Origin of the sequence: Brucella pseudogrignonensis (assembly GCF_031454375.1) — a bacterium.
GTDB lineage: Bacteria > Pseudomonadota > Alphaproteobacteria > Rhizobiales > Rhizobiaceae > Brucella > Brucella pseudogrignonensis_A.
In genome coordinates this window covers 1-230686 of record NZ_JAVDQT010000007.1, presented here as the reverse complement: position 1 = coordinate 230686, position 230686 = coordinate 1, and the positions used below count along the sequence as shown (strand labels likewise).

Here is a 230686-nt window from a genome sequence, read left to right as displayed (position 1 = left end):
GGCTGGGATGCCTGTACGACACTTTTAGGAGAAGCCAAGCCCAAATCCTGAAAGAATTTTACACGGGTATCGTTGGTCGTATAAAAATTGATCATGCTCAGGTTTGTGGCATCAAGATGCGTGACAAACATGGCCGTTTTGTCTTTCAGGTGAGGGTAGGCGCGAACGGTTTCGGCAATCTCAGCATCGATTTTGTTAATCAATGCGTCACCATCATCGGCCATTCCCATTCCCTGACTGTTAAGGCGGATCATGGTGCGCCAATCGGTTGACCATGGGGCTTCCGGATAAGCAACAACAGGTGCAATCTGGCTCAACGTATCATAGTCAGACTGGCTAAGGCCTGAATATGAGGCCAATATAACATCAGGACTGGTCGCGGCCACTGCTTCAAAGTCGATGCCGTCACCTTCGTCAAACAAAACAGGTGCTTCTGCATTGAGCTCCTTAAGGCGTTGTGAAACCCAAGGCAGAATGCCGTCACCGTCGTCATCACCAAAATTGGCAGCTGCCATTCCCACAGGAACAACGCCAAGCGCTAATGGTACTTCATGGTTTGCCCATGCAACCGTTGCAATGCGTTTTGGTTTTTCATTGATCGTTGTCGTTCCAAAAGCATGTTTTATAACAATGGGATATGATTGTTCTGCATGGGAGACAGCTATTGTTTTCGGCAACAGGATAACAGCCATCATGATGAGAAATGTGCGGATGAAATGGCGCATGGTTACACTCTCCCATTGAGCGGGGCACACTGAAAAGGTGAACAAACGACCGCCAGAGCGCACATTAAAACTGGTCACTCAGTCTCAGGTTAAAATGAGGCAGTCAAGGGCGAGTGCTTGATCCATGCTGGAATTGCCATGAATTAACCGTGGCTTTTTACAATAAAAATGATTTTTACAATACTGGACAAACAATCTCAAGTTAGTGGCATTTGTGAACAATCACGGTAAGTTGCTCATCGCAGGTCCATTGCATGCAGATTGTAGCGTTCCGCGATTGCTTTGTACCCACGGATGCTTCCGTTTGTAACTGTATATAGAGATTGCGGAACCTTATCATGAATATGAGCATGACTATTGTTAATGACCGTCAGCCCACGTTGCGAACGCGTTTAATTTTTCTGCTTGGCTGTTCTGCGCTCTCGGCATTCATACCAAATGTCTCTTATGCCCAGCAATCAAGCAATTCATCGACTCCGCTTGTGCTGGAAACAATTACAGTTGACGGCAAGACCCTTGGTGATGACGATCGTAACTCAATTGTCGCAACGCAAACCACCAGCGGTGGTAAAATCCCAACTGATGTGATGGATACGCCCGCATCTGTCTCCGTAATCACGGCTAAGGAAATACAAGAGCGCAACGCAACCAATGTTGAGCAGGTTCTTAACTATACCGCTGGTGTTGTGACGACCTTTTACGGCTCGGATGATCGTTTTGATTATTTTAAAATTCGGGGCTTCGATGCATATATGTATCGTGATGGGATGTCGCTTGGAAAGCCATTCGGAGGCATTCGCGAAGAGCCTTTTGCATTTGAACGCGTTGAAGTTCTAAAAGGTGGTAGTTCCAGCGTGTTTGGTGTTTCTGATCCTGGTGGCTCAGTAAATTTCACAAGCAAAAAGCCGAAATCGGAGCGTTTCGGCGAGGCCTATCTTTCAGGTGGATCATACAATCACGTCGAAACGGGTTTTGATTTCGGTGGCAATATCACCGCAGACGATACATTGTCATATCGCCTTACTGGCAAGCTCAAAAAGGCAGAGCGTGAATATGATTACTCACGCGACGATGAGAAGTTCTTTCTCGGAGGTCTGACATGGCGTCCAACGGATGTGACGAGCGTAACAGTTCTTTATGATCACCTTTATCTGAAGGATACGCCTAACAGTGGTGGTTATCCTGTTGGAATAGATTTTAGTCGGAAGCGTTTTTTTGGCGAGCCAGACTTCAATTATGGCAAAACAAAGCGTGATACACTGACGGTATTGGCTGACCACGATTTCGGCAATGGTCTGACGTTCAACGCCAATGCGCGCTATAGCAAAGGCGACAAAAGCTACGGATACGCCTATATTTCAAAGACGCCGACCGACGGTTCGACCTACGCCGAACGCGGCTTTATGACGAGCGACAGTTCAAATAAGCAATTCATCGTCGATACCCATCTTCAATATGAAGCGAACTTTGACAACATTGAAAGCCGCAGCCTTGTAGGATTTGAATATAATAATTACCGCGGCAGTAGTTTTGGCCAATGGGCAAATGGGGTTGGCATTGACTGGGAAAATCCTGTTTATTCCGGGCCTCCGCTTAACCTTCCCACAACCAGTAATCGACGCAATAATCAAGAAACCAAAGCGCTTTACGCCCAGCAGGACGTCACATTTGCAAATAAGCTGATTGTTACGCTTGGCTTGCGCAATGACTGGATGGACATCGATCAGTTTGATAAGCTGAACAACAAGTCGCTAAGCGCTGATCTAAGTGAATTTACCACGCGCGTTGGTGTGGCATATAAATTTACTGATCAATTCATGGCCTTTACAAGCTACGCTCAGTCAGCCGTACCTGCATCCATCAATGCGGAGCCGGAACGCGGTGAGCAATATGAAGTCGGCGTGAAATATCGACCGGATAGCTTTCCAGCGCTTTTCAGTGCATCAATATACGATCTGAAGAAAACAAATATTACCAAGACAGATCCTATCACGCGAGAAGAGTCAGCAATCGGAAAGATACGCGTCCGTGGGCTTGATCTGGAGGGTAAGGCCGAAATTACCAATAATATTAGTGTAACGGCTGCTTATTCCTATATGAACCATGAGATATTGGAGGATGCCAATAACGGAACTGCTGGCAAGCATCTGACGCTTGTTCCGGAACATACCGCTTCGCTTTGGGGGCAGTATCGGTGGGAAGGCAACGGGAATCGCGGTGATATGACCTTCGGTCTCGGTGCGCGCTATACCGGATCCTACTATTTTGACAGTGCGAACACGTTTGGAGCAGGCGATAACGTGATTATTGACCTCGCATACACATATGAGTTTATCGATAAAACCGCACTTCAGGTTAATGTCAGCAATCTTTTTGATAAAAAATACGTTGCGTATGGTGGATTTGGTGCGGACTTCTACAATCCTGGTCGCGAAGTAACGGCAACTTTGCGTCGGAGTTGGTAGTTGCTTGATTTATTGATCAGGTATTGATCTTGATATTATGAACGCACCTGCTGCAATCGACGCCATGCAGCAGGTGTTTCACCTACAATCTGGCGAAAAGCCTTTGTCAGGTGAGCCTGATCGGTAAAGCCAAGCTGGGCCGCAATACCTGCAACTGTTGCATCGCTCGCGCTCAATAAATCACAAGCGCGATCAATGCGTTTTGCCAACTGCCATTGCAGGGGTGTTTTACCAGTGGTTTGCTTGAAAACATTGGAAAACCAGCTCTCCGATAAGCCAACTGTTGCTGCCATATCTGAAACGCTTAAACGACCGTCGCTGGATATGCTTAAACGCGCATTAAGCTTATTCATCTGGCCTTGTGTTAGGCGGCCATAATCTTGCTTTATGTCCTGTTCCGGCTGCACAAGCAAACGAGCAAGGATCGCACCAATCAGGTTCTCTATATATAATGCGTGTTGTGATGGATTGGAAACTTCATCCTCGATCAGTTTCGCTAAAACTTCCAGCGTGCCGATGTCTTGAATTTCGATTGGGTTTTGAATAGCGGCCATTGCCATAGATGGCCCCAATGAAGGACGCAGATATTTTAACAGACGATCTTTATGAAAATGCAGATTCAGGTGAGAGAAGCGATGCGATGATACCGTGTTTGTTCTGAGCGGTACGCCTGCTGGGATATAAATAGCGCGTGACATGGGACGATGGCGCAGAGCGCCTACTCCATCTTCACTGGACATTTGTATTTTTGAAGAGACATCCTGGAAGAAAATCATGATGCGTGGATCATGCGATAGGAAATAGCCTGATGCTCCTGAATGGCTTTCTGCTTCCCAGAAAACACTGACGAGTCCGTCCAAGACCCGCCATTTCACTGGTGCAACAACGCGAATACCTTCCGCATTCCATATCATCGAGTGCCAGAAACTCAACACCACCACCATATCTGAGCAAGAGCCGAATTTTGATTGTGCTCTTCCATAAACATGATTCAACTAATCAACTTTAATTCGGTTGGCAAGTGAGTAGCTTTAGAATTGACTTTCTGCCGTAAAATTCCGAGCGGTGATATGAGCAAAGCCTTTAATCCGTAAACCATCGGCAATCATGGGCAAGCATAATTATTGAAGAAGAAAGCAGATGATCGCGTTTCACGAGAATAAAATATTGTAACCGATAAGTGCGTCTTTTTACAATATATAGAGATTTATAGAAATCAGTAAAATAAAGATATCTCTGCGCTGTTTACAGCGCAGAGATATTAGTTTGCGATCATTTTATATTAAACAGATCAGTTCATTGCAGATTCATTAATAATGCACTGACAATGAATCAATCGGCGTTGTCTTTGGCGGTGCGAACTTCGTCAGATTGATACCTTCAACTGCCGAACGATACTCCTCAATGCTTGGTGTACGGCCAAGGATGGCGGACAGAACCACTAGCGGCGTAGATGCCAGCAGGGATTCGCCCTTCTTTTCAGCCGTATCTTCAACAACGCGGCCCTGGAAAAGGCGGGTTGAGGTTGCAAGAACCGTATCGCCTTTTTCAGCCTTTTCCTGATTGCCCATGCACAGATTGCAGCCCGGACGCTCCAGATAGAGAATATTTTCATATTCGGTGCGGTTGGCAGTTTTCGGCTTCACATCATCGAATTCAAAGCCAGAATACTTCTGGAGAATTTCCCAGTCGCCTTCGGCTTTCAGCTCATCAATGATGTTGTAGGTTGGTGCTGCGACAACGAGTGGTGCCTTGAATTCAACCTTGCCCTGTTCCTTTTCGAGGTTCTTGAGCATCTGAGCGACGATTTTAATGTCGCCCTTGTGAACCATGCACGAACCGACAAAGCCAAGATCAACCTTCTTGGTTCCGCCATAATAGGAAACCGGACGGATGGTGTCGTGCGTGTAGCGGCGCGAGACATCAGCATTGTTGACGTCCGGGTCGGCAATCATAGGCTCGTTGATTTCATCGAGATCAACAACGACTTCCGCAAAATATTTCGCGTTGTCGTCTGGCTTCAGCGCAGGTTTTTCACCAGAACGGATCTCGAAAATACGGGCGTCGGCCTTGTTGATCAGACCCTGCAAGGTGTGCGCGGCATTGTCCATGCCCTTGTCGATCATGATCTGGATACGCGACTTGGCGATCTCAAGCGACTCGATCAGCGTTTCGTCTTCCGAAATACAAATCGACGCTTTCGCCTTCATTTCCGCAGTCCAGTCGGTGAAGGTGAAGGCCTGGTCAGCCAGCAATGTTCCGATATGAACTTCAATAATGCGGCCCTGGAAGACGTTGTCGCCATGCTGCTTGAGCATCTGCGCCTGTGTCGCATGAACGACATCGCGGAAGTCCATGTAAGGTTGCATTGTGCCTTTGAAGGTCACTTTAACCGATTGCGGGATCGGCATGGTGGCTTCGCCGGTTGCAAGCGCCAGTGCAACGGTGCCTGAGTCCGCACCAAAGGCCACGCCTTTGGACATGCGCGTATGGCTGTCGCCACCAATGATGATATCCCAGTCATCCACGGTGATGTCGTTCAAGACCTTGTGGATCACGTCGGTCATCGAATGATACACGCCCTTTGGATCGCGCGCGGTGATGACGCCGAAATTGTTCATGAAAGACATGAGTTTCGGAATGTTAACCTGAGCCTTCTTGTCCCAGACCGATGCGGTGTGGCAGCCAGACTGATAGGCACCATCAACCAGCGGCGAAATGACAGTGGCTGCCATCGCCTCAAGTTCCTGCGCGGTCATCAGGCCGGTCGTATCCTGCGAGCCGACGATATTGACCTTAACGCGCACATCTGAACCCGCGTGCAGGACTTTGCCCGGTGTGACACCGACCGCATTGCGATTGAAGATTTTTTCAACGGCGGTCAGGCCCTGACCTTCGATGGTGATTTCTTTGTTTGGCGCAAAAACGGGTGTTGGTTCGATGCCAAGCGTCTGTGCAGCAAATGTCTGGAGCTTCTTGCCGAAGACGATAGCATAAGAGCTACCGGCCTTCATGAATTCCATTTTCTGCGGTGTGAATGACGATGCGACGTCAACCAGTTCATTGCCGCTGTCGTCACGCAGCTTCTTATTCTTTGCGTCGATCTTCAGAACGGTGCCGGTTTCGACGGAGAACTTCTGTTCAAGAATTGGGTTGCCGTCGTTGTTGAGGATCGGCTTGCCATCTTCACCGGTCTTTTTAACCCAGTTCTTCAGGTTGATGCCGATGCCGCCCGTCACATCAACGGTCGTTGCGAAAATTGGCGAGATACCGTTGGTGCCAGCGACAATCGGTGCGAAATTGACAAAAGGCACGTAAGGGCTGGACTGTTTACCGGTCCACAATGCTACGTTATTGACGCCCGACATACGCGACGAGCCAACGCCCATCGTGCCTTTTTCGGCAATCATCATAACGCGTTTGTCAGGATGCTGCTTTTGTAGTGCTACGATTTCCTGCTGTGCTTCAGGGGTAATCATGCACTGACCATGCAGCTGACGGTCGGAGCGTGAATGCGCCTGATTGCCCGGCGACAAAAGGTCAGTAGAAATATCGCCTTCGGCAGCGATAAAGGTCACAACCTTGATTTCATCATCAACGTCAGGGAGCTTCGTGAAAAACTCTGCCTTGGCATAGCTCTCGAGAACGTCTTTCGCGACGGGGTTTCCTGCCTTGTAGGCATCACGCAGGCGGAACATATCCGCATCGTAAAGGAAAACCTGCGTCTTAAGGACATCGCCAGCTTTCGCTGCAATTGTAGTGTCATCGCCAAGTGCAACATCAAGCAGCACTTCAACCGATGGGCCGCCCTTCATGTGCGAGAGCAATTCGAGCGCAAAATCCGGTGTAATTTCAGGGACGACTGTTTCGCCGAGAATAATTTTTTTCAGATATGCGGCTTTTACACCTGCTGCGCTGGTCGTTCCCGGCAGCGTGTTATAGATGAAAAAATTCAACGCTTCTGCACGATGTTCGTTCGCGCTGTCATCGATCAGGGCGGTGATTTCCGCGGTCAAGGCGCCGTCATCGATTGGCTTCGGAGCGAGCCCTTGTGTTTCTCTGCTTTTGATTTCAGCGAGGTAATCCAGGTAAAGGGTCATCGTAATCCCAATTCTATGGTGCATCTTGTAGAGTGCACGGAGACGCAGCCTACAAACGGAAATGTAAATCTGACCGTTTATTATGGTTTTCTTGCCTCTCAATCAAGGCTACCTGACAAGATACCGCACCATGTTCAACTTAGGTTGAATGAAGAACGCATCACAGCATTCAGAGTTATCGCAATCAAATATCTTGATAAAATAAATCATGAATTTATTTTTTTGATATGTACGTACAAAAATAAACAGTTTGGCAAAAAACTGTTTGGCTCAAGAGCAATCCCGTAGATTTTATTGTTAATGAGCGCATCCCGCAGGCAATTTCACGCCTGTCGGGATGCGCTCTAGAATTACGTTAATTTGCAACAGCTCCAATTGTGAGCAGGTTGAATGATCGAGATAAAACCGCATTATTGATCGCAGATGCAACAGCATTACCGATGGCTTGAGGATCAGAGGGGTTCGTTTGGAAAACGCTGACACATTGTCCATTGTCCGATTGTACGGTGCTGGCTTTTAATTCGGTTGTAATCTGTGTGAGTTCTGATTTGTTCCAACGGTCAGATACAACATCGACAGCCGATTTTGCGGTTTCACAGTTTGCAAATGCAAGTGCAATGACCAAGCTCGGCTGGTTGGTGTCAGATTGCAGATCGACGATTGCCCCAGCCTGATAAATTGGTAGCGAACCTGTCTCTGGCTTTTCGGATGATTGCCACGCATTGAGAATTTCTTCAGGCTTGCCGGACAGAAAATTGGCAGGCAGATCGGAAGCTTGCATGCCGAACACTGGCGAAATCAAAGCTGCTTGCATGAGGACGCCTTCTTGCTCGTTGATCGCCTGAATTACAGCTTGCATCGGCGCGTATTGATTAAGGGGTTCTGCCTTGCCGAATGCGTCGAGCAATTCTGGCTTAGGGGCGCTTGCAACGGCTGTATCCAGTGGCAGTGCAAAACGTGCGGCTCCCATAGTTCCGCGCCATGGATTTTTAGGATCGTTTTGCGTTGGGTCAAAAGCTCCTGCTTCGCCATTGCCCAGGATTGGAGCTGATGATCCACTCACCGGCGTAAACCCACGACCTGTTAAGCCGGTAATTAGCTTATCAAGAGCGTTTTTGTCGCTTAATCCCCAAAGGGTATTTGTATCTGGCGCTGGTCCGCTACCGGCAACCCAATGTATTTCAGCGCGTGGAGCGCCAAAATTTTCTTCCCAGGTCTTGTCGTCCGTGCTGCCAAAAGCCTGAATGCCGTCGATGTTCCAGCCAAATGCCAGGCGGCGCGCGCCATTGGATGTGTTGAGCGGTGTACCTGCATCGCTAAAGGCTTGAAGATTCACAAATTCAATTTGATAAGGCGACTGCTTTGTCAAAGCATCAATAGTTATCTGCCCGGCAGCCGAGTTCAATTCGTGCGTGTTTTTGATGTCCTGTGAAGAGGCAGGAAACACATAACCAGCGACAACGACACCAGCCAACAGATAACGCAGTTTTGACAATGACATATGCAATCCTTACTTACTATTCTAGGTCGGCCTAACATTAGCTAAACCATTCGCGGGATGGCGATTGTTCATTTATTTTCGCCACAAAAAATCTTTCGTTCCCGCGACAACATATTTGCTAATAAAATGTATGATCAACAATAATTCTGAAAAATATGAAAATCCATTGACGTTTATGCAGGCAAGCCGTCGATTGTCTGAATTGGCTGTAAAGAACCGACGATATTCCGCGCTGCACGCCAACGGAATATACCGGTTCGTTCATCGGAATGCAGATCAATTGAGTTTTTCCTGCATAGGCTCATGTAGCATGTTGTGAGGGCTGTGATCGGCTTGATGATGTGCTGATGCCAAGTCAAAGAGCCGGGTGCTGGTGGTTCCAGATGCAACGCTGCCACACCTGCCTGTTCTAACGAGATTGCTTGGGATATTGGCAGCTATTCTTTCAAGCTATTTTCATCCCGTTCGCCAGATGCCGTCTGAACCATCAATTTAAGCCGGAATATCATATCGGTATTGAACAATTGCGTCACGGAAACTATCAATTTGCCACGCACTGTCGCAGGTAATTCATTTTTTTGGGAAAAGCTAATGTCGTTTATCAAACTTAAAAAATGCACGAACGTTCTTTTCTCAGTCATTATGACTATGTCGTTTGCAGCTACATTTCCCGCTCTTGCTGCGACAGAGGATGGTGATCTGGAGGGAGAAAAGCTTGCACAACTCTTGCAGGATGCAGGTGTTTCTTGTTCCGCCGAGAGAAAATTTGATTGCACAGCTGGCGACTTGGCGACTGGAGATTACTATGACGTCGCTATCCATAGCGATTGTAAGATTGCTCCGTATTATGGCGGGGTATTTGAAAAACCGGTTGTTCTGCGCAAGCGGGTGGCGACAACTGGTTATAAGGAAAGTGGCGAAGCAGAAGCTCTGGCTAAAGGTCAGTTAGTTTGCATTAAAGCGACGGCCAAGTCTGGTTCAAGTGATGCCGAATATTTTGTCATGGCTCTTCCATCTCAGGAATCTGAAAAATGTGATAGTTCAGATACGTCTTGTCGAGCGCCGACAATGCCACCGGAGCCGTATCAAACGATGATGAAGGATTGTCGTTATGTGGAAAACCAGGGTTATAAGTCCTGTCCTCAGGGTTGGGTTCATGCCGATGCAATAGAGCCATATCCAATGGGTTTACCGGAATAGAACTGCATGCGCAGAAAATCGCTATGTCTGCATGCTCGATTTGGCAATAGGCTATCGTCTGCCAGTGCAGAAATGCATTTGAGAAGACCTGATGCTTGTTTATGCCGTGGCGCAATAATCACCTGTTGAGCCCGCTTCAAACCATATGAAATTCTGTGTAAATGCAAACTCCGATGCGCGATCTGACGCGTGTCGGATTAGGATATGTCAAAGACTGGAGTTCTGCACATGTCCGCACCCTTAATGCACATAGAGACAAATTCAATTTTGCCGGCCGAGGCTGATGTTGTTGTTATTGGTGGTGGAGTTGTCGGTGTTTTTACAGCCTATTACCTCGCACGAAGAGGTGTAAAGGTTGCACTGATAGAAAAGGGGCGAATTGCAGCGGAACAGTCGAGCCGAAACTGGGGATGGTGTCGTCAACAAAATCGCGATGCGCGAGAACTCCCAATGGCGACCAAGAGTTTGGAACTCTGGGATAAGCTTGCTGAAGAAATTGGCGAGGATACGGGCTTTCGTCGTTGCGGCCTCCTTTACCTTTCACAAGATGAGGCTGAAATTGCGGGCTGGGCACGCTGGCGTGACTTTGCGCAATCTGTTGGTGTTACAACCAACATATTGAGCGCAGCTGAAGCAACTGAGCGGGCGAAAGCCACGGGGCGTTCGTGGAAAGGTGGCGTGTTTTCGCCGAGCGATGGTGTTGCAGATCCTTCGCGGGCTGTTCCTGTAGTTGCACGCGGCATTATGGCCGCCGGTGGTACCGTTCATCAAAACTGCGCCGCTCGCGGACTGGAGTTAAGTGGTGGTCGGGTTAGCGGTGTGGTGACTGAAGCAGGTACTATTCGTACCAAAACAGTTGTAATGGCGGGCGGTGCCTGGGCTTCATCCTTCTGTCACCAATTGGGTGTCAGGTTTCCTCAGGCGGCCGTGCGTGCGTCTATATTGTCCGTCGCGCCCGGTACCGTTGGATTGCCGGATGCACTGCACACGTCACACGTCTCCCTAACGCGGCGTATGGATGGTGGCTATACGCTTGCGATCAGCGGGCGCGCGCGCGTCGATACGACGCCACAGCAATTGCGCTTTTGCCGTGAGTTTGTACCGATGTTTATGCGTCGCTGGCGCAGTCTGGCGCCAGGCGGGCTTCAGGGGTGGGGCGCGGGTCATGAAACATTGAGCAAGTGGTCGTTAGATCAAGTCACTCCTATGGAGAGAAATCGCATTCTTGATCCGAAACCAGACAACGGGCAAATCAGATTAACGTATCAAAGAGCGCGCGATCTGCTGCCCGAACTAACAAGCGTACCAATTGCGCATAGTTGGGCTGGTTACATTGATAGTACGCCGGACGGTGTCCCGGCGATTGGAGAAATTGAAACCGTCCCGGGGTTCATTTTGGCTGCTGGTTTCAGTGGTCACGGCTTTGGAATTGGGCCAGGTGCAGGGCACATGATTGCTGATGTCATTTTGGCTCGCTCTCCAATCGTTGACCCCAATCCCTATAAGCCTGAACGGTTGAACCGAAGCGTATGGGGCAAGGTAGCTGATTTTTAGATTTAAGCCGATCAATCATAAAGACGCATTGTAGTCCGCAAGCTATCTCGCTCTGCTCAGGATGCTCTTTTGACCACTTGTATTTCCATTGTGAATTTCCAAGGGAAAACATTGATAATATCTCTATGCTTCTAAAGTATAGTAAGTGTCTTGTAATATTGACAGCCCATTTCGGGTGCGCCATGCTTTGCTTGTCGTAGCATTGGGCATTGGGCATTGGGGGATTGCATGACTGAGAAGACGATTAGAGACGTTACATTTCAACTGTTGCGAGATCTTGGTTTAACGACTGTTTTTGGCAACCCGGGTTCGACGGAAGAAACGTTTCTCAAAGATTTTCCGGAAGATTTTACGTATATTCAAACCTTGCAAGAGGCGTCTGCAGTTGGTGCTGCGGATGGATATGCGCAGGCGACCCGCAAGCCAGCAATCGTTAATGTGCATACATCTGCCGGTCTTTGTAATGGTATGAGTAATATTCTGACGGCGTTTATGAACAAAACGCCGCTGATCATCACTGCCGGAAATCAGACGCGTGAAATGTTGCTCATGGAGCCCTGGCTCACCAATATTGAGCCTGCGAATTTGCCGCGCCCCTGGGTGAAGTGGAGTTATGAGCCTGTGCGTGCAGAGGATGTCCCGGCTGCATTTATGCGCGCTTATGCTATGGCAATGCAAGCGCCGCAAGGACCTGTGTTTTTGTCCATTCCGTTGGATGATTGGGATAAGCCCGCCACAGAGGCCGCAACGGTACGCACTGTTGCAACACGCATTGCGCCTGATCCGCTGCGGCTAGCAGAATTTGCAGCTATTTTGGATAAGGCGAAGAATCCGGCACTGATTTATGGCGCAGCAATTGCTCGCTCTGATGGCTGGAAACAGGCGATTGAACTGGCCGAGAAAATGCAGGCGCATGTCTTTGCAGCACCTGCTTCTGAGCGCCCGCCTTTTCCTGAAACCCATCCTCTTTATTGTGGTGGCTTGCCGTTTGCCAAAGGCCCATTGTCAGAGCGACTTAAAGGATATGATGTCGCGATTGTAATTGGCGCCCCTGTCTTTCGCTATTACCCATATGTTGATGGTGCATATCTGCCGGATAATCTGCAATTGCTGCATATTACGGATGATGCCACTGAAAGCGCCAAGGCGCCGGTTGGTGACAGCCTTGTGGGGGATGCAATTCTCTCTATCGAGACGCTGATCAAACTCGTTACTAAGCGGCATAAGCCAAGCGCTAGCCCGTTAAAACAAGCCCATGGTATGGCACCGCATCCGGCAGCAGCTAAAACAGCGTCTGATGGTGTGATTACAGCACTTGAATTGTTCAAGACGCTGCGTAAGGCAATGCCTGCTGATACGATACTTGTTGAAGAATCTCCGTCTAATCTGGGTGAGCTGCATACAGCATGGCCAATCGAAAAGCCGGATTCTTTTTATACTTTTGCCAGTGGTAGTTTGGGCTGGAATTTACCGGCAAGCGTTGGTCTCGCTTTGGCGGAAAAAGAAAGTGCCAGCCCACGTCCTGTTTTGGCAATTATTGGTGACGGGTCTTTCCAATATTCCATTCAGGCGCTGTGGACTGCCGTCCAGCACCAATTGCCGATTTTGTTTGTCGTGCCGTGCAATCAGCAATATGGCATTCTGAAATCCTTTGCTGAACTGGAGGAAACGCCGGGCGTGCCGGGATTGGATATTCCCGGCTTGGATTTTGTCAGTCTTGCAAAAGGTTATGGTGCAACGGGTGTAAAAACTGAAACATTGGAAGACGTTGCGCGCGAATGCCAGGCGGCTTTAAACCGCAATGGGCCCACTGTGCTGGCGGTTCCAATCATGCCGACAATCCCGCCTTTGCTGTAGACGCTTTTATAAGTAGGCAGACGCACATCTTTATATGACGCAAAAGACAAAAGGCGGAGCCGAGAGGCTTCGCCTTTTTGAATATAACCGGGTTGGCGGATCTTAGTTCTGGAAGCTCGAAGGCGATGCATCACCAAAGCGATGAGCCGAACCATCCATGATCGAAACCTTGCCGATCGAAGCGGTTGCAGTGCGGTCAATCTGCTGAGCAACAACGGGTGTGCGGTCATTGGCATAGAGATCGGCAGGGGTGCCAACATTTGGGTTTTCAGCGAAAGCAGCGCCAGCGCTCAGAACAACAGCAACAGTAGCAAGAACAAACTTTTTCATTTTTTATCTCCTTGGTTTGTGTGAAGCGGCGATGTGTTCGTCGTTTCGATGACTAAGAGATAGGCCTTTCAATCCGCTGCGCATAGCCAGCGTTTGGTTCACGCATTGTATCTCAAATGGTAGACAATGAGCCCTCGAGGCCAGAGGATCGTTCTATAGACAGCTGTTTACCCAAAAATATGTGAACAATTTTTGAAAAGAGCACGAGCCAAACATAACCGATTGTCACTGAACTTTCGTAAATCTGACGTCCGACTGTTAAGTTGAGGACGCATAGGCATCCGCGCCTCAGTAAAGGAGTGCGCAGTAATGCCTCAATCAATTGAACTCACGAATATCGGAAAATCCTTTGGCGGAAATGATGTCCTCAAAGGCATCGATCTCTCCATTCGTCCGGGCGAGTTCATTTCTCTCGTCGGTATGTCTGGGTGCGGTAAGTCGACCCTTTTGCGTATCATCGCCGGTCTTGAAGCTTCCGATAGTGGGACCGTGTCTATCGGCGATCAGGATGTTACCGACATCGACCCAAGCGACCGCAATCTTGCAATGGTTTTTCAATCCTATGCGCTTTATCCGCATATGAATGTGCGCCAGAATATCGCGACGCCGCTTAGAATGCGAAAGCTGAACCTTTCGGCTCGCCTACCTTTGCTGGGTCGCTTGTTTTCGTCAACCAAAACGCTTGCAGAAATTGATGACGAAGTTGTTCAAGCAGCTGATACGTTGCAAATCGGGCATTTGCTGGACCGCAAGCCAGCGCAGCTCTCAGGTGGACAGCGGCAGCGTGTAGCACTCGCCCGTGCATTGGTGCGTTCGCCCGCGGCCTTTCTCATGGACGAACCGCTTTCCAATTTGGATGCGAAGCTCCGCGCCCATATGCGCGAAGAGCTTGCACGTTTGCATCGCCGTTTAGGCGCGACCTTTGTCTACGTGACCCACGATCAAATTGAAGCCATGACGATGTCTGATCGTATTGCGCTCATGTCGGAAGGCCGGATCGAGCAGCTCGGTACGCCGGATGAGCTTTATAGCCGTCCGGCCACACTGACCGTCGCTCGTTTCATTGGCACGCCGTCGATTAATCTGCTGCCTGTCGAGATCGACGCGCAAGGCAACGTGACTTTTGTAGGTGACGCGCTTGGGATTGAGGTTGCATCAGCTCAAGCCGGGCCTGCAATGCTGGGTTTGCGTGCGGAAGATTTATATGTTGCCAAAAATGGGATGACTGCACATGTCGTGCGCAGTGAGACGCACGGTGCTGATCGCTTCGTTACATGCCGTCTTGCGAATGACAACAATATCGAACTGACTGTACGCCAACGCGCTGGAGAAACTCTCGGTGCTGATGCGGACGGTTTGTTGCATATCGGGTTCGCGCCTGACCGTATTCATCTGTTCGGTGAAAACGGTCTGCGTATTGAACGCGCGCGTGAGCGGGTGCTGGCATGACCACTGCAGATTTCACAACGGGCAGTGTCGTTGCGACACGACCGCGCCAATCGAGCGCCACAAAACGCCTTGTCATGCGCGGATTGATGTTTGCAGCTCCAGCAGTGTTCCTACTGTTTGCAACCTATATCATTCCGATGATCGTGCTGGCTGGGTTTTCGGTAACCGATTATCAGCTTGGCGCACTCTCAACTCGCTTTGTCGGTATCGACAACTTCGTCAACGCGTTCAGTGATCCGGTTTTTATGCGGGCTCTGCGTAACACCGTGATCTATGCGCTTATTGTTATCCCGTTTGGCGTGTTTCTGGCGCTCGGTATCGCGTTGCTTGTTTATAGCCGCAAGCGAAGCCGTGGTTTTTGGGAAGTCGCCTATTTTTTGCCTGTGACTGCAACGCTGGTCGCCATGGCAACTGTTTGGCAATTTCTTCTTCATCCATCCATCGGTCCAGTCAATGCCGTTATCAAGTGGTTTGGCTTTGAGCCGATTGCATTTTTATCGAACCCAGCGCTGCTGATCCCCACTATGGCACTGATTGGCATTTGGCAGGTGCTGGGCTTCAACATGGTGCTATTTTTGGCGGGCCTTACAGCAATCTCGAAAGATTTGCATGAAGCTGCTCGCCTCGATGGCGCGAAGAACCCGATTGATCGTTTTTTCACCGTAACATGGCCGATGCTTGGGCCGACCACCATGTTCGTGGTCGTCACGACATCTATTTCGGCGTTCAAGGTCTTTGAAACGGTCGCGGTGTTGACCAAAGGCCGTTTTGGTTCGGAGACATTGCTTTTTGATCTTTATCTTGAAGGCTTTGAATATTCGAACACCGGCTATGCCGCGGCCCTGACTCTGATTTTCCTTGCGATCGTTCTGGTGCTTTCAATTGGCCAGACGCTTCATCTCGACAAGAAAGTGCACTACTGATGGCCGCACTTCGCAAATATATCCCGCATTTGGTTCTGGCGCTGGGCGCTTGTGTCATGCTGCTGCCATTCTACTGGATGGTGTTGACCTCTATCCGTTCTCCGGCGGAAGTCTTTAACGTATCTCTCTGGCCCATTCCGGAAAAATTCGACGCGGTTGAAAACTACACCCGGGCAGCCGGACAAGTGCCAATGCTGCGCTTTATGCTCAATGGCGTGATTGTCTGTTTTGGCATTCTGTTCGTTCAGGTCGTGACTGCCGTGCCAGCAGCCTACGCACTTGCAAAGCTTCGTTTCCCGGGTCGCAAGATCATGCTCGCTTTGGTTATCGCAGCCCTTTGCGTGCCTATTCAGGCGTTGGCATTGCCGCTCTTCGTGGGTCTCGCAAAGGCGCAATTGCTAAACACCTATTTTGCGATGATGGCACCTTTCTTCCTCTCAGTGTTCGCAATCTTTCTGTTTCACCAGTCGTTCCGTAGTTATCCCGATGAGATTATCGAAGCGGCCCGTATGGATGGTTTCTCGGAGATGGAAATCTGCTGGGGCATCGTCCTTCGCGGATCGCTGCCATCGCTCGCAGCCTTCTCGGTATTCTCACTCGTCGCGCACTGGAACGATCTTTACTGGCCGATGGTGGTTGTCTCTGACACCAATCTCGCGCCGCCGCCGCTTGGGATGCTGTTCTTCGCCGATATTGAATCGGGCGCCAATTACGGTGCGCTTATGGCGGGCGCCACCATCATCACCGCACCAATGGTTGTCTGCTTCCTGCTTGCACGCAGACATTTCATTGCGGGTATCACCATGACCGGAGTGAAATAAAGCCGGTCAACCTCTCTCCTCCATCCTCCTCCCAACAGACCTCTGGAGACTATGATGACTATCAGCCGACGCACTGTTTTAAACGGTATGTTTATGGGCCTCGCAGCCGTTTCGCTCATCACACCAGGTGTAGCCGCCGCTGCCGATGTAACCCTCAACGTGCTTTACAATCTGCCGGGCTTCACCAAGTTCCATCAGCCGCTGGCCGATGAATTTATGAAGAACAATCCGGATATCAAGATCAACTTTCTTGCGCCCGCAGTTGGCTACAATGAAGGTCAGCAGCAGGTATTGCGCGCAGCTGTAACAGGCAATCTGCCGGATGTGTATTTCTCCGGCTATAATCTGACAGGTGAGCTGGTACATACGCTTGCACCGCGCAACCAGATTACCGATCTTGCGCCGTTCATTGAAGCAGAGGGCGGCCAGGCTTTCCTCGACAAGAATTATAGCCCGAAAATGGCTGCTCTCGGTCAGGTTGATGGCAAGCAGTATGGCCTTCCGGTCAATGCATCATCCCCAATCATTTATATCAATGCCGATCTCGTGAAGAAGGCTGGTGGTAATCCTGAAAACATGCCGAAGACCTTTGCCGGTCTCATTGAACTGGCCAATAAAATCCATGCGCTTGACCCCAAGATTGCTGGCATGGGCTATGACATCAATGGCTGGCCAGATGATTGGCTCTGGCAATCGCTCGTATTCCAGCAGGGCGGCAAACTGGTTGATGAAGAAACCAAGAAGGTCGCGTTCGATAATGAGATCGGTCTGAATGCGCTGAAACTCACGCGCCAGTTTGTCACTGAAGGCGGCCAGAACTTGCTCGATTGGGACCAGTCACGTCAGCAGTTTGGTGCAGGTCTTACCGGCTTCATTTTCTCGACGCCTGCGCATGTTCAGACCATCGAAGGTCTGGTCGGCGATCGCTTCAAGCTGGTAACCTCTACGTTTCCGCTCGATAATGCCGAAAACGGCGGCGTTCCGACCGGCGGCAATTCGGCTGTTATCCTGACACAGGATAAGGAAAAGCAGGATGCGGCATGGAAATACCTGAAGTGGATCACAGGCCCTGAAGCACAGAATGTGATTGTGCGCATTACCGGTTATCTGCCGACAAACAAACTCGCAACGGGTAAAGACTATCTTGCGCCATATTATGCCGAACATCCGAATGTTAAAACTGCTTCGTTGCAGGCTGATCGTTCGTTGCCATGGGCTGGCTATCCGGGCGGTGATTCCGTTCGTATCTGGCGCACCCAGCGCGACGTTATTGGTACTGTGATGCGCGGTGAAGTATCGCCAGAAGAGGGCCTCAAGCAGCTCGTTGAGCAGACAAACGCCCTTATGAAATAAGACCTTCGCTTGATCGAGAAGGCTGCGAAACCTTTACTCTGGTTATCCGCAGCCTTCTTAATTGGCTGAAAGATATATTATGAAAATCATTCAACTCACAGACACGCATCTTATGCCATCGGGCATCGTGGTAAATGGCGTCGATCCGGAAAAACAGCTGCGTGTCGCAATAGCCGATATCATTGAAAAACATAGCGATGCTGATCTGCTGACGATTACTGGCGATCTATGTAATTATGGTGATCCAGAAGCTTATGAATTGCTACGTGACATTCTGGCTCCCATATCATTCCCAGTACGCATGATGCTTGGAAACCACGATCGCCGACCAGAATTCATAGCGGCTTTTCCTAATCATCCGCGCGATGCCAACGACTATATTCAGTCTTACATGGACACTCCTTTCGGACGGCTGCTATTTCTAGACAGTCACCAATCTGAGGTTATTGGCGGCATTTATGGCGAAGATCGGCTGGCATGGCTTAACACGGCGCTGAATGGCGCGGGCGAACAGCCGGTGACGGTTTTTATTCATCATCCACCCTTCGATGCAGGCATTGCGCATTTTGACAATATCGGGATGCATGACGATGGTGCAGTTATGCAGCGCCTTCATGCTCATAAGGCCGGCATTCGCCACATTATCTTTGGTCATATCCATGTTCCGTTATCGGGCACCACCGCACACGGTATTGCTTATAGTTCGGGACAAGCTTGTTCACACCGCTTCATAACGGAGCTGGATAGCCCAAATCCTTGGTGGACGGGCGGGTTGCCTTGCTATCGCGTCATAAAGCTCGATGAACATGGATTACGCGCTTATAGCTTTGAGGTCGGGCAGGAAGCCACAAGTCAGGCCGAGATCTGCGCTGGCCCGTAATTTCATATTATCATGTTGGCCGCGTTTCCTCAAATTGAGCAAATAGGCGACAGGCATAGCGATTTGGTGTTTGTCGCCATAATGGTCATTCTGCCAGTGAAGCTTCTCCGTACATCTGCGGCCTAAGCTTCACCGCGTGTAATAAATATGCGGGCGTCCGGTATCGGCTTGTATTTCTACTCGAGCATCAACGCAAAAAACATTTTTAAGTATGTCCTGCGTTATAACCTCCTGCGGGCTGCCTGATGCAACTATCTTCCCAGCCTGCATAACAATCAGCTCGTCACAGAACATAGCTGCATGATTGAGATCATGCAGTGCTATGATGCTTGTGATTGACAAGCCAGAAACCAGCCTTAGCAAGCTCATTTGGTGCTGAATATCCAGATGATTGGTTGGCTCATCAAGGATCAATTCCTTTGGTGCCTGACATAATGCTCTTGCAATATGTGCGCGTTGTTTCTCACCACCTGAGAGGCTTTGCCAGCTTTCATTACGCTTGGCTCGCATACCTGTGCGCTCAATAGCCTCTTCCACGGCTGTTTCATCCGATGCGCTCCAGCTTGAGAACATCGATCTGTGTGGAAAGCGACCCAGCCTGATGACATCAATGACCTTGAGATTGGCGTTGGTTGTTGCATGCTGTTCAATAAATGCAACACGTTGCGCGACTGTCCGGCGTGCGATTGAGCGAAGATCTTTACTATCAAGAAGAACCCGACCGGAATCGGGTTTGCGTAATCCCGCAACCAATCTCAGCAGAGATGTCTTGCCAGAGCCGTTTGGCCCGAGAAGCCCGAGCATTTTTCCGGGTGTGGCTTCAAAGGACACATGGTCCAAAATGGCCTTCTTGCCGATCTTCCAACATAGATTCTCTGCCTTAATCGTCATGATGTACGCTGAAACCGATAGAGGATAATGGAAAAGACCGGAACGCCAACAAGAGCGGTTACGACCCCGATTGGCAGCGTCTGCTGGGGAATAAGCGCACGCGAGGTTATGTCAGCCAGAACCATAAAAATAGCACCAATTACCGCGCAGGCCGGTAACAGCCTTATGTGTAATGGGCCAACGATGAACCGGGCTGCATGGGGCACTACGAGACCGACAAAACCAATCGATCCAACCATACTGACGATTGTCGCGGTCATCATTGCTGTAAGTGCAAATAGCACAAGGCGCGTGCGGCCCACATTAACACCAAGCGACGACGCTGCTTCATCGCCAAATGCAAAAGCATCAAGAACGCGAGAATAGAATAAGCAGGCGATCAGGCCAAAACTAATCACAACGGAAACAAGTAGAAACTCCGGCCAGCGCACACCACCAAAACTGCCAAGCAGCCAAAACATTACATCGCGCGCTTGTTGTGCATTGCCTGATGTCGTGACGATGTAAGATGTTGTGGCATTGAATAGTTGTGAAGCGGCTACACCCGCGAGGATCGTGCGATCGGCGCCCGCACGCGTTCCATTTGACAGAAGTGCCACAAAGAAAAACGCTGCAAACGCGCCAACAAACGCACCAGCAGAGAGCGATACTGCGCCCGCACCGATACCGAGAATGACGATAGCCACTGCACCTGTCGAAGCACCTGCTGAGATGCCTAACACATAGGGTTCCGCCAGAGGGTTTCTTAGCAGTGACTGCATGATTGCACCCGAGAGCGCGAGCCCCGCACCACAAAATGCGGCCACAAGTGCGCGACTGAGACGATAATCCCAGATTACCGTCTCATGGATGCGGTTAAGCTCAATATGTGTCCATCCCACACGATTGGTGATAGCGGCAAAGGTTGTCGAGAGAGGGATCGGCAAATCGCCAATACCCACACTGATCCCGATGACCAATCCAATCGTTGCAATGGAGAGCAAAATTACAGCGCTGTATGCACCCCATTGCTTTAAAGAATGGCTTTCAATGATCACTTGAGAATACCAAGTTCTTTCAATTGAGCCGCAACTTGCTCGGCACCATAAATTGTACGAATGGTAGGGTTCATAGCCTGTCCATCCATCACGACAATTGCTTTGTTCTTGACTGCCGGCATCTGGCTAACTGCCGGATCTGTATTCAGGAACTGAATTTTTGCTTCTGGCTTGTCGAGCTCCCAGCGATTGCGATCAAGATTGGCGACGACAATCACATCTGGATTAGCGGCAATAATGCCCTCCCAACCCAGAGTTGGCCATTCAGCTTCCGCTTTAATGGCATTTTTACCACCAAGAACATCTGCAATAAATGTAGAAGCACCATTGCCGCCGCCCAAATATGCATCTGCCGAAGGTGATTGGCTCGAGAACCAGAACACATAGGAAAGCTTCTTGTCACCGGTAGGCACGCTTGCTCGTAGTTTTGCTTCACGGGCTTTGAAATCAGCGATCAGCGCCTGACCACGGTCCGCAACGTCGAAAATCTGCGAAAGCTCATCAATCTCTTGGTAAAGCAGATCCATATTCCAGAGCTTATCGCGGCTGCCATATTCGTCCTTAACCTGTTCAGTGCTCAGGCAAGTGCTTGGCGAAAGATAAGTAGGCACGCCTACCTTATCAAAGTCCTCACGCTTGGCGACTTTGCTGCTCGGGCCTATGAGGCTCGGTAAGGCGGCGGCAACAAAATCAGGATTTTCCGCGAGAATGGATTCAAATGTCGGAAATTCTACCGTTAGAAGCTTGACCTTTGAATTCGCAGTTTCAAGCTGCGGGAGTACTTTACTCGGCCAGAATGCGGTGCCCGCCATTTTGTCTTCGAGGCCCAGAAGCAGCATGATTTCCGCGCTGTTCTGCCCAAGGCCAACAGCACGCTCCGGAGCCTTTGGGATCGTGATTTTCGCACCGCAATTTTCAATTGTGAGCGGGTATTGCGTCGGCGCTGCGGATGCTGGCGCTATTTGGAGGGCCAAAGAAGCGGCTAAAGTAGAAGTAATTAGGAATGATTTGAACGTGATCACGATTATGGGCGCCTAGGTTGGAAACCAAACATTTCAGTGATCGCTGATATAGTCTGAATGCTGTCGCTATAACAAGAGTTGTATAGTCATATTTGATTAGATTATTGATCCTCCACATCGATTTGATAGGGCCCTTCGCCGGTTGGTTCGAAATAGAAGCGATAATCTAGTGTTCCCAGTGGATCATGCTTTCGGAACATGAAATCAGTAAAATTAGTCGGATTCCAAGCTTGAGAAGTGTTGTCTGATTTTCGATAGAGTATTAAAGTCATGAGAGTTATCAAAATTGAACTTTTTAAAATCTTTGGGAGAAAAATCGAAAAAGGATCTAAATCTTTTACTGAAAATAGCTGGGTCGCTACATCCAAATCGCCAAGCGATATTCTTAAGAGATATTTTCTGTCCACTATTTGACTTGGCCATCTCATTCCAAGCCAATTTTAGGCGTCTCTCCCAGATAACTTGGCCGACTCCACCGTCTTTCTCAAAAATTCTATAAATATGAGAGCGTGACATGTTAAAATTATTATAAAGAAAATCCGGTGTTAAGTTATGGTTTGCAATATTCTTGTCGATAAAATCAATGATTGTCTGTCTCTCGATGTTATGTAAATTGACTACGTTGTCAAATTTTCTACTGAGAAGTTTAGCTATATATTCAAGTATGTCGGCTTCGAATTCATGAGGGTCGTCGAATGCATTTTCTTCTGTTATTTTTAAAGCAGAGACTACCGAACTCGTTAATAGAATACCGAGTGAGGTTTCGCCCTTTATGACAGCGCCATTGAGTGCTCTAGGGTCGATTATTCGTGATATTAATTCTCGGTCAAAAGCTATAGATATCGTACTTCCATCGCTTACCATTATATTAAATGGTGCACTGTAGTCGAATATAATAATATCACCTTTATTCAGATTTACCGTATTTCCGTTGCAATCCCCTGAACAGTTTCCTTTTGTTATTATCTGTAGAAGTATTTGATTTATTCCGCCAAAATTTATTAATTTATTCGTTCTCAAGCATGTATGTTGTTGGTAATTTGATCGACCGATAAGAGACCTTCCTAGGAAGTTTGTCTCGACGTGCCCATCAATTTCCATGCCACCACCTACGCGATTGGCATCGTATAGCGGGCTAATGATTTGCCGCCAATTATGCCTATCGTTTGATGGACTATTGTCGCCAACTTCATCCGAATTATTCTCATTATAGCGTTTCATTTGCTGCCCCCCATGTTATTTATTCTCCGATAAATCCTCGAATGCCAATCAGAATATCGTGTAAATTAGGAAAATTAATGAAACTATATTTAGATGAATGTGCCGATAAATGACTTACTTTATTTTCTAATTTACTGATAAAATATATAATGAATTTTATTTAGCATATGCAAATTCGCTAATGATATGTAATATGCAGAGATTGCCTCCAGTTCATAACTTAATATTACGATATATTTAAAATTAATTATTTCAAGTTTTTGATGGATAAAAATAGGTTCTGTTTTTGTATTTATAGGTGAATATCTCGGCTTGAGCGCTTGGTGGGTATTTTTCCAAAAATCCATCTATAATGATGGCTCAATTCTTTTCATTGTAATCTTTGCAAGTGACGGGTTTGACGCTTCATTGACCGGTTAAGAGAAGACGGGATGGCAAATTCCACACTATGATGGTGATGAGGCCACTACCTAATCGGTTGTTCCTGTCCATACTAATGGTCGGAATATGGTTTTCTCAGTTTGCCAACCCGACCCAGAGCCTTCGGCATATGACGTCGTGCATCAATCTTCTTTACTCGCGTGTTTTTGTACTCAAAAGCCAAGAACTGCCGCATCACATCACGCGGCAGGCTTTCATGTATGTTCTTTCTTTTAACGCGTCGCCTGACAGTTCAGCTTTTGCGACATATATACCGGATTAGCCCGCCGCATCCCGCGCTTGATCAGTACGGGTTTAATGCAAAGATGGCATTAGCAATATTGGAGCGGGGCGGTATTTCAGGTGTGTTGCCTAAGTCCTGAGTCAAAAGTACCGCCACATCAGTAATGCCAAGGTCATCCAGTTGATCTGGTGTGCCAAACCCGTATTCCATATGACCACGACCGATGATGCCTACGACAAGCGCATCGGGCTTTTCATTAAGATAGTTCGCAATGTTGCAGGCGAATGCACGATCCCATGTTTGTTGGGCGCGTACAAACCTATCAAATTCCGGAGCATCAGCCGACTTCCCCTGCATTGCGGGTGGTCCGCCGTTGGTAAGGCGCAAAAGATGCTCCCGGTGTGCAAGGCTTGCAGCGCGTGCAGGTGTCAGTCCGTCGCGGTCCTCTTCGGCAATTTCTTCCCAGCCCTCTTTTCCAACGCGTGTTACGAGGTCACGACGACAATTTAATGCCAGCATCTTGATATGGAATTCACGACAGAAGTTAAAAATTGGCCAGTAAAGGTCTGCTGCAAAGCCCCATACTTTGCCCCATTCAGCGCGTTCCAGAAATTGATCTGCATTCAACTTTCCAGCGACCCACTCATCAAGAACCGGCTGAAGTCGTCTTGGGAACATTTCAAAGCCAATGGCAAGATTATCTCGGTACGCGAGGAGCGAAGCAGAAATATTTACCTGCCAGCGGTGAATATCATATCGGTCATGCAGTTCGCCCAATAGAACAACGCGCTTCTGTGACATCTCCTGCATAAGCGATTGATGCGTTCTGATCTCACCTGATTTTGGATCGAACCATTGTCCTGCTCGCAGCGTTTCATGAGTTGAATTCATAGGAACGCCTCCTTTTTTCCGGAAATGATCAGGCCTGTTTCCTCGCCGGCTGCATTAAGCGCATAAAATTGATGCTCGTCAATGTTCTTGAGTTCCCGCCATGATGCAACATGACCAGCTTTGAGATGCAGATGAAAATCTGGCTTCATGACATTGATAAAGCCGCGCGATGGGCGCACGTCCGGCATCTCGCCACTCCACTCTTGTTTGAAAGCGGGCAGATCAAGCGATATCCGTACTTCGGCCTTATTGCGCTGCGCAGCTACAAATGGCTTCAAACCGGGCTCGTCATCGCTAATCTCCAGCGCTTCACCAGTGCCACGATCTTTGTTGGCTGGTTCAAGCACAGTAAAAGTGAAGCTCTCCAGAGCTTTGTCAAATGGCGCAGCGCCGTCGAAGCCAATCACACTGCCGATAATCGTTTCGTCTGCTGCTAGGAGATCAATACGAGGATAAACCTTTTCCTGCATCACACTACTACGGTCCGCAATAAGCGAAGTGATTGCTGAGAGGTCAATGCTCGAATGATGTTCGGTACCAGAAAAATGAATCCAACCCTGCCGAACCTCAACGTGTTCTACCATGCCGATACGTTCATGCGTTGCACCACCGCTTTTGGAGTTAATCATGAGTTTGCCCATTAAGGGTAGTGTACTCAGAATGTCTGCGGCATCAGCCAAAAGCTTTACTCGGATTGGTTGGTCGCTCATAGTTTCCTCATGCAGTTTGTGGAATGGTGTTATCAGGGCGTATGTCGGCTACGCCCGACGCTTCAAGATCGATTATACGGTCGATTGGAATGTCACCTGGCTGACGATGAGCCAGAATGACGATTGTTGTATCGGGCAGTTCCCGTCGCAAGAGATTAAGCAGCATTGTTTCGGACGCCTTATCCAGCGCACTTGTTGCTTCATCAAGAAACAACCAGTCAGGCTTCATGAGCAGCGCGCGGGCAAGTGCAAATCTTTGCATTTCTCCACCGGAAAGAGTCCCGAGTGCAACCTGTTTTTCTCGGGACTGTTGACGCAAAATATCTGGTAGCCCAACATTTGCCAGTGCTCGCGCGATTTCGTCATGATCAAATTGATCTGCTGCGAGCGGGTAGGATACCGCCTCGCTTAACTTTACATTCGGCATATATGGCTTTTGTGAAAGCACAAGAATGGTGGTATCTGGCCGGTGGAGTGTTCCGCTCGCAAAATTCCATGCACCGGCGATAAGCCTTAGTAATGTTGTTTTGCCGAGGCCTGATCGACCGCGCAGCCAAACTGTTTCACCGCGCTTGATTTCGAGATTTGAAATTTCAATAAGGTTTCGTCCATCGGGCGTATTCAATACAATATCTCGCAAATGCAGCGGTGCACCTGACGGCTGAGAAATGGATGTGTGCGTCGGTGGCTGAATGCGCTGCGTGGCATTTATAAATCCGGATAAGCGCGAAACCGCCGATACGAGTTCCGCCAATGTCTTGTAGTTGAAAATAAACCACGAGAGATTGGTGGACACATGCGTAAATGCCTGACCGAGTTGCATCAGTCCGCCAAATGTTACGGTGCCTGCAAAATATGCTGGAAGCCCTAGAAAGGTAGGAATTCTGAATATGCTGTGACGATAGGGAAAGGTAAATATACCGAGTTGCACCTGACGAAAAACCAGTCGGAACCAATTCTCACGAACTTTGGCAAACTTGTCTGAAAGTATTCTTTTCTCCTGATTTTCGCCGTTCAATATGGCAATGTCACCCGCATGCTGGCGGATATGCGCCATCGCAAAGCGGAAGTCTGCTTCCTTCTTCTGTTGCTCAACAAATGTCGCTTTCAGCCGTCGTCCGAACAGGTGCGTCACGAACGAAGAGATAAACACGTAAACAAACGCAGCCCATAGCATATAGCGCGGTATCGTAAACTCTATTCCCGCGAGGCTAAAATTCAGCGCATAAGTTGAGAGGCCCCAAAGCACTGCAATGTAGGAAAATAGCGCTATAATATTTGTGATAAGCCCTATTCCCTCTTCTAATGTGTGTTTGACAAAGAGGTCGCAGTCTTCAGCAATACGCTGATCAGGATTGTCCGGCACAGGGTCGCTGTGACCTATGGAAAGATGCCAATAGGCCTTATTCGACATCCAGAATGTTATGGCCGTCTCGGTTAGTCTTTGGCGCCAGCGGATATTGAGGGCGCCTTGCAAATACTGCCCTGTGAGCGTGAGAGAAGTATTGATCAGCACGATTAAACCAAAAATGCCGATCTGGCTTATGGTGACGGAAATATTGCGCTGCTCCAGCGCATTATAAAAATCTGCGGTCCACTTGATAAGCCACAGACCCATGTAGATGCCCACAAGGTGTAGAGCGAAGATAACAGCGAGCAGTGATAAATTCAGAACTTTGCCTGGTCCCGAATTGCAATATTTGAGCAACTGCCAAAATTGTTTAAGTACCGTAAGCATTAACAACCCACACAGACATGATAAAGCCGGAGGGGATTTTTAATCTCCTCCGGCATGGTGATTATCGAAGATGTTTAGAAACGCATTGTTGCACCGATTTTAAAGGAGCGGCCTGGTGCGATCTGCATTTCCAGTGGGTTCACGTTCGCTACCGAAGAAGAGTCCGGAGTATTGGCATAACCGGTGAGTGTATTCGGGAAATAGCGCTTTTCGAAAATGTTCTCGACCCCGAAGTTCACGTCGATATGTTTGGTCGGCTTCCACTTGGCATAAGCATCAAATACCGAGTAGTTTGAAGGCTTGAAAGCATTCTCATCCGCGCGACGCTTCACACCAGATGCAAAAGTGCCGACAAATTCTGTTTCAAGATTCCAATCCGGGATGATGTATCGTAGCCCCAGAACTGTCGTTAGTGGAACAGCGCCATCAAACGGGGTCTTTTCCGAGCCTGCATCGACACGCTGGTCACCACGCATGTAAGACAGTGCAGCGTTGGCAAAGAGGTTATTATAGACCTCATATTCACCAGCGAACTCAATTCCCCAGACCTTTACGCTCTCAACATTATCGGATGTATATTTATCCGCTGTACCCGGAACCCGCTGTAAGCTGCGGATAAAGTCCTTGTAATCGGAATAGAATGCAGAGGCACTGAAATATCCGCGATCATACTCACCACGCAAACCGGCCTCATAGCTGCGGACAAATTCAGGCTTCAGGTTTGGATTTGGAATAACTTCCACCATGCCTGTCGCGCCGATTGAAGAGGAAGAAATAAAGAGTTGCTGGGCAGTTGGCATCTTGAAGCCTTCGCCATATGAAGCGAAAAGTGAATAAGTGTCGTCAAGTTTATAGATGCCACCAAGGCGCTTGATGAGACGGGTCTTGTCCATTTTCTCGGGCTCAAAGCCATCCAGCGGAACGTAGTCGCCATCGCTGGTCGGATCGATGGAATAAGTCGCAAGGCGCAAGCCCGGTGTCAGGGTCAAGCGATCGTCCAGCAGCTTGATTTCATCCTGTACATAAAAATCTGCGCGAACCGTGTCCACTTTCGGGAAATTAAACCCTTGTCGCAAAGCAACTGTGGTGATGCCCGTATTCAGATTTGTCGTAATATTTTTGCCATCATAGTTGCTCTTGGTGATGTCACCTGCAAAACCATAAATGAGTTTATGGTTTGTCTGGCCAAGATCAAATGACGATGTCAACTGCACATCGGCCTGCAAGAAGTCTTCGCTGTAGTTGCGAATCTGAATGCGATCCTCACGCCGCGGCGTTGCATAACGCGAGTAGTTACGAATCTGGTTGCTCGTGGTATCTCGCTTTTGCGGCGAATAGGAAATATTCCACTTCACTTCATCCAGCCATGAAGCACCGACTGTCCAGCGGTGGTCCAGCGCAAAGCGTGCCCGCTGCATTTTCAAAGATCGATCCCAACTCTCACTTTCGTAGTAGAAGCTAGGTGTGTTCAGATAGGCCGGATTGGCTGCGCCGGAATCATATTTTTGATCGACATCCGTGTTGCGTTCAAACCACTCCCCGGTCAGCTTGAATTCATGATCAGCCGATGGGTTCCACTGAAGTTTCATAAGTCCGTTGTAAGAGTCCGTATCCATAGGGAATGCTTTGTTGCATGGCCATATAGACTCACGTGGGCAGCCCCATATGCCGCCATCAGCACGTGCCTTGCGCATATCTGGTTCAGATGCATTGATGTGTCCGAAACTGCCCAAAACCTTGAAGTCGCCCGCTTCTGCGGCACCGGTAATTTGTTTGCGAAATGATTTGTCAAAGCTGTCATAACTAAACTTTGTTTCGACAGCCCACGGTTTGGTACCATCCAGCAAGTCGTCCGGATCCATCGTTCTGAAGAACACAACGCCACCCAAGGCATCGGCACCCCAAAGTACCGAATTTGGCCCGCGTGTTATTTCAACTGATTTCATGTTGAAGGGGTCTACGAAATCGCGACTACCATCCGTAATACGCTCCTGAACGCGAGCACCATCGACGAGGATTTGTACCCGATTTCCGCCAACGCCACGAATGTTGAAGCTGTTAAGCTGACCAAAGGGATTGGTGAGCGAGGTTTGCCGATCGACGCTCACACCGGGTTCATAACGCACCATATCCTGAATATCGCGGACTTGGTGTCGATCAAGCGTGTCACGATCAATCACACTGATCGACATCGGTACATCAAGAAGGTTTTTGGCTGCACGCTCTGCGGAGAGAGTAATTGTTTGTAGCCGGATTGTTTCTGGGCTTTCGTCGTCTTTTTTCTGGGTCTGCTGCTGCTTTTGCGTTTCCGGTGCTATTTGTGCATGAGCATTGGTATAAGCCATTAGAGCGGCAGAGGCATAAAGCGCTACCAGCATTTTACGATTGATAGAAAATTTGAAGACTGAAGGCCGCAGCATTTGATATTCCCCGGATAAGCGTTGCGCGTTTGCTGGCTTGCCTAAGGACTTGCTGGCTAAAGTTGAGTGATTGGGTCAATATATCATTTTGTTTTTCGTTCAACTGTGGCTTGTAGTGTTTCCACCGTGCCGTCTCGGTTTCGAAGAATGTAGATGCTTTTTAGCAACACCCATCAAAAAGGGAGTGAATGTGACAGTTGGGCGAGTTAATTGGTGAAGTGGCTAAATAGTAGCTTTTGCTGTAAATTTTACAGATTGGGGCTAGTTTGAAATACCTCTTGTAATTTGTAGAGGACAAAACTCGCTTGTATTCTTGCCTATTGTAGTCATGTTTTATATGAGCGATGGTAAGAGTTATTGATAATGTCGCTGGTTATGGATTGTAACTTCTAATGGACGCAAAGTCTGACGAGATAGATACTCTTTACAGGGCTGAGCGTCAGCGTCTCGAACGTATGGTCATTCGAAAGATAGGCGCACCGAACGCATCTGATGTTGTTCAGGATGTGTTTGTTCGTCTTTGGGGTAAGACCAGAGAGCATATCATTCTGACGCCTGCATATCTTAGCCGGTGTGTACGCAATGCGGCAATCGACTTGATAAGGGTTGAAAACAGACATAAGAAATTGCCCGAAATGTTGACAGAAGAGCAGTACGCTGCACCTGTCGCAACACCTGAGCAAATTGTCATTGCGATCAACGATGTTCACCAGATCGATAAGGCAATCCGTTCATTGCCAGAGCGTGTCAGACATATATTCCTTCTCAATCGAATTCATGGCTGTTCCTATGACGAAATCGCTGAAGCACTCAATATTTCATACAGCACAGTAGAACGAGATATGGCAAAGGCCATTCTTGCCTGTCGACAAGCTGCCGAATAAAAAGCTGATGGGTAGGGTGCTGGATAATCGTTATATCGGAGAGGCCGCATGCGGAGTGCTGCCTCATACGCGTGAGATACTTGGTGATCATGGAAGAGCATAGTGCTGACATATCTGATCAAGCTCAAGCCGAAAAAGAGGCTATAGCTTGGTTTACGCGTATGAATGGCAAGCCTTCGCGTTCCGATAAACAGAATTTTCTGGCATGGCAGAAGCTTAATCCAGAGAATGAAGCCGCTTTTCGCGCAATCAGTGCTCTTTGGTCGTCCAGTATTGCACCCGGCGCAGAAATAGCGCGCGAAGAAGCATCGTTACTTGCCGGTCATCTCAGTCGTATTAAAGACATGCGCAAACGCAGAAAATCGGGCAGCAAAGGCGTTGCAGGAATGCTCGTCCTGCTGTTTGCACTTGGAAGTGGCTGGATATGGCTGGAAAAGCCAAATCTCTGGCAAGACTTCAATGCAGATTACGTATCTGCACGCGGTGAAGCGCGGCAGGTTCGGTTGGATGACGGTTCGTCGGTTCTACTTGATGCTGATACTGCTATTGAGGTTCACCTTGACGATCATGCCCGTCAGGTGAAATTGTTGCGCGGCACGGCCTATTTTGAGGTCACGCCTTCCAGTGTGCCGTTCATCGTCGAGGCAGGAAATGGACGCTCGCGTGTTCTTGGCACTGCCTTTGACGTCTCTCTCAATGAAGCCAGTGTCGAAGTGACACTTGAACATGGCAGCTTGCGTGTAGAAGTGGCCAATTCTTTGGATCAGGTTGTTCTTAAGCCGGGTGAAGCTGTCGGATACAGCTATAAAGGGCTATCCACACCGCATAGTGTTGACATAGGTGATGCGCTTTCTTGGCATGAGGGACGGTTTGTATTCAACGATGCGACACTGAAGGATGTGTTGCAAAAGATTGAGCGTTATCGTCATGGCCGTATTATCGTCATGGGGTCAGCCTTGGGTGCGCGACGCATCAGCGGTAGTTTTTCACTCAAAGATACGGATGCAGCTTTGTCGTCGTTGCAAACCTCAGTCGGTTTCAACATGCGCAAATTGAGCCAACGCCTCGTCGTCATTGGGCCATGATTATCAATTTCACAAATAGGATAAAATAATTCATCTTTTTATGAGGGTGGCTTGCCATCCTGACCGTTACGTCCATTGAGAGGGGCGCGAAATCAATGCGCCCGCACCAGAATGGATACGGGAAAGGCATAATCATGAATACCAGCGCCGGGACACGCAGATTTGCGTTGCTGCTTGCGACAACAGTTTTGTCAGTGGCAATTGATGCTTCAGTGTTTCTCACGAGCGCATATGCTCAGGCGGCAGCTGAAAAAGTTCATGACTTCAATATTCAGTCGAAATCTGTTCGCCAGACACTGAATGATATTGGCCGTATTTCCGGGGTAGCCGTGGTTTTCAATGAGACAGCCTTAGCGTCCAAGGTTGCCAAAACAGTCCGTGGATCAATGTCCACTTCTCAGGCAATCGCTACAGCTTTGGCCGGAACTGGCTTAAACTGGCGCTTTACAAATGCGAATACAGTTACAATCGTTGACCCAGCGTCTATATCATCGGGCGTAGTGACTGCGCCTGACGGCGCGACTGTTCTGAATACAATAACTGTCGTCGGACAGGGATCAGTCACGGAAGGCTCCGGCTCTTACACAACGGGCGAAATGTCGACGGCGACCGGGCTAAACCTCTCAATTCGAGAAACGCCGCAGTCAGTCAGTGTGGTGACAAATGCGCGGATACGGGACGCGGGTATGGTCACGGTTGAAGATGCCTTAGCGAATACGACAGGCATCACCGTTGGTGCAACGGGTGGCGAGCGAAGTAATTATTTTGCGCGAGGATTTCAGGTCGACAACATCATGGTCGATGGCCTTACCATCAGCCAGGATTCAGATGTTGTGGGCTCTTCAACACTTGCAATGTATGATCGGGTTGAAGTTGTACGAGGGGCCACTGGTTTGCTTGAGGGAGCGGGAAACCCATCAGCATCTATTAATCTGGTTCGGAAGCGTCCGACAGCAGAACGACAGATCATCGTGACGGGAACAGCGGGTAGCTGGAATAACTACATGGGGACGCTTGATGCCGGTGGTTCCTTAAATGCTGAAGGCACACTTCGCGGGCGTATGGTCACGTCGCTACAGGATTCGGATACATTCACGCAGGACTACGAACGGCAGCGTCAGCTATATTACGGGATACTTGAAGCTGATCTGACAGAAGATACGATGCTGACATTGGGTGGTTATTATAACCGTGAAAAAAGCCCGGGTGCTGATTGGAATGGCCTGCCAACCCGACCTGATGGCAGTTTTTACGACTTTGATCGCTCTGTTCGTTCAAGTCCATCATGGACCTACTGGAACAAAGCGAACACCAATGTCTTCGGTGAAATTAAGCATGAACTCGACAATGATTGGGTGATTAAGCTCAAAGGAAGCTATCTTGACGCTAAGATGGATATGCTTGGCGCTTCACTGTATCGCCTAGATCCCGCCAGTGACGAATTGCAATACAATATTGGCAAATACGATTATCATCACAAGCAGACTGCTTTTGATGTAAATGCTCAAGGTTCATTTGACTTGCTTGGTCGCACCCATGAGCTGTCGTTGGGTGGTAACTACAGGCGCAATATCAATGATGATGGCCCTGGTGGCTGGCCATCCGAGTTTCCATATCAATTTGATCCGTTCAATTGGCAGCAATCAGTTGACGTTCCTATGCCCGATTTCAATTATATGTGGGAGCGGCAGTCTAAAGAAGTTAACTATGGTCTTTATGGAACAGCCAAATTTAATGTGACTGATCCTCTTAACGTGTTTGTTGGGGGGCGACTGAGCTGGTATGAAACGAACACATTTTTCCGTAGCGGCACTTATACAGAATCCACAGCGTTTGACGCTGAACATAGGTTCACACCTTATGTTGCTGCAACCTATGATCTGAACGATGTATTCACGGTCTATGGCAGCGTAACCTCTATCTTTAAGCCGCAGAATTACACGGGAACAAATGGTGCGTTGCTTAATCCTGTGACCGGCACGAATTATGAAGCAGGTATCAAAGGTGAATTCCTTGGTGGTAGACTTAATGCGAGCTTAGCTGCATTTCAGATCGACCAGAAAAACTTGCCGGATCAGTTGCCACCCTGTGACGGAGGTATTGAGTGTTACTCTGCGGCAGGGAAGGTTCGTAGTCGCGGATTTGAGGCTGAAGTTTCTGGTCTGATTACAGAAGACTGGCGCATCTTTGCTGGTTATACCTACATCAACGCGAAATATCTTGAAGATTCAACGGGTGGTAAAGCGGGTGACCGATATGGGAGAGATAAACCGCAGCATCTGCTCACGCTTTCAACGGTTTACACGCTTCCCGAAGATTTCAACCATTGGCGTGTGGGGGCATCTGGTCGCTTTCAAAGTTCAATCGAAGGTAACGTAAATGGCTATGTGAACGCAAAGCAGGATGCTTATGGTCTTCTGGATTTGATGGTTGCTTACAGTCCGACGGAGTATAGCGATTTCAGGCTAAACGTGTATAATGTGTTTGATAAGTATTATTACAAAAGCGTTGGTTACACGGATAATGCCAATCTAATCGGAGCACCACGAAGCTTCACCATAACTGGCACCTATAAATTTTAGGTTTTTCTGGGAGCGCGTAGGCGCTCCCAATGGCTTTTTATTTGGATTAAAGAGACAACCATGGTGAAGCGTAATACTTTGATTGTAAAATTTATTACTATCGCCCTATTGTTATTAGGTCCCCTTAAATTTGCGCATAGCGAAAATGCAACAGGTACTGTCAAGGTTTCGCATGCGCTTGGAATTTCCGATATTTCGCCCTCGCCACACAGGGTAATAACGCTTGGATGGAGTGGTGAAGACGTCGTACTCGCTCTGGGAACGGTTCCCATTGCAATGACCCGCTATGGTTCATTTCCCAGCGGAATGTTTCCATGGGATGAAGCTAAGCTGACTGGCGAAAGACCTCTTTTGCTTAGTGGCGATCTTAACTATGAGACGATAGCAGCTTTAAAGCCTGATCTTATTCTGGGTATCTATTCTGGCATAGACGCGGTGGCTTATAAACGCCTTTCGGCAATTGCCCCAACAGTGGTTTATCGTTCTGGTCCGTGGCAGGCAGATTGGAGAGAACAAACTGAAATTATTGGCGAGGCACTGGGGAAGAGCAAGGAAGCCCAAGCTCTAATCGCCGAAACAGAAGCCTTGCTGGAAGGTTTTGGTAATGATTACCCTGAACTTCAGGGTAAGACGTTTACGTTTGGCTCATATATGCCGGGCAGTTCGAGTCTCATTGTCTATCTGCCGTCCGATCCACGTGTACAGGCACTGACAAAAATGGGGCTGAAGATATCTTCAGGCGTAGAGGCACTCGCCACTTCAGACCCTGATGAGACGTCGACTTCTGTTAGTCTTGAGAACATTGGCAGTATTGATGCTGATATTCTGATCATGTGGTACGGGGAGGGTGCAAGGAATGCTGCTGAAACGCAACCTTTGTTTGCCGCACTGAATTCCGTGAAGCGGGGCTCTTATGTGGCGCTTGATGATCCGGTGTCGGTTTGGTCCACATCGGCTTTAAGTGTTCTCTCCATTCCCTATGGTTTTCCTAAGTTTGTCCCGCGTCTGGCCGAGGCTGCACGCAAAGCGGAGCGGCAATGATGCTGAGTGGGGAAAGAGCTGTCGTGATCTTGCCAATAATGTCTTGGGGATGTTGAAAGAGGTTCGGTCCCAGCACATCGTGCCATTTGATTATAAAACTAATTATAGTGTCGTTATTCATATCGACGGCCCATGCCAAGCAATCGCGACTACGACATAGCGGCGACTACCAATGAAGTATCCTGGTACGTTGGGTATAATTGTTTTTGTTTCTCAGCAGAGCGATTTAAAATCTAGATAGGGATATATCACTTTGACCAATCAGCGGAAAATACAACGAACGCTTTCTTTAGAAGCTGATTTTCGGCCTTCAATTTCTCGATATTTGACCGCAGTTTTCTCAGTTCCACTTCCAGTTCGGCCTGCGTCATTGGTGTGTGATCGTCAGTTTTAGGTTCATCAGCACCACTATCGAGCTCATTAATCGTTTCGCTGTCTTCTGGATTGGTATCCTGCTTCTTCACCCAAAGCCTTAAAGATTGCTCACCGATATTAAACTGTTCGGCAATTTCTCTATAGATTGTGCGGTCACGCGGGTTTACAAGACGACGCTGATTAACGGCTTCTATTGCTTTGGTCCGAATATCTTCCGGATATCGTTTGGCTGAGAACAACCTGCGTTCCTTGATGTTTGCAATTCAGAGCTAAATCCGACTTTCAAGGTAGAAAATTCACCTGCAGCTGTCTATTGGCGCATGACATTGCGCCAGTTTGAGCATGAGACAATTTCCTTACCTTGATCGACAGGAAAATATAGTTAGAATTATTAATATCAAATTCCAATCAGGTAAAGTGCTGCACGTCGCGTCGCACCCCCATAATCCGAAAGTGTCTACTCTTTATGACCCAATTCAGCCCACTTGTTTCTACGGATTGGCTTGAAATGCACGCAGAGGATAATTCGGTGGTTGTCCTCGAATCGAGTGTGTTTCTTGAACTGTCGGAAATGTCTGGGCGTCCTGAGTTCCGCAGCGGATTGGATGCGTTCGAAGGGGAAGGGCGCATTCCGAAAGCGCGCTTTGCAGATATGTTTTCAGAGTTTTCTGATCCTAATTCATCATTACCTTTTACCCGGCCTAACAAATCCCACTTTGATGCGGCTGCTGGAAGATTAGGAATAACACCTGACAGCCACGTAATTATATATGACCGTCTGGTCGGCCAATGGGCCTCACGTTTATGGTGGCTATTCCGTAGTTTCGGCCATTCGAAGGTCAGTGTTTTGGATGGAGGCTTGAAAAAATACCTTCGTGAAGGCCGCAAACTAGAAGAAGGGCGCCCCTACCCATACCCCATGGCTCAATATAGCGCGCCTTCTGATGGAAACTTTATTGTTTCAAAGCAAGATGTTGTTCGAGCAACGGATTCCAGTTCTAAGACGGACATCGTTTGCTTCTTGCCCGAAGATGATTTTGCTGGAAGGATTAACGTTCGGGAACGATTAGGCCATATTCCGGGCAGCGCGAATTTGCCATTCAAGAAGCTTCTTGATCCTACAACCAATGGCTTACAGCCGACTGAAAAGCTTAAGCAGCTTTTTTCTGAAGTTATTTCGCTGGATGGGCGTCAAGTGATAACCTATTGCGGGGGCGGTGTTGCATCGACGCTCGGCGCACTTGCTCTGGCTGTGCTGGGGTACTCTAATACTGCCGAATATGACGGGTCTTTGGCTGAATGGGTTTTAGATGCGACCTTGCCAATGGAAACGGGACTCGCGCCTACGTAACGTCCTTACTATGCTATTTAAAAGGTCGATTGCCCGGGCCAAGTTGGGTCCGGGTTATTTTTGTGATGCTGTCAGAAGCGATGTGTCTTTGTCTTTGGACAGATAATCTAAAATCAGCCCATTTTTTATAAAACAATTTCTTTTATAATTATAATTATAATTACATAAAAATATGGAAAGCTGCCAAGTGGCTGGCAGCGGGAGATTGACTCCGCCATATTATAGAGAAATGCAGTGCCTGTCTTAAGCGACCGATCCCCAGATGAATTAGCGAGCTACCGACCGCACATTGTTACGGCGGTGGGCTTCGCCAGTACGTTCGGATTGCTGTTCAACTCTGAGACTGGTTCGGTGGGCCATACCCATGGTTGAACTTGCATTTCAAAAACGTCCCAAACAGATCATAGCGATTGACATTAAAGGCTTGGCGAAGACCTTTGCCTCAAACGGTAGAGGAAACGTCCGAGCCTTGGCTCCGGTTGATCTACAGATCGAAGCCGGGTCTTTTGTCGCAATTGTCGGGCGCTCCGGTTGCGGAAAATCAACTCTACTGCGTTTGATTGCGGGTCTTGAAACGCCGACCGCGGGAAATCTGTCTGTTAAGGGAACAGATGGTGCAAAGCGTGGCGTGCGCTATGTCTTTCAAAACTATATAGAATCTCTTTTCCCATGGTTAAGTGTCGGTCAAAATATCGGATTTGGCCTTAGACATGCAAGCAATAGCAACGATTTGGCTTCAGTTTCTGGTGCAAAGCGTCAGGAGTTGATCGAAGGTCATTTGGCTGAGGTTGGTCTTGCTGGAAAATCGTCTTTTTATCCATCCGAGTTGTCGGGTGGTATGCAACAGCGGCTTGCAATTGCGCGTGCAATCGCATCGCGACCCGAAATTCTCCTGCTTGATGAACCATTCAGTGCAATTGATGCGTTGAGCCGAGCCAATATGCAGGACCTACTTCTGCGTATCTGGAAACAGCATAATCTGACGATTGTCTTTGTGACCCACGACATTGATGAGGCTCTGTATCTCGCAGACCGTGTCATCGTCATGAAAGAGCAGGGCGCAGGAATCGATCAGGATATTACCGTCTCGATTGCGCGTCCGCGCGATCAGGTCGCAAGTCGCGAAGATGCAGGCTTCCTGAAGCTGCGCCGGGAGGTTCTCCATCGGCTGTTGGGAGAGGCCTCATGAGCACCAAGGCCACAAGTGCACAAATCATCTCTATCGTTCAACATGAACAAGCCCCGCGTCCGGAGGCCGAGCTATTTAGTGAGTCAGGCGTGAACGTTAATGATGAGAGAGTGTCTAAAGACAGTTTTCTTTCGCGCTTCGTTTCCAGTCGCGTACTTGGTTGGACGGTCTTATGTGTATTGTTAGCTCTGTGGCAGGTATCAGCGTGGATACGGTATAATCCAACAGTTTCTTCACCAATTCAAATTGGACAGACGCTTGGCGAAGAACTTGCAGGTGGTGCGTTGCTCTGGGCGTTGCTGGATACGCTGCGACTTCTCGTAATCGGCTTCGCGATTGCCGCACCTTTTGGCATTGCACTTGGCTTTCTGATGGGCCGGGTACGCTTTTTCTGGGCTCTCCTTGAGCCTGTGGTGGAAATTGCCCGCGCCAAGCCGACAACGGCCATCATTCCAGTCCTGATCCTGTTTTTTGGCATTGGCGACACAATGAAAATTCTCGTGTTCCTGCTTTCGGCAATTTTTCCGTTGCTGATGACCTCCTATGCAGGGGCGCAGAGCCTATCTAAAACGCTGCGCGAAACGGCGCAGACGTTCAAGTTAAGCTGGTTTCAAACCCAGATTGAGGTCGCTCTGCCAGCAGCGCTTCCTTACATTCTTGTTGGTATGCGACAGGCACTAGGCACATCCTTGATGATGTCTGTGGTTGTTGGCATGGTCGCAGGCAATGACGGCATCGGCTTTTATATTCTCGAAGCCCAGCAATCCTTCAATATTCGAAAACTTCTCGCCGCGACCGTTCTCGTGGCGGCAGTCGGCTATTTGATCAATTCGCTCTTTCTGATGCTCGAAAAGCGCTTCACGAGAGCGGGTCATACGCCGAACTGATCAATCATCAGGAGAATTCCATGCCAGAAATCGGCGTTTTCAGCTTTGGCGATACCTATCCCAACCCGATCACGGGTGAACGACAGACTGCTTATGATAATCTCAAAGATCTGCTTGAGCGTATTGAGCTTGCAGACCGTCTCGGCCTCGATTTTTTTGGCGTAGGCGAACATCACCGCCCGGACTTTTCGGTCGCTGCTTGTTCAACGGTGCTCGCGGCTGCTGCGGCGCGTACCAAAACCATCCGTCTTGGTACTGCAACAATTGTTCTTTCAACGGATGATCCTGTCCGCCTTTACCAGCAATTTGCAACGCTGGACCTCTTATCGCATGGCCGTGCAGAACTCGGTCTTGGTGGTGGTGTATTTCTGGAATCGTTCGATCTGTTTGGCGTCGACTATGCGGATCGCAATGCTTATTTTGATGAGAAGCTCAACCTCATCGCCAATATTGACGCCCATGAGAATGTTACTTTCAAAGGTGTCAGCCGTCCGCCGCTGGATAATCTACTGGTCTGGCCGCGTCCGTTGAGTGGTCATCTTGATCTGTGGCAGACGACTGGACTTTCGGAAGGGTCGTTTCTGCGTGCAGCAAAGCTCGGCTTTTCAGTGCAGACGGGTTCGAGAGGCCCTGATTTTGAGCGGCTTGCAGAGCTTGTCACCCTCTATCGAAAGGCTGCATTCGAACTGGGACATCCGGCCAATCGCAGCCGTGTGGCACTGAGCGCGCATGGCTATATTGGCGACGACAATCAAAAATCCATCGACAGCTTTTTCATCCATTATCAGACTTATGTTGCCAATATGCGCCTCAATCGCGGCAAACCAGTACCAACGCGCGAGCAGTATGAAGAAGCAGTTGAAGACCTGAACTCCAATATTATTGTCGGTGATGCAAAACATGTTCTTGCCAAGCTGAAGCACCAACATGCCCGTATTGGCTATGATCGCCATATTTTCCAGCTCGACTGGCGGGCAGTTCCGCATGCCGATCAGTTGCGTGCGATTGAAATCCTGGGATCCGATATAGCGCCCGAATTTAGAAAACTGGACGCCGCAAGTAGCTCGCAAGCCGCTTAACCGGTAAAATCAGATATCGTTTTGTGAAAGTATCTCAAATGGTTACAATATCCCGACGTCTGCTTTTGTCACTCGCAATCGCGACGGCTTTATCTCCGGCAGCATTTGCTCAAGAGCCAACTTTGGTACGGGTCGCGTTGACACCCGGAACTTACAACATCGCGATTGCTGAACAGGAGGGATTCTTCGCGCGCCACGGCATCCGAACGGAGCTGGTACAGCTTGCAACCGGAACAGAATCCATCGCGGCGGTTAAAGGTGGCAGCGCCGATATTGCTTATGCTGATACTTTTGCTGGCGTAAATGCCATCCACAATGGCTTTGGTCTCAAGCTGGTCGCAGGCGCCAATCACACCAGCCAGGCAGTCAATTATCTCGTCAAACAAGACAGTGACATCAAGACTCCGGAAGACCTAAAAGCGCGCAAACTTGGCATTGGTGGGGTGCCTTTCTTCCGGGTGTTTGCCAACAAATATCTGGAAAGCAATGGCGTTCAGCCTGCAGATGTGAACTTTACCATCATCAAGCAAAGTTCTGCATTGCCCGAAGCACTGCAGAATGGCGCTGTGGACGCCATTCAATCACTTGGCTTCATCGTTGCCTACAACAATGATGGCACTGGTGACGGTTATAATTTCCGGACTATTGGTGATCCGAGCACGGCGAAATACCAGAACCCTAACGCAGTGCAGGCTGGATGGTGGACCTCCGCTGAATGGGCAGACAGCAATGCAGATACGGCACAAAAGTTTAGTGCTGCATATCGGGAATTTGCAAGCTGGTATAACAAACTTGATCTCGATAAACGCGTTGAGCTTGCTGCACGTTTTGACAAGCTTGATTTCGCAAAAGTCGCGAATGGCGACCCGGAAAAGCTCAAAAATCTGGCGTTTCTGACGACAGCCCGTTACGTTGAAGGCCCGGTTGATGTGAATGCAACTCAAGAGTGGATTGCATCGGGTGTGAAAGCCGCGCCTGAGCAAGTGCTAGAGAATGTTTCTATAGCCGACTATCTGCTGCCATCAGCCCAATAATCAAGCATGATAACAAGTCTCTTTCCACATGACTTCGTGGGAAGAGCAGACCGCTGTCGGTCTGAGAGGAATATTATGACACATAGCAAACGCCGGTTGCGGCTCGGCTATTCTATCTGGCCTACAGGTCATCACAGGACTGCATGGCGCCTTCCTGAAGCGAGCAACACTGGCACCGTTGATCCCGACTTCATGGCCGATACAATACGCACCGCAGAACGTGGATTGTTTGACTATTATTTTATTGGCAATGCGGTAAAAAGTGACCCGGATGCAGCGCGCTCCAATGGCAATGAAGTGTTCAAAATCGAGGGTTATGCCCTTGGTGGTTATGCAGCCGCTATCACCAGCCGTATCGGTATCGTGGTAACGATCAATATTACCTATTCTGACCCCTACAACACAGCGCGAGCTATTGTTTCGCTCGATCATTTAAGTCGCGGGCGTGCCGGACTGAATGTGGTTACAGGTGCGGCAGGCACCGATGCTGCGTTAAATTTCTCCCGTGCAGCTCATCCAAAAGCGGAAGAAAAATACCAGCAGGCCGACGAGTTTCTTGATGTTTTCAGTAGACTTATAACCAGTTGGGATAAAGACTGGCTTGTTGATGATCGCGATAATGGTGTTTTCCTTGATCCGAAAAAAGGCCGTCGTATAGATCACTCAGGCCATTTTTTCTCGGTGCGTGGGCCGCTCAATGTTCCGCCGCCAATACAGGACCGTATTCCGATCATTCATGCAGGCACCAGTGAGCAGTCGTTTGAGCTTGGTGCGAAATATGCCGATATACGTTTCAGCCCCTATCGTGGGCGCGACTGGAACAAAGCCTATTATAAAGACATAAAGAGCCGTTTGCCGAAATATGGGCGCAGTGAAGATGACCAGTTCATTCTCCCGGGCTTCACATTTTTCGTTGATGAAACAACGCGATCTGCACGTGACACCTATCGTATGGTGCAGAATTTTACGCTGGAAGAATATGCTCCCAAAGTCGTTTCCAGCTTTCTAGGGCTTGAACTGGTTTCAGCAGACAAACATGAAAAAGTGCTCAACATTGTCGATATAGAAAAGCTGCGAAAAGAAGCGGCAGCACAGCCAGTTCAGCTCAACGGGCAGCCGGGTCAGGCAGCCAACAAGCTTTGGGCGCTCGAAATGGCGCTTGAAAGCTTTGGCGACATTGAAGAAGTAACGTTCAACGATCTTTATCATTACATCGTCAATTTTCCCGGAAATCAGGCGCCCGTCGTGGGTAGTGCGCGCGAAGTTGCGGACTGGATTGAAGAGCGGTTCGAAGACCGAGAATTTGACGGCGTTAAGGTGTTTCCACCTTATTCACCACAGCCGCTGGCAGCGTTTGTTGATCTGGTTGTGCCAGAGTTGCAGAGGCGCGGCATCTATCGAACTGAATACGAAACAACGACATTGACTGGCCATCTGGGCCTTGACGGTCGGAATAAAAATTGAGGGCGGGGCATGACCAACAATAAGATTTCATCGATTATCGCAGCAGAAGAAGCAATCGCTCTTGTCAGAAAGGGCGCAGCTGTTGTTTTTCTTGATGTTCGTTTTGCACCGGGAAAAGCTGATCTTAAGCGCGGCTATGAAGAGGCGCATATCGCGGGCGCACATTTTGTTGATCTTCCAACACAATTGCAGGGGAAGGGCGGCGGGGTCTCCGGCGCGCGACCACTACCCAGCGTCGAACAGCTTCAGTCCGATATAGCACGCTGGGGCATCAGCTGTGATAGTAGAGTAATTGTCTATAGCAATGATACGCCAGCGGCAGCGGCGCGAGCATGGTTTGTACTCCGCTGGGCGGGTGTTGCGAAGGTAAGCTTTCTTGATGGTGGCCTAACCGCGTGGCAACAAGCTGGCGGCGATGTGAATGCCGATCTACCCAAGACAGGTGGTGGTGATTTTATCATCAACACGACAGGGCATTTACCCACCGCAACTGCCGATGAAATCGCGGAACTTATCTCAGGTCAAAAAACTGTGCTGGATGCGCGCCCCACGTCTGCATATGCAGGCGATGGTTCGGATAGGAGTGGGCATATTCCAGGTGCTGTAAGCTTGCCTTCAAAGGCATTTTTGGCTCTCGACGGGAAGCTGTTATCAGCTGCAGAAATCACAACTCTCCTTGAGCAGAAGGGTGTAAGGCCCGGTGATACGGTTGGTGTTTATTGTGGTGGTGGCGTTGCCGCTGCACTTGAAACATTGGTCCTGCGAGAAAATGGCGTTGATGCTCGGTTGTTTGTGGGGTCGTTCTCCGCGTGGTCTGCGGACCCTTTAAGGCCCACAGAAAAATTGGCCTGACGTCATTCACAGTTGACCGTAGACTTTGCCGACCGTGCCCTCGCAAGGTCGGCTTTTGCTTAACCGGATGTACCAACATATTTTCTGATCGGAATATAGAATTATGAACAAGCCGATTGGTTTGAAAAGTCTGGACGGTGCCAGCGTTACAGTGCCGCGCAAACCAGACTGGCGGCGACAAGCAGCGATATTTGTTATCGGCGCCGTGCTTGCTGCTATCGCCTGCTACATCATACGTGGTGGGCAAGCAGTCTTTGATGGGATGCACGAAGCCGGGAAACAACTTGGGGGCGTAGTTCTGCAACTTTTTTGCGGTATCGTGGTGGCTTCAGCAATCAGTGTTCTTGTTCCGCGTGATAAGGTGCGTGGCTGGCTTGGCTCAAAGTCTGGCACAAGAGGCCTGGTAATTGCCAGCGCCTTGGGTGCAATTATGCCCGGTGGTCCTTTTGCTTCCTTCCCTTTGGTGTTGGCATTGGCAAAAGCAGGAGCTGATATTGGCGCGCTGATTGCGTTCTTAACAGCATGGGCTGCTCTTAGCCTGAGTCGTCTGTTGATCTGGGAAATTCCGCTGCTTGGCTTTGACTTCGGTATGCTGCGATTGGTCGCCAGTCTACCACTACCATGGCTTGCGGGGTTTCTTGCGCGCTTTGCGGCTAGCAGAATTTTGAAGGGGCAATGGTGACTTGCATGGATAACAGTGAAATTTTCATGCTCGCTCTAGCCGTTGTTCTTGTTGGTTTGATATGGTTTAAACATCCCGACCGTATCAGCGTTCTGTTCCAGCAAATAAGAGATCAATCAAAGTCCATAATCGTCAGTGTTCCGGCAGGCTTTATCATAGCTGCATTTCTCAGCCGTCTTTTGCCTGCTGATCTAATAGGCTCTTTCGTAGGACGCGAAAGTGGCTTTACCGGCATTCTATTTGCCAGTGTTTTGGGTGCTTTTGTGCCGGGTGGTCCGATGATCTCTTTTCCTATCGCGCTGACGATCTGGAATACAGGGGCAGGCGAGGCGCAGATGGTGGCGTTTCTGACGGGGTGGTCTGTTTTCGCGGTACATCGGATTATTTCTTATGAACTACCGCTTATGGGCATTCGCTTTTTATGCATCCGCACTTTTTCCTCCCTACTATTACCACCGCTGAGTGGTGCTATCGCTTTGTTGATTGCAGGATAAGCTTTCAACATAGACGTAATAATTAAGCAGCCCGAATTGATTTCGGGCTGCTTTAAACAATCAGAAAGTGCGCTGCAATGAAACGCGGCCATGTAGAGCGTGTTTGCCATCAAGGCTGCTATTGGAGTCACTCCATTTTACATAGGCGATTTCTGGAGTTACACGCAGTCCCGGTGTCAATTGATATGGAGCTGTTCCCACAACGGCCAGATTGTCTGTTCCGTCATATGAGACCTGCAAGTTCAAAGTTTGCTTCTTTGAAGCCTTGTATTCTAAGCCGCCCCAAAAAGTCCAATCTCCGCCCCATGTTCCGTAAAAGGCGTCAATTTTTCTATAAGCTTCACCATTGGCTATCGCATAATGATCGTGGTTCGATTTGTAGGCCCCCTGCAACCAGATTGAGAACTGATCTGTAATTTTGAGATCGCCGCGAATTTTACCAGCCCAGGTTTCGTTACGGGAGTCGTATGCTGCAACGCCTGCAATACTACCCGCGTCACCTTTCCATTTTACACCGCCTACAATGTGCGGAACGTAGTCATCAATGGTAACATCTGTGTTGGCTTCGGAGTTTCCGCCCTGTTCAAGCGAGAGAATTGCAGAAAAATGCTTGTTTGGCTCAAAGGTATAACTGATGAGGTTGGTTCGATATCCACCAGCGAGAATGATATCATCACTTAGGACATTCCCAAGATAGCCGGTGAAGGTAAGGAACGCAGATTCATCAAGGCCAACTCGTAACCCACCCAGCTGAATATATGCGAAGCGAAGTGTTGTTGTGTCATTCGCATTGAACCACTGATAGCGGATCTCGGTGTGCGTTTTAAGATCGCCGAGATCGGTATGACTTGCCGTTGTAAAGCGAAATTGGAAACGTGTCTGACTACGCCATGTGTCGGCTTTAACAGCGCTGCCACGCGTCGCGTAAACATTATCACCACCCGTTGTCGCATTACGAATGTAGCCATGGATACGGACACAGGTCTCGGTCCCCGGAATATAGAAATAGCCGGCACCATAAGCATCGCAAATCTTGACATATTCGGCAGGCTCCGCGTCAGGCACGGGCTGAATTTCAGCGGCATAGGCCCCCCAAATGCCAAACTGAGAAAGGATCGTGGTGAGTGTGAGTGATTTCAGATTCATATAATTCTCCATCAAATTATATGAGTTTTCTAATTATAATTATAATTTGCATGAAGGTAATTTGTTACAATAAACATACGGAATAGGGATTTAATGACTGCTATTAGGTCCAAAAACTGAAATTTGTATAATTGCATGAATTATAATTATTATTTTAATATCGAGCGGGTTGTGACCAAGTCGAAATATGCCCGCTCGGGCCAAGCGCCATTATATATTTCCAGATCGATCAACGATTTAGGATCTCAAGGCTTCTGCCGCACTCATGCGCAGCGTCATCAACGCCGGAACCAGTGAAACCACCGCTGCAACAGCAATAAAGCCAATAGCAAGCCAGACATCGCTCATAGCAAATTCCACCGGCATCCTGACTGCTGTTGTTGCGGTGAGCCATGATGTGATGGCCCGCGCTGCCGCATAGCCGATTGCCAGCCCAAGAAAGATTCCAAGCAGTAGCAGGAAAAACAATTCGCCCCAGACAATCGCCATGATGGAGCGAACCGGCGCACCAAGCGCACGCAGCGCACCGATCTGACGTTTTCGCGCGCCGATATGCATGACCGCAACCAACAACAAGGCGAAAACCACAATCACCTGCGTACCAATGGCGATACCAAGCAGCAGGCTGCGGGCATCTCCCAATGTTGAATAGAGCCTTGTGAGAACCTCTGCCGGGAAGATCGCCAATGTGCGATCAGAACGATATTCCTGCCGCAGTCGATAGGCATCCGCAATGGTCTTTGGTTTTACAAGAATAGCCGGAACACCGGGGCTATCAGCATCGAAAGCCTCATCAAGCGGCGCATTGACGTCGATTTCGTGATCATGGTCATGCGGCTTTTCATTGATAAGCACACCAAATCCGTTACCCGGCTTTTCAGCATGGTCGTCATGCTCGTGTTCTTCATGAGCTTCCATGCCATGCAGCTGCCAGACAGTGCGAATGGGAACCAGAATGGACCGATCCCAAGCAGTGCCGGTCGGAGCCATTTTGCCAGCGACATGATAGCTGACCTCGGTATGTGTATGTCCGCCGGTCTCAACAGTACCGTGCATTGGATTGACTTTAGCACCGACAGCCAGATCGACTGCCGAACCGATAATTGCCTCGCCCAGACGTGCGAACATCGTGCCTTCGGCGAGCTGCGGTGACAGGGCGGAAATAAGCTCGGTTGTCGTGCCGACAATGGGAAAGCCCATCGCGCTGTCGCCAAAGCCTATGGGTGCTGCGAAGGCCACGCGCTTGTCATTGGCAAGTTTGCCCAGCATCGCACCCGACATCAGCGGCAGAGGCGACGGCTGCAAAAAGACCGACGAAAGTGTGAGCTGCGTGTCACTTCCTGCAGCACCGATCACAAGGTCAAACTTGTCAGATGCCCGCGCCGTCCCAAGCCGCACAGCCCGTTCCTGCAAGGTTACGACTGAACTTAATGCAACCGACAAAGCCAGCAGAACGATGATGGCGACGGCACCACTCCAGAAACGGCGCAGATCGGCAAGAATGAATGCGATCATGACAATTCCATCTCCGCGCTGTCGCTTGCAATCCTTCCGCCTTCAAGGCGAATGCGGCGCTGCAGATACTGCATCAGCTGCGGATCATGCGTGACGACCACCAATGTCGCCTTTTCTTCGGTCGCAAGCCGCACCAGAAGTTCGGCAACATCGGCACCGGTTTTCTGATCAAGACTTGCAGTCGGTTCATCGGCCACGATCACGCCGGGCTTAGATAGAAGCGCACGCGCGATAGCAACGCGCTGCATCTCACCGCGCGACAGTGTTTCGATATGTTGGTCCGGGCGGATTATTCCGACTGTTTGAAGCAATTGAAGCGCGCGTGCGCGATCATCAGCTTTCACCCCAAAACTCAATTTGAGCGGCAAGAGCACATTGGACAGTGCGGAAAGGCCGGGAAACAAGTGAAAATCCTGCATCACCAGACCAATGTTGCGCGCACGAAACGCATCGCGCCTGAAAGAAGACAGGCTGCTGATTGCCGTTTCGCCCCAAACTACTTTGCCGGCTTTCACAGGTTCGAGACCCGTTATGGCGTTGACCAGCGTGCTTTTCCCCGAGCCGGAGGCACCGGTAATTGCCAGATGACCACCCGCAACCAGATTAAACTTTTCAATGGAAAGCACAGGGAGAGCCAACCCCGGAAAGCGCACTTCCAGATCGGCAATATCGAGCGACAGGCCCGATGGCTTGGCAAGCATCATCATCAGACCGTTTTGAAAGAAGCATCACGCAGACGAAGCTGACTGACAAAGCCTGTTTCAGGGTCTGTCCATGAACCATATTCCAACGTGCCGCGCGTCAGAATTGGCGCGTTGAACTGCACGAATGTCTGTTTGGATGCCAGATAAACGACCATGATATTGTCGGGCCAATCGGAATCCGACGAGCAGAATGGGCAGATCGACATCGGAATTTCGGTCAGAACGAAGAAATTGGCTTCAGCCTTGAGTGGCGGTGCCATGAACCCGCTGATCGCCACTTCCTTGCCGGAAGAATTTTTGACCTGATCGGAAAACTCCAGACCCAGCACGCCAAAACTTTTATACAGATTGTCAAAGCCAAGCTGCTCTGCGGCTTGTGCCCTGTTTGCAATGCACATCAAAGGCGCAGTTGCCAATGCACCAAGCATGAGTTGCCTGCGATTGAAATGCGTTCCTTTGCGCATCCTGTCCTCCTGAAGAGAAGTGGACAGGCGGAAAACCCGCCTGTCCTTAATAAAACGAAGATTACTCAGACTTTGCCTTGCCGAGCGCAAAGGTGTCAGCAAGCACACGGTAAACATCGCTCTGTTCCATATAGCCGCGCAGACCCTCGGAACCTGGACCCGTTGCCTGAAGAACAACGTCATCGACCGCGTGAACGCCGGTGTCATCTTCCTTAGGGATGTTGCCCTGAACGAAGACTGCGCCCGGAACATCCTTGTAAGCCTCATTGGCTACATATTCGCCCTTCTCGTTCTTAACGGCTGGCACGAAGGCGCCATCCATCTTTGGGCGGAAGGTTTCGTAATGATCCGGGCCGTTATTGGCGGCGAGGAACAGACGACGCGAAACATCGATGCGATCCGGATAACCGTCGCCATTGGAGTCTTCGTAATTCGGGAATCCGGCGGCATCGTAAGTGCCAACCTTTTCGCGCATTTCATCGCCCGGCTTTTCATCATCGACTGTACCAATGATGGCAACGCCATGGGTATGATCGCCGGTGACGATAATCATCGTGTCCGGGTGCTTTTCGGCAAATTCGCGGGCAACGCCAACAGCCTTGTCGAACTCGATGGTTTCGACCAGCGCGCGATCCCAATCAAGCGGATGGCTCATCTTATCAACCGATGCGCCTTCAACCATCAGGAAGAAGCCTTCCGGATTCTTGGAGAGCTTTTCGAGAGCTGTCTTGGTCATTTCCACCAGACCCGGCTGGTTCGGGAACTTGTCAACCGTGCCTTTCTTGAGGAACTCACGATCAAGCGTCACGTCGAGGTTGCCGGTATGGAAAAGACCGAGCAGCTTGTCCTGATTGGACTCACCCGATGCAGCAAGCTCGTCCTTGCTTGTGACCAGCGCATATCCGGCATCCTTGAACAGCTGGATATAATCCTTGTCGTCCTTGCGCTTGGAACCCGGAACATCCTTGGCGAGGAAGTAAGCAGAACCGCCGCCAAGAATAACGTCAGGCTTCACATCATACATCATGCCGACAATATCAGCCTTGTCGGAACGCTTGCGGGTATGTGCGACCAGCGCGGCCGGTGTCGCGTCCTGAAGTTCGGAGGTCGAAACAATGCCGATGGACTTCTTGGTTTCGCGACGCATTGCTTCTGCAATGGTTTCAACCTTCGGGTCGTCCTGGCTGTCAGGTGTACGATCGGCATAAACGCCGAGTGCATTCACGCGTGATTTGTGGCCCGTCATGTAAGCCGACATGGTGTTGGCACTATCGGTCGCAATCGAATGAGTCGACGAAGTGCCGATGAAAGCAACAGGTGGAATATCGTCCATGTTGAGGCGGCCATTGGCCTTACCTTCGCTCATGCCCTTCGACATGATGCGCGCGCCGGTGCGGTGCGCGACCGACAGACCGTCAGCGATCAGGAAGATGATGTTCTTGGCTTTGGCTTCATTGCCGGTCGAATACACATCCCAGTTGACCGACTTGGTTTCGTCGCCAGCAGAAACGTCAACCTTGTAATCGCCGGCCTTGCCGATTTTCAGGTTGCGCAGGATCAGGGCCGAGCCAAGAACCTTGTCTTCTGCGCCCTTTTCTTCAGCGGTAAACTCGGCTTTGCTGCCAAATACAGCTTCATAGTCCTGTCCATTGACGGTAACTTTCACGTCCTCTGGCTTAACGACCTTATCGAACTCTACCTTGAAATCGAATGGCGAATTGACGAGGATTGTCGCCCGGTCAATTGGATAGACGGTTGCAGCACCAGCCGCAGTCGTCAGCATGGTTGCTGAGGCGAGAGCAAGAAGCAGTTTGCGCATATCAGAAAATCCCCACTGTGTAATGCGTGTGGGGAGGCTGATAAGAAAACTAGATGACAGTGGTATAACAGTCAGCCGATTTTTTGGTGAAAGATGATTTGCCAGCTACGGGAGCTTGCAAATCTTCCCCATGCTTCATGTGTCTGTAAAAAAGCCGAGTTAGCCTATGCGGATCAATCAGACAGGTGACATATGATACGCAAAACGCTCTCGATCATTCCATTAACTGCACTTCTGCTCAGCACAGCCCTGCCTGTCTTTGCGCAAGAAAAAGTGCCCGCTTTGGTCGGCGAGTTTGTTCTGCCTACCGGCCTGAAACTCAATGGCGTTGAGTTTGGCGGCATTTCCGGCCTTGATTACGATCCGGCCCAAAATGTCTATTATGCGATTTCCGATGACCGTTCAGAGAAGGCACCTGCCCGTTTCTACAAGCTTAAACTAGATATCGACGCATCCGGTATTCACGGGCTGGATATTCTGGAAACCAAAACTCTGCTTGATGCCGAGGGAAAGCCTTTTGCAATCAAGGATGTCGATGCGGAAAGCATTCGCTTCAACCCTGAAAGCCAGACGATTTACTGGTCTAGCGAAGGCGACCGCAAAGGCGAGCCTTCTGTTCGTGAAATGAAGCTCGATGGAAGCTTTGTTCGTGAATTCAAACTGCCGGAAGCCTATTTGCCAGATGAGAATAAAACGCGTGGCACGCGAAACAACCTGGCTTTTGAAAGTCTCGCCATCACAGCCGACGGCAAGACGCTGCTTGCAGGCACTGAAAATGCTCTGGCTCAGGATGGTGAGATTGCCACGCTTGATAAAGGCAGCAAGTCGCGCATCATCTCCTTCGATATCGCATCGGGCGAAGCAACCGCCGAGCATGTCTATGAAACTGATCCGGTTTTCGCAAAGGCAACGCTGCCGCCTTTCTGGAACGACAATGGATTAAGCGAGTTCATGACGGATGGGCCCAATCTTCTCACTGTGGAGCGAAGCTACGCTCACGGCGTGGGCAACCGCATCAGCATTTATCGCGCATCCTTCGATGGTGCGACTGATGTGAACGGCAAATCATCGCTTGAGGGGATCGCAGCCACACCGTTGAAGAAAGAACTCTTGCTGCGTCTTGATGAAGGAACGTTCGGCCTCGATATCGACAATATCGAATCCATCACATGGGGTCCAGAAATCGATGGTGCGAAAACGCTGGTGATCGCGTCCGACAATAATTTCAATGCCGACCAGTTTACCCAGTTCGTCGTGATCAAGCTTCCTTAGCAGCTGTCATCAAACCTTAATCGTGATGATAATCACCCGTCACAGGGCCCCTTTAAGGACCATTGCGTTTGTTTCGCAATTTAGGGGGTCCCTTATGCGCCTTGGTTATCTTCTCGCTTCCATTGCCACGATTGCAATGACGTCTTCGGCCATGGCTGAAGAGACATTCACCGCTAAACTGGCAGGTCACGCCTATCTGCCAGCTCTGACGCTGATAACACCGCCTGCCGATGCACCCCGCGACGCATGGGTTTCCGGCAAGTTCACCGGCAAGGCACGCAATGACAAGCCAATGAGCGTCATGGGCGATGTCGGCAAGGCCTATGGCAGCCACACCACAGGCATCTCGCTTCCCTTCATCGGCCAGCCGGTACAGGGCATGTCAGGTTTCGCGATGAACCGCGCAGCCGATGGCAGCATTTTCACACTGACCGACAACGGTTTTGGTACCAAGGCCAACAGCCCGGATGCATTGCTGTTCTTTCACCGCATGAAGCCTGATTTTGAAACCGGCAAGGTTGAGCGCGTGGAATCGGTATTTCTGCGCGATCCCGACAAGAAAGTGCCGTTCCGCATCGCTTATGAAGGCACCGATGGCCGTTACCTGACAGGTGCGGATTTTGACCCGGAAAGCATTCAGTATCTCAATGACGAGATCTGGATTGGTGATGAGTTTGGCCCTTACATCATTCGCGCTGGTCTCGATGGCCGCGTAAAAGCCGTCTATCCAACCATGCTCGATGGTAAGCAACTGACAGGACCGGATACACCGGGCATCGTCGTACCAGCCGCTGCCGGCAAGGATTATCGCGTTCAGCGTTCGGGCGGTTATGAAGGCATGGCATTGCAGCCAAAGACCAACCAGCTCTGGGCCATGCTTGAAAAGCCGCTTTATGACGACAGTGGTAAGCCGGAAGGCGATTTCCTGCGCGTCATCACTTTCGACACCGGCAAGGGCGAATGGACCGGCAATAGCTACCGTTTCCGTCTGGCTGAAGGCGCAACCGCTATCGGCGATTTTAACTTTATTGACGACTCCCGCGCGCTGGTCATCGAGCGTGACAATGGCGAAGGCGATCCAAGCCTTGAATGCAAGACCGATGATCTTTCTGCTTGCTACCCTCTGCCAGCCAAGGTCAAGAACATCGTTCTCGTCGATACATCGAAGATCGACGCTGACGGTTACATCCATCGTATCGGTCATATCAATCTGATGGACATTCAGGACCCTGACGACAAAGCAATCCTGAAGACTGCAGCAGCACGCGACCTCAAGGGCAAGTTTACCTTCCCGTTCTTCACCATTGAAGACGTGATGCGCGTTGACGATACGCATATCCTGATCGCCAATGACAATAATCTGCCATTCTCGGGCGGTCGCCAGATCGGCGAAGCTGCGAATAACGAATTCATATTGCTGAACGTTGCGGAACTACTTGCAGCGAAATAAACTTGCTTGAATTTCATATGAACGCATTAGTCATTATGTGACGCAATCCAATATTGTCGATAAGGCGGCCACTGCGCCTTTTGTAGTGGCCGCTTTTCCAATGTTTATGTTCGATAGACATTACCCGATTATAAATCTTGCTTTGATCGCTACAGAACAACATGATTTATTTAAAATTGACAGAAAACCGGAATGTTTAGTAACAGGTACTTAATTATTCGAGATAATAGTGAGGAGTGATATTATGCATTTTCGGTTGGTTGGTATCTGTGTGTCTGCCATTGCATTCTCAATGGCGCCAGTGGCTGCTGCCCCTTTGCAAGTGCGCGATATTAGCAATTCACAACAAATGTCAGCGCAAGCCAGTAGTTTCGAGAAAGATCTCGCTTATTTGGGTATCTCTGCCAAGTTAACGTGCGAGTTAATGGTCGACATACAGAATCAGGAGCGGAATGAAAGCTTTGGCGCTATCTGCGATATGACGTTACCTGGAAAAAAGCCAACATCTATTATGTTGTGCAATGACACGATGATTGGAACGCTGACCATTAAGGCTTCAGGTTTCAGCATAAATAAAAGCGAGCTGATAGAATTTACCAAATTTAACTGTATGCCTTGAGCAAGTCTTGATATTGCGCAGCGACAATTCGCTGTTTGGTTGCAATTGGATTTGTTTTTCAGTTATAGCTTTCAATATTCTGCTGCCGTTTGAAAGCTCTTCTGGATATGTTGTACGAGCTATGTATGCATAGCCGGATGATGGGTAATAGCGATATCTGTTATTGTGAACCCCTTTGTTTTCAAAACAACTAATGGTAGTATTGTGATGTTGTTTATTTATAAATAATACAGGAAAGTGACCAATTAATTCAGTATTTTGATATTTTTGAATGTCATATTTTATTTGCATTATATTAAATAAACGTATTACTTGATCATCGCATATCTGATGTGGGGGTCATTTAATGGTCGGTAATATAAAAGGCTCATGCCACCTTGTGAGAAATCACAAAAAAACCTTGTTGCTTTCCTCTCTTATCATCTTGGTTGGATCGGGAGGAACTGTCGCTCAAGAGATTACCCAGCCAATTATATTGAATAGTGGGTCACAAGAAATTTCTGGGCAGGTTATCAATATTTCATCGGATAGTAATCCGGCGATCAACATTAAAAACTCTACCCTTACGATTGATTCTTCCGACCTGAATTTAGAGAGTGGCAAATACACTGTTCAGGCGGGTGTCGGTGCAACAGTCAGTATCACAGGACAAGAAGGTCGACCTGCTCTTGTCGCAGCTACAGATAAAGACGGCTCCGCAGTTTACGGTCAGAATAATAGCAATATTTCTCTACGCAATCTGAACATTACAACAATTGGCACCAGTTCTGTCGGCGTTACTTCGCGAGGCACTTTCGGCAGCCTCAATGCGACACTGAATTTGTCTGATAGCATCATTAAGACTGCCAGCGGCCGCGGAGTTGTTGTCAGTGACTCCACTGCTTTTGCAGAGAGTTTTGATATTTCAACCGGTTGGGATGAGAGTGTAGGTGCACCGTCGAGCAAAACTCATCTTTTCGGCGTTTATGCCGAGAATAAAAACTTTTTGACACTGAACAACGGGCAAATAGAAACGTGGACAGCAAATAGCATTGGCATCAATGCTGTCATGGATTACACGAACTCAGATATTGAACGCCTTCGTGTAAAAGATGTTAATATCATTACACATGGTAATAATGCGACCGGAATTGATAACATTAATACACGATCTTTCATTGAAGGCGGAAGTATTGTTACTTACGGTGCCGGCGCACATGGCATCGGCTCGAGTAATGGTGGTTCTTCAAGTTTTGTACCTTCACACGTTGTCGTTCAGGGGACAACAATTACTACAAGTGGCCGTCAAGCTTATGGTCTGGTTGCGACGTCAAGCTCCGACATTCGAGCGGCTGGAGTTTCTATCGCGACGTCTGGTGAAAGCGGTGTCGGTGTTTACAGTCAGGCAACAGGTCGTATTGACCTGACGGGAAGCAGCACAATCAGGACAACTGGACTTGGTGGCCATGGCGTAGCGGCTATGCTGGGCACTGAAATCAATATATCTGACACGCTGATTGAAACAACCGGCACCAATGCGGCTGGTATCTATACAGCGGGTTATAATATTTCAGATATTATAACACTTAATTCACTGGGTGATAGCCTTGATGTTTTAAACGAACCATTGCCGTCGTTGATGATGAATCTGTTGAGCGAGATTATGAATCCACTGGCGACAGCATAGGCTTTGAAGATGAGAACCGTGCAGGTCGAGCTGACAATAATGTGGTGAATCTCACAAGGACCGAAATCAACGTTGAGGATGCCGCCGTCCTCAGAATCTTAGGTAGTGCCAAAACCACAGTCACTATCTCTGATTCAAGGCTCGTCGCAGGGTCGGGTTCAAATGCATTACTCTTTTCAAGTGGTCTTTATGGTGAGTATGCCATGGGGATTGCGGAGGTTAATGTTACGGCGTCTGAGTTGTCGGGTGATGTCGACATCGGCAGCGGTTCCGCTAATTTTGTGCTCGCCCAAAACTCTGCTTGGTCAGGCGCCGCGCGGGATAATGGTACGCTTATATTAAATTCACTGTCGCTGGATGATACAAGTAGGTGGTTCGTCACAGGTAGTTCTGCTGTCAATTCACTGGAAAACAACGGCAATATAATATTTTCTAACACGGACGTTGGCTTCAAAACTCTTACTGTACAAAGCGACTATAATGGCGAAGGTGGTTATATCCATTTCAATGCAATATTGGAGGATGATAACTCTGCCACAGATAGACTTATTGTTGTTGGTGATACAAAGGGCTTGACCAGCGTCATCGTGAATAATCTTGATGGCGATGGTGACCTTACGGTTGAGGGCATTAAGCTCATTGAGGTTAGTGGGGCATCGGAAGGTATTTTTAGCCTGATCGGAGATTACCAAACGACATCTGGTCAACAAGTGGTCGTTGGTGGTGAATATGCATATGCGCTAGTTCATGGATCTGTATCTGATCCTGACGATGGAGATTGGTATCTCCGCTCGCAGTTCATCCCGGGTGAATCTGAAGAACCACTCTATCAGGCTGGTGTTCCGGTTTATGAAGCCTATCCGCAAGCTCTGCTTGGCCTGAATGGTGTTGCAACCTTGCAGCAGCGTACCGGCAACCGTGTCTGGTCGGGCAATGGCAATCGTGTGGTTGTACAGGGTGCTGATGCGATTGGCTCGCTTTATGCAGCCCCTGATGAAGCCGGTGCTGCAATCAACGGCAATGGCGTCTGGGGCCGTATTGAAGGTTCGCATAACCATATGGAGCCGCGCTTTTCGACCTCTGACACCAATTATAACCAGAATGTCTTCAAAATGCAGGCTGGTATTGATGGCATGCTGACGGAGACCGAAAACGGCAAGCTGATTGGTGGCTTCACGGTGCATTATGCCCATGGCAAGACGAAAACGAATTCAGCCCATGGCGATGGTGATATCAGCACGGACGGCTATGGTCTTGGCGGAACCCTTACCTGGTATGGCGAGAATGGTTTTTACCTTGATGGTCAGGGTCAGGTGACGTGGTATCGCAGTGATCTTCACTCAACGACCGCCAATACAGGCCTCACCGATAACAATCACGGCTTTGGCTATGCTTTATCACTTGAAGGCGGACAGCGCTTTGCCATCAACGAAGCATGGTCACTGACACCACAGGCACAGCTGACCTATTCCAATGTTGATTTTGATGCATTCACGGATGCATTTGATGCGGATGTCAGCCTTGATCGTGGGGAGAGCTTGCAGGGTCGTCTTGGTCTGACGGTTGATCATGAGAACTCATGGCAGAATGCCAATGGCATGCTGGATCGGACACGGGTGTATGGGATTGCTAATCTCTATTACGAGTTTCTCAAAGGCACGCGTGTGACTGTTGCGGAAAGCAGCTTCACGAGCCGCAATGATCGGGTATGGGGTGGATTGGGCCTTGGTGGTTCTTACAACTGGAACGACGATAAATATTCGATCTATGGTGAGGGCCTCGTCAATACCAGCCTCAACAACTTCGGTGACAGCTATGCAATCAAAGGCAATGTCGGCTTCAAAGTGAAGTGGTAGCACCTGATTGAGAACAACGAACAGAAGCCCCGGACGGCCTTTGGCGTCCGGGGTTCTCGTAGTTAGATAAGATCAATATTCCAGTAGTGGTGATACTAAGTGGAACCTGCACGCTTGATGTGCTCTATGCGGAACGCATCATTTTAAGAAAAAAGCCGCTCGGTATCACGCAGTGGGATGGCGTTGCGTGAGTGTACCCTTGATTATGCTATTATTTGCGCTGGGTATTACGATCGGGCTAGGCTTGAACGCAGACATTAGTGCCATCCTTGCCAAATTCATACTTGTCATTAGGGATGGTTGCTATCGGGCACATTTAAAGCCCCATAGATTGTAAACATGCTTGTATTTATATTTAACTCACAGCCTTGCATGGCGTAATTTCTGGTTTATAAGCTGGCACCAGAATCAAGTGTTTTGGGTAGTAAAGCCAGAGAATGCATTGTTTCTGTAATCAAAGGGCTTGTTTTTCGCTTTATTGAGGTTGCAATGTCTCCGCAATTGCTGGCTATGTTGTTAGCGCCATTACTTGGTTTATTTGTTGTCAGTATTGGAAATGGCTTTATTTCGTCATTGACGACTTTGCGGCTCGATGCTGCCGGTGCCTCTCCTATTATGATTGGCGTTGTTTCATCCGCTTATTTTGTTGGTCTTACGATTGGTGCTTTGTTCCATGATCGCCTTATCGTACGCATTGGCCACATCCGTGCCTATAGCAGCTTTGCTTCGCTAATTGCTGTCAGCGTTTTGTTGCAGGGCATGTATTTTGATATTTGGTTTTGGTTTGTTTTGCGTTTCTTGTATGGCTGGGCCGCGATTGGAGTCTTTCTTGTCATCGAGAGTTGGTTGCTTTTAGCCTCTGATGAGAAGATCCGCGGACGCATTCTGGCACTCTATATGATCGCATTGTACGGATCAGGTATGATAGGACAAGCATTTCTTGGTAGTATTAATGCTATGGGAGATGTTGCGCCTTTCATGGTGGCGGGGATGTTGGCGTCCTTATCTGTTCTTCCTATAGTTATTCTTCCGAAAGTTACGCCAGTTGTAGAGCGAGCCGAACCTATCAAACCGATCCAGCTTTTGCGCATGACGCCGAGTGGTGTGATCGGTTGCTTTGGTTCCGGTATTGCGATTGCTGCAGTTTATTCACTGTTGCCACTTTATCTGCAGCGCATTGGTCTCAATGTTAGTGACGTTGGAAAAATGATGGCCAGCGTTATTCTTGGTGCGATGTTGTTGCAGTATCCGGTGGGCCGTTGGTCTGATCGGCAAGACCGCCGGATTGTGTTGATCACGCTCAGTATCGCGTGTTTTCTGCTTTCCGCTCTTATTATTGTAATGCCGTCGTCATCACCTTTATTAATTTATGTATTCTTTCTTCTCGGAGGTGGAATATTTGCCATCTATCCAGTCGCGGTCAGCTTTTCTGCTGACAGCACTTCTGCGGATTCGCTTGTTCGTATGATTCAAGGGCTGTTGTTGATCAATTCACTTGGGTCTATGGTTAGCCCACTCATTATCTCTCCTGTCATGTCTGAATTTGGCGCGGCAGGCCTGTTCTGGTCTATGTGTGCGCTCAATGCTTTAATGGCGTTGTTTTTCATTTGGCGTCGAGGTGTTCGTCCTGAATCTATACCAGCTGCTCCCTTTGCTCCGGCCACACCATTTTCACCGGTTGGTGCCGAACTTCGCGTCACGGAAGAACTGATTCAAGGGTCTATTGATGCTGAGCAAGCAGATGAAAATTCGATTACAGTTCGTCAGGAAGGCGATGTTTAGTAGACATAAAAGTTCGCTGTTGGATATGATGATAAATAGTCATTTCAGTATGTTCTTTATTAAGTGATTAGGGTGAGATTTAAGCTCCCAGCAAAGCGGTGAATGGTTTAGCTTTCAAGTTGAGGCTTGCGACCAATAAGCGATGATTATCGAAGTCATGCTCAATGCATACTGGAAGGCTGTCTTTGTCGGCGTCAGAATAACAGTGTTTCGACGTACGCCAGATTAAGTTTTCAGCATGATGAGGAAGCCGCGACATGTCCGATCATAAGACGCACTCGGCGCATTGGGGCTCATTCACAGCAAAATGGGATGGTAAGCACCTCAATATTCTTCCTCATCCCGCAGACCCAGAGCCTTCACCGATTCTGGGAAACCTTACGAATGTTTTGCGGCACAAAGCCCGGATTCTTAAACCTGCAGTCAGAAAAAGTTGGTTGGAACGCGGCGCACGATCGGGAATTCGAAATCTCAGTGATACATTTGTTGAAATGGATTGGGATGAGGTTCTCCCGATTGTTGCCCAAACGCTTGCTGATGTTCGTGATCAGTACGGTGCGGACAAAGTTTTCGGTGGGTCCTATGGGTGGTCTAGTGCGGGTCGATTTCACCATGTCCAAAGCCAGGTTCACCGCTTTTTGAACATGGCTATTGGCGGCTATGTACGTTCGGTCAATAGCTATAGTGCGGGCGCATCATCCGTTATTCTTCCGCATGTTATGGGGCCGTTTGAAGAATTATCGCGCCGAAACGTAACGTGGGAACAAGTAGAGGAACATACGGATATCGTGCTTGCTTTCGGAGGGATGGCTCTTAAAAACTCCAATATTGCAAGTGGTGGTATCACAACACATATAGAACGTGGCTCCATGGAAAAGGCCGCAGCACGTGGATGCCGCTTCCATCTTTTTAGCCCGTTGCGGGATGATTTTCCTCCTGAAGCCGGAGCTATCTGGCATCCAATAAAGCCCGGAACAGATGTCGCTGTTATGTTGGGCCTCTGTCATACAATGCTGGTAAGTGGATTACATGATCAAGACTTTTTGCAAAGTCACTGCAATGGGTTTGATATTTTTGCGAGATATCTTGAAGGTTGCGACGACCAACAACCAAAGACGGCGCAATGGGCTGCAAATATATCGGGTGTTGCGGTAGAAACTATTTCTGAGTTGGCGAGAGAGATGTCGCAAAAGCGGTCATTGGTGACTGTTGCTCACGCTTTGCAGCGGGCGCGTTTTGGAGAGCAGCCGGTCTGGGCCGGTCTGGCCCTTGCCGCCATGACCGGACAAATAGGTTTGCCTGGTGGGGGATATAACTATGCGCTCGGTGCAATGGGGCATACGGGCCGGCGTGTAAACGCCGTGCCCATTCCAACTCTTTCACAGGGCAAGAACGGTGTGGAAAATTTTATCCCCGTCGCGCGTATCTGTGACATGCTTTTCAACCCTGGTGGTAAGTATCAGTATAACGGTCGCGAAATGACTTACCCAGAAATTCGCGTTATATACTGGGCAGGTGGAAATCCTTTTCACCATCATCAGGATCTCAATAGATTAAGGCATGCTTTCGCCGTGCCCGAAACAATTATCGTACAGGAAAACGCCTGGACGCCAATGGCGCGGTCTGCAGACATCGTTTTGCCCGCAACAATGACGCTTGAGCGAGAAGATATTGCAGCAGCTGCAACGGACCCCCGTTTGATTGCAATGCGCAAGCTCGCCCCTGCCGCGGGGCAGGCGCGGGATGATTACGATATTTTTTCAGCTCTTTCTCAACTCATGGGAAGTGCTGATCTATTTACTGAAGGGCGAAATGCCAAGCAATGGATGGAATATCTTTATGAGCCCACCCGTCGAGCATTAGAAGAATATGGTTATGACGCCCCAGACTTTGCTACATTTTGGGAGCGTGGCGAAATCGCTCTGCCTTCTGCTCCGGATGACGGAGGACTTCTCAGAGCTTTTAGAAACGATCCCGTCACAAAACCATTGCCAACTGTAAGCGGCAAAATTGAACTCTATTCTGAGAAAATTGCTGGTTTCAACTATGATGATTGTCCAGGTCACCCTGTTTGGCTTTCTCCTGATGAAGTGCCCGATCAACGATATCCGTTAACTTTAATTGCTAATCAGCCAGCAACTCGACTGCATAGCCAACTCGATTTCGGTGCTTATAGCCAGTCGTCGAAAATTCGGGGGCGGGAGCCCGCTCGAATGAATCCGAGTGATGCAAAAGCACGTAACATTCGTGATGGTGACATTATTCGGATATTCAATGAAAGGGGTGCATGTCTGGCTGGTGTTGTTGTTGCAGATGGTGTCATGCCAGGCGTGGTTAATCTATCAACTGGCGCATGGTTTGATCCCATTGATCCTTTGGCCTCCATTTGGGAATGTAGGCATGGAAACCCCAATCTCGTCACACGAGATGTAGGTACATCAAAGTTGGCTCAGGGGTGCTGTGGGCAAGTGACCGTTGTTGAGGTGGAGCGATTTGATGGCGTTCTGCCGCCAATTCAAGCTTATGATCCACCGGTGCCTACTTCCCAAATAAGCCAGTAATTGGAGATAAACAGATGCGTCCTCTTGATGGAATTCGTATCCTTGACATGACGTCTGTGTTAATGGGGCCTTATGCTACTACCATTCTTAGCGACATGGGAGCTGATGTTGTCAAAATTGAACCTATTGGCGGTGATATTTTGCGCAGTGCCGGTGCTTCTCGTGGTGGTAGCATGGGTGGCATATTTATGCACTCTAACATTGGCAAGCGTAGTGTCGCCATTGACCTAAAAACAAAACTTGGACGTGATACGCTGCTGAAGATTGCCAAAACTTGTGATGTGCTGTTCTACAATATTCGTCCAAAGGCTATGCAACGGCTCGGCCTTGGTTACGAAGATATCGCCGCGCAGAATCCGGGATTGCTCTACGTCGGTGCTTTTGGGTTTGGCCAAAACGGGCCCTATGCAGATCGACCAGCCTATGATGATCTTATTCAGGCTGCCAGCGGCATACCTATGCTGTTGGCGCAGGCATCAGGTGATGCGCCATCATATGTTCCAATTAACATAGCAGACCGAATTGTTGGTCTTCATGCGGCGACTGCCATTCTTGCAGGCTTGAGGCATCGTGATCAAACGGGTGAAGGCCAACGCATAGACGTGCCAATGTTCGAGACAATGGTGAGCTTTGTTCTTGGTGATCATATGGGAGGGCTTTCTTTTGATCCACCTCTTGATCAAGGCGGATATCAGCGCTTGCTATCGAGCAGCAGAAAGCCATTCCCAACCTCTGACGGGTATATAGGTGTCGTACTATATACTGATCAGCATTGGCAACGGTTCAAGTCTTTGGTGCAAAACGAGGAAGCTTTTATCGACCCACGCTTTGAGAGCTTCTCCGGTCGGCAGAAGCATGTCGACGAGATCAATCATTTGTTGCGTCGGATTTTTCCACTGCGCACAACGGCGCAATGGCATGAATTGTTGAATACAGCGGATATTCCGAACACGCCGCTTCATTCTCTTTCGACTATCATGGATGATCCGCATCTTAAAGCAATTGGCTTCTTCGAACATCAGGAACATTCAGTGGAAGGCGCGGTTAAAACAATGCGTGTGCCCTCGACGTGGAGCCGCACACAACCAAAACATTCGTCTCCAGCACCCATTTTAGGCCAGCATACGCATTCGGTTTTAAGTGAAATTGGCTACTCTGATACTGAAATTGAAGCCCTTTCAGCTGACGGTGTAATCGGAATATCAAGTCATATGACCGTTGCTTGAGTTATGATGTAGCATTGCAATGGATCAGCGCTCGCTTAAACTGCAAGCTGTTTGTAATAATGACAGCGAGCAGCACGTGGATAATGTACGACGCAGAGGCGCAGGTAATATAGAATTACGGCATTTGCGCTACTTCTTAGCTATTGCGGAAGAGATGAGCTTTGCTCGTGCCGCTGATCGATTAAATGTCGCGCAGCCGGGATTAAGCCAGCAAATCAAGATTCTTGAAGAGCTGCTTGAAGTTCGGCTTTTTGACAGGTCGCGTCGAAAATTACGATTTACGCTTGCGGGTGAATTATTTTTTGAAGATACCAGAAAAATTCTTGCCCAGTTTGAGGTTGCGACCCAGACAGCAAAGCGTGCTGCGCGCGGTGAAGTTGGGCGGCTAGTTGTTGGGTATGTTGGCTCGGCTGCCTATACCGGCATGCTAACACGTGTGATTGGAGAGTTTCGCAAAACACATCCTTCTGTCGAGCTGGAAATCTCTGAATTGGAGATGCTGCGTCAAGTTGATGCGATCGGAGACGGGCGCATGGATGTGGGGTTTATTCGCCCACCTGCTCCTTTGCCGACGAGTATTGCGTCTATTCCTATCCTGCATGAAGACTTAATGATTGCTTTGCCAGCTGATCATTTGCTTGCAGAACGGAATGAAGTCGCTCTCAATGATTTAAAAGCCGAAAAGTTCATTATTCCGGACCACCCATCACAAGTCAGCTTCAATTACTACACAACTTTGGCTTGTCAGGCTGCTGGATTTGAGCCTGAGTTTGGGCTCAAAGGGCGAGATTTCACGACTATTGCCAGTATGGTTTCGGTGGGACTTGGTGTTGCTGTGGTTCCACAGTCCATTCAGTGTGTTCAGCTGCCGTCTGTTGTTTACAGACCAATAAGAGATGTTAGCACACGTGCCGAACTTGCTGTTGCATTCAGACGTAGTGATCATTCTCCAATCGTGCGAACTTTTGTTTCCGTTGCGCGTCGCTACTTTCAGTCGCCTGCGAATGATTGATGAGTTTATCCCTCTCAACTAATAAGTATTAGTTATGAAATTCGCTCTGGGAACGTATTGTGATGAAGGGTCGGCTGGCATTTAATGCTGTTATGACGAAGCTATGATTACGTCACAACCATAAACGGGATCACGGCGAAATTAGTTGAAAATCGGCTTATCACAAGGCGTTATCGCTCATTTTCGCGAAGTTGGAAGGCATTACGTTGGCAGACTGGACAAAGCGGGCGGGATCAATTTTTAAATGTGAAAAGGGTTCAGTCTCCGGTACTATTGGAGTGGCGGTTACCAACCATCCTTTGGCCTCAGCTGCGGCAATGGAAATGCTTGCCGCGGGCGGCAATGCTTTTGATGCTACTGTATCCTCGCTTTTCACGTTGACCGTAGTCGAACCAATGATGGTTGGCATATTTGGTGGTGGGGCCGCGGTGGTTCATCACGCGGATGGCGCAATAGATGTTTTCGACGGCCTCGCTACCGCTCCGGCTCAAACCAGAGCTGATAGTTATATACCCATCTCCGACAGCTGGCCTGATTATATGGAGACAAAAGGTCGCCAGAACCGCGTTGGCCCGAAAGCAATTGCTGTGCCTGGTAATCTTAAGGCATGGTGTGAGATGGCTTCCAATTTCGGGCGGTTGCCACTTACACAGCTTATAGGCCCAGCCATTCGTTACGCTGAAGAGGGCTTTATCCTCTCACCTTATCTTGCAACTTGTATAGAAGAAATTGCGCCAGATCTTGCACTTGATAGCGCAATCGCTGCGATTTTCCTTCCTAATGGTGTTCCTCTGAAAGCAGGCGAGCGTCTCATTCAGAAGGATTACGCACGTACACTTCGGGCCATCGCAGCCGGCGGGCCAGATGCATTGTTTCAGGGTGAACTCGCCGAACATTTGCGTCAATTTTTGTCGGCCTCTGGAACTTGGGTCACTGAGAGAGACATAGAACAGTACAAGGTCGTTCGTCGTGAAGCTGTTCATGGAACTTACCGGGGTTTTGATATTTTCGGTCCGCCGCCGCCGTGTTCAGGTGGTGTGCAGACTGTTCAGGTTCTTAATCTTCTGGAATCTAACGATGTTTCCGAAGGTGGATTTGGGACGTCTGAAACCTTGCATCGACTGATCGAGGCAATGAAGATCGCTGCAGCTGATCGTCTAGCCGTGACCGCAGATCCAGCGTTCGTGGATGTGCCTTTGGAGCGATTGACGTCCAAGGAATATGCTCGGGAGCGGGCAGATGATTTCGATCCAGACCATGCGCGTGTGCAAAAAGCGAAAATTCTCACTATTGAGTCTGCAAATACAACGCATGTTACAATTGCTGATGGAGAGGGAAATGTAGTAACATCAACACAGACTATTAATAGTCTGTTTGGTGCGCGCGTGGTCATCCCCGGCACCGGGATTATTCCTAATAATTATATGTATTTGTTCGACCCTCATCCGGGGAAAGCACTTTCCCTTGCTCCGGGTAAGCGAATTACCAGCGGGATAACAGCTCTAATCGGCAAAAAAAATGGAAAGCTTGAATTCGCGTTGGGCTTGCCTGGCGCTCATCGTATTCCTGCTTCCGCAATGCAGGCTGTTATCAATCTGATTGATCATGGCATGTCGTTGCAGGAGGCAGTAGAAGCGCCCCGTGTTTTCACATGGGGGCAGGAAGTCGAAGTTGAAAACGGCTTTTCGAATGAAGTGCGCGAGGGATTATCTGCGAGAGGGCATCGCGTCCTGCCGGTCGCTCACGTTGCTGGCGGAATGGGTGCAATCCAATTCCTATCCAATGGAACCATGATTGGGGCGTCTTGCTGGCGCGCTGATGGTGTGCCAATGGCAGCAGGTGGTGGACCCGCCAGAGCCAATACCTCTTTCTGGCCCGATCCCCGGCGGGGCAAAGTCTACTGATAAAGAAACGATAGATAATAATAAAAAACGATCTTCAGAGGAGAAGGTGATATGAAATTGAATCGTCGTGAGGCGCTTTTTTTAGGTGGAGGCGCTATTCTATTTGCGGCAACTCGTCCGGTTTTGGCAGCATCGCAGAGTGTCCTGCGTTTTGCGCCACACGCGGCCTTGCGGGTTCTTGATCCTGTTACCACGAGCGCATATGTCACCCGTAACCATGCATTCCTAGTCTACGATAATCTGTTCAGCATGGATTCCAAATATATGCCTCAGCCCCAAATGGTTGATCAGTGGAAGACATCTGATGACGGTTTGACTTGGGACTTTACCTTGAGAGACGGACTGGATTTTCATGATGGCGCGAAGGTAACATCAGCAGATGTAATTGCTTCTATTAAACGCTGGTGGCAAAAAGATGTAATTGGTGTCCGCTTGCAGGCGGCAACAAACGAGATCACAGCGACGGACGATAAAAGCTTTCGCATAGTTCTCAAAGAACCATTTGGTATCATGCTTGAAGCCTTTGCTCGCCCGTCGTCAATACCTCTTTTCATTATGCCCAAGCGCATTGCTGATCTTCCCCCAACGACTGTGCTGGAAGAAGTAGTGGGCTCTGGGCCATTTCGTTTTGTGCAGGAAGAGTTTCGTCCCGGTGTTGGCTGGACTTATGTTAAAAACGAGAAATATGTTCCGCGTACCGAACCCGCTGATGGTCTTGCAGGTGGAAAGGTGCCGAATGTTGACCGGATCGAAGCGATCTGGTTTCCAAGCCCTGACACGGCAATGAGCGCTCTTCAGAGTGGTGAACTTGATATTATGGAATCCATTAATCCGGATCATCGTATCAATTTTACGGGAAGCGATATTTCGCTTCAGCCAAAGGGCAGCCCAACGATCTCAACTATTCGTTTTAATTGGGCGCAACCTCCCTTTAATGACATCAAATTACGACAGGCTGTGCAAGCAGTAGCAACACAGCAAGACTATCTGGATGTTGTGGTGGGTGACCCTGACGCCTATAAAATATGTCCAGCTCTTTTCGGGTGTAATACCCCACTGGAAACCGATGCGGGGTTCATTGATAGTGGTACACCGGACATCGAACGTGCGAAGAAGCTCGTTGAGGAATCGAGTTATAACGGCGAGAAGGTTGTTATTATCACACCCGGCGATCTTGCCTCGTTTTCTGCTCTTGCGCCGATGACCCAACAGTTGTTGAGCTCGATTGGTATTCAAAGTGAGATCCAAACCATGGAATGGAGCGCTTTTCTAACCCGGCGTGCCAATTCCGGGCCCGTCAGTGACGGTGGTTGGAACCTCGCTCACGCTGTCTTTGATGGTATTGATCTGATATCTCCATTAGGCAACATGAACTTCGATGCCCGGGGTAAGGATGGCTACACTGGGTTTATTGTTGATCCAGAAACGGAAGCGCTTAAAACGCGCTATCAGCAGGAATCTGATCCGGCAAAACAAAAAGAGATTGCTGCTGAAATGCAGAAACGCGCCTATGAGCAGGTGTTCTATATCCCGCTTGGCACATATGACCAGTACACAGCAATCCGGCCTGAATTTGCAAATTACGTGAGCTCTCCTGTCGCCATTCTCTGGGGAGTGGGCAAAAGCTAATGCTAAGGCTACTTATTCTTCGTACGGTCTCTGCAATACCAGTTATGTTGTTCGTAGCATTGATCGTCTTCTTATTACTTCGTTTAAGTCCCGGTGATCCGGCTACAATCATGGCCGGAGATACGGCCACACCTGAAGCGGTTGCAGCTTTGCGCTCGCAAATGGGGCTGGATCAACCTCTACCTATTCAGTTTCTGACGTGGATTGCTGGCATTTTGCAAGGTGATTTCGGGCAATCAATCCTGTCTCGTATGCCAGTTACAACATTGATTGCAGATAGGTTGGCGCCCACTCTTATACTGGCGCTGTCTGCCATTGTTCTTACTGTAGTTGTTGCAGTGCCGTTGGGTGCACTTGCTGCGTGGCGGCATAACACATGGGTGGACCGTGCTGTGATGACTCTTTCGGTGCTCGGCTTTTCAATACCTGCATTCGTGGTTGCGTATCTTTTAATGCTGTTTTTTTCCGTCAAATCTGGGCTTTTACCTGTGCAGGGCTATGTTAGCCCCCTGGTTGATTTAGGAGGCGCTATAAGGCATTTGATCTTGCCTTCGCTAACACTCGCTCTTGTTTTTATGGCACTTATTGCTCGCGTTACGCGATCCAGCCTGCTGGATGTTCTCAATCAGGACTTTGTCCGCACCGCAAAAGCAAAAGGCAATCCAGCTTTTCGAATGCTTTGGCGGCATGCGCTGCCGAATGCTGCAATCCCGATCATCACTGTGATCGGATTAGGTATTGCCATGCTAATTTCGGGTGTTGTTGTGACGGAAAGTGTTTTCAATATTCCGGGTATTGGACGCCTTACAATTGATGCAATACTCGCACGCGACTACCCCGTTGTTCAGGGGCTCATGCTTTTCTTTGCACTGATCTATGTTGTAGTAAATTTACTTATTGACATAGCTTACATCGTTGTTGACCCAAGAATTCAGTATTGAGGGTAGGTCAGTGGCTTCTGAGACGATCTCTTTACATTCGCCCAAGTTACAATGGCGTAATTTCGTAGCTAATAATATGCTGCCGATAGCTTGTTGCTTGATACTTGCAATTATAATTGTGGCTTCTCTTGCAGCCCATTGGTTCATCCCGGCGGATTTAACAATGGTGCGTCCGCGTATGCGATTGAAACCACCTTCAGAACTCGCGTGGTTTGGAACAGATGCGATGGGGAGAGATGTATTTGCATTGTCTCTCTATGGCGCAAAGCTATCATTATTGGTGGGGTTGCTGACAGCCTTTTCTGGTGGTCTTCTAGGGACCGTTATTGGGCTTGTTACGGGATATTTCCGACGAATCGACGGACTAATTATGCGCTTGATGGACGCGATAATGGCTATTCCGAACATTCTGTTTGCAGTCGCTGTTGTATCATTGTTAGGTCCAAGTCTTCTAACTATTGTCGGCGCACTAGCATTTAGTGAAATTCCGCGTGTTGTTCGTTTGGTGCGAAGCGTCGTACTGAGCGTCAGAGAGGAGCCGTATGTGAAGGCCGCTGTTGGCATGTCGATACGCACACCTCTTATTCTTATACGCCATATACTGCCAAGTTGTGTAGCACCCTTGATCGTGCAGACCACCTATATCTTTGCGTCGGCTATTTTGTCCGAAGCTATACTTGGTTTTTTGGGCGTTGGTTTTCCGCAAGGTACACCAACATGGGGTAATATTGTTGCCGATGGTCGAACGGTTTTCTTACGCGCGCCGTGGACGATTATTGCTCCGGGTCTCATGCTTGCTATCACCGTTATGTCAGTCAATTTACTTGGTGACAGCCTGCGGGATCGCCTTGACCCAAGATTGTCACGTACGACAAGGATTCAGTCATGACGCTCAAAACTGGCAGCAATAGTGCCATACTAGAGGTTGAGAACCTAAGCGTTGCACTTCCTGGTGGACTTGATCGTGCCTATGCCGTGGATAATGTGTCTTTAACGGTGAAGCGCAGAGAAATTACCTGTGTTGTTGGGGAATCGGGATCGGGAAAATCGGTTACAGCGTCTGTCGTTATGGGGCTTTTGCCTGATGCGTTGCGTATTGTTCAAGGAAGCGTGCGGCTTGATGGTGAAGACATCACCAATGCGAGTGTCAGCCGAATGAACAGCTTACGTGGCAATCGAATGGCTATGATTTTTCAGGAGCCGTTGACTGCACTTAACCCGGTGATGCGCCTCGGAGATCAGATTGCCGAAGTCTTGCAGCTTCACAGACCTTCCATGAGTTCGGTAGATACTCGCAAGAGAGTGATAGAGCTAATGGCGGATGTCCATCTGCCTGCACCGGAGGAAATGTATAAACGCTACCCGCATCAGATTTCCGGTGGGCAACGTCAGCGGGTGACCATCGCTATGGCGCTCGCTATGGAGCCTGCATTAATTATTGCGGATGAACCTACTACAGCGCTTGACGTTACAACGCAGGCGCAGATTTTGTTATTATTCCGCGAGTTGCTGCAAAAGCATGACAGTGGAATTCTCATGATTACTCATGATTTTGGTGTGGTTGCAGATGTCGCCGATCATGTCACAGTTATGAAGCAGGGGAAAACTGTCGAAAGTGGTTTGCCGGATCAAATCATAGGCAATCCACAACATCCCTACACGCGTGAGTTAATCGCCGCTGTGCCTCGTTTTCAGTATCTGCCTCCTAGTGAGGCTAACTCATCAGTCGTACTTCAGGCTAGTGACTTGCGATTGACTTATCGCCAAAAGGGCTGGCTTCGCAAAAAGCAGGAAGTGACTGCACTGGATGGTGTAAGTTTATCTGTTTCTCAAGGGGAAACACTCGGTATCGTTGGTGAATCAGGCTCAGGGAAAAGCACTTTTGCGAAAACTGTCCTGGGTTTTGAACAGCCCGATAGTGGCAGTATATTCTTCAAAGGGAAGGATATGCTAGCAATCGATACAGCGACCCTGACAAGTGTACGCCATCGTATCCAGATGATCTTCCAAGATCCCTTTAGCTCGCTTAATCCGCGCCGAACAATCGGCCAGTCTTTAACCGAAGGTCCTGTGCGCCATGGTAAATCGAGGAGTGACGCAGTTCATCGTGCTCGCGAGCTTTTAGAGCAGGTGGGGTTGCTGCCTTCCGCCATGGAACGCTTTCCCCACGAGTTTTCCGGTGGCCAACGACAACGTATTTGCATTGCCCGTGCCCTTGCATTGGAGCCGGACGTTATTGTGGCTGATGAAGCCGTATCAGCACTTGATGTTACGGTTCAGGCGCAGGTGCTGGAACTCTTGCAATCTTTGCAGCGAGAGCTGGGCTTTTCGATGTTTTTCATAACGCACGACCTGCGAGTTGCTTCGAATATCTGCAACTACATTGCTGTTATGAGCAAGGGGCAGGTTGTAGAAACGGGAACTGCGAAGCAGGTCTTTCAATCCCCACGACATGATTACACACGGCGGTTGCTTGCAGCGCTACCGGGTTCAGAACTGCAAACCAAATGACTGTAATGAAGATTAGGCTGCCGAGAGAGGAGCGCTGAATGGCGGGTTTATATTATGAGGACTTCGTGATCGGTCGAGAATTCCGGCACGAATTAAGCCGAACCGTCACTGAAGCGGACAATATCAGTTTTAGTCTGATGACTTTAAACCCCCAGCCATTACATATTGATGCGCATTTCGCAGCGCAAACAGAGTGGGGTAAGCCTCTGTTCAATAGTCTTTATACATTGGCAATAATGGTAGGTATGAGTGTTCAAGATACTACACTGGGTACTACCATAGGTAATCTTGGTATGTCGGATGTGCGATTTCCGAAACCTGTATTCCATGGGGATACATTGCGCAGCCGAACAAAGATTGTTTCTCTCCGTGAAAGTAAATCTCGTGCGGATGCCGGACTGGTCGAGTTCGAGCATACTTGCGTCAATCAATACGGCGATATTGTCGCGATCTGCCGACGTATGGCAATGATGCAAAGACGGCAGGTTGCCTGATGCGTTCTTATCTTTTCGTTCCAGCCGAAAGTTTGCGGAAATTTGAAAAAGCACGACATGGTGCGGCCGATACGCTTATTCTAGATCTTGAGGATTCTGTTGCCCATACTGCTAAGGAAAGTGCGAGATTGAGTCTCGCAACTATGTTGCAAGCCCCGCGTGGCAAACAGAAATTTTTTGTACGGATCAACGCTCTCGATACAAATCAGAGTATTTATGATCTCGCTGCGGCTATGCCATTTCGACCGGACGGTATTGTATTACCAAAGGCAGGCTGCGGAAGCGATGTTACCTTGCTATCGAATTGGTTGGATGCTTTTGAAGTCTCATACAATCTGAGTTTGGGAATAACCAAAATAATTGCAATCGTTACGGAAACCGCTCAGGCGCTATTTCAAATGGCATCATTCACGGGTTCAAGTGATCGTCTTTGCGGGATGATGTGGGGAGCGGAAGACCTTGCAGCGTCATTGGGGGCTATCGAAAACCGAAGTGGGACAAGCTATTCGGCGCCATTTTTGATGGCTCGAAATCTATGCTTGGCAGGTGCTGCTGCGGCCGGGGTTGACGCCATTGATGCAGTCTGTACTGATATTGAAGATATCCAGCGCATAGAGAACGAAGCTGTTCAGGCCCGTCGCGATGGTTTCGCTGGCAAGGCTATTATTCATCCAAATCACATTGCCGTTGTGAATGATGCTTTTTCGTCTAAAGCTGAGGAAGTGATTTGGGCAAATAAAGTCGTAAGTGCGTTTAAGGAAAATCCCGACGCTGGCGTCATTCGCATCGATGGCCAGATGATTGATAAGCCACATATGCGCACTGCACTTAAGATTCTGGAGCGCTGCCATACTGGTGAAGTATAGAGTCTATTGACGTTACAGCTTATGATTTGCGCACGAGAGATATGAAGCCAGTCAGCAATAGCATTCGACGAAGCAAGATATTGGTTCCATCCGCACTCTGCTCATAATTCTATCTGTCTACACATTGCTATAAATCTTTTAACTGATTGAGACGCCTCGTTTTTGCGAAATGCGAGGGCCACGTCTGATGTGGTGGGAATACCTGTTACATCGATATAACGAATGCCGGGCAAGCCTACTGCACTTAAGGATTTGGGGGCCAGAGCGACGCCCATACTTATCGACACGCGACTGGCAATTTCTGTAAAATCAAGAGCCTGTGCACTAATGCTGGGGTCAAAACCAGCGCTGTGGCACGCTTCGATTGTTGTGCCGTGAAAGCCGATGTCGGATGGCTGACGCGGGGTGATGAAGATTTCATCCTTGAGCGATGGAAGCTCGATGGTCGATTGATGCACCAGCGGGTGCGTTTCGCTGAGAACTGCAACAAGCGGCTCCTTTCTCACCACAAGGCTCGTGAGGCCCGGCAGAAGTGGCGCGGGCCAGCGCACGAAGCCCATATCGAGAAGCCCTTCGGAAATGCGCGTTAATTGCATCCGCAGTTCCATCTCCACCAGATTGACGGAGACGTCGGGATACTCCTCCTTAAATTTACGTATGGTCTCGAAAACAATGCCTGAATAGGCGGCTGATGCGACATAACCAATGGAGATCTGACCAATCTCACCACGCCCGGCGCGATTGACCGCAATCATCGTCGCATCGACCTGCATCAGGATTTTGACAGCCTCGCGATAGAGCACTTCGCCTGATTGTGTGAGCTGAACAGCGCGGCGTGAGCGGTCGAGAAGTGGCGCCCCGAGAATGGTTTCCAGCGCCATGATCTGTTGGCTCAAGCCCGGTTGGGCAATACCAAGTTTCGCGGCCGCACGTTCGAAGTTCTTTTCCTCTACAAGCGCGCAAAAATAGCGCAGATGTCGGAGTTCAAAGGATTTTGGCGTGAGGAGCTTGCTGCGCTGTTCCGGCATGGATGTTTCTTTGAATAATTCAATACTATGGCGATTTTGATTATCATAACTCAAACTTATGAAAAATACGCCCTTGAATTATTGGATAGATTACGAAAAGATGATTAATGGGGTCCAGTTTAAACCTTGAGGGGATCAAAGTGAAAATCCTGGCCCGAAATCGCAGCACATTATCGGTTGTTATTCTTTCCGGCACGACGTTGGCCTCCATCGTTGCAGTCAATGCGCAGGAATCAGCAAGCACCACTGTGCTCGCACCGATTGTCGTGAATGGCGGTTCGGAAGATCCCACAGCGCCGATTAAGGGCTATGTCGCTAAAACCAGTATCAGCGCGACCAAGACCGGAACGCCTCTGGTTGAAACTCCGCAGTCAATCTCTGTGGTGACAGCGAATGAAATGGCAGCACAGGGTGCCCAGAACCTTGGACAGGCGCTTGGCTATACGCCGGGCGTTGTGTCTGAGCCTTATGGGTCCGATCCGCGCTTTGATTCACCGCTGATCCGTGGTTTCGATGGCCGTCAGGTTCAGTTTCTCAACGGTCTTCGCTTGATGCGCACTGCAGGTGCCTCGGCGGTTGATCCCTATATGCTTGAGCGCATTGAAGTGGTGCGTGGGCCTGCCTCAGTGATGTTCGGTCAGGGCAATCCCGGTGGCCTGATCAATATGATCAGCAAGCGCCCAACGTTTGAGAAGTTCGGCGAGATCGGTGTTCAGGCTGGCAGCTATGAGACTTATGGCACCTATTTCGACTTTGGCGGGCCTGTCGCGGACAGTGATCAATTTGCCTATCGCCTGACGGGTATGGTGCGCAAAGCTGGCACACAGACAGATTTTCTTGATAATGATCGTTATTTCATCGCGCCTGCATTCACGTGGAAGCCGGATGAAGACACAAAGCTAACCATTCTCACCAGCTTCCAGCACGACAATCCAAGCTCGCCTTCGGGATTGCCACCAGAATTTACACTCAATTCGACCGGCTATACCCTGCCGCGCGATTTTTCGCTGGGCGATCCTGATTTCGACCGTTCAAGCCGCGATGTTATCAATCTTGGTTATGAACTTGAGCATCGTATCAATGAGACGTGGACCTTCCGTCAGAACGCGCGCTATTCCAATCAGAGCTGGCAATATCAGGCGCTTGGCTATTCAAATTCTGGACGAATTACGGATGGCCGTACTTTAAGACGTATTGCGACATATCAGGATGAACGCCTGAACACCTATAATATCGATAATAACCTTGTGGCGGAATTTAATACCGGCCCGGTTGAGCATAAATTTCTCGCTGGCCTCGATTATCGCTATTTCGACAATAATGTAGAAACGCAGTTCTGGCGCTGGGCACCGCTGGATATTTATAATCCCATCTATGGTCAGCCGATCAATCTGACGGAAAGAAATCTGGCGACTAAGGTCGATTCAAGCCTGAGCCAGCTTGGTATTTATGCACAGGACGAACTCGCCTATGAAAACTGGCGCGCTACCTTTGGTCTGCGTCAGGATTGGGCGAGCACGAAGGGCACTTCAACCAATTTGAATACGCTTATATCGCGTCCGCTCGACAAGGATGATCACAAGCTGACAGGCCGTGCTGGACTTGGATATGTGTTTGATAATGGCATTGCACCATACATCAGCTATTCGACATCGTTCGAACCGCTTGCTGTGCCTGCAACTGGCCCAGTGCTTGAACCGACCACTGGCAAACAGTGGGAAGCAGGCATTAAATATCAGCCGAATGGCTGGGACGGCTATTTTGCAGCAGCCATTTACGACTTGCGCCAGCAGAATGTTGCGGTTTCGGTCCTTGAGAACGATAAAACTGTTACAAAGCAGATTGGCGAAGTACGCGTTCGGGGTTTGGAACTTGAGGGTGTTGCAAGTCTCACACAAGGCCTCGATCTGCGTGCAGCCTACACATACATGGATGCTGAAAATATCGAGGGTAATTATAATGGCAAGCGTCCTGCCAATGTCCCTGAACATGCGGCAAGTGTCTGGCTCGACTATACTTTCCAAGAAGGCTCAGTGCTTGAAGGTTTCGGCGTTGGCGGCGGCGTGCGCTATGTCGGTCAGCGTTATGGCGATCTCGATAATAATTATGATCTTGATGCAATCACGCTTACAGATGCCGTCATTCACTATCAGAAGGATCACATCAGGGCGTCGCTCAATATTAAGAATATTGCGGACAAGAAGTATGTCGCAAGTTGCAGTTCTTTCGGATGTAACTATGGTGACGGCAGAACCTATATGAGCAAGCTGACATTTTCATGGTAAAAGGCCCGCAACGCGGATCGATAGTCTCTGCATCTAAAATCAGCCGCCGGAAAGCCCTTGGCCTTCTGGCGGCTTTGGCTTTGCCGAATGTAGCGCGCGCCAATCCATTTCCGCGCATTGCGGCAATCGATTGGGCAATGCTCGAATGTCTTGTGGCATTGGGTGTCACGCCGATTGCGGCAACAGAGCTGATCCGGTTTCGTGAAGATGCGGTTGAGCCGCAATTGCCTGCTTCGGTTGTCGATCTCGGTCTGCGTGGTTCGCCGAATTTCGAGCTGCTCTATCTGCTCAAGCCTGATCTGATCCTGAGTTCTCCTTTTTATACCCGCCATGAAGAGGCGATGAAATCGATAGCGCCGATCATGTCGTTGCCGTTTTACGTGCGCGGCGAGGGGCCTTATGAGAAGTCGCTGCAAGCTGTAACGGCGCTGGGCGATAAGCTTGAACTCAGCGCCAAAGCATCAAGTGTTGTTGAGGATCAGGCGAAGTTTATTGCCGAGACGAAAGAGACGTTGAAACCTTTTGCATCGCGCCCGACCTACCTCATCAATATTGGCGATGCGCGCCATTTCCGCGCTTTCGGCAATGACAGCATGTTTGGTGATGTGCTGGAACGGCTTGGTCTGCCAAACGCCTGGACGGATCGCTCGCGCTTTACATTTGCGGCTCCCGTTCCGCTGGAAAATCTGGCAGCAAATCCTGATGCGCGCATCATCATCATCTCGGATATTCCAGTTGAATCGCGCAACAGCCTGCGTAACAGCGTGATCTGGCAATCGCTCAAACCTGTCCGCGACGGCCGTGTCTATATGGTGGGTAACATCAATCCCTATGGCGGACTGACCGCCGGATTGCGATTTGCACGGCTTCTGAGTCGGGCGTTGCAGGTAAGCGGCGAGGCATTCCTGTGACCCGTGGTGGACTGATTTCAAGCGCTGTAATCGGTGTTATGATTGCTCTTGGGCTGTTTCTCTGGAACGCCAATGCATTTTTGCCTTTTGCACAATGGCCTTCGCTGCCGTTTAATCCGCAAAGCATGAGTACCGAGCAGGTCATTCTGGCCTATGCGCTGTTTCCGCGTGCTTCCGTTGCGATTTTTGCCGGTGCAGCACTGGGGCTGGCGGGTGCTTTGCTGCAGCGTTTGCTCAACAACCCAATTGCCGATCCATCGACGCTTGGTGTGTCATCGGGCGCGCAGCTGGCAATCGTTACTGCAACGCTGTTCTTCCCGACAGTGCTTGACCAGTTTCGCTGGGCGGTGGCGCTTTCGGGTGCTGGTGTTGCGACCGCAATTGTGTTTCTGCTCGGCTGGCGCAGTCGGCTTGAGCCAGTGACGATGGTTGTGTCCGGTCTTCTGATCGGTGTGACATGCAGTGCGATTTCCGCCGCGATGACACTATCGCAGGGCCAGTATCTCATGTCGCTTGTGACATGGAATGGCGGTTCGCTGAGCCAGCAGGACTGGTCATCGACAGTCGCCCTTGCTTTGCAATTTCTTGTCTGCCTCATTGCCGCAATCATGCTGAGCCGTCCGCTGACGCTTGCAGGCCTTGGCGATAGCAGCGCTCGCTCGCTGGGTGTTCCGCTGGCATGGCTGCGCGTTGCGGTCGTGGCTGTTGCGGTGGTGCTGAGTGCAGGCGTTGCAGCCAGTGTCGGGCTTGTCAGTTTTATCGGTCTGGCTGCCCCCGCAATCGTCCGTGGCTTCGGGGTCAGAAAGCCGGGTTCAATCCTGCTGGCGTCACCTTTTGCTGGTGCCGTTCTTCTCTGGATCTGCGACGGAGCGGTGCAAGTTTTCGGCGCAAATCTGGGTGAGACTTTCCCGACAGGCGCAGTTACCGCGCTGATCGGCGGGCCTTTGCTGCTCTGGCTCATTCCGCGTGTGCGTTCGACAGGATCGCAGCAATCCTCACCTGCACAGGTTTTCAGACGTGCTTCCAATGCCAAACTTGGCTTTTTGCTCATCGCTCTGCTGGTCGCAGCTTTTCTCGCTCTTGCGCTTGCGCGCACGCCGGAAGGCTGGTTGCTTCTGACAGGCCATAATCTTCGCGATATCTTGCCTTTGCGCTGGCCGCGCCTTCTGGCAGCCGCTGCCGCAGGCAGTCTGCTTGCAATGGCGGGCGCTGTCCTTCAGCGCCTAACCGGCAACCCGCTGGCAAGCCCGGAAGTAATCGGCGTCAGTGGCGGGGCAGGCATAGGCTTTGCTTTAGCACTGACAATTTTCGCGGCACCCAATAATGCGCAATTGCTGCTTTGCGCGTCCATTGGTGCGCTGATTGCCATGCTGGTTGTGTTGAGCTTTGCGAGCCGCAGAAGGCTGTCATCTGCACGCTTGCTGCTGGCCGGTATTTCGGTCGGTTCGCTCGCATCTGCCATTTTGAGCATCTTCCTCTCGATTGGCGATCAGCGGTCGTGGCAGATTCTTGCCTGGCTCAGCGGGTCATCGGCAACGGCAACGCCGGAAAGTTCGCTCTTCCTTGTCGTGCTGACATTCACAGTGATTGGGCTGGCATTGCTCGCATCCCGCTGGCTGACCATCCTGCCGCTGGGGCAGACGATTCCAGTCTCGCTTGGTTTGCCGGTGCGGTCTGCGCGGATATTGACGATCCTGCTTGCCGCGATTGCCAGTGCCGCAGCATCGCTTCTCGTCGGTCCCTTGAGTTTTGTGGGGCTGATGGCACCGCATATGACGCGGCGTATGGGCTTTGATCAGGCTCAGTCGCATGTCGTGGCATCAGCCGTGCTGGGCGCGCTTTTGATGGTGATTGCCGATCTTGGTTCGCGCAATGCGACCTTCCCTTATGAGTTACCGCTGGGCCTTTTCGCAGCTTTGGTCGGTGCGCCCTATCTTGCCTGGGCATTAAGTAAAAAAGGATAATCCGATGAACACGAACACGCCGCTCTGGATGGATTCTCCGGAGCGATACGGGCTTGTGAGCCGGATTCTGCATTGGGCAATGGCCTATATTCTGCTCTGGCAGTTTGTGATGATCCTTTTGTGGAAAATGGTTGGCCCTTCACCGGTGCTGGATGCCATCCGGGTTTTCGGTCCGGCACATGGAACGGTCGGGTTTCTGACGATTGTATTGGTTGTCATGCGTGGCATCTGGGCATTCATCAATCGCAATCAGCGCCCGCCGCATCAAGCAGGACTGATGGGCAAACTGGCGCGCATTGCACATAATGCTTTCTATGTGCTGATGTTCGCCATTCCGGCTCTGGCACTGTTTCGCGCCTATGGCAGCGGTAAGGGACGCGAGCAATGGGGCATCAATATTGTCCCTGCAACGGGCGAGAAGGTGGAATGGATGATGGCACCCGCAAATGCGCTGCACAGCCTGCTTTCATGGGTTCTGTGCGTGTTGATCGTCGCCCACATACTGGCCGCGCTGTATCATCGTTTGGTTCTTAAAGATGGTATTCTCTCACGCATGGCTGGCCCGATGCGAACTTAATTCGGTAAGATTCGAGGCGACTAAAGATTTCGAATATTCAAAATATGGCAATGATGGACTATCCAGAGGCGCTGCCCCGACGTGTAGATGTATACTCATCGCCAATGGTAAATTTAACTATTATCGCGCTACAGGTCGTCTTATTAAGAGAATGGTATCTGGGCTCTCCGCAACCGGGACAGGATTAGCATGTCTGCATTGTTTGAACTTGAGAATGTGACTTTTTCGGTTGAAGGACGCACGCTGTTGCAGCCCCTGACAGCATCTATACAAGCGGGCAGTATGACTGCGCTTATCGGACACAACGGTTCCGGGAAGTCGACATTGCTTAAAATTCTTGCTCGGCAACACGTTGCATCGGCAGGAAAGATAAGCTTTGCAGGTAAAAAGCTTGATAAATGGGGTGAGCGAGAATTTGCGCGTAAGCTTGCATATCTTCCGCAGCAGACTGCGCCAGCTACGGGTATGCTTGTCAAAGAACTCGTGGCATTGGGACGCTACCCTTGGCATGGTGCTCTTGGGCGGTTTGGCTCGATTGATCGGCAGAAAGTTGACGAGGCCATTGAATTAACGGGGCTGCGCCCGTTTGTTAATCGTTTGGTTGATACGCTTTCAGGTGGAGAGCGGCAGCGTGTGTGGCTTGCTATGTTGGTCGCGCAGGATGCAGAGTGCTTGTTGTTGGATGAGCCAACATCTGCGCTGGATATTGCTCATCAAATTGAAGTTTTATCGCTTGTACGAAAACTATCGCACGAAAAAAAACTAAGCGTGTTCGTTGTTTTACATGATGTTAATATGGCTTCGCGCTTTTGTGACGAGGTTTTAGCCCTGCACAGTGGTAAATTAATCGCCCGCTCGACCTGCAACGATATTATGCAGCCTGAACAGCTTCGGGACATATATGGAATAGAGATGGATGTTATGCGTAATTCTTCTAATGGGTTGTTGTTTGCTACCCCGCGATAGGTAACTCTATTATTATCTAATCACGCGCAGTCGAATTTTTTATTGATCGCGTGATTTTGTAATCGTTATTTGGTTTTATAAAAATCTATCTTCATTCGCTGTAAAGCTGATTTAGAAAGTATATCCTTCTGAAATATCAAGCTGTAGGGCAACAGTTGCTTTTTTAATATCCTTCGCAACGATTGCTTCGTAAACGTCTATGTGGTGCTGAGCAGAGCTTCGGAAAAGCGTGTCATTTGGAACGGATTGCCGCACGGAAGGACCGATATGCATCCAAAGTGGTTCCAATAGTTGGCTGATGAAGGCAAGGTTGCTCATTTCTGCAATCAACATATGAAAATGATAATTCGCCTCAAGGAAGAGGTCTAGATCGTTAATTTCAGCGGAGCGGCAAATATTTGCAACGTAGATTTTCAGCTTATCAAGCTGCTCTTGCGTATGATTTTCGATCGCGCGTTCCAGCGCAGCAGTTTCTAAGATAGTTCTTAGCACGCGAATATCATACAGTTCCTTAGTGGTGAATATCGGCACCATCATCGTTCGATTGGCTGTTGAAACCACACTGCCAACACTCTCCAGCCTCTGTAATGCATCACGAACGGGCATCAAACTGGTTCCCAGGCTTTTAGCGAGTCCTCGGAGAGGTAGCTTCTGCCCCGGTGTAAATCGCCCCATCATAAGATTACGCTTAAGCATCTCATAAATTTGCTCATGAAGCATGTCACGGGAAACTGGTGACAGTTCAGGCGCGCTCGATCCTGCTGGGCCGATTTCACGATTTTGCATAAGGTCTCCTCTCAATATGCCGTCGTCATAACATCGAACATAACCTTTAGCATTAAAAACATTGCTGCAAAACTGTTATAACACTAGACAAATGTGCAGCGTAGCCATAATCTCATACCGCCAAGTTTGCCTTGAAAAGATCATGTCAGATGAATGGACGGAGCAGACCTTAATAAAGCGGTCTCTTGCAGCCCTCGTGCCCAGACGGACGATTGCGCAAACGTCAAATGGAGGAAGATACAAATGAATGATAGGCTTTCCAACTCTCTCGCCCATGCGGATATCACGACAACTTTGCATCCCTACACAGATGCGCGTGCGCATGAACTGCAAGGCCCAATGATCATTGATCGCGGCAAAGGCATCTATATTTACGATGATGCTGGCAAGGAATATATAGAGGGGTTGGCGGGATTGTGGTCGGTAGCGGTTGGCTTTGACGAACCGCGTCTCGTCAAAGTTGCAGCCGAGCAAATGGCGAAATTGCCCTACTACCATACATTCAGCCACAAATCTCATGAGCCATCCATCCGTCTCGCGGAGAAGATCGTTGAGATGACACCTGCGCAGCTAACACGGGTGTTTTTTACGAGTTCAGGTTCCGAAGCCAACGACACTATGGTCAAGATGGTTTGGTACATGAACAATGCGCTGGGCCGACCACTAAAGAAGAAATTTCTCGCCCGAACGCGTGGCTATCATGGTATCACGATTGCCTCTGGCAGTCTGACAGGCTTGCCAAACAATCATCGCGATTTCGACCTCCCTGCGATTCCGGTTCGTCATCTGACTTGTCCGCATTTTTATCGGTATGGCCTGCCGGGCGAGAGCGAAGCTGAATTCACAGCTAGGCTGATTGCTGAAGCTGAAACAGTGATCCTTGAGGAAGGCCCGGAAACTATTGCGGGTTTCATCGGTGAGCCACTAATGGCTGCGGGCGGCGTGATGCCTCCGCCGGAAGGTTATTGGAAAGGCATTGAAGCGCTCTGTCGCAAATATGATATTCTGCTGATTGCTGATGAAGTAATCTGCGGCTTTGGTCGTCTTGGCACGACCTTTGGCTGTGAGCATTACGGTTTCAGTCCGGACATTCTGATCATGTCCAAGCAACTGACCTCGTCATATATGCCCCTCGCAGCGGTTGTATTTACCGAGGCCGTCTATGATGCGATTGCCGACAATACGGCCAAGATCGGCACTTTCGGCCATGGCTTCACTGCCTCCGGTCATCCGGTTGCAACAGCCGTGGGTGTTGAAAATCTCAAAATCATTGAAGAGCGTGATCTGATTGGAAATGCAGCCCGTATGGGTGCCATTTTGCAGTCACAACTGGCAGAGCTTGCCGATCATCCACTTGTTGGGGAAGTCCGCGGCGCAGGCCTAATCGCTGGTATCGAGCTTGTTGCTGATAAAGAAAGCCGTCGCCCCTTTTCCGCACCAGGAAAAATTGGTGCTCGCGCTTTTGCAGCTGGACATGAGAATGGACTGATTGTTCGCGCTATTGGTGATGTTGTTGCACTGTGCCCACCACTCATCATCAACGAAGAACAGGTGCATGAGACGGTGAAACGTCTCCGCAGAACACTTGACGATACTGCCCGGTGGCGGAACTCTGAAAACCTGAACTAATCAACAACACGAAGGGCGCTGTATAAATTACAGCGCCCTTTTTAATGAGTTCATCGTTTTATTAGTCGCCTAGTGCAGAATCTGGCTAAGAAACAGTTTTGTTCGCTCGTGCTGTGGGTTATCGAAGAATTCGGCGGGCGCATTTTCTTCAACGATCTGCCCCTGATCCATAAAGATCACACGGTTCGCAACCTGACGCGCAAAGCCCATTTCATGTGTCACGCAGATCATCGTCATGCCTTCATCGGCAAGGCTTACCATCGTATCGAGCACTTCCTTGACCATTTCCGGATCAAGCGCCGATGTCGGCTCATCAAACAGCATGACTTTCGGGTTCATGCAAAGTGCACGGGCAATTGCCACGCGTTGCTGCTGACCACCGGAAAGCTGACCCGGATATTTATTGGCCTGCTCCGGGATTTTCACGCGCTTTAAATAATGCATGGCGATTTCTTCCGCCTGCTTCTTTGGCATTTTACGCACCCAGATCGGGGCCAGCGTGCAGTTTTCCAGAATAGTCAAATGTGGAAAGAGGTTGAAGTGCTGAAACACCATGCCGACTTCACGGCGCACTTCATCAATCTTCTTAAGATCATTGGTCAGTTCGATGCCATCGACAATGATCTGGCCCTTCTGGTGTCCTTCCAGACGGTTGACGCACCGGATCATCGTTGATTTGCCTGAACCCGATGGACCCGCGACGACGATACGTTCGCCACGCATAACTTTGAGATTTATGTCACGCAGAACATGGAACTCGCCATACCATTTGTGCATGTTCTTAATCTCGATAGCCACTTCAGTCTTCGAGATCGTCATTTGAGAGCTATGTTCTTGACGCTCTTCGAAACGTTTGACATTTTCGCCTGCCATTAGAGCATCCTTCTGAATTGTTACGGCTTTGCCCATTGGGCTGCACAGTTTATCAATATTCGCTATCTGACTATTTGAATTCAGAAGCTGCTCAACGCCTCGTCACATATCTGTAAAAGCTCATCAGCATCAGAGATAGAAAAAGGCAGTGGTGGCCTGATTTTCAGGACATGACCAAGCGGTCCAGATGCACTGATCAGCACGCGGCGGCGGCGAAGCTCATTGACGAGTTTACCAGCATCATCTGGTGAAGGTCTGCCATTCTCGTCAAGAATATCAACGCCTAGAAATAAGCCCACGCCGCGCACGTCACCGATCGCTGCGTGGCGCTTCGATAGGTCCTCGAAGCCGGCTTTCATATGTGTGCCGACTTTTAAGGCATTTGCCAGAAGGTCGTCATCGTGAAGTATGTCCAAAACTGCAGAGGCAGCGGCACAGGCAACAGGGTTGCCGCCGAATGTGTTGAAGTAGCGGGCTTCGCGAGCAAAACGTTCAAGAACTTCCTCACGTGCGACGACGCCCGCGATCGGGTAGCCGTTGCCCATCGGTTTACCCATGGTGACGAGATCAGGGACGATGCCGTGGCGCTGGAAGCCCCACATATGTGAACCCAAACGACCGAAGCCAGCCTGCACTTCATCGGCAATAAAAAGGCCGCCTGCTTCGCGGATTGCATCAACAGCACCTTTAAGAAAACCGGGCGGTTCGGCAAAGACACCATCGCTCGAAAAAATCGTATCGACAAGAAGTCCGGCGGGACGAATGCCATGACGCTGCATATCTGCAATAGCAACTCGAACTTCATTTTCAAAAAAAGCTGCGATCTGCTCAGGAGAACCCGCAACGCGTGCATCAGGCGCAGCAATAGTGCGAACGTCAATCGCCAATGGCACATTTGGGCCGAGCGAAGGCGACATGGCCGCTATTGCATGGCTAATACCGTGATAGGCATTAGCAGTGACAATAAAACCTGTTCCGCCTGTATGGTTACGGGCAATGCGCAGCGCCAGATCATTGGCTTCGCTGCCTGTACAGGTTAGCATCAAACGGTTGGTTTGGGCCGGAAAGTGGCTGAGCAATTTCTCAGCATAGCTGATAATACCTTCATCGAGATAACGCGTGTGAACATTAAGGCGCGCAGCCTGTTCAGCAATCGCTGATACAACACGGGGATGACAATGCCCAACGCAGGGCACATTGTTATAGGCATCAAGATAGGCATTTCTCGCCTCATCATAGAGCCGGACGCCAAATGCGCGTTCAAAATGCACCGGCTCTTCGTAGAACATGCGGTACGGTTGACCCAGAACACGCTGACGGCGTTCGACAAGGTTTCGTGTACGCTCATCAAGGTTTCCGGAGTTCTGAGCATCAAACGCATTGATCATCACAGGTACACTCATGGCATGCGCCTTTATTTCTGGTGAATGGTGCTGAATGGGTTTTGCGATAGTGCTGACAGCCGCTTTAAACGCATCCAAGAGGCGGGATTGTTTTTCATGATGTAAGGACGGTTGGCCGGATCACTATCTGCCAAAAACTCTGTAACAATGACGTTGATGACGCACCGTGCGATCATAAACTCCGGCAAGAGCGTGCATTCCAAATCCGATAAAGCTGCAACACTATGATAAGCGCTGACGACATCGGCGGCGTTCTGAAAATCATCCTCTTCACCGCGAATTTGTAGCAACGCTGCACCAGCAAGATCGACGAGACGAGGAGCGTAGACCAAATCCCCGAAATCAAGGAAACCAGCCAATTGGTCGCCGCTGATAAGGATGTTTTGACCGTTCATGTCACTATGAACAGCCTGTGTGGGCAATTGAGCGATTCGTGGCAGCGCTACCGTTTCAAAACGATCAAGCATGGCCTGAGCCAGCGGACGACGATCTGCGTCGATCAGACGTAAATGCGCCCGCAGAAGGCTGATATTTTTCACATCCCATACAAGATCGCGCTCGTGAGCATAGGCATGATCAAAGGCAGACAATGCATTATCAAGGTTGGCCACTGACCGCCCAATTGTCTGGCGTAATTCTCTTGATAATGAAGCTACAGAAGAAAGCGGTGTTCCTTCAAGATAGGTCAATAGCCGCAAATATCTGCCATCATCTAGCGCGATGGGAACAATCGTCTCGCCATTGATTGTGGATGTGACACGTGGTGCTGGAATTTCTGGTGCCGCTTGCTCAATATGGAGAAGAGCTGCATTTTCCAACAATACACTGTCGATGCTTTCCTGCGGATCAGAAACCTTGAGCGTGAACGTCGCGCCATCGACTACACGAATACGGAAATTTTGCGTGCGTTCACCGCCAAGCTCTGTGGCTTGACCATTAACACCAAAATGCTTCCGCGTAAGTGTCTCTGCATCAATCGTCGTAAGGCGCTCCATCATTCTTCTGCTTCCTGAAATGAATCAGCCAGAATGCCGAAGCAGTTGACGACATCGGAGACAACAGCTTTTCGCGCGGCTGAAGCATTGTGAGACGCTATGGCATCATAGGCTATTTCGTGATCGGGAATTGCGTCAATCAGTTTACCCGGCTCAGCCTTGGCCAGACGTACAGATGGGCCCATTCTCAACCAAAGCGGTTCAATCATATCGCGCAGAATGGGAGAGTTGCTCATATCTGCAATATGCAGATGGAAGCTGGCATTCGCACGCAGGAAATGACTGGTATCATTGGCGCGTGCTGCCACAATCATGGCTTCAAAATGCACACGTAAACCAGCAAGACTTTCGGGCGTAGAAGCTCGCGCGGCACGCGCCGCCGAAAGTCCTTCCAATGCCACCCGAATATCGCGAATTTCCGTGAGTTCAAGCATGGTCAGACGCGGCACTATAAAGGTGCGCTCAAGACGCAGTGCGCCAAGGCTTTCGAGCTTTTGAAGCGCGTCGCGGACCGGAACCACACTTGTTCCAAGAGCCGCAGCCAGATTCCGAAGGATAAGTCTATCACCGGGGCGAAACTCCCCGATGATGAGTTTTTCCTTGATCTGCTGGTAGATCTGTTCGTTCAATGTATCCTGAACGAGCGTCTTATATGTCGGCATGGAACCGTCATCTGCCAGCACGTTTTGCTTGCTGTCCATATCTAGCGCCTCTCAAGAGCAAATTCGCGCTCAAGACGCCGGGAGTGAATGGAGAGAATGAAACAAAATACGAAAAACGCACCACCGACAACAAGATATGCTTCACGATAGAAACCAAGCCACGCACCGTCAGCAATGGCCCCGCGTGCACCGCCGAGCACGTCGATCAAGCCAATGATGCTAATCAACGTTGTGTCTTTGATGGACTCGATAAAGGTGTTGATGATTGCAGGTAAAGCGATGCGAAATGCCTGCGGCAACACGATTAAACGTGAAATCAGGCCACCGGAAAGCCCCAAGCTCTTCCCCGCTTCTGACTGACCTCGAGGCACGGCTTCAAGGCCACCACGGATTGCTTCGGCAAGGTAGGCAGCCTGAAACAGGATCAGTGCCACCTGTGCACGCAGGATATTGTCCACCATATTGCCGCCGGGCAACAGGAAAGGCAGCATCGTTGATGCAATGAACAGCACAGCAATGAGTGGCAGACCGCGCACGATCTCGACATAGAGTGAGCAGAAACGCCGGACGATAGCGGCTTTCGACTGGCGGCCAAGGACAATCAAAACGGAAAGTGGAAGTGCCAACACAATACCGAAAGCAGACAGGCCAACAGTGAGCGGCAGACCACCCCAACGGCTCGTTGAGACTGCTGGCAGCCCCAAGATTCCACCCCGCATGAGTATGAGGCTGATCACCATGACTGCTACCCAAGCGAGTGCAAGTGCTGGTTTCCAGAAACGACGAAAGCCACTAAGAATGAGGATGGAAAGCACCAACACGACAGCGAGCGTAGGACGCCAGTACTGATCGATTGGGTAACTGCCAAAAAGGATAATATGATAGCGCTCATAGAGAAACGCCCAACAGGCTCCAGCCGCAGCTCTGCAAACATCGGGTGACGCCGGACCAAATACAGCGTTTACAAAGGCCCATTGATAGAAGTGCCAGATTAGGTAAAGAAGTCCGCCAGTGATGACTACTGTCAGCAGGGCATGGGGCCATGGATGAAAATAAGGCCGAAGCCAACCCGATACGAAGCCATCGGAGGGGCGTTGAAGTGTTGCAGAAGGTTCGCTCATGCTTTCACCAATTGTGCGCGCTTCTCCAACCAGCGGATAACCGCGGAGGTTATCAGGCTGAGCGACAAATAGATCAGAAGATAAATGGAGACGGTCTCAATAGCGCGACCTGTTTGGTTGAGCGCAGTATTCCCTACCGAAACCAGATCGGGGTAACCAATCAGGACGGCCAGTGTCGTATTCTTGATTGCGTTAAGATATTGATTAGCCAGTGGGGGCAGCATGAGCCGAAGCGCTTGTGGTGCAAGAACCAAATAGAGTGTGAGCAATGGATTGAGGCCGAGCGAGCTTGCCGCCTCTGTTTGCCCTTTTGGCAAAGCTGCAAGACTTCCGCGTACGATTTCAGCAATAAAACCAGAAGTGTAAAATGATAGGCCAATTAGCATCGCTATATATTCCGGTGTAAGGCCCACTCCGCCACGGAAATTAAACCCGGTCAGTGCTGGTTTCTGTATCTCTCCCCAACCAAGCGCAAAAATGATGACACCGAAAATAGCAGCAAGAGAAACGTAAAAGCCAATTGTGGCCCGTCGGGGAAAGTTTCCGGTTTCGTTGCGTCCTTTCACCATGAAGCGCCAGAATACATAGCCACTGATCAGACTTGCAATGAAGACAGTAGCCAGCGCAGGCCCACTATCTCCGAACAGAATTGTTGGTACATGGAGGCCACGGCTTGAGATGAACACAAAGTCCCCAAGTGCCCACGCCTGACGCGGTGCAGGAAGCACGCGGACAGCCGTTGCACAGACAACGAGAATGAGCAGCAGCGGTGTGTTGCGCGTGACCTCGATGTAGGTCTTTGCTATCGTGCGAAGCTGCGGATGAGCAGCACGTCCTGCAAGACCAATGAAAAGTCCGAGCACAGTGGACAATACAATAGCAGCAGCAGCCAGTTTAATTGTATTGAGCAAACCGACAAGCAATGCCCGGAAGTAGCTGTCTCCTGAACTAAAGGAAATCAATGACTCGCCAATCGGAAACGACGTAGCGCTCCACAAGAAGCTATAATCGATACTGATGCCGCGTGCAGCGAGATTGGACGCAAGATTGTGTGACAGCCACGCAAAAACTGCAATGGCTGCCACAACAAACAGCGCGTTTTGAAGGCGCTCGCTACGCATTAGCGCAACGGTGCTGCATACATAAGGCCACCCTTCGTCCACAGGTCATTGAGACCGCGTTCGAGCTTGAGAGGAGAAGCCTTACCAAGGTTGCGCTCAAAGCTCTCGCCGTAATTGCCAACGGCCGAGACAAGTTTAACAACCCAGTCTTCCGGCAAACCGAGATCTTTGCCGTTACCCGGTGTGGTGCCGAGTATCTGCTTAACTTCCGGATCAGTAGAATTTTTGGCAAGATCTTCAACATTAGCCTGCGTAATACCAAGCCGCTCGGCCTCCACCAAAGCGAACATAACCCATCGGGCTATGAGAAAAAGTTGCTCATCGCCACTTTTGACGGCAGGTGCATAAGGCTCCAGCGTTATGAAATTGGGGAAGATGATGTAATCGTCGACATTACCATTGCCAGCGCGTGATCCGGCGAGATTACCATAATTGCCGCCGAACGCATCACAACGTCCGCCAAAAAAAGCGGCATCAAGTTGCTCCCAGGCACTTAGAACAAGTGGTGTATAGTTGAGGCCGCGAGACTTGAAGAAATTCTCGGTGTTCACCTCAAAAGTTGAGCCCTGCAGGATGCATACCGTAGCGTCTGCCAGTTTTTCAGGACTATCAATACCAAGTGACTTTGGTACCATAAACGTATAGCCGTCAAAGTAGTTTGGTGAGGTGAAGCGTGCGCTCTGAGCACCTTCGCGGTTGAGTGTCGTAGTGGTATCATGAGCAAGAACGTCAATTTCACCTGATGACAGCAATACAAAGCGTTCGGCATAAGATGTTTGGCGATAGTTGACTTTAGACGCATCGCCAAGAATAGCCGCCGCCATCGCTTTACAATAGTCAATGTCAATACCAGCCAGCTCGCCATTCGCAGCTGGAGCTGAAAAGCCCGGAACGGCCTGACCCACGCCACAAACCAGAGTGCCCTTGGATTTGATCGCATCCAAAGCAGCACCAGCCTGTGCTGCTCCACTCAGTGCAGTCGCCCCCATTAGCGCAGCTGCACAAGCCATAATTCCCATTTTCAAAGTGCTCGTGATTTTCACGTTATTCCCCTTTGTTATTATGCGTTTAAATCAACCTCGCGGCGTCGCGCCGCTCGGCATTCATGCTGCAGATTGGGTGATGCAGATGTATTTCAGCTCAAGGAATTCTTCGATCCCGTACTTTGAGCCCTCCCGCCCGATGCCAGATTCTTTTACGCCGCCAAAAGGTGCGACCTCATTTGAAACCAAGCCTTCATTGACGCCGACAATGCCAGACTCTATTTGTTCAGCAACGCGCCACATCCGGTCGAGATCACGCGTAAAAATGTAAGCTGCGAGGCCGGATGTGGTGGCATTCGCGGCTTTGATGACGGCTTTTTCATCCGAAAACCGCTGTATGGGCGCAACTGGTCCGAAGGTTTCTTCGCTTTCAAAGAGCATCGTCGCATCGACATCAACAAGCACCGTAGGCTCGTAGAAAGTTTGTCCAAGCTCGTGTCGCTTGCCGCCCGCGACAACTTTGGCGCCCTTACTGACTGCGTCGGCTATGTGACGCTCCACCTTCGTCAGCGCGGCCTCATTGATTAAGGGACCTTGTTGTACACTCTCGCCAAAGCCATCGCCCACCTTTAATGCGCTGACTGCCGCAGAGAGGCGCTCAATGAAAGTGTCGTGAACGTTCTCATGAACATAAATGCGGTTCGGGCAAATGCAGGTTTGGCCGGTATTACGGAATTTTGCGTTGAGAACGCCTTGAACCGCAACATCAAGATCGGCGTCTTCAAACACGATAAGTGGGGCATTGCCGCCAAGCTCCATCGCTACTTTTTTGACCGTATTTGCCGATTGTTCAAGCAGAAGCTTTCCAACGCGGGTCGATCCTGTGAAGCTGATCTTGCGCACGATCTGGCTTGAGGTCATTTCGCCGCCGATTGCAGTAGCGTCACCTGTGACAATGTTGAAGACCCCTTTCGGAATACCCGCACGTTCGGCAAGTTCGGCCAGTGCGAGTGCCGAGTAAGGCGTAAATTCTGACGGTTTAACCACGACCGAACAGCCCGCAGCGAAAGCTGGTGCGCACTTTCGGGTAATCATTGCGGCTGGGAAATTCCAAGGTGTGATCGCCGCAACAACGCCTATTGGTTGCTTAAGAACCATGATACGAGACCGAGCACGCGGAGCCGGGATGAGATCTCCGTAGGCACGCTTTGCCTCTTCCGAAAACCATTCCGCAAAAGAAGCGGCATAACGGATTTCGGCCTGACTTTCCGCAAGCGGTTTGCCCTGCTCGGCAGTCATGATCGTTGCGAGATCGGAAAGATTAGCAATTATCAGGTCAAACCAACGGCGCAGTATGATCGCGCGCTCCATGGCTGGCAGCGCTGCCCATGCATGACGAGACTCCTCCGCACACTCAATTGCACGTCGCGTCTCATTAGCGCCCATATTCGGCACAGAACCGATCGCAAGGTTGGTTGCCGGATCAGTAACAACAACCGTCTCTCCATTGTCAGCAGCTATCCATTCGCCACCGATATATGCGTTGTTCCGCAGGAGTGAAGAATCTTTAAGGCGGTCCTCTAACCGCGGCGTAGCGTGGTGGTGGCTCATGTCGTTCCCAGTTTAAGCTTTTCTTTGTTAAGTGTTATAACACACAACAAATCTCAGCCTGTCAATACACGCTTTTTGCTATTTTATTGCCAGGCAAACAGCAGGGATAGTCGAGACGTTTTCGATAACGCTCGCTTCGGCAAAGCCATTTGGTTAATATTTATATTTCTTAATTTTGGAAGATTTAGCTGTGCTTTAAAGCTTATTGGGCTGTTTTCTGGTCGCTTTTTAGATATTATTTTATATAGGAATAATATTTGATTTATGTCGTTATTTGATTTGCCCAATATTCTCTATAAAGCAAATATGAATCGCTATGAATTGAGTATGTTTCACTTTCCACTTCAGGAATAGTTGATCCCGCAAGTAATCCTGCTCCGAGCGCAGTGCCGGTGCTGCCGGATACAGCTGTAACGTCACGCTCGGTGAAACCGGACAGTGCTGAAAGATAAATCGGGTTTTTTGCAAATGGCCCCTCAACGATAGTTGGACCACCTGCTTTTAGTAAATCGAGGCAGGTCGCTGTCATTAAAGCCGCATAAAGGCATGTTGCAACATAACGCTCTTCTAAGCTTGCAGAAGCAGCATTTATCCATCGAAGTGAACTGTTAGGATAAGGGCCGCTGCCAGAAATAGCTGCCGGAAGCGCCATGATTTTATGTTTGATGACGGTGTCTAGTGCCTTTGCTATTTGGTTTGGTGTCGGCGTTTTGATGCCATCCGTCATGATATCAAACTCGCGCCCACCCATGTAACGCGCAGAAGGCACCGCCCGCCCATAAGCATCGACATTGGCCAGTGTATCGCGTTTGGGATCAAGTCCTTCGAGATCGCCACCAACGGCAAAGCACACCACCCATGTGCCGGTTGATACGACAGAAAAAGGCGGATCTCTGCCCAAAAGGTGCGCCAGTAGCGACGCATTGGAATCATGAATACCGCAGTAAACTGGAACCGGAACAGATAAGCCGATTTCATCCGACAGATCCCGATGCATCTGCCCCAAAACGTCGAATGCCGAACGTAAAGGCGGAAACTTGTCTTCAAGGCCAAGGGTTTCAACTAGCGATGAATAGGTGCCTGTTTTCGGAAGCCAAAGATCCGTATGGCAACCAAGTGATGTTGCTTCAACCGATGGTACGCTCGTCAACCGATACGCCCAATATTGCGGGTAGGTGAGGATCTGGCTCACATTGGCAAATTTTTCCGGAAACGCGGTTTTCAAATAATGGAGCTGTGCGCCAAGATTTAGTCCAGCGCCCAGTGATGGTGAAAAGGTTTCCGCAAATGGTGGCTTAATGCGAGCGTAAGCAGCCCGGATTTCCGGTGTATATTCATGCTCATAATCGAGCACTGGCATTGCGAGCTTACCCGTATCGTTCAGCAAAGCCGCACAGGCACCGTGGGTTGTGATAGAGATAGCGTCAAAGCCCGGATTGTGTGCAAAATCAGTGAGGCTTTTCAGAAAAAACTGCCAGAGCGCTTCGATGTCATGATGCGGATAAGGCCCATCGCGCAAAACTTTGTTTGGCGTACGATGAACAGTGATTTCACTCCCTGTTTCTGCATCAAGCAGCACAGCCTTGGCATTTGTTTTGCCAATATCAAGAATGGCAATGCGTTTCATAGCATATGAAAGACGGGTTTGAGGTCGATGGAAACCGGAGAATTATCGGTATTCGTTTCCATGATGTCAGCCATATGCGCCCACCATTTTTTCATGATGGGATGATCGGGCAGCGAAGCCATGCTGTGCGTCTTCGTGCGGGTAAGCGTTCCAAAAAGAAGGTGCGTTTCTTCATCTAGCCAGATCGAATAATCGGACACACCAGCTTCGTGCAGCAGATCAACAAGCTCCGGCCAGATTTCATCGTGGCGACGCCGGTATTCAGCTTCCTGACCTGCATGAAGTTTCATGCGAAAAGCATAGCGCTCAGTTGTCATGATTTACGCCTTGCTTTGAACTTGCGGCCAAGGATTGGCAGCGAGATCGTGATGATCAACAAAAGCCCGATGAAGATCGACATAACGATGCCCGGCACGTTGAGAAGCCCCAAGCCGAATGTCACAAGCCCCATCACAAAAGCCGCGATCACCACGCCGATGATGCTGCCTGCGCCGCCGAGGATCGACACACCGCCGAGCACGACCATCGTGATGATCTCAAGTTCCCAGCCCTGAGCAATCGATGGGCGGGTGGAACCGAGGCGCGAAGTGAGGCAGACGGCTGCAATGCCACTCATCAGCCCCGTCAGCATGAACAGAGTGAACTTCATGCGCTCAACCGGAATTCCCGAGAAGCGTGCGGCGAATTCATTGTTGCCGATCGCATAAACACGGCGGCCAAAGCTGGTTGCGTGAAGCAGCACGCCAAAAATCAGTGCGAAGGCGATGAACAACACAAATTCAAACGAGAAAACCCAGACGACATATCCCTGTCCGAAATAAGCGAAGTTTTCCGGATAGCCGCCATAGGCTTTGTCGCCCAGCACAATATAGGAAATGCCACGAAACAGGCTCATCGTACCGATGGTGACAACGATGGACGGAAGCTTAAGTCCGGCCACAAGCCCGCCATTGATCGCCCCGCAAACGAGACCTGTACCGATGCCGATCAACACGAGACCGGGCGTGCCTACACCCAGCTGTGCTGCGGCCCCCATGGCGGTCGATGCTAAAGCAATGATAGCAGCGACCGACAGATCGATCTCACCGGAGATAATCAACAACGTCATTGCAAAGGCAATGAGCGCTTTTTCGGTGAAATTGAACGTTGCGTCTGAAAGGTTCCATGCATTGAGGAAATATGGCGAGGCAAATGAATTGGCGATGAAAATCGCAATCGCTACGCCAAGCAACAACATTTCCCAACTGGCGAACAGCCGCGTGTAGGACGTTCCCAGCCGATCCGGGATATGACGGCGTTCCGTTATCTCGCTCACGCTGCTGGCTCCTCATAAGTCTTTGCGGCCTTGTCGCGTAGAATGATACGTCCGCCGCGTTTCTCCTGTCGGGCATTGAAGATCACGGCTGCGATGATAACCGCACCGGAAATCGCCATTTGCCAGAAGGGTGAGATGTTGATGACGGGCAGGGCGTTTTTGATGACGCCGAGAAACAGCGCACCCAGTACTGCGCCAAAGGCCGTGCCAATGCCGCCGATGATTGAAATTCCGCCGATCACGCAGGCAGCAACGCTGTCGAGTTCAAATCCGTTGGCTATATCGACATAAGCAACCGCATAGCGTGAAACCCAGAGATAACCGCACAACCCTGCCAATGAGCCGGACAGCACAAAGGCGAAGAAGCGCGTACGGCCCACATCGATACCGGCATAGACTGCAGCTGTCGGATTGCCACCTGATGCATAAAGGGCCCGGCCAAAAAAGCTGCGAGTGAGCAATACATAGATGAGGCCGATAATCAGCAGCGCCGTCCAGCCAAGGAGCGGAAGTCCCAGAAACACCGTGCGAGGCGTATTGAGAAACGGCCCGGTCATCTGATGAGCATTGACCCAACTGCCACCCGACAGAACAAAGGCCATGCCGCGATATATGGTCAGTGTGCCAAGTGTAACCACGATGGCGGGAATATCCAGCTTCCAAACCAGAATACCATTGATCGCACCCAGAATGGCACCAATACCCACGGCTGCAACAATCAGTACGACCAGTGGTATTTCAGGGAAGGCGGCATTGAGCATCGCCACCGCCATGCCGGTAAATGCCAGATTGGCCGCGACCGAAAGATCGATGGACTTTGTCAGGATTACAGACATCTGACCCAGAGCCAGAATAATCAGGATCGACGTGTCGTTGAAAATGTTCGCGAGATTGCGCGGTGAGCTGAAACCCGGCGCGCGCATTGAGAACAGCCCGATCATGATTGCAATGATGACAAGAAGCAGGAGTTCGCGCTGTTTGAGAAGCTTTTTCATATCTTACTCCGCATTCTCACCGGCATTTCCAGTGGCCGCGCGCACCAGAACTTCGGCATCAAGGTCGGTACGATCAAAAATACCTTCCACCAGCCCTTCGCGCATCACCATGACGCGATCCGACATGCCTATAATTTCGGGTAACTCGGACGAGATCATAATGATGCTCAGACCTTCCGCAGCTAACTCACTGATAAATTCATGCACGGCGGCTTTCGAGCCAATGTCGATGCCTTTTGTCGGTTCATCGAGAATGATGACCTTTGGATGGGTCGCGAGCCATTTACCGATAACCACCTTCTGCTGATTGCCGCCGGAAAGCGTTCCCACCGGCACCGAAAGTGCGGCAGCACGCAAGTCAAACCGCTCGGCATATTTTCGTGCCAGCTTAAATTCCTGTGCAACGCGCAGGAAGCCATCGCGTGATGTACGCTTAAGCGAGGGCAGGGAGATGTTCTGGAAAATCGGCATTTGCAAAATAGCACCATGCCGCCCGCGTTCTTCCGGCACATAGACAATGCCTTGAGCAATTGCATCGCCTGAGCGGCGGATTTTGATTTCCTTGCCTTCCAGCACAACCTGACCGGATGAGGGCGTCGTCATGCCAAACAGCGATTGAGCGAACTCAGAACGACCAGCGCCCACCAGACCATAGACACCGAGGATTTCACCGCGCCGCAGTTCAAAGGATATGTCGCGAAACTCGGTCGGATGAGAATAATTCGTAACCTTCAGCACCGTGTCGCCAAGCGCAACATCCTGCTTGGGAAAAGCTTTTTCCACCGAACGTCCAACCATCAGCCGGACGATTTCGCGTTCATTCATCTCTGACAATAGTCCGTGCCCGACCGCACAACCATCGCGGAAAACCGCATACCGATCCGCTATCTCATAGACTTCATCAAATTTGTGACTGATGAACAGGATTGCTTTGCCCTGTGATTTCAGCCGCTTGACGATGCGGAAAAGATCATCGACTTCCTTGCGCGACAGAGCTGCTGTCGGCTCATCCATAATGACGACGCGGGAATCCACCGAAAGCGCGCGCGCAATCGCCACCAGATGTCGCTGCGCGATGGAAAGTTCTCGCAGCTTGATACGTGCATCAACCGTGATTTCCAGCGAAGAGAGCAGAGCCTGTGCCCGTGCAAAAACTGCCGCCCAATTGACGAAACCAAGCTTCGTGCGGGGCGCGTGGCCAAGATAGATATTCTCGCCAACGGATAATTCGTCGAAAAGCACTGTTTCCTGATGAATGGCGGTTACACCGGCGTCGGTCGCATCCTGCGCAGTCGAAAAATGAACTGGCTGATCATCAATCAGAATTTCGCCTTCGTCCGGGTGATAAATTCCCGTCAGAATTTTGACGAGCGTCGACTTGCCCGCTCCGTTTTCGCCGATCAGTGCTGTTACCTGGCCTGGATAGAGCGCGATATTGACGTTATCAAGCGCTCGCACTCCGGGAAATGTCTTGGCAATGCCGCGCATTTCCAGCAAAGGCGTATCCGGATGGCTGGCAGGCAACACCGATTGCCCGCTTTTCTGCAAAGCTGCATTCATCAGAAATACCTGAATTCAATTCGGAAAATGATGGCGGTGCAAGAATATCCCTCGCACCGCCAGCCTCAGTCTTAGAATTAAAAGACCTTAGAGAATTCGTCGATGTTCGATGCGTCATAGACAAATGGATCGCTCATCGCGGCTTCGCCGTTTTCGCCGATCTTGATCTTACCCATGCGACCGGCTTCGATTTCCGAGCCCGGCTTGCCGTCTGCATCACCCTTTACGAGATGATAGGCAATCTGCGTTGCAGAATAACCCAGATCGATCGGGTTCCAGATCGCGAATTCCTTGGTTGCACCTGACTTAATAGCGCCTGCCATTTCAGACGGTAGGCCAAGGCCGGTTACATAAACATCGCCGATTTTGCCCGCGTCTTTGACAGCCTGCGAGGCAGCAAGCACGCCAACCGTGGTTGGAGCGACAATTACCTTCACATTAGGGTTGGAGGTGAGGAGGCCTTGCGCTTCACGGTAGCTCTTATCGGCAAGGTCATCACCGTAAACGGTGGTGACGAGATTAAGGCCCGGAAAATCCTTGAGCTGCTTCTTCATCTCGTCAATCCAGATATTCTGGTTGGTCGAGGTGGTTGTTGCCGAAAGGATCGCGAAATCACCCTTACCATCTGGCAAATGATGCGCTGCGAGCGTCAGGCACATTTTGCCGATCAGATCGTTCGATGATGGATTGAGATGAACAATGCGGCCTTCAGGCGCGACACCGGAATCCCACGAGATAACCTTGATACCGCGCTGTGCAGCCTTCTTGAGTGCTGGAACGACCGCATCCGGATCGTTTGCAGAGATTGCAATCGCATCCACGCCTTGCGCAATCAGCGAATTGATAACTTCAATCTGACCTTCGGCAGTTGTTGTCGTTGGGCCAGTATAGATGACTTCAACGCCACCCAGTTCCTTGGCAGCTTCCTGTGCACCTTTATTGGCCGCTTCAAAAAAGCCATTGCCCAGCGACTTCGCAACAAGTGCGATTTTCATATCAGCAGCCTGCGCCGCAGTTGCCATGAAAGCAACAGCCAGCGCTGTACTCAATACCAGTTTTTTGAAAAGTTTCATGTCCCATTCCTCCCGATTAAGAACAATCCGATTTATATTAAAGCTTAGGCAACCTCTGTGGTCTCTCCCCGATCGTTACCTTTGCCAGCATTTGCAGAGACAGGCGTTACAATGAGCCTGATACCTGCATTTTCGACCATCCGCCGCGCATCATCCGAAATACCGTCATCTGTGATCAGCGTGCTGACCCGATCAAGAGGGCAGAGGATGAGGCTTGAACGGCGGGTAAATTTTGATGAATCGACCATCAGGACGATTTCGTCCGCTTGACCCATCAGTTTCTGTTCACTTTGAATAACAAGAGCGTCTGCTTCCATCACGCCAAGCGGGCTGATGCCCTGACACCCCAGAAACATGCGGCGTCCGTAAAAGTTGCGGATCACGTCATTATCGAATGGCGACAGAATAAGGCTTTGCTCGCGATAAATAGCGCCGCCCGGAACCAGCACAGTGCTTTTCGACTGCCGCAAAAGATGCTCAGCGATTGCAAAGGAGTTGGTCAGCACTTGCAAGCGCCGTGCTGCAAGGTAATGCACCATCTGGAACGTGGTTGAGCCACCATTTATGATAATGCTGTCACCTTCTTCGCAAAGCGATACGGCTTCGCGTGCAATTGCGCGTTTGCAGTCCGTATTCTCGGCTTCCGATACTTTAAAGGAACGACCTGCAAGATTGCTGAGTTGCGGTGGATGAACAGCTTCTGCGCCACCACGAACGCGTTTAATGCGGCCTTGCATATGAAGAGATGCAATATCACGTCGCAGCGTCGCCTCAGACGCTTCCGTCAGTTCTACAAGATCCTGAATGGTGATCACCGGCTTTTCCTGAACTGCACTCAGGATAATACGGTGGCGCTCTCTCTCGTGCATGGCTCCTCCTTTTTCATGTATCAAACATAAAAGGGGAAGCTGTCAATCACAAACAATCAATAGCGATATAAAATTTACTATTGTTGATCGATTATGATTATTTTTGATTGACACCTTCAGTTACATAACGCCATATCTGCCTGAAATATGATCGGTTGGGCGTAAACAGCGTTCAATCAGGTCTTCACCATATATCGGGAGGATGAGATGGTGGCGCAAAATAGGCTGTTGGATAATCGATGGGACGACGCGAAAGCGGCAACGCTGGATGAACCCGGAAAATTGCTTTACCGCTCAAACCTGCTCGGTTCCGATAAGCGGATCACCAATTATGGTGGTGGTAATACATCAGCCAAGGTACAGGAAACCGACCCACTCACCGGAAAGACCGTTCCGGTACTTTGGGTTAAAGGCTCTGGTGGCGATGTCGGCACTATAAAGCTTGATGGTTTTTCGACACTTTATCAGGACAAGCTCGACGCGTTGAAGGGCATCTATAAAGGCGTTGAAGACGAAGACCGTATGGTCGGCTTCCTCCCGCACTGCACATTCAATCTCAACCCGCGTGCGGCGTCTATCGACACGCCACTGCATGGTTTTGTACCATTTACGCATGTTGACCACATGCATCCTGATGCGATCATCGCAATTGCCGCATCAAAGAACTCCCGCGAGCTGACTGCTGAGATTTTTGGTGATGAAATTGGCTGGCTGCCATGGCGCCGTCCGGGCTTCCAGCTTGGTCTCGATCTTGAAGCCTTTGTGAAAGCAAATCCAAACGCCAAGGGCGTAGTCCTTGAAAGTCATGGTCTTTTTACTTGGGCCAATGACGCTAAGGACTGCTATGAATTGACACTTGCCATTATTAACGAGGCTATCGAATGGCTTGATAAGAAGGGTGGAGGCAAGGCCGCTTTTGGCGGTCCCGTGACCCAAAGCCTTGATGCTTCAGAACGCCGTGCAATTGCTGCGCGTCTCATGCCAGAGATACGCGGATTGATCGGAAAGGAAGAGCGCAAGCTTGGCCATTTCGATGATCAGGATGCGGTTCTGCAATTCGTAAATTCAAAAGAACTACAGCCACTCGCACGCCTTGGCACATCTTGCCCAGATCACTTCCTGCGCACGAAAATTCGTCCGCTTGTGGTCGATTTCGATCCCGCGAAACCGGATGTTGATGGTGTCGTTGCAGGTCTTGAAGCTTCACTCGAAGCCTATCGTGCTGATTACACGCGCTATTATGAGAGCTGCAAGCACGACAATTCACCGAAAATGCGAGATCCCAACCCGGTCATTTTCCTGATCCCCGGCGTCGGCATGTTGTCTTTTGCGCGCGACAAAGCGACAGCGCGTATTGCCGGTGAGTTCTACGTTAACGCGATCAATGTCATGCGCGGAGCATCATCCGTATCTGAATATCAGGGGCTGCCCGAACAGGAAGCCTTCGATATTGAATATTGGCTCCTTGAAGAAGCCAAACTCCAGCGTATGCCAAAGCCAAAAAGCCTAGCCGGGCGCATTGCGTTGATTACCGGCGGTGCAGGTGGAATCGGCTATGCCACCGCTGAACGTCTGGCAGGTGAGGGTGCTTGCGTGGTTCTGGCAGATATCGACGCAGAATCGCTCAAAACCGCTCACGCAAATCTCTCCAAGCATTTTGGTTCCGATCAGGTTCGCAGCGTTGAGCTGAACGTCACCAATGAAAGTGCGGTCATCAATGCTTTCACAGAGGCAAGTGTTGAACTTGGTGGCATCGATATACTGGTTTCAAATGCTGGCATTGCATCGTCTGCTTCGGTCGAAAATACCGAGCTTTCGATGTGGAACCGCAATATCGACATACTTGCTACAGGATATTTTCTTGTTTCTCGCGAAGCATTCAGGTTATTCCGACGTCAGAACCTCGGCGGTAACGTGGTTTTCGTCGCTTCCAAGAATGGGCTCGCCGCTTCACCCGGCGCATCCGCCTATTGCACGGCAAAGGCTGCGGAAATCCATCTGGCGCGCTGCCTTGCGCTTGAAGGTGCCGAAGCTGGCATTCGTGTGAACGTGGTCAACCCGGATGCTGTGCTGCGTGGCTCGAAAATCTGGGACGGCGAATGGCGCGAACAGCGCGCAGCGTCATCGAAGATTGATGTGACGGAACTGGAAGAACATTATCGCAAGCGCTCGCTGCTCAAACTCAATGTTCTGCCGGAAGATATTGCTGAAGCGATCTACTTCCTTTCAAGCGATGCATCGGCCAAGTCCACCGGCAACATTATCAATGTTGACGCCGGAAATCAGGTGAGCTTCCCGCGCTAATTACTCGGAAGGCAGGTAAGGCGATCTTGCCTTCCTGTCTTTTATCCAAGAAATTGAGGACATTCTGGGAGGAACCATGTCCGAACAACGTATTGCAGCCAATTTCATTGCTGAACACAATTCTGGCTTTGAGAATGCACAAAGGAGCGACTATCAGGCTCTTGGCGAACAGCTTGCCCGCCGCGGCATCGAGATTGAAAAAATCACTGAGAAAGTTGCAAAATATTTTGTCGCTGTACCCTCTTGGGGAACAGGGACTGGCGGTACACGCTTTGGCCGTTTCCCCGGTCGCGGAGAGCCGCGCGGGATTTTCGACAAACTTGACGACTGTTCGGTCATCAACGAACTTTCACGCGCAACGCCGAATGTTTCGCTGCATATTCCGTGGGATAAGACTGACCCGAAAAAACTCAAAGCCCATGCGGAAGCACTCGGGCTTGGTTTTGACGCGATGAACTCAAACACGTTCTCAGATTCGGCTGATCAGCAGCATTCTTATAAATATGGTTCGCTTACCCATGTTGATCCGGCCGTGCGTGCGCAGGCCGTTGAACACAATATTGAGTGTATTGAGATCGGAAATGCCATTGGTTCGAAGGCATTGACCGTCTGGCTTGGCGATGGTTCAAACTTCCCTGGTCAGCAGAATTTCACCCGCGCATTCGAGCGTTATCTGCATTCGATGGGTGAAATCTATAAAGCGCTCCCGGATGACTGGCGGCTGTTCTCTGAGCACAAAATGTATGAGCCAGCCTTCTATTCAACAGTCGTTCAGGATTGGGGCACGAATTACCTTATCGCCTCGACCCTTGGTCCAAAGGCGCAATGTCTGGTCGATCTTGGCCACCATGCACCAAACACCAACATTGAAATGATCGTGGCACGGTTGATCCAATTCGGAAAGCTCGGTGGTTTCCATTTCAATGACAGCAAATATGGTGACGACGATCTCGATGCGGGATCGATTGATCCATACCGTCTGTTCCTCGTTTTCAACGAGCTGGTCGATGCAGATTATCGCGGTGTAAAGGATTTCCATCCTGAACATATGATCGATCAGTCGCATAATGTGACCGACCCGATAGAAAGCCTGATTTCGTCAGCTAATGAAACCCGCCGTGCTTATACGCAGGCTTTGTTGGTGGATCGGGAAGCGCTGGAAACCTATCAGCAGGAAAACGATGCCCTGATGGCATCCGATACGTTGAAGCGCGCTTATCGTACCGACGTCGAGCCAATTCTTGCAGAAGCGCGTCGACGTACCGGCGGAGCAATCGAGCCGATTGCAGCTTATCGGGCCAGCGGTTATCGCGAGAAGGTTGCGAAAGAACGCCCTGAAAGCAGAAGTGACAGTGGTGCCTTTAATTAGAAAAGGCATCTGGGGATAAAATTACCGCTGCTGATATTAGGTTCATACTGTCGACGTTGTATGGGCTTTCAGCAGCGGATTTGCTAGCAAGATTATAGTATTTTTCTAAGAATAGATCTATGATCAAGACGCTTAGATCTTAATGTATTCACTTCAGCCATTCATTCAGCTCGATTTCAGCGCGTTCCAATGCGCTATAATTCAAAAGCTTTCGTAACAGTGCGACGGTTACTGCCCGCGAGCGTAAATTGAAGCGTCCTTCATCCGGCTCACCTTTTTCCTGATAGACACCAAGCTTTTCGTAAAGCTGTTGTAAGCGGTTTTGAACGCTTCTGAGCGACAGGTTGCGACGGCGCGCAATAACGCGGTCGGTCAGGCCAAGTGCTATATCGATCAGGATTTCATATTCGCTTTCACTAAAGCCGCTGGTATGGCCGAGGCTCTTTTGCTGTAAGCCGCGCACTTCACGATCAATCACGCATTGTGCTTCGACAAAAATGCTGCGGAGTGCCAAGCGCAGCTTGTCGTCGGACGCCGATTTCAGCACATAGCCGTAGGCCGCACCTTCCGGCACGATACGCGAGACACCGCGCACATAGGCTTCATCAGCGTAGTTAGACCAGAAAAGAATGCGGGTCTCCGGATTTTCTTTCCAGATGGTGCGTGCGGCTTCAATACCGTTACGCCCGCTCATCTGCAGGTCCATCACAATATGCGCTGCACGGTGCATTCGGGCCAGCTTTTCACCAGTCGAGCCATTATCCGCTTCCAGCACATCACTGCATTCGGGCAGTGCCGCACGGATCGCTTCGCCCAGATAGGTACGATGCAACGGATCATCCTCTACGATCAAAACCTGCATCTTACCCTCCAATTGGTTTATACATTTCCGGCGGCAAGTGGATCGTTACGCACGTACCGCTGCTGTCGGTATTCTTTCTGATGGCAAAGCTCGCAGAAATGAGCCTTGCTCTTGTGCGCATATTATCGATGCCATGGCCGATACGTTGCGCCTGACGATCCATGCCAATGCCGTCATCCATAACTTCAACGAGAAGCCGACCACCCTTATCGCGCAGACGAACGCGGATTTCTCCAGCCAGAGCATGACGGATCGCATTGTTGATCGCTTCCTGCACAATGCGGAAAAGCGAGGTCGCGACCGTCTCTTCAAGTCTGTCGGTCATGCCGTCGCTTTGGTCCTCCAAAAACCACTCAATCGCAGCGCCGCTTTCGCGGATCGAACGGTCCAGATGGTTCTCCGTTGCCTGCGCAAAGCCAAAAAGCTGAAGCACGGAAGGTTTGGCCTCTTCGATGATCTGGCGAAGATCCTGCATGCAATGTTGCAGACCCCGAAAGAGGGGTTCAAGCTGTTCGCCCGACAAATCCGGCGCGCGGGTCAGACGCTCCACATGACGTGCGAGACGCGTAAGATCAGCAAGAGTTTGATCATGCAAATCCATGCCGATACGATGACGCTCAGTCTCCAAAGCTTCGGTGAGTTTCAGAGCTCCAAAGCGCAAACCTTCTTCGCGGGCACGCGCTTCTGTCTCGACAATTGCCGAGCGCTTGGCCTGTTCAGCGGCACGAATTGCGAAGAAATAAGGTGCCAGAAGATCGGCAATCGATTGCGCATTTTCCACGTCACGCATCGAGTAGCTGCCAGTTTGCAAACTCGAACAGCTTAAAGCGCCGATAATGTTACCCTGTGCTTTGAGCGGCACATGAAGACGACCTTTAAGGTCATGCTCAATAATTGGCGTCGAAAACGCACCGTCAAAATGAAAACGTGGATCAGTACGGGCATCATCCGTCAGCAGATATTCAGCTTCACCAGATAAGACTGTGCGGATAGGACTTCCCGACAAAAGCGCGGGCGGGTTGCGGCTCCATGCCGTTTCAATCCCGCTTTCATAGGCAATGTGAAACTTGCCATCGATCATCTTGATGCAAACATCGAGATGATCATAGGGCAGGATATGATTGATCTCGGCAGCAACAGCCTGAATGATGGAGTCAAAATCAAGCTGGCCAGCTAGCAATCTGGAGATATTCAGATAATGGTCCAGCAGGCGCGCAGGGGCTAGTTCCAGCAAGCGACTCTCCTCCTCAAGACAGATTGCTTAGCTTTTATAATACGCCACTGCTCCACCAGTGCGTCTTGCGGGATCCCGCAATTTTGTTGCGTTAAACCGCATGTCGGTTGCTTTGATCAGCCTTCACAGCGCAACGCATTTATTCCATCTTCGCTTGACCAGAAAATTGCCCGCAAGACAACAGGAAATGTTGTGGGTGTGCTGGTGCCGTTGAGGAGCGGCGGTGCGGGAGGTTTCGCGCCACATTCAAATTCAAGCGATCCGAAGGGCGTTATCGTTCTGCGGCGCGGATATTCGCAACTGGGAGGAAAGAAATGAAGCTTGGGAAAATTCTTTTGGCATCCGCCGCACTCGCCACATTGATGGCAAGCGGTAGCGCATTTGCCGACACATCATCGAAAAAGATCGCCTTCTCCAACAATTATGCCGGCAATTCATGGCGTCAGGCCATGTTGCAGAGCTGGGACAAGGTGACGAAAGAAGCCGTCAGCGCAGGTGCAGTTTCTGCAGCCGACGCTTTCACCACCGCTGAAAATCAGGCCACCGAGCAGGCTGCACAAATCCAGAACATGATTTTGCAGGGCTATGACGCGATTGTCGTCAACGCTGCTTCACCAACTGCATTGAATGGCGCAATCAAAGAAGCCTGCGATGCGGGCATCACAGTCGTTTCGTTCGACGGCATTGTCACCGAGCCTTGCGCATGGCGCATTGCGGTTGACTTCAAGGCCATGGGCGAAGGCCAGGTTGACTATCTCGCAAAACGTCTGCCAGAAGGCGGAAATCTGCTTGAAATTCGCGGCCTTGCAGGCGTTTCCGTTGATGACGAGATGCACGCCGGCATTCAGGAAGGCGTGAAGAAGCATCCGAACTTCAAGATCGTAGGTTCTGTGCATGGCGATTGGGCTGCAGATGTTGCACAGCGCGCAGTCGCAGGCGTTCTGCCAAGCCTGCCGAAGATCGACGCCGTGGTAACGCAAGGCGGCGACGGTTATGGTGCTGCGCAGGCCTTTGCGGCTGCAAAGCGCGAAACACCGATCATCATCATGGGCAACCGTGAAGACGAACTGCAGTGGTGGAAGCAGCAGAAAGATGCGAACGGCTATGAAACCATGTCCGTTTCTATCGCGCCGGGCGTTTCAACACTTGCTTTCTGGGTCGCACAGCAGATTCTTGATGGCAAGGAAGTCAAGAAAGACCTCGTCGTTCCATTCCTGAGCGTCAGCCAGGAATCGCTCGATAAGGATCTCGGAAATACCCAGAAGGGTGGCGTTGCGAATGTCGAATATTCGCTGGAAGACGCACAGAAGGTCATCGCAGAAGCGAAGTAAACCTTTTCTCCCAGGGGGTGGGCATTTCCTGTGTCCGCCCCTCCCTTATCTCCAATACAGTTCGGATGCATGTCTCATTCAATCGACAAAGGCGAGGTCGTCGCCGCACGCAATATTCGCGTGCAGTTCGGTGCGGTTAAGGCACTGGATGGCGCTGAACTTGTGATCCATGAAGGCGAATGTGTCGGACTTGTCGGCCATAATGGCGCGGGCAAATCCACCATCGTCAATGTCATCAATGGTGGCCTTACCCCGCATGAAGGCAGCCTCTCCTATCACGGTGAGGCAGGCCATGGCGTGACGACTGCCCGCAAGCACGGCATCCGCTGCGTCTTTCAGGAGCTGTCGCTTTTCCCCAATCTGACAATTGCCGAAAATGTCCGCATTATGCAGCGCGACCTTACGGGCGCGAACTGGCGCGGCAAGGCTGTCGATCTGATAGCCACAAAGCTTGGTGAGATTTTCCCCGGTCACAAGATCGATTGCGCGGCAACCGTTGATGAGTTGTCCATTGCTGAACGGCAGATGGTTGAAATCGCTATCAACTTCACCGCCCCCGGCACGCCGCCGAAGCTTGTCATTCTTGATGAGCCGACCTCATCGCTCGATGCGGGCATTGCTGCACAGCTGATGGCCTATGTCCGTCGCTTTGTCGGCACAGGTGGTTCGGTGATCCTCATTTCGCATATGCTTGGTGAAATCCTCTCAACATCCGACCGCATCGTCGTGATGAAAGACGGCAAGGTTGTCGCCAATCGCACAGCAGACGATTTTACAAACCGCAGCCTTGTCGAAGCCATGGGCAGTGTCGAACGTGAAAAAGCGACACGCCGCGCAGCAAAAGCCGACACGACGGGCTCAGCTGTTCTCTCTGCAAAAAAGCGCCCCCATGACAGCAAGCCGTTTCAGGCTTTCAAGGGTGAAGTTATCGGCCTCGCTGGACTTGCCGGTCACGGTCAAACCAAGATGCTACTCGATCTTTATTATGCGCGTCGGTCAAACTGGTTGCCTGCACGCAATTGCGAAATCGCCTTCGTGGCTGGTGATCGCAGCCTTAACGGCACGTTTCCACTCTGGAGTATCCTGCACAATCTCACCATAGGCTCGCTTGATCGCCTCTCATCGCTAAAGCTTGTCGATCAGTCACGCGAAGATCAGCTCGGCTCGCTATGGAAAGACAAAATCCAGATCCGCACACCGGATATGGGCAATCGCATTCTTTCGCTTTCCGGCGGCAATCAGCAAAAAGTTCTTTTTGCCCGCGCGCTTGCCACCACTGCCAATGCCATTCTGATGGACGATCCCATGCGCGGCGTGGATGTTGGCACTAAGCAGGAAGTCTATGAAATCCTGCGCCATGAGGCAGAAAATGGCCGTACCTTTGTCTGGTATTCCACCGAAATGGACGAGATCGAGCTATGTGATCGTGTCTATGTCTTCCGCGACGGTGCAATCGTGACAGAATTGGTCGGCGACGAAATCACGGAAAAGAACGTGCTTGCTGCATCCTTTGAGGGAGGACACGAATAATGCGTCTCTCCGCTTCATCCCTTCGCCTGTTAACGCCGGTTTTCTCGCTCGCTTTGCTGCTGGCCGCTGTTTTCTACATGCAGCCGCGTGCCATGAGCTATACTGGCCTTAACCTGCTGTTCAATCTCGCAGTACCGATTGCACTCGCAACAATCGCGCAGATGCTCATCATGGCGGTCAATGATCTTGATCTGTCGATGGGCACCTTCGTAAGTTTCGTGGTGTGCGTGGCCGCAACCTATCTCAATACCGATCCGGTGATCGGTGTTCTGATCCTTGCGGCGGCAATCTTAGCCTATGCAGCGCTGGGTGCGATCATTCACCTGCGCAATTTGCCATCCATCGTCGTCACACTCGGAATGTCGTTCGTGTGGGGTGGGCTTGCCGTTCTTCTGCTGCCCTCACCCGGCGGTCAGGCGCCTGATTGGGCACGCTGGATCATGACGACCAAACCGCCATTTGTGCCGATGGCAATTGTTGCAAGCATTTTGATCGCCATTGTCACGCATTTCATTGTCATGCGCACAACCTTCGGCGTTCTGATGCGGGGCGCAGGTGGCAATGGACGCTCCATTGAGCGTGCAGGCTGGTCTGTCACCGCAATTCGCGCCGGAACCTATGCGCTTGCAGCCTTCTTTGCAGTGCTTGCCGGTATCGCGCTTGTGGGACTGACCACTTCGGCAGATGCCAATATTGCGTTGCGCTACACGCTGCTCTCCATTGCCGGTGTCATTTTGGGCGGCGGTGAATTTGTTGGCGGTCGCATCTCACCGATTGGTGCCGTCATCGGCGCACTAACCCTTACTCTTGCAGGCTCATTCCTCTCCTTCATGCGCATTTCGCCCGACTGGCAGATTGGTGCGCAGGGCGGAATCCTTATCGTTGTGCTGGCGCTTCGCCTCTTCCTCAACCGTCTCGACCGCAAGGGGAAAAAGCAATGAGTGCTGTCTCCGTTCTCACAAGTCGTCCATGGATATGGTCGTTCATCGCAACCATTGCGGTCTGGATTATCACCGTATTGTTCACGGGCGGCGCGGGTGCTGCAGGGCTTTCTCACGCAGCTTTTACCTTTGCATCATTCTCGGTGATTGTCGGCCTCGGGCAGATGTTCGTCATCACGCTTGGTCCCGGCAACATCGACCTCTCGGTTCCTGCAACCATGACGCTTGCCGCAACATTGGCATTGAAGCTGATGGACTCGCAAGACAGCATGGTGCTGGCAGGGCTTGCCGTTGCCCTTCTGATCGGCCTTGGCATCGGCATCTGCAATTATGCGCTGATCAAGCTGCTGCGCATTCCGCCAATCATTGCAACTCTTTCGATGAGCTTTCTTATCCAGTCGACCGCCATCTGGAGCAATCGCGGTCTGCGTGTAAAGCCGCCTGAAGTTCTGGCAGACTTCACCACCTCCTCTGTCTTTGGCATTCCCAATGTTGCAATCGTGGCACTGCTCCTGTCGGTGTTAGGCTGGGTGCTTCTCAAGAAAAGCATTTATGGCCGCTGGATTTCAGCCATCGGGCAAAATCCGTTTGCAGCACGTATGGCAGGTGTTCCGGTTGATGGCACACGCTTCGTGACCTATCTGCTATGCGCAGTTCTGGCTTCGCTCTGCGGCTTCCTGCTTGCCTGTTTCTCGGGCGGCGCGGCTCTCAACATGGGCACGGAATATCTCCTGATGTCGATTGCCGTTGTCATCATTGGCGGCACGGCGGTTGCAGGTGGCGATTCTAACATTCCCGGCATTTGGGGTGCTGCACTCTTCATGTTCCTCATAGTCTCAATGCTCAACACCTACGGCTTTGGTGCCGGTGTTCGTCTGGTCCTGACAGGTCTCACCATTATTGCGGTGATTTTCCTGGCGAGCAGCCGCAGACCTGAGCGTTAAACAGCATTCCCGGAGTAGTATCTTTGTCTCAGAACCATTCGATTTACGAAATTCACGACGAACGCTTTCAAAATCTGATCATATCGAGCGCCGATCTTGATGAACTTTACAGCGATTGTCGCTGGGCCGAAGGTCCGGTTTGGTTCGGTGATTTAAACTGCCTGCTTTGGAGCGACATTCCCAATCAGCGTATTTTGCGCTGGGTTCCAGATGGCGGGGTATCGACCTTCCGCCAGCCATCGAATTTTGCCAATGGCAATACGCGTGACCGTGAAGGACGACTGGTCTCCTGTGAGCATGGCGGGCGTCGTGTTACCCGCACTGAATTTGACGGTAGCATCACCGTGCTTGCTGACAACTATCAGGGCAAAAAACTCAACGCGCCCAATGATGTTATCGTACGCTCTGACGGTACCATTTGGTTCACCGATCCGACCTACGGCATTATGGGTGATTACGAGGGCTATAAAGCAGAGCCTGAACAGCCAACCCGCAACGTCTATCGTCTTGATCCGAAAAGCGGTGAACTGACTGCCGTCGTCAAAGACTTTGTGCAGCCAAACGGCCTCGCCTTTTCACCGGATGAGACAAAGCTCTTCGTTGCCGACAGCGCCTATAGCCACGACGAAAAAGCACCGCGTCATATCCGGGTTTTCGATGTCGTTGATGACGGCAAGCGCGTCACGGGCGGTAAGATTTTCTGCACGATTGATAACGGTCTGCCAGATGGCTTTCGCTTCGATACAGACGGCAATCTATGGACGAGCGCGGGCGACGGCGTGCATTGCTTTTCGCCTGAAGGTAAACTTCTCGGCAAGATCAAGACGCCTCAGACCGTCGCGAATGTCACTTTTGGCGGGCCACGTCGTAACCGGCTTTTCATCACTGCAACAAAATCGCTCTACGCAGTTTATTTGACCGTCACAGGTGCGCAATATCCGTAAGGTCGGCGTTATATCACTTCGCCTCCAAGTTATTCTTTAACTTGGTAGCAAGTGATGATTTGCTGATAGGCTTGCGTAAGATATCGATGGAACGGAAACGGTCTGGAATGGCTGAATCGTCACTGTAGCCTGTCATAAATATAAATGGGATTTTGCGTTCAGAAAGAACATCTGCGACTACCTCAGATGTTCTGGATCCTAGATTGAAGTCCAGTATAGCAATGTCTGGCTGAAATGATTTTAGAGTTGAGATGGCATCATTTGTGTCACTTGCGAGGTGTATATTCTTCGCTCCCATTTCCCGGAGGGTGTCCTCTACGTCCATTGCGATAAGGCTTTGGTCTTCAACGACAAGAACGGAGATACCGTCAAGTTGCGGCTGATTTGATAACGTTTGTGAAATGGGTGCAAGAGAATTAAGTTCGCCCAATACGACATGCGAGGCGGGAATTTGAAATGTCGCGCATAAGCCACTATCGTGATGTTCAATATGAACCTTTCCACGAAGGTCATATTCAAACGAGCTTTTGATCAGCTTTGTACCAAAGCCCGTTTGTGTTGGGCGAATAACAACAGGACCACCTATTTCCTTCCAGTTGATCAGGCAGTCTCCGGTTTCGTTAAGCTCCCATCTGATACATAGTTGACCTTGATCTGTGGAAAGCGCGCCGTATTTTGCGGCATTGGTCATCATTTCATGAATTACCAATGACAGGACGCTATAGGCGCGCTGGTCAAGAATGAGGGGAGCCCCTTCGAGAACTATCCTGTCGGGTGTTTCATTGTCTCTAAATAGATCAGCTTCGCTCTCGACTAGTGTTTTAATAAAGCCGCTTTGGGAGCCATCTAATGACTGGTCATGTGCTGAGGAAAGCGCGCGTAGTCGCCCTTCCAATGTCTGCGCATATTCGTCGACATTTCTGGCACCCATCCCGGTTTGCTTGGCGATGGACTTAACCAGCGATAATATGTTTTTCACCCGGTGGTTGAGTTCGGCATTTAAAATACGCCGGCGTTGTTCCGTGCGAACGCGTTCTTTCTCTGAGATCTCGTTCTGGCGAAGAATAACGTCCCGCAGATATGTTGCTATGGCACGGGCGACAGAAATATCTGTTGCTGTCCAAGGCATTGATCTACCTTTCACATCCTCACGCCACGTATCAAAACTACCACGTGGCGTGAGACGCTCTCCAAAAGGCGTATTTAGAACCTGTTTTACGGGTTCGCCCGCCCACTCGATTTGATGGGCCTCTTCATTTCTAAATAGAATAAGATATTCACCAAATGTGACGGACAGAGGGATTGCTATCAATCCAGCCACATTGGACTCTATATCTGGAATGAACGACTTTATCTCAGACGTGGACCATATGTCATTTGATGATTGTTGTTTTATATTGTTCAGCAATTGACGCGTCGGTTCTTCATCCAGCGCATCCCCTGTCTGGAACCATTGGTCATTCATCCATAAAGCTGCTCCGTGGCTTGCAACTAATTTTGCAAACTCCGGTAACTGGCTAATCAGGTCATCACGCATTGAGCTGTTAATGCCTAGACGAGATACGATGGAGTCGAGTTTCGACCGCGTGTCGGCAGTCGCTTGCAGGGTTGCCCGACGCTCGCAAGCAGCAATGTGAAGTGAAAAATACTGTCCAAAGAGTTCTGCGCCAATGCGAAGCGGCAATGGCGTGATTTTTGGTGTATCATGATGACACGCAATCAAGCCCCATAGTTCACCGTTCACGATTACCGATATGGATAGTGATGCAGCGACACCCATATTGTTCAGATACTCACAATGTATAGGCGAAACGCTTCTTAATTGTGCGAAAGACATATCTACGGGTTTTTCATCCGGCAACAGTGCAGGACTTAATCCAACGGGTGTGGATGTGGTGTCTGCGATCATACGGATTGTGTTGCTTATATATAGCTTGCGGGCCTGAGCTGGAATATCGCTTGCCGGGAAGTGCTGTCCCATAAAGCTATTGAGGGTAGACGTCTTTGCTTCCGCAATAACCCGTCCTGCGCCATTGTGAAGAAAACGGTAGATCATAACACGATCGTAACCAAGCATTGCTCGAACAAGCCGTGCCGCAGCCGTGGCCGCCCGATCTACATTTTCTTCCAGCCCTAATCTGTGAATGACTGATCGTGTGAGGTCTAATGCTTGGCGCGCTGTTTGTCCTCTATCTGGTGAAGGTTCGAATTCGACAAAAATATTTCCGTCATGTGAATGGACGACGGCGTCAAACAGGGGCGCTCTGCCGGGAAAGCGTAGACCAATAATAATGGAAGAAAGGCCCGGTTCTCTTGATTTGGCAACTGCATTGCGAAAATCATGCGCATTCTTATCGCCAGCGATCTGAGAAATGTCGGTTCCTGGGGTTAGGGAACCCGTATAGCCTGTTAATGTTGAGAAATTTGCTGACGCGTATCGTAACAGTTGAGTTGCTGGGTCAATGACGAGCATCGCGCCGTGTGCCTGTATGGAACCCGGAATATGAATAGGTTCGCGATCACAGTTCGTGAGGTTAACAGACTCCGGAATGTACATTAGAAGCGGCGCACTTTCTCACATGAGCGAATTGGATGGGTGTTTTTAGGACGGGAACTTTTAGACGCCTAAAGCTTTCTTGAATTAGGAGCATTTTTGCAATGAGCAATTTGAAGCGCTCCTTTGGGGCGAGAGAAAATGAGGTCCCTATTCGTTGTAGGTGTTATGTCAAAAAGTAACATAACACCTCTTTGGCGTCTGTCCACTTATGGACATTGTTCAGGGAAATAAAAGAATGTTTTCAATGAGTACGCAATTGATCCGCGAGACCTCAGATAATCTGTTGTTGATGATGCTTAGTGAGGATGACCGCAAAAGGCTGGCTCCACATACCATGGCTTTCGAAATGGAGGCGCTGACAATTTTACATAAGGCAGGAGACGATGTTTTAAATACGTGGTTCCCCTGTGGATCAGCGATGGCAAGTTTTCAGCGCTGGGTTGATGATGACAATAGTGCAGTGGAGGTGGCGTTAATTGGCCGGGAGGGGGCTATCGGCGGAATTGTATCGAATGGCAGTCTCCCAGCCTATGCGACGGCAATTGTACGCAATCCGGGCAGGTTTCTTCGTATTAAAACAGCTGCACTGGAACAGGTGAAGGCTGAATCTGTGACGCTGAGGCATTGGTTTTCACGGTATTCTGACTGCCTTATGGCGCAGGTATTTCAAACAGCCGCCTGCAATGCAACGCACACGATTACACAACGTACCGCAAAATGGTTGCTCGCCGCCTCGGCACGTACCAACTCAGACAGTTTTGAACTTACCCATGATCAGCTATCTGAAATGCTTGGTGTGGGCCGAACCTTTGTGACGCGCACCCTAGGTCAACTCAGATCGGAAGAAATAATCGAAACGCGTCGAGGGAGTGTGGTTATTCGCGATAAAGCGGCCCTTAGTAAAAAGTCTTGTAGCTGCACGTTGGCGATAGAGAATCATTATGATGCCGTCATGCATGGGATTTATTAGGGAATTGCGATGGGGTGTGGCGCATTTCCTTTTGGCTTTCTAGGAGAAGATATTTCTAACAATTGTATCGCGTAGCCAGCTATGCGCAGGCTGAGAATCCAGGCGCTTATGCCATCGCATACAGATTGAGATCCGTGGCGATTCAAAAGGTAGTTCGCTCATCGCGAGATGTGAGCTCTGACAAACGACCTTTGCAATCGGTCGCCGCATAACTGCCAAGACATCCTGATCCTCCATCACAGTGCTGAATCCGAGCAAGGGGATAGAATGCTTGACGTTTCGCGATAATTTTTTTTGTGCAAGCCAAGTATCGAGAAACCCCACATCATCACCTGTTGATGACAAATTGAGATGTGGTTGGCCGATGAGCTCTGTTACAGAAATTTTTGTATTGGGTTCGCGCAGATTTTTGTGATGAACAACAACGAAATCATCGTTGCTCAATTCCACTGAAGCAAAGCGTTCGCGCTCAATTCCAGGTTTTCCGATGAAGAGATCCAGCTCAGAATCATCAATGAGGCGATCCACATCGATCGTTCCACTGGGTCGTAAAATCAGAGAAATCCCTGGGGCATTGGCTTCAATTGTCTGAACGAGTTTGGCAGTCAGTGCGACGGCACTACAATTATCGAGCGCTATACGGAATTTTTGGTTTGCGGTCAGAGGATTAAAATCTTGCGCCTGAAGGCCGAGTTCAAGATAATTCAATGCCTGCCTAATGGGGCCTGAAAGTTGTTCAGCGCGTGACGTTGGTAACATGCCGCGTGCTGAACGCACAAATAGATCATCCTGAAGCGTATGTCGTAGCCGAGCGAGAGCGTGGCTGGCAGCCGGCTGGCTCATGCCGAGGCGCTGCGCCGCACGCATGATATTTCGCTCACGGAAGATCGCATCGAAAATCCGCAGAAGATTGAGATCAATCTGATTGATGTTCGGAAGCGCCATCTCAGTCTTCATTCTCCTGCTTTATTTTTCCATAGAATGCATTACGCGCAGTTTGATTATAAAGTAAAATGCACAACATGCATATTGGTATGCAGAGGTTTCAGTTCCTTAAGTCAGTTGTTTCGTCCAAGACGGCAGATATCTGACATTTATTGTCATGTTTAAGTTTGTGGCTTTCAATTAAGCGGATGTTTTGTGGCAGATGCTTTGTGAACGTCTGATACAGCTGGCAGGAGTATCTATATGTCGTTTGTTAATGCGGTGCGGTCCTTGGCTTTCGCCGGGGTTTGTATTCTTTCACCTCTTGTTTCTCACGCAGCGGAAATTACGGATGTTCTGGGACGAAAGGTTCAGGTTCCAGAGCATGTTGAACGTGTCGTATTGGGGGAAGGTCGCCTGAGCTATGCGCTCGCATTGCTGGATCGCGACAACCCCTTCAAACGGATTGTCGGCTGGCAAAACGATTTGCGTAAACTCGATCCGCATACCTTTGAAGCCTATAAAACAGCATTTCCGGAGGTTGCGGATATTGCTCTTATAGGTCAGGCTTCCGAAGTCAGCGTGAATGTTGAAACCATTCTCGCGCTTAAACCGGATCTGGTGGTTTTCAGCGTGGCGGGTGAGGGCCCTAAAGCGCATAGCCCGATTGCTGACACGCTGGCGAAGGCTGGAGTGGCTGTCGTTTACGTCGATTTCCGCGTTAACCCGATTGAAAACACGCCCAAAAGCATCGAACTGCTTGGCGAAGCGATTGATCGGAAAGACGAGGCCAAAGCCTTTACCGATTTCTATGGGACACATCTCAAGCGCCTGACCGATAAAGTGCGTAATCTTGATGAGGCGAAAAAGCCAACGGTTTTTGCAGAACTTCTTCCAGGCGTCTGGCAAGCTCCCGGTCATACAACGGGCAATGGAGGGCTCGGCCAATTCATTAACACCGTTGGCGGGCGTAATATTGCATCAAGCGTTGTTCCGGGTGCTATCGGCGATGTCGCTGTTGAGTATGTTTTACAGGCTGACCCCGACATTTATGTTGCGACTGGTAACCGTGCGCCGGGTGTTTTGCTTGGTGCCGCGGTTGACGAAGCAACTGCCCGTCAAAGCCTGAACACGGTTCTGGAGCGTCCGGAATTCAAGGAGTTGAGGGCAATCCGTGAGCATAATGCTCATGGCTTATGGCACGACTATTACAACTCACCTTATAACATCATGGCAGTCGAATTGCTCGCAAAGTGGCTGCATCCTGACTTGTTCAAGGATGTTGATCCTACAAAGACTCAAGAGGAGTTGAATGAGTTTTTGACAATCAAAAATAATGGCACTTATTGGGTTGATCCTGTGCAAGGAGAGTAAGGCGGCGGGATGGCAAGCGTGTCTTCAGATATGAAAACAATCACCGAGGCGAATGCGGATTCTGGTTTCGAAGCCCTGAAAGCGCGATATGGGAAGCTCCGCAAGCGACGGTTAGCTATTATTTCGGGACTGTTTGCCCTTCTCATCGTTTCGTTCTGCTATGATATCGTCACAGGTTCATCTGGGATGACGGTGCAAAGTTTCTTGCATGGCGTGTTACATCCGTCGGATTTATCTCCGACGGATCGGGTTATTATATGGAATGTGCGCTTGCCTTTCTCGTTGATGGCATTGCTTGTGGGCGCTGCATTATCGCTCGCTGGTGCTGAGATGCAGGTGGTTCTTAATAATCCGCTTGCAAGTCCTTTCACATTAGGCGTTGCGTCTGCTGCTGCCCTTGGTGCGTCGACTGTTATTGTCTTTGGGCTGTCAGTTGCTTGGTTGCCCTATAATTGGCTGGTATCGGCGGCGGCGTTTGTTTTTGCATTTGGGTCGGTCTTACTCATTGATGCATTGGCGCGATTGCGTGGAACAAGCATGGAAACCACTGTTCTGCTCGGCATTGCGCTGGTGTTCAGCTGCAATGCGGTTGTTCTTTTATTTCAGTTGATCGCGACGGAAGATGTACTTCAGCAGTTGGTTTTTTGGTCTGTTGGTAGTCTTGCGCGTGCAGATTGGGAGAAAGTGCTTGTTCTGGCGATTGCGCTCGCCGTCGTGATGCCGCTTTCGTTTGTCTCATCTGGTAAGATGACGGCGCTACGGATGGGCGAGGAACGCGCCATCAGTTTCGGCATAGATGTGAAAAGGCTGCGCTATTTTGCGTTGCTAAGGATCAGTGTTTTGTCGGCCATGGCTGTCGCATTCGTTGGAACGATCGGCTTTATCGGTCTGGTCGGACCTCACATGGCGCGACTACTCGTAGGCGAAGATCAGCGTTATGCATTGCCCGCAAGCGGTCTGGTCGGGGCTTTGTTACTCTCCTTGTCGTCCATAGCAAGTAAGACAGTGCTGCCCGGCTTGATTGTACCTGTCGGCATCGTCACTGCGCTTGTTGGTGTGCCGGTATTTGTTATGCTGATTTTTAGAGGCAGGTCGGGTCGATGAACAAAGATGAGAAGGGCCTGCTGATTTCGAATCTTGCCGTTCGATATGGGCGCAAAGAAATTATCCATTCTTTCTCAATGGGGCCAGTTGAACCTGGCCAATTTGTTGCGGTGCTTGGCCCGAATGCGGCTGGTAAATCGACACTGCTCAAGGCAATTGCAGGCATTGGCTCGTTTAGTGGGCATATCAGTCTTAATGGCGCGGATATTCTGTCTGTGCCGGGTGCAAAACGCGCCCGTAAGATTGCTTACATGCCGCAATCACAGCCACCGGCAATTGGCCTTCCAGCTCTTGAAGCTGTCATGAGTGCCTTTGGCAGCAGTAAAGGGCGGGATGAGGCAATCAATCAGGCCTATAAGGTGCTTGAAGATTTGGGCGCCGCAGATCTCGCTTTGCGCAATCTTCACGAGTTATCAGGCGGACAGCGGCAGATTGTTGCGCTTGCACAGGCAATAGTCCGCAAGCCTGAGGTGTTGTTGTTGGACGAACCAACCAGTGCGCTTGATCTTAAGCATCAGGTGTTTGTGATGCAGTCTGCGGCACGCCTCGTGCGTATGAAAGGCGCTATCGTCGTGGCAGTGTTGCACGATGTTGCGCTTGCTTTGCGATATGCAGATTCGATTGCAGTTCTGAAAGATGGTGGTCTTTATGCTTATGGAACACCAAAGGCTGTCGTCACCCCAGATATGCTGGCCAGTGTCTATGGCATTGAAGCGCGGGTCGAAACCTGTAGTCAGGGAAAAATGCAAATTATTGTCGATGGAGTGATGTAGCTATCACGCCAGTTCAAGCTCCATGGCTTTTATAGCTTGTCGAGTATCATGCTGAATTCGGCCTCTGGATTTTAGGCGCAGAATTGGAAACACCGAAAAGACGCCAAGCACTCTTTGAAAGAGAGTGCTTGGCGTTATCGATTGTTCGCATAGGGATAACTGGATTCATTAGTCAGGCCGTTGCTACCCCTATGCATTTCATCAAATCTCTTTGATCAACGTATCCGCGATGCGCACGCTCAAGGCCGCACCTGTCAGCGTTGGGTTCACACATGACGATGAAGGCATGACGCTGGTGCCCGCAATGAACATGTTGCGATGATCATGCGTGCGGCAATCGCGATCAACAACCGAGTTCTTCGGATCGTCGCCCATAATCGTTGTGCCCATGATGTGCTGACGATTTTGCCATTTCACATCGGTACTCAGAATTTCGCCATCGAGCAGCTTGGCGATCTGATCAAAATCTTGCAATGCACGGTCGCGACCAGCATTCCAATAGTCAGTCACGCTGTAATAAATCGATGGCACTGGAATACCCAGCGCATCGACCTTGTCCGTGCTTGGGAGGACACGGTTTTCAGCCAGAGGCAGCGTTTCAAAATCAACCGCCCAATTGAGCGAACGGGCCGACTGACGGCGAATTTCGGCATCAAGCTTTGAACCGAGAACCCCCTTTTTCAAAAGACTTGCAGTCGTCTGACCCGTCGGAACAGTGTTACGAACCTTAATCTTGTAACTCGGATAGTTTTTGCGGAATTCGCCATCGCGCTGATTGAGATAGACGAGAAGCTGGGTAGGGCCTTCGCCCGGCCAGAAATCTTCTTTCGCCATCACATTCATGCTGATGCCCGTATGATCCATCAGGTTGCGACCAACCTGATCGGATGAATTTGCAATGCCGTTCGGAAAACGATCAGACTTCGACAAAAGCATGATCTTTGGCGATTCAATACCATAAGCAGCCATCACGAAATAACGTGCGGTGAGCTTGTGTTCCGAACCGTCAGGACGCTTATAGCAGATCGCCGTGATCTTGCCGGTGTCGTCAGCATCGATCTTACAGACAACCGAATTGTCCTGAATGATCGCGCCATGACGTTCGGCTTCATCTATATGCATCGAACCGTCATATTTCGCAGCAATCGGGCAGACAGGATTGCAATTGTTATTGCCACCACAGGCGGGACGTCTGCCATAAGGACGTGTTGCACGGCCATTTGGCTCAAGGATCGGATTGAAACCACCCTTTGAGAGCTTCTCAGAAAGCTGGTTAAACATATAGCTCGGCTTGAGCCCGCGCATCGGATACGGAATAGAGCGCGGTGGATAGGCGCTACCGCCCTGCCCACTTTCATCCTGACCATCGACACCGCTCACGCCGAGTTCTTCTTCAGCGCGTGCATAGAATGGCTCGAGCTCATCATAGCTGATTGGCCAGTCGCGACCGTGCCCATAAAGCGACTTCAAACGGAAGTCATTCGGGATCATACGCCAGAGCGACGAGCCAAAATGCCATGTCGTACCACCGACAACGCGTAAGTATGACGTGTTGTATTTAACCGGACCGACCTGCTGGAGATAATCTCCATAGGTCGATGGCGCGTGTGGCAAGCTTGGAAACGGCGAACCTGCGCCCTGCAATTTTGCATTGGCCAGCGAAAGCTTCACAGGTGCATTGCGAAAAGTCTCGACAATATCGCGGCGATCTACGCGCGGGCCTGCTTCGAGCACGATCACTTTCTTGCCAGCCTTTGCAAGACTGTTGGCAATGATACCGCCCATTACGCCCGAACCAATAACGATCAGGTCCGCATCATATGCGTCGTTTGCCATTGTTCTCTTCCTGTCAAATCTTGGTGTCAGGTTTCGGACCCCAGGCATCTGGGCCGGGTCCATAGGTCGGGATCGCCAGAATACCGCGCGTCGGGCGATACATCAGCGCTTCTCCGTATGCGATTAACTCTGCATCTTCCGGCTCGCCGACAACGCCGAGATACCAGGCGGATACGATCTTGGTTGCAGTTTCCATCAGCTTCGGATCAATTGAAGGCAGCTCCAGAAACGCATCCATATTGGCAGCATTGCTTTGCTTGATGGCTGAACTGAGCACATTCATCTGCTCAATGAGATCAGGATTGCGCTTCTGCAAGGCTGCGAAATAGCGGCTGCCTAGCACCGGATCGAGATCGTGCCCGGTCAGAAAGGTCGAAAGCTGCATGAAGTCCTGCTGAGTCTCGTCGGCAGCCGATGCTGGCAAAGGTCCGGCAAGAGCACCGATTGCCGCAAGCGCCGCCATTGCAACGGAGCCTCGCAACACGGATCGGCGGGAAATATGACGACCGAAAACGGTGTCAGAAAAATTATCGACTGGCATTATTGGTCTCCTGCGGGAGTGCGCAATGCAATTGTGAAAGAAATGATCAGGCGCGCGCTGCGCGTTTACGGCGGCGAACCAGCCAGACAATCAGCGCAATCAGCACCAGAACGCCGACCACCATTGCCGGTGCTGCGAAGGGGGCAAGCTTGGCAATTAGCGGCTTCGGTCCACCTTCGCGGATCAACTTCACATCGGCGGGCGTCACTTTGACATCCGGATTGCCGTATTGTGCCAACACATAATTGCTGACATCGGCAATATCCTGATCGGAAAGGCGATCGGTATAGAAGGCATCTGGCCCAAAGCCCGGCATATAAGCGGTTTGTCCATCAACCGTGCGATTAACGCCAAAGACGATTGCCGAAAGCAAATTGTCTGAGCGGTCAGCACCCGTAACCGTATTGTGGAACAGCGACGGATAGTGCTTGTTGCCTTCGCCATCCATCTGATGGCAATTTGCACAGACGCCACTGAAAATACGGAAGCCACTTTCGTTCGGCGCTTCACCCGGAAGTCCGCGCAGCGCATATTCCGTGACCGATGGCTTGCCGAACTTGTCACGCGGGGTTTTGTCACCCGACGAAATCGGAGCCACGTCCTTTACGTAAACCGCAATTGCATTCAGATCTTCATCGGTCAAATGCTGAAGGCTATGTTCGATAGCCTCTGCCATGGGGCCAGCTGCCTGCGCCTTGCCTGCTACGTGACCCGTGCGAAGATACTGAACCAGATTTTCCTGTGGCCAGTCACCAATCCCACTGACCGGGTCGGATGTAATGTTCGGCGCATACCATGAACCCAGCGAACCGCCGGACAGTGCTTTGCTGTTCTGTTCGGCCATCAGATAGTTGCGCGGTGTGTGACAGGTACTGCAATGAGCCAGCGCTTCTGACAAATACGCGCCGCGATTCCATTCTGCGGATTTATTCGCATCGGGCGTGAAGCGAGTCTTATCGAGGAAAAGCAAGTTCCACGCAGCCATCGAAGTTCTTACACTGAACGGGAACGGCAGTTCTGTCTTCTGCGGCTGATGATCGACCGGCTTCACCTCATGCATGAAATAAGCATAAAGCGCCTTCACATCGTCGTCGGTCATCTTTGCATAGGCCGTATAGGGCATAGCCGGATAAAGATGTGAACCATCTTTCGCTACACCGTCACGAACGGCGTGCGCAAATTCCTCTTCAGTGTAATCGCCGATGCCATCAGCCTTCGACGGCGTGATGTTTGTCGAGAAAATAGTGCCAAGCGGCGATGAAATTCCATAGCCACCCGCAAAAGGTGTCCCGCCATGTGGTGCGGTATGACACGCAGCACAGTCGGACGCGGTAGCGATATAACGACCCTTGGCGATCAGCTCTGCAGATGGCTCGTCGGCCATAGCCACTGATCCTAGCGCCACGATAAAAACGGCTGTTGCGCCAATAAGTGCTTTCCATGAAGGACGGGGTGCAACGGGGTATTGCTTAAAGCTGCCTGATTGCGACATTTTGATCGAGCTTTCATGAAGCATGAATATTCAATGCAAAGCGCAGGCGACTTTCATATAGAAAGTAGCCTTCTATCTCTGCCCGAAACGAAACAAGCATAGCAATCCAAGAATATGATTTTCTTGGATATTCCTATTCTCATCAACGATTCAAAGAATTGGAAATAGGCTGTTACGCGACTTGGTTTTTGGAATAACTCTAAGTGACTGGATATGAAAATCAGTCTTTGCTAAAGTCTGATTTCATAATTCGTGAAAGCTTATCGAATGAAATTCGACCTAATTGATCTGCGCATATTCGTGTCCGCTATTGAACACGGAAGCCTGACTGCCGCGGCCAACCAAAACAATATCGTGGTTGCTGCGGTGAGTGCGCGTCTCAAAAAGCTGGAAGAATCCTTTAATCTTAAGCTGTTCGATAGAACCGGACGTGGCATTCGCCCAACGCTGGCGGGTGAAATGTTTGCACGAAATGCACGCAAGCTGATCGACGACGCACGGCGCGCACAGACCGCACTTGATGACTTTGCGGATGGCCGTGGTGGACACGTGAAACTGCTGTCGAACACAAATATGTTAGCGGAACATTTGCCGCACGCCCTTGGGACATTTCTTGCGGCCCATCCCGATGTCACCGTGAGCATTGAAGACAAGCCCAGTCTGGAAGTGGTGAGCTTGCTCCGAAACGGCGAAGCTGACATCGGCATTGTCGCATCATCTGCGGACATGAGCGGATTAGAACAGTGGCGGTTTGTGCCAGATAAACTGGTCCTGGTTACTCCGCCCGAGCATCCCCTTTCAGCATCGCAGGTGAACTATTCCAGAGTTCTGGATTTCAAGCTGATTGGTCTGCCGAAGCAGACAGCACTCATGCAGTTTCTGGGTCGTCTTGCCAATGAGCTCGGTCGTACTGTTGACTACCGGATGCGTGCCGAAAATTTTGAAGCTGCCTGCCGTATGGTCGAAGGCGGTGCCGGTATCGCAATTGTTCCGCAAAGTGCAGCATTGCGTTATGGAAGCTATATGGCGCTGAGTATCATAGACATTAATGAAAGCTGGGCCGACCGCGAGCTTTATCTATGCACACGAAATGAAGCGCAATTGCCTGGTTATTCAAGACGTCTTTTCAATCATTTGCGGGAATATGCAGCCAATCCTAGCTAGTTCCGCGGGTTTTGGTTGCAGAGAAAACTTGTGTTCAATCAATGACCATATTGGTTGATGCTCGATGCTGCTGTCGCCGGGAAATTGAGAGAGTTTATCGATAAAGTCATTACAGTTTAAACGAACTGAGTATTACAAAAACGGCAGTTTATACCGCTTTGATATTAAGGTTGTGGTTTAAGTGAAAATTGCAATCTTAAATTAGCACTTACTGCGAGACATGCTGATTTTTATATAATAAACACTCTTATGAGAAGCGCGTTTTAATTTGCGGATGCATGCAGATGGGTTCCCCTTTGGTACAAAGCCAGTGGCGTATGAGAGAGCTTTTGCCCGCCCTTGCCTTATTTGTTTTGGGGCTAGGAACGCTTGCCTATGCAATGATTTTACCACAAGGGGAAAGCAATAACTTTGCAGTTATGTTGAATCCTTGGGCGGATGCTTCTGAAGTCGTTGCTCTGGTGAATGAAACCGGAGCAGACGTCATCTCCTTTAATGAGCGCACGAATGTTCTGGTTGTGAATGCTCCGCGTTCTGATGCTGTTTCGGCGTTATATAGTGCCGGTGCGTGGCTCGTTTTTGAGCCGTCCCAACTTGCAAGCTGTTTTGATCTCAAAGTCCCAGAGGCTTAATCCATCATGATTATCGAACTTGATGATATTCGCAGACGTTTTGCGCGTTTTTTGGTTGTGTTTTTCTGGCTGCATGTTCCACTTTTTGCAGCTATCGCTTACGCGACCGGGAATTCCGTGATAGGCGGAGCTTTGGCCGCAGGGGTTCTTGCACTCGCATATAATTTAATGTGGTTGCGCGCTGATATAGCGCCTGAAACCCGTTTTCTGTCTGCTGTCGCGCTTGTCGCTGAGCCGGCTGTTTTGCTTTACTTACTGCGTGGCCACATATGGCAAATGGACATGCATATGTACTTTTTTGCCATGCTCGCGCTAACCATTGGCTGGTGTGATCGCAGAGCGACCATCATTGCTGCAATAGCTGTTGCGTTCCACCATTTAGCTCTTGATTATTTCTTGCCATTCTTGGTTTTTCCAACTGGAGGCGATCTTCGCCGCGTGATGATTCACGCCGTTATTGTAGCGCTTGAAGCTGCCGTTTTGGTTTGGTTTTCCGATATGCTTGTCGCGTGCGTCAACAGCATTAGCAATATGCGCGACGAAATCATGGTCAAGAATGCCGAGATTGAAGTGCGTTCTACCGAGGTGGAGCAAGCTTATAAGGCAAAGGGCATGTTCCTTGCCAATATGAGCCATGAAATTCGCACGCCGCTCAATGCAATTCTTGGATTCTGCCACTTGATGTCGCGCACAGACATGACGGAACGGCAGCGCGATTATCTTTCCAAAATTAATACGGCCAGCGGATCATTGCTCCGTCTTATCAATGATATTCTGGATTTTTCTAAGAATGACGCTGGTAAGCTGACATTTGAAAACCGGCCGTTTGAGTTGCGTGCGCTTTTCGACCGCAAATTACAAATTACTGGTGCAGATGCACGGACCAAAAATGTCGATGTGAATCTTCATATTGATCAAGATGTGCCCGATCGTCTTGTTGGCGATGAGATGCGCCTTGGACAGATTCTCCTCAATCTTCTCAGTAATGCAATTAAGTTCAGTGAGAATGGTTCTGTAACGCTGCGCGTCAGCGGAACTGTGACCGAGGCAAGTGGCTACAAGTTGCAGGTCACGATTGCCGATACTGGTATCGGGATGACGCCGGAACAGCAATCAAAGCTATTTAACTCTTTCTCTCAGGCCGATAGTTCCACCACGCGCCGCTTTGGCGGCACAGGATTAGGTCTGGTCATCAGTAAGCAGATCGCTGTTCAAATGGGCGGTGACATCACGGTATTCAGCACGCCAGGAAAAGGTAGCGTTTTCACTGTGACGGCGATGCTGGCGAAAGTAGACCGTACATATTCAATCGTTGAGAGGCCGCAACCGCATATTCAGAAGTTACGGGTGCTGGTCGCTGACGATAACCCGGCTTCACGGGAGATTTTGCAAGGTATTTTCGCAGACTGGTCGATTGCGGTCGATCTGGTTGCTTCTGGTACAGAGGTTATCAGTGCGTTGGAAACTGCGCTCGAACGTGGCCAAGCTTATGACGCGCTCTTACTTGATTGGAAAATGCCCGGCATGGATGGGCTTGAAACAGTCGGTCGTCTTTATGCCAGCGCAAAACTGGCAAAATTGCCGGAAATAATTCTAATTACCGCATACGGCAGTGATGAGTTTAAAACTCAGGCCTCGCGTGCGGGTATTGCAGCATATTTGCCCAAGCCTATAGAAGCGCAGCAAATCTTGCAGACACTTAACACGCTATTCCCCATTGAAAACACCAACGCCGAAGCAACCAGAGATTCTGAGCTGATTGCGGAGCCTTTGAGAGGCGCACGTGTGCTTTTGGTTGAAGATAATGCAATCAATCGTGAGATTGCTTATCAGTTGCTCGATGATGCGGGTCTGGATGTTGATATAGCTGAGAACGGGCGAATAGCCTGTGAAAGTGTTGCACGATTAAAAGGCGCTTATTCAGCTATCTTGATGGATGTGCAGATGCCTGAAATGGATGGTCTTGAAGCGACACGACATATTCGTCGTGAATGGAGCGCTGAGGCGTTACCCATTATCGCTTTAACCGCGCATGCCTACGAAGAGGAACGTCGTCGATGTGCAGAGGCGGGTATGAATGATCATATCGCAAAGCCAATCGATCCAAGTGTCTTAATTGGCACACTAGAGCGTTGGATGAAGCCACTTCGTGTTGAAGCTGACGGAACTCGCCCGCAGGAAAAAAAGGCAAGCGTTGATTATTCCGAATTGCCGGAGAGTCTGGAACCTTTCGACCTTACGAGGGCACTCGTTCGTGTGAACGGAAAGCGTGCATTGTTGCGCCGACTGATCATTAGTTTCCATGATGATTTCGAAAACGTTATCCAAACGCTGATGGATCAGATTGCCAAAGGCGACTTAACTTCTGCCCGTCGTCTTGCTCATACATTGAAGGGGGTCGCTTCTTCTCTCGAACTTCCAGATATAGCGCGTATTTCGGCTGAAGTGGAGTTGGCGATCGCTAATGAACAGCTCGTCGGACTTCAATCGACGCTGTCTGCGCTCAATTCTGCAATGAAGCCAGCTTTGAAGGCTGCATCAAGCCTAATAAATACTGGAGTAACTCCTTTGCAGCAGGCTGAAGGTAGTGCTCAATCTGACGATATAAAATTGGCAGTCTCTACGCTTAGAGAGAACCTCAAACGTCGTAGCATGCGCGCGCGCGCCAGTTTTGATGCATTGCTGCAGCTGGTCGGATCGCCCGTTTATGAAGGACAAAAAGCAGAAGCTCTCCAAGCGGCGAAGTCTGCGCTCGATAAACTCGACTATGATACGGCACTTCAGAGATTGGATGAAGTCTTCGTTGATGATAGTCCAAGTTCAACACAACGTGAGGCTTGAAAGTGTGATGTCGATTATCCATCCCGTGAAAGTATAAGCGTCGGATAACGCAGCCGATTTTGCCCCATAAACGAAAACCAAGCCATTTCTAAATGCACGTGCTCATCAAGAACAGAGTAATTCTCTTGATGGGTACGTTGCAGAACTACCGGAGTAAGCCAGATGTCAGATCGCGCAACAATTCTGATCGTTGATGATGAAGTATCAAATATCGAGATCATGAACGCGGTGCTGGAAGATCATTATGAAATATCTTTTGCGACTTCTGGAGAACAGGCGCTAGAGGTGGCACGTTCAGTGTTGCCGGATTTAATTCTGCTCGATGTTATGATGCCTGGCTTGGATGGATATGAAGTTTGTTCACGCCTGAAAAGCGATAGGCTGTTGGCCGATGTGCCCGTAATATTCACGACAGGACTTGATGATCAGGAGGCCGAAGTTCGTGGCTTGTCGCTTGGTGCCATTGATTATGTAACCAAGCCAATAAATCCTATCGTTCTTAATGCTCGCGTCTCAAACCACATTGAACTTAAACGCCTGCGTGATCAGCTCGCTCAAATGGCCGTGACTGATGCACTGACCGGGCTTAGCAATCGTCGGCAGCTGGAATCTATACTTACGGCAGAAATATCTCGTTTGGGTCCGACAGGTGCGTGGCTCTCCGTTATCATGCTGGATATCGACTTCTTTAAGTTGTTCAACGACACATATGGTCATCCGGAAGGCGACCGCTGCATCTCCATGGTGGCAGCAGCGCTCACACGTGCGGTTCATAAAGTGTCAGGTATGACAGCGCGTTATGGTGGCGAAGAGTTTGCATGTGTTTTGCCAGAAGCTGATCCTGAGGCTGCGCTTGCAACTGCACGCGAAATTCAGTTTCAGATCCAATCACTGAATATTCCGCATACTGGTTCTACAGTCAGTAAAAGTGTGACGCTCAGTATCGGGATTGCATCTGCCCGAACCCGAAGTGACATGGGTGGGTATCTGTGGCTCCAGCATGCAGACCAGCAATTATATGCAAGCAAGAAAAGCGGCCGAAACGCGATTGCTCAAACAGAGTTTTGACAGGCGGAGCCTTTAAGAATGTAAGAGTCGCAGTTACAATTTCTCCTGTCCAATTTGGGCGATTGAGATTTGCGACTTCTTATATCTGGTTTGAGCTGAGATTATTTTAAGAATGGCCATCGCGTAGGCGTTTTGTTGATCCATATTCTGTGAAGTAGGAATGTTTGTCCAAATACGACGTCAATCCGTCAATTTTTGTCGAATTTGGTTTTTTTCTTCAGCTTTGAATGCTAAGTCGCTCTCGCGATAAATGCCAACCAAGCTATATGGCGAGTTGATCAGCATAGCCAGAGCCTGAAAGCCCAAAAAAATGACCGCACGTCTTTCATTTGCGCGTGAGCGTATCAATGTTCTTCTTCTCGAAGGCATCAATCAGTCCGCTGTCGATTATTTCAAATCGTCTGGCTATACCAATGTTGTCCATCTGCCAAAGGCGCTGGACAAGGCTGAGCTGATCGAGGCGATTGCGTCGGCGCATATTATAGGCATTCGCTCGCGCACCCAGCTCACCGATGAGGTTTTTGAAGCTGCACAGCGCTTGATCGCAGTTGGTTGTTTTTCGGTTGGTACCAATCAGGTTGATTTGAAAGCAGCCCGCAAACGTGGTATCCCTGTTTTCAATGCACCTTTCTCCAATACACGTTCGGTGGCCGAGCTGGTAATTGGCGAAATTATCATGCTGATGCGTCGCATTTTTCCACGTTCCAACTCCGCGCATACTGGCGGCTGGGATAAGAGCGCAACGGGTAGCCGTGAAGTGCGCGGCAAGACGCTGGGTATCGTTGGCTACGGCAACATCGGTTCGCAGGTCGGCAATCTTGCCGAAAGCCTCGGCATGACCGTTCGCTACTTCGACATGACCGACAAGTTGCAATATGGCAATGTGATCCCGACCGAGACACTGGATGAATTGCTCAAGATTTCGGACGTGATCAGCCTGCATGTGCCATCGAACAAATCGACGGCTAAGATGATCACCGAAGCGAAATTGCGCAAGATGAAGAAGGGTGCCTTCCTTATCAACAATGCGCGCGGAAATGTGGTTGATCTGGAAGCGCTGGCCACAGTGCTTAAAGAAGGCCATCTTGCTGGTGCAGCAATCGACGTGTTCCCGGTTGAACCTGCATCCAACAAAGATCCGTTTGTTTCGCCTTTGCAGGGGCTGGAGAATGTCATTCTGACCCCGCACATCGGCGGCTCGACTGCAGAAGCACAAGAGCGCATTGGCATGGAAGTTACCCGTAAGCTCGTTGAATATTCCGATGTCGGCTCGACCCTCGGTGCCGTCAACTTCCCACAAGTACAGTTGCCAGCACGTCCAAACGGTACGCGCTTCATGCATGTGCATGAAAATCGTCCGGGCATCCTCAACAGTCTCGTCAATATTTTCTCGTCGCACAATATCAACATCATCAGCCAGTTTTTGCAGACCGATGGTGAAGTGGGTTATGTGGTGATCGAAGGCGATGCGATGGAGGAACATGCGGAGGACGTACTTCAGGCGATGCGCGAAATTCCGGGCACAATCCGCACGCGTTTGCTGTATTAATTCGTCGCAATTTTGAGTAAGGCCCGCGCCGCATCCGCTGCGCGGGCTTTTTCATTGCGCCTGTCAGGGTAATAAGCGGCATTGTTCCTGCATATTTGAGCAGTTTTGTTGCGCTAGTCTTTGCAAACACATTGACTCTTTTTTCAAAGGGCTTAAAAGCGCAATCGGAAAAGGAGAAATCCCGTGAACGCTTCCTGCGCATCACATAGCCTGTACGGACTGAATGGCCTCAACGCCATCGGTGCCGCTATGGCGTCCGTTTCCAAAATTACCACGACCACTTGCATTAAAACGACCACCAAAACGGTCTGACCCCTTGGCCTGCTCGCCCTCTCTCCCCGGGTCCGGCCCAGGGAAAAGGCCCGCTGGTCGCGGGTTTTTATGGAAGCGGAGAGGACAGGAGACAGGTAAATGGGTTTTAAGATTGCAGTCGTCGGCGCCACCGGAAATGTCGGTCGCGAAATGCTCAATATCCTCGAAGAACGCGGTTTTCCGGCTGATGAAGTCGTAGCACTCGCTTCGCGTCGCAGTCAGGGTACTGAAGTATCTTATGGCGATAAGACGCTGAAAGTCAGGGCGCTCGACCAGTACGATTTTTCGGATACTGACATCTGCCTTATGTCTGCTGGTGGCAACATTTCAAAAGAATGGTCGCCGAAGATCGGTGCGCAGGGTTGCGTTGTCATCGATAATTCATCCGCATGGCGCTATGATGCCAATGTGCCGCTGATCGTTCCGGAAGTGAACCCAGACGCGATCGAAGACTTCCGCAAACGCAACATTATTGCAAACCCAAACTGTTCGACTGCGCAGCTCGTTGTGGCTCTCAAGCCATTGCACGATGCAGCAAAGATCAAGCGCGTTGTTGTTGCGACCTACCAGTCCGTTTCGGGCGCTGGCAAGGAAGGCATGGACGAGCTGTTCCAGCAGTCGCGTGCGGTTTTCGTTGCCGATCCTGTCACGGCGCAGAAGTTCACCAAGCGCATTGCGTTCAACGTGATCCCGCATATCGACGAATTTATGGAAGACGGCTACACCAAAGAAGAATGGAAGGTGATGGCTGAAACGAAGAAGATGCTTGATCCAAAGATCAAGCTCACGGCAACGGCTGTGCGCGTTCCTGTCTTCATTGGCCACTCTGAAGCTGTTAACATCGAGTTCGAAAACCCGATTTCCGCTGAAGAAGCACGTGAAATTCTGCGTGAAGCACCAGGCTGTCAGGTTGTCGATAAGCACGAAAATGGCGGTTATATCACGCCTTATGAATCGGCAGGTGAAGACGCAACTTACATCAGCCGTATCCGTGAAGACATCACAGTTGAAAACGGCCTGTCGATGTGGGTTGTTTCCGACAACCTGCGTAAGGGTGCAGCGCTTAACACGATCCAGATCGCAGAACTGCTCGTTGCGCGTGGCCTGATCACACCAAAGGCACTTGCTGCTTAATCGATCTTGCAGTTAAAAAACAAAAGCGCCGGAAAACCGGCGCTTTTTTATTACCTTGAAATGCTTTCTTTGAGATTATTGCGGACATTCAGCAATCGGTCACGCAAATTCTGCAAGTCATTCAGAGGCTCACCAAGCGCGCAAAAGACCTGCTCTGGAATATCGGCGGCTTTTATCCGCAAATGACGACCTTCATCAGTCAGTGTAATGCGGACTTGTCGCTCATCCTCTGGATCCCTGCGGCGCGCGAGATGACCTGCCGCTTCAAGCCGCTTTAAAAGTGGGGTGAGGGTGCCAGAATCAAGATTGAGTTTCGCGCCAATTTCCGAAACCGTGCAATTATCCTGTTCCCATAAAACAACCATCACCAGAAACTGCGGATAGGTTAGCTCTAGTTTACTCAGAATTGGTTGGTATGCGCGCGTCAATGCATTCGCAGTGGAATAGATCGCGAAACAAACCATATCCGACAGATTGAGATGAGATTCTTGTTTGTCGTCTTTCATAGCACAGGCTCCATGACAGAACTTTACATGAGGCGCAATTGAATTGCGCATCACATATTTGTGTAAACTAATTTTGCAAAATTAGATTGTGCGCAATATAAAAATCTGCGAGCTTGATTGTGGAGATAATTCAACGATACCAACGGAGACATTCAAATGGCTATTCTTTACACGACGCAGTCCACCGCAACTGGCGGCCGCACAGGCAGCGCAAAGACTGCTGATGGCCGTCTCAGCGTCGTTCTCGATACTCCAAAAGAGCTGGGTGGTTCGGGCGGCGAAGGCACTAATCCTGAGCAGCTCTTTGCATCAGGCTACGCAGCTTGTTTCCTCGGCGCATTGAAATTCGTCGCAGCGAAAGAAAAGGTTTCTATTTCTGCTGATAGCACGGTTACAGCCACTGTTGGTATTGGTCCGCGTGAAGATGGCACTGGTTTTGGTCTGGATGTGGCTCTGGAAGTCGCTCTGCCGGGTGTTGAAAAAGCCAAGGCGCAAGAGCTCGTCAATGCTGCGCACATCGTCTGCCCTTATTCCCATGCAACACGTGGCAATATCGATGTCCGCCTGAGTGTAGCATAAATCAGATAAGCAAAAGGCGCTCGGTTGAGCGCCTTTTTTGTTTATGAGGGTAGTTCTTCCAACGCTTTTAATGCAGTCTCAATCTGTCCACGGACCTCTGTCGTTAACGGCAATATGGGCCGAGGCGGTTCGATTTTTGCAAGACTAAGCAATTCGGCGATGACATACATCACGCGGAAGCTGCCATAGGTTTTAAACAGGCTCCAGAGTGGCTCAAACGCTGAGTTGATGCGTTCCGCCTCAGCCCGATCGCCACTTTGTGAAGCGCGTACAAGTGCTAAAAACTGTTTTGGCAGCAGGCCGGCAGCGACGCTATAGAAAGCGTCGGCACCCGCGAGAAGCGCATCTTTTGCCCCCCAATCGCCACTATAACCGATGGCAAAGTCGTCGGGTGTAGATGCACGCAATTTCTCAATTTCTGCCGCATAATTATCGTCGGCGGGCAAGGGCATCTTGATAGCATAGATATTGTCGATATCCGCAAGTCGAGCAATCAGTTCGTCACTGAAGACAAATCGTGTGGTCCCAGGATTGTTATAAATGCAGAGCGGTAAATCAGTGGCTCGTGCTACAGCCTTGAAATGCTGAAAGCCTTCTTCTTGTGTCAGCGGCGTATAGGAAACGGGTGCAAGCAGTAATGCATCAGCGCCTTCATCGGCGGCATCTCTTGCAAGTGCCTGCGCTTCATCAGTGCGCAACGCGCCGACGCCCACGATCAGTGGCGTCTTGCCGCCGATGTATTTCACCGCAGTCCTGACCGTATGTCGACGTTGTTCACGTGTGAGAAAAGTATATCCACCTGTGCTTCCCAGCAGGCCAATCGAATCTGCGCCTGCGTCATGGATGCGCGTAAGAAAAGCCTCTAGCGCGTCCTCTATCAAATTGCCTTCGGCATCCATCGGCGTGAGCGGAAAGGCGGAGAGACCATGGAACATCTTCATTGCGACACTCATTTTTCAGATTGCTTTAGCGTGACAGAAGGAGACGAATACCGGCGAATGCGAACACAGCGGACAGAACACCTTCGATCCAGCGGCGAGCGCTTCGATATATGCGCACCATGGGTGCGGTAGAGAACACAATTGCATAGCCGCAGAAGATCGTAATGCTGAGCGTAATGCAGCCGCCGAGGAATGCCGCCATCTGTGGCCAAGACGAATTTGTGCCAAGGCCAAGCGTGACGAGTGCTATCCATGACAGTATCGACTTTGGATTGGACAGATGCAGAAGCAGGCCACGACGATATAGTTCGCCGCCTGACAGGAACGCATCACCATTTATGTTGCGTGCAGCGATTTGCTCATCTGATGTAATAGCAGCACGTGCTGCTTTGAACGCGAGGTAGAGCAGATAAAGACCACCGAAAATCTTGAGAATAATAAGCGCTTCGGCAAACCGTGTAAGGATTGCAGATACGCCTGTTGCCGCCATTAGGCCCCAGAATATAGAGCCGGTCACAACACCTGCTGCAAACATCAGACCTGCCTTGCGGCCCTGATGCATGGCAACGCCCATGATGCGCATATTGCTTGGGCCGGGACTTCCGGCGGCAATCACATAAGTCGTGTAAACAAGAAGAAGCTGATAGGCGGCGGGCGAAAGGCTCATGATCATCACTCGGATTGAACTGAGCAGATCTATAGCATTTTCCGCGTCCGATATCTTAATTGGATTGTATCGAAAACGACCAAAATTGTCTCAATTTTGGTTGGAACTGATAGCCTGATAAAGCAACGCGATAATGTGTTGCTTTAATCAGCGTGTGCTTCCAGAGCTTCCATATCATCATCCGAAAGGCCGAAATGGTGGCCAATTTCATGAATGAGAACATGGGTGATAATGTCGCCTAGCGTCTCTTCATTCTCTGACCAATAGTCGAGAATTGCGCGGCGAAAGAGCGTGATGCGGTTGGGTGTGTCGCCGGTTTGCAGGCTGAAACGTTCACCTATCCCCATGCCTTCAAACAGGCCAAGAAGATCGAAAGGCGTCTCTAAACCCATATCTTCAATGATCTGTTCTTCAGGGAAATCTGCAATCTGGATGATGATGTCACCACAAAGCGCACGAAATTCCTGCGGAAGATGCGCAAGCGCTTCAATCGCAATAGATTCAATTTCGTCTAGCGAGGGCGAGAGACGTCCCGCCCAGTCACCGCTTTGATCTTCTCTGGCCATTTCAGCCAACCGTGTCCTATTCAATGGTTCAGGCCACCGCACATCGGCCAAAGGCGCATAACGGAGCTATCATTATGCCCAAGGACGCTGTTGAGCGTTTTTTGCCTCGAACGTATCGATGTTCGTTACCTTTTCCATGGTCAGACCTATGTCATCAAGACCATTGAGCAGACAATGACGCTTGAAATCGTCAAGGTCAAAGGCAATCGAACCGCCGTCAGGACCGTGGATCTCTTTGGCTTCGAGATCAACGGTCAGCGTTGCATTGGCGCCGCGCGATGCGTCGTCCATCAGCTTGTCGAGGTCTTCCTGGCTAACTCTGATTGGCAGGATGCCGTTCTTGAAGCAGTTGTTGTAGAAGATGTCGGCAAATGAGGTTGAGATAACACAACGAATGCCGAAATCGAGCAGTGCCCATGGCGCATGTTCACGCGAAGAGCCACAACCAAAGTTGTCGCCAGCAACCAGAATCTGCGCGTTGCGATAGCTAGGCTTGTTGAGAACGAAATCCGGATTTTCCGTTCCGTCTTCGTTGAAGCGCATTTCGGCAAAAAGCCCCTTGCTCAGACCCGTGCGCTTGATCGTCTTCAGATAATCCTTCGGGATAATCATGTCCGTATCGATATTGACGATCGGCAGGGGGGCTGCAACGCCCGTGAGCTTGGTGAACTTATCCATGTTCCTGACCTGTCGGTTGGGTATTTTAAATTTGCAGTCTGATTTACATCAGCATCGCAGAGAGTCAATCTTTCTGGGCGCAAGTGCCCAATAGGTCGCAACCCTCAAGACCGAAATTGCCCTTCCGGCATATATGGAGACACGCCGGAAGGGGCTTTTCAGTCTTTGCGCATGAATATTTCTGAGATTTTGCTGATAAACTCAGAATCATGCGCCTATGCTGGCATTGGCGAAATTATTGTATGTTTAGTGTAATTCCGCCACTTTCACTGCCGGTCAATCGGCGTGACTTACCATCTGCACCAACAACGAACGTAAACCGCCTGCGCAGCATCGACAGGTTTGGTGAAACTGCGACATTAATCGCGGGATCGAATTGCAGCGTGATCCGCCAGAGATCAGGCTTGATCGTTTCTTCCACGCCGATGATGCGGGCTTCAAATGCAGTTGAATGGAACATGCCCGAAACGCGCTGACTGATGCGGTAAGGTGCTTTATCGCCTTCAACCTTTGGAGTTTCAATATTCGCGCTGTTGGCTGCAAGCGTATTCCAATCGCGTGTGCCTGATTGGCGGGCAACGAGATCAAGCGCTTTTCCGTGGCTAATGTTAATGCCTTCTTCGCCCAGAGCCTGCCTTAAACGGCGGGCCTGATGTTTGAAGTCAGTTGTCGTGTTCCCAGCAAGGATTGCTGTGGTCATAATATCGCTCCTGAATGTGAGCAGCATTTTCGTGAACGGGTGCCCGCATTGCCGTTTCTGCCGTCACCGGAACAGGAACGTGAATTCAGAATGCTTTACCATGGCCTTGAGGCTGCGAGCGGCGGGTGCATTCCAACCGTGGATGCAAAATAAGCAGTCATAAGACAGATTTCAAGTCTCAAGAGTTTGCCACACCGTAACAGGCAGGTTTTTCAGAGCGGCTATCGCAAGATCAATTATGTAAAATGCCGGGAATATTATGTGTCCTTGACCGGACAGTCTAAATAGTCAAAGTCCTGCTTACACTTTGATTTTTGGATGATCAGCTAAGGGTGGATTATGCTCCGTACTTTTATGTTGGGACTAACAGTTGCAGTCATTACTTTGCCAGCCGCTGCCGAAAATAAGCCGAGTTACAATGTCTATGAGGGGCAATATACTGGCAATGATGGCATGCAGCTGCAAGCCAATGTGAAGCATAAAGGTGGCGATCTTTATTCGGTATCTTTGTCCACGATGGTTCCTTTGATTGGAAATCAACCGGGTTGTGGCGGTGACGTTGCCGGTGATGTTACGATCAAGAACAAAAATGCGACGTTCAAAATCGAAAGCGAAGGCTTTGACCCGAGCGAAAAGGAATCCCTTCGGAACCCTCGTTTTTGTGAAATCAAAATGAAGTTTGTTGGCGAGTATAACCTGGAGATCGAAGAGGTTGCCGGGTGTACCTATTACCACGGCGCATCGTGTGAGTTCACAGGGAAGTTGGAACACGAGGCGAGCGGACTTTAAAACTTTACAGGCCTAGCGCTTGTGCACTGATGCTATTCGGTGCACAAATTGGGCATGAAAACAATTGCCCGTCCGCGCCGTTCCGTTTTGTTTGTGCCTGCTTTCAATAGCCGTGCAGTTGAAAAATCGCTGACGCTTGAAGCAGATTGCGTCATTTATGATCTGGAAGACTCTGTTGCGCCGGAAGCGAAACTTGCTGCGCGCGATGCATTGATGAAGTATTTTTCAGAGCATCCAAACGTCGGCTTTGAGCGCGTTGTGCGCGTGAACGCTGCTGATACACAATGGAATAAGGCTGATCTTATTGCTGTTGCAAATATGGGCGCTGATGCAGTTTTGCTGCCGAAGGTTGAGCGGCCGCAGGATGTGATTGATGCGGCGAGCCTACTTGATCGCCAGGATGCCGATCCTGAAATGCGTGTCTGGGCGATGATCGAAACACCGCGCGGAATTCTCAATGCAGATGAAATTGCTGCTCTAGGCCATCGTTCGGCTGCGCGTCTTGGCTGCTTTGTGGTCGGGCCAAATGATATTGCGCTGGCAACCGGTGTGCGTCCGCAATCTGGGCGGCCTTATCTGGTCCCATGGCTGATGCAGATATTACTGGCCGCGCGTGCTGGTGGCATCGATGTGTTAGACGGCGTCTATAACGATTTTCGCGATACTGCAGGCTTTGAAGCAGAATGCGTGCAAGGTGCCGCAATGGGCTTTGATGGAAAGACACTTATTCATCCTTCGCAAATCGAGGCGGCTAATCGAAGTTTTTCGCCGTCTGATGATGACGTGGTGCATGCCCGTGCGGTGGTTGCTGCATTCGCGCTGCCAGAAAATGCTGACAAAGGCGTCGTCTCGCTGGACGGCCAGATGGTCGAACGCCTGCATCTTAAAATGGCCGAGCGCGTGCTGGCTAAATCAACTTCGTAAAAACTTAAAGGAAAGAAGACTATGAAGCTTTATCGTTTCATCACCGGACCAGATGACTCCGCATTTTGTCATCGCGTGACGGCAGCTTTGAACAAAGGCTGGCAGCTGCATGGTTCGCCGACTTATGCGTTCAATGCAGCAACGGGCGTGCTGCATTGTGGTCAGCCAGTCATAAAAGAAGTTGAGGGCGTCGAATATACGCCTGACATCAAGCTTGGCGAGTATTGATTGAATGAAAAAGGCCGGTTTCCCGGCCTTTCCTCTTTCTGTGCATGTCTCCCAAAACCGGTTCCCACTTTTGGGAGATATGCTGTTAATTCAATCCGCGTTTTTCAATCATTGCATCAGGCGTCGGCATTTTGCCGCGGAATGCCTTGTAAAGTTCTTCCGGGTCGCGGCTGCCACCGGCTGCATAGATATATTGCTTAAGCTTTGCGGCCAGTTCCGGGTTGAAAGCATCGCCCGTTTCTTCAAAGGCCGAGAATGCATCGGCATCAAGCACTTCCGACCACATGTAGGAATAGTAGCCAGCTGAGTAGCCATCGCCCGAGAATACATGGGTGAAATGTGGTGTGCGATGACGCATGATGATTGCGTCAGGCATGGATAGCTTTTTCAGCGTTGCCGCTTCAAAAGCTAACGGATCATTGATTTTCTCGGTGCCGGTATGGAATGCCATATCGACAAGTGCGGACGAGGTAAACTCGACCGTGTTGAAGCCTGCATTAAACGAACGTGCAGCAAGCACCTTGTCGAGAAGCGCCTTAGGCATTGCTTCGCCGGTGCGATAATGCACGGCATATTTTTCAAGCACCTCCGGCACGGTCAGCCAATGCTCATAAAGCTGCGATGGCAGTTCGACGAAATCTCGCGAAACGGCCGTTCCGGAAATGGCAGGCCATGTCACATCCGACAACAGCCCATGCAGCGCGTGGCCAAATTCGTGGAACAATGTGCGGGCATCATCCAGCGAAAGCAGCGCAGGTTCACCAGCCTTAGGCTTCGCGAAATTCATGACATTGTAGATAAACGGCTTTTGCCCTGCATCTAGCTTATGGCTTGATTGCAAAGAGCTCATCCACGCACCTGAACGCTTGGATGTGCGGGCAAAATAATCACCAAGGAATAAGCCGCGTTCGCTGCCATCAGCATTGAGAATCCGAAACACGCGCACATCAGGGTGCCATGTCGGGATGCCTCTTTTCTCTTCGAACCGAATGCCGAAAAGACGGGTGGCTACATCGAAGCTCGCTTCGATGATTTTTTCGAGTTGCAGATATGGCTTCAGCTCTGCTTCATCGAACGCGAAACGCTCGGCACGAAGCTTCTCCGCATAAAAACGCCAGTCCCACGGCGCAACTTTGTGATTGTGACCAGCAGCTGCGATCAGCCGTTCAAGTTCTGCTTCTTCTTCGCTCGCTTTGGCGCGTGCCTTGTCCCAGACCGGCTCAAGCAGATCCATCACGGCTTTTGGTGTCTTGGCCATGGTGTCGTCGAGCTTATAGGCAGCGAAATTCGCGTAACCAAGCAAATACGCCTTGCGCTCGCGCAGTTCCACCATTTCGCGCACAACGTCGCGATTGTCGGTGTCACCGCCATTTTCGCCGCGCTTGCCCCATGCATTGAACGCTTGTTCGCGTAGCTCGCGGTTTTCTGAGAAAGTTAGGAACGGCTCAACAATCGAACGAGACAGCGTAATTGCCCACGCATCCGGCTGGCCGCGTTCAGCTGCGGCACTCTGCATGGCATTTTTTAGAAAATCAGGCAGTCCTGCAAGGTCAGCTTCGTCGGTGATCAATAAGAACCAGCTTGCTTCATCCTTGAGAACGTTCTGGCCGAACCGTGCGCCGAGCCCGGCAAGCTTCTCGTTGATGCCTGCGAGTTCCTGTTTGCCTGCTTCATCAAGCTTTGCGCCGGAACGGACAAAGCCCTTCCATGTCTTTTCCAATACGCGCTTTGTCTCAATGTCGAGATCAAGATGACTGCGATTTTCATAAAGCGCATCAATGCGGGCGAACAGCTTTGGGTCCATCATAATGCGCGAATAATGACGCGACATTTTTGGCGCGATTTCGCGCTCCAAGGCTTGAATAGTATCGTTGGTGTGAGCGCCAGCACGCATCCAGAAAATTGAAGAAACGCGATCAAGCGATTGGCCGGTAAGCTGTAAAGCTTTTAGCGTATTTTCAATTGTTGGTTCAGCGGCATCATTGATGATCGCTTCAACTTCCGCGAGGTCTTCAGCCAAGGCTGCATCGAAAGTGGCGGCGAAATCATTGTCCTTAAATGCTGTGAAATCCGGCAGGCCAAGCGGTCCATTCCATTGGGTCAATGCGTGATTGTAAGGCTGCTTTTCGGACATCAGAGACTCCAGATAAAATGAATTCGATATGTATCAGACTTAGGATTTTGCAGGCGGTGAGACAAGGGTATGTCGGGATTATGAAAAAGCTTTCATGATCCGGGTCGGGGGTTGACTTTCGGGGCAACCGGGCGCAAATCAGCCACGCAGCCGCAACTCTTTGGCTGCATTTCAACCGGAGTCTTATTCTCTTATGCCAAGCGACAGTCACAGTCGATTGTTTCAGCCGTCAAGGCAGTTCGTGATCTGATCGTTTGCGGTCAGCTTGCACGATCAGCCTCTGACGGCGGATCGACAGAAAGGCAAGCTAATGACCGACAACAACTTCACTGAAGTTCTAAATGTTGCCGACCTTCCTGCTGCTGCAATTGCCAGCCGCATCGCTGATATTCGTACCGGCGACGCAGTAGAAATCGTCAATGAACTGGATGCAGACGACGCAATTGCCGTTGTTGCCCAGCTTTCGCATGATGACGCTATCCGTCTGCTCGATCAGCCGGAATTGGAACGTGCGACCGAAATTCTTGCAACTTTGCAGCCAAATATTGCCAGCCAACTTCTGGATGGTATGTCTGCTGACCGTGCGACAGACGTTTTCCATGAACTGGATGACGCAGACCGCGCACGTCTGTTCCCCATTCTGGCGCCCGAAACAAAGGCCGCGCTTAAGAAGCTGATGGGCTATGCGCCGAATACGGCCGGTAGTCTGATGACTATTGAGTTCATCACAGTGCCTTCCAACTGGAATGTCGGGCAGACGCTCGATCATATCCGTCAGGTTGAGCGTACGCGTGAGACTGTCTACGCCATCTATGTGGTCGATCCGCAAACCCGCGTTCTGCTAGGCGTTGTCAGCCTTCGCCGCCTGATCGTTCGCGAACTGGATGAACCAATCCTCTCGCTTGCACGCGACGATGATCCGATCACGATCTCGCCGCTTGAAGATCGCGAAGACGTCGCACGTCTTTTCCGTAAGCACGACTTGCTGGCCGTTCCTGTCGTTGATGACAGCCGCCACATCATCGGCATTGTAACTGTCGATGATGTGCTGGATGCCATGACCGAAGATGCAAGTGAAGACGCTTACCGCTTTGGCGGCATGGAGGCGCTTGATAAGCCTTATATGCGCATCAGTTTTGCCGAGATGCTGAAAAAACGCGGCGGCTGGCTGGGCGTGCTGTTCCTTGGCGAAATGCTCACAGCGAGCGCTATGCAGCATTTTGAACTTGAACTTGAAAAAGCACTCGTTCTGACACTTTTCATCCCACTTATCATGTCGTCGGGTGGTAATTCCGGTTCACAGGCCACATCGCTGATCATTCGCGCGCTTGCGCTTCAGGAGTTGAGCCTGAAAGATTGGTGGCGAGTTGCTTTGCGCGAAATACCGACTGGTTTGGCGCTTGGCGCATTCCTCGGTTTCATCGGTGTCGTTCGTATTGCCATTTGGCAGAGCCTTGGCATTTACGATTATGGTGAGCATTGGATACTGGTTGCAGCGACAGTTGGCATGGCACTCGTCTGTATCGTGACGTTTGGCTCGCTGACAGGCTCAATGTTGCCGTTTATTCTTCGCAGATTGGGCTTCGATCCTGCCAGTGCATCGGCACCATTCGTAGCAACCCTGGTCGATGTGACCGGTCTCGTGATCTATTTCAGTGTGGCACTTGTCATCCTTTCAGGCACTTTATTGTAAAAATGACCTGAGGTTTTTGGCAAAACTGTCACAATTGCAGTGTAAATAAACGCGCAATTCTGGACTTTTTCGGTTAATTAAGGGGCAGTTTCGCACTGCCCCTTTCTAAAACGCAAAAAAACCTGTAAGAGCGCCTCATTGATTTTCCGTGCATCCATCTTGGCGCGGCTCCCAACTCATAAAAGAAGTGATCTCCATATGGAATTGCGTAATATCGCTATTATCGCACACGTCGATCATGGCAAAACAACACTGGTCGATGAACTGCTGAAGCAGTCGGGCTCGTTCCGTGACAATCAGCGCGTTCAAGAACGCATGATGGATTCGAACGACATCGAAAAGGAACGTGGGATTACCATTCTCGCGAAAGCCACTTCAGTTGTTTGGAAGAACACACGCATCAACATCGTTGATACGCCAGGCCACGCCGACTTCGGCGGTGAAGTTGAGCGTATTCTTTCGATGGTTGACGGCGCTATCGTGCTCGTTGACGCTGCTGAAGGTCCAATGCCACAGACGAAGTTCGTTGTTGGCAAGGCTCTTAAGGTTGGCCTTCGTCCGATCGTTGCGATCAACAAGATCGACCGTCCAGATGGTCGCCATGAAGAAGTCATCAACGAAGTTTTCGACCTCTTCGCTAATCTCGACGCAACTGACGAACAGCTCGACTTTCCAGTTCTTTACGGTTCAGGCCGTAACGGTTGGATGGCACTGAACCCGGAAGGCCCACAGGACGAAGGTCTGGCACCATTGTTCGATTTGGTTCTCAAGCACGTTCCAGCGCCAAAGGTTGCTGAAGGTCCGTTCCGCATGATCGGTACGATTCTTGAAGCTGATCCGTTCCTTGGCCGTATCATCACAGGTCGTATTCACTCCGGTTCCATCAAGGCTAACCAGGCTGTTAAGGTTCTTGGTCAGGATGGTTCGCTGCTCGAAAACGGCCGTATTTCGAAGATTCTCGCGTTCCGCGGCATTGAGCGTCAGCCAATTGAAGAAGCACAGGCAGGCGACATCGTTGCTATCGCGGGCCTTTCCAAGGGCACTGTTGCTGACACGTTCTGCGATCCTTCCGTTAGCATTCCGTTGGAAGCGCAGCCAATCGATCCGCCAACTGTGACCATGTCCTTCATCGTCAATGACAGCCCTTATGCTGGTACTGAAGGCGATAAGGTGACGAGCCGCGTTATTCGTGACCGTCTGTTCAAGGAAGCAGAAGGCAACGTTGCGCTTAAAATCGAAGAATCAAACGAAAAAGATTCGTTCTTCGTTTCGGGTCGTGGCGAATTGCAGCTTGCAGTTCTGATCGAAAACATGCGCCGTGAAGGCTTCGAGCTTGGTGTTTCGCGTCCACGCGTCGTCATGAAAGACGGCGAAAATGGCGAAAAGCTTGAGCCTATCGAAGAAGTCGTCATCGACGTTGATGAAGAATATTCGGGTACTGTTGTTCAGAAAATGTCTGAACGTAAGGCTGAAATGGTCGAGTTGCGTCCTTCGGGCGGCAACCGCGTTCGTATGGTATTCTATGCACCGACCCGTGGTCTGATTGGTTACCAGTCGGAACTTCTGACCGATACACGCGGTACGGCAATCATGAACCGTCTGTTCCATGATTATCAGCCATATAAGGGTGAAATATCGGGTCGTAACAACGGCGTTCTGATTTCCAACGATCAGGGTGAAGCCGTTGCTTACGCGCTCTTCAACCTTGAAGATCGTGGTCCGATGATTATTGACGCTGGCGTTAAGGTCTATCAGGGCATGCTGATCGGCATTCACTCGCGCGACAACGATCTGGAAGTCAACGTACTCAAGGGCAAGAAGCTCACCAACATTCGTGCCGCTGGTAAGGATGAAGCTGTGAAGCTGACCCCGCCAATCCGTATGACTCTGGAACGCGCTCTGTCGTGGATTCAGGACGACGAATTGGTTGAAGTGACGCCAAAGTCGATCCGTCTGCGCAAGCTCTACCTCGATCCAAATGAGCGCAAGCGTTTTGAAAAGAGTGGCAAGGGCGCTGCCTGATTGCTGTGAAAAATGATTAAAAAGAAACGGCGCCGAAAGGCGCCGTTTTTGTTTGTTCTGATGAGCTGGGCGAGTTAGCGTTCGCCGCGGCGATACGGCTGCATCAATGCCTGTGGCACGCGGGCACGGCGCGCCATGACGACGAGTGCTACAATTGACATGATGTAAGGGATCATCAGGAAAAGTTGATAAGGCACCAGTTTGCCGTAAACCGTCTGCAAGCGCAGCTGGAAAGCATCAAAGAGCGCAAAGAGCAGAGCGCCCAAAAGTGCGCGTGCGGGCTTCCACGAGGCGAATACGACGAGGGCGATACATACCCAGCCGCGTCCCTGCATCATGGTTGGGAAGAACGAGTTGAACGCAGAGAGCGTCAGAAACGAGCCGCCGACTGCCATCAGCGCACTGCCGAACATAATCGTAAAGATGCGAACGCGGATCGGATTGATACCTTGCGCTTCGGCGGCATGCGGGTTTTCGCCAGTCATGCGGATGGCAAGGCCAAGCGGCGTGCGAAACAGTACATAACCAAGCAGGAGTGCCAGCGGAATGGCAAGCCATGTCAATGCCGTCTGAGTGCCAAGCACCTGCCCGATAAATGGAATATCGGCGAGCCATGATGGGTTAACTGGCTGGAACGGCGTGATTGATGGTGGCGTTGACGACAGTGGCACCAGAAGACGAAACAGAAAATAGCTGAGGCTCGAGGCAAAGAGCGTGATGCCAAGGCCCACAACATGCTGCGAGAGGCCAAGCGGCACGGTCAGCGCTGCGTGCAGCAGACCAAACACGGCACCGGATGCTGCTGCTGCCAGCACGCCCACCCACAAATCAGCGCCGTTAAAGACAGTCAACCAGCCGATCATTGCGCCAAAGGTCATGATGCCTTCGATGCCGAGATTGAGTACGCCCGCACGTTCGCAATAAAGCGCGCCGAGCGTGCCGAAAATCAGCGGCGTTGCAATGCGTAGAACCGAGACCCATAGGCCAGCGGAAAGCAGGATATCCATCAACTCGTTCATCGGGCGATCCTGTATTGGGTGAAGAAGAGGGCGACCAGCATGGTGAGCAGGGAAAGCGCCACGGTCACATCTGCAATGAAGCTTGGAATGCCGATGGCGCGGCTCATGCCGTCTGCACCTACGAACATGGCGGCGGCAAAAAGTGCTGAGAAGATCGCGCCAATCGGGTTCAGATTGGCGAGCATGGCAACGATAATGCCGGAATAACCAAAGCCCGGCGAAAGGTCGGTCGTGACATAGCCTTTAACGCCCATGATTTGTATGGCACCGGCAAGACCAGCCAGACCACCAGAAATGCAAGCAACTTTCACCAGTGTTTTGCCAAGCGGGACACCTGCAAAACGTGCGGCTTTCGGATTAAGCCCTGCAGCTTTGGTTTCGAGGCCAAAAACAGTCCGCTTCTGCACATAAGCGATGATGAGGGCGAGAACGATGGCAATCACGATGCCAATATGAAGACGCATGCCGGACATGATTTTTGGCAGCACGGCTGCATCCGGTATTGGCTCTGACTGCGGCCAACCGAAAGCCAGCGGGTCTTTCATCGGGCCTTCAATCATCATGGACACGAACAGCACGGCGACGAAATTGAGCAGTAGCGTGGTGACGACTTCATCAACGCCAAAGCGCAGGCGCAGACCAAGCGGGATCAGCAGGAAGATCATGCCAGCAATAGCGCCGACGATCAGCAGCAACGGAATGAGTAAGGGCGCGGGGAGCGCTAATTGCGTGCCGAAGGCAACAACTGCAAGCGCGCCCATATAGAATTGACCTTCTGCACCAATATTCCAGAGCTTGGAGCGGAACGCGACAGCCGCCGCAAGGCCAGTTAGCATTAACGGAGTAGCGCGGGTCAGCGTTTCGGTGATTGAAAGCTTGGTTCCAAAAGCACCAATTGCAATCTGTTTGAAAGATTCAAACACAGGCGCGCCGGCAGCTGCAATCAGCAAGCCAGCGAGCACAAAGGCAGCGAGCACAGCGATAACCGGCGCGGTTGCCACCAAAGCCATGGGCCGTGTTTCGCGTCGTTCAATACGCATTAGTTGAGCCCCTTCGTGGTATTGGTCTGCCATTCACCGGCCATCATCAGGCCAAGTCTTTGCGCATTGGCCTCAGCTGCATCAATCGGCGGCGATAGCTTACCCTTGACGATTGCCTGCACGCGGTCGGCAAGGCCGATAATTTCGTCGAGGTCTTCCGAGATCAACAACACGGCTGCACCTTTGGCGCGTGCCTCCAGAATGCGGGCATGGATGGCTGCAACTGCGCCTTCATCGAGGCCGCGTGTTGGCTGCGCTGCAATCAAAATACGCGGCGCTGTTTCAAGATTGCGACCCAGAATAAGCTTTTGCATGTTGCCGCCCGAAAGCAGACGAATACGGCTGTCGGGCGTTCCGCCGCGCACATCGAAATCCTTGATGATGCGATCAGTAAACTCGCGTGCAGCCGTGCGATTCACCAGAATGCCATTGGAAAACTGCGGATCGCGCACGCGTTCGAGCACGGCATTTTCCCAAAGCGTCAGATCGCCTATTGCACCTTCTGCATTTCGATCTTCAGGGATGCGGCCAACACCTGCTCCCACAAACTCGCGCGGATCAAATTTGGTCACAGCCTGCCCGAACATCACAAGCGAACCGCTTGCAGGCTGGCTCAGCCCCGAAACCAGTCGCCCAAGTGCTGCCTGACCATTGCCGGAGACACCGATGATGCCCAACGTCTCGCCTGCACGCAGATAAAAATCGAGATCACTCAGACGGGTGGCGCCATCTTCAATGACCGTCACGCTTTTGGCTTCAAGTAAAGTCTCGCCGGGAGTAGCGGCGGCGCGCGAAGGGCGTGAAACACGGCGACCGACCATCAGTTCGGCTAGTTCTTCCTTCGACGTTTCCGACGCTTTACGCTCAGCCACGAGCTTGCCGCCGCGCAAGACCACAACGCGGTCAGCGGCAGACATGACTTCGTGTAGTTTGTGCGAAATGAAAATGAGCGACAGGCCCTGACGCGCCATTTCTTTGAGCGTTTTAAATAGACCTTCCGCTTCCTGCGTGGTTAGAACGGCAGTCGGCTCATCAAGGATCAAAATGTCGGCATCATTATAAAGTGCTTTGAGAATTTCCACGCGTTGCTGTTCGCCAACTGAAAGATCACCAAGCCGGGCATCAGGATCGACCTGCAAACCAAAGCGCTTGGCGATTTCCGCGATCTTACTGCGTGCAGCACTGTGTGCTGATTTAAGCTTCCACAGGCTTTCAGTGCCGGTGATAATGTTTTCAAGAACTGTAAGGTTGGGAGCAAGGGTAAAGTGCTGATGCACCATGCCAACGCCTGCATCAATTGCGGCACGTGGCTTGCCCTGCGGGATTTCAGTGCCCTTGACGAAAACGCGGCCTTCATCGGGGACATAATGGCCGAAGAGGATATTCATCAGCGTGGTTTTGCCAGCACCGTTTTCGCCCAAGAAAGCGAGGATTTCGCCGCGCTCAAGCTTCAACGAAATATCGTTATTGGCGGTCAGCGCGCCGAACCGCTTGGTGATGTTTTGCAGTTCAAGAACTGTCGTGGTCATGCGTTCAACCCCGCAACGCCAAATTTGTGCTGCCAGCGATGGTCCTCTTCCATCAGCTCGCCAAGGTTTAAGAGAAGATTGTCCGCTCCCATCGGAGCAATCAACTGAATTGCAAGCGGCATACCGTTTACGTCCTCACCAAAAGGCATGGAAAGCGCAGGAAAGCCGGAGATGTTGGCCAGTGCCGCATAAGGCGCAAAGGCATTCATCTTATGCCAATGCGCGTCTACATCGTCGTGATCCATTGGATAAGAGCCGATGGGCTGCGGCCCGCGCGCGAGCATCGGCGTAATCAGCACATCGACATCATGAAAAATCTGCCACAGCTGCCAGGCAGTCATCACGCCGCCATTCATAGCGTCGTAGAGTTCGACGGCGCTCATCTCGCGCCCACGTAATGCTACGGTCTGTGTCAGTCTTTCGAGCTTTGATTCATCAATGGCGAATGCATCAATTGCCGATGCGAGATTGGCCGAGATGATGCGATCAAAAGCTACAGCACTTGCATCAATGAGCGGTGCAAGCGTGCGCACATCAATGTTGCGAATTGTATGGCCCTGTGCTTCAAGAAAGCGTGCGGCATCTGCAATCACTTGCTTGCGCTCTTCCGTCACAGGATATTTGGCCAAATCACCCGATACAATTCCGATACGCAATTTTGAGAGTTGCTCGCCGTGTGAAAATGCCAAGTCGGGAAGGAAGCTTTCAATGTTCCCAGCCACTAGCGAGAATAGTGCTTTTGCATCGCGGATGGAACGGCAAAGTGCAAATTCGCTGGCAATGCCTGCCAGATAATTACCGAAATGCGGACCAGCTGGCATTGCGCCACGGCTTGGCTTGAGGCCAATCAGACCGCAGGTTGCAGCCGGAACACGGATCGAGCCGCCTGCATCGGTTGCGTGCGCTATCGATACAATGCCTGCTGCAACGGCTGCAGCGGCACCACCGGATGAACCGGCAGGCGAAAGCTTTTCATCGAAAGGATGGCGGGCGAGGGGGCCTTTTGTTGGCTCACTCGAAAGCGCCATGCCGAATTCCGGCACGGTAGTTGTCCCAAAGAAATTAAGGCCTGCTTTGCGTAAACGTGCTGCTAGTTCTGAATCAAGTTCGCGCGGTGCATCTGCGCAGGCGCGTGAGCCAAGCCGGATTGGCAGCCCAGCGCAAGGTCCGCCCAGATCTTTGAAAAGCGACGGCACTCCGGCGAAAGGAGCTTTGTGATCAAAAGCTTCCGCATTCTTGCGCCCAAGTTCTCCGTCGAGATATGCAATGGCGCCCAAAGGGCGCCATTTTTCTGCTGCTTCAATTGCGGCATCCATAGCCTCTCGTGCGGTCAAAACGCCTTTCGCAATCGCTTTTGCGAGTGCTGTTGCATCCTGTTGCTTCATATCGAGTGCCACGTCTGCTGTCCTGAAATCCGTTATTTCGGTTCTGCCGGATTTGGCTCGACCTTGAATGTTCCAGCCTTAATCTCAGCGCGGCGCGCTTCCATCTTGGCTTCGACGTCTGCTGGTGCTGAGCCCTTGACGTAAACGATGTCGTTGCCGCCTTCCTTCATCAGGCTGAATGGTGTGTAGTCCTTGCCGGTTGGTGTTCCCGCCTTAACATCAGCAATGGCTGCGTTGAGGATCGGGCGGAAATTCCACATCGCATTGGCGAAGACGGTATCAGGATAACGCGGGGTGTAGTCGATCAGCGAACCGATAGCTTTGATGCCGCGTTCCTTGGCAGCATCTGCTGTGCCGATGCGTTCGCCAAACAGAATGTCGGCGCCAGCATCGATCTGAGCAAGACCGGCTTCGCGTGCCTTTGGTGGATCGAAGAACGTACCGATAAAGGACGCATTGAACTTCGCATCAGGGCGGGTTTCTTTTACACCTTCCTGAAACGCATTAATCAGCATGTTGACTTCGGGAATTGGAATAGCACCGACCGAGCCGAACGTGCCGGTCTTGCTCATGCCGCCTGCCAACATGCCTGCAAGATAAGCCGCTTCAAAATTCCAGGTGCCGAAGACACCGAAATTGTCGCCCTGTTCTTTGCCGGAAGATCCCATGATGAAGGTCGTCTGCGGATAATCGGCTGCGACCTGACGCGCTTCGCGTTCAACGGCGTAGGATTCACCAACAATCAGCTTAATGCCCTGTTCGGCATATTCGCGCATGGCGCGCGGATAATCACTGGCAGAAACGCCTTCTGAAAAGACATATTCAATGACGCCTTCGTCATTGGCTTGCTTGAGCGCTTCATGAAGGCGCGAGTTCCATGCATTTTCGACGGGCGATGCATGGATGCCTGCGACTTTGAGCTTTTCGTCAGCTGCAAAAACGTTGCTGGTGAGTGCGGTCGCACCGAGTGCTGCCGACATGACGAGAACGCTGCGGCGTGTGAATGTGGATGTTTTGGTCATAGGAACCCCTCTTGGGTGATTTTAGACGTGCAATTATGCGCGACTTTTTGCTCCGCCTCTTTTGTTGAGACTTATGAGCAATGTCACGTATTTCAGACGAATCTGCCGTTAATTCAAGCGCTTTTATCAGACGATTGAAAAACAGGCATTAGTTTTCCGTCGCATTTCTGTGGGTATTATCCGCGTGGTGCGTAATCCGCACCATCAACGGATGAAGGCCGTCCTGCGAGGTTTAAATTGCTGATGCGCTGCGGCGTTTCGGCAATGATCTTGCCGCGCTTGACGACTGTCAGACGGTTGGCTTTAAGACGCAACGCTTCCAGCGGATCGCGTGCCTGCAGTACGACGAAATCTGCATTGCAGCCTTTTTCAAGCCCGTAACCTTCGAGACCCAGCGCTTTGGCCGAATTGACGGTGAGCGAATTAAAGACCTGCTTTTTTCCTTCAATCGATGTCATCTGTGCCACATGAACAGCCATATGGCCGACTTCCAGCATGTCGCCTGAACCCATTGAATACCATGGATCCATAACGCAATCGTGGCCAAAGGCTACATTAACGCCAGCAGCCATCAGTTCCGGCACGCGGGTCATGCCACGGCGCTTTGGATAGGTATCGGCGCGGCCCTGCAATGTAATATTGATGAGCGGGTTTGGAATGGCATTCATCTGCGCTTCCGCAATCAGCGGAATGAGCTTGGAAACGTAGTAGTTGTCCATCGAATGCATTGAGGTGAGATGCGAGCCAGACACGCGGCCTTGCAGACCAAAGCGCATCGTCTGTGCTGCTAATGTTTCAACGTGGCGCGACATTGGATCGTCGGTTTCATCGCAGTGGATATCAACTGGCAGACCACGTTCGGCTGCAATGCGGCAGAGTTCTTCGAGTGAGGCAGCCCCGTCGGTCATGGTGCGTTCGAAATGCGGAATGCCGCCTACGACGTCAAGGCCCATGTCGAGCGAGCGGTTGACGAGATCGACAGCGCCCGGCGAGCGATAGTAACCGTCCTGCGGGAAAGCCACGAGTTGCAAGTCGATATAGGGTTTTACCTTTTCGCGCACTTCGATCATCGCCTCAGCAGTGAGCAGGCGTGGATCACTGACATCAACATGGCTGCGGATGGCAAGTAGACCTTGGCTTACTGCCAGATCGCAATAACGCAGTGCGCGCTCAACCATGGCTTCAACGGTCAGCATAGGCTTTAATTCGCCCCAGAGCGCGATACCTTCCAGAAGCGTGCCAGAGCGGTTGAGGCGGGGCAGGCCGAGCGACAAAGTCGCGTCCATATGGAAATGAGGGTCGACGAAAGGCGGTGTGACGAGACGGTCAGATGCGTCGATTTCTTTCGCTGCCTGATGTTCGCCTTTCGATGGCACAACATCGGCAATCTTGCCGTCCTTGACCAGAATGTCCTGCTTTTCACGTCCGTCGGGAAGATTGGCGTTTCTTACAATCAGGTCGAACATCAGCAGCCTCTTGGTCGTTATAAAAATATGAGCGCTATAAGGTGCTGCTCATTTACGCTTTGACTTATACCCAACTTTACATGGGTGCAATGCTCTCGGCGGCATTTGGAGTCGTCATCCGCAACGTAAAATGCTAGGCCGCAGAAATACCGTTTGCAGGATCGTTATGTTTACCATTAGCCGCATTGAGACCATTACGCAGGAGATTAAGAAGAGCCGCTTTCTGGGTATTGCCGCCCCTGTTGCGAATGAACAAGCGGCGAAAGATTTTCTGGCTGAACATTCCGATCTTTCCGCCAACCATAATTGCTGGGCATGGCGCATTGGGCAGAACTATCGTTTCAGCGACGATGGCGAACCGAGTGGCACGGCGGGTAAGCCCATTCTACAAGCCATTGATGGTCAGCAGCTTGATAATATTGTGGTGGTCGTCACACGCTGGTTCGGCGGCATTCTGCTAGGCAGTGGCGGATTGATGCGCGCCTATGGCGGCACGGCGGCAATGTGTTTGCGGCAAGCCGAAAAGACCGAGGTGATCCCCGTTATTGGCTTTGCGCTCGCCTGCGATTTTTCAGATCATATGTTGTTAAAAGCGCGTCTGACGGCGGTTGAACACGTGATGATTGCTCATGAAAATTTCACAGCAACGGGCGTTGAAATGGTTGGCGCGATGCCGCTCGCTATTCAAAGTGAGCTGGCACAACTCGTAACTGATCTCACGCGCGGTAAGACAATCATCAAGTTTGATGAGTAATCAGGAAAGCTGCGACTTGCGCAATGCTTCCGCTGAGTAATGCTTGCGCTTATCGGCATACATCAGAAGATCAGCGCGCTTGGCAACCGTTTCCAGTTTTTCGCCCGGCATGCTGGTAGCCGCGCCCATCGAAAGCTCAATCTTAAGGTGCGAGTAATATTGATTGTTGATGTCGATCAGCCGACGAATATCTTCCATGACCGCATCCGCGCCGCGTTCATCGATATAAGGCAGAACGACCGCAAACTCATCACCGCCGATGCGCGCTGCGTGACCGGGCAGCTTGACGGCTTCATTCAGAACTTCGCCGATCCGGCGCAGCAAGCCGTCGCCGCTGGCATGACCAAGCTGATCATTGGCAGTTTTGAGGCCATTGAGATCAATGATGATGATCGATACCGGCTCATGATTTTTGCGCTCAAGCCGGTTGAGTTCATCAACATAGAAGGCGCGGTTATGCAACTTGGTCAGAACATCGTGTTTGCCGAGATATTCGAGATAGGCTTCGGCCTTTTTGCGGGCTGTAATGTCCGCAAGGGCAACCTGTACCAGTGACCAATCGGTTTCATGGCCCGGAAGAACTGAGAACTGCAACAGTAAATGTCGTTCTGTGCCATCAAGTGCATAATTGACGACTTCACGACGCTGAAAATAGACTCCATTCCAGAGATCAATCAGCTGTTCGCGGAAATTCGTCTCCATGTCATCTTTGAAGACATGGGGCAGGTTTTTAAGAAGTGTCTCTTTGTCGGGTGCCGCGAATAAATCCAGCGTTTCGCGGTTTATGTCGAGAACGCGAATTTCGCTCATGCACTGGCGTACAAATTCTGGATGCACATCGGTAAAGACGCGGAAATCTTCAATTCCACGCTCGCGAATGTCATCCATCAATTGCTTGATGCGGCTGAAATCTTCAACCCAAAGCGAAACAGGTGAATGCTCGAAAAGGCCTTCGGCATGCTGTTTGTGCTTGCTCTGCTCGCGCCGCGCTTCTTCGCGTGCTGTCACATCTTCAATGGATAAAAGAACACGATCCCATGTTTCTTCATGACCCGGGAGAACCACGCCTTTGAGCTGAATGTCGAGGCGCTTGCCATTGAGCGAATAATTGATGGTATCGCTGTTAAACGCGTTATCGCCATTCCAGAGCTGAACCATTTCTTCGATATGTGGATCAAGCATGTCGTCGCGGAAAACGCGTTCCAGATTTTCAACCAGATGATTGATGTCCTGCGCTTCATAAAGCGATAGAGTTTTGCGATTAACCTTGAGAACACGGATGTGGCTTGTGCAGATGCGCAAGCGGCTTGTGTCTTCTTTGAGAAATGCCCTTAAATCCGTAACGCCAAGCTTCCGCCACTGTTCGAATTGCTCGCGCAAGCCGCTGTAATCTTCGAGCCAAAGAGAAATAGGTGCGAGTTCGAAGACATTGGCACCATCAGTCAATGCGAATTCCATATTCATGATCAGGCTCTCAGACCGAAGCGAAACGGTAGCCGGTGTGTATCGGATGCCACACCGAAAATGCCTTATATGATGGAGAATAATAATTAACCAGTGTTTATATAGCCGAAGGTTTATTAACCAAAATTATAAGGGGTTAGGGAATAATCAGATTGGTAGAGACATCTGACCCGATAACAATTATCGATTGTATGGGGAATTTTTATAATTCATTTGTTTTCTCGTCCTATGAACTGCCGATAAAAGCGGACGAGATTTGCCTTGCGGGCATGCACTACGGGGATCAGTTAATATGGATGAACGGCTCAAAAGCCATGAAGTGCCTTTGGCCGTTGATCTGGACGGAACGCTAATCGCGACTGACCTGCTGTGGGAAAGCATCTTCGTTCTGCTCAAACGAAATCCGCTATATTTGCTTTTGCTCCCTGTCTGGTTGTTATCCGGCAAAGCCAATTTGAAACAGCAGATTGCAAACCGTATTACGTTTGATGTTTCGCTACTGCCATACCGGCAGGATTTTCTTGATTATCTTCGGCATCAACATGCAAGCGGGCGCAGACTTGTGCTTGCAACGGCGGCTGCGAAACCTTTGGCACAGTCGGTCGCACAAGAGCTGGGGTTTTTTGAAGCGGTTTTTGCGACTTCAGGTGCGACCAACTTGTCTTCGCATCGCAAAGCAAAAGCGCTGACCGATCACTATGGGGCAAAAGGCTTTGATTATGCCGGTAATGACCGTGCTGATCTTGCCGTTTTTGCAGCAGCGCGTGAAGTAATCGTTGTCGCACCTGACCGTGCCGCATCCCGGTTTCAAAAAGCCAATGATAGCCAATTTTTTGCAAAGCCTGTGACTGGCATAAAGCCATATCTTAAGATGCTACGCGTGCATCAATGGCTTAAAAACCTGCTGGTTTTTGTCCCTGCTATTCTGGCACATACCATCTTTCTTGCTGAAGACTTCATTGCCTCCATCCTAGCTTTCGTCGCGTTTTCTGCAGCTGCTTCCGCAATCTATATCATCAACGATATCATTGATTTGCCGCTCGATAGACAGCATGCAAGAAAGCGGCTGCGCCCCTTTGCCAGTGGTGCGCTTAGTATTCCTTTTGGCTTGAAAGTTTCATTTCTGCTGCTCGTGATTACTGCGGTAACGTGCTTCTTTTTACCCTTAGCGTTCAGTCTGGTCATCGGCACTTACCTTATTGCCACGACAGCCTATTCGCTTGTTTTGAAACGCGCACTTCTTGTGGATGTTATTTGCCTTGCGGCACTTTATGCGCTCCGACTTTTGGGCGGTACTGCGGCGACAGAAATTCCACAGTCATTCTGGCTGATGGCTTTCGCCATGTTCTTCTTTCTGTCACTTGCGCTGGTCAAGCGCTATGTCGAGCTACAAAACTCGACGGCGACGGAAAAAGACCGCATTGCCGGGCGTGGATATAGACCTGAAGACATTGATATTGTCGGGCAAAGTGGCGTAGCTTCCGGCTTTACAGCCGTCGTGGTTTTGGCGCTTTACATTAATAGCGCAGCCGTTCAGCAGCTTTATACCTACCCGTGGCTGATCTGGCCGCTTGTTCCGATCGTGCTCTATATCATCATCCGCGTGTGGATTTTGGCGCATCGCAAGGAAATGGATGACGATCCAGTGGTGTTTCTTGCAAATGATTGGCGCAGTCAGGTTGTAATCGCCATCGGCACCATCCTGCTATTTGTCGCCGGAATGCGATGATGGAACAGTCTTTCGACAGCTTTGGACGCATTGATCGCCACAATCGCAACGCGATTGCGTTCGATGATGTATTTTCCAAACTGGAAGGCCCAGAAACGCTGCTGGCTTTCGGCAATGGACGCTCTTATGGCGATAGCTGTCATAATGATGCGGGTTTGCTTGTGCCGATGCGGGCGCACAATCGCATTGTCAGTTTTGACCCGCATACCGGAATACTGGAAGCGGAATCTGGCGCGCTGTTGAGCGAAATTATTCAGGCGGTTGCCAGATACGGCTACTTTCTGCCGGTAACGCCCGGCACGCGTTTTGTGACGCTTGGCGGCGCAATTGCCAATGACGTCCACGGTAAGAACCACCATTTGCGCGGAACGTTTGGAAGCCACGTCGAGAGCCTGGAGCTGCTTCGTTCTGATGGTGTGCATTACGTCTGCTCAAGCGCTGAAAATGCGGAGCTCTTCGCGTCAACGATTGGCGGCATGGGCCTGACAGGGCTTATCCTCAATGCGCGCATCCGTCTGATGCCAGTCGGGTCGTTGGATGTCGAAGAACGCATCACGCCGTTTAAAAGCCTGTCTGAGTATTTCGCGATTGCGGAAAACGCCGACCGCCACAATGAATATGCGGTGGCTTGGGTGGATCAATTGGCAACTGGTCGCTCGGAAGGGCGGGGTGTGTTGCTAACCGGCAATCACGCGATCAATGGCAACCGTAGCGTGAACAGCGGCGAGGCGCGGCTCGGCGTCCCGTTCGATCTGCCATTTTCGATGCTCAATAAGCTGAGCCTTACGGCCTTCAACACTCTCTATTTTCATGCAAAACGCCGTAAGCAGGAGCCGCATCTGACAGGCTTTTCGGGCTTCTTCTATCCGCTGGATGGTTTGCGCAATTGGAACCGCTTCTATGGCCCAGCCGGACTATATCAGCATCAGAGCGTGATACCTTTTGAGGCAGCGGAAAAGACCATCCCGGCAATGCTGGCAGCAAGTCGTGATGCCGGACAGTCCTCTTTCCTGACAGTTCTCAAGCGCTTCGGCGATCTGCATTCTCCGGGGCTGCTATCATTTCCAAAGCCCGGTTATACGCTGACGATGGATTTTCCCAATCGCGGGCGCAAGACGCTTGATCTGCTGGATCAGCTCGACAAAATGACCGTTGAGGCAGGCGGGCGCGTTAATCCCTATAAGGATCAGCGCATGAGTGCTGAAACATTCAAGGCAGGCTTTCCAGAGTGGCAGCAGCTAGAAGACATGCGCGATGCGCAGTTCTGCTCCGATTTCTGGCGGCGTACCGCATTAAAAAATTAAACCACGGGACAGACGATGAAATATATCCCATTCATTCTCTTTACGGTCATGACCAATGCGGCAGCACAGCTGCTGCTCAAATATGGCATGATGACGTTCAGTAATGCCAGCTATACAGCGGATACGCTGATTTACCGGGTATTTCAGATTGTGTTTAACCCGTGGGTTTTCGCTGGTTTGACCATGTTCGTGATTTCCATGGCATCACATATGTATGTGCTCTCAAAAGTCGATTTGTCTTTTGCCTATCCTTTTTTGAGCCTCGCCTATGTCGCTGTGGCAGTTTTCGCATGGCTTTTGTTCAAGGAGGAACTGGGCGCCTACAAGATTGCGGGCATCGCCTTCATTTGCATTGGAACAGTGCTGATCGCGCAGAGCGGCAAGACGCCGAATGCCGAACAGAACGCGGCGGTTCAAGACCGTTCAGCATCATAAATTTAAGGTTGGGGCAGGATTATGAGACATATTATTTTCGGTGGCGATGGCTTTGTGGGGCGTTATCTGGCTCCATTGCTTCTCGCTGACGGGCATGAAGTGATCGTCGCAGACATCGTGAAAAGCGATCTCGCGCATTATGCGCAAGCGACTTTCGTGCATACGGATGTGACTGACCCGGAAGCAATCCGCAAGCTTGGGCTTCGCGCCGATGATATGGTCTATAATCTCTCGGCCAAGATGCTTTCGCCGCTTCAAGTGCGGGCCAAGCGTCACGATTTCTTCTTTCCGGTCAACTATTACGGCACGGAAAACATTATCAAGGCAATGGACGAGGCTGGTGCAAAGCGCCTCGTGCATTTCACCACCGACATGGTTTATGGCCACACGTATGTCTGGCCACAGAAGGAAGATCACCCATGCAATCCGCTGGGCGAATATGGCCTGTCGAAGCTCAAGACCGAGGAATTGGCCGCAGAATGGCGCAAGAAAGGGATGAACATTTCGCTGTTCCGTCCGCGCCTGATCATCGGACCTGGACGTCTTGGCATTCTGGAAAAGCTGTTCAAGCTGATCGATAACAATCTGCCGGTGCCGATGATCGGCTCTGGCAAAAATCCTTATCAGTTTATTTCCGTGTTCGACTGTGCCTCTGCTTGCTATGCCGCTTTCAAAGCAGGCGTGCCGAACGAGGTTTATAATCTCGGCTCGCTTAATCCGCCGCCGGTGCGCAAATTGCTCGGCGATCTGGTCAAGCACGCAGGCTCGAAATCCATTCTGGTGCCGACACCAGCCTGGGCGGTTAAGCGCACGCTGGATTTCCTCGACTGGCTCAACAAGCCTTTGATGGACCCGGAGCAATATCTGATTGCCGATGAAATGTGCGTTCTCGATGTGTCGAAAGGCGAGCGGGAACTCGGCTGGGTACCGCAATATCGCGATGAAGACATGCTGATCGCAGCCTATAGCGAATATCACAAAAAGCTTGCATCGAAGGCAGCGTGAGGACAGGCCATGACCAATCAAGTAATAACAAATACCACGCCCAAGCCGAAGCTTTTGACGGTTGAAGACGCCAAGGCGCTTGACCTGCCACGGATGACGGAGCTTTTCACTGGGCACCTTAATCCGGGGCAGCTGCATTTCATGAAGCTGCTCGGCTTTCACAAGGTGAAAATCGAGCGTGCCGAAGGCATGTATTATTACGATCAGAACGGTCGCAAGATTCTCGATTTCTTCGGTGGTTTTGGTTCGCTGGCACTTGGCCATAATCACCCGCGTATTCTTGAAGCACGCCGTAAATTTCAGGAAGAAATGCGGCACGAAATCGCGATTGCATTCATGTCTCAATATGCGGCGGCCCTTGCCTATGACATTGCAGCCTGCTCGCCGGGCGATCTTGATATGGTGTTCTTGGGCTCGTCCGGTTCGGAAGCCATGGAAGCTGCGATCAAGGTTGCAGAACGTGCCGCTGGGCCGAAGAAGCCAAAGATCGTCTATGCCGAAAATTCTTTCCACGGCAAAACCAAGGGTGTGCTGTCGATCACCGATGGCGGGCTTTATCGTGGTGAGTTCAAGCTGGTCGACAATACGGTGCGCGTACCGTTCGGCGATATTGAGTCAATCGAAAACGCGTTCCGCGCGGATCCTGAAATTGGTGTCATCGTGCTTGAAACGGTTCAGGGCGGCGGCGGCATCATTCAGGCTGATACCGCATTCTGGCAGAAGCTGCGCCAGCTCTGTGATCAGTATGGTGTGATCTGGGTCGCCGACGAAGTGCAGTGCGGCTTTGGCCGTACCGGAAAGTTCTATGCCTTTGAACATTACGGCGTCATTCCGGATGTTACTGCCCTTGCGAAGTCGCTGGGCGGCGGCAAGACAGCTATGGCTGCAATGATTGCCAAGCGCGACGTCTATATGAAAGCCTATGGTACGCCGAAGACGGCGATGATCCATGCAATGGCGACTTTCGGCGGCATTGGTGAAGCCTGTATCACCTCGATTGAAACGATCAATGTGCTTTACGATGAACATCTCATCGATAACTCGGCGGAAACCGGCGATTATCTGCTGGAGCGTCTGAATGAGCTGCACGCACGCTACCCGAAACTTATTAAGGATGTACGCGGCAAGGGCATGATGGTTGGGCTGGAGTTCCATGACTTCTCCAACGCGATGCCAATGGTACTTCGTCCTGTGCTGGCTATGCTTGATGACAAGCTGAAAGGCTCGTTGCCGGGCTTTATCGGCAGTCATCTGCTGCGTGATCACGGCGTGTTGGTGGCTTTCACCGAGTATAATCGCAACGTGATCCGCCTTGAGCCACCGCTGATTTGCGGACGCGCGCATGTTGATGAGTTCATCACAGCGCTTGATGAAATTCTCGGACGCGGCATTGTTGGCATCGTCAAAGACTTCGTGAAAGCTCAGATCAAGTAAAGCGAAAAAGCCGGGTGATTTCATCCGGCTTTTATTTTTGCAGAATACCGGGGCGTAGCAGCAAATCCCAGCAGGGGTCCAGCGCAACCACATCGCGATTTTTCAGTGCATCGGCATAGATTTCCTGCAAGGCAAGCCGGGATGTCGTCATCGGGCATTTAGGTCGTAAGATACCATCAGTTGCTTCAATTGCAGCTTTGGTTTCAGGCGACATGGCGGGAACAGTTCGGAACGGATCAGCGCCGATCTGGATTTTACGGGTCGCATTCCGATCAAGTAACCAAGGAAACGGATCGGTGAAGTCGAGCGCCATCAGCGTATCCAGATGCAGGCCGGATTTCGTCTCAAACTGTTTAAATGCTTTAACGGCTTCGTCAGCTGAGATGAGCCAATACATTTGATAATCAAGCTCGGAATAAAGCCGCCAGCTTGGCAGCTGTCCTTGCCTTGCAAGGGCCTCATAAGGCGCGGGGTACTTGGCATAATGCTCGGGCAGCAGTTTTGCGCGAGTCATAATGTCAGGCCGGGCCGAAACCTGGCGCATGTTTTTCAGCTCGGTCACAGGCGGTTGCACATAGGTTGGTGCCACAGCAATCGCCCGCAAAGTTCGATGCGTTACTTTGCTAAAAGTTGGAATAACGCAGAAAGCTGCGAGCACCACGAAAGCGATTTTGGCTTTGCCTTCGACATGTTTGATACGATCGTAGATCATCAGCAAAACGGGCCAGATAAAAATAAATTCCTGACTGCCAGTGTTTTGTGTTTCTACAGCAATACCGCCGAACAAGATGACCGCAATCCATACGGAACTACGGTCGAAAAAGCGGTCAGGACCTATGCTGTGTGTGGTTTCGATCCATAGCAGAACCACAACAAGAATTGCAGTTGGCAGAATAACGTCCAATGTGCCGGAAACAACCGTCAGGAAACGCGACAGCAATCCGTCTTCGTTCAATAAAAGAAGCTGCCAAATGTCTGCAATATAGGCCGAAATCATGTGGCCATTTAATTCGAGTGCCACGAGGGCCAATACCGCAAGAGTTGTTGAAACCAGAACGCTTTTAAGTGAGATGCGCCCGGCCAGAATTGCAGTCAGACCCAAAAGACCACCAACAACAAATCCGGTGATTTTTGTTAGAAACAGCGCAAGCATAATAACGGCACAAAAGGCTGCGAGTTTGCGGCCATCTGCAATAAACATCAGTCCGCATGTCAGCACATAAAGTAGCAGCGATACCTGACGATTATAGATGCCGAAGCCATCGAGCCCTGGATACGATGTGTAAGTCTGCACGTTGGCGGGAAAGATTGCAAAAACAAGGAACGGAATGAGAAGTGCGAATGTCAGCGTTCTGCTTTTTCTATTAACTTCCAGAAGAGCGACCATCATCAACGGGGCCGCCACTACGAGCAAAGACCATTGCGCAAGCAACAAAGACTGGGCGTTTGGAAAAAGCTTCATGCCCCATGCGAAAAGATAATATCCAAGTGGTCCGACAGGCGTTGAAAAGTCGACCGATGGTATTTGGCCGGTACTAATACGATGCGCCGCGTCCAGATAGAGATAGGTGTCCCAATACATCGGTCCAATTGGGACAGTTAGCTTGATGCTTAATAGACCTAGCAGCGCTAAAAGCACCACAAGCATCCACCAGACTGGTTGGCCCGGGAAGCGGGATTTCGCAGAGTTTACGTCTGGCAATCTGGATGCTGAAATTTTCAAACGTTCCCCCGTCCGGCATAATTTGTCCGAGCTATACAGTTCTATCCCGTATATGTTTAAAATCTGCAAAACATATCTTGCGCTTGAAATTTCCCGCAATATGGTGCGCGCTTAACCGTTAGGCTGGAGTTGTGTTTTGCAGAGCGTCGATGTTTTAGTGATAGGCGCTGGCGCTGCTGGCATGATGTGCGCGATTGAGGCGGCAAAACGCGGTCGTTCGGTGCTGGTTTTGGATCACGCCAAAAAGCCGGGCGATAAGATACGTATCTCCGGTGGTGGACGCTGTAACTTCACCAATATCCATGCAAGCCCAAAAAATTTCCTATCGCAGAATCCGCATTTTTGCATTTCTGCCTTGAGCCGCTACACGCAACGCGATTTCATAAAGCTGGTAGAGCGATACGGTATTGCCTATCATGAAAAGACGCTTGGGCAATTGTTTTGCGATGGTTCGGCAACACAGATCATCGATATGTTGCTTGATGAAATGCATCACTACGGCGCTCGCTTGCAGCTCGAGACATCAATCGAAAATGTTGAAAAAGGCGAACACGGTTATGTTGTGCGCCATTCCAGTGGAACAGTCGCGGCAAAATCGTTGGTCATCGCGACAGGTGGGAAGTCCATTCCCAAAATGGGAGCGACAGGCTTCGGTTATGATATAGCCAAGCGGTTCAATTTGCGTCTGGTTGAGACGCGACCCGGTCTTGTGCCGCTGACTTTTGAACCCAATTTGCTTGAGCGGCTCAAACCTCTCGCTGGTGTTGCGGTCGATGCCGTTGTTGCTTGCAAGAAGACGAAATTTACGGAAGCGATGCTTTTTACGCATCGTGGTATTAGCGGCCCCTCTATTCTCCAGATTTCGTCTTACTGGAGAGAAGGCGATGAGATTGTCATCTCCATGCTGCCAAAAGCCGATCTGTTTGAACTATTGCGGGAGCAGCGGTCAAAAAATGGCAAACAAGCTCTGCAAACTGCTCTTTCCTATTTTATTCCAAAGAAATTGGCACAACTCATTGCCGCTGATTTTCCTGCGAGCAATTTGGCGGACTGTTCGGATGCCGTGTTGCGGCGCGCGGCTGCGGCAGTCAATGAATGGCATGTAAAGCCTGCGGGCTCGGAAGGTTATCGGACAGCGGAAGTGACGCTGGGTGGTGTTGATACGCGTGATCTTGATTCCAAAACCATGGAAGCAAGAGCTATGCCGGGTCTCTATTTCATCGGAGAGGTGGTCGATGTCACAGGGTGGCTTGGTGGTTACAATTTCCAGTGGGCATGGTCATCGGGTTGGTGTGCAGGGCAGGTTGCATAACACTGTGTCGTCGCGTCGCGCCTGACCGAATTCACTTATTCCTTTGTGGCTATATCTATGTCACCTAAAGTATTGGTGTAGGATGGAGGTTCGTCCGAATGCCGCAAAGAAATTCCCCCCTGGCGCCGTTCCAATATGGAACTTTTCGCGCTCTCTGGTCTGCAACGCTGTTTTCAAACCTTGGCGGTCTTGTGCAGACAGTTGGCGCAGGCTGGATGATGGCAACCATTGCGCACTCTGACGACATGGTCGCACTGGTTCAGGCGTCCACAACTCTACCAGTAATGTTTTTCTCGGTCGCAGCCGGTGCGCTTGCCGATAATTTTGATCGCCGCCGTATCATGTTGACCGCGCAAATCATGCTGTTGGTCGTTTCTGTTGCGCTTGCAACCTTTGCCTATTTGGGCATGTTAACGCCATGGATGCTGCTGGGCTTTACCTTTCTCATCGGCTGTGGCGGTGCACTGCACAATCCTTCATGGCAAGCCTCAATGGGGGATATTGTTCCACGAACCGATCTTCCTGCGGCTGTTGCATTAAACTCCATGAGCTTTAATCTCATGCGCAGCATTGGCCCTGCTATTGGTGGTGCAATTGTTGCGGCAGCGGGTGCTGCCTTTGCCTTTATCTTCAATGCTTTCAGCTATATTGCGCTTATATTGGCACTCTGGCGTTGGCAGCCACAGCTTGCCAAATCGACCTTGCCACGTGAAGCCTTTGGCCCGGCAATGGTGGCTGGACTGCGCTATGTTTCGATGTCGCCAAACCTCTTGAAAGTGATGTTTCGCGGCTTTCTGTTTGGCTTGTCGGCGATTGTTATTCTGGCACTTTTGCCGCTCGTTGCGCGCGATCTGGTCAAGGGTACTGCGCTGACATACGGTATTATGCTTGGCTTTTTTGGGGTTGGTGCGATTGGCGGTGCTTTGTTGAGCGCACGCCTGCGTGAATTGCTCGGCAATGAATGGCTCGTGCGCGGGGCGTTCGTTGCTTTTGCAGTGAGTTGTGCTTTGCTCTCGGTAAGCCGAAGCATCTGGATGAGCTGTATTTTTTTGCTTCCAGCGGGGCTTTCCTGGGTGCTTGCTTTGTCTCTGTTCAACGTGACGGTGCAGCTATCAACACCACGCTGGGTGGTCGGGCGCGCGCTTGCGATGTATCAGACCGCAACCTTCGGCGGAATGGCGGCAGGCAGCTGGCTATGGGGTTCGGTTGCTGATGAATTTGGCGTCCCCTATGCTTTGCTTGTGGCATCTTGTGTCTTGCTGTTTGGTGCACTGGTTGGGCTCCTCTTACCGCAGCCGGATTTTGAATCTCTCAATCTCGACCCGTTGAATCGCTTTAGCGAGCCTGAGTTACGACTTGATCTTCGTTCGCGCAGTGGTCCGATCATGATTATGGTCGATTATAAAATAGCGCAGGCCGATGTCCCCGCATTCCTCGCAGCCATGGCATTGAGACGGCGCATCCGTATTCGTGATGGTGCGCGACAATGGGCGCTGCTACGTGATCTGGAAAACCCTGAGACGTGGACAGAGAGCTATCATGTGCCGACGTGGGTTGAATATGTGCGTCATAATCAGCGCCGTACGCAGTCGGATGCCGAAGTGTCAGAGCGTCTACTCGCCCTTCACAAGGGTGCCACACCTCCTTTGGTGCACCGTATGATTGAGCGACAAACTGTAACTATGCATGATGATATGCCGCTTAAGGTGCATCCTGATTTGACATAAGCCGGATTTCCCGCCGGTTAGATTTTCTGAAATATGATGCGCTTGCTGGTTTGAAAAAATTGAGGATATTGCCGCCGTAAAAAAGCCGTCTTGATTTCATGTCTGGCGGAAACGGGCCTGAAAAGCCAACCTCTGTCGTTGGTTGCTCTTGTAAGGCGCGCGTGTTCAAAAATTTCGAAAGCGTGCCATGCAGAAGTTTCGTCCCATAATCTCCAGTGGTCCACTGTGTTTTTTAACAGCTCTCTACGTTCTCATTTTTACAAATACTTCCTTCTGGCGCGCGATTGGCACATATTATGCTGACGCTCCGTGGAGGCTGACTGGCATCGCAGTTGTCTTGCTGTTGCTGCACATTGCGCTCTTTATGCTGTTCTCAGCAAAATATATTATCAAGCCAATGCTGATCTTGTTTGTGATGGTTGCGGCGGGCGGTTCCTATTTCACAGACACATTCGGCACGATTATTGACAAATATGTTGTCGAAGCAGCGCTTACAACGACGCAAGCTGAATCGGGTGCGCTGCTTACCTCAAGCTATCTTTGGCATATGGTCATCTTTGGCATTGTTCCGTCGCTGTTGATCGCTTGGGTGCGCATAAAACACCGCCCGATATTCTCTAAGTTGCTGGTGAATACAGGCGTCATCCTAAGCTGTGTGATCGCATCTGTTGTCATAATAGGCACGAATTATGCGGCCTATGCTTCCATGTTCCGTGAACATGGGGCTGATATTATGCAGAAGATAATGCCAAGCACGCCCATCGCGAGCACCATTCAATATGTTTCGCACGTATATAAAAACCGCGATATCGTAATGGAGCCATTGGGGTTGGATGCCAAGCAGACGCTCACGCAGTTGCCAGCAGGCAAAAAGCTCGTGACTGTTGTCGTGGTCGGCGAAACAGCGCGTGCCGAAAACTTTAGCCTGAATGGCTATGCGCGTGAAACCAATCCTGAATTGAAAAAGCGCGACGTTATAGCCTTCACCAATACATCAAGTTGCGGCACGGAAACCTCTGTTTCGGTGCCTTGCATGTTTTCACCTTTTACACGCGAGGGTTATTCCAACACCAAATTCCGCGGTTCTGAAAATCTGATGGACGTTCTCAAACATGCAGGCGTGCAGACGAGTTGGTATGAGAACAATACTGGCAGCAAAGGCGTTGCCGAACGCATCAAGCTGATTGATTTGCAGGGTGCGCAAGATAAAAGCTATTGCGAAGGTGGTGAATGTCTTGACCAGATTTTGATTAATAGTCTGTCGAAAGAGCTTAGCGAAACGACCGGTAACGCGACCATTGTTCTACACATGACGGGCAGCCACGGCCCGGCTTATTATCGCCGCTATCCGGCAGAGTATGAGCGCTTTAAGCCAGACTGCCGTTCAAATGACTTTGCCAAATGCTCACATGAGGAAATCGTAAACGCGTACGACAACTCCATTCTGTACACGGATCATATTCTTTCTGAAGTTATCGATCTCCTGAAAGAACATCAGGACAAGTTTGCGTCTTCGATGATTTATATGTCCGATCATGGTGAGTCGCTCGGTGAGGATGGTCTATATCTTCACGCGGCACCCTATTTTATTGCACCATCGCAGCAGACCCATATTCCTTTCATCACGTGGTTTTCGCCTGATTACGCCGCCGATACGGGGCTAAATCTCGATTGCTTGCGCAAAACAACAGCTGAGCCGTCATCGCATGACAATCTATTTCATACGGTACTGGGCATGATGGCGGTTAAAACATCTGCTTATGATCAGACGCTTGATCGTTTTGGAGCCTGTCGAAAGCCGCATGATGTTGCATTAAACTAGAAACAAAAACCCCGCTCGGCGAGCGGGGTTTTTTACTAGACTTATCAAACGTAGCGGTTGACGACGTTTTCCAGATATTCCTGACGGCCAGATTTTGGCTGCGGGTTGATGCCCTTTGTTTCGACTTCGGATGCGATCTGTTCCAGCGAAAGGCCAGTTGCTAGCTTTTTGCCGAAATCGCCAGACCAGCCAGCGTAGCGTTCATCCAATGGCTTGGTCAGCGCGCCGTCTTCAACCATGCGAGCCGCAGCCTTGAGGCCACGTGCACAGCAATCCATACCGCCGATATGACCGATCAGCAGATCCTGTGGATCAAGCGATTGACGGCGCAGCTTGGCGTCGAAATTGGTGCCGCCATTTTTGAAGCCGCCATCAAGCAGAACCTGATAATAGGCCAATGCCATTTCCGGCACATTGTTCGGGAACTGATCGGTATCCCAGCCAGACTGATAATCATTACGGTTCATGTCGATGGAACCGAGAATGCCGAGGCTGCGGGCCAGTGCCAGTTCATGCTCGAACGAATGGCCGGCAAGAATAGCATGGCCCTGTTCGATATTGAGCTTCACTTCATTCTCAAGACCATAGCGCTTGAGGAAGCCGTAAACCGTTGCAACATCGTAATCGTACTGATGCTTGGTTGGTTCCTGTGGCTTAGGCTCGATCAGGATCGTGCCCTTGAAGCCGATCTTATGCTTGTACTCGACCACGAGGTTGAGGAAGCGGCCCATATTGTCGAGTTCGCGGCTGAGGTCCGTGTTCAGCAGGGTTTCATAACCTTCACGACCGCCCCAAAGCACGTAATTGTCTCCACCAAGACGTTTTGTAGCATCAAGGCAGGTTTTGACGGTCGCAGCTGCAAATGCAAACACTTCCGGATCAGGATTGGTCGCAGCACCCGACATATAACGGCGATGCGAGAATAGGTTTGCTGTTCCCCACAAAAGCTTGATGCCGGTTTCAGCCTGCTTCTTCTCGAAAATATCGACAATAGCTTCGAGATTTTTTGTGTTTTCAGCAAAACTATCGCCTTCCGGGCGCACGTCGGCGTCGTGGAAGCAATAGAATGGTGCGCCGAGAAGCGAGAAGAATTCGAACGCAACATCTGCTTTCAGCTTTGCAGCTTCAAGACCATCCTTGTACCAAGGGCGGTCGAAAGTGCGTCCGCCGAACGGGTCTCCGCCTTCCCATGCAAAGCTATGCCAATAGGCGACAGCGAAACGCAAATGATCTTCCAGACGCTTGCCCATGACGATTTCGTCTGGGTTATAATGGCGGAACGCCAGTGGATTGTCGCTGTCTGGTCCTTCGTAACGTATTTTCTGGATGTCGCCGAAAAATCCGGTGCTCATCATATTCCTCCGATTTAGATGATGGATAAAGTGCGCGCTCTCTTAAGCGAGAGGGCGCAACGCGGGATAAAGTGCGTGGTAGCGCTGATAAGCTTCGTCATAAGATGAAAGCAGCGCCTGTTCTGGTTCTATGGTGCGGGCTGTGCGTGGCGGTGTGCAGATCGCAAAAGGATCAGCGCCGCTTGCAGCAATCAACCCAAGACGCGCTGCACCGAAGGCCGCTCCAAAGTCGCCTTCTTCTGGCAGTGAAATTGGGACATTCAGTGCTGTTGCGATGGATTTGAGCCAATAGGCAGAGCGTGAGCCTCCGCCCACAGCGATCAGCGACTTGATCTCAGTTCCAGCTGATTGCAGTGCCACAAGATTATCGCGGATGGCAAAAGCCACACCTTCAAGGACTGCCTGCGTCATCGCTTTGCGATCGGTCTCATGGTCGAGGCCGCTGAAGGCACCACGAATCTTCGCGTCGTTGTAAGGAGTGCGCTCGCCCGAAAGATAAGGCAGGAAAGTTGTGCTTCCCGGGGCATTGAGCGTGCTGCCAAGCTCTGCATCAAGCGCATGCGCGCTGGTACCGGTGATACGGGAGAACCAATCGAGCGCGCTTGCTGCCGACAGGATTACACCCATCTGGTGCCATGTACCGGGAAGTGCATGGCAGAATGCGTGAACGGCACTTTCAGGCTTTGGCTGATAAGCGCCATTGGCAGCAAACAACACGCCCGATGTGCCGAGTGACACGAAAGCATGACCGGGTTGCACTGTTCCCATGCCGCAGGCCGAGGCTGCATTATCACCCGCACCGCCTGCAACAACAGGCGCGGTAGAAAGTCCCCAGCGCGCCGTCAGTTCAGAGCGCAAAGTTCCGGTTGCGTCGCTGCCTTCAGCAAGCGCTGGCATATGGTTTTCGGTGAGCCCTGTCTTTGCGAGAAGCTCTTGCGACCATCTGCGTGCACCCGTATCGAGCCAGCTTGTACCTGCCGAATCTGACATATCGGATACGTATTCGCCGGTCAGCCAGAGGCGCAGATAATCCTTTGGCAAAAGCACTTTGCGGGTGCGGGAGAAAATATCCGGCTCGTTGCGCGCGACCCAAACGAGCTTCGGCGCTGTAAAACCTGGAAAAACAATGTTGCCGGTGATGGCACGGAATGCCGGATCAGCATCGAGCTCGGCAGCTTCCTTATAGCTGCGGGTATCATTCCAGAGAATGCATGGGCGCAGGACCTGATCATTTTCATCAAGCAGCGTCGCACCATGCATCTGGCCGGATAGACCAATGCCTGCAACGGCTGCAAATTCTTTTGGATGGGCAGCTCGAAGACCATCAATGGCGGTTTCGCAAGCCTTGATCCATTGCGCGGGATCTTGTTCGCTCCAACCCGGATGCGGGCGCGAGACGTCAAGTTCGCCATGGGCCGAACCGATGACGGCCTGATTTTCATCAATCAGAAGCGCCTTTACGCCAGATGTTCCTAGATCAAGCCCGAGATACATAGTTGCTCCAGTCGAATTGTCGTATGCCCCATGCCTCAATCGGGTTGGGGAAGGTTGTCTTTAAGAAAGATTTCAATGCGAATGTGTTCTTGTCCGGGCACGATGGAAAGGCGGTCTGCCGTCGCTTTCAAAACACGGATAGCACTGCGAATTTCGTGTCCTGCATCCTGCGCCAAAACGGCATGGATCAAGCCTTCTTCCAGTGCCTGTGAAGTCACGTCGTCGCGCTCATGGGCGACAACGAGAGGGCGGGGGCCAGGGTGGGTGTCGAGCGCCTGAACAAGACCACTATTACCCGCCCCAAGATTATAGATACCGGCAATGTCACTGCGCTGGTCAAGCAGGTTGCGGACCAGTTTTTCAACCTGAGCGCTCTCGTCGAAACCTTCAAGTACAGGTAGAATCAAACGCTCCGAAAAGTCCGTTTCCATAGCGCTTTTGAAGCCTTCAAAGCGCTCTTGGTGATCACGTACTTTGAGCGAGCCTGCAATGACAGCAATAGCGCCATCTGTTCCGCTTACAAACAAACCCAGTAACCGCGCCGCGGTGCGCCCTGCTGCGCCGTTGTCAATGCCGACATAATGTGCACGCGATGACAGGCCAAGGTCCGAAATGAGAGTGACTGCGTTAACGCTTTGTTCTGAAAGTCTTTTGCAGGCCTCGCGCACCGGGTCGGTGTCGATTGCAACAAACGCAACCCCATCTGGTTTGCGTTCCGCGCTGGCATCCAAAGCTTTGACAAGAGCTGCTTCATCAAATGGAGGAACGAGAATGAGATTGATAAACACGCGTTCTGCGATACTGCGCTCGGCAGCAGCATCCAGCTCTGCGCGCAGGCTGAGCATGAAGGTATTTTCGTTATCCGGCAAAATAAAATCGAACTGATACAACCTGCCGCGAGCGAGATTGGCAGCGCCCACATCACGCACATAGCCAAGCGCATTCATCGCTTCCGTCACACGGTCGCGAGTCTTGCCTTTTACGCCGGGGCGGTCGTTCAGCACACGGTCAACCGTGGCGAGACTGACGCCCGCAGTTCTGGCTATATCATGGACGGTAGGTTTCATGCTCACTCCTCGCTGCGGAACATAGGAGTAAAAATGAGGTACGTAAATCAGAAAAATGCTTGCTATTCATTTTTGTTCGCGTATCAATTGCTGCCGAGGATAGGGGCCGTGCACCATGCGTATGGCCGACTGGAGTGATCTAGGCGCTTAGCGCCGCAGGGAGGATCAGCCAGATATAAGAAATGAGTGGTCTCGATAGAGGCTGCTTTGTCGTACCAAACTCCGGGGGCGGTTTCGTTCGGGGCGAGGTCTTGTATCAGCCGACATGGCGTCGGTGGTGATTGGAGGAACGTGCATGAAACGTCGTAATTTTTTGACAGGTGCGTTGGTTGCCGCAGCTTTGGGCATTGGTGCAATGGGGACTGCACCAGCATTTGCATCGCCGGAAAATCCGGTTATCGGCTTTTCTATCGATGATTTGCGCGTAGAGCGTTGGGCGCGTGACCGCGATTATTTCATCGCAGCAGCGGAAAAGCTGGGCGCCAAGGTCAACGTTCAGTCGGCTGACGGCAACGAAGAAAAGCAGGTCAAGCAGGTTGAAAATCTGATCTCGCAGGGCGTTGATGCCATCGTTATCGTACCTATGAATTCCAAGGTTTTTGACGCTGTTGTGGCCGATGCAAAGGCTTCTGGAATCAAGGTTCTGTCCTATGACCGCCTGATCCTCAATGCCGATATCGATGCTTATATTTCCTTTGATAATGAGCGCGTTGGTTTCATGCAGGCGGAAGCCGTGCTGAAGGAAAAGCCGGAAGGCAATTATTACCTGCTGGGTGGTTCGCCAACCGACAACAACGCGAAGCTTCTTCGTGCTGGTCAGGAAAAAGCGCTGAAAGAAGCAGTCGATTCCGGCAAGGTCAAGATTGTTGGCTCGCAGTGGGTCAAGGAATGGAGCCCGACTGAAGCGCTCTCAATCATGGAAAATGCGCTGACTGCAAACCAGAACAAGATTGACGCTGTTGTTGCTTCCAACGACGGTACTGCTGGTGGTGCAATTCAGGCTTTGGCTGCTCAGGGTCTTGCAGGCAAAACAGCAGTTTCCGGTCAGGATAGCGATCTTGCGGCTGTAAAGCGTCTGGTTGATGGCACGCAGACAGTGACTGTTTACAAGCCGCTTAAGCTGATTGCTGAAGAAGCGGCAAAGCTTACCGTGCAGCTGGTTCGGGACGAAAAGCCTGAATTCAATGGCAAGATCGACAATGGTTCGAAGGAAGTGGACACATTGCTTCTGACGCCAACTGCTGTGACCAAGGACAATGTTGACGTCTACGTAACGGACGGCTTCTACACCAAGGAACAGATCGAAGGGAAGTAAGCTTCTTTTCGTTGGACTTGGAATAAGTTGAAGATCAGACGTCGCGCATTTTTCTTTTTGGCGTCTGATCTTCAGCAAATCTTGGTTGGCCAGTCTATGACAGCGTTGTCTATGATCAATTTTCTTTGTGAAAATGCTGCCCGAAATACTGCAAGGTCTTTAATTTATGTCCGAATATCTTTTGGAAATGCGAAACATCAGTAAGGATTTCAACGGCGTAAAGGCGTTGGATGGCATTTATCTGAAAGTGCGTCCGGGAGAATGTGTCGGCCTTTGCGGTGAAAATGGCGCGGGCAAATCGACGCTTATGAAAGTGCTTTCGGGTGTTTATCCCTATGGCACCTGGACTGGCGAGATTTTCTGGGAAGGCAAGGAACTAAAAGCCAGCGGCATTCGCGATACGGAAGAAGCTGGCATAGTTATTATCCATCAGGAATTGATGATGGTGCCGCATTTATCGGTCGCCGAAAACATCTTCTTGGGTTCTGAGCCGACAACGGGCGGCTTTATCGATTACGATCAGATGAATGCGCGGGCGACCGAGTTGCTCGCACGCCTTAAGATTTTCGACATCAATGTCGCGCTGCCCGTTTATCACTACACTGGTGGTAAGCAGCAGCTGATCGAAATTGCGAAAGCAATCAACAAAAATGCCAAGCTTCTCATTCTGGATGAGCCGACTTCGGCGCTGACTTCATCCGAAACGCGCATTCTGCTTGATCTGATCAAGGATTTCAAAGCGCAGGGCATGGCTTGTGTCTATATCTCGCACAAGCTTGATGAAGTGGCTGAAATTTCTGACACGGTGACCGTTATCCGCGACGGCGCACATATTGCGACGCGTCCGATGGCAGAACTCACGACACCAGATATCATCACGATGATGGTCGGTCGTGAAATGAAAAATCTTTTCCCGCGCGAGCCGCACGATATTGGCGAGGTGGTGTTTGAAGCCCGCAATGTAAGCTGCTGGGGCGTTACAAACCCCGACCGCAAAGTGGTCGATGATGTTTCCTTTGAATTAAGGCGCGGTGAAATTCTTGGCATCGCAGGTCTTGTCGGTGCCGGACGCACTGAACTTGTCTCCAGTCTGTTTGGCGTCTGGCCCGGCGTGCATCAGGGGCAGATTTTTCTGGAAGGCAAAGAAATCAAAATCCGCACGCCGCGTGATGCGGTGCAGCAGGGCATTTGTATGGTGCCCGAAGACCGCAAACGCGACGGCATCCTGCCGATCATGCCGGTCGGTCATAACATGACGATTTCTGTTCTTGATCGCTTCTCGCTGCGTGGTCTCATCGACAAGGAAGCTGAACTTGCAACGATCCAGCGCGAAATTCTGCGTTTGAAAGTGAAGACGGCTGATCCGATGTTGGCGATTGCTTCTCTATCGGGCGGCAATCAGCAGAAGGCAGTTCTCTCTAAAATGATGCTGCCCGATCCGAAGGTTCTCATCCTTGATGAGCCGACACGGGGTGTCGATGTTGGTGCGAAGTATGAAATCTACAAGCTGATATTCGCACTCGCAAAGCAAGGCGTGGCAATTTTGATGGTGTCGTCGGAAATGCCAGAAGTGCTTGGCATTAGCGATCGTGTTCTCGTCATTGGCGAGGGCAAATTGCGCGGTGACTTCCCGAATGAAAATCTCACCCAAGAGAGGGTTCTTGCCGCTGCAATTGGCAAGCCTGCAACCAATGCGGCCTAGTTTTTTGAACATTGAACCGCAACTAATCTAACCGGTGCATGACATGACGTTGACAGGCAAAAGCCTCAGAAAATTTTTATCAGAATATAAGATCGTGGCGCTGCTGATCGTGGTCGCTTTGATCTGGGCATTCTTTGCGGTCATGACTTATGATCCAGAAATGGGTCGGTCGCAGTTTTTGACGGCGCGTAACTTCTCAAATCTTCTGCGTCAAATGGCGATTACCGGCATGCTGGCTTCAGCTATGGTGTTCGTCATCGTGGCGGGTGAAATCGACTTGTCTGTCGGGGCGTTGCTCGGCCTTCTGGGAGGCGTAGCGGCTGTACTCGATGTTGTCTATGGCTGGCCTTTATGGGCTACGATTAGCACGGTGCTTGTTTTAGGCGTGATCTTGGGTGGCTTTAACGGTTGGCTGACAGCCTATCTCGGTATTCCCTCCTTCATCGTCACGCTTGGTGGACAGCTGGTTTTCCGCGGGATCGTGCTTGGCATTATGGGCGGCGTTACCATCGCGCCAATCTCGTCAGACTTTAAGTATCTCGGGCAGGGCTATCTGCCAGAATGGTTTGGCAATGTCTGCGCGATGGCCTTGTTCGCCGTGCTCATTTTGATCACTTTGCGAACGCGCGCCAGCAAGCGTAAGCACAATCTGCAAATGCTTTCACCGGCTATGGAAATTGCGCGTCTGGTTGGAACAGGCATCTTGATTCTTGGCTTCATTCTGGTTCTGAACAGCTATCAGGGTGTTCCATTTCCGGTTCTCGTGCTGCTCATTATTCTTGGTGTTTTCACCATTATTTCACGGCAGACAGTCTTCGGACGCCATATTTATGCGGTCGGTTCCAATCTGGAAGCCACGCGTTTTTCGGGTGTCAATGTGAACTTCGTCAAGATGGCAGTGTTTGCGCTGATGGGGCTGATGGCAGCTGTGGCTGGCCTCACCACTACTGCGCGTCTTGCTGCGGGTACGCCATCGGCGGGTTTTGGTGGCGAACTTGATGCTATCGCGTCATGCTTCATCGGCGGCACGTCAATGCGTGGCGGTGTCGGCTCGGTGATTGGTGCACTGGTCGGCGCGCTCATTATGTCGAGCCTCGACAATGGCATGTCGATGCTGGGCGTCGATACATTTTGGCAGCAGATTATCAAGGGCAGCATTTTGGTGCTGGCTGTTTATCTCGATATTGTTTCGTCGGGTACGCGTCGGGCCTAATTAAGGTACGACGTTATTGATGCGGGCGGGGGCGTGTCGCGCAAAACCTTGATTGGTTTTGCGCGACGCATTTTTTAGTGGATCTCGTCGCTCTTACGACCAATGCTGAGCAGCTGATACATGATCAGAGCGGCAAAGGTTGACGTACCAATACCACCAAGAGCAAAGCTTCCGATGTTAACGGTGAAGTCACCGGCACCGAAAATCAGCGCAACGCCAACGGTAAAAAGGTTGCGTGGATCAGCAAAATTGACCTTATTGACCACCCAGATGCGGGCCATTGCTGAAGCAATAAGACCAAATACCGATACGGCAAGACCGGCCAGAACCGGCGCTGGAATGGTTTGCAGGATTGCACCGAATTTTGGCGACATACCGAGTGCAATGGCCACAATCGCGGCGATCACAAAGATCAGCGTCGAATAAACTTTCGTCATTGCCATGACGCCAATGTTTTCCGCATAGGTGGTCACGCCGGTACCGCCGCCGGAACCTGAGATCATCGTGGCGATACCATCACCGAGAAAACCGCGACCGATATAACGATCCATGTTTTGGCCGGTGATTGAGCCAAGTGCTTTGATGTGGCCGAGATTTTCAGCAACAAGAACGATGGCGACTGGCGCGATCAGTGTGATTGCAGGCCATGTGAAAACAGGTGCCGTAAAAGCTGGCAGGCCAAACCAGGGTGCAGCACCGACAGCTGCAAAGCTGATGCCGGGTACAAAGCCCAAGCCGTTACCGAAAATCAGCACGAGACAATAGCCGAACAACAACGCCAGTAATACGGCGATGCGCTTGATTGCGAGCGATCCATAGGCGGAAATCATCGCCATGCAAAGCACGGTCAGCAGCGCAATGGTCATGTGCGCGCCGGAACCTTTAAGCTGGCCGACAGCCACAGGTGCGAGGTTCAGACCAATTGCCACCCCGATTGCGCCAGTAACAGCCGGCGGCATGAGCTTTTCTACCCAACCTGTACCGACCGCCATAACGATCAGACCGATCACCGCATAAAGCGCACCGCAGGCGATAATACCGCCGAGTGCCAGTGCGATATTCGGGTTAGGACCACTACCAGCATAGCCGGTGACGGCGATAACCACTGCGATAAACGCAAAGGATGAGCCGAGATAGCTTGGAACACGCCCGCCGGTCATCAGGAAAAACAACAGTGTTCCGATACCGGAGAAGAAGACAGCGACATTTGGGTCAAAGCCCATGAGCAGTGGCGCAACGATTGTGGAACCGGACATAGCCAGCAAATGCTGGATGCCCATCGGAACTGCTGCTGCGGTTGGAAGACGCTCGTCGGGCAGGACAGTGCTGTCGTTGGTAAGACGCCAATTTGGGAAGTAGGACATAGACCCCTCATAAGATATTTATCGAGAGGCCCATAACTTCAAACGGAACGGATCGCCAGTCTATATCGTTAACTGGTTGTTAACTTTTTGTCCGTTGTGGCATATTTCCTCTAAAAATAGCATTATTGTCAGGCCTTCTCGTTTTCTGTGGCAATGTAATAATAACCAAGCAGGCTACAACCAGCACCACACCCAACCAACCGAGTAAAGGCAAACGCTCTCCTACAATGATGACGGCTAAAAACGCTGCAACGACAGGTTCGAAAAGAGTAATTGTTGTTGCTGTGCTTGCTTGAACCCGGCTTAGCCCATAGCCAAAGCAGACATAACCGATGAACATTGGAATGATCGCCATATAGATGCCAACGGCTGCATTGTTCCATGATGTCAGAAATGCGCCGCCGGTGACTACCAGAACTGGCATTAGCAATAATCCACCAAGACCAAAAATCGTACCCATAGCGACTGTTGAACTGATACCGCTTTGCATAACCCGCCGCGCGCACCAAGAATAAAGTGCATAGGTGAAACCGGCCACAAGTCCCAATAATATGCCTATCATAGCTGAGTTATTTGTAGCAGATGCGTGTGCTGTACCGCTTTCTGCAAGGCTAAGCAGTATCATTCCGAGAATACCAGTAAGGGCACCTACTATCCATCTGGCGGAAAGACGAAAACCGTCGAGCTTGTATTCAATAAGGGCGGATAGCAAAGGTGCCGAACCGATGGATATGACCGTTCCGATTGTTACTCCAGCCATTCGCATGGATGCATAAAACGCGAGAGGATAAATCGCGACAGCAACAGCGCCCAGCGTAAGGCAACGCCATTGGGTACGCAAAGCGTGGCGGGAGGCGGAGATCCCTTTGAAAGCAAGCAAAGCTTGCAGCAGTCCGCCAATTCCCATGGCAGCCGCACCAATTGCTGCAGCACTCACTTCGGGCGCAAATGTTGCGGCGGTGCCAGTTGTTCCCCAGACGATTGAAGCAATGATGATGCCTGCAATGCCGAGCAAGTAGTCTTTTGATGATTGCATTAAAGGTTCTTCAGAATTGTGAGGACCAGATCTTGGGCTTCGCGCATTTGTCTGCCATTTCCTTCAAGCCCTGCGCGGGTAATCGCGCCTTCAAGGATGAAGGAGAGATGCCTGGCCATTATTTTAATCTGCTCTTCATTCGTGAGGAGTGCGCGAAGATGATCTTCGATAAAATCTTCAATCTGTTCTTTGTGTTTTCGAACTGTTGCGCGACCGGGATCACTTGCTGATAATTCTGCTGCTGCATTCAGAAGTCCGCAGCCGCGAAAGCCATGCTCATAAGCAAATTCGGCGTGATCCTCATAGGCTTTAAAGACGGCCAAAATCTTTTCTTTAGGCTGTGTCTTACTCTCAAGTCGCTTATTATAAAGGGTCAGCCATTCATTGTGACGCAATTCCAGATAAGTGGCTACGAGATCAGCCTTGGATGAAAAGTTGTTATAAAGGCTTTGCTTGGCAACTCCCGCGCGTCGGGTAATTGTATCAATTCCAGTCGCTGCAATTCCGTCATTATAGAACAGGATAGCGGCAGTTTCTAAAAGCCGCTCACGTGCTGTTTTGGATGATGTGGCAATATCGTTGGACATTATTTCTTAGACCGCCGTTATTAGGTAGGTCAGTCTACCTAATAACGGCGTGGCGTCAAGACGTATTCTGATTGTGCGAGGTTATTTCAGTACGACTGGAAAGATGCAGGAATGATCTTCGTCATCAACGTAATTCAGCGCCCAAAAATCACTGTGTCCTGACGCCAGGTGCCGGTTGTTTGTGATATGTAGAATGTGATTTAGAGCGTGTTTCCAGTGGGTCGTGGGCCAACTGAGCTTTTATATTGCTCTTGCCGTTCGAAGTGATCAGGGTATTTCTATATACATGACGAGAATGCGGAGAATTAAAATGATCACGATTAGAAAGATTTTTTCTGCGGCCTCCATAGGCTTACTGTCGGTTGTGCTTATGGGCTGTGTGGGAGATCCTTATTATGGCGGCAGCGGTGGTTATGGACAATCATATGGCGGTTATTACGGTGGTTCAGCCGTAGTTTATCGTTCGGGACCTCGATATGATTCACGCCGATATAGAAATGACCGATACTACAGGGACAATAACTATCGCAGAGGTGAGCGTCATGAACGACCTTCACGTCGCCCAGATTATCAGAACACCCGCCCTGACAGGCGTCCAGATGCGCGTCCTGACAATCGTCCTGCCAGACCGCAATTAGTTCGTCCGATGAATAACGACAACAAAGCTAATTGGGTACGACCTGACGGGTTCCAACCAATCAAAAGAGGGCCTCGATAAATGGGGTAATTCAAGAGTCAAAGAACCCGCCGCAGGCTTATTGCGGCAGATTCTTTTAGGTACTTGAAATCATTTTAGGGAAATTCCACTTCTGCAGAGCTGTGCCTATCAGCGTTCCCATTTCTTTTTCAGGATCACGGGCAGATGCAGCTGGATAATGTAAACCAGCAAAGCGGCTGACCATCCAAACATGATGATGCCACTTGCCGCTGTAATTGGGCCGAACAGGCGTGTCTTTGCAATTTGGTTGAGGTCGCCCGTTCCAAGCGTGGTGTAATTCAGCATTGCAGAGTAAAATGCATCACCAAAAGTATCAACTAATCCCATGTGGTAATAGGTTGTTGCCCAGATCGTCACGCTGCAACAGAGGCAAATAAAGAGGATAAAATACAGCGTCACTAATGACAGGGCGAGAAATATCACTCTGTTTTCATCAATCCTGTTTCCGATCAGATGCACCAGTGAATAGACGGTGAGCGTGGCCAGCAAGTGAACAAACATCACTGCCATTCCTACTGCTGAACCGATTATAAAATCTGAAATCATTTTTGCCCGCTCGTACTAATTCTGGAATCTCGCTCATCAATACCGACGATGCCTTAAAGTGCGGTTTAAGCGACCGAGTGGATGGTAAACTTTAATAACAGGGGCTTTGCAAAGCCAAAAGAAACCTCACCGAAGGGGGGATAACCCTAAGCGGTTTCAAGCTGCGGAAATGGAATCTCAAATTTAAGAGGCGCGCCGACTTAAGAGCAACCATCATGTGCATCTTTACAAAAGCCTTTTGCATCGCTTCTTTGATTGCGTTTTGCGTATTAAAGTGAGCTTGTTGTTTCTTGATAGTTTATATCAAGCTGATACCGAGGTCTTTCGATCTAACATGCGTGTGCAACTGAGATTGTTGCTGTCAGTTTCATCTTAATTTTTCCAATTGCTCCGGCGATAGCGCCGCTACAATCATTGTATGATACAGGTTCCCGGCCAATCTCGACACGATCTGTTCGCGCAGCCGCTAACAGCCGCGGCCAACAGAATTATGCAGATAGCCGTTGATATTGCTTTCATTGATGCCTCACGCTTTACGCCTTAGCGTATCTATAGTTTGGTTCTTTCATCTTGGGCGCGAATATGTGCCAACCTTTTGGCCAGACCGACCGATGTAGTAGCGGGTGATGCGCCATTACGCCCCCTTGAATGTTCTTGATTTGTTTCGATTTATAGGTCATCCTGACAGACATATTAGGCTTAGTACCGCATATAGGTAATAGACATGGAAACACATTTCGTAGTTCAGAGCTACAGTCATGGTCAGCGGGGCAAGCTAGTTGCTGACACGCCTTTTATTGCAAAAGATGTTGCACACGCTCGGCGCACCGCAGAGCGTATGGCAAATAGTAGCCCTATGGTGATTGCTTTCGTAAATACCGGCGACGCGGCTACAGGCGATTTCGAGCCGCCAAAGCTTATCTTTGCTTATGGCGACCAGTTGCCACCAGAAGTCGAGGAGATGGAAAAAGTCTAGCTTTGGAGGCGGGTGTGAATGATGAAGGCGTAAACGCGTCAGAAGTGCAAAAAGGATGAACCCCATACAGAGTTGCTGGCTGCTCATGTCTACTGGAAATGTGCAGAACCGTCGAACGCAATGCTACTCTCACGATACTGTGACGCAAGATCGATTATGAACCAATCTCCGTCTTCTGCGTTGTTTAGGTATCGTTAACCATGATTGGAGGTAGACATGCTTTTATATTCGCGAATTGAAACGATTGCCGCCGCAGCATTTCTGGTCATCATCTCTCTCGCAATGATTTTGAGTTAAGTCGGTGAGAGAGGAAATTTCTTATTTGCGCCCACTAACGCGGGTTTTTGATTACACCTGACATCATCTGATGTCAGGTGTTTTGTATTAGGAATGTATGAAACCGCAATCCGAGCCTGGTTTGGTGAATAATGCCTCTTGCACAAGGTCGGGCACGAAGAGGATATCTAAAAGATTTTTTTAGTATGTATGGAACGTTTTGAGTGCAACGCCATTATGTATCTGACTAATATGTCATTGATTATTTTGGAGAATTTAGATGCGTCGTATTCTGCTCGCTGCCGCTGCAACTGTTGCCCTGGTTTCTTTTGCTAACGCTCAGACTGCTACTGTTGCAGAAAAAGAAGTGTTTGTGACGGCTCAACCGACTGCGGTTCTTAGCTACAATCTTATCGGCCTGAACATTGTAAACGGCGACGATCAAACCATTGGTGAGATTAAGGACCTTATTATCGCAGACGGTGTGCTGAGCGGTTACATTGTGTCCGTTGGAGGCTTTCTGGGTGTCGGCGAGCGCTACGTGATTGTTGCACCTGATGCAGTGGACATCACCTATTTTGATGAAGACAAAAAATGGTCGGCGGTTATGAACTCGACCAAGGAGGAAATTGAGAAGGCACCAGAGTTCAAATATGATGGCCGCTGGGCAAAGTAATTATTTTAAATCGACAATCACAACCGCCCTTCGGGGCGGTTTATTTTTGTTGAGTTCACCGAGTTCTCTCAATCCTCGCGAGGTGAGTCAGTGTGGATGGGAAATTGGCCAATAGGTTCAATGAGCCTAGAGAGCGCTATTAATTCTCTCAACGAATTTCATATAACGCATTGATGTATTGGGGTTCGAATGGTGGGCGTAACAGGGATTGAACCTGTGACCCCTACAATGTCAATGTAGTGCTCTCCCGCTGAGCTATACGCCCATTCGATGTGGCGCATACACCATATCGCGATGCGCCCGTCAATGCCCTTTTTCGAAGTTTTTGTTCTTTTTGTTGAATAACTTATGAAAGGTTGGAAAACGCGATGATTGCCTTAGGCGGCAATCAGCATTTTTTCGATTTCGTTCACTAAATCGCGAAGGTGGAAAGGCTTTGAAAGCACCTTTGCATCGCGCGGAGCATCAGAATCTGGGTTCAGAGCAACAGCTGCGAAGCCGGTGATGAACATGATCTTAAGGTCGGGATCGATTTCTGTTGCGCGGCGTGCAAGCTCGATGCCGTCCATTTCCGGCATGACGATGTCAGTTAGCAGCAGCGAAAACGGTTCTTCGCGTAATCTTTCATAGGCGCTGGCGCCATTATCGAAGTGCGTGACGTGATAGCCCGCCTTTTCCAGCGCTTTCACGAGGAAGCGACGCATATCGTTGTCGTCTTCAGCTAGCAGAATTCTCTTCATTGGTCCGTCCGAATTTCATGTCGTTCGTACCCAGCTTTATGCATGGCCGACGACTCAGCATTTCCCATAGAAAACGCTTTTTTGGTAAATATGAAATGAATGCTCTGTTAAATGTTAATTGTTATGGCCACTGTTTGGCAACAAGCTGTTTTATGTTACAGCTTTTTGCCGTTTGAAGCGCCTGCCAGAGGGAGGGAGGACGGTTATTCAAATGACGTATACTGGTTAATGCGAGACTGGTATAAGGCACTGCTTTAAAAGCCGAATTATCTTATCGCGTGTCACTAAAAGGCAGCAGGACAGGTAGAGAATATGAGTCTGGAACGCGATTTTCCTCAGATTCCTCCTTTTGAGATATGTGCGCCGGCGCAGCAGCGAATCCCGTTCGTTTTCAATTCGCCTCATAGCGGACGCGTCTACCCAGCGTCTTTTCTAAAGGAATCGCGACTCGATTCGCTCGCTATCCGGAATTCCGAAGATTGCTACGTTGATGAGCTATTTGCCAATGTTCCACGGCTTGGCGCGCCATTGCTTAAGGCGCATTTCCCGCGCGCATTTCTTGATGTAAACCGCGAGCCTTACGAACTTGATCCGCGTATGTTCGCTGAACCGCTGCCGCCCTTTGTAAACAGTCAGTCAGCGCGTGTCGCCGGAGGTCTGGGGACTGTGCCACGCCTTGTTGGTGAAGGGCAGCTGATATATCCCGGACGCATTGCGCTGGAAGAAGCAGTTTACCGGATTGAACAGCTTTATAAACCATATCACCGCGTGCTCGATGCATTGCTGAAGGAAACGCATGAGCGCTTCGGTTATTCCGTTCTCATCGATTGTCACTCAATGCCGGGTGGGACACGTTCAGGAGAGACTGCCGGGCGGCCCGATTTTATTATTGGCGATCGTTTTGGCCGGTCTTGCGGTGAGCAGCTAACGCAGGCGGCAATCGAGTTGTTGCAAGGGCTTGGTTACACGGTTGCGCATAACAAGCCCTATGCAGGTGGTTTTATCACGGAGCATTACGGGCGGCCTGCCGCGGCTTGCTATGCACTTCAGATTGAGATCAATCGCAGCCTCTATATGAATGAGCAGACTTTGCAGAAACTGGTTGGTTTTGATGCTCTGTGCGGAGATCTCTATCAATTCTTGAGCGATCTTACCTCTTTGCCAGATGAGCTTCTGGTTGTGCCGCCGCTGGCAGCAGAGTAGCTCGGTATTCTCCATAAAAAGAGCCGCGCTGCAATGAAGAAGCGCGGCCAAAGACTAGGGAGGAAATGCCCCGAAAGGCACCGACAGGACAGCCTGTCTGTCCTTTAAGCTACGCGGCAAAGCCTTTTCGGTCAAGGACTTACGCATATTTTTTGAGCTTAAAAATAGATAGCTCAATTTATAGGCAACATTAGCAAGGAATGCATATCAATGCATCAATTGATGAAAACGGGAGTTTAGGATTGCTGATCGATAAGGCATTTTTTTCCGAAGTGGCGAGCGTTGCAGCGCATGAAACCTTGCCAAGATTTCGCCAGTTCAACGAAATCGACAATAAATATACCACGGGCTTTGATCCGGTAACGGAAGCAGACCGCGCAGCGGAGCGCGCGATTCGTGCCGTCATTGGCCGGAAGTTTCCTGACCATGGTATTCTTGGCGAAGAATATGGCCCTGAAAATATCGACCGCAGCCATGTTTGGGTTATTGATCCGGTGGATGGAACCCGCGCATTCATTTCTGGCCTGCCGGTCTGGGGAACGCTGGTCGGTCTGACTGTTGAGGGCGATGCAAAGGCTGGCATGATGTCCCAGCCTTTTACGGGAGAGCTTTTCTACAGTGATGGCAGCGGTTCGTATTTGGTACGAGAAGGTTCAGAGCCGCGTCGCCTTGCGGTACGTGCACAGGCAAAGCTTGATGATGCGACCATGTTCACCACAACGCCAGCGCTGTTTAAAGGCGATCTGCGTAAAGGTTTTGACCGGCTGGAAAATGCTGTTCGTCTATCGCGTTATGGCGTCGATTGTTATGCTTTTGCCATGCTTGCCAGCGGCTTCGCTGATCTTGTCGTGGAGGCTGGGCTTCAGCCTTATGATATTGTTGCGCTCATTCCGATTATCGAGCAGGCGGGTGGTGTAGTCACACAGCGCGACGGTGGTCCGGCGGAAAAGGGCGGCGATATTGTTGCCGCCGCTTCGCCGGAATTGCACAGTGCAGCGCTTGAACTACTCAATAGCTGATCAGTTTTCGTTGGGATTTGCAGGCTCCAGGCTATCTGACTGCGTTTCTATTTCCGATGTGCCGGGAATGAAGGCGTCAAAGGCTGCAAGGGTCTGCTCCCGATAAAAGTCGGCCTCTTGCAGCAGTTCGTGACGCGCGCCATCAATGACGACAAGCGAGATGTTACGGGTGCAGGCTGCAAGGCGTTCTGTTGCAGCAGTCGAGACTACCGTGTCGGCACCAGCGGCGATGATGAGGACCGGCACTGTCGGTCCTTCGTAAAAGCCGGGTTGATGAATCCGCGATGCCGCAGCGAGAGCATTACCGATCCATTGAATGGTCGGTCCTCCCAGCGCCAGATCCGGGTTGTTGCGGACAACTTCCGTATTGCGTGCAAAGCGCACTGGATCGCTGGTCAACGGGTTGTTTTCAAACTGCCGCTCGCCGCGTATCCGCCCACCAGCAGCATATTTTCGGCCCAACCCTATCCAGCGCAGGGCCGTTGCCATGCGGCGCATTTTATCATCACCTGATTGCAATGGGCGTAACCCCATCAGCGGCGCGCACAGAACAATGCGGGTCACGCGTGATGCGAGCTTATGCATTGATGAATAGGTGATGAGTGCACCCGCTGAATGCGCCAGAACGTAGAAGGGTGGCGGACAATCCGGCAGAACGATCTCAGTCAGGAATTGATCGAGATCCTCAGTATAATCGCTGAAATTCCGCACATAGCCACGCATGCGATCTTTAAGAAGCCGTTGAGAACCACCCTGTCCGCGCCAGTCCATTGTGGCGACGATGAAACCGCGCGCAGTGAGGTCTGACATCGTTTCAAAGTATTTTTCGATAAACTCGTTGCGGCCTTGCAGCAGAATGATCGTTCCGCGTGAGGGCTTCGCTTCTGATTTAAGAATTGCATAACGCAGATCAGTGCCATCGTTGGACTTAAATAGCCCGGACGTCGTTCCTGCGGGAATTGGGTTGGCCCCGGTTTCAAAAAGAAAATCTGGCATTCAGATTGCTGCCCCAGCTAAAATTCGTGTGCCAGTATAATGAGATAAAGAATTATAAAAAGTAACCGGAAGTTTGCTCGCAAACTTCCGGTTCAGAATACAGCCTGTGCAAGGGACGTTACGCAGGCTGATCTTTCAAAATCAGATTAAGTTACCAGCCGCGACCAACGCGGCGTTCATCGATGATGCGGCCGCTGAAAGCGTCAACAACGACGATCACGCGGCGGCCATTCGGGCGGGTTGCTTTGACGAGATAAGCCCCTCGGTCGCGGCGGATATCGCCCACATCATAGCCACGACGTTGCAGGGAACGCGAAATCTGACGAGGGCCTAAGATGTCAGGGCGTCCATAGCCGTCACCCCAGCCGGGCCCGCGGCCTGGGCCGCGATTGGGTCCCCGATCTGGGCCTCTGTCATATCCGCGATCCGGACCATCCCAGTCGGAACGTGGTCCGCCGCGTGGCGGCATTGGTGGACGATAACCATCGTCGTCGTAATACTGGACCTGAACACGCAGGCCATTGTCTGCGGCGAGGGTCGGAGTTGCGATAGCAGTTCCGACAGTGGCAAGTGCGGCAAAAGCAAAAAGAGCTTTTTTCATAACCGTAATCCTTTGATGAACCCGCTTCTCAGCAGGCATAGGGGAAGATTATTCCCAAGCACCTGAACGCTCGCCGAAGATGGTGTTCATTTTGGGTTCATTGCGTGGCAGAAACCCTAATTTAGGGGTCGCAACTGATCAGGAGTTGTTACGCAGCGTGATGAGCCGTGTAGCAATCAGGGACGCGGCGTTGCTTGCCTCCGTAATATTTTTCGACAAGCTAAAGTAAAATCATCCTTGAAAAGAAAAAGTGGCATTCCCAATTAAGTTTTGCGGTTGCCGATAACGGGGCCGTCGGCACCAGAGAATTCGCCAGAATGGGAGTTCTGCCGCCAATATAATGCATCCTTGTCGCTCTTAAGGAGGGCTTACACATGCGTCACGTTGATTTTTCCCCACTCTATCGTTCCACTGTTGGTTTTGACCGTCTCTTCTCTTCGATGCTTGATACGCTCGCATCGCCGGAAGGTTCGCAGTCTTATCCGCCTTATAATATTGAGCGGACTGGTGAGAACGCCTATCGCATTACCATGGCTGTTGCAGGCTTTTCGGAAAGCGAACTCGAAATCGAAGCCCATCGCAATCAGCTGACCGTTAAGGGCCAGAAGGCCGAAAACGATGCTTCCGAAACCGGTGAAGTGCTTTATCGCGGCATTGCTTCGCGTGCTTTTGAGCGCCGCTTCCAGCTTGCAGACTTTGTTGAAGTCGCTGGTGCCAGCCTCAAGAATGGTTTGCTCCACATTGATCTTAAGCGTGAAATCCCTGAACAGATGAAACCACGCAAGATCGAGGTCAGCAATTCTTCTGCGGCTGATGCTCAGCAGATCGAGGCGAAAACCGCCCACTAACCTCTGTTGAGATTCTATAAAGAAAGCGGCGCATTCAGCGCCGCTTTTTGTTTAAGTGCATCTGCAAATAAAGGATGTCAGGCGATAAGCTTGCCGAACTGGTCGACTTCTTCTTCCGTATTGGCAAAACTTGTAACGAAGCGCGCAAAGATTTCGCCTTCGCTGATGCGATTAACTTCCGAATGCGGCGGATTCCAATCGTAGAAGATCGCGCCTGCATCGCGCAGGCGATCATAGACCGAGTGCTTCATGATTGCGAAAACCTCATTGGCTTCCGGCTTCCATGCAAGGCGCATCTGGCTGGATGCATCGATGTGACGGGCAAGGCGTGCGGAAAGCGTATTGGAATGCTTTGCCAGCTCAATCCACAGATCGTCCGCTAGATAGGCATCGAACTGGGCTGCAATGAAGCGCGTTTTTGAGAAGAGCTGTGCGGCACGTTTGCGGATGAAAGGCAGATCGCGCGCGCGGGCAGGGTCCATGAAGACCAGTGCTTCTGCACACCAGCAACCATTCTTGGTGCCGCCAAAAGAAACAATATCGACGCCCTGCTTCCATGTCATTTCGGCAGGTGTCATATCGAGCGACACCAGCGCATTGGCAAAGCGTGCGCCATCCATATGCAGCGGCAGGCCTGCGCCGCGGCAGATTTCTGAAATCGTTGCAATATGCTCGGGTTGATAAAGGGTACCGACTTCTGTGGCCTGCGTGATGCTGACCGCCATCGGCTGACCAGCATGGACGAAAGCTGGATTAAAGCGCTTGAGTTCGCGCTTCAAAAGCTCAGGATCGATACGACCCATCGCGCCATCAATCGGATGCAGACGTGCGCCGCCGGTGAAATATTCCGGTGCGCCGCATTCATCCTCGATCACGTGGGCTTCACGATGCACAAGCGAGACGCCACCCGGACGGTTGACACTGGCGAGCGCCAAGGAGTTGGCGGCTGTGCCTGTGCCGACAAAGAAAACAGCAACTTCGCGCTCGAACAATTCATTAAAACGCTGTTCCACGCGCTTGTCGAGTTCGCTGGCACCATAGGCTGCTGCAAACCCATTGGCATGAAGGGAAAGACTTTCAGCGATTTTCGGGTGGGCGCCTGCCCAGTTGTCTGAAGCAAAATGCACGATGTTCTCCGCTGGCGGTAGGACCTTATGGAAATGTCTATAACCGGACTCGGTAACAGGTGTAAGGCCTGCAAGTGCTAAAATTCAGGCAGTCTCTGTCACTTTTTAAAGCTGATGACGCGTGTCACAAGCCGCGCCAAACTGACGCAATCGCCTCTTTACGCAATTAAATAATGCTTTCGATTGGATGTGCGACACTTTGTTTCGCAATCGGGCTGGAAAAATCATGTTTCCATCTTGTGACCGAATTTGAATTCTGCCATACGTTATTAGGACAGCAATGCTGACTAATTCAGTCTTACTGTCCAATTCTTCACTGTAATTGTCAGGTTTTCTGTTCAGGATTTCCAGCGTTGCAGAAAGAGAGTGTCGCGCGGATCGGGATAACACGGCGGAATGTGGTGCTCAAAATAGACAGGGGAGTTTGGTGCGCCGCGATGCGGGCCGAGGTCGCTTGTCGAGCCTGAAAGACTAAGGCGAGAAAGCAATATTCCTTTCGATGGCTGTGCCATCGGCCACGGAACGTCGTCCAACGCCTTTTCGATAAGGCTTTCAATACTCACAAATCACTTACGGAACGAATAGCTGTTCCGGTTCATTATCGTATCGCGCAGGGTTGCGCGCTCACTGGAGGGAATGACGATGCCGCATTTGACGCCATCTGTATCGCATGTGGATTTACACAACGGTCAGAACGGAACGGTCAAAGCTGCGACCAATTCCACCAACGCAACCCGAAAAACGCGAACTTCGGCGGGTACTCCCCCCGCCCAAGGTCTCTATGATCCACGCAACGAACGCGACGCCTGCGGCGTTGGCTTCATTGCGCATATGAAGGGTCAGAAGTCGCATCAGGTTGTCGAAAACGGCCTCAAGATGCTCGAAAACCTCACCCATCGTGGTGCGGTTGGCGCCGACCCTCTGATGGGCGACGGTGCGGGCATTCTGGTGCAGATTCCAGATCGCTTTTTTCGCGAAGAAATGGCGCGTCAGGGCATCGACCTGCCACAGCCGGGCCATTATGCCGTTGGCTATCTCTTCATGCCACGCGATGCGGAATTGCGCGCGCATATCGAAGAGATCATCAAGGAAGTCATTGCTGCTGAGGGCCAGACCTTCATCGGTTTCCGTCAGGTGCCGGTTGATAATGAGTCTTTGTCGAAGGCTCCTGAAATTGCCGCGACCGAACCTTTCCATGTTCAGGTTTTCATCGGCCGTAGCGCGACCATTGAAACTGACGATGATTTTGAACGCCGTCTGTTCGTGCTGCGCAAGGTTATTTCCAACCGCATCTATCAGGAAAACGAGGGCGACGATAAGGGCTTCTATATCGTCTCCATGTCGGCGCGCACCGTTGTTTATAAGGGGATGTTCCTAGCCTATCAGGTTGGTGCCTATTACAACGACTTGAAAGATCCGCGCTTTGAAAGTGCTGTGGCACTTGTTCACCAGCGCTTTTCGACCAACACTTTCCCATCATGGCGTCTGGCGCATCCCTATCGCATGGTTGCGCATAACGGTGAAATCAACACGCTGCGCGGCAACGTCAACTGGATGGCTGCCCGTCAGGCATCGGTGGATTCGGAGCTTTTCGGCAACGATATTTCCAAGCTCTGGCCAATTTCCTACGAAGGCCAGTCAGACACCGCCTGCTTTGATAACGCGCTCGAATTCCTGCATCAGGGTGGCTACAGCCTCGCCCATGCGATGATGATGCTGATCCCGGAAGCATGGTCGGGCAATAAGCTGATGTCGGACGAACGCCGCGCGTTCTACGAATATCATGCGGCCCTCATGGAGCCATGGGATGGTCCTGCTGCCGTTGCCTTTACCGATGGTCGCCAGATTGGTGCGACGCTGGACCGTAACGGTCTGCGTCCGGCCCGTTATATTGTGACTGACGATGATTTCGTCATTCTGGCGTCAGAAGCAGGAGTTCTGCCTGTCGAAGAGAAGAAGGTCGTCAAGAAGTGGCGTCTTCAGCCAGGCCGTATGCTGCTGATCGATATGGAAGAAGGCCGCATCGTTTCGGATGAGGAAATCAAGTCACAGATCGCACAGAAGCATCCTTACAAGCAGTGGCTTTCCAACACGCAGCTTATTCTGGAAGACCTGAACCCGGTTGAGCCTCGCGCGCTGCGCAAGGATGTAAGCCTCCTCGACCGTCAGCAGTCATTCGGTTACAGCCAGGAAGACACCAAGCTTCTGATGTCACCAATGGCCACAACTGGTCAGGAAGCCATCGGTTCGATGGGTACGGATACGCCGATTTCGGCCATGTCCGACAAGTCGAAGCTGCTCTACACCTATTTCAAGCAGAATTTCGCACAGGTCACGAACCCGCCGATTGATCCGATCCGTGAAGAGCTGGTGATGAGCCTTGTCTCCTTCATCGGACCGCGCCCAAATATTTTCGATCTGGTTGGCACATCGCGCCGTAAGCGTCTGGAAGTGCGTCAGCCGATCCTGACCAATGGCGATCTCGAAAAGATCCGCTCCATCGGTCACACGGAAGATCGCTTCGATACCAAAACGCTCGACATTACCTATAATGTTGGCGAAGGCGCTAACGGTATGCAGGGCGCGATTGAACGCTTGTGCGATCGTGCGGAAGCAGCGGTTCATGGCGGCTATAACATTGTCATCCTGTCGGATCGTCAGGTTGGTCCGGATCGCATTCCGATCCCGGCTCTGCTGGCAACGGCTGCTGTCCACCATCACCTGATCCGCAAGGGCCTGCGTACATCGGTCGGTCTGGTCGTTGAATCGGGTGAACCGCGCGAAGTGCATCACTTCGCTTGCCTCGCAGGCTATGGTGCAGAAGCAATCAACCCGTATCTGGCATTCGACACGCTGCTCGACATGCATCGCCGTCGCGAATTCCCGCCGGAAGTCGATGCCGACGAACTGGTCAAGCGCTACATCAAGTCGATCGGTAAGGGCATTCTCAAGGTCATGTCCAAGATGGGCATCTCGACCTACCAGTCCTATTGCGGCGCGCAGATTTTTGATGCGGTCGGCCTACAGACGAGCTTTGTCGATCAGTTCTTCTTCGGCACGGCAACGAGCATCGAAGGCGTTGGTCTTGGCGAAATCGCGGAAGAAACCGTGCGCCGTCACACCGATGCATTCGGCAACGACCCGGTTCTGCTGACAGCGCTCGAAGTTGGTGGCGAATATGCCTACCGTATGCGTGGCGAAGCACATCTCTGGTCGCCGGATGCGGTAGCGAAACTGCAGCACGCCGTTCGTACTTCGAACCCCGACACATTCACCGAATATACGTCCATGCTCGACTCCAAGGCGGCGCAGGCAAAGACCATTCGTGGCTTGTTTGATATCCGCTTTGCCGAAGCAAGTGGTCGTAAGCCGGTTGCCATTGAAGAGGTTGAATCGGCTGTCGATATCGTCAAGCGCTTCTCGACGGGCGCCATGTCGTTTGGCTCGATCTCGCGTGAAGCTCACACCACGCTTGCGCGTGCGATGAACGCCATTGGCGGCAAGTCGAATACGGGTGAGGGCGGTGAAGAGCCGGATCGTTTCTATCCGCTGCCGGATGGTACGCCAAACCCAGAACGCTCTGCGATCAAGCAGGTGGCATCGGGCCGTTTTGGTGTGACGACGGAATATCTGGTCAACTCCGATCTTATCCAGATCAAGGTTGCGCAGGGTGCAAAGCCGGGTGAAGGCGGCCAGCTGCCGGGCCATAAGGTTGATGCGACCATCGCCAAGACACGTCACTCGACGCCGGGTGTTGGCCTCATTTCGCCTCCACCACACCATGACATCTACTCGATCGAAGATCTGGCACAGCTCATCTATGATCTGAAGAACGTCAATCCGGCTGCTGATATTTCGGTCAAGCTGGTTTCGGAAGTGGGTGTTGGTACGGTTGCGGCCGGTGTTGCCAAGGCACGCGCTGACCACATCACAGTGTCCGGCTATGATGGTGGCACGGGTGCGTCTCCGCTCACCTCGTTGAAGCACGCTGGTTCGCCATGGGAAATCGGCCTTGCCGAAACCCATCAGACGCTGGTGTTGAACGGTCTTCGTTCACGTATTGCGTTGCAGGTTGATGGCGGTCTTCGGACCGGTCGCGACGTGGTGATCGGTGCGCTGCTCGGTGCAGACGAGTTCGGTTTCTCGACCGCTCCGCTGATTGCCGCTGGCTGCATCATGATGCGCAAGTGCCATCTCAACACCTGTCCTGTGGGCGTTGCTACGCAGGACCCTGTTCTGCGCAAGCGCTTCAAGGGCACGCCTGAGCATGTGATCAACTTCTTCTTCTATCTGGCAGAGGAAGTGCGCGCATTGCTGGCAGCCATGGGCTTCACCAAGCTTGAGCAGATTATCGGCGAAACGGAACTGCTCGAAAAGCAGACCATGATTGATCATTGGAAGGCCAAGGGTCTCGACTTCAGCCGTATCTTCTACAAGCCGGAAGCCGAGAAGCACGAAATCTTCTGGACCGAACGTCAGCATCATCCGATTGAAGATGTTCTGGATCGGACTCTGATTGCTCAGGCCATGCCTGCGCTGGAAAACAAGACGCCGGTCAAGATCGATGTCGACATCAAGAACGTCGACCGTTCGGCAGGTGCGATGCTTTCGGGTGAAGTGGCCAAGCGTTTCCGCCACAAGGGTCTGCCGGATGATACTATTGCCGTTACCCTGCGCGGTACGGCTGGCCAGTCCTTCGGTGCCTTCCTTGCACGCGGTGTCTCGTTTGAACTGATTGGCGATGGCAACGACTATATCGGCAAGGGTCTTTCGGGGGGTCGCATTGTCATACGTCCGCCAGAAGACACGCGTATTGTGGCTGAAAACTCGATCATCGCAGGCAATACCGTGCTTTACGGTGCGCTTGAAGGCGAGTGCTATTTCCGCGGTGTGGCAGGCGAGCGTTTCGCAGTGCGTAACTCCGGTGCGGTCACGGTTGTCGAAGGCGTGGGTGATCACGGCTGCGAATATATGACCGGCGGTGTCGTTGTCGTTATCGGTCAGACGGGCCGTAACTTTGCAGCTGGCATGTCGGGCGGTGTCGCCTATGTGCTGGATGAAGTTGGCGACTTCGCACAGCGTTGCAACATGGCGATGGTCGAGCTTGAACCAGTGCCGGAAGAGGATGACATCCTCGAAAAGCTGCACCATCACGGCGGCGACCTGATGCATAAGGGGCGTGTGGATGTATCGGCAAATATGACGCGCCACGACGAAGAACGTCTGGTGCAGCTGATTGCCAACCATCTGCATTATACTGGTTCCACGCGTGCCAAGGACATTCTCGACAATTGGGAGAGCTATCGTCCGAAATTCGTGAAGGTCATGCCGGTCGAATATCGCCGCGCTCTGGAAGAGATGGAGCGCATGCAGATCGGTGTCGCAGCTGAGTAAATAAATATCATAACGCGGTGTTTGTGCGCCTGAAATGGCGAACAGCACCGTGAAAGGAGCATAAAATGGGTAAGGTTACTGGTTTTCTTGAGATCGACCGGCAGGTAGCAAAGTACCAGCCTGCATCAGATCGCATTCGCCACTTCCGCGAATTCACGCTGCCGATGACGGATGGTGAAGTGCAGAAGCAGGCGGCACGTTGCATGGATTGCGGTATTCCGTTCTGCCACGGTGATACTGGTTGTCCGGTGAACAATCAGATCCCGGACTGGAACGACCTCGTCTATAACAACAACTGGGATCAGGCGATCCGCAACCTGCATCTGACCAACAATTTCCCGGAGTTTACGGGTCGTGTTTGTCCGGCGCCTTGCGAGGAAGCCTGCACGTTGAACCTCGAAGATGCGCCAGTTGCAATCAAGACGGTTGAACAGGCACTGGGTGATAAGGCCTATGAGTTAGGTTATATTGTTCCGCAGCCATCGGCACAGAAAACCGGCAAGTCGGTCGCGATCATTGGTTCTGGCCCGGCAGGTCTTGCTGCCGCACAGCAGCTGGCACGCGCTGGTCACATGGTCGATGTCTATGAACGCGAAAGTCGTCCCGGCGGTCTGCTGCGTTATGGTATCCCTGACTTCAAAATGGAAAAGCACCTGATCGACCGTCGCGTCACGCAGATGGAAGGTGAGGGCGTTCGCTTCCTTTGCGGCGTCAATATTGGTGTCGATAAGCCGCTGCGCGGTTTGCTCGATACCTATGATGCTGTGCTTTATTCGGGCGGTTCTGAAAAGCCGCGTCCAGCCGGTATTCCGGGTGCAGACCTTGAAGGCGTGCATGATGCCATGCCTTACCTCGTTCAGCAGAACCGTCGTGTTGGCCGCGAAAACATTGAATCAGTTGCATGGCACGAAGCGCCAATCCTTGCCGGTGGCAAGCACATCGTCGTTGTCGGCGGTGGTGATACGGCGTCTGACTGCGTCGGCACGGCTTTCCGTCAGGGCGCTGTCAATGTCACGCAGCTTGATATTCGCCCACAGCCGCCAGAGCGTGAAGACAAGCTCAGCGTCTGGCCTTATTGGGCTACCAAGATGCGCACGTCTTCCAGTCAGGCGGAAGGAGCTAATCGCGAGTTTCAGGTGGCAACGCTTGAGTTTATCGGCGAAGACGGCAAGCTCACGCATGTGAAGTGCTGTCAGGTTGATGACCAGCGCAAGCCGATTGCTGGCTCCGAGTTCTTCATCAAGGCTGATCTGGCTTTCATCGCAATTGGCTTCTTTGGCCCTGCCGAAAACTCTGTGCTCAAGGAAATGAGTGATAAGCTCGAGATCGCAACGGATCGTCGCGGTGGAACGTCTGTGAAGGCCAACCAGCGTGATTACCGCACCAGTGTCGATAAGCTCTATGCTGCAGGTGACGTGCGTCGCGGTCAGTCGCTGGTTGTCTGGGCCATTCGTGAAGGCCGTCAGGCAGCCCATGCAATCGACGCTGATCTGATGGGATCGTCGGTATTGCCACGTTAGAGCTGTGTTATTTCGGCTCTGGCGATCTGCAAATGGCGTGTTTTTCGCTTCCGGTGCTCACGTACCTGTAAGTACGCTGCGCGCCGGTTCTCAAACCCGACCATTTTCAATGCGCCAGCCTCCGAAATCTCAACAGCTCTAAGGCCTAAAGAATTAAAAAGCCCGGCTCTGAGCCGGGCTTTTTGCTTTTATGTTAGCTCTGCTGACGCTTTTTGCGAATTGCCAGATAGACAACACCCAAGAACACAAACCAGATCGGTGTTACTTTTAGCGCCGCTGCTGTGTCCTGTTCCTGTGCCAGCGCCCAGAGGATGAAGGCAAAGAAGGCAAAGACCATTGCGACAGAAGCGCGGCCACCGGGAAGCTTGAAGGTCGATTTTTCATGCAGGTCAGGACGCTTGCGGCGATACTGAATGTAAGACGCAAGAATGATCGACCAGATGAAAATGAACAGAAGTGCCGAAATCGTCGTGACGAGTGTGAACACTTCAATAATGCTATCGCCTGCATAAAGCAGAACAACGCCTGCAAGCAGGAAGATGCAGGAGAAGAACAGCGCATTCACCGGCACTTTACGGCTGTTCAGCTTGCCTAGTGTCTGCGGTGCGAGGCGCGAGGTGGCCAGACCATAGATCATGCGCGAGGTCGAGTAGATGCCGGAATTGGCGCTCGATGTTGCAGAGGTCAGCACGACGAAGTTGACGACGTGTGCCGCAATACCAAGGCCCGCCAGCGAGAACATGGCAACGAATGGGCTTGAGCCCGGATCAACCTGATCCCACGGAATAACCGTGATGATGACGAACAGTGCACCCACATAGAAAAGAACAACGCGGATCGGGATCGAATTGATCGCCTTTGGCAGGTTGCGGGTCGGGTTTTCTGTTTCGGCAGCAGCTGTGCCAACAAGCTCAATGCCGACAAATGCGAAAACTGCGATCTGGAAGCCTGCCACAAAGCCGAAGAAGCCGTTCGGGAAGAACCCGCCATTCGCCCAGAGATGTGTGATCGAAGCTTGCGTGCCGTTTGGCAGAGCAAAGCCGGTAATCAGCATGTAAGCGCCAGCAAGAATAAGAGCTACGATTGCTATGATTTTGATGAGCGCAAACCAGAATTCAATTTCGCCAAAATTGCGAACATTCGGCAGGTTCAATACAAGCAAAACGCCAATCAGTCCGAGCGCAGGTATCCACAATGCCAGATCTGGATACCAGAACGAAATATAGCCTGAAACGGCCACAACGTCGGCAATGCCGGTTACAATCCAGCAGAGCCAATAGGTCCAGCCGGTGAAGAATTGTGCCCACGGTCCGAGATAGTCGCCTGCGAAATCAGCGAATGAACGATATTCGAGATTGGAGAGCAGAATTTCACCCAGCGCACGCATGACGAAGAACAGCATGAAGCCGATGATCGCATAGACTAGCAGAATGGATGGCCCAGCGAGCGAGATGGTCTTGCCCGAACCCATGAAAAGGCCCGTGCCAATCGCGCCGCCAATGGCGATCAGCTGGAGATGTCGATTGGTGAGATTGCGTGCAAGATGGGGTTCCTCCTCCCGGTTGTTTTCAACGGGAGGCTTCGATGCGATGTTCATTCATATGCCTCTTATTCAATGCAGACGCGTGCGCGAAATGTCCTTTTGGACTGCGCGACCTTCTGATAGACGAGGAAATATCAAATGTGAACTACGAGATAATTAGCATTTAGGCGAAGAAATGCCGCGTATTTCACGGCATTATAGCGTGATTTATAAAATCATATTTGCAAATAGTATTATTATTCAGGGATTTACGCTTTTCTGCGGCCACGAAAAGTCATCAGCACGGCCCGATGAAGCGCCGTTGCTTTTGTTGGGCGTTTGATTGTTTTTCGCCTTCGGCGCGATTACGCCGCCAAGCAAAACACCGCTATTATCCCGATCAACGTCGCGCAGACTAACCGGAGCAATACGATCTACTGGTTTTTCCGGGTCATTTGTCTGAGCGGTTGGCAGCAATTGCTCATTTTCTTTGCTGCCGCCGAAGAGTGCTTTCAGCGGCTTCTCCGCATAGAATGCGAGTTTGCGTTTACCGGCTGTCGTCGTGTTGATACCGTCATTGCCGCGCAAACGTGCCGTCTGACCATTAATGTCAAAGCCTGTCTGGCTGAAATTCCCTTCTTCATCGACAAACCCATCCCATACATCGACGAACTTTGCTCCCGCTTTTTCGGATGTCGTGCGATAGATTTCATTGAGTGCCAGCATATCCTGCGACATGCCGCGAGGGCGGAATGGTGGTTGACCGACCCATATCAACGGATAATTCTTATCGGTAATTTCTTTCAAGAATTTTGAAACGCGGCTTTGATATTCCGCCGTCCATTCTGGCGATCGTGCTGCGAGGCTCTGTCCTTTAATGGTAATCGCCTGCCGGTCGTTTGAGCCAATCATGACGACGACAGCAGCTGGCTTTTCTTCATCGAGAATCTTGCTGATGTTTGCAGGCCAGTCGAAGTGATCGTCACGGACAAAGCCGGAGGAGCCATTGATGCGGCTGACGATCCGTAGGTCAGTATCGGCGGCAAAGGCAACATCGAGCCCTTCCGCTAAGCCGTTGCCGATAAAATCACCGACCACGAGAATTTTTTTGGCGTCTGGCTTTTTCTCAACAAGGTTGATTTCAGGTTGTGGTGGCGTAGCCGGAGCGGCACGAGCTGCGGGCGTTACAGCTTTCGGTGCACGTTTTGGCTTTGCAGGGCGTGCGCGTTGGGGCTTGGGCTGTTCATATTGAGGCTGTGGTTGCGTCTGCTTTGGCCCAAACAGCATATCAAAAATTGTGCGTGGCCGGTTCTGTGCAGATGCGGAAGATAAGGCGGCCAGTATCATTGCAAAGGCAACCAGCATAGTCATCAGAACGCCGCTGATAGGTTGTTTGAAACGTTCTGTCTGCATTGGTTTTACTCTCCTGCGCCCAGAATAGTAGCGTCCTTTGCTGAAAAGAAAAAGGAGCGCACAACAATGCGCGCTCCAGCTTTATTCATATTACTTCTAACGGCGACGAAGAACCGTCAGCACTTCTTTGCTTGGATGCCCATCTTGCTGCAAGCCGTTGCGCTGTTGGAACGCTTCAATTGCTTTGCGCGATGTAGAGCCGATTTTGCCGTCAATTTTGCCGTCATAATAGCCGAGTGCTTTAAGATGCGACTGCAACTCTTCACGCTCATTCATTGTGATCGGAGTGAATGGACGGTTCCAATCCTGACGCAGCCCCTGATAGCCGCCGATGCGATCTGCAAGCAATCCGACTGCGAGAGCGTATTTATCAGCATTGTTGTAGCGCTTGATCATGAAGAAATTCTTGGCCATCAAGAATGCTGGACCTTCACGACCATCCATCACTTTCAAGGTTACTTTTTCATTGGCATCCGGGAATGGACGGCCATTGGCCCGAACCACACCAAGCTTCTGCCATTCGGAGGCTGAAAGCGAGCCGGATGGGAATTTACGCCCTGCTGGAAGCACGACTTCATAGCCCCATGTGCGACCTGGCTGCCAGCCATTGCGATGCAGAAGGTTTGCGGCGGTGCCAAGAGCATCGGGAACCGAATTCCAGATGTCGCGCTTGCCATTGCCGTCCATGTCGACCGCATAGGCCTGATAGCTTGTTGGGATGAACTGGGTATGACCCATTGCACCCGCCCATGAACCGGTCAGATGTCCGCGGTCGATGTCGCCAGTCTGAAGAATTTTCATTGCAGCAATCAACTGTGTGCGGCCAAATTTGGCGCGGCGTTGATCGGCATAGGCGAGGGTTGCAAGCGAGCGGATCGTGTCCATCATGACATCGTCACGCTTGAGAATCTCGCCGTAATTGCTTTCCATCGACCAGATGGCAAGCAAGATATTGCGATCAACCGAGAAACGTTGTTCGATGCGCTGGAGCCATGGCCCCCATTTTTTCGCCATGCTCTGGCCGATGGCCACGGAATGCTCATTCACGCGGTTGTCGATGTAACTCCAAACGGGTTCGTTAAACTCTGGCTGAAGGTTTGCTTTGCGCAAAACTTCAGGATCAGGCGAATTAACACCTTTAAAAGCCCGGTCGAAAGTCGATGGCGATACGCCATTTTGAATGGCTGTTGTACGGAAACTGGATACCCATTTTCTAAAATTGGCATCGGCAAAAGCGGCGCCGGTAGACAGGCCAGATGCGAGTATGGCTACCGCAACGGTCGCTGTAATCTTGGCGCGCATTCCTCGTCCCAGAGTGAATGGAAATCGCAGCATTCTGTGTTTCCCTTCTGCAATCATGTTCTGCCGCTTCAAACGGCGAGTTGCCTTTCATGCCGATCCTCGTTCAGCTAGATTGCATTAAGTCATTAATACGATCCAGTGTTGAATTTAGGGCCGGCCCTTATGATGCATCAAATTACAGGCTTCAGGTTAGCATTTGGTTTACCATGGTGCGACGAGCCAGAAAATTGCTAAAAATTTTGTGGTTTTCTTGAATCAAGTAACATTAAGGAAAAGTCACTTAATGTGATGGGCTAAAAGCAGATTTTCGCTATTCTTTAATTAAAACGCCCTAATTGAAATGCAGTGGTTTCAATGCTTTGATAGCACAACGTTGTTTTTAACACATCGAGGAGACGAATGAGTTCGATCCGCAAAATCCGTAAGGCAGTTTTCCCGGTCGCCGGTCTTGGCACGCGCTTTCTTCCAGCGACAAAGTCCATCCCCAAGGAAATGCTTACCGTTGTCGACAAGCCCGTCATCCAGTATGTGGTGGACGAGGCCCGCGAGGCCGGTATCGAACATCTGATTTTCGTCACCGGACGCAACAAGGCTGTTATCGAAGATTACTTCGACGCGCAGGTTGAGCTTTATTCAACACTTGCCGAACGCGGCAAAAAGGCTGAGCTTGAGCATTTGCAGGAATTGCAGCCGCAGCCAGGTACCACAAGCTTCACCCGTCAGCAGGTTCCACTTGGCCTTGGCCATGCGGTCTGGTGCGCGCGTGAATTGGTTGGCGATGAGCCTTTTGCACTGCTTCTGCCAGATATGGTCATGCAGTCGAAGAAGGGCTGTCTCAAGGAAATGGTCGAGCTTTATGAGCAGACCGGCGGCAATGTGATTGCCGTGCAGGAATGTGATCCTGAAGAGGCCCATAAATATGGCATCGTCGGCAAGGGCAATGCGATCGGCAACGGTTTTGAGATCAACCAGATGGTTGAAAAGCCAGCCAAGGGCACTGCACCTTCCAATCTCTATATCAATGGTCGCTATATTCTTCAGCCGGAAATCTTCGAACTGCTGAGCAAGCAGGAGAAGGGTGCAGGCAATGAAATTCAGTTGACCGACGCCATGCTCAAGCTGGCCGATCAGCAGAAATTCTATGGCTTTGATTATCATGGCCGGACGTTCGACTGTGGTTCGAAGTCAGGCTTTATCGAAGCAAACGTAGCTTTTGCGCTGTGGCGCAAGGACATCCGTCCAACGGTTGAAGTCTCGATCGCTGAATTGCTGAAGACGATCAAGTCCGCTTAAGCTTGACAGCATAAACGACCAAAGACCCGCTTTCAGCAATGAAGGCGGTTTTTTTGTATGTGGTTCAAATGCTTTAACGCTGTACCTTCATGCCAACGTAAATGCTGTTGGCGTGGTACTCGCGATAAGAAATCTGGCTGGTTTGAAACTCATGCCTTAGCCGTGCATCAATGCCGACAAAGCGATTGATCCAGTATGTCGCGCCAATCTGTGCGCCGATGGTGTAATCCGTGCCAGTGCCGTCTTTGCTGTCGCGGACATTGAGATCCAGCTTACCGTTTAGGCTCAGATCAGAGCGTACACGTCGCGTGACCTCAAGGCTTGCAAAATGCAGCAGCGCGCCTGCAACGCCCGGCGTTGTCGAGGTATCCACCATCGTGCGTGCATAAAGCTGCACGTCGGTTCCACGCAATGGCGACCAGTTGATGGCTGCTGCAAGCGATGGGCCGCTGATATCGGCGAGGCGGGAATCGTCGCTGTTGGCGCGCATGTAGCCCGCTGATAATTCTCCATTGAATTTTTCACCGCGATCAAACATCAGACCGGCGCGCAAAGCATATTGTGAGCCACTGCGCTCATAGCCGTTACTGTCTACCCGTTCATCGAACATGCGTTTGCCGAGTTCTGCCTCGATGAAAGGCTTCAGCGCGGGTGAAATCGTGAAACCACCGCGAAGGGTTATGCTGGCATAGGTGTTGTCACGGTCTTTCTGGCTGACAATCCCACCAGACGAAAGTTCTGCATCGCCGTAGCTGTCATGCTCGATGCGGCCTGTGGCGCGCCCAAACACCAGTCCTGTGTCACGTTCGATGCCAAGGCTGCCGTTAATCGTATGGACAAGCGGGCGCTTCAAGGCATCCGTCACACCGTTGGGGCTTGATGCGCTTTCGCGGCGCAGCTTATAGCCCGCGCCCGCATTCACCGTTGTTTGGTCGCTCAAATCAAACCGTAGATTGCCCTGAACTTCGACGCGTGGTTCTGACACATCCTGCCCGGAGATCGATTTGCTCAGTGTGCCGGAGGCGTCAAGCGTTGCCTGATGGCGCGCCCAATCGGATTCTGCCTTAAGCCGAAGTGTGGTTTCAGACAGAACCGCGCTCGAACCAGTTGAACTGTTATCGCCGTTGGTGGTGGCGCGAATGCCCTGTTCAAGTGATGGGCGCAGGACGAAGTTGCCTGTGCGAATGCCAAGCGGTGCAAAAGGATCGGCCTCTTGTGTTATACGGCGACCTTGTTCAGCAATAGCAGGTAAGTTTTCACGACGAGCACGACCTGTTGAATCTTGTTCTTCGATTGTTACTGCACCGACTGGCATATTATCGGTCGTCAGGAAGCGTCGCGGTTCTTCATCATTAACGGGTGCAACCTGTACCGTCTCAGCAGGCTGTGGCTCGCTTGGGGGTGTATAGGAATCGTCTGCAAATTCGTCCGTAACAGGTGCATTCGGATCAAATGCATCGGCATCGCGATTTGTGGTCTGATCTGTCGATGTTACGGGCAGCGTATCATCATCAAGCGTGCCGCGCAGCCTAACTTCCTGCGAAAAGGCGGCAGAGCCAGAGATTGCCAAAGCACAACTTGCCAGCAACAGGCATCGCAGCCTGAGGGCAAATGGCGGTGATCCGCCAGGTGTGGATTTGGCAAAAAGCATATTGTGTTCAAACCGTTGCAACGTGGTAGATGAACGGTAAACAGACATGGTTAATTCTTTATTTATTTTTAGCGTTTTGAGGCGTTGATTGTGCGGCAACAAATGCTTGGACAATATGCCTTTAAGGCGCTAACCCTTGCGGCATGACAAAGCTCGACACGACACATGAAGCGGCCTCTGCGACGGATTCAATCGCTTCGGCTCTGCGCACCATCCAGACCGAAAACGCTGGTCTTTTGGCGCTCGAAGACGCGCTGAACAACGGCCTTGCTGCACCCTTTGCGGAAGCAGTCAGGACGGTTGTTGGCTCTAAAGGCCGTCTGGTTGTCACCGGCGTTGGTAAAAGCGGGCATATTGGTGCCAAGCTTGCAGCAACATTCGCTTCCACTGGCACCTCGGCTTTCTTCGTGCATTCGGCGGAAGCCAATCATGGCGACCTTGGCATGATCAGCACGGATGACGTTATTCTCGCCATTTCATGGTCGGGCGAAACGGCGGAACTCAAGGGCATCGTCAATTATTCGCAGCGCTTCCGCATTCCGCTGATCGCAATTACTGCTGGCGAAGAATCTGCTCTTGGACGTGCGGCGAATGTCGCGTTGCTGCTGCCAAAGGTGCAGGAAGCTTGTCCGCATGGCCTCGCACCAACAACATCAACACTGATGCAGTTGGCGATTGGCGATGCGCTTGCAATCGCGCTTCTCGAAGCGCGTGGTTTCAGCCCAACAGATTTTAAAACCTTCCATCCTGGCGGTTCGCTCGGCGCGAGCCTCGTCCATGTTCGCGAGATCATGCATAAGGGGGACCGTCTGCCGCTGGTCGCTGTTGGTACGAAGATGCCTGAGGCCATGAAGGTGCAGGCGCAGAAGAGTTTCGGTTGCGTCATCGTTGTGGAACAGGATGGTCAGCTGGCAGGTATTATCACTGACGGTGATATTTCACGCAATCTGGCTCGCAATCTCTCCGAGCTTGCGGTCGATGATATTATGACCCGAAAGCCTAAAACGGTTGAGCAGAATTTGTTGGCGAGTGCAGCGCTTAGTCTGATCAACGAGAAGCATATCGGCGCGTTGATTGTTGCTGAAAACAATCGCCCGATTGGTTTGGTTCACTTCCACGATCTGCTGCGGATTGGCGTTGCTTAATTTAGAGCGCATCCCGAAAAGTGTGAAACGGTTTTCGGACTAAGATGCGCGTCTAAGGAAAGCGGCTGTTTAAACAGCCACTTCCATTTCAAGCGTAATCGCATCAAATGAGACAATATGCACTTCGGTCCCAGCTGGTAGGTCCGGGCCTTTGATGCGCCAAGTCGTGTCGTTGATCCGGATGCGGCCGCGACCATTGACGATTGGTTCTGCGAGCGTTGCACGCTGGCCAACAAGCTGGTCACCACGACGATTGAGCAAAGGCTCATCCTGACGATCGCTGGAGCCGAAAACGCGTCGGCCCGCTAGCACGAAGATCACTGAAAGCACCAGAAACAAGACAATTTGCAATTGCCAGCCGAAACCTGCAAGTGAGCCAAGCAGGAAGGAAATGCCGCCCGTCACAAGAGCAGCAAGTCCAAACCAGATTAGGAAAATGCCGGGCGCCATAATTTCCAAAATGAGCAAGACGAGGCCAAGAACGAACCAGCCCCAAAGCCCAAGTTGTGACAGGAAATGAATAATCATGGCACCGTTCCTGTTTTAGCTGCGAGTGGTTGGAACGCTGCGCGAGCGGGGTGCAGGCGTAGTTGGCGTCGGGTCAACAGTGTGACCGCTATCACCAAACACTTCCTTGGCAATCGCGCCAATGCCAGCCAGCGAGCCGATTAACGAGCTTGCTTCAAGCGGCATCAAGACCACTTTCTGGTTCTTGGCACTCGCGATATTACCAAGAGCTTCGGTGTATTTCTGGGCAACGAAGTAGTTAAGCGCCTGAACGTTTCCGCTGGAGACAGCGTCGGAAACGAGAGTCGTTGCCCGGGCTTCAGCTTCCGCAAGACGTTCGCGCGCTTCAGCTTCGCGCTTCGCAGCTTCAAGCTTACCTTCAGCTTCCAGAATTTGTGACTGCTTCTGGCCTTCCGCACGCAAAATCTGCGCATTGCGGTCGCCTTCAGCTTCCAAAACCTGTGCGCGTTTATCGCGTTCCGCCTTCATTTGGCGAGCCATCGAGGTGACGATGTCGGCAGGCGGATTGATGTCCTTGATTTCCACGCGGGTCATTTTCAGACCCCATGGATGGGCCGCTTCATCAACAATACGCAGCAGACGATCATTGATCGCATCGCGGTTGGAAAGCAGTTCGTCCAGATCCATCGAACCCATAACAGAACGGATATTTGTCATGGTGAGATTGAGGATTGCATATTGCAGGTTGGAGACCTGATAGGCGGATTGTGCTGCGTTCAACACCTGATAGAACGCGACGCCATCAACGCCAACAATCGCATTATCACGGGTGATAACTTCCTGCGTCGGAACGTCGAGCACCTGTTCCATCATATTGAGGCGTGCGCCGATCCGGTCGAAAAATGGCACAATGAGATTGAGGCCCGGCATCAGAGTACGGGTGTAGCGACCAAAACGCTCGACTGTATAGTTGTAGCCCTGTGGCACAGTCTTGATGCCAGCAAAAAGCGTAATAAGAACGAGTGCAGCTAAAATCAGCAGCGTAATGTCAAAACCAGTCATTATCCAAACCCTCTAAATTAAACCCAACCCTGCAACTCGCGACGGACGAGAGTCTCGATGACTTTCATGCCTTCTTCGCTATCGTTGAGGCACGGTATATGGCTGAAGTTTACGCCACCAGCCTCGTGAAACTCTTCTGCCGCTTCGTGGCCGATTTCATCAACCGTTTCCAGACAATCCACCACAAAGCCGGGATTGAGCACTGCAACGGATTTTACGCCTTGCTTCGCCAGTTCCACAAGGGTTTCGTCGGTATAAGGCTGGAGCCACTCTTCCGGTCCGAAACGCGACTGGAATGTCGAGCGGAATTGTTTGTCATCCATGCCGAGACGTACGCGCAAAAGCCGTGATGTTTCAAGACATTGCGAACGATACGGGTCGCCTTTGTCGGAATAGCTTTTTGGAATTCCGTGATAGGAGGCAAGGATGACTTCTGGCTTGAAATCAAGCGTTGCCAGATGCTTCTCAATCGACTGTGCAAGCGCCTCAATATAGACAGGTTCGACCTCATAGGATGGGATCGTTCGCACGGCTGGCATGAAACGCTTTTTCATCAGCACTTCAAAGAACTTATCGTTCACTGTCGCAGTCGTGGTTGCCGAATATTGCGGATAGAGCGGGAACATGACGATGCGTTCGCAGCCCTGTTTCAACAAACGATCTGTCACGTCTTCAATCGAAGGCTGTCCATAGCGCATAGCCCAATCAACGATGACGTTCGGCTCGTCTTTCAGGACGACTGCAAGCTTTTCACCCTGAGCGCGGGTATAGGTGCGCAGAGGAGATTCGTTTTTCTCGTGGTTCCAGATGCGATCGTAGAGCTTGCCTGAGCGCTTTGGGCGGACAGTCAGTACGATGCCGTAAAGGATCGGATACCAGAAAAGGCGCGACCATTCGATAACGCGACGGTCGGAGAGGAACTCGGCGAGATAGCGCCGCATTGGAACATAGCTCGTACCATCTGGCGTTCCGAGATTGACCAGCAACACACCAACTTTTGGCTGTTTGACAGCATGGTTGGCTGGCGTGGCGATTACTTTATCTGTCTCACTCATTTTCCGACTCCTGCTTTGCCGGAAAACTAGAGAAAAAAAGGTAAATTACAATCCTAACAATGGCAAAGGCCGTTGAATTGTCAGTTATTTGGGATAAAAACGCATGAAAAAACGGCACACGCATAAAGCGTATGCCGTTAAACTATAATGCAGATAGATTTTATGCGCGGCGCGTCAGCGAGAAACGCGAGCCTGCCGATGACGTGCAGTTAAGCTGGTTCTGCGAAACGAGTGCGCAATTCACGCGCGACGATGTTCCGCGCACGATTGAACGCATGTCGATCTCAACGAGCTGTGGCGACTGGTAACGATAGTTGCCTTCTGCCAGCTTTTCATTGGTGTCGGTCGAGCGCGTTTCGAAGATGCCACCATTGAACGACGAGACGATGCCGTTCGGATCAACCCAGGAACCGTCGATACCCGATGGTGCGCGATTGACGACAGGGACATTGCCACCACCGCCGGGGCCGGTTGCCACACAACCTGCAAGCGCGAGCGATACGATTGCCGTAGAGCCGATGATGCGGAAGCGTTTCATGTCCATTTTCTCCGTAAGAGTGTTTCTCGTGTGATGTATGGAAATTTACACGAATACAAGCCCTGTTGAAGACTATTGTGAGATTGTTGCTCAAGTGCCGCAATGGTCATTGCCCGGCAGAGGCAGGGCAATGACGTGCAATTTAACGCACCAGAATGTTGCGGAACTGCCATGGGTCTTTGGTGTCGAGGTCTTCTTCGAAGAGGACGCCACGGCCTTCCAGCGGGTTCCAGTCGGTGTAATAGCCTTTGACCGGTCCCAAATATGGCAGCTGTACTTCAAGGCAGCGGCGATAGTCCATTTCGTCGGTTTCGACGATGCCGCTTTCAGGATTTTCCAATGCCCAGACCATGCCTGCCAGCACCGAGGAAGACACCTGCAAGCCTGTTGCGTTCTGATAAGGTGCGAGTTTGCGGGCTTCTTCGACGCTCAGCTGCGAGCCATACCAATAGGCATTTTTGTCGTGACCATAGAGCAAGACGCCCAGCTCATCCGAACCGTCGAGAATTTCGTCTTCTTCGAGAACATGCTGGACCGTCTGTGCACGTCCACTGCCGCCAAACATTTCATCAAGCGAGAGAATGGCGACATTACTCGGATGATAGGCATAGTTACAGGTCGGGCGATATTCGAGTTTGCCCTTCTTGCTGCGCACAGTGAAAAAGTCGGCAATCGAAATTGCTTCATTGTGGGTTACAAGCAGGCCATATTGTGCGCCGTGGGTCGGGCACCATGTGCGAATGCGCGTGTTGCCGCCGGGCTGTTCAAGGAAGATCGCAGCCTTGCTGCCCTTTTTCTGTTTGCGAGCATTCTTCGGTTTCCAGTTTTCGTGGGTGCCCCAGCCGAGCTCGGCAGGCTGCAAGCCTTCAGAAATGAACCCTTCGACCGACCATGTGTTCCAGAATGTATCAAATGGCTTTGGTTCTTTTGCGCGCTGTGTGTCGCGTTCGGCAATGTGAACACCTTTCACGCCGACCTTTTTCATGAGCTTCGCCCAACCCTGACGGTCATCAGTGGCCGGCTCTTCAAATTCCAATTTGAGTTCGGTGGCGAGGTCAATCAGCGCCTTTTTAACAAACCACGACACCATGCCAGGATTTGCGCCGCAGCAGGAAACAGCGGTAGGGCCGCCCGGATGTTTTTTCTTTTCAGCACGCACCGTTTCGCGCAGTGCATAATTGGTGCGAGCGGCATTGTCGGCTTTTTCATCAAAATAGAAGCCAAGCCATGGCTCGACAACCGTATCGATATAGAGCGCGCCTTCTTCACGGCTGTAACGCATCAAGTCGAGCGAACCAGTGTCGACGGACAGATTGACGATGAACGGTTGGCCTTCGCCTTCCTTGATCAGAGGCCCAAGAACTTTCTTGTAATTGTCCTTGGTGATCGCTTCCTTGATGAAGCGGATGCCCTTGTCATCCAGTATTTTGCGGTTCTTCTCAGATGGATCAATGACGACCAGACGGGACTTGTCGAATTTGAAATGGCGTTCGATCAGTGGCAGGGTACCGCGCCCGATCGAGCCGAAGCCGATCATGATAACAGAGCCGGTAATTTCGCCATAGACTGGCCATTTCGATTTCGCCATTTTCTTTCTCTCTCCTGCCGCAAGAATGCAGCGCTTGGTACTTCCGGGATGCGGAATTACTCATTTTGCTACGATAGCACAGGTTCATAGAAAGAAAGAAACGTCACAACCCTATGACAGTAAACGTGTTTAACGAATTTATATCGTAACCAGCTGAGCGCGGATCATTCCACGCAGCGAATTGCCGACGAGAATGTTTCGCGCGCGACTAAGATCATCCAATGTCACAACGCCTTCCTGAACCACGCTATTGTTCAGAAGTTCACGCCGCAGAACACCATCGAGCAGGCCGCAGGAAAGGGCGGGGGTGACACAGGTCGTGCCGCCGATATCGAGGAAAATCGATGTGATGGTGCCTTCGCACACTTCGCCGCGTTCGTTGAGCAGAATGACTTCGTCCACCTCGGCTGACGAATATTCTTCACGGGCCGAAATATAGGCCTGACGCCGCGTAGTCTTGTGGCGCAGCAAGGCATCATCGTGCTTCAGACACGTTTCAGCCACTGCGATGCGCCAGACAGTCTGTGGCTGCAACGGCTCATAAGGAAAAGCCGCAATCTCGACGAGTCCATCCGGAGCAAGGGTCAGGCGCAGTTTGAGCGGGCTGTCCCCGGCGCTGATCTCGGTGATCTTCTTATGAACCGTTTCCATGTTGTAACGGAAGCCGAGCGCTCTTGCGGAGTTTTCCAACCGCGCCATATGAAGATCGCAACGCAGGATACCCGAAAGAGGCTCCCAGCGCATGGTCTCGATCAGCTGATAGTCTGGTTCCGCATGGCTGGTCGCTGTCCCGTCGCGAACCGTGCTTTCAGAAGACATTCCTCATACTCCGCTTGCGCTGTGGAATCGAAGACCACACCGCCCCCGACATTGAAGATTGCACGATTTTGCTCAAGAAGCGAGATCGTGCGGATGGCAACATTGAACCGCATACGCCCACCCGGCTCGATCCAGCCGAGTGAGCCGCAATAGATGTCGCGCGGGCCGGTTTCCAGCCTGCGCAGGATTTCCATTGCGCTTATTTTCGGCGCGCCGGTAATGGAACCGCATGGGAAAAGTGCCGCAAAAATTGCGCGCAGCGGCAGATTGTCTTTAAGCTTTGCACGCACGCGGCTGATCATCTGGTGAACGGTTGGATAAGTTTCGACCCGGAAAATTTCCGGCACATCCAGCGATCCGACTTCGCTGACCAGTGAAATGTCATTGCGCAGGAGATCGACAATCATGCGGTTTTCCGCCTGATTCTTAGGGTCGTTCATCAGGAACTGGCGGTTCGCCTCATCCTCAAAAGGGGTGGCACCGCGCGGCATGGTGCCCTTCATCGGATGGGTTTCGATATAGCCTTCGCCATCCACTTCAAAGAAGAGCTCCGGCGAACGCGACAGGATGATCGGGCCACCGAGATCGCAATAGGTCGCATAGCGAACAGGCTGGCGCTTTGCGAGCGTGTTGAACAGCACGAGCGGATCGCCGTCCCATTCAGCATGCACCGGAAAGGTCAGATTGCCCTGATAGCAATCGCCTTCGCGCAAATGCTGGTGAAGGCGTGCAAACTTCGGCTGGTAATCTTCAAGCGACCACTGGGCGACCGGTTCACGCAGGTAGGTGATGTTGTCATCGCTGCGCGTGTGCAAGGCTTCATCTGATGGGCCGTCGAAGACACCAAAGCATAAAAGGGGGGCTTTGCGATTTTCCGGCAGAAGCTCTTTCAGTTTGGGTTCAAGAAGATAGCCCGCCTCATAGGAGAGGTAGCCTGCAAGCCATTTGCCCGCTTCGTGGGCGCGTTGCATGGCCTTCCATGCTGCTTCGAACGTATCTGGCGTATCGGCACGGATAATCGAAGACGGAGCCGCGAATAAAACATCGCGGCCCGCCTTGTCATCCCGAAAAAGGATTTGCGGCCTATTCAAACCCTTGTGGGTCACGAATTTGCTCAGTCTTCCATGGCTTCGAGTTCGTCGATGATGCCTTCCACCACCGACAGGCCCTTGCTCCAGAAATCCGGATCAGTTGCATCGAGGCCAAATGGCGCCAGCAGTTCCTTGTGGTGCTTGGTGCCACCCGCTTTCAGCATGTCGAAATACTTCTGCTGGAAGCCTTGTTCCGAGTTCTGGTAGACGGCATAAAGCGAGTTTACCAGACAATCGCCGAAAGCATAAGCATAGACGTAGAACGGCGAATGGATGAAGTGCGGAATATAGGTCCAGAAGGTTTCGTAACCCGGATTGAGATTGACCGCATCGCCAAGGCTTTCGCGCTGCACGTCCATCCAGATTTCGCCGATACGCTCTGATGTCAGTTCGCCTTCGCGGCGCTCGGTGTGAACACGACGCTCGAACTGGTAGAAAGCGATCTGGCGCACGACCGTATTGATCATGTCCTCGGCCTTCTGAGCCAGCATGGCCTTGCGTTCGCGTTTGTTGGTGGTGCGTTCAAGCAGCGAGCGGAACGTGAGCATCTCACCAAAAACGGAAGCCGTTTCCGCCAGTGTGAGTGGCGTAGATGCCATCAGCGCACCCTGTTCGCCGGCCAGCACCTGATGCACGCCATGGCCAAGCTCGTGCGCAAGCGTCATCACATCGCGCGGCTTGCCCATATAGTTGAGCAGCACATAAGGATGGGCGGAAGGCACGGTTGGATGCGCAAAAGCACCCGGCGCCTTGCCCGGACGCACTGGCGCGTCAATCCAGTTCTTATCGAAGAATTTCTTGGCGATTTCGGCCATTTCAGGCGCGAAGTTGCCATAGGCGGAAAGCACGGTTTCGCGTGCCTCATCCCAAGAGATCAGCGCCTGCGGTGTTTCCGGCAGCGGCGCATTGCGATCCCAGTTCTCCAGCTTTTCAAGGCCGAGCCACTTGGCTTTCAACGCATAATAGCGGTGCGAAATACGCGGATAGGCTGCTTCGACGGCACTGCTAAGCGCATCGACAACTTCACGTTCAACGCGATTGGCAAGATGGCGGCTGTCGGCAATGTCCTGAAAACCACGCCAGCGGTCGGAGATTTCCTTGTCCTTGGCCAGCGTATTGGTAATCAGCGTGAAAGTGCGCAGGTTTGCGCCGAAAGTCTTGGCAAGCGCTTCCGATGCCTTTTTGCGCACAGCACCATCTGCGTCCTGCAGCATGTTGAGCGTCTGCTCGATGGCCAGTTCTTCGCCATCGATTTCAAAACGCAGGCTCGACATGGTTTCATCGAACAGGCGGTTCCAGGCGCCGTAGCCGGTGATCGACTTTTCGTGGAAAAGCTGTTCCAGCTTGTCGTCAAGCTCATATGGCTTGTCGAGGCGAAGATCTTCCAGCCATGGGCGGTAGTGAGCGATCGCCGGATTAGAGACGATAGCTTCTTCGAGTATGCCGTCATCAATACGGTTGATTTCGAGACTGAAGAAAATCAGCGGCGTGTTGGCGTCAGTCAGCTTCTGCTGTACATCACCGAACAGTTTCATGCGCTTGGGATCAGTGGTGTCGCCGTAGTAATAAAGGCCCGCGAAGGAAGCGATGCGGCCCATAAGTTCGCTTAAAGCTTCATATTCTTTCACCGCATCGGCAAAATTTCCGCCATTGGTCTTGGCAGCTTCTTCTCCGAGTTTGCCCTTCCAGCGGGTTTCAAAATCGGCTGCATCCTTTGCCGCCTTTTCGAGATCGGCTTTCAATTCAGCGCTCTCGGCAGAGGGGTAGAGGTCAGCCAGATTCCATTCTGGCAATTGTCCAAGTTTTGTCGCTTCGGTCATTGCATTCTCCTGTTGCCTTCTTCTCGCACGTCTTTTTCAAGACGCCAAGGGGGTAGCCAGCAGCTTGGATGATCGAACTATTCTGAGGATGAAACGGGCTTCGACGATAGGAGGGGTTGCGTTTAAAGGAAACGCTACTCCAAATGCACGCCTGAAATAAGACACATACTGGATATTGGGATATAGAGACGTTTAAACCATCGGTAGATAGTTGTTCATGAGTACGCGTATTCTTATAGTTGATGATGATCCGATACAGTGCAGAGGCCTTGAGGCGGCTGTTCTGCGTATGGGCTATCGCACTATTCTCGCAGATGGCGGCATCAATGCCCTTAACATTATCGGAAGCCGTAAGGACGTATCGCTTATCCTTCTTGACCTCAGTCTGCCGGATTTGGACGGATATGCCGTTCTCACGAAGCTCCGTGAATCGGGTATCAGTATCCCGGTGATCGCGCTCGTTCTCGATACTGAGATTGAGAACGCAATGCATGCCATTCGGCTTGGCGCGATTGATTTCATCGTCAAACCTGCGCCTTTTGAGCGGGTGCAGGTTTCTATTGCAAATGTGTTTAAGCTGGATTCGTTGACGCATGAAATAAAGCGTACCCGCGTTTCTCAAAAAAGTGACATTTCACTCTCGGAAATGTCATCCAAAAGTTCGGAAATGGAAAAAGTCGTTTCCTTGGCACGGCGCGCTGCATCACTCGACACTCCTGTGTTGATCGAAGGCGAAGTTGGCACCGGTAAAGAAACGCTTGCACGTGCAATTGTTAGCGGTGGTAACCGTTGGCAAGGGGCGTTTGTCGCAGTCGACTGTCGATCTTTAATAAGAGAAAGTGCGGATGAAATCCTCTTTGGACAGTCTGCTGATCATGATTTTTTAAAGTCTGACAGTGTGCCGGATAAGGTCGCGGGAAAAGTAGCAGAAGCAGAAGGCGGCAGCCTGTTTTTCGATCAGATCAGCGCGTTGCCCCCTCGCACGCAGCAGCGCCTGTTTGCTTTTATCAAAGCAAGTCAGTCTATCTCGGTTGGAGAAAAAGGCTCGCTTTTCAGTGATGTGCGTCTGATTGCTTCCGACAGTCATTCTTTGGCTGAATTGGTCCAGCTTGGGCAGTTTCATCCCGGTTTGTATCACTTTTTTGCATCGTTTTCGATAACGATGCCTCATCTGCGCGATCGTTCAGTAGATATACCAGTTTTGGCGCATCAGTTTCTAATGCGCTTTGCCAGTGAGGAGCGGCGCGGCCACATTGCAGGTATTACGCCTTATGCATTGGAGTGTCTCAAATCTTATGATTGGCCCGGAAATGTGCGCGAATTAAAAAACGCAATTTATCAGGCAGTGATTCTGAGCAATGAAACGGCTCTCACGGCACGAGATTTTCGTCATATTGGGTTCGATGCGATTATGCCGGCCTCAAAATCGTCGCCCGAGAACAGAATATCTCCACTTGCGGCAGTAGTTTCGCATAATAATGGGGCGGCTATCAGCAGTATCGATTTTGAAGGGCAGGTTCGAACGCTTGCAGCAGCGGAAGAGCAAATGATCCGCATTGCAATCGCACATTATGACGGGCAAATCAGTGAGGTTGCGCGCCGTCTGGGTATTGGCAGAACGACTCTTTATCGGAAATTGAAGGAATACGGCGTTGATGTGGCGACTATTTCCCACAAGGCGCAAGATGATGCTTTAGATGTCGATACTCATATTACTCGACGTACTTCGCGTGGATAATGCCTGTTAAGGCCATAGAAAATATTGACTTTTTGATTGCTCCTGTCTGTGTTGCCAGAATGTTAGCATCAATGAAGATTGTTAATAGTTTTTTTACTATGTTGAAAATAGATGCGTGACTGTGGCTTTTTTGCCATGGTGTTTCCTCATTTGTTGTTCACTAAGTGTCCATTAACCATTAAAACCGACAATCAGGGTTCACGCATATTCGTTTCTTGGACTCTGATACGGCCCCTAGGGCGGACAACACGGTAAGGCGATATAATTCGATGAGCAGCATATCGACTATCAAAGCACGGTTGGCGAAAGTCTGGACAGGATTGTTCAATTCGGCTTCTCAGGTTCGAGCGTCTGCTTCGACAGCTTTGGTTGCAGCGGCGATTGTAACGGCACTGGCGCCTTCGCAGGCATCTGCCGAAACACGTACGCTGAAGCTCTATTATGTTCATACGGGTGAAAAGGCAGAAATCACCTTCAAAAAGAACGGCAAGTTCCTGCCGGACGGCTTGAAGAAGCTGAATGTCTTCCTGCGCGATTGGCGTCGCAACGAACCGACCCGCATGGACCCGCGTCTGTTCGATCTCGTTTGGCAGGTTTATCGCTCGACCGGATCTAGCCAGTATATCACTGTCGTTTCTGCTTATCGTTCGCCTGCGACCAACAACATGCTGCGTTCCAAGACCAGCGGTGTTGCTAAAAAGAGCCAGCATACGCTTGGCCGTGCGATGGACTTTTTCATTCCGGGTGTGCCGCTTGCGAAACTACGCGCCATTGGCATGCGCTATCAGGTCGGTGGCGTTGGCTACTATCCGCGCTCCGGTTCGCCCTTCACCCATATGGATGTGGGCAATGTTCGTTCGTGGCCACGTATGAGCCGTCGCGAACTGCTGGCACTGTTCCCAGATGGCAAAACTGCTCACCTTCCAGCTGACGGCAAGCCATTGCCGGGCTATGAGCAAGCGCTGGCAATGATCGAACGACAAAAAGCCAGTGGCGGCAATGTCATGATGGCAAGCAATTCTGCGCCAAAAAAGAGCAAGACGCTGTTTGGTGCACTGTTTGGTGGCGGTGGTGCTGATGAAGAAGAAGATAATGGTGATGTAGCGCCAGCGGCTGCTCGTCCTGCCCGTGCTGCTCCTGTTCGTCAGGCTCCAACACCTGCGGCTCCAGTCCAGACGCCACAGCCTGAAGCGATGATTGCCGCTTTGCCGGCACGTGATGCGCCAATTCCGATGCAGGCTCCGCGCCCTGAAGCAATTGTAGAGGTTCCACAGCAGGCAGAAGAAGCACCGGCCGTTGCGTTCAATGTTCCTATCCCTTCACGTAAGCCTGCTAATGCGGCGCAGGACGCTATTGCTCTCGCAGCAGCTGCGACGCCAGAGGAGGATTCTGCCCAGCAGGTTGCTGATGCTGGTACAAACGCGATGCTGACCGGTTTTGTTCCAGTCCCATCAATGCGTCCGCAGCAGGAAATAGCACCGCAATTGGCGGCGGCTGTCGTCCCCGCGATGCGTCCGCAGTCAGCGCAAGAAAATCCGCAGGATGCGATTGCGCAGATCGTTAATAATAATCCGCAGGCCGAAGCAACGGTTGCTGATGCGGGTAATGTGATTGCACAGGGCAATGCCGCGTCCTATCCGCTGCCAAAGGAGGCGCCGCGCGCCAATACGCAATTGGCAATGGTTTCCAAAAAGGATGAAATCGGCGAGCTTATCGCGCCCCCATCAGATGATTTTGAAGCACAGCAAGTTGCTGCTGCAAAACCTCAGCCTGTGAAGATTGCGCCTGTTAAGACCGCATCCGTTGCAAAGACGGCTCCAACACGTTCGCATGTTGCTGCCGTTGGACATGCTGCGAAAACTGGCGCTCGTTCAACGGGCAAGGGAGACCGTCGCATTGCTGCTTCGGCCGCGCGTCCAGCGCCAATGGTTCAGCCAGCTGTAATTCCAGCTTCTGCAGTCGCAATGTCTACAGAGTCTGTCGCTCAAACGGCACCAGCAACCAATGCTGTTCTACGTAACGATGCGATGAGATCAGCACCTGCTATGGTTTATACGGCTGGTTTCCAGCGTGGAGATTTACCAAGCGAACGCTCCAGTCAGTTCAGCGGGAATGCCGTAACCTTCCTAACCGTTGCGAAGTTTACTAAAACGAACTGATTATTTGCGGAATCAAGATAAGCAAAAGGGGCCTTGTGGCCCCTTTATTTATTTCACCGTTTAACGCTTAGGCCTTCAAGGCTGCTGCTTCCGCCGCAAGCTTAGTTATGCCGTCCCAATCGCCCGCTTCCAGCAGTTCCTTCGGTGCAACCCATGAGCCGCCGACACAGACCACATTTGGCAGCGATAGATAGGTCTTCGCATTTGCAAGGCTTACGCCGCCAGTTGGGCAGAAGGTTAGTCCTGCCAGTGGTGAGGAAAGGGCCTTGAGGAACGGCGCGCCGCCTGCCTGTTCCGCCGGGAAGAATTTGAGATGCGTGTAGCCTTCTTCACGAAGGGCAAGCATTTCGCTTGGGGTGATGGCCGCAGGCAGCAGAGGCACGTCACTATCATCGGCCGCCGCAAGAATATACTTCGTTGCGCCGGGGCTTACGATGAAGCGCGAACCAGCCTTAGCTGCTTCTTCATATTGTTTTGCATTGAGAATGGTGCCCGCTCCAACGATCGCTTCCGGCACTTCTGAGGCAACTGCACGGATTGCATCGAGTGCTGCTGGCGTGCGCAACGTTATCTCGATTGCAGGCAATCCGCCTTTGGCAAGCGCGCGTGCCAAAGGAACCGCATGTTCGGCCTTATCAATCAGCAAGACGGGAATGACGGGCTGGCCTTGCAAGACGGGAACGAGAAGATCGGTTTTCTGCGGCATGGGCTTGCTCTTCTGATGGAGGTTGAATGGCTAAAACCGATTTAAAGTGCATAGGCCTATTTGTCTACCGCGTGCATAATAGCTTGAACAGAAGTTCATTCTGAAATTTAAGATACTGTTTTTCAGAATGAACTTTAAGTGAGCTAAAGCCAGCGCGGCAATCAGATTGAACTGCTTTCCAAAGGTTCGAGATTGGCTTCGATGCGATCACGATAGGCTTCATAGCGGCTTGGCAACTTGAGTGCTTCGCCCAGATGCGCCGTGTCTTCATCGCGGTCAAAGCCGGGCTCGTTGGTTGCCACTTCAAACAGCACACCGCCCGGTGTACGGAAGTAGATCGCCCAGAAATAATCACGGTCGATCACTGGCGTAACGTGGTAGCCCGTGTCCATCAGTGCCTTGCGCACTTCAAGTTGTGCAGCCCGGTCTGGCACCGCAAAGGCGATGTGGTGGACGGAACCAGCACCCTGACGTGCAGCCTGAGCCGAAGGCAGAGCTTCAAGGTCAATCGTATCGGCACCATTGCCATTTGGCATGATGAAGCGGCTGACATTGCCTTCTGTTTCAGCGCGTTCATAACCCATGAACTTGAGCAGTTCGGCACTGGCGTCAATATCATGAAGCCGCATACGTGCGCCGCTGAAGCCACGGATAGCGACATCCTCAGACACGCCCGCGCTCATCCATGGTGCACGTTTGTCGTCTTCGATCTCAACGAGCGCAAAGCCATCGCCGTCCGGTCCCTGAAAACGCAGGCGCTCGGAGCCGAACACACGGTCAGCTTCAAGGCCGGTTACGCCTTTAGCAACAAGGCGGTCTTTCCAGAAACCGAGCGAACCCTTTGGCACAGAGAATTCCGTTTCACCAACTTCACCAACACCCGGACGACCGCGAACGATATTTGGGAATGGGAAGTAGGTCATGACCGACCCGGGGGTGCCGACTTCATCGCCATAATAAAGGTGGTAAACACTTGGCTCGTCGAAATTGACGGTCTTTTTTACACGACGCAGGCCGAGTGTGTCGGTAAAGAAGCTATTGTTCTGGCGCGCATCAGCGGCCATTGATGTGACGTGGTGAAGGCCCTTAATCTGGTTCAGCATGATATTTGCCTTTCTGCGGCATTACCGCTTTGCAATCTTGTTGAGCCGAATTTAAGAGACTTGATAGTTGATAACAATTGTCGCAATAATTGCTAATCTATTACGCAGAGTGCAATAATTAAATGAATGAACTGAAAGCTCTGAAAACCTTCCTTCTGGCGGCCGAGAAGCGAAATTTTGCCCAAGTGGCGCGGGAGTTGGATATGACGCCAGCCTCTGTTACCCGCACAATTGCGGCACTGGAGGAAGAGCTGGGTGTGCAGCTTTTTGTCCGCACGACGCGGCAGGTATCGCTGACCAGTGACGGTGCAGTCTTCGCTGCGCGTATCGAACCGGCAGTGGAAGCGCTGGAGGCCGCACGGCATGACCTTATGAATGTTCATAAGGCAGATCAAGGGCGCTTACGGATCAATGCGCCGATGTCGCTAGGCCAGCAGGTGCTGCCGCAAATTCTTTCGGCATTCCGTGAGCTATATCCCAAGATTGAAGTTGAGCTGTCGTTGACTGACCAAATGCTCGATATTGTTGAGCAGGATTTCGATCTGGCCATACGCATTTCCGGTGCGCCGTCGGATAAATTCACCATCTGGCGCAAGATCATTGAGATTAAGCGTATTCTGGTCGCTGCGCCCGGTACGCCATATGTTGATGTGGCGCATCCGAGCGAACTGACCTCGGATGGATGTCTGGGCTATAGTTCAGAAAGCCGCCGTGAAACCTGGGCCTTGTCGGATGGCAGCTCAACCTTCAATGTTTCCGCTGGGCGCATGATCAGTGCTAATAATGGTGAAGTACTCGCCAACATGGCGGCTGGCGGGGCAGGCGTTGCGATGCTGCCGACTTTTATTGTGGCAGAACATTTGCGCACGGGTCAGCTTGTTCATATCTTGCCGGAGTGGTCACCGCCGCAACTTTGGCTGACGCTTTATTATCCACCATTCCAGAAGCTGCCGCCACGCATTGCGACGTTCTCAGATTTCTTCGAACGTGAGATCAAGGCGATCATTACGAGATTAGTATAGAGGAGTTGGAAACGTTATCCGAATTCAATATTTATAGCTTTGATCGGCAAGAACAAAAGGCGAAACACTTATTCTTTAACGAACAACTGTGAGTAAGAGATTTGCCAATATCGGCAAAGATGTTAAATCGGATTTATTGATAGTTTTTCGTCGGTATTCCAATGATTTTGCTGTTCGTCTCGTTTGTATCAAGCGCCATTCTCTGTGGCGCTTCGCTCTATATTCTGTCCGTTTTGTTGCCGAGATCTTTTCTCGCAGCAGGCTTCAATCCACGATCAAATCATAATGTTCCTGCACAGCAAATTGGTGGCCTTGCGCTTATTCCCGCAGCGCTCATCACTCTGTTTACATTCGGTCCGGACCTCGGAATCACGGTCGAGCTAGTCAGCTTTTTGTCGGGTGCCTCCATATTGTTATGGGCCGTTGGAGCGCTGGATGATCGGTTTGAATTGCCCGTTTATCTGCGTTTTGGATCGCAACTGCTCGCAAGCTGCTTGGTTCTTTATGGTTTGGGGCCGGAATATAGATTGTTGCCGGATTTGCTTCCGCATTGGTGTGAAGCAATTTTGATTGTCATCACACTTGTTGCGGCAATCAATATAACAAATTTTATGGATGGACTGGACTTAATGACGGTGGCGGGTTTGGGGATTCCGCTGCTAGGAATTGTTATTCTGACTGTACTGCATTTTGCTGGTGTTGAAAGTGGCGCGCTTGCAGCCATCCTTGCAGGCGGTCTATTGGGCTTCTCGTTTTTTAATCGCCCACCAGCACGTATCTTTTTAGGTGACTCCGGTAGTCTGCCTCTCGGGTTAATGACTGGTACAGCTTTATTGTTGTTGGCGCGTGAAACGCACATAACTGTAGCAGTCGTTCTTCCGCTATATTATGTTTTTGATGCTGGAACGACAATTATCCTGCGTTTGGCAGCAAGGGAAAATGTATTGAAAGCTCATTCAAAGCATGCGTATCAGGTAGCAAAAAGATCAGGTTGGAGTGTTGTCAAAGTTGTTTCGCACATTGGTATTTTAAACTTAATTCTTATATTGTGCGCTGCATCAATGATGTATTTTAATCACTTGCTCTCTCAGATAATATTCCTGATGGTCGCGATTGTTGCTGTTCTGTTATTATTATTAGATTTTCGCGGTCGGTTTAAAAAGCTATAACTTCAAAAAGTACTTTGCGTATTGCTGTGACATCATTTGTGTCCATAGCGGCACGTAGCTCATTCAAACTTTGCATGACATCTACATCTGCTTTTTTACCCTTAGGAGCACGCATGATTTTTGGATGTCTTGTTGTTCGCGCCTGCGATGGGTCGTAAAAAAGCTCTTCATACATCTTTTCACCTTCGCGAATGCCGGTGACTTCAATCGCGATATCGCCTTGTGGGTTATCGCTGTTGCGAACTGTAAGTCCTGCCAGAAGAATCATATTTTCCGCGAGATCTCTGACTTTTACGGGCTCACCCATTTCCAGTAAGACTGTATCTCCTGTTTCGGCAATCGCACCAGACTGCACGATTAGTTCGGCAGCCTCTTTGATCGACATAAAATATCGCGTCATATCTTCATGCGTCAGAGTTACTGGCCCGCCATTGGCGATTTGCTCGCGAAATAATGGAACAACCGAGCCATTTGACCCTAGAACGTTGCCAAAGCGTACAGAATAAAAAGAGGTATTTTTACCTGCTTGTTCAGCTAGCATTCCGTAATAATACACGATGAGCTCGGCCCAGCGTTTCGTTGCACCCATGACATTTGTGGGGCGAACCGCTTTGTCAGATGAGATAAGCACCATGCGCTCAACATCGGTGGCAAAACATGCTGAAGCCACATTGAGCGTTCCAAAGACATTGTTACAAATGCCAATCAATACATTCTTCTCGACAAGAGGGACGTGTTTGTAGGCTGCACAATGGTAAACGGTATCAACGTGATGTAAGCGGATGACGTTTTCCAGGATATCTTTATCTTGTACTGACCCCAAAACGGGTACGATTTCACACGATGCAGTCCGTTGGAGCTGACGTTCGATTTGGTAAAGTGCAAACTCACTAGATTCAAAGAGGACGATAGATTCTGGCTTCCATTGCGCAATGATTTGGCAAAGCTGACTACCTATGGAGCCGCCCGCGCCAGTGATCATAATACGGCGTTCTTCGACCACTTCGCGTAGCATGGTTACATCAGGTGGAACCGGAGAGCGCCCGAGAAGATCATCAATTTCGACATTGCGTAATGAACTGACGAGGTATTTTCCGGTAGTAAGGTCAGCAATGGGTGGAAGAATACGCGTGCTGACCGGTAACGGGCTTAGGACGCGTGCAAATTCTTGCCGCTGAGCCTGAGTTAACTCCGGTTCAGATATGATGACTTGCCTGATGCCGTAATTTTCAATCAGTTGCGGTATCTGTTTTGTGGAATAGACGCGAAGTCCGGTGATATCCATGCCGTTGAGCATGCCGCTTGGGTCAACAAATCCAATTATTTGTGTGTCGCTATGGCTTCTTAAAGCGGCAGCTAATTGACGTCCCGGTTCACCGACCCCTACGATGATTGCCGAACTGGAATATGTTTTTCCACCGCCAGCATTGCGTAATAGCCACTTTGCCCCAAATCGACTGGCTGAGATCAGCACCGTGCTGAGTAGCCAGTACAGCAGAGGTACGGAACGAGGCAGACCGGAACTGCCATATAGTTCCATTAGAAATACGAGGGCGACCCAAAATAGCGCGGCGATTGCTGTCGCTTGGAAGATGGGCCAAATTGAGCGTTCCGCAAGATACCTAATTATTGCCCTGTAGAGCCCGAAACGAATGAAAACGGGAATTCCCAATAATGGTGCAATAATTATAAGAAAGAACTGGGCATGAGAGGGCACGAAAACGAAACCCAGTCTCATAACAAACGCGAGATAGGCGCTGAGCAATAGAAGCAAACAGTCGCTTATGAGCAAAATTATCTGTTTGCTCAACCGTGGCAGGCCAGCTAGCGTTTGCCATTGAGAGTTTAAATTCATATGAATTATACCCTATGTCTCTCTCCAAGAGAGAATAAAAGCAGATTTTAGCTAAGTTTTAACTGGCCAAAAACGTATTTTTCCCTGTTTGCTAAACGAAAAGCAACACACTCGAATCATTACTATCATGAGTCCCTAGTTGGACCTATATCAATTGCTATTACAACAACTTAACAAAAAGTCTATACATTGTATCACTTGTAACAATTTGACTCTGGGATTGTCAAAAAACTACCACTGACCATGAATAAATTATGAAAGTTAGTCGCACATTATCTGAATGCTGCGGCGGGATAAAAAGCAGTCAAATATCTATCAATCTTTTAAACTTCAGTGTTGGGCTGTTTGCAGTCGAAGCTCATTATATTTCTATTGTTTCCATCTCAAAATGTGAAGCAATGTGGACGGTTTAATATTGCGATAATCCAAATTCCTAAAAGCAAAAATCCCGGACAAAGCCGGGATTTTGATACCTAACCAATCGGAAAAACTGGAGCGGGCGAAGGGATTCGAACCCTCGACCCCAACCTTGGCAAGGTTGTGCTCTACCCCTGAGCTACACCCGCTCGCGCCAGCCTTCTCTGCGGAGAGAGAAGTCGTTTCCGTTAGGCAGGCGCTGTATCGCTGAACGCTTCGGGGAATGCAATAGGAAAAATCCATATTCGTGAATTGAGAGGCAAAAAATTGTATAAGTAATTGTATTTTATCAATAAAATAATTATCTGATCACTGTGGAAAATCGCCATTCAAGCTTTTTGAAGCGCCCATTCTTTTGAAACCGATGTGAATCAGTTCGTTCAGAATTGCTAATTTATATCCACATACCGATTCATATGCATGACAATGCAATCATTCGGGGGAAATACGAATGAACCCGAGACGCTACATGAGAAAATTTGACTATTGCCTCCTTGGTGCACGTGATTAAGTGTACCAAACGCTTTCATAAAGAGGCTTTGAGTTGGCCTCCTATTTGGGAAATTATATCTTATGCCTATGACATCGGCGGAACTTCACGATTATCTGAAAAACCTCGACATAGAGGTGAGCACGGTTGAACACCCACCATTATTCACTGTAGCCGATTCACAAGGTTTGCGTGGGGAAATTCCTGGTGGCCACACCAAGAATCTGTTTTTGAAAGATAAGAAAGACAATTTCTTTCTCGTGACAGTCGATGAAGACGCTGTCGTCGACCTCAAATCGATCCATCAGATTATTGGTGCTTCCAGCCGCGTTTCTTTTGGCAAACCGGAAAAACTAATGGAATATCTCGGTGTCGTACCCGGAGGCGTGACTGTGTTTGGCGCAGTAAACGACACCGAACACAACGTTCAGATTGTCCTTGATGCGGCTCTTATGAAAAACGACATTATTAATGGGCACCCTTTGACGAATGAAGCCACAACATCGATCAAGCGCGATGATCTTCTGCGCTTTCTGGCGTCCACTGGTCATGAAGTCCGTATTCTCGCTGTTTCAGAAGATGCTAAAGTTTCCCTATAGATCAGAAGCCACCAACTGCAACTTTGCGGAAACGCAGCTCGACATTGATTGCTGTAGATACAAACTGCCATATCGAAAATTGTTTGCCGCCGCCCTATATGCTGGCTGAAAGACCCAAGGAAAATATCCGATGACAAGCCAAAACAATCCTTATTCGAATACAAGTGCACAGATGGGCGGGCAATTGACCGGGAATGTGTCTTTTGGAACATCAACCTCGGCTGTTGGCGGCCATGATCTGATCAAAGATACGACGACAGCCGCCTTTCAGGCCGACGTAATCGCGGAATCGCGCAATCAGCCAGTTCTTGTTGATTTCTGGGCACCATGGTGCGGCCCTTGTAAACAGCTTACGCCGATTATTGAGAATGCCGTCCGCGAAGCAGGTGGTGCAGTTAAGCTCGTCAAAATGAATATAGATGACCATCCGTCGATTGCTGGTCAGCTTGGCATTCAATCAATCCCCGCTGTCATCGCATTTGTGAATGGCCAGCCTGCCGATGGCTTTATGGGCGCTTTGCCAGACTCTAAAGTCAAAGAATTTATTGCGAAAATCAGCGGCCCTAGTGATCAGGAAGCAGCGATTACTGAAGCAGTTACGGCTGCGAAAGAACTGGTTGAGGCTGGTGATTTCGTGCAATCAGCGCAGATTTTTTCGTCAATTCTGCAAGTAGCACCTGATAATGTTGATGCAATTGTCGGCTTGGCGACGTGCTTGCTTGAATCTGGCGATGATGAGAAAGCCCGCGAAATATTGGCAAGTGTGCCTGCGGATAAGCAAGATGCCGCACCTGTTCGTGCGCTTGAAGCGAAGCTTGCCCTTGCTGATCAGGTAAAACTCATCGGTGATCCGGTAGAGCTGGAGCGTCGCGTTCAGGCTGATCCCAACGATTTTCAGGCTCGTTATGATTTAGCGCAGGTGCGGAATGCTCAGGGGCGGCGCGTGGAGGCCGCTGATGAGTTGCTGGCAGTCATGAAGGCGGACCGTAGCTGGAATGATGATGGTGCACGCAAACAGCTTCTGCAGTTTTTTGAAGCCTGGGGCAATGCAGACCCAGCGACTTTGGGTGCGCGCCGCAAGCTTTCGTCGCTTCTGTTTTCTTAAAGGAGATAGTTATGCAAGTGGGCAATGCCCGTTATCGGATAGCTTCGGATATACCGGAGCTTGTTCCGGTGTTTCCACTTAAAGGCGCACTTTTGCTGCCGGGCGGCCAATTGCCGTTAAACATATTCGAGCCTCGTTATCTCGAAATGGTCGACGATGCATTGTCCGGCAAACGGATTATCGCGATGATCCAGCCTCGCATTCATGATGTCGAGGAAGAAGACGATAGCGATGATCTCGACGAGACACTGAAACCTGAATTGAGCCAGGTTGGTTGTCTGGGGCGGATAACTGCCTATTCAGAGACGGGCGACGGTCGCGTATTGATCACATTACAAGGCATTTGCCGGTTTCGGGTTCTCGAGGAGGTGCATTCTCGCAAACCTTATCGCCAATGCAAGATAGCGCCATTTTTGACCGATCTCGAAGCTGCGAATGATGTTGGAGAGATTGATCGTGAAGCGCTCTTGCGCGCATTCAAGGACTATCTGGAAGTGCATAATCTGCAGGCGGATTGGGATAGCATCTCGCGCGCGGCCAATGACACACTGGTGAATGCACTCTCAATAATGTCGCCGTTTGGTGCAGCTGAAAAGCAGGCATTATTGGAAGCTGCGGATCTGAAAACGCGTGCTGCAACGTTGATTGCTATTACGGAAATGGTGTTGGCGAAAGCCAAAGATGACTATGGTTCACGTCTGCAATGAACGTGTCCGCACAATATGACGTTCCAAGGAAATATAAATGACCACCAAAGAGAGTGCCGGCAATCTTGACGTGAAGCTACTCGAATTGCTTGTGTGCCCACTCACCAAGGGGCCACTGCAATATGATGCAGAAAACAGCGAATTGATTTCGCAAAAAGCTAAACTTGCTTATCCAATTCGAGGTGGCATTCCGATCATGCTTCCATCCGAAGCGCGGACAATTGAATAGCTGGGCTCACATTAATAGCGCCGTCATCTACAAAGAAGAGGCGCTAAACCTTGATGTTATATAATTTCCATATTTTCGCTGTTCTTTTTCATAAATTTCGCGCGGCAATTATTGCTTGCTGTGCACGGGGGTTCTATAACCCTCGCGGAACTTTAGGTTATGATGGCGGAGTTTGATTTTTCTACCGCTATTAAGCAATAAAAAACAGAGGCTTGGCATTATGGCATCCAGAAAACTCCTCCTCCTGCCCGGTGACGGTATCGGTCCTGAAGCAATGGCTGAAGTCCGCAAGATTATCGCTTTCCTCAATTCTGGTCTCAATCTCGGTTTTGAAACCGATGAAGGCCTTGTTGGTGGTTCGGCGTATGATGCGCATGGTCAGGCGATTTCCGATGCCGATATGGAAAAGGCACTAGCTGCTGATGCAGTGCTTTTCGGCGCAGTTGGTGGCCCTAAGTGGGACAGCGTTCCTTACGAAGTGCGCCCAGAAGCAGGCCTTCTGCGTTTGCGTAAGGATTTGGCTCTTTATGCCAATTTGCGTCCGGCCATCTGCTATCCAGCACTCGCGCATTCATCTTCGCTGAAGCCGGAAGTGATTGAAGGTCTCGACATTCTGATCCTGCGCGAACTGACCGGCGGTGTTTACTTCGGTGAACCGAAGGAAATCATCGATCTGGGCAATGGTCAGAAACGCGGTATCGATACGCAGGTGTACGACACCTATGAAATCGAGCGCATTGCCGATGTGGCTTTTGAACTGGCACGCACGCGCGGCAACAAAGTCACTTCGATGGAAAAGCGCAATGTGATGAAGTCGGGCGTCCTGTGGAATCAGGTCGTCACAGCACGTCATAAAGAAAAGCATTCGGACGTTGAACTTGAGCATATGCTGGCTGATGCGGGCGGTATGCAGCTCGTTCGCTGGCCGAAGCAGTTCGACGTGATCGTCACCGATAACCTGTTTGGTGACATGCTTTCCGACGTTGCAGCGATGCTGACGGGTTCGCTCGGTATGCTACCATCGGCCTCGCTCGGTGCAGCTGATGGTGTGACTGGCAAGCGTAAGGCGCTTTATGAGCCGGTTCATGGTTCGGCGCCGGATATTGCAGGTCAGGGCGTTGCCAATCCGATTGCAATGATCGCATCGCTTGCCATGTGCCTGCGCTATTCGTTCAACCTGATCGATGAAGCTGATCGTCTGGAAGCGGCAATTGCCGGCGTTCTTGACGATGGTCTGCGTACTGCTGACATTTGGTCAGAGGGTACCAACAAGGTCGGAACGACCGAGATGGGCGATGCAATCCTTGCCAAGTTCAAGGCACTTTCAGCTTAATCGCTGACAAATATTCGTTGAAAAAGCCGCTGTGTGAAGATCGCTCAGCGGCTTTTTAATTTCAGTCGAGTTGAATTGTGAAGTCTGCAAATACCGCCGCTATAAGCAGTGCAATAAAGAAATATTGAAAGCCTTTTTTCCTGATCTTCATAGCAAGTAGTATCACAGCAGTTTCAATCGTGAAGAAAATGAAATCCCCAAGCGGAGATTCCTCGTTATTGATAGAAATGCTGGGGCCTGCACTGCGTAATAATTCAATAAGATTGAGCAGTATCAAAAGCGATAACAGCCATATTTTTCGTGAAAGAAAATATCTTTCGTAATCCCCATACTCTTTGATGTCATCTGGAGTTAGAGTGACGCACATGAAAAAAAGGCCGAATACATAAAGCAAATCCAAAACATAGGTATAGACGTTGTAGGTCTTTGTGCTGCTTTCAAAAAGGTAGTCCCACCAGAACTGAATGATCCAGAGAAACACAACGATCACCCAGCCGATATGCATATACGATATCTTATGCTTGTTAGGATGCTGGACAAATCTGGATGCAAAGATCAGCAATCTTGAGAGGCAAAGACTGATGCCCATGCCGTTAATGATGCGCATGTGAGAGAATGCATCAGCAGCGCTGATCGCGGTGTCAACTCCTGAAGGCAATGTTCACCCGTATCAATTTTTGCAAAGTAGTGTTTATTAGATATCTATACTATAGATATGTCGTGTCGTTACATCGTGTCAAAGTAATAAACCTCAACCCAGAAAAAGGTTGTGGTTCAAGAAATAGACGCCCGATTTCCGGCTGCAATTTGGCTCTGATGCACTAACAGTTGTTGCCATGTTGAACACACTCCCAGATTTGAACACCTTGTATGACGCATTGCTTGCTCGTGATGCGGCCTATGAAGGCAAGGCCTATGTTGGCGTGCTGTCGACGGGCATTTTTTGTCGACTGACTTGTCCGGCGAGGAAGCCGCTGAAAGAGAACTGCCGCTTTTTTGCGTCTATTCCAGAATGTATTGCCGCTGGTTTCCGAGCTTGCAAAAGATGTCATCCATTGCAGCCCGCAGCTGAAGCGGATGTCTCGGTTGAACGTTTGTTGAAAGCGCTTGAAGCACAGCCCCAACGTCGCTGGAGTGAAGACGATGTTGCCGGAATGGGCTTTGACCCGTCAACTGTGCGGCGTAGTTTCAGACGGCACTTTGGCATTACGTTTCTGGAAATGGCTCGGCAGGAAAGACTGCGACAAGGATTTCAAACTCTTGCGCAGGGTGAGCGCGTTATCGATGCGCAAGTCGATGCGGGTTTTGAATCGCCCGATGCATTTCGCAATGCTTTCGCACGTATTCTTGGAATGCCACCGGCTCAGTTGCGAAAAGACGGCTTGTTGCGTGCTGACTGGATCAAGACACCGCTGGGCACGATGATTGCAGTCTGTGATCAGTCGGCTTTGCATCTGCTGGAGTTTGCGGATCGCAAGGCGTTACCGCAGGAGTTGAAGAAGCTTTACAAAGCTTGTCATGGATCAATCGGCATAGGGCGGTATCCTTCACATGATGTGCTGGCACAACAGCTTAACGCTTTCTTTGCCGGTCAATCTGCAAGGTTTGATATGCCGCTTGTGTTGCATGGAAGTGAATTTACACGCGATGTCTGGCGCGAGTTGCAAAACATTGGGGCAGGGCAGACGCGAAGTTATAGCGAGATTGCGAGAGCTGTCGAAAAGCCACTCGCGGTTCGGGCTGTGGCACGTGCCAATGGAGCCAATCAAATCGCCATCCTCATTCCGTGCCATCGGGTAATAGGCGCTGATGGTTCGCTGACTGGTTATGGCGGCGGGCTTTGGCGCAAACAGAAGCTAATTGAGATTGAAGCACAGTATCGTTGAGCTATCTCTACAAATGAAAACGCCGCCCAAAGAGGCGGCGTTTCTGTTTCAATAATGGCGCTGATTACTCGACCTTGTTGAGGTCAACGTCCTTTGTTTCCTTGACGAACATCACGCCAATCACAAGTGTGATCGTTGCAATGATGATCGGGTACCAGAGACCATAATAAATATCGCCCTTGGCAGCACTCATCGCAAAGACAGTCGCAGGCAGAAGGCCACCGAACCAGCCGTTACCGATGTGATAAGGCAGTGACATACCGGTATAACGGATGCGGGTTGGGAACATTTCAACGAGGATAGCGGCAATCGGGCCATAAACCATAGTCACGTAGATAACGAGAACGGTCAGGATTGCGATTGTCATGGTCCAGTTGATCTGTGCCGGATCAGCAACCATCTTGAACGCGCCTGCATTCGGGATGGTGTAAACAGCTTGACTTGGCTCACCCGCCGCATCTGCTTCGATCTGCGTAACGATGTTTGCCTTGACCAACTCTGCATTGGTCATTGTGGCGCTTTCGCCTGCACGAACAGCACTTGCATCGAGAGCGAGTTCTGGATTCGCAGCAACGAAAGCATCAAGTTTAGAGTCTGCAACCTTTGCAGGGCTACGAACCAGCGGCCAACCAGCCTTTTGCAGAGCAAGGTTGATGTCGTGTGTCAGGGTAGCCTGCTTGGCTTTTGCATCCGCACCTGCAGCATTTGCATCAAAGGAGGTAACAGTTGCATCGCCAATCTTGACGGTTGCAGGCTGTCCGGCAGGACCAGTCACAACATCATAAGGCACAGCACTGCGCGACAAGAAGCTGGTTGCAATGTCGCATGAGCTGGTAAACTTGGCCGTACCTGTCGCATTGAACTGGAAGTTACAATCGCCAGGCGCTGCCGTAACAGTTGCACGGATTGTCTGTTCCGCATGGGCAAGTGCTGGATTAGCAGCCTGTGTAAGTGCCTTGAACAGTGGGAAATATGTGACTGCGGCCAGAAGCAGGCCAGCCATAATAATCGGCTTACGGCCAATCTTATCTGACAACCAGCCGAACACAACGAAGAAGCCGGTGCCGATAATAAGAGCAGTTGCAACCATGATGTTTGCAGATTGGTTTTCCACCTTAAGTACGTTCTGCAAGAAGAACAGAGCGTAGAACTGTCCACTATACCAGACAACAGCCTGACCCATTGTAAGGCCGAACAAAGCGATCAGAGCGATCTTCGCGTTTTTCCATTGGCCAAAGGCTTCGGAAAGCGGTGCTTTTGATGTCTTGCCTTCTTCTTTCATCTTCTTAAACGCAGGCGATTCACTCATCTGCAAACGAATCCAGACGGAAATACCCAGAAGAACAATCGAAACAAGGAACGGAATACGCCAGCCCCACGAGGCGAAGGATTCTGTGGTCATGACGTTTTGAATGCTCAGAATGACCATCAGTGACAGGAACAGACCAAGCGTTGCAGTCGTCTGAATCCACGATGTGTAGAAACCACGACGACCGTTTGGTGCGTGTTCAGCCACATAGGTTGCAGCGCCGCCGTATTCGCCACCCAATGCCAAACCCTGCAACATGCGCAGGATGATCAGGATTGCAGGTGCGACGATACCAAGTGTTGCCGATCCGGGCAGGATACCGACGAGGAATGTCGATGCGCCCATGATGACGATGGTCACAAGGAACGTATATTTACGACCGACGAGATCGCCGATGCGTCCGAAGACGAGCGCGCCAAACGGGCGCACAAGAAAGCCTGCCGCGAAAGCGAGCAGAACGAAGATATTACGAGTTGTTTCCGGATATTCATTGAAGAACGCGGCGCCAATAAAGGCAGCAAGTGTTCCGTAAAGATAAAAATCATACCATTCAAACACGGTGCCGAGTGAAGAGGCGAAAATAACCTTCTTTTCTTCACGCGTCATTTTAGGCGCGCCGGCCTTGGCGCTCGATTGCACTGACATAGGGTTCCTCCCAACAGCATTTTTGCTGATATGTGCGGATGTTCTCCTCCAACTTCCGCACACTTCTCCACGTAGTCATGATGAACTGAATCGTTTCAAACGGTTATTATCTTTTAGTATGATAAAAGCCGGTAATCGGCTCGCGGAGGAGAGGCAGAGATGAAACAGTTTACAGGTGGTTGCTTGTGTGGACGCGTCAGACTGGAAGCTTCTGGCAATCCTTACAGGGTTGGTGTCTGCCATTGCCTCGATTGCCGGAAGCATCATGGTGCATTGTTTCATGCGTCTGCGATTTTCCCGGAGAGCGCTGTGATAATTGACGGAGAAACGAACAGCTATCAGGGGCGATATTTCTGCCCAACTTGCGGGGCATCCGTATTTTCAAAGTCGGGTGATGAAATTGAAATCAATCTGGGATCGCTGGATGCGCCCAATCAGTTCAAACCCACTTATGAACTTTGGACGATACGGCGTGAGGCCTGGCTGCCGAAGTTTCCGGTTGAAAATCGATACGAGCGTGATCGCACTGGAACTGATCGGTTTGAGAAGTAAGCGATATTTTTATTACGAGGCGGGGGCAGCCATACCGCGAATGAAAGCTTTGGACTCGAATGCATTGGTCCGTCGCTATTCATCAAGCTATCGTTCATTGTGAAGTAACATTGAGCTAAAATCGCGCTCTGTTTTCTTTCTTGTTCCGACCATACGATTATCAATTTAAGTTGGATTTGCTGCTTGCAGGCATATTGACGTTCCCGTAACTATGAAGTGAGAAGTAAGAATCTGCCACACGCGGGGTGTGCGCAGCCTACTTAGCGGAGACTTTTAGTCGGTGTCAGGTCCGTCATTTTCTTTGTTAGGCGCATATTTCCCATCGTGGATGCTGTGCCTTTTCATTGCGATAATTATCACTCTTCTCGTGCGGGTAGTTCTGATCCGCATTGGTCTTGATGATATTCTTCCGTTTCGCCTGACAGCTTACACTGCAATGGTTATCGCGATTGCCTGCGGCCTCGCGCTTTTTGTGTATGGTCGATGAGTATGGAAAAAAACGCCTATAGTAAAAGAGAGTTCAGTATTGTCGGTGTATTGCTGACAGGCATATTGATCGTCGTCGCTTTCGTTATGGCGTGGCTTTATTTGCGTGAAGCCGACAAAAAACCGCTTTCTGATGACGCTGTTATCGGAGCTAATATTGTTAATATTGCTGCGACGGTTCCCGGAAAAATCCTTTCCATTAATGTTGAAGAAAATCAGGCCGTCAAAAAAGGCGATGTGCTTTTTTCGATTGATCCGGTACCTCTCCAGATATTGGTTGATCAGACAGCCGCGGACCTCGCAATAGCTGAAGCGGCACTTGATACTCAAAGGCGTGCGGTAAAGGCCGAATCGCAAAATGCAATCATTGCCGACCAGCAGGTAGTGCGTGCCAGAACCAATCTCGATCTGGCTGAAGCAACGCTAAAACGCTTAGAGGCGCTTAGCCCAAAGGGCTATGTCACGCGTCAGCAGGTTGATGATGCAAAGACGTTGCGAAATGACGCTCAGATCAGTTTGACACAGGCAGTTAAGCAGGCAGAAGCCGCCACAACACTTGTCGGAACGCTAGACAGCGCACAGGCATTGGTGCGTGCAAGGCAAGCGGCTCTTGCACTGGCGAAACATAATCTCGACAACGCGGTAGTTACGGCGCCCCATGACGGCAGGGTTGTGGGCTCCAATCATGGCACCGGGCAGATTATAGCTCCCGGCCAGTCTGTATTTACATTAATTGATACGTCGAGCTGGTATGCATCAGCAACTTTTCCTGAAACAGAACTTCGCGGCATTAAGGTTGGCAGTTGTGCTGCTGTGAGAATTCTGGCCGATAGCTCTATTGTGGTAAAAGGGCGTGTCGAGGGGATTGGTTGGGGTGTTTCATCCGAGGATCTCATCAATATTCCGCGTAGTTTGCCCTATGTGCCTAAAAACTTGAATTGGGTTCGTATTGCACAGCGGTTTCCCGTGCGTGTAAAACTGATTGATCCCCCAGCAGAGCTGACGCGCTCTGGCGCTTCAGCCGTTGTGACAGTGCATAATGGCAACGATTGCTAAATACGGACTTTGGGATGCGGTCCGCGAAACCCTAGCGGACCTGGCGCCTTTTCCGGGTCGCATGGCAACGTCATGGCGTGTGGCAGCCGTCTGCGCTCTTGTTGCCGGCATCGCGATGCTGTTCAAAATCCCGGAATCTGCCATTAGCTGTTATCTCGTCATTTTTCTGATGAAGGCTGATGGCGCTGAGAATACGATTGTTGCGACTGCCGCGGTTATTGCGATCACCATTCTGGTGGCGCTGATGGTTCCTGTACTTCAGTGGACCATAGAATCTGCGTTGTTGCGTATTCTCGTTATGATCCTCGTTTCATTCGTTTTTATTTTCCTCGGTGCTGCCAGTAAACTGGGAGAGGGCGGCAGCATCGTCGCATTGATTATAGCCTTCATTTTGAGCCTTGTTAGTCAGGTTCCGATTAATGGCGTTATTTCTGTTGCTCTGCGCTACGCATGGGAAATGGCCATTCTTCCCATGTTTGTCATTGCGGGTTTCAGCTTATTTTTTGGTCAGTGGAGCCTTAAACTTCTGCGCGATGAATTGCGTGAACGCCTTTTGGTGGCACGTAATGCACTCTCAAATATAAACCCGTTGATGGATCCGTGGCTGCGGGAGAAACTCGCCGCAGCCAATGACGACGAGAACAAACGTTCGATGCTTGTAAAAATACTGCATCAAACCACTGGAAAAAGACTAGCTCGAATACAAACCGATAT

The 230686-nt window shown here is 50.7% G+C and carries 188 protein-coding genes, 2 tRNA genes and 1 pseudogene (1 of these 191 cut by a window edge); 102 read left to right on the top strand and 89 right to left on the bottom strand.

Annotated features, from left to right (window positions below):
* On the bottom strand, window positions 1–695 hold the 5' portion of the coding sequence (locus J2782_RS18110) for an iron-siderophore ABC transporter substrate-binding protein (RefSeq protein ID WP_310015174.1). It extends 268 nt beyond the left edge of the window; only the first 695 of its 963 coding nucleotides appear in the window; its start codon is at window positions 693–695; the stop codon falls past the left edge of the window.
* Between the two features lie 380 nt (window positions 696–1075).
* Here J2782_RS18110 and J2782_RS18105 point away from each other — a divergent pair, with 380 nt between their 5' ends.
* Window positions 1076–3190 carry a TonB-dependent siderophore receptor gene (locus tag J2782_RS18105; RefSeq protein WP_310015129.1) on the top strand — a complete coding sequence of 705 codons (2115 nt, stop codon included), beginning with the start codon at window positions 1076–1078 and terminating at the stop codon, window positions 3188–3190.
* Window positions 3191–3225: 35 nt separating this feature from the next.
* On the opposite strand, the gene J2782_RS18100 is transcribed toward J2782_RS18105, so the two are convergent.
* From J2782_RS18100 to J2782_RS18090, 3 genes are all read right to left on the bottom strand, one after another.
* Window positions 3226–4122: a helix-turn-helix domain-containing protein gene (locus J2782_RS18100; RefSeq protein WP_310015171.1), complete on the bottom strand. Its 897-nt coding sequence runs from the start codon at window positions 4120–4122 to the stop codon at window positions 3226–3228.
* A 378-nt stretch (window positions 4123–4500) separates the two neighbouring features.
* Window positions 4501–7290: a bifunctional aconitate hydratase 2/2-methylisocitrate dehydratase gene (locus tag J2782_RS18095; RefSeq protein WP_310015127.1), complete on the bottom strand. Its 2790-nt coding sequence runs from the start codon at window positions 7288–7290 to the stop codon at window positions 4501–4503.
* Window positions 7291–7645: 355 nt separating this feature from the next.
* Complete coding sequence (locus J2782_RS18090; RefSeq protein ID WP_310015124.1) at window positions 7646–8791, bottom strand: hypothetical protein; 1146 nt, start codon at window positions 8789–8791, stop codon at window positions 7646–7648.
* 591 nt (window positions 8792–9382) lie between these two features.
* Here J2782_RS18090 and J2782_RS18085 point away from each other — a divergent pair.
* The 3 genes from J2782_RS18085 (at window position 9383) to mdlC (ending at window position 13402) form a co-directional block, all read left to right on the top strand.
* Window positions 9383–9991, top strand: a complete 609-nt coding sequence (locus tag J2782_RS18085) for a hypothetical protein (RefSeq protein WP_310015122.1) — start codon at window positions 9383–9385, stop codon at window positions 9989–9991.
* 228 nt (window positions 9992–10219) lie between these two features.
* Complete coding sequence (locus tag J2782_RS18080) at window positions 10220–11545, top strand: NAD(P)/FAD-dependent oxidoreductase (protein ID WP_310015167.1); 1326 nt, start codon at window positions 10220–10222, stop codon at window positions 11543–11545.
* A 228-nt stretch (window positions 11546–11773) separates the two neighbouring features.
* Window positions 11774–13402: a benzoylformate decarboxylase gene (mdlC, locus tag J2782_RS18075; RefSeq protein WP_310015118.1), complete on the top strand. Its 1629-nt coding sequence runs from the start codon at window positions 11774–11776 to the stop codon at window positions 13400–13402.
* A 102-nt stretch (window positions 13403–13504) separates the two neighbouring features.
* Here the strand turns inward: mdlC and J2782_RS18070 are convergent, their stop codons facing one another.
* Window positions 13505–13732: a hypothetical protein gene (locus tag J2782_RS18070; RefSeq protein ID WP_310015116.1), complete on the bottom strand. Its 228-nt coding sequence runs from the start codon at window positions 13730–13732 to the stop codon at window positions 13505–13507.
* A gap of 309 nt (window positions 13733–14041) precedes the next feature.
* Between J2782_RS18070 and J2782_RS18065 the strand changes: the two genes are divergently transcribed.
* The 5 genes from J2782_RS18065 (at window position 14042) to J2782_RS18045 (ending at window position 19158) form a co-directional block, all read left to right on the top strand.
* On the top strand, window positions 14042–15181 hold the full coding sequence (locus tag J2782_RS18065; RefSeq protein WP_310015113.1) for an ABC transporter ATP-binding protein: 1140 nt from the start codon (window positions 14042–14044) through the stop codon (window positions 15179–15181).
* The gene (locus J2782_RS18060; RefSeq protein WP_310015109.1) at window positions 15178–16104 is read left to right on the top strand and encodes a carbohydrate ABC transporter permease; all 927 of its coding nucleotides are present in this window, start codon (window positions 15178–15180) and stop codon (window positions 16102–16104) included. Before J2782_RS18065 ends, J2782_RS18060 begins: the two co-directional genes overlap by 4 nt.
* Complete coding sequence (locus tag J2782_RS18055) at window positions 16104–16925, top strand: carbohydrate ABC transporter permease (RefSeq protein WP_310015106.1); 822 nt, start codon at window positions 16104–16106, stop codon at window positions 16923–16925. The genes J2782_RS18060 and J2782_RS18055 overlap by 1 nt, the downstream gene beginning before the upstream one ends.
* 54 nt (window positions 16926–16979) lie before the next feature.
* Window positions 16980–18278: an ABC transporter substrate-binding protein gene (locus J2782_RS18050; protein WP_310015166.1), complete on the top strand. Its 1299-nt coding sequence runs from the start codon at window positions 16980–16982 to the stop codon at window positions 18276–18278.
* A 79-nt stretch (window positions 18279–18357) separates the two neighbouring features.
* A complete protein-coding gene (locus J2782_RS18045; protein ID WP_310015104.1) occupies window positions 18358–19158 on the top strand; it encodes a phosphodiesterase in 801 nt (266 codons plus the stop codon).
* A gap of 129 nt (window positions 19159–19287) precedes the next feature.
* Here the strand turns inward: J2782_RS18045 and J2782_RS18040 are convergent, their stop codons facing one another.
* From J2782_RS18040 to J2782_RS18005, 8 genes are all read right to left on the bottom strand, one after another.
* Window positions 19288–20049: an ABC transporter ATP-binding protein gene (locus J2782_RS18040; protein ID WP_310015101.1), complete on the bottom strand. Its 762-nt coding sequence runs from the start codon at window positions 20047–20049 to the stop codon at window positions 19288–19290.
* Window positions 20046–21080, bottom strand: coding sequence for a FecCD family ABC transporter permease (locus tag J2782_RS18035; RefSeq protein ID WP_404989672.1), 1035 nt, complete (start codon window positions 21078–21080; stop codon window positions 20046–20048). The genes J2782_RS18040 and J2782_RS18035 overlap by 4 nt, the downstream gene beginning before the upstream one ends.
* 2 nt (window positions 21081–21082) lie before the next feature.
* A complete protein-coding gene (locus J2782_RS18030) occupies window positions 21083–22060 on the bottom strand; it encodes an ABC transporter substrate-binding protein (RefSeq protein ID WP_310015097.1) in 978 nt (325 codons plus the stop codon).
* A 261-nt stretch (window positions 22061–22321) separates the two neighbouring features.
* Window positions 22322–23329: a helix-turn-helix domain-containing protein gene (locus tag J2782_RS18025; protein WP_310015094.1), complete on the bottom strand. Its 1008-nt coding sequence runs from the start codon at window positions 23327–23329 to the stop codon at window positions 22322–22324.
* 724 nt (window positions 23330–24053) lie between these two features.
* Window positions 24054–24884 (bottom strand): ChaN family lipoprotein, encoded by an 831-nt coding sequence (locus J2782_RS18020; RefSeq protein ID WP_310015091.1) that lies wholly within the window; start codon window positions 24882–24884, stop codon window positions 24054–24056.
* Complete coding sequence (locus J2782_RS18015; RefSeq protein WP_310015088.1) at window positions 24881–25594, bottom strand: hypothetical protein; 714 nt, start codon at window positions 25592–25594, stop codon at window positions 24881–24883. The genes J2782_RS18020 and J2782_RS18015 overlap by 4 nt, the downstream gene beginning before the upstream one ends.
* 7 nt (window positions 25595–25601) lie before the next feature.
* Window positions 25602–27332 carry an ABC transporter ATP-binding protein/permease gene (locus J2782_RS18010; RefSeq protein WP_310015085.1) on the bottom strand — a complete coding sequence of 577 codons (1731 nt, stop codon included), beginning with the start codon at window positions 27330–27332 and terminating at the stop codon, window positions 25602–25604.
* Window positions 27333–27406: 74 nt separating this feature from the next.
* Window positions 27407–29752: a TonB-dependent hemoglobin/transferrin/lactoferrin family receptor gene (locus J2782_RS18005; protein ID WP_310015082.1), complete on the bottom strand. Its 2346-nt coding sequence runs from the start codon at window positions 29750–29752 to the stop codon at window positions 27407–27409.
* Between the two features lie 392 nt (window positions 29753–30144).
* On the opposite strand from J2782_RS18005, the gene J2782_RS18000 reads away from it, so the two are divergent.
* The 4 genes from J2782_RS18000 (at window position 30145) to J2782_RS17985 (ending at window position 35344) form a co-directional block, all read left to right on the top strand.
* Window positions 30145–30636: an RNA polymerase sigma factor gene (locus J2782_RS18000; RefSeq protein WP_310015079.1), complete on the top strand. Its 492-nt coding sequence runs from the start codon at window positions 30145–30147 to the stop codon at window positions 30634–30636.
* An 89-nt stretch (window positions 30637–30725) separates the two neighbouring features.
* Entirely contained in the window at window positions 30726–31721 is a 996-nt protein-coding gene (locus J2782_RS17995; RefSeq protein WP_310015077.1) for a FecR family protein, read from the top strand.
* 134 nt (window positions 31722–31855) lie between these two features.
* A complete protein-coding gene (locus J2782_RS17990; protein WP_310015074.1) occupies window positions 31856–34303 on the top strand; it encodes a TonB-dependent siderophore receptor in 2448 nt (815 codons plus the stop codon).
* A gap of 60 nt (window positions 34304–34363) precedes the next feature.
* Complete coding sequence (locus tag J2782_RS17985; RefSeq protein WP_310015071.1) at window positions 34364–35344, top strand: iron-siderophore ABC transporter substrate-binding protein; 981 nt, start codon at window positions 34364–34366, stop codon at window positions 35342–35344.
* Window positions 35345–35592: 248 nt separating this feature from the next.
* Here the strand turns inward: J2782_RS17985 and J2782_RS17980 are convergent, their stop codons facing one another.
* Window positions 35593–35958: a hypothetical protein gene (locus tag J2782_RS17980; RefSeq protein WP_310015066.1), complete on the bottom strand. Its 366-nt coding sequence runs from the start codon at window positions 35956–35958 to the stop codon at window positions 35593–35595.
* A 227-nt stretch (window positions 35959–36185) separates the two neighbouring features.
* Here J2782_RS17980 and J2782_RS17975 point away from each other — a divergent pair, with 227 nt between their 5' ends.
* The 9 genes from J2782_RS17975 to J2782_RS17935 all read left to right on the top strand — a co-directional run bounded on the left by J2782_RS17975 (window position 36186) and on the right by J2782_RS17935 (window position 44751).
* Entirely contained in the window at window positions 36186–37070 is an 885-nt protein-coding gene (locus J2782_RS17975) for a sulfurtransferase (protein ID WP_310015063.1), read from the top strand.
* 364 nt (window positions 37071–37434) lie between these two features.
* Window positions 37435–38259 carry an ABC transporter ATP-binding protein gene (locus J2782_RS17970; RefSeq protein ID WP_310015060.1) on the top strand — a complete coding sequence of 275 codons (825 nt, stop codon included), beginning with the start codon at window positions 37435–37437 and terminating at the stop codon, window positions 38257–38259.
* Window positions 38256–39146, top strand: coding sequence for an ABC transporter permease (locus tag J2782_RS17965; RefSeq protein ID WP_310015056.1), 891 nt, complete (start codon window positions 38256–38258; stop codon window positions 39144–39146). Before J2782_RS17970 ends, J2782_RS17965 begins: the two co-directional genes overlap by 4 nt.
* Before the next feature lie 20 nt (window positions 39147–39166).
* Window positions 39167–40225, top strand: a complete 1059-nt coding sequence (locus J2782_RS17960) for an LLM class flavin-dependent oxidoreductase (RefSeq protein ID WP_310015053.1) — start codon at window positions 39167–39169, stop codon at window positions 40223–40225.
* A gap of 38 nt (window positions 40226–40263) precedes the next feature.
* Window positions 40264–41259 (top strand): ABC transporter substrate-binding protein, encoded by a 996-nt coding sequence (locus J2782_RS17955; RefSeq protein WP_310015049.1) that lies wholly within the window; start codon window positions 40264–40266, stop codon window positions 41257–41259.
* A 75-nt stretch (window positions 41260–41334) separates the two neighbouring features.
* On the top strand, window positions 41335–42723 hold the full coding sequence (locus J2782_RS17950) for an NtaA/DmoA family FMN-dependent monooxygenase (RefSeq protein ID WP_310015046.1): 1389 nt from the start codon (window positions 41335–41337) through the stop codon (window positions 42721–42723).
* Window positions 42724–42732: 9 nt separating this feature from the next.
* On the top strand, window positions 42733–43575 hold the full coding sequence (locus J2782_RS17945; protein WP_310015044.1) for a sulfurtransferase: 843 nt from the start codon (window positions 42733–42735) through the stop codon (window positions 43573–43575).
* A 103-nt stretch (window positions 43576–43678) separates the two neighbouring features.
* Complete coding sequence (locus J2782_RS17940) at window positions 43679–44257, top strand: permease (protein ID WP_310015041.1); 579 nt, start codon at window positions 43679–43681, stop codon at window positions 44255–44257.
* Window positions 44258–44262: 5 nt separating this feature from the next.
* Window positions 44263–44751 carry a hypothetical protein gene (locus tag J2782_RS17935; protein WP_310015037.1) on the top strand — a complete coding sequence of 163 codons (489 nt, stop codon included), beginning with the start codon at window positions 44263–44265 and terminating at the stop codon, window positions 44749–44751.
* 60 nt (window positions 44752–44811) lie between these two features.
* Here J2782_RS17935 and J2782_RS17930 read toward each other — a convergent pair whose 3' ends face one another.
* The 5 genes from J2782_RS17930 to J2782_RS17910 all read right to left on the bottom strand — a co-directional run bounded on the left by J2782_RS17930 (window position 44812) and on the right by J2782_RS17910 (window position 50399).
* The gene (locus tag J2782_RS17930) at window positions 44812–45897 is read right to left on the bottom strand and encodes a porin (protein WP_310015035.1); all 1086 of its coding nucleotides are present in this window, start codon (window positions 45895–45897) and stop codon (window positions 44812–44814) included.
* Between the two features lie 237 nt (window positions 45898–46134).
* On the bottom strand, window positions 46135–47412 hold the full coding sequence (locus tag J2782_RS17925) for an ABC transporter permease (RefSeq protein ID WP_310015032.1): 1278 nt from the start codon (window positions 47410–47412) through the stop codon (window positions 46135–46137).
* Window positions 47409–48119, bottom strand: a complete 711-nt coding sequence (locus J2782_RS17920; RefSeq protein WP_310015029.1) for an ABC transporter ATP-binding protein — start codon at window positions 48117–48119, stop codon at window positions 47409–47411. The genes J2782_RS17925 and J2782_RS17920 overlap by 4 nt, the downstream gene beginning before the upstream one ends.
* Window positions 48119–48580 (bottom strand): hypothetical protein, encoded by a 462-nt coding sequence (locus tag J2782_RS17915; protein WP_310015028.1) that lies wholly within the window; start codon window positions 48578–48580, stop codon window positions 48119–48121. The genes J2782_RS17920 and J2782_RS17915 overlap by 1 nt, the downstream gene beginning before the upstream one ends.
* A 61-nt stretch (window positions 48581–48641) precedes the next feature.
* Complete coding sequence (locus J2782_RS17910; RefSeq protein ID WP_310015027.1) at window positions 48642–50399, bottom strand: alkaline phosphatase; 1758 nt, start codon at window positions 50397–50399, stop codon at window positions 48642–48644.
* 192 nt (window positions 50400–50591) lie between these two features.
* On the opposite strand from J2782_RS17910, the gene J2782_RS17905 reads away from it, so the two are divergent.
* The 16 genes from J2782_RS17905 to J2782_RS17830 all read left to right on the top strand — a co-directional run bounded on the left by J2782_RS17905 (window position 50592) and on the right by J2782_RS17830 (window position 72188).
* The gene (locus J2782_RS17905; RefSeq protein ID WP_310015025.1) at window positions 50592–51671 is read left to right on the top strand and encodes an esterase-like activity of phytase family protein; all 1080 of its coding nucleotides are present in this window, start codon (window positions 50592–50594) and stop codon (window positions 51669–51671) included.
* A 94-nt stretch (window positions 51672–51765) separates the two neighbouring features.
* On the top strand, window positions 51766–53121 hold the full coding sequence (locus J2782_RS17900; protein ID WP_310015023.1) for an esterase-like activity of phytase family protein: 1356 nt from the start codon (window positions 51766–51768) through the stop codon (window positions 53119–53121).
* A gap of 244 nt (window positions 53122–53365) precedes the next feature.
* Window positions 53366–53740, top strand: coding sequence for a hypothetical protein (locus J2782_RS17895; RefSeq protein ID WP_310015021.1), 375 nt, complete (start codon window positions 53366–53368; stop codon window positions 53738–53740).
* A 346-nt stretch (window positions 53741–54086) separates the two neighbouring features.
* Window positions 54087–55406, top strand: a complete 1320-nt coding sequence (locus J2782_RS17890; protein ID WP_310015020.1) for a hypothetical protein — start codon at window positions 54087–54089, stop codon at window positions 55404–55406.
* A 203-nt stretch (window positions 55407–55609) separates the two neighbouring features.
* Entirely contained in the window at window positions 55610–57262 is a 1653-nt protein-coding gene (locus J2782_RS17885; protein ID WP_310015016.1) for an autotransporter family protein, read from the top strand.
* 417 nt (window positions 57263–57679) lie between these two features.
* Entirely contained in the window at window positions 57680–59044 is a 1365-nt protein-coding gene (locus J2782_RS17880; protein ID WP_310015014.1) for an MFS transporter, read from the top strand.
* A gap of 257 nt (window positions 59045–59301) precedes the next feature.
* The gene (locus J2782_RS17875; protein ID WP_310015012.1) at window positions 59302–61605 is read left to right on the top strand and encodes a molybdopterin-dependent oxidoreductase; all 2304 of its coding nucleotides are present in this window, start codon (window positions 59302–59304) and stop codon (window positions 61603–61605) included.
* A gap of 14 nt (window positions 61606–61619) precedes the next feature.
* Entirely contained in the window at window positions 61620–62831 is a 1212-nt protein-coding gene (locus tag J2782_RS17870; RefSeq protein WP_310015011.1) for a CaiB/BaiF CoA transferase family protein, read from the top strand.
* Between the two features lie 19 nt (window positions 62832–62850).
* Window positions 62851–63843 (top strand): LysR family transcriptional regulator, encoded by a 993-nt coding sequence (locus J2782_RS17865; RefSeq protein WP_310015010.1) that lies wholly within the window; start codon window positions 62851–62853, stop codon window positions 63841–63843.
* A gap of 278 nt (window positions 63844–64121) precedes the next feature.
* Window positions 64122–65747, top strand: coding sequence for a gamma-glutamyltransferase (gene ggt / locus J2782_RS17860; protein ID WP_310015008.1), 1626 nt, complete (start codon window positions 64122–64124; stop codon window positions 65745–65747).
* A gap of 249 nt (window positions 65748–65996) precedes the next feature.
* The gene (locus tag J2782_RS17855) at window positions 65997–67376 is read left to right on the top strand and encodes an ABC transporter substrate-binding protein (RefSeq protein ID WP_310015005.1); all 1380 of its coding nucleotides are present in this window, start codon (window positions 65997–65999) and stop codon (window positions 67374–67376) included.
* Window positions 67376–68317: an ABC transporter permease gene (locus J2782_RS17850; RefSeq protein WP_310015003.1), complete on the top strand. Its 942-nt coding sequence runs from the start codon at window positions 67376–67378 to the stop codon at window positions 68315–68317. The genes J2782_RS17855 and J2782_RS17850 overlap by 1 nt, the downstream gene beginning before the upstream one ends.
* Before the next feature lie 163 nt (window positions 68318–68480).
* A complete protein-coding gene (locus tag J2782_RS17845; RefSeq protein ID WP_310015001.1) occupies window positions 68481–69206 on the top strand; it encodes an ABC transporter permease in 726 nt (241 codons plus the stop codon).
* Window positions 69203–70828, top strand: a complete 1626-nt coding sequence (locus tag J2782_RS17840; protein ID WP_310014998.1) for an ABC transporter ATP-binding protein — start codon at window positions 69203–69205, stop codon at window positions 70826–70828. Before J2782_RS17845 ends, J2782_RS17840 begins: the two co-directional genes overlap by 4 nt.
* A 38-nt stretch (window positions 70829–70866) precedes the next feature.
* Window positions 70867–71322 (top strand): MaoC family dehydratase, encoded by a 456-nt coding sequence (locus tag J2782_RS17835; RefSeq protein ID WP_310014996.1) that lies wholly within the window; start codon window positions 70867–70869, stop codon window positions 71320–71322.
* Window positions 71322–72188, top strand: coding sequence for an HpcH/HpaI aldolase/citrate lyase family protein (locus tag J2782_RS17830; protein WP_310014994.1), 867 nt, complete (start codon window positions 71322–71324; stop codon window positions 72186–72188). The genes J2782_RS17835 and J2782_RS17830 overlap by 1 nt, the downstream gene beginning before the upstream one ends.
* Before the next feature lie 101 nt (window positions 72189–72289).
* Here the strand turns inward: J2782_RS17830 and J2782_RS17825 are convergent, their stop codons facing one another.
* Entirely contained in the window at window positions 72290–73216 is a 927-nt protein-coding gene (locus J2782_RS17825) for a LysR family transcriptional regulator (protein WP_310014992.1), read from the bottom strand.
* Window positions 73217–73323: 107 nt separating this feature from the next.
* Here J2782_RS17825 and J2782_RS17820 point away from each other — a divergent pair, with 107 nt between their 5' ends.
* From J2782_RS17820 to J2782_RS17800, 5 genes are all read left to right on the top strand, one after another.
* Window positions 73324–75501: a TonB-dependent siderophore receptor gene (locus J2782_RS17820; RefSeq protein WP_310014990.1), complete on the top strand. Its 2178-nt coding sequence runs from the start codon at window positions 73324–73326 to the stop codon at window positions 75499–75501.
* Window positions 75495–76412, top strand: coding sequence for an iron-siderophore ABC transporter substrate-binding protein (locus J2782_RS17815; protein WP_310014987.1), 918 nt, complete (start codon window positions 75495–75497; stop codon window positions 76410–76412). Before J2782_RS17820 ends, J2782_RS17815 begins: the two co-directional genes overlap by 7 nt.
* Window positions 76413–76450: 38 nt before the next feature.
* Window positions 76451–78376 carry a Fe(3+)-hydroxamate ABC transporter permease FhuB gene (gene fhuB, locus J2782_RS17810; protein WP_310015164.1) on the top strand — a complete coding sequence of 642 codons (1926 nt, stop codon included), beginning with the start codon at window positions 76451–76453 and terminating at the stop codon, window positions 78374–78376.
* A 4-nt stretch (window positions 78377–78380) separates the two neighbouring features.
* Window positions 78381–78953, top strand: a complete 573-nt coding sequence (locus J2782_RS17805) for a cytochrome b (protein WP_310014985.1) — start codon at window positions 78381–78383, stop codon at window positions 78951–78953.
* A 189-nt stretch (window positions 78954–79142) separates the two neighbouring features.
* The gene (locus J2782_RS17800; RefSeq protein WP_310014984.1) at window positions 79143–79919 is read left to right on the top strand and encodes an ATP-binding cassette domain-containing protein; all 777 of its coding nucleotides are present in this window, start codon (window positions 79143–79145) and stop codon (window positions 79917–79919) included.
* A gap of 111 nt (window positions 79920–80030) precedes the next feature.
* On the opposite strand, the gene J2782_RS17795 is transcribed toward J2782_RS17800, so the two are convergent.
* On the bottom strand, window positions 80031–80705 hold the full coding sequence (locus tag J2782_RS17795; RefSeq protein WP_310014981.1) for a GntR family transcriptional regulator: 675 nt from the start codon (window positions 80703–80705) through the stop codon (window positions 80031–80033).
* 243 nt (window positions 80706–80948) lie between these two features.
* On the opposite strand from J2782_RS17795, the gene J2782_RS17790 reads away from it, so the two are divergent.
* The gene (locus J2782_RS17790) at window positions 80949–82334 is read left to right on the top strand and encodes an aspartate aminotransferase family protein (protein WP_310014979.1); all 1386 of its coding nucleotides are present in this window, start codon (window positions 80949–80951) and stop codon (window positions 82332–82334) included.
* A gap of 69 nt (window positions 82335–82403) precedes the next feature.
* On the opposite strand, the gene J2782_RS17785 is transcribed toward J2782_RS17790, so the two are convergent.
* The 15 genes from J2782_RS17785 to J2782_RS17715 all read right to left on the bottom strand — a co-directional run bounded on the left by J2782_RS17785 (window position 82404) and on the right by J2782_RS17715 (window position 98542).
* Window positions 82404–83207 (bottom strand): amino acid ABC transporter ATP-binding protein, encoded by an 804-nt coding sequence (locus J2782_RS17785; RefSeq protein ID WP_310014977.1) that lies wholly within the window; start codon window positions 83205–83207, stop codon window positions 82404–82406.
* A gap of 80 nt (window positions 83208–83287) precedes the next feature.
* Window positions 83288–84610 (bottom strand): aspartate aminotransferase family protein, encoded by a 1323-nt coding sequence (locus J2782_RS17780; protein WP_310014975.1) that lies wholly within the window; start codon window positions 84608–84610, stop codon window positions 83288–83290.
* Between the two features lie 11 nt (window positions 84611–84621).
* Window positions 84622–85608, bottom strand: coding sequence for a phosphotransferase (locus J2782_RS17775; protein WP_310014973.1), 987 nt, complete (start codon window positions 85606–85608; stop codon window positions 84622–84624).
* Window positions 85605–86306, bottom strand: coding sequence for a GntR family transcriptional regulator (locus J2782_RS17770; protein ID WP_310014972.1), 702 nt, complete (start codon window positions 86304–86306; stop codon window positions 85605–85607). Before J2782_RS17770 ends, J2782_RS17775 begins: the two co-directional genes overlap by 4 nt.
* Before the next feature lie 2 nt (window positions 86307–86308).
* Window positions 86309–87388: an amino acid ABC transporter permease gene (locus J2782_RS17765; RefSeq protein ID WP_310014971.1), complete on the bottom strand. Its 1080-nt coding sequence runs from the start codon at window positions 87386–87388 to the stop codon at window positions 86309–86311.
* Window positions 87385–88509, bottom strand: coding sequence for an amino acid ABC transporter permease (locus J2782_RS17760; protein ID WP_310014969.1), 1125 nt, complete (start codon window positions 88507–88509; stop codon window positions 87385–87387). Before J2782_RS17760 ends, J2782_RS17765 begins: the two co-directional genes overlap by 4 nt.
* Complete coding sequence (locus J2782_RS17755) at window positions 88509–89552, bottom strand: amino acid ABC transporter substrate-binding protein (protein WP_310014967.1); 1044 nt, start codon at window positions 89550–89552, stop codon at window positions 88509–88511. The genes J2782_RS17760 and J2782_RS17755 overlap by 1 nt, the downstream gene beginning before the upstream one ends.
* Window positions 89553–89612: 60 nt before the next feature.
* Window positions 89613–91103, bottom strand: a complete 1491-nt coding sequence (locus J2782_RS17750; protein WP_310014966.1) for an NAD-dependent succinate-semialdehyde dehydrogenase — start codon at window positions 91101–91103, stop codon at window positions 89613–89615.
* 262 nt (window positions 91104–91365) lie between these two features.
* Window positions 91366–92730 (bottom strand): FGGY-family carbohydrate kinase, encoded by a 1365-nt coding sequence (locus tag J2782_RS17745; RefSeq protein ID WP_310014964.1) that lies wholly within the window; start codon window positions 92728–92730, stop codon window positions 91366–91368.
* Window positions 92727–93047, bottom strand: coding sequence for an L-rhamnose mutarotase (rhaM, locus tag J2782_RS17740; protein ID WP_310014963.1), 321 nt, complete (start codon window positions 93045–93047; stop codon window positions 92727–92729). The genes J2782_RS17745 and rhaM overlap by 4 nt, the downstream gene beginning before the upstream one ends.
* Window positions 93044–94045 carry an ABC transporter permease gene (locus tag J2782_RS17735; RefSeq protein ID WP_310014962.1) on the bottom strand — a complete coding sequence of 334 codons (1002 nt, stop codon included), beginning with the start codon at window positions 94043–94045 and terminating at the stop codon, window positions 93044–93046. The genes rhaM and J2782_RS17735 overlap by 4 nt, the downstream gene beginning before the upstream one ends.
* The gene (locus J2782_RS17730; protein WP_310014960.1) at window positions 94042–95040 is read right to left on the bottom strand and encodes an ABC transporter permease; all 999 of its coding nucleotides are present in this window, start codon (window positions 95038–95040) and stop codon (window positions 94042–94044) included. Before J2782_RS17730 ends, J2782_RS17735 begins: the two co-directional genes overlap by 4 nt.
* A 3-nt stretch (window positions 95041–95043) precedes the next feature.
* Window positions 95044–96600 (bottom strand): sugar ABC transporter ATP-binding protein, encoded by a 1557-nt coding sequence (locus J2782_RS17725; protein ID WP_310014958.1) that lies wholly within the window; start codon window positions 96598–96600, stop codon window positions 95044–95046.
* 77 nt (window positions 96601–96677) lie between these two features.
* The gene (rhaS, locus tag J2782_RS17720; protein ID WP_310014956.1) at window positions 96678–97673 is read right to left on the bottom strand and encodes a rhamnose ABC transporter substrate-binding protein; all 996 of its coding nucleotides are present in this window, start codon (window positions 97671–97673) and stop codon (window positions 96678–96680) included.
* A 44-nt stretch (window positions 97674–97717) separates the two neighbouring features.
* On the bottom strand, window positions 97718–98542 hold the full coding sequence (locus tag J2782_RS17715) for a DeoR/GlpR family DNA-binding transcription regulator (RefSeq protein WP_310014954.1): 825 nt from the start codon (window positions 98540–98542) through the stop codon (window positions 97718–97720).
* 207 nt (window positions 98543–98749) lie between these two features.
* Between J2782_RS17715 and J2782_RS17710 the strand changes: the two genes are divergently transcribed.
* Both J2782_RS17710 and rhaI read left to right on the top strand, forming a co-directional pair.
* Entirely contained in the window at window positions 98750–100846 is a 2097-nt protein-coding gene (locus J2782_RS17710; protein ID WP_310014953.1) for a bifunctional rhamnulose-1-phosphate aldolase/short-chain dehydrogenase, read from the top strand.
* Window positions 100847–100922: 76 nt separating this feature from the next.
* Window positions 100923–102215, top strand: coding sequence for an L-rhamnose catabolism isomerase (gene rhaI, locus J2782_RS17705; protein ID WP_310014952.1), 1293 nt, complete (start codon window positions 100923–100925; stop codon window positions 102213–102215).
* A 148-nt stretch (window positions 102216–102363) separates the two neighbouring features.
* On the opposite strand, the gene J2782_RS17700 is transcribed toward rhaI, so the two are convergent.
* Together J2782_RS17700 and J2782_RS17695 are read right to left on the bottom strand one after the other, a co-directional pair.
* Window positions 102364–103077 carry a response regulator gene (locus J2782_RS17700; RefSeq protein ID WP_310014950.1) on the bottom strand — a complete coding sequence of 238 codons (714 nt, stop codon included), beginning with the start codon at window positions 103075–103077 and terminating at the stop codon, window positions 102364–102366.
* 1 nt (window position 103078) lies between these two features.
* The gene (locus J2782_RS17695; RefSeq protein WP_310014949.1) at window positions 103079–104311 is read right to left on the bottom strand and encodes a GAF domain-containing sensor histidine kinase; all 1233 of its coding nucleotides are present in this window, start codon (window positions 104309–104311) and stop codon (window positions 103079–103081) included.
* 314 nt (window positions 104312–104625) lie between these two features.
* Here J2782_RS17695 and J2782_RS17690 point away from each other — a divergent pair, with 314 nt between their 5' ends.
* From J2782_RS17690 to J2782_RS17670, 5 genes are all read left to right on the top strand, one after another.
* A complete protein-coding gene (locus J2782_RS17690) occupies window positions 104626–105642 on the top strand; it encodes an ABC transporter substrate-binding protein (RefSeq protein WP_310014948.1) in 1017 nt (338 codons plus the stop codon).
* A gap of 69 nt (window positions 105643–105711) precedes the next feature.
* Window positions 105712–107172: an ATP-binding cassette domain-containing protein gene (locus J2782_RS17685; protein WP_310014947.1), complete on the top strand. Its 1461-nt coding sequence runs from the start codon at window positions 105712–105714 to the stop codon at window positions 107170–107172.
* Window positions 107172–108113 (top strand): ABC transporter permease, encoded by a 942-nt coding sequence (locus J2782_RS17680; RefSeq protein ID WP_310014946.1) that lies wholly within the window; start codon window positions 107172–107174, stop codon window positions 108111–108113. Before J2782_RS17685 ends, J2782_RS17680 begins: the two co-directional genes overlap by 1 nt.
* Window positions 108110–109057 carry an ABC transporter permease gene (locus J2782_RS17675; protein ID WP_310014945.1) on the top strand — a complete coding sequence of 316 codons (948 nt, stop codon included), beginning with the start codon at window positions 108110–108112 and terminating at the stop codon, window positions 109055–109057. The genes J2782_RS17680 and J2782_RS17675 overlap by 4 nt, the downstream gene beginning before the upstream one ends.
* 23 nt (window positions 109058–109080) lie before the next feature.
* On the top strand, window positions 109081–110001 hold the full coding sequence (locus J2782_RS17670; protein WP_310014944.1) for an SMP-30/gluconolactonase/LRE family protein: 921 nt from the start codon (window positions 109081–109083) through the stop codon (window positions 109999–110001).
* A 13-nt stretch (window positions 110002–110014) separates the two neighbouring features.
* On the opposite strand, the gene J2782_RS17665 is transcribed toward J2782_RS17670, so the two are convergent.
* Window positions 110015–112558, bottom strand: coding sequence for an HWE histidine kinase domain-containing protein (locus tag J2782_RS17665; RefSeq protein ID WP_310014943.1), 2544 nt, complete (start codon window positions 112556–112558; stop codon window positions 110015–110017).
* Between the two features lie 208 nt (window positions 112559–112766).
* On the opposite strand from J2782_RS17665, the gene J2782_RS17660 reads away from it, so the two are divergent.
* Window positions 112767–113528, top strand: a complete 762-nt coding sequence (locus J2782_RS17660; protein ID WP_310014941.1) for a Crp/Fnr family transcriptional regulator — start codon at window positions 112767–112769, stop codon at window positions 113526–113528.
* 39 nt (window positions 113529–113567) lie between these two features.
* Here the strand turns inward: J2782_RS17660 and J2782_RS17655 are convergent, their stop codons facing one another.
* Entirely contained in the window at window positions 113568–114473 is a 906-nt protein-coding gene (locus J2782_RS17655) for a LysR family transcriptional regulator (RefSeq protein WP_310015162.1), read from the bottom strand.
* Between the two features lie 243 nt (window positions 114474–114716).
* Here J2782_RS17655 and J2782_RS17650 point away from each other — a divergent pair, with 243 nt between their 5' ends.
* The 3 genes from J2782_RS17650 to J2782_RS17640 are packed head-to-tail and all read left to right on the top strand — an operon-like array spanning window position 114717 to window position 117703.
* Window positions 114717–115826 (top strand): ABC transporter substrate-binding protein, encoded by a 1110-nt coding sequence (locus J2782_RS17650; RefSeq protein WP_310014938.1) that lies wholly within the window; start codon window positions 114717–114719, stop codon window positions 115824–115826.
* Between the two features lie 18 nt (window positions 115827–115844).
* Complete coding sequence (locus J2782_RS17645) at window positions 115845–116930, top strand: FecCD family ABC transporter permease (protein WP_310014937.1); 1086 nt, start codon at window positions 115845–115847, stop codon at window positions 116928–116930.
* Window positions 116927–117703: an ABC transporter ATP-binding protein gene (locus J2782_RS17640; protein ID WP_310014935.1), complete on the top strand. Its 777-nt coding sequence runs from the start codon at window positions 116927–116929 to the stop codon at window positions 117701–117703. Before J2782_RS17645 ends, J2782_RS17640 begins: the two co-directional genes overlap by 4 nt.
* Window positions 117704–117904: 201 nt before the next feature.
* Here the strand turns inward: J2782_RS17640 and J2782_RS17635 are convergent, their stop codons facing one another.
* Genes J2782_RS17635 through J2782_RS17625 form a run of 3 tightly spaced genes read right to left on the bottom strand, consistent with a single transcriptional unit; the run spans window position 117905 to window position 121596 of the window.
* A complete protein-coding gene (locus tag J2782_RS17635) occupies window positions 117905–119539 on the bottom strand; it encodes a GMC family oxidoreductase (RefSeq protein WP_310014933.1) in 1635 nt (544 codons plus the stop codon).
* Window positions 119540–119552: 13 nt separating this feature from the next.
* Window positions 119553–120080: a sugar dehydrogenase complex small subunit gene (locus J2782_RS17630; RefSeq protein WP_310014930.1), complete on the bottom strand. Its 528-nt coding sequence runs from the start codon at window positions 120078–120080 to the stop codon at window positions 119553–119555.
* A gap of 46 nt (window positions 120081–120126) precedes the next feature.
* Window positions 120127–121596 (bottom strand): c-type cytochrome, encoded by a 1470-nt coding sequence (locus J2782_RS17625; protein WP_310014928.1) that lies wholly within the window; start codon window positions 121594–121596, stop codon window positions 120127–120129.
* 243 nt (window positions 121597–121839) lie between these two features.
* Between J2782_RS17625 and J2782_RS17620 the strand changes: the two genes are divergently transcribed.
* The 6 genes from J2782_RS17620 to J2782_RS17595 all read left to right on the top strand — a co-directional run bounded on the left by J2782_RS17620 (window position 121840) and on the right by J2782_RS17595 (window position 130272).
* Window positions 121840–122736 carry a LysR family transcriptional regulator gene (locus J2782_RS17620; protein ID WP_310014927.1) on the top strand — a complete coding sequence of 299 codons (897 nt, stop codon included), beginning with the start codon at window positions 121840–121842 and terminating at the stop codon, window positions 122734–122736.
* A gap of 278 nt (window positions 122737–123014) precedes the next feature.
* Window positions 123015–123368, top strand: a complete 354-nt coding sequence (locus tag J2782_RS17615; RefSeq protein WP_310014926.1) for a hypothetical protein — start codon at window positions 123015–123017, stop codon at window positions 123366–123368.
* Window positions 123369–123374: 6 nt separating this feature from the next.
* Complete coding sequence (locus J2782_RS17610) at window positions 123375–126209, top strand: response regulator (protein ID WP_310014924.1); 2835 nt, start codon at window positions 123375–123377, stop codon at window positions 126207–126209.
* 162 nt (window positions 126210–126371) lie between these two features.
* Window positions 126372–127277 (top strand): diguanylate cyclase, encoded by a 906-nt coding sequence (locus J2782_RS17605; protein ID WP_310014922.1) that lies wholly within the window; start codon window positions 126372–126374, stop codon window positions 127275–127277.
* Window positions 127278–127587: 310 nt separating this feature from the next.
* Window positions 127588–128826 (top strand): phosphoglycerate dehydrogenase, encoded by a 1239-nt coding sequence (gene serA / locus J2782_RS17600; RefSeq protein WP_310014921.1) that lies wholly within the window; start codon window positions 127588–127590, stop codon window positions 128824–128826.
* 411 nt (window positions 128827–129237) lie between these two features.
* Window positions 129238–130272, top strand: a complete 1035-nt coding sequence (locus tag J2782_RS17595; protein ID WP_250043474.1) for an aspartate-semialdehyde dehydrogenase — start codon at window positions 129238–129240, stop codon at window positions 130270–130272.
* Window positions 130273–130322: 50 nt separating this feature from the next.
* Here the strand turns inward: J2782_RS17595 and J2782_RS17590 are convergent, their stop codons facing one another.
* The gene (locus J2782_RS17590; RefSeq protein WP_310014919.1) at window positions 130323–130778 is read right to left on the bottom strand and encodes a MarR family winged helix-turn-helix transcriptional regulator; all 456 of its coding nucleotides are present in this window, start codon (window positions 130776–130778) and stop codon (window positions 130323–130325) included.
* 156 nt (window positions 130779–130934) lie between these two features.
* Here J2782_RS17590 and J2782_RS17585 point away from each other — a divergent pair, with 156 nt between their 5' ends.
* Window positions 130935–131357, top strand: a complete 423-nt coding sequence (locus J2782_RS17585; RefSeq protein ID WP_250043470.1) for an organic hydroperoxide resistance protein — start codon at window positions 130935–130937, stop codon at window positions 131355–131357.
* A 41-nt stretch (window positions 131358–131398) separates the two neighbouring features.
* On the opposite strand, the gene J2782_RS17580 is transcribed toward J2782_RS17585, so the two are convergent.
* The 5 genes from J2782_RS17580 to J2782_RS17560 all read right to left on the bottom strand — a co-directional run bounded on the left by J2782_RS17580 (window position 131399) and on the right by J2782_RS17560 (window position 134909).
* Window positions 131399–132298 (bottom strand): dihydrodipicolinate synthase family protein, encoded by a 900-nt coding sequence (locus tag J2782_RS17580; protein ID WP_404989669.1) that lies wholly within the window; start codon window positions 132296–132298, stop codon window positions 131399–131401.
* 25 nt (window positions 132299–132323) lie between these two features.
* Entirely contained in the window at window positions 132324–132965 is a 642-nt protein-coding gene (locus J2782_RS17575; protein ID WP_310014914.1) for a LysE family translocator, read from the bottom strand.
* A gap of 143 nt (window positions 132966–133108) precedes the next feature.
* On the bottom strand, window positions 133109–133531 hold the full coding sequence (locus J2782_RS17570) for a metallopeptidase family protein (protein WP_310014912.1): 423 nt from the start codon (window positions 133529–133531) through the stop codon (window positions 133109–133111).
* A gap of 72 nt (window positions 133532–133603) precedes the next feature.
* Window positions 133604–134209: a 3-isopropylmalate dehydratase small subunit gene (gene leuD / locus J2782_RS17565; protein ID WP_250043462.1), complete on the bottom strand. Its 606-nt coding sequence runs from the start codon at window positions 134207–134209 to the stop codon at window positions 133604–133606.
* 235 nt (window positions 134210–134444) lie between these two features.
* Window positions 134445–134909: a glyoxalase superfamily protein gene (locus J2782_RS17560; RefSeq protein ID WP_310014909.1), complete on the bottom strand. Its 465-nt coding sequence runs from the start codon at window positions 134907–134909 to the stop codon at window positions 134445–134447.
* Between the two features lie 339 nt (window positions 134910–135248).
* Here J2782_RS17560 and J2782_RS17555 point away from each other — a divergent pair, with 339 nt between their 5' ends.
* From J2782_RS17555 to J2782_RS17545, 3 genes are read left to right on the top strand one after another with little or no spacing between them, the layout of a single operon-like run.
* On the top strand, window positions 135249–135698 hold the full coding sequence (locus tag J2782_RS17555) for a hypothetical protein (RefSeq protein WP_310014907.1): 450 nt from the start codon (window positions 135249–135251) through the stop codon (window positions 135696–135698).
* Between the two features lie 54 nt (window positions 135699–135752).
* Window positions 135753–136622, top strand: coding sequence for an HpcH/HpaI aldolase/citrate lyase family protein (locus J2782_RS17550; RefSeq protein ID WP_310014904.1), 870 nt, complete (start codon window positions 135753–135755; stop codon window positions 136620–136622).
* Between the two features lie 21 nt (window positions 136623–136643).
* Entirely contained in the window at window positions 136644–136850 is a 207-nt protein-coding gene (locus J2782_RS17545) for a DUF1737 domain-containing protein (protein ID WP_250043456.1), read from the top strand.
* A gap of 85 nt (window positions 136851–136935) precedes the next feature.
* Here the strand turns inward: J2782_RS17545 and J2782_RS17540 are convergent, their stop codons facing one another.
* Window positions 136936–138984, bottom strand: a complete 2049-nt coding sequence (locus J2782_RS17540) for a M3 family metallopeptidase (RefSeq protein WP_310014901.1) — start codon at window positions 138982–138984, stop codon at window positions 136936–136938.
* 310 nt (window positions 138985–139294) lie between these two features.
* Between J2782_RS17540 and mgtE the strand changes: the two genes are divergently transcribed.
* Both mgtE and typA read left to right on the top strand, forming a co-directional pair.
* Complete coding sequence (gene mgtE / locus J2782_RS17535; RefSeq protein ID WP_310014900.1) at window positions 139295–140677, top strand: magnesium transporter; 1383 nt, start codon at window positions 139295–139297, stop codon at window positions 140675–140677.
* 198 nt (window positions 140678–140875) lie between these two features.
* Window positions 140876–142699: a translational GTPase TypA gene (gene typA / locus J2782_RS17530; protein WP_250043448.1), complete on the top strand. Its 1824-nt coding sequence runs from the start codon at window positions 140876–140878 to the stop codon at window positions 142697–142699.
* A gap of 74 nt (window positions 142700–142773) precedes the next feature.
* Here the strand turns inward: typA and J2782_RS17525 are convergent, their stop codons facing one another.
* The 6 genes from J2782_RS17525 to J2782_RS17500 form a co-directional block, all read right to left on the bottom strand.
* Window positions 142774–143718 carry an ABC transporter permease gene (locus J2782_RS17525; protein ID WP_310014896.1) on the bottom strand — a complete coding sequence of 315 codons (945 nt, stop codon included), beginning with the start codon at window positions 143716–143718 and terminating at the stop codon, window positions 142774–142776.
* Window positions 143715–144758 carry an ABC transporter permease gene (locus J2782_RS17520; RefSeq protein WP_310014895.1) on the bottom strand — a complete coding sequence of 348 codons (1044 nt, stop codon included), beginning with the start codon at window positions 144756–144758 and terminating at the stop codon, window positions 143715–143717. Before J2782_RS17520 ends, J2782_RS17525 begins: the two co-directional genes overlap by 4 nt.
* Window positions 144758–146287 (bottom strand): ABC transporter ATP-binding protein, encoded by a 1530-nt coding sequence (locus tag J2782_RS17515; RefSeq protein ID WP_310014894.1) that lies wholly within the window; start codon window positions 146285–146287, stop codon window positions 144758–144760. Before J2782_RS17515 ends, J2782_RS17520 begins: the two co-directional genes overlap by 1 nt.
* Entirely contained in the window at window positions 146284–147672 is a 1389-nt protein-coding gene (locus tag J2782_RS17510) for an amidase (RefSeq protein WP_310015161.1), read from the bottom strand. The genes J2782_RS17515 and J2782_RS17510 overlap by 4 nt, the downstream gene beginning before the upstream one ends.
* A 32-nt stretch (window positions 147673–147704) precedes the next feature.
* Window positions 147705–148694, bottom strand: a complete 990-nt coding sequence (locus J2782_RS17505; protein ID WP_310014893.1) for a BMP family protein — start codon at window positions 148692–148694, stop codon at window positions 147705–147707.
* A gap of 176 nt (window positions 148695–148870) precedes the next feature.
* Window positions 148871–150160 (bottom strand): amidohydrolase family protein, encoded by a 1290-nt coding sequence (locus J2782_RS17500; protein ID WP_310014892.1) that lies wholly within the window; start codon window positions 150158–150160, stop codon window positions 148871–148873.
* A 166-nt stretch (window positions 150161–150326) separates the two neighbouring features.
* Between J2782_RS17500 and J2782_RS17495 the strand changes: the two genes are divergently transcribed.
* A complete protein-coding gene (locus J2782_RS17495; protein ID WP_310014891.1) occupies window positions 150327–150914 on the top strand; it encodes an IMPACT family protein in 588 nt (195 codons plus the stop codon).
* Here J2782_RS17495 and J2782_RS17490 read toward each other — a convergent pair whose 3' ends face one another.
* Window positions 150915–152378: a sensor domain-containing diguanylate cyclase gene (locus tag J2782_RS17490; RefSeq protein WP_310014890.1), complete on the bottom strand. Its 1464-nt coding sequence runs from the start codon at window positions 152376–152378 to the stop codon at window positions 150915–150917.
* Between the two features lie 292 nt (window positions 152379–152670).
* Between J2782_RS17490 and J2782_RS17485 the strand changes: the two genes are divergently transcribed.
* Genes J2782_RS17485 through J2782_RS17465 form a run of 5 tightly spaced genes read left to right on the top strand, consistent with a single transcriptional unit; the run spans window position 152671 to window position 158285 of the window.
* On the top strand, window positions 152671–154107 hold the full coding sequence (locus J2782_RS17485) for a UbiA family prenyltransferase (RefSeq protein WP_310014889.1): 1437 nt from the start codon (window positions 152671–152673) through the stop codon (window positions 154105–154107).
* A complete protein-coding gene (locus J2782_RS17480) occupies window positions 154107–155411 on the top strand; it encodes an FAD-binding oxidoreductase (RefSeq protein WP_310015159.1) in 1305 nt (434 codons plus the stop codon). Before J2782_RS17485 ends, J2782_RS17480 begins: the two co-directional genes overlap by 1 nt.
* Before the next feature lie 15 nt (window positions 155412–155426).
* On the top strand, window positions 155427–155846 hold the full coding sequence (locus J2782_RS17475; protein WP_310014888.1) for an EamA family transporter: 420 nt from the start codon (window positions 155427–155429) through the stop codon (window positions 155844–155846).
* 21 nt (window positions 155847–155867) lie between these two features.
* Window positions 155868–156851, top strand: a complete 984-nt coding sequence (locus tag J2782_RS17470; RefSeq protein WP_310014887.1) for an NAD-dependent epimerase/dehydratase family protein — start codon at window positions 155868–155870, stop codon at window positions 156849–156851.
* Between the two features lie 9 nt (window positions 156852–156860).
* Window positions 156861–158285 (top strand): aspartate aminotransferase family protein, encoded by a 1425-nt coding sequence (locus tag J2782_RS17465; RefSeq protein ID WP_310014886.1) that lies wholly within the window; start codon window positions 156861–156863, stop codon window positions 158283–158285.
* 31 nt (window positions 158286–158316) lie between these two features.
* Here the strand turns inward: J2782_RS17465 and J2782_RS17460 are convergent, their stop codons facing one another.
* A complete protein-coding gene (locus tag J2782_RS17460; protein ID WP_404989671.1) occupies window positions 158317–160002 on the bottom strand; it encodes a hypothetical protein in 1686 nt (561 codons plus the stop codon).
* Window positions 160003–160144: 142 nt separating this feature from the next.
* On the opposite strand from J2782_RS17460, the gene J2782_RS17455 reads away from it, so the two are divergent.
* The 3 genes from J2782_RS17455 to J2782_RS17445 all read left to right on the top strand — a co-directional run bounded on the left by J2782_RS17455 (window position 160145) and on the right by J2782_RS17445 (window position 164869).
* Window positions 160145–161320, top strand: a complete 1176-nt coding sequence (locus tag J2782_RS17455) for a BaiN/RdsA family NAD(P)/FAD-dependent oxidoreductase (RefSeq protein WP_310014885.1) — start codon at window positions 160145–160147, stop codon at window positions 161318–161320.
* Between the two features lie 98 nt (window positions 161321–161418).
* A complete protein-coding gene (locus tag J2782_RS17450; protein ID WP_310014882.1) occupies window positions 161419–163047 on the top strand; it encodes an MFS transporter in 1629 nt (542 codons plus the stop codon).
* Window positions 163048–163234: 187 nt separating this feature from the next.
* A complete protein-coding gene (locus J2782_RS17445; protein WP_310014880.1) occupies window positions 163235–164869 on the top strand; it encodes a phosphoethanolamine transferase in 1635 nt (544 codons plus the stop codon).
* A gap of 44 nt (window positions 164870–164913) precedes the next feature.
* Here J2782_RS17445 and xylA read toward each other — a convergent pair whose 3' ends face one another.
* Genes xylA through J2782_RS17430 form a run of 3 tightly spaced genes read right to left on the bottom strand, consistent with a single transcriptional unit; the run spans window position 164914 to window position 168782 of the window.
* A complete protein-coding gene (gene xylA / locus J2782_RS17440) occupies window positions 164914–166221 on the bottom strand; it encodes a xylose isomerase (RefSeq protein ID WP_310014879.1) in 1308 nt (435 codons plus the stop codon).
* Window positions 166222–166263: 42 nt separating this feature from the next.
* Window positions 166264–167715, bottom strand: a complete 1452-nt coding sequence (gene xylB / locus J2782_RS17435; protein WP_310014878.1) for a xylulokinase — start codon at window positions 167713–167715, stop codon at window positions 166264–166266.
* Between the two features lie 35 nt (window positions 167716–167750).
* Window positions 167751–168782, bottom strand: coding sequence for a LacI family DNA-binding transcriptional regulator (locus tag J2782_RS17430; protein ID WP_310014877.1), 1032 nt, complete (start codon window positions 168780–168782; stop codon window positions 167751–167753).
* Between the two features lie 295 nt (window positions 168783–169077).
* Here J2782_RS17430 and xylF point away from each other — a divergent pair, with 295 nt between their 5' ends.
* The 3 genes from xylF to J2782_RS17415 all read left to right on the top strand — a co-directional run bounded on the left by xylF (window position 169078) and on the right by J2782_RS17415 (window position 173012).
* Window positions 169078–170097, top strand: coding sequence for a D-xylose ABC transporter substrate-binding protein (xylF, locus tag J2782_RS17425; RefSeq protein WP_310014875.1), 1020 nt, complete (start codon window positions 169078–169080; stop codon window positions 170095–170097).
* A 166-nt stretch (window positions 170098–170263) separates the two neighbouring features.
* A complete protein-coding gene (locus tag J2782_RS17420; RefSeq protein WP_310014874.1) occupies window positions 170264–171799 on the top strand; it encodes a xylose ABC transporter ATP-binding protein in 1536 nt (511 codons plus the stop codon).
* Between the two features lie 43 nt (window positions 171800–171842).
* The gene (locus J2782_RS17415; RefSeq protein ID WP_310014872.1) at window positions 171843–173012 is read left to right on the top strand and encodes a sugar ABC transporter permease; all 1170 of its coding nucleotides are present in this window, start codon (window positions 171843–171845) and stop codon (window positions 173010–173012) included.
* 74 nt (window positions 173013–173086) lie between these two features.
* On the opposite strand, the gene J2782_RS17410 is transcribed toward J2782_RS17415, so the two are convergent.
* The 4 genes from J2782_RS17410 to J2782_RS17395 form a co-directional block, all read right to left on the bottom strand.
* The gene (locus J2782_RS17410; protein ID WP_310014870.1) at window positions 173087–174376 is read right to left on the bottom strand and encodes a solute carrier family 23 protein; all 1290 of its coding nucleotides are present in this window, start codon (window positions 174374–174376) and stop codon (window positions 173087–173089) included.
* A gap of 79 nt (window positions 174377–174455) precedes the next feature.
* Window positions 174456–175391 (bottom strand): DMT family transporter, encoded by a 936-nt coding sequence (locus tag J2782_RS17405; protein ID WP_310014868.1) that lies wholly within the window; start codon window positions 175389–175391, stop codon window positions 174456–174458.
* Between the two features lie 20 nt (window positions 175392–175411).
* Window positions 175412–175999, bottom strand: coding sequence for a TetR/AcrR family transcriptional regulator (locus tag J2782_RS17400; RefSeq protein WP_310014866.1), 588 nt, complete (start codon window positions 175997–175999; stop codon window positions 175412–175414).
* 826 nt (window positions 176000–176825) lie between these two features.
* Window positions 176826–177263: an ion channel gene (locus tag J2782_RS17395; protein ID WP_310014865.1), complete on the bottom strand. Its 438-nt coding sequence runs from the start codon at window positions 177261–177263 to the stop codon at window positions 176826–176828.
* Between the two features lie 724 nt (window positions 177264–177987).
* On the opposite strand from J2782_RS17395, the gene J2782_RS17390 reads away from it, so the two are divergent.
* The gene (locus J2782_RS17390) at window positions 177988–178239 is read left to right on the top strand and encodes a hypothetical protein (RefSeq protein ID WP_310014864.1); all 252 of its coding nucleotides are present in this window, start codon (window positions 177988–177990) and stop codon (window positions 178237–178239) included.
* A 556-nt stretch (window positions 178240–178795) separates the two neighbouring features.
* On the top strand, window positions 178796–179191 hold the full coding sequence (locus J2782_RS17385; protein ID WP_310014862.1) for a PRC-barrel domain-containing protein: 396 nt from the start codon (window positions 178796–178798) through the stop codon (window positions 179189–179191).
* 190 nt (window positions 179192–179381) lie between these two features.
* Here J2782_RS17385 and J2782_RS17380 read toward each other — a convergent pair.
* Both J2782_RS17380 and cpdR read right to left on the bottom strand, forming a co-directional pair.
* Window positions 179382–179456: transfer RNA gene (locus tag J2782_RS17380), tRNA-Val, on the bottom strand.
* A 112-nt stretch (window positions 179457–179568) separates the two neighbouring features.
* Window positions 179569–179931, bottom strand: coding sequence for a cell cycle two-component system response regulator CpdR (cpdR, locus tag J2782_RS17375; RefSeq protein WP_007877205.1), 363 nt, complete (start codon window positions 179929–179931; stop codon window positions 179569–179571).
* A 312-nt stretch (window positions 179932–180243) separates the two neighbouring features.
* Here cpdR and J2782_RS17370 point away from each other — a divergent pair, with 312 nt between their 5' ends.
* Together J2782_RS17370 and hisN are read left to right on the top strand one after the other, a co-directional pair.
* On the top strand, window positions 180244–181134 hold the full coding sequence (locus J2782_RS17370) for an N-formylglutamate amidohydrolase (RefSeq protein WP_310014860.1): 891 nt from the start codon (window positions 180244–180246) through the stop codon (window positions 181132–181134).
* Window positions 181135–181376: 242 nt separating this feature from the next.
* The gene (gene hisN, locus J2782_RS17365; protein WP_310014857.1) at window positions 181377–182153 is read left to right on the top strand and encodes a histidinol-phosphatase; all 777 of its coding nucleotides are present in this window, start codon (window positions 181377–181379) and stop codon (window positions 182151–182153) included.
* Here hisN and J2782_RS17360 read toward each other — a convergent pair whose 3' ends face one another.
* A complete protein-coding gene (locus J2782_RS17360) occupies window positions 182154–183149 on the bottom strand; it encodes an alpha/beta fold hydrolase (RefSeq protein ID WP_310014855.1) in 996 nt (331 codons plus the stop codon). It lies immediately after the preceding gene.
* 151 nt (window positions 183150–183300) lie between these two features.
* Window positions 183301–183750 (bottom strand): PepSY domain-containing protein, encoded by a 450-nt coding sequence (locus tag J2782_RS17355; protein ID WP_310014854.1) that lies wholly within the window; start codon window positions 183748–183750, stop codon window positions 183301–183303.
* A 374-nt stretch (window positions 183751–184124) separates the two neighbouring features.
* Between J2782_RS17355 and J2782_RS17350 the strand changes: the two genes are divergently transcribed.
* The gene (locus tag J2782_RS17350) at window positions 184125–184598 is read left to right on the top strand and encodes an Hsp20 family protein (RefSeq protein ID WP_250042200.1); all 474 of its coding nucleotides are present in this window, start codon (window positions 184125–184127) and stop codon (window positions 184596–184598) included.
* 77 nt (window positions 184599–184675) lie between these two features.
* Here the strand turns inward: J2782_RS17350 and J2782_RS17345 are convergent, their stop codons facing one another.
* Both J2782_RS17345 and J2782_RS17340 read right to left on the bottom strand, forming a co-directional pair.
* Window positions 184676–185725: a threonine aldolase family protein gene (locus tag J2782_RS17345; protein ID WP_310014852.1), complete on the bottom strand. Its 1050-nt coding sequence runs from the start codon at window positions 185723–185725 to the stop codon at window positions 184676–184678.
* Window positions 185726–186063: 338 nt separating this feature from the next.
* The gene (locus tag J2782_RS17340; protein WP_310014850.1) at window positions 186064–186288 is read right to left on the bottom strand and encodes a hypothetical protein; all 225 of its coding nucleotides are present in this window, start codon (window positions 186286–186288) and stop codon (window positions 186064–186066) included.
* A gap of 79 nt (window positions 186289–186367) precedes the next feature.
* Between J2782_RS17340 and gltB the strand changes: the two genes are divergently transcribed.
* Together gltB and J2782_RS17330 are read left to right on the top strand one after the other, a co-directional pair.
* Window positions 186368–191119, top strand: coding sequence for a glutamate synthase large subunit (gene gltB / locus J2782_RS17335; protein WP_310014848.1), 4752 nt, complete (start codon window positions 186368–186370; stop codon window positions 191117–191119).
* Between the two features lie 65 nt (window positions 191120–191184).
* Window positions 191185–192639, top strand: a complete 1455-nt coding sequence (locus tag J2782_RS17330; RefSeq protein WP_310014846.1) for a glutamate synthase subunit beta — start codon at window positions 191185–191187, stop codon at window positions 192637–192639.
* Between the two features lie 193 nt (window positions 192640–192832).
* Here J2782_RS17330 and J2782_RS17325 read toward each other — a convergent pair whose 3' ends face one another.
* From J2782_RS17325 to J2782_RS17315, 3 genes are all read right to left on the bottom strand, one after another.
* A complete protein-coding gene (locus J2782_RS17325; RefSeq protein ID WP_310014845.1) occupies window positions 192833–194236 on the bottom strand; it encodes an amino acid permease in 1404 nt (467 codons plus the stop codon).
* Between the two features lie 186 nt (window positions 194237–194422).
* Window positions 194423–195574: an SGNH/GDSL hydrolase family protein gene (locus tag J2782_RS17320; protein WP_310014843.1), complete on the bottom strand. Its 1152-nt coding sequence runs from the start codon at window positions 195572–195574 to the stop codon at window positions 194423–194425.
* Between the two features lie 96 nt (window positions 195575–195670).
* Window positions 195671–196909, bottom strand: coding sequence for a lytic murein transglycosylase (locus tag J2782_RS17315; protein WP_310014841.1), 1239 nt, complete (start codon window positions 196907–196909; stop codon window positions 195671–195673).
* Between the two features lie 366 nt (window positions 196910–197275).
* On the opposite strand from J2782_RS17315, the gene galU reads away from it, so the two are divergent.
* Window positions 197276–198169, top strand: coding sequence for a UTP--glucose-1-phosphate uridylyltransferase GalU (gene galU, locus J2782_RS17310; RefSeq protein WP_310014839.1), 894 nt, complete (start codon window positions 197276–197278; stop codon window positions 198167–198169).
* A gap of 73 nt (window positions 198170–198242) precedes the next feature.
* Here the strand turns inward: galU and J2782_RS17305 are convergent, their stop codons facing one another.
* Window positions 198243–199820: an outer membrane beta-barrel protein gene (locus tag J2782_RS17305; RefSeq protein ID WP_310015157.1), complete on the bottom strand. Its 1578-nt coding sequence runs from the start codon at window positions 199818–199820 to the stop codon at window positions 198243–198245.
* A gap of 143 nt (window positions 199821–199963) precedes the next feature.
* On the opposite strand from J2782_RS17305, the gene J2782_RS17300 reads away from it, so the two are divergent.
* Window positions 199964–200965: a KpsF/GutQ family sugar-phosphate isomerase gene (locus J2782_RS17300; RefSeq protein WP_310014836.1), complete on the top strand. Its 1002-nt coding sequence runs from the start codon at window positions 199964–199966 to the stop codon at window positions 200963–200965.
* A 69-nt stretch (window positions 200966–201034) separates the two neighbouring features.
* Here J2782_RS17300 and J2782_RS17295 read toward each other — a convergent pair whose 3' ends face one another.
* The 8 genes from J2782_RS17295 to J2782_RS17260 form a co-directional block, all read right to left on the bottom strand.
* On the bottom strand, window positions 201035–201493 hold the full coding sequence (locus tag J2782_RS17295) for an NfeD family protein (RefSeq protein WP_250042188.1): 459 nt from the start codon (window positions 201491–201493) through the stop codon (window positions 201035–201037).
* Between the two features lie 15 nt (window positions 201494–201508).
* Window positions 201509–202495, bottom strand: coding sequence for an SPFH domain-containing protein (locus tag J2782_RS17290; RefSeq protein WP_310014833.1), 987 nt, complete (start codon window positions 202493–202495; stop codon window positions 201509–201511).
* 17 nt (window positions 202496–202512) lie between these two features.
* Window positions 202513–203550, bottom strand: a complete 1038-nt coding sequence (hemH, locus tag J2782_RS17285) for a ferrochelatase (protein WP_310014832.1) — start codon at window positions 203548–203550, stop codon at window positions 202513–202515.
* A 160-nt stretch (window positions 203551–203710) separates the two neighbouring features.
* A complete protein-coding gene (omp10, locus tag J2782_RS17280; protein ID WP_250042181.1) occupies window positions 203711–204088 on the bottom strand; it encodes an outer membrane lipoprotein Omp10 in 378 nt (125 codons plus the stop codon).
* A gap of 142 nt (window positions 204089–204230) precedes the next feature.
* Entirely contained in the window at window positions 204231–205676 is a 1446-nt protein-coding gene (locus J2782_RS17275; RefSeq protein ID WP_310014828.1) for a homospermidine synthase, read from the bottom strand.
* Window positions 205677–205814: 138 nt separating this feature from the next.
* The gene (locus J2782_RS17270; protein WP_310014827.1) at window positions 205815–206495 is read right to left on the bottom strand and encodes an aminotransferase class IV family protein; all 681 of its coding nucleotides are present in this window, start codon (window positions 206493–206495) and stop codon (window positions 205815–205817) included.
* Window positions 206429–207601: an aminodeoxychorismate synthase component I gene (locus J2782_RS17265; RefSeq protein ID WP_310014825.1), complete on the bottom strand. Its 1173-nt coding sequence runs from the start codon at window positions 207599–207601 to the stop codon at window positions 206429–206431. Before J2782_RS17265 ends, J2782_RS17270 begins: the two co-directional genes overlap by 67 nt.
* Before the next feature lie 8 nt (window positions 207602–207609).
* On the bottom strand, window positions 207610–209406 hold the full coding sequence (locus tag J2782_RS17260) for a M3 family oligoendopeptidase (protein ID WP_310014822.1): 1797 nt from the start codon (window positions 209404–209406) through the stop codon (window positions 207610–207612).
* A 217-nt stretch (window positions 209407–209623) separates the two neighbouring features.
* Here J2782_RS17260 and J2782_RS17255 point away from each other — a divergent pair, with 217 nt between their 5' ends.
* Window positions 209624–211144 (top strand): sigma-54-dependent transcriptional regulator, encoded by a 1521-nt coding sequence (locus J2782_RS17255; protein ID WP_310014821.1) that lies wholly within the window; start codon window positions 209624–209626, stop codon window positions 211142–211144.
* A 269-nt stretch (window positions 211145–211413) separates the two neighbouring features.
* The gene (locus J2782_RS17250; RefSeq protein WP_310014819.1) at window positions 211414–213303 is read left to right on the top strand and encodes a peptidoglycan L,D-endopeptidase MepK; all 1890 of its coding nucleotides are present in this window, start codon (window positions 211414–211416) and stop codon (window positions 213301–213303) included.
* A gap of 67 nt (window positions 213304–213370) precedes the next feature.
* On the opposite strand, the gene J2782_RS17245 is transcribed toward J2782_RS17250, so the two are convergent.
* Both J2782_RS17245 and J2782_RS17240 read right to left on the bottom strand, forming a co-directional pair.
* A complete protein-coding gene (locus tag J2782_RS17245; protein ID WP_310014817.1) occupies window positions 213371–214009 on the bottom strand; it encodes a 2-dehydro-3-deoxy-phosphogluconate aldolase in 639 nt (212 codons plus the stop codon).
* A 161-nt stretch (window positions 214010–214170) separates the two neighbouring features.
* Window positions 214171–215112: a VOC family protein gene (locus tag J2782_RS17240; RefSeq protein ID WP_310014815.1), complete on the bottom strand. Its 942-nt coding sequence runs from the start codon at window positions 215110–215112 to the stop codon at window positions 214171–214173.
* 122 nt (window positions 215113–215234) lie between these two features.
* Between J2782_RS17240 and J2782_RS17235 the strand changes: the two genes are divergently transcribed.
* On the top strand, window positions 215235–216134 hold the full coding sequence (locus J2782_RS17235) for a LysR family transcriptional regulator (protein ID WP_310014814.1): 900 nt from the start codon (window positions 215235–215237) through the stop codon (window positions 216132–216134).
* Between the two features lie 161 nt (window positions 216135–216295).
* Window positions 216296–217303 carry an MraY family glycosyltransferase gene (locus J2782_RS17230; RefSeq protein ID WP_310014812.1) on the top strand — a complete coding sequence of 336 codons (1008 nt, stop codon included), beginning with the start codon at window positions 216296–216298 and terminating at the stop codon, window positions 217301–217303.
* On the opposite strand, the gene J2782_RS17225 is transcribed toward J2782_RS17230, so the two are convergent.
* Together J2782_RS17225 and J2782_RS17220 are read right to left on the bottom strand one after the other, a co-directional pair.
* Window positions 217290–219158: a polysaccharide biosynthesis protein gene (locus J2782_RS17225; protein WP_310014809.1), complete on the bottom strand. Its 1869-nt coding sequence runs from the start codon at window positions 219156–219158 to the stop codon at window positions 217290–217292. The genes J2782_RS17230 and J2782_RS17225 overlap by 14 nt on opposite strands.
* Window positions 219159–219649: 491 nt before the next feature.
* Window positions 219650–219724: transfer RNA gene (locus J2782_RS17220), tRNA-Gly, on the bottom strand.
* Between the two features lie 424 nt (window positions 219725–220148).
* On the opposite strand from J2782_RS17220, the gene J2782_RS17215 reads away from it, so the two are divergent.
* From J2782_RS17215 to leuB, 5 genes are all read left to right on the top strand, one after another.
* Window positions 220149–220664: a prolyl-tRNA synthetase associated domain-containing protein gene (locus J2782_RS17215; protein ID WP_310014808.1), complete on the top strand. Its 516-nt coding sequence runs from the start codon at window positions 220149–220151 to the stop codon at window positions 220662–220664.
* Window positions 220665–220794: 130 nt separating this feature from the next.
* Entirely contained in the window at window positions 220795–221769 is a 975-nt protein-coding gene (gene trxA / locus J2782_RS17210) for a thioredoxin (protein ID WP_310014807.1), read from the top strand.
* Window positions 221770–221780: 11 nt separating this feature from the next.
* Complete coding sequence (locus J2782_RS17205; protein ID WP_310014804.1) at window positions 221781–222476, top strand: LON peptidase substrate-binding domain-containing protein; 696 nt, start codon at window positions 221781–221783, stop codon at window positions 222474–222476.
* A gap of 37 nt (window positions 222477–222513) precedes the next feature.
* The gene (locus J2782_RS17200) at window positions 222514–222705 is read left to right on the top strand and encodes a Trm112 family protein (RefSeq protein WP_310014802.1); all 192 of its coding nucleotides are present in this window, start codon (window positions 222514–222516) and stop codon (window positions 222703–222705) included.
* Window positions 222706–222925: 220 nt separating this feature from the next.
* Window positions 222926–224038, top strand: a complete 1113-nt coding sequence (gene leuB / locus J2782_RS17195) for a 3-isopropylmalate dehydrogenase (protein ID WP_310014801.1) — start codon at window positions 222926–222928, stop codon at window positions 224036–224038.
* A gap of 61 nt (window positions 224039–224099) precedes the next feature.
* On the opposite strand, the gene J2782_RS17190 is transcribed toward leuB, so the two are convergent.
* On the bottom strand, window positions 224100–224696 hold the full coding sequence (locus J2782_RS17190) for a hypothetical protein (protein ID WP_310014800.1): 597 nt from the start codon (window positions 224694–224696) through the stop codon (window positions 224100–224102).
* A 178-nt stretch (window positions 224697–224874) separates the two neighbouring features.
* On the opposite strand from J2782_RS17190, the gene J2782_RS17185 reads away from it, so the two are divergent.
* The gene (locus tag J2782_RS17185; protein ID WP_310014798.1) at window positions 224875–225924 is read left to right on the top strand and encodes a bifunctional transcriptional activator/DNA repair enzyme AdaA; all 1050 of its coding nucleotides are present in this window, start codon (window positions 224875–224877) and stop codon (window positions 225922–225924) included.
* Window positions 225925–225988: 64 nt separating this feature from the next.
* Here J2782_RS17185 and J2782_RS17180 read toward each other — a convergent pair whose 3' ends face one another.
* Window positions 225989–227878: an MFS transporter gene (locus J2782_RS17180; protein ID WP_310014797.1), complete on the bottom strand. Its 1890-nt coding sequence runs from the start codon at window positions 227876–227878 to the stop codon at window positions 225989–225991.
* Between the two features lie 159 nt (window positions 227879–228037).
* On the opposite strand from J2782_RS17180, the gene J2782_RS17175 reads away from it, so the two are divergent.
* The 4 genes and pseudogenes from J2782_RS17175 to J2782_RS17160 form a co-directional block, all read left to right on the top strand.
* Complete coding sequence (locus J2782_RS17175) at window positions 228038–228430, top strand: GFA family protein (protein WP_310014796.1); 393 nt, start codon at window positions 228038–228040, stop codon at window positions 228428–228430.
* Between the two features lie 280 nt (window positions 228431–228710).
* Complete coding sequence (locus J2782_RS17170) at window positions 228711–228917, top strand: YtcA family lipoprotein (protein ID WP_310014795.1); 207 nt, start codon at window positions 228711–228713, stop codon at window positions 228915–228917.
* Window positions 228914–229972, top strand: coding sequence for a multidrug transporter subunit MdtN (gene mdtN / locus J2782_RS17165; RefSeq protein ID WP_310014793.1), 1059 nt, complete (start codon window positions 228914–228916; stop codon window positions 229970–229972). The genes J2782_RS17170 and mdtN overlap by 4 nt, the downstream gene beginning before the upstream one ends.
* A pseudogene (locus J2782_RS17160) lies at window positions 229956–230686 on the top strand (FUSC family protein); the annotation flags it as partial. The gene mdtN and the pseudogene J2782_RS17160, both read left to right, overlap by 17 nt.

Coding starts and splice junctions, on each gene's coding strand:
- J2782_RS18105 (WP_310015129.1), top strand. CDS start 1,076: ATGACTATTGTTAATGACCGTCAGCCCACGTTGCGAACGCGTTTAATT.
- J2782_RS18095 (WP_310015127.1), bottom strand. CDS start 7,290: ATGACCCTTTACCTGGATTACCTCGCTGAAATCAAAAGCAGAGAAACA.
- J2782_RS18090 (WP_310015124.1), bottom strand. CDS start 8,791: ATGTCATTGTCAAAACTGCGTTATCTGTTGGCTGGTGTCGTTGTCGCT.
- J2782_RS18085 (WP_310015122.1), top strand. CDS start 9,383: ATGTCGTTTATCAAACTTAAAAAATGCACGAACGTTCTTTTCTCAGTC.
- J2782_RS18080 (WP_310015167.1), top strand. CDS start 10,220: ATGTCCGCACCCTTAATGCACATAGAGACAAATTCAATTTTGCCGGCC.
- mdlC (WP_310015118.1), top strand. CDS start 11,774: ATGACTGAGAAGACGATTAGAGACGTTACATTTCAACTGTTGCGAGAT.
- J2782_RS18070 (WP_310015116.1), bottom strand. CDS start 13,732: ATGAAAAAGTTTGTTCTTGCTACTGTTGCTGTTGTTCTGAGCGCTGGC.
- J2782_RS18065 (WP_310015113.1), top strand. CDS start 14,042: ATGCCTCAATCAATTGAACTCACGAATATCGGAAAATCCTTTGGCGGA.
- J2782_RS18060 (WP_310015109.1), top strand. CDS start 15,178: ATGACCACTGCAGATTTCACAACGGGCAGTGTCGTTGCGACACGACCG.
- J2782_RS18055 (WP_310015106.1), top strand. CDS start 16,104: ATGGCCGCACTTCGCAAATATATCCCGCATTTGGTTCTGGCGCTGGGC.
- J2782_RS18050 (WP_310015166.1), top strand. CDS start 16,980: ATGACTATCAGCCGACGCACTGTTTTAAACGGTATGTTTATGGGCCTC.
- J2782_RS18045 (WP_310015104.1), top strand. CDS start 18,358: ATGAAAATCATTCAACTCACAGACACGCATCTTATGCCATCGGGCATC.
- J2782_RS18040 (WP_310015101.1), bottom strand. CDS start 20,049: ATGACGATTAAGGCAGAGAATCTATGTTGGAAGATCGGCAAGAAGGCC.
- J2782_RS18025 (WP_310015094.1), bottom strand. CDS start 23,329: ATGAAACGCTATAATGAGAATAATTCGGATGAAGTTGGCGACAATAGT.
- J2782_RS18020 (WP_310015091.1), bottom strand. CDS start 24,884: ATGAATTCAACTCATGAAACGCTGCGAGCAGGACAATGGTTCGATCCA.
- J2782_RS18015 (WP_310015088.1), bottom strand. CDS start 25,594: ATGAGCGACCAACCAATCCGAGTAAAGCTTTTGGCTGATGCCGCAGAC.
- J2782_RS18010 (WP_310015085.1), bottom strand. CDS start 27,332: ATGCTTACGGTACTTAAACAATTTTGGCAGTTGCTCAAATATTGCAAT.
- J2782_RS18005 (WP_310015082.1), bottom strand. CDS start 29,752: ATGCTGCGGCCTTCAGTCTTCAAATTTTCTATCAATCGTAAAATGCTG.
- J2782_RS18000 (WP_310015079.1), top strand. CDS start 30,145: ATGGACGCAAAGTCTGACGAGATAGATACTCTTTACAGGGCTGAGCGT.
- J2782_RS17995 (WP_310015077.1), top strand. CDS start 30,726: ATGGAAGAGCATAGTGCTGACATATCTGATCAAGCTCAAGCCGAAAAA.
- J2782_RS17990 (WP_310015074.1), top strand. CDS start 31,856: ATGAATACCAGCGCCGGGACACGCAGATTTGCGTTGCTGCTTGCGACA.
- J2782_RS17985 (WP_310015071.1), top strand. CDS start 34,364: ATGGTGAAGCGTAATACTTTGATTGTAAAATTTATTACTATCGCCCTA.
- J2782_RS17975 (WP_310015063.1), top strand. CDS start 36,186: ATGACCCAATTCAGCCCACTTGTTTCTACGGATTGGCTTGAAATGCAC.
- J2782_RS17970 (WP_310015060.1), top strand. CDS start 37,435: ATGGTTGAACTTGCATTTCAAAAACGTCCCAAACAGATCATAGCGATT.
- J2782_RS17965 (WP_310015056.1), top strand. CDS start 38,256: ATGAGCACCAAGGCCACAAGTGCACAAATCATCTCTATCGTTCAACAT.
- J2782_RS17960 (WP_310015053.1), top strand. CDS start 39,167: ATGCCAGAAATCGGCGTTTTCAGCTTTGGCGATACCTATCCCAACCCG.
- J2782_RS17955 (WP_310015049.1), top strand. CDS start 40,264: ATGGTTACAATATCCCGACGTCTGCTTTTGTCACTCGCAATCGCGACG.
- J2782_RS17950 (WP_310015046.1), top strand. CDS start 41,335: ATGACACATAGCAAACGCCGGTTGCGGCTCGGCTATTCTATCTGGCCT.
- J2782_RS17945 (WP_310015044.1), top strand. CDS start 42,733: ATGACCAACAATAAGATTTCATCGATTATCGCAGCAGAAGAAGCAATC.
- J2782_RS17940 (WP_310015041.1), top strand. CDS start 43,679: ATGAACAAGCCGATTGGTTTGAAAAGTCTGGACGGTGCCAGCGTTACA.
- J2782_RS17935 (WP_310015037.1), top strand. CDS start 44,263: ATGGATAACAGTGAAATTTTCATGCTCGCTCTAGCCGTTGTTCTTGTT.
- J2782_RS17930 (WP_310015035.1), bottom strand. CDS start 45,897: ATGAATCTGAAATCACTCACACTCACCACGATCCTTTCTCAGTTTGGC.
- J2782_RS17925 (WP_310015032.1), bottom strand. CDS start 47,412: ATGATCGCATTCATTCTTGCCGATCTGCGCCGTTTCTGGAGTGGTGCC.
- J2782_RS17920 (WP_310015029.1), bottom strand. CDS start 48,119: ATGATGATGCTTGCCAAGCCATCGGGCCTGTCGCTCGATATTGCCGAT.
- J2782_RS17915 (WP_310015028.1), bottom strand. CDS start 48,580: ATGCGCAAAGGAACGCATTTCAATCGCAGGCAACTCATGCTTGGTGCA.
- J2782_RS17910 (WP_310015027.1), bottom strand. CDS start 50,399: ATGCGCAAACTGCTTCTTGCTCTCGCCTCAGCAACCATGCTGACGACT.
- J2782_RS17905 (WP_310015025.1), top strand. CDS start 50,592: ATGATACGCAAAACGCTCTCGATCATTCCATTAACTGCACTTCTGCTC.
- J2782_RS17900 (WP_310015023.1), top strand. CDS start 51,766: ATGCGCCTTGGTTATCTTCTCGCTTCCATTGCCACGATTGCAATGACG.
- J2782_RS17895 (WP_310015021.1), top strand. CDS start 53,366: ATGCATTTTCGGTTGGTTGGTATCTGTGTGTCTGCCATTGCATTCTCA.
- J2782_RS17890 (WP_310015020.1), top strand. CDS start 54,087: ATGGTCGGTAATATAAAAGGCTCATGCCACCTTGTGAGAAATCACAAA.
- J2782_RS17885 (WP_310015016.1), top strand. CDS start 55,610: ATGGGGATTGCGGAGGTTAATGTTACGGCGTCTGAGTTGTCGGGTGAT.
- J2782_RS17875 (WP_310015012.1), top strand. CDS start 59,302: ATGTCCGATCATAAGACGCACTCGGCGCATTGGGGCTCATTCACAGCA.
- J2782_RS17870 (WP_310015011.1), top strand. CDS start 61,620: ATGCGTCCTCTTGATGGAATTCGTATCCTTGACATGACGTCTGTGTTA.
- J2782_RS17865 (WP_310015010.1), top strand. CDS start 62,851: ATGGATCAGCGCTCGCTTAAACTGCAAGCTGTTTGTAATAATGACAGC.
- J2782_RS17855 (WP_310015005.1), top strand. CDS start 65,997: ATGGATTCCAAATATATGCCTCAGCCCCAAATGGTTGATCAGTGGAAG.
- J2782_RS17850 (WP_310015003.1), top strand. CDS start 67,376: ATGCTAAGGCTACTTATTCTTCGTACGGTCTCTGCAATACCAGTTATG.
- J2782_RS17845 (WP_310015001.1), top strand. CDS start 68,481: ATGGTGCGTCCGCGTATGCGATTGAAACCACCTTCAGAACTCGCGTGG.
- J2782_RS17840 (WP_310014998.1), top strand. CDS start 69,203: ATGACGCTCAAAACTGGCAGCAATAGTGCCATACTAGAGGTTGAGAAC.
- J2782_RS17835 (WP_310014996.1), top strand. CDS start 70,867: ATGGCGGGTTTATATTATGAGGACTTCGTGATCGGTCGAGAATTCCGG.
- J2782_RS17830 (WP_310014994.1), top strand. CDS start 71,322: ATGCGTTCTTATCTTTTCGTTCCAGCCGAAAGTTTGCGGAAATTTGAA.
- J2782_RS17825 (WP_310014992.1), bottom strand. CDS start 73,216: ATGCCGGAACAGCGCAGCAAGCTCCTCACGCCAAAATCCTTTGAACTC.
- J2782_RS17820 (WP_310014990.1), top strand. CDS start 73,324: ATGGGGTCCAGTTTAAACCTTGAGGGGATCAAAGTGAAAATCCTGGCC.
- J2782_RS17815 (WP_310014987.1), top strand. CDS start 75,495: ATGGTAAAAGGCCCGCAACGCGGATCGATAGTCTCTGCATCTAAAATC.
- fhuB (WP_310015164.1), top strand. CDS start 76,451: ATGATTGCTCTTGGGCTGTTTCTCTGGAACGCCAATGCATTTTTGCCT.
- J2782_RS17805 (WP_310014985.1), top strand. CDS start 78,381: ATGAACACGAACACGCCGCTCTGGATGGATTCTCCGGAGCGATACGGG.
- J2782_RS17800 (WP_310014984.1), top strand. CDS start 79,143: ATGTCTGCATTGTTTGAACTTGAGAATGTGACTTTTTCGGTTGAAGGA.
- J2782_RS17795 (WP_310014981.1), bottom strand. CDS start 80,705: ATGCAAAATCGTGAAATCGGCCCAGCAGGATCGAGCGCGCCTGAACTG.
- J2782_RS17790 (WP_310014979.1), top strand. CDS start 80,949: ATGAATGATAGGCTTTCCAACTCTCTCGCCCATGCGGATATCACGACA.
- J2782_RS17785 (WP_310014977.1), bottom strand. CDS start 83,207: ATGGCAGGCGAAAATGTCAAACGTTTCGAAGAGCGTCAAGAACATAGC.
- J2782_RS17780 (WP_310014975.1), bottom strand. CDS start 84,610: ATGAGTGTACCTGTGATGATCAATGCGTTTGATGCTCAGAACTCCGGA.
- J2782_RS17775 (WP_310014973.1), bottom strand. CDS start 85,608: ATGATGGAGCGCCTTACGACGATTGATGCAGAGACACTTACGCGGAAG.
- J2782_RS17770 (WP_310014972.1), bottom strand. CDS start 86,306: ATGGACAGCAAGCAAAACGTGCTGGCAGATGACGGTTCCATGCCGACA.
- J2782_RS17765 (WP_310014971.1), bottom strand. CDS start 87,388: ATGAGCGAACCTTCTGCAACACTTCAACGCCCCTCCGATGGCTTCGTA.
- J2782_RS17760 (WP_310014969.1), bottom strand. CDS start 88,509: ATGCGTAGCGAGCGCCTTCAAAACGCGCTGTTTGTTGTGGCAGCCATT.
- J2782_RS17750 (WP_310014966.1), bottom strand. CDS start 91,103: ATGAGCCACCACCACGCTACGCCGCGGTTAGAGGACCGCCTTAAAGAT.
- J2782_RS17745 (WP_310014964.1), bottom strand. CDS start 92,730: ATGAAACGCATTGCCATTCTTGATATTGGCAAAACAAATGCCAAGGCT.
- rhaM (WP_310014963.1), bottom strand. CDS start 93,047: ATGACAACTGAGCGCTATGCTTTTCGCATGAAACTTCATGCAGGTCAG.
- J2782_RS17730 (WP_310014960.1), bottom strand. CDS start 95,040: ATGAAAAAGCTTCTCAAACAGCGCGAACTCCTGCTTCTTGTCATCATT.
- J2782_RS17725 (WP_310014958.1), bottom strand. CDS start 96,600: ATGAATGCAGCTTTGCAGAAAAGCGGGCAATCGGTGTTGCCTGCCAGC.
- rhaS (WP_310014956.1), bottom strand. CDS start 97,673: ATGAAACTTTTCAAAAAACTGGTATTGAGTACAGCGCTGGCTGTTGCT.
- J2782_RS17715 (WP_310014954.1), bottom strand. CDS start 98,542: ATGCACGAGAGAGAGCGCCACCGTATTATCCTGAGTGCAGTTCAGGAA.
- J2782_RS17710 (WP_310014953.1), top strand. CDS start 98,750: ATGGTGGCGCAAAATAGGCTGTTGGATAATCGATGGGACGACGCGAAA.
- rhaI (WP_310014952.1), top strand. CDS start 100,923: ATGTCCGAACAACGTATTGCAGCCAATTTCATTGCTGAACACAATTCT.
- J2782_RS17700 (WP_310014950.1), bottom strand. CDS start 103,077: ATGCAGGTTTTGATCGTAGAGGATGATCCGTTGCATCGTACCTATCTG.
- J2782_RS17690 (WP_310014948.1), top strand. CDS start 104,626: ATGAAGCTTGGGAAAATTCTTTTGGCATCCGCCGCACTCGCCACATTG.
- J2782_RS17685 (WP_310014947.1), top strand. CDS start 105,712: ATGTCTCATTCAATCGACAAAGGCGAGGTCGTCGCCGCACGCAATATT.
- J2782_RS17680 (WP_310014946.1), top strand. CDS start 107,172: ATGCGTCTCTCCGCTTCATCCCTTCGCCTGTTAACGCCGGTTTTCTCG.
- J2782_RS17675 (WP_310014945.1), top strand. CDS start 108,110: ATGAGTGCTGTCTCCGTTCTCACAAGTCGTCCATGGATATGGTCGTTC.
- J2782_RS17665 (WP_310014943.1), bottom strand. CDS start 112,558: ATGTACATTCCGGAGTCTGTTAACCTCACGAACTGTGATCGCGAACCT.
- J2782_RS17660 (WP_310014941.1), top strand. CDS start 112,767: ATGGACATTGTTCAGGGAAATAAAAGAATGTTTTCAATGAGTACGCAA.
- J2782_RS17655 (WP_310015162.1), bottom strand. CDS start 114,473: ATGGCGCTTCCGAACATCAATCAGATTGATCTCAATCTTCTGCGGATT.
- J2782_RS17650 (WP_310014938.1), top strand. CDS start 114,717: ATGTCGTTTGTTAATGCGGTGCGGTCCTTGGCTTTCGCCGGGGTTTGT.
- J2782_RS17640 (WP_310014935.1), top strand. CDS start 116,927: ATGAACAAAGATGAGAAGGGCCTGCTGATTTCGAATCTTGCCGTTCGA.
- J2782_RS17635 (WP_310014933.1), bottom strand. CDS start 119,539: ATGGCAAACGACGCATATGATGCGGACCTGATCGTTATTGGTTCGGGC.
- J2782_RS17630 (WP_310014930.1), bottom strand. CDS start 120,080: ATGCCAGTCGATAATTTTTCTGACACCGTTTTCGGTCGTCATATTTCC.
- J2782_RS17625 (WP_310014928.1), bottom strand. CDS start 121,596: ATGCTTCATGAAAGCTCGATCAAAATGTCGCAATCAGGCAGCTTTAAG.
- J2782_RS17620 (WP_310014927.1), top strand. CDS start 121,840: ATGAAATTCGACCTAATTGATCTGCGCATATTCGTGTCCGCTATTGAA.
- J2782_RS17615 (WP_310014926.1), top strand. CDS start 123,015: ATGCAGATGGGTTCCCCTTTGGTACAAAGCCAGTGGCGTATGAGAGAG.
- J2782_RS17610 (WP_310014924.1), top strand. CDS start 123,375: ATGATTATCGAACTTGATGATATTCGCAGACGTTTTGCGCGTTTTTTG.
- J2782_RS17605 (WP_310014922.1), top strand. CDS start 126,372: ATGTCAGATCGCGCAACAATTCTGATCGTTGATGATGAAGTATCAAAT.
- serA (WP_310014921.1), top strand. CDS start 127,588: ATGACCGCACGTCTTTCATTTGCGCGTGAGCGTATCAATGTTCTTCTT.
- J2782_RS17595 (WP_250043474.1), top strand. CDS start 129,238: ATGGGTTTTAAGATTGCAGTCGTCGGCGCCACCGGAAATGTCGGTCGC.
- J2782_RS17590 (WP_310014919.1), bottom strand. CDS start 130,778: ATGAAAGACGACAAACAAGAATCTCATCTCAATCTGTCGGATATGGTT.
- J2782_RS17585 (WP_250043470.1), top strand. CDS start 130,935: ATGGCTATTCTTTACACGACGCAGTCCACCGCAACTGGCGGCCGCACA.
- J2782_RS17580 (WP_404989669.1), bottom strand. CDS start 132,298: ATGAAGATGTTCCATGGTCTCTCCGCCTTTCCGCTCACGCCGATGGAT.
- J2782_RS17575 (WP_310014914.1), bottom strand. CDS start 132,965: ATGAGCCTTTCGCCCGCCGCCTATCAGCTTCTTCTTGTTTACACGACT.
- J2782_RS17570 (WP_310014912.1), bottom strand. CDS start 133,531: ATGGCCAGAGAAGATCAAAGCGGTGACTGGGCGGGACGTCTCTCGCCC.
- leuD (WP_250043462.1), bottom strand. CDS start 134,209: ATGGATAAGTTCACCAAGCTCACGGGCGTTGCAGCCCCCCTGCCGATC.
- J2782_RS17560 (WP_310014909.1), bottom strand. CDS start 134,909: ATGACCACAGCAATCCTTGCTGGGAACACGACAACTGACTTCAAACAT.
- J2782_RS17555 (WP_310014907.1), top strand. CDS start 135,249: ATGCTCCGTACTTTTATGTTGGGACTAACAGTTGCAGTCATTACTTTG.
- J2782_RS17550 (WP_310014904.1), top strand. CDS start 135,753: ATGAAAACAATTGCCCGTCCGCGCCGTTCCGTTTTGTTTGTGCCTGCT.
- J2782_RS17545 (WP_250043456.1), top strand. CDS start 136,644: ATGAAGCTTTATCGTTTCATCACCGGACCAGATGACTCCGCATTTTGT.
- J2782_RS17540 (WP_310014901.1), bottom strand. CDS start 138,984: ATGTCCGAAAAGCAGCCTTACAATCACGCATTGACCCAATGGAATGGA.
- mgtE (WP_310014900.1), top strand. CDS start 139,295: ATGACCGACAACAACTTCACTGAAGTTCTAAATGTTGCCGACCTTCCT.
- typA (WP_250043448.1), top strand. CDS start 140,876: ATGGAATTGCGTAATATCGCTATTATCGCACACGTCGATCATGGCAAA.
- J2782_RS17525 (WP_310014896.1), bottom strand. CDS start 143,718: ATGAACGAGTTGATGGATATCCTGCTTTCCGCTGGCCTATGGGTCTCG.
- J2782_RS17520 (WP_310014895.1), bottom strand. CDS start 144,758: ATGCGTATTGAACGACGCGAAACACGGCCCATGGCTTTGGTGGCAACC.
- J2782_RS17515 (WP_310014894.1), bottom strand. CDS start 146,287: ATGACCACGACAGTTCTTGAACTGCAAAACATCACCAAGCGGTTCGGC.
- J2782_RS17510 (WP_310015161.1), bottom strand. CDS start 147,672: ATGAAGCAACAGGATGCAACAGCACTCGCAAAAGCGATTGCGAAAGGC.
- J2782_RS17505 (WP_310014893.1), bottom strand. CDS start 148,694: ATGACCAAAACATCCACATTCACACGCCGCAGCGTTCTCGTCATGTCG.
- J2782_RS17500 (WP_310014892.1), bottom strand. CDS start 150,160: ATGTTCGACCTGATTGTAAGAAACGCCAATCTTCCCGACGGACGTGAA.
- J2782_RS17495 (WP_310014891.1), top strand. CDS start 150,327: ATGTTTACCATTAGCCGCATTGAGACCATTACGCAGGAGATTAAGAAG.
- J2782_RS17490 (WP_310014890.1), bottom strand. CDS start 152,378: ATGAATATGGAATTCGCATTGACTGATGGTGCCAATGTCTTCGAACTC.
- J2782_RS17485 (WP_310014889.1), top strand. CDS start 152,671: ATGGATGAACGGCTCAAAAGCCATGAAGTGCCTTTGGCCGTTGATCTG.
- J2782_RS17480 (WP_310015159.1), top strand. CDS start 154,107: ATGGAACAGTCTTTCGACAGCTTTGGACGCATTGATCGCCACAATCGC.
- J2782_RS17475 (WP_310014888.1), top strand. CDS start 155,427: ATGAAATATATCCCATTCATTCTCTTTACGGTCATGACCAATGCGGCA.
- J2782_RS17470 (WP_310014887.1), top strand. CDS start 155,868: ATGAGACATATTATTTTCGGTGGCGATGGCTTTGTGGGGCGTTATCTG.
- J2782_RS17465 (WP_310014886.1), top strand. CDS start 156,861: ATGACCAATCAAGTAATAACAAATACCACGCCCAAGCCGAAGCTTTTG.
- J2782_RS17450 (WP_310014882.1), top strand. CDS start 161,419: ATGCCGCAAAGAAATTCCCCCCTGGCGCCGTTCCAATATGGAACTTTT.
- J2782_RS17445 (WP_310014880.1), top strand. CDS start 163,235: ATGCAGAAGTTTCGTCCCATAATCTCCAGTGGTCCACTGTGTTTTTTA.
- xylA (WP_310014879.1), bottom strand. CDS start 166,221: ATGAGCACCGGATTTTTCGGCGACATCCAGAAAATACGTTACGAAGGA.
- xylB (WP_310014878.1), bottom strand. CDS start 167,715: ATGTATCTCGGGCTTGATCTAGGAACATCTGGCGTAAAGGCGCTTCTG.
- J2782_RS17430 (WP_310014877.1), bottom strand. CDS start 168,782: ATGAAACCTACCGTCCATGATATAGCCAGAACTGCGGGCGTCAGTCTC.
- xylF (WP_310014875.1), top strand. CDS start 169,078: ATGAAACGTCGTAATTTTTTGACAGGTGCGTTGGTTGCCGCAGCTTTG.
- J2782_RS17420 (WP_310014874.1), top strand. CDS start 170,264: ATGTCCGAATATCTTTTGGAAATGCGAAACATCAGTAAGGATTTCAAC.
- J2782_RS17415 (WP_310014872.1), top strand. CDS start 171,843: ATGACGTTGACAGGCAAAAGCCTCAGAAAATTTTTATCAGAATATAAG.
- J2782_RS17410 (WP_310014870.1), bottom strand. CDS start 174,376: ATGTCCTACTTCCCAAATTGGCGTCTTACCAACGACAGCACTGTCCTG.
- J2782_RS17400 (WP_310014866.1), bottom strand. CDS start 175,999: ATGTCCAACGATATTGCCACATCATCCAAAACAGCACGTGAGCGGCTT.
- J2782_RS17395 (WP_310014865.1), bottom strand. CDS start 177,263: ATGATTTCAGATTTTATAATCGGTTCAGCAGTAGGAATGGCAGTGATG.
- J2782_RS17390 (WP_310014864.1), top strand. CDS start 177,988: ATGGAAACACATTTCGTAGTTCAGAGCTACAGTCATGGTCAGCGGGGC.
- J2782_RS17385 (WP_310014862.1), top strand. CDS start 178,796: ATGCGTCGTATTCTGCTCGCTGCCGCTGCAACTGTTGCCCTGGTTTCT.
- cpdR (WP_007877205.1), bottom strand. CDS start 179,931: ATGAAGAGAATTCTGCTAGCTGAAGACGACAACGATATGCGTCGCTTC.
- J2782_RS17370 (WP_310014860.1), top strand. CDS start 180,244: ATGAGTCTGGAACGCGATTTTCCTCAGATTCCTCCTTTTGAGATATGT.
- J2782_RS17360 (WP_310014855.1), bottom strand. CDS start 183,149: ATGCCAGATTTTCTTTTTGAAACCGGGGCCAACCCAATTCCCGCAGGA.
- J2782_RS17355 (WP_310014854.1), bottom strand. CDS start 183,750: ATGAAAAAAGCTCTTTTTGCTTTTGCCGCACTTGCCACTGTCGGAACT.
- J2782_RS17350 (WP_250042200.1), top strand. CDS start 184,125: ATGCGTCACGTTGATTTTTCCCCACTCTATCGTTCCACTGTTGGTTTT.
- gltB (WP_310014848.1), top strand. CDS start 186,368: ATGCCGCATTTGACGCCATCTGTATCGCATGTGGATTTACACAACGGT.
- J2782_RS17330 (WP_310014846.1), top strand. CDS start 191,185: ATGGGTAAGGTTACTGGTTTTCTTGAGATCGACCGGCAGGTAGCAAAG.
- J2782_RS17325 (WP_310014845.1), bottom strand. CDS start 194,236: ATGAACATCGCATCGAAGCCTCCCGTTGAAAACAACCGGGAGGAGGAA.
- J2782_RS17320 (WP_310014843.1), bottom strand. CDS start 195,574: ATGCAGACAGAACGTTTCAAACAACCTATCAGCGGCGTTCTGATGACT.
- J2782_RS17315 (WP_310014841.1), bottom strand. CDS start 196,909: ATGCTGCGATTTCCATTCACTCTGGGACGAGGAATGCGCGCCAAGATT.
- galU (WP_310014839.1), top strand. CDS start 197,276: ATGAGTTCGATCCGCAAAATCCGTAAGGCAGTTTTCCCGGTCGCCGGT.
- J2782_RS17305 (WP_310015157.1), bottom strand. CDS start 199,820: ATGCTTTTTGCCAAATCCACACCTGGCGGATCACCGCCATTTGCCCTC.
- J2782_RS17300 (WP_310014836.1), top strand. CDS start 199,964: ATGACAAAGCTCGACACGACACATGAAGCGGCCTCTGCGACGGATTCA.
- J2782_RS17295 (WP_250042188.1), bottom strand. CDS start 201,493: ATGATTATTCATTTCCTGTCACAACTTGGGCTTTGGGGCTGGTTCGTT.
- J2782_RS17290 (WP_310014833.1), bottom strand. CDS start 202,495: ATGACTGGTTTTGACATTACGCTGCTGATTTTAGCTGCACTCGTTCTT.
- hemH (WP_310014832.1), bottom strand. CDS start 203,550: ATGAGTGAGACAGATAAAGTAATCGCCACGCCAGCCAACCATGCTGTC.
- omp10 (WP_250042181.1), bottom strand. CDS start 204,088: ATGAAACGCTTCCGCATCATCGGCTCTACGGCAATCGTATCGCTCGCG.
- J2782_RS17275 (WP_310014828.1), bottom strand. CDS start 205,676: ATGGCGAAATCGAAATGGCCAGTCTATGGCGAAATTACCGGCTCTGTT.
- J2782_RS17270 (WP_310014827.1), bottom strand. CDS start 206,495: ATGTCTTCTGAAAGCACGGTTCGCGACGGGACAGCGACCAGCCATGCG.
- J2782_RS17260 (WP_310014822.1), bottom strand. CDS start 209,406: ATGACCGAAGCGACAAAACTTGGACAATTGCCAGAATGGAATCTGGCT.
- J2782_RS17255 (WP_310014821.1), top strand. CDS start 209,624: ATGAGTACGCGTATTCTTATAGTTGATGATGATCCGATACAGTGCAGA.
- J2782_RS17250 (WP_310014819.1), top strand. CDS start 211,414: ATGAGCAGCATATCGACTATCAAAGCACGGTTGGCGAAAGTCTGGACA.
- J2782_RS17245 (WP_310014817.1), bottom strand. CDS start 214,009: ATGCCGCAGAAAACCGATCTTCTCGTTCCCGTCTTGCAAGGCCAGCCC.
- J2782_RS17240 (WP_310014815.1), bottom strand. CDS start 215,112: ATGCTGAACCAGATTAAGGGCCTTCACCACGTCACATCAATGGCCGCT.
- J2782_RS17235 (WP_310014814.1), top strand. CDS start 215,235: ATGAATGAACTGAAAGCTCTGAAAACCTTCCTTCTGGCGGCCGAGAAG.
- J2782_RS17230 (WP_310014812.1), top strand. CDS start 216,296: ATGATTTTGCTGTTCGTCTCGTTTGTATCAAGCGCCATTCTCTGTGGC.
- J2782_RS17225 (WP_310014809.1), bottom strand. CDS start 219,158: ATGAATTTAAACTCTCAATGGCAAACGCTAGCTGGCCTGCCACGGTTG.
- J2782_RS17215 (WP_310014808.1), top strand. CDS start 220,149: ATGCCTATGACATCGGCGGAACTTCACGATTATCTGAAAAACCTCGAC.
- trxA (WP_310014807.1), top strand. CDS start 220,795: ATGACAAGCCAAAACAATCCTTATTCGAATACAAGTGCACAGATGGGC.
- J2782_RS17205 (WP_310014804.1), top strand. CDS start 221,781: ATGCAAGTGGGCAATGCCCGTTATCGGATAGCTTCGGATATACCGGAG.
- J2782_RS17200 (WP_310014802.1), top strand. CDS start 222,514: ATGACCACCAAAGAGAGTGCCGGCAATCTTGACGTGAAGCTACTCGAA.
- leuB (WP_310014801.1), top strand. CDS start 222,926: ATGGCATCCAGAAAACTCCTCCTCCTGCCCGGTGACGGTATCGGTCCT.
- J2782_RS17185 (WP_310014798.1), top strand. CDS start 224,875: ATGTTGAACACACTCCCAGATTTGAACACCTTGTATGACGCATTGCTT.
- J2782_RS17180 (WP_310014797.1), bottom strand. CDS start 227,878: ATGTCAGTGCAATCGAGCGCCAAGGCCGGCGCGCCTAAAATGACGCGT.
- J2782_RS17175 (WP_310014796.1), top strand. CDS start 228,038: ATGAAACAGTTTACAGGTGGTTGCTTGTGTGGACGCGTCAGACTGGAA.
- mdtN (WP_310014793.1), top strand. CDS start 228,914: ATGAGTATGGAAAAAAACGCCTATAGTAAAAGAGAGTTCAGTATTGTC.